This window comes from Methylomonas defluvii (assembly GCF_033949435.1).
GTDB classification, from domain to species: Bacteria; Pseudomonadota; Gammaproteobacteria; order Methylococcales; family Methylomonadaceae; genus Methylomonas; species Methylomonas defluvii.
On record NZ_JAXARY010000002.1, the window covers coordinates 57,672 to 288,357 of the forward strand.

The 230,686-nt window shown below is 50.1% G+C and carries 198 protein-coding genes, 3 tRNA genes and 1 pseudogene (2 of these 202 only partly in view); 66 read left to right on the forward strand and 136 right to left on the reverse strand.

What is annotated here, in order from left to right:
- The 5 genes in view from sdhA to QLH52_RS03350 are tightly spaced (at most 38 nt apart) and all read right to left on the reverse strand, a layout consistent with a single transcriptional unit that may run on beyond the window.
- On the reverse strand, positions 1-727 hold the 5' end (the start) of the coding sequence (sdhA, locus tag QLH52_RS03330; RefSeq protein WP_319960535.1) for a succinate dehydrogenase flavoprotein subunit. The gene continues 1,058 nt to the left of window position 1, outside the view; 727 of the gene's 1,785 nt are visible here — the first part of the coding sequence; it begins with the start codon at positions 725-727; its stop codon lies off the left edge, out of view.
- Positions 728-730: 3 nt separating this feature from the next.
- The gene (gene sdhD, locus QLH52_RS03335; protein WP_171694755.1) at positions 731-1,111 is read right to left on the reverse strand and encodes a succinate dehydrogenase, hydrophobic membrane anchor protein; all 381 of its coding nucleotides are present in this window, start codon (positions 1,109-1,111) and stop codon (positions 731-733) included.
- Between the two features lie 13 nt (positions 1,112-1,124).
- The gene (sdhC, locus tag QLH52_RS03340; protein ID WP_171694754.1) at positions 1,125-1,496 is read right to left on the reverse strand and encodes a succinate dehydrogenase, cytochrome b556 subunit; all 372 of its coding nucleotides are present in this window, start codon (positions 1,494-1,496) and stop codon (positions 1,125-1,127) included.
- A 38-nt stretch (positions 1,497-1,534) separates the two neighbouring features.
- Positions 1,535-1,711 (reverse strand): DUF1674 domain-containing protein, encoded by a 177-nt coding sequence (locus QLH52_RS03345; protein ID WP_319960536.1) that lies wholly within the window; start codon positions 1,709-1,711, stop codon positions 1,535-1,537.
- An 18-nt stretch (positions 1,712-1,729) separates the two neighbouring features.
- Positions 1,730-3,037 (reverse strand): citrate synthase, encoded by a 1,308-nt coding sequence (locus tag QLH52_RS03350; RefSeq protein WP_033157413.1) that lies wholly within the window; start codon positions 3,035-3,037, stop codon positions 1,730-1,732.
- Between the two features lie 428 nt (positions 3,038-3,465).
- Between QLH52_RS03350 and QLH52_RS03355 the strand changes: the two genes are divergently transcribed.
- Positions 3,466-4,011, forward strand: coding sequence for a flavodoxin (locus tag QLH52_RS03355; protein WP_020482376.1), 546 nt, complete (start codon positions 3,466-3,468; stop codon positions 4,009-4,011).
- A gap of 14 nt (positions 4,012-4,025) precedes the next feature.
- On the opposite strand, the gene QLH52_RS03360 is transcribed toward QLH52_RS03355, so the two are convergent.
- Positions 4,026-5,207 carry a BaiN/RdsA family NAD(P)/FAD-dependent oxidoreductase gene (locus tag QLH52_RS03360; protein WP_165786252.1) on the reverse strand — a complete coding sequence of 394 codons (1,182 nt, stop codon included), beginning with the start codon at positions 5,205-5,207 and terminating at the stop codon, positions 4,026-4,028.
- 143 nt (positions 5,208-5,350) lie between these two features.
- Here QLH52_RS03360 and ppdK point away from each other — a divergent pair, with 143 nt between their 5' ends.
- Complete coding sequence (ppdK, locus tag QLH52_RS03365) at positions 5,351-8,089, forward strand: pyruvate, phosphate dikinase (protein WP_319960537.1); 2,739 nt, start codon at positions 5,351-5,353, stop codon at positions 8,087-8,089.
- A 47-nt stretch (positions 8,090-8,136) separates the two neighbouring features.
- Here the strand turns inward: ppdK and QLH52_RS03370 are convergent, their stop codons facing one another.
- The gene (locus tag QLH52_RS03370) at positions 8,137-9,372 is read right to left on the reverse strand and encodes a diguanylate cyclase domain-containing protein (protein WP_240348261.1); all 1,236 of its coding nucleotides are present in this window, start codon (positions 9,370-9,372) and stop codon (positions 8,137-8,139) included.
- Between the two features lie 173 nt (positions 9,373-9,545).
- Here QLH52_RS03370 and QLH52_RS03375 point away from each other — a divergent pair, with 173 nt between their 5' ends.
- The 5 genes from QLH52_RS03375 to QLH52_RS03395 all read left to right on the forward strand — a co-directional run bounded on the left by QLH52_RS03375 (position 9,546) and on the right by QLH52_RS03395 (position 13,852).
- On the forward strand, positions 9,546-10,082 hold the full coding sequence (locus tag QLH52_RS03375) for a transcriptional repressor (protein WP_171694749.1): 537 nt from the start codon (positions 9,546-9,548) through the stop codon (positions 10,080-10,082).
- 194 nt (positions 10,083-10,276) lie between these two features.
- Complete coding sequence (locus QLH52_RS03380) at positions 10,277-12,232, forward strand: BRCT domain-containing protein (protein WP_319960538.1); 1,956 nt, start codon at positions 10,277-10,279, stop codon at positions 12,230-12,232.
- Complete coding sequence (gene thiD / locus QLH52_RS03385; RefSeq protein ID WP_171694747.1) at positions 12,229-13,014, forward strand: bifunctional hydroxymethylpyrimidine kinase/phosphomethylpyrimidine kinase; 786 nt, start codon at positions 12,229-12,231, stop codon at positions 13,012-13,014. Before QLH52_RS03380 ends, thiD begins: the two co-directional genes overlap by 4 nt.
- Positions 13,011-13,637, forward strand: coding sequence for a thiamine phosphate synthase (gene thiE, locus QLH52_RS03390; RefSeq protein ID WP_171694746.1), 627 nt, complete (start codon positions 13,011-13,013; stop codon positions 13,635-13,637). The genes thiD and thiE overlap by 4 nt, the downstream gene beginning before the upstream one ends.
- 5 nt (positions 13,638-13,642) lie before the next feature.
- On the forward strand, positions 13,643-13,852 hold the full coding sequence (locus QLH52_RS03395) for a dodecin (RefSeq protein ID WP_033157405.1): 210 nt from the start codon (positions 13,643-13,645) through the stop codon (positions 13,850-13,852).
- Positions 13,853-13,856: 4 nt separating this feature from the next.
- Here the strand turns inward: QLH52_RS03395 and QLH52_RS03400 are convergent, their stop codons facing one another.
- The 15 genes from QLH52_RS03400 to QLH52_RS03470 form a co-directional block, all read right to left on the reverse strand.
- The gene (locus QLH52_RS03400; RefSeq protein ID WP_171694745.1) at positions 13,857-14,906 is read right to left on the reverse strand and encodes a hypothetical protein; all 1,050 of its coding nucleotides are present in this window, start codon (positions 14,904-14,906) and stop codon (positions 13,857-13,859) included.
- Positions 14,907-15,008: 102 nt separating this feature from the next.
- The gene (locus QLH52_RS03405; protein WP_319960539.1) at positions 15,009-15,923 is read right to left on the reverse strand and encodes a 1-aminocyclopropane-1-carboxylate deaminase/D-cysteine desulfhydrase; all 915 of its coding nucleotides are present in this window, start codon (positions 15,921-15,923) and stop codon (positions 15,009-15,011) included.
- Positions 15,920-16,738 (reverse strand): dihydropteroate synthase, encoded by an 819-nt coding sequence (folP, locus tag QLH52_RS03410; RefSeq protein ID WP_171694743.1) that lies wholly within the window; start codon positions 16,736-16,738, stop codon positions 15,920-15,922. The genes QLH52_RS03405 and folP overlap by 4 nt, the downstream gene beginning before the upstream one ends.
- Positions 16,739-16,871: 133 nt before the next feature.
- Positions 16,872-17,090, reverse strand: a complete 219-nt coding sequence (locus QLH52_RS03415) for a Nif11-like leader peptide family natural product precursor (RefSeq protein ID WP_033157401.1) — start codon at positions 17,088-17,090, stop codon at positions 16,872-16,874.
- 223 nt (positions 17,091-17,313) lie between these two features.
- Positions 17,314-17,802, reverse strand: a complete 489-nt coding sequence (locus tag QLH52_RS03420; protein ID WP_205453840.1) for a flavin reductase family protein — start codon at positions 17,800-17,802, stop codon at positions 17,314-17,316.
- A gap of 54 nt (positions 17,803-17,856) precedes the next feature.
- The gene (lysS, locus tag QLH52_RS03425; RefSeq protein ID WP_319960540.1) at positions 17,857-19,353 is read right to left on the reverse strand and encodes a lysine--tRNA ligase; all 1,497 of its coding nucleotides are present in this window, start codon (positions 19,351-19,353) and stop codon (positions 17,857-17,859) included.
- 38 nt (positions 19,354-19,391) lie between these two features.
- Complete coding sequence (locus tag QLH52_RS03430) at positions 19,392-19,748, reverse strand: DUF5615 family PIN-like protein (RefSeq protein ID WP_256438970.1); 357 nt, start codon at positions 19,746-19,748, stop codon at positions 19,392-19,394.
- Positions 19,749-19,756: 8 nt separating this feature from the next.
- Positions 19,757-19,987, reverse strand: a complete 231-nt coding sequence (locus QLH52_RS03435) for a DUF433 domain-containing protein (RefSeq protein ID WP_033157397.1) — start codon at positions 19,985-19,987, stop codon at positions 19,757-19,759.
- A gap of 69 nt (positions 19,988-20,056) precedes the next feature.
- Entirely contained in the window at positions 20,057-20,290 is a 234-nt protein-coding gene (locus QLH52_RS03440) for a hypothetical protein (RefSeq protein ID WP_129871371.1), read from the reverse strand.
- A 51-nt stretch (positions 20,291-20,341) separates the two neighbouring features.
- A complete protein-coding gene (prfB, locus tag QLH52_RS03445) occupies positions 20,342-21,439 on the reverse strand; it encodes a peptide chain release factor 2 (RefSeq protein WP_171694740.1) in 1,098 nt (365 codons plus the stop codon).
- An 85-nt stretch (positions 21,440-21,524) separates the two neighbouring features.
- Complete coding sequence (lgt, locus tag QLH52_RS03450) at positions 21,525-22,313, reverse strand: prolipoprotein diacylglyceryl transferase (RefSeq protein WP_319960541.1); 789 nt, start codon at positions 22,311-22,313, stop codon at positions 21,525-21,527.
- A gap of 95 nt (positions 22,314-22,408) precedes the next feature.
- Entirely contained in the window at positions 22,409-22,723 is a 315-nt protein-coding gene (locus QLH52_RS03455) for a non-heme iron oxygenase ferredoxin subunit (protein ID WP_171694738.1), read from the reverse strand.
- 36 nt (positions 22,724-22,759) lie between these two features.
- The gene (locus QLH52_RS03460) at positions 22,760-23,530 is read right to left on the reverse strand and encodes a class I SAM-dependent methyltransferase (protein WP_425256966.1); all 771 of its coding nucleotides are present in this window, start codon (positions 23,528-23,530) and stop codon (positions 22,760-22,762) included.
- Between the two features lie 10 nt (positions 23,531-23,540).
- A complete protein-coding gene (gene sufU, locus QLH52_RS03465) occupies positions 23,541-23,993 on the reverse strand; it encodes a Fe-S cluster assembly sulfur transfer protein SufU (RefSeq protein ID WP_033157393.1) in 453 nt (150 codons plus the stop codon).
- Positions 23,993-25,216, reverse strand: a complete 1,224-nt coding sequence (locus QLH52_RS03470; protein ID WP_171694737.1) for a cysteine desulfurase — start codon at positions 25,214-25,216, stop codon at positions 23,993-23,995. The genes sufU and QLH52_RS03470 overlap by 1 nt, the downstream gene beginning before the upstream one ends.
- An 80-nt stretch (positions 25,217-25,296) precedes the next feature.
- Between QLH52_RS03470 and QLH52_RS03475 the strand changes: the two genes are divergently transcribed.
- Entirely contained in the window at positions 25,297-25,857 is a 561-nt protein-coding gene (locus QLH52_RS03475; RefSeq protein WP_171694736.1) for a Uma2 family endonuclease, read from the forward strand.
- Here QLH52_RS03475 and sufD read toward each other — a convergent pair.
- From sufD to QLH52_RS03500, 5 genes are all read right to left on the reverse strand, one after another.
- Entirely contained in the window at positions 25,852-27,141 is a 1,290-nt protein-coding gene (gene sufD / locus QLH52_RS03480) for a Fe-S cluster assembly protein SufD (protein ID WP_171694735.1), read from the reverse strand. The genes QLH52_RS03475 and sufD overlap by 6 nt on opposite strands.
- A complete protein-coding gene (gene sufC, locus QLH52_RS03485; protein ID WP_033157389.1) occupies positions 27,138-27,887 on the reverse strand; it encodes a Fe-S cluster assembly ATPase SufC in 750 nt (249 codons plus the stop codon). Before sufC ends, sufD begins: the two co-directional genes overlap by 4 nt.
- A gap of 486 nt (positions 27,888-28,373) precedes the next feature.
- Entirely contained in the window at positions 28,374-28,976 is a 603-nt protein-coding gene (locus tag QLH52_RS03490; protein ID WP_319960542.1) for a hypothetical protein, read from the reverse strand.
- A 253-nt stretch (positions 28,977-29,229) separates the two neighbouring features.
- Positions 29,230-30,678, reverse strand: coding sequence for a Fe-S cluster assembly protein SufB (gene sufB / locus QLH52_RS03495; protein ID WP_319960543.1), 1,449 nt, complete (start codon positions 30,676-30,678; stop codon positions 29,230-29,232).
- Between the two features lie 15 nt (positions 30,679-30,693).
- Positions 30,694-31,143 carry an SUF system Fe-S cluster assembly regulator gene (locus tag QLH52_RS03500; RefSeq protein ID WP_319960544.1) on the reverse strand — a complete coding sequence of 150 codons (450 nt, stop codon included), beginning with the start codon at positions 31,141-31,143 and terminating at the stop codon, positions 30,694-30,696.
- A gap of 320 nt (positions 31,144-31,463) precedes the next feature.
- Here QLH52_RS03500 and QLH52_RS03505 point away from each other — a divergent pair, with 320 nt between their 5' ends.
- From QLH52_RS03505 to QLH52_RS03520, 4 genes are all read left to right on the forward strand, one after another.
- Positions 31,464-32,144, forward strand: a complete 681-nt coding sequence (locus QLH52_RS03505; protein WP_319960545.1) for a polysaccharide deacetylase family protein — start codon at positions 31,464-31,466, stop codon at positions 32,142-32,144.
- Positions 32,145-32,316: 172 nt separating this feature from the next.
- Positions 32,317-33,276 carry a glycosyltransferase gene (locus tag QLH52_RS03510; RefSeq protein ID WP_319960546.1) on the forward strand — a complete coding sequence of 320 codons (960 nt, stop codon included), beginning with the start codon at positions 32,317-32,319 and terminating at the stop codon, positions 33,274-33,276.
- 58 nt (positions 33,277-33,334) lie between these two features.
- A complete protein-coding gene (locus tag QLH52_RS03515; protein ID WP_051670096.1) occupies positions 33,335-34,597 on the forward strand; it encodes a putative O-glycosylation ligase, exosortase A system-associated in 1,263 nt (420 codons plus the stop codon).
- 36 nt (positions 34,598-34,633) lie between these two features.
- Positions 34,634-36,709, forward strand: coding sequence for a sulfatase family protein (locus QLH52_RS03520; protein ID WP_084153330.1), 2,076 nt, complete (start codon positions 34,634-34,636; stop codon positions 36,707-36,709).
- A gap of 54 nt (positions 36,710-36,763) precedes the next feature.
- Here the strand turns inward: QLH52_RS03520 and QLH52_RS03525 are convergent, their stop codons facing one another.
- The 6 genes from QLH52_RS03525 to QLH52_RS03550 all read right to left on the reverse strand — a co-directional run bounded on the left by QLH52_RS03525 (position 36,764) and on the right by QLH52_RS03550 (position 42,784).
- A complete protein-coding gene (locus QLH52_RS03525) occupies positions 36,764-37,768 on the reverse strand; it encodes an NAD-dependent epimerase (RefSeq protein ID WP_319960547.1) in 1,005 nt (334 codons plus the stop codon).
- A 2-nt stretch (positions 37,769-37,770) separates the two neighbouring features.
- Positions 37,771-39,042: a Vi polysaccharide biosynthesis UDP-N-acetylglucosamine C-6 dehydrogenase TviB gene (gene tviB, locus QLH52_RS03530; RefSeq protein ID WP_319960548.1), complete on the reverse strand. Its 1,272-nt coding sequence runs from the start codon at positions 39,040-39,042 to the stop codon at positions 37,771-37,773.
- Between the two features lie 44 nt (positions 39,043-39,086).
- On the reverse strand, positions 39,087-39,692 hold the full coding sequence (locus tag QLH52_RS03535) for a TetR/AcrR family transcriptional regulator (protein ID WP_101051582.1): 606 nt from the start codon (positions 39,690-39,692) through the stop codon (positions 39,087-39,089).
- Positions 39,693-39,755: 63 nt separating this feature from the next.
- A complete protein-coding gene (gene pgsA, locus QLH52_RS03540; protein WP_033157381.1) occupies positions 39,756-40,316 on the reverse strand; it encodes a CDP-diacylglycerol--glycerol-3-phosphate 3-phosphatidyltransferase in 561 nt (186 codons plus the stop codon).
- Positions 40,306-42,135, reverse strand: a complete 1,830-nt coding sequence (uvrC, locus tag QLH52_RS03545) for an excinuclease ABC subunit UvrC (RefSeq protein ID WP_319960549.1) — start codon at positions 42,133-42,135, stop codon at positions 40,306-40,308. The genes pgsA and uvrC overlap by 11 nt, the downstream gene beginning before the upstream one ends.
- A gap of 1 nt (position 42,136) precedes the next feature.
- Complete coding sequence (locus tag QLH52_RS03550; RefSeq protein WP_319960550.1) at positions 42,137-42,784, reverse strand: uracil-DNA glycosylase; 648 nt, start codon at positions 42,782-42,784, stop codon at positions 42,137-42,139.
- Between the two features lie 408 nt (positions 42,785-43,192).
- Between QLH52_RS03550 and QLH52_RS03555 the strand changes: the two genes are divergently transcribed.
- The gene (locus tag QLH52_RS03555; protein ID WP_319960551.1) at positions 43,193-44,260 is read left to right on the forward strand and encodes an OmpA family protein; all 1,068 of its coding nucleotides are present in this window, start codon (positions 43,193-43,195) and stop codon (positions 44,258-44,260) included.
- A gap of 86 nt (positions 44,261-44,346) precedes the next feature.
- Here QLH52_RS03555 and QLH52_RS03560 read toward each other — a convergent pair whose 3' ends face one another.
- The 11 genes from QLH52_RS03560 to QLH52_RS03610 form a co-directional block, all read right to left on the reverse strand.
- On the reverse strand, positions 44,347-45,240 hold the full coding sequence (locus QLH52_RS03560) for a GNAT family N-acetyltransferase (RefSeq protein WP_319960552.1): 894 nt from the start codon (positions 45,238-45,240) through the stop codon (positions 44,347-44,349).
- 188 nt (positions 45,241-45,428) lie between these two features.
- Positions 45,429-47,081, reverse strand: a complete 1,653-nt coding sequence (locus QLH52_RS03565; RefSeq protein ID WP_319960553.1) for an alpha-keto acid decarboxylase family protein — start codon at positions 47,079-47,081, stop codon at positions 45,429-45,431.
- 248 nt (positions 47,082-47,329) lie between these two features.
- Entirely contained in the window at positions 47,330-49,408 is a 2,079-nt protein-coding gene (gene pnp, locus QLH52_RS03570) for a polyribonucleotide nucleotidyltransferase (RefSeq protein WP_319960554.1), read from the reverse strand.
- A gap of 83 nt (positions 49,409-49,491) precedes the next feature.
- The gene (gene rpsO / locus QLH52_RS03575; protein WP_171694720.1) at positions 49,492-49,761 is read right to left on the reverse strand and encodes a 30S ribosomal protein S15; all 270 of its coding nucleotides are present in this window, start codon (positions 49,759-49,761) and stop codon (positions 49,492-49,494) included.
- Positions 49,762-49,870: 109 nt separating this feature from the next.
- Positions 49,871-50,788, reverse strand: a complete 918-nt coding sequence (truB, locus tag QLH52_RS03580) for a tRNA pseudouridine(55) synthase TruB (RefSeq protein ID WP_319960555.1) — start codon at positions 50,786-50,788, stop codon at positions 49,871-49,873.
- Entirely contained in the window at positions 50,788-51,204 is a 417-nt protein-coding gene (rbfA, locus tag QLH52_RS03585) for a 30S ribosome-binding factor RbfA (RefSeq protein ID WP_319960556.1), read from the reverse strand. The genes truB and rbfA overlap by 1 nt, the downstream gene beginning before the upstream one ends.
- Positions 51,204-53,915 carry a translation initiation factor IF-2 gene (infB, locus tag QLH52_RS03590; RefSeq protein WP_319960557.1) on the reverse strand — a complete coding sequence of 904 codons (2,712 nt, stop codon included), beginning with the start codon at positions 53,913-53,915 and terminating at the stop codon, positions 51,204-51,206. Before infB ends, rbfA begins: the two co-directional genes overlap by 1 nt.
- 14 nt (positions 53,916-53,929) lie before the next feature.
- On the reverse strand, positions 53,930-55,441 hold the full coding sequence (gene nusA / locus QLH52_RS03595; RefSeq protein ID WP_319960558.1) for a transcription termination factor NusA: 1,512 nt from the start codon (positions 55,439-55,441) through the stop codon (positions 53,930-53,932).
- On the reverse strand, positions 55,431-55,916 hold the full coding sequence (gene rimP, locus QLH52_RS03600) for a ribosome maturation factor RimP (RefSeq protein WP_319960559.1): 486 nt from the start codon (positions 55,914-55,916) through the stop codon (positions 55,431-55,433). The genes nusA and rimP overlap by 11 nt, the downstream gene beginning before the upstream one ends.
- A gap of 542 nt (positions 55,917-56,458) precedes the next feature.
- A tRNA-Phe gene (locus QLH52_RS03605) sits at positions 56,459-56,534 on the reverse strand.
- Positions 56,535-56,557: 23 nt separating this feature from the next.
- Positions 56,558-56,633 (reverse strand) — tRNA-Phe (locus tag QLH52_RS03610).
- Positions 56,634-56,825: 192 nt separating this feature from the next.
- On the opposite strand from QLH52_RS03610, the gene QLH52_RS03615 reads away from it, so the two are divergent.
- Positions 56,826-57,647, forward strand: coding sequence for an HAD-IIA family hydrolase (locus tag QLH52_RS03615; protein ID WP_319960560.1), 822 nt, complete (start codon positions 56,826-56,828; stop codon positions 57,645-57,647).
- A gap of 33 nt (positions 57,648-57,680) precedes the next feature.
- Positions 57,681-58,667 (forward strand): dihydroxyacetone kinase subunit DhaK, encoded by a 987-nt coding sequence (gene dhaK, locus QLH52_RS03620; RefSeq protein ID WP_319960561.1) that lies wholly within the window; start codon positions 57,681-57,683, stop codon positions 58,665-58,667.
- Between the two features lie 13 nt (positions 58,668-58,680).
- On the opposite strand, the gene dhaL is transcribed toward dhaK, so the two are convergent.
- Positions 58,681-59,328, reverse strand: coding sequence for a dihydroxyacetone kinase subunit DhaL (gene dhaL / locus QLH52_RS03625; protein ID WP_319960562.1), 648 nt, complete (start codon positions 59,326-59,328; stop codon positions 58,681-58,683).
- Positions 59,329-59,492: 164 nt separating this feature from the next.
- The gene (locus QLH52_RS03630) at positions 59,493-60,005 is read right to left on the reverse strand and encodes a hypothetical protein (RefSeq protein WP_225893059.1); all 513 of its coding nucleotides are present in this window, start codon (positions 60,003-60,005) and stop codon (positions 59,493-59,495) included.
- Between the two features lie 272 nt (positions 60,006-60,277).
- Here QLH52_RS03630 and QLH52_RS03635 point away from each other — a divergent pair, with 272 nt between their 5' ends.
- From QLH52_RS03635 to cpdA, 8 genes are all read left to right on the forward strand, one after another.
- The gene (locus QLH52_RS03635) at positions 60,278-61,453 is read left to right on the forward strand and encodes an acetylornithine transaminase (RefSeq protein WP_319960563.1); all 1,176 of its coding nucleotides are present in this window, start codon (positions 60,278-60,280) and stop codon (positions 61,451-61,453) included.
- Between the two features lie 2 nt (positions 61,454-61,455).
- The gene (gene argF / locus QLH52_RS03640; RefSeq protein ID WP_319960564.1) at positions 61,456-62,355 is read left to right on the forward strand and encodes an ornithine carbamoyltransferase; all 900 of its coding nucleotides are present in this window, start codon (positions 61,456-61,458) and stop codon (positions 62,353-62,355) included.
- 47 nt (positions 62,356-62,402) lie between these two features.
- Entirely contained in the window at positions 62,403-63,041 is a 639-nt protein-coding gene (locus tag QLH52_RS03645; protein ID WP_084153328.1) for a TIGR04211 family SH3 domain-containing protein, read from the forward strand.
- Positions 63,042-63,135: 94 nt separating this feature from the next.
- On the forward strand, positions 63,136-64,986 hold the full coding sequence (gene ilvD, locus QLH52_RS03650; RefSeq protein WP_319960565.1) for a dihydroxy-acid dehydratase: 1,851 nt from the start codon (positions 63,136-63,138) through the stop codon (positions 64,984-64,986).
- A 289-nt stretch (positions 64,987-65,275) separates the two neighbouring features.
- Positions 65,276-66,103 carry an AlbA family DNA-binding domain-containing protein gene (locus tag QLH52_RS03655; protein WP_319960566.1) on the forward strand — a complete coding sequence of 276 codons (828 nt, stop codon included), beginning with the start codon at positions 65,276-65,278 and terminating at the stop codon, positions 66,101-66,103.
- A gap of 78 nt (positions 66,104-66,181) precedes the next feature.
- Positions 66,182-67,495: an amino-acid N-acetyltransferase gene (gene argA, locus QLH52_RS03660; protein ID WP_319960567.1), complete on the forward strand. Its 1,314-nt coding sequence runs from the start codon at positions 66,182-66,184 to the stop codon at positions 67,493-67,495.
- Between the two features lie 36 nt (positions 67,496-67,531).
- Positions 67,532-67,984 (forward strand): GDP-mannose mannosyl hydrolase, encoded by a 453-nt coding sequence (locus QLH52_RS03665; RefSeq protein WP_319960568.1) that lies wholly within the window; start codon positions 67,532-67,534, stop codon positions 67,982-67,984.
- Positions 67,985-67,987: 3 nt separating this feature from the next.
- Entirely contained in the window at positions 67,988-68,776 is a 789-nt protein-coding gene (gene cpdA / locus QLH52_RS03670; protein WP_319960569.1) for a 3',5'-cyclic-AMP phosphodiesterase, read from the forward strand.
- On the opposite strand, the gene QLH52_RS03675 is transcribed toward cpdA, so the two are convergent.
- Positions 68,773-69,300 carry an RNA pyrophosphohydrolase gene (locus tag QLH52_RS03675; protein WP_020482442.1) on the reverse strand — a complete coding sequence of 176 codons (528 nt, stop codon included), beginning with the start codon at positions 69,298-69,300 and terminating at the stop codon, positions 68,773-68,775. The two genes, cpdA and QLH52_RS03675, sit on opposite strands and share 4 nt — an antisense overlap.
- Before the next feature lie 153 nt (positions 69,301-69,453).
- Between QLH52_RS03675 and QLH52_RS03680 the strand changes: the two genes are divergently transcribed.
- Positions 69,454-70,110, forward strand: coding sequence for a histidinol-phosphatase (locus tag QLH52_RS03680; RefSeq protein WP_319960570.1), 657 nt, complete (start codon positions 69,454-69,456; stop codon positions 70,108-70,110).
- A 60-nt stretch (positions 70,111-70,170) separates the two neighbouring features.
- Here the strand turns inward: QLH52_RS03680 and QLH52_RS03685 are convergent, their stop codons facing one another.
- Complete coding sequence (locus QLH52_RS03685; RefSeq protein WP_020482444.1) at positions 70,171-70,401, reverse strand: sulfurtransferase TusA family protein; 231 nt, start codon at positions 70,399-70,401, stop codon at positions 70,171-70,173.
- A gap of 74 nt (positions 70,402-70,475) precedes the next feature.
- Here QLH52_RS03685 and cysG point away from each other — a divergent pair, with 74 nt between their 5' ends.
- Positions 70,476-71,867 (forward strand): siroheme synthase CysG, encoded by a 1,392-nt coding sequence (cysG, locus tag QLH52_RS03690; RefSeq protein WP_319960571.1) that lies wholly within the window; start codon positions 70,476-70,478, stop codon positions 71,865-71,867.
- 207 nt (positions 71,868-72,074) lie between these two features.
- Positions 72,075-72,410 carry a c-type cytochrome gene (locus QLH52_RS03695; protein WP_033157353.1) on the forward strand — a complete coding sequence of 112 codons (336 nt, stop codon included), beginning with the start codon at positions 72,075-72,077 and terminating at the stop codon, positions 72,408-72,410.
- A 76-nt stretch (positions 72,411-72,486) separates the two neighbouring features.
- On the opposite strand, the gene QLH52_RS03700 is transcribed toward QLH52_RS03695, so the two are convergent.
- The 25 genes and pseudogenes from QLH52_RS03700 to QLH52_RS03820 all read right to left on the reverse strand — a co-directional run bounded on the left by QLH52_RS03700 (position 72,487) and on the right by QLH52_RS03820 (position 100,663).
- Positions 72,487-73,101 (reverse strand): hypothetical protein, encoded by a 615-nt coding sequence (locus tag QLH52_RS03700; RefSeq protein ID WP_319960572.1) that lies wholly within the window; start codon positions 73,099-73,101, stop codon positions 72,487-72,489.
- Positions 73,102-73,244: 143 nt separating this feature from the next.
- Positions 73,245-74,456: an argininosuccinate synthase gene (locus tag QLH52_RS03705; protein WP_319960573.1), complete on the reverse strand. Its 1,212-nt coding sequence runs from the start codon at positions 74,454-74,456 to the stop codon at positions 73,245-73,247.
- Positions 74,457-74,552: 96 nt separating this feature from the next.
- Complete coding sequence (gene waaA / locus QLH52_RS03710) at positions 74,553-75,812, reverse strand: lipid IV(A) 3-deoxy-D-manno-octulosonic acid transferase (protein WP_319960574.1); 1,260 nt, start codon at positions 75,810-75,812, stop codon at positions 74,553-74,555.
- Between the two features lie 301 nt (positions 75,813-76,113).
- Positions 76,114-77,022 (reverse strand): hypothetical protein, encoded by a 909-nt coding sequence (locus QLH52_RS03715; RefSeq protein ID WP_319960575.1) that lies wholly within the window; start codon positions 77,020-77,022, stop codon positions 76,114-76,116.
- 342 nt (positions 77,023-77,364) lie between these two features.
- Positions 77,365-79,758 carry a phosphoenolpyruvate synthase gene (ppsA, locus tag QLH52_RS03720; RefSeq protein ID WP_319960576.1) on the reverse strand — a complete coding sequence of 798 codons (2,394 nt, stop codon included), beginning with the start codon at positions 79,756-79,758 and terminating at the stop codon, positions 77,365-77,367.
- A gap of 447 nt (positions 79,759-80,205) precedes the next feature.
- Positions 80,206-80,415, reverse strand: coding sequence for a ribbon-helix-helix domain-containing protein (locus QLH52_RS03725; protein ID WP_205453813.1), 210 nt, complete (start codon positions 80,413-80,415; stop codon positions 80,206-80,208).
- A 448-nt stretch (positions 80,416-80,863) separates the two neighbouring features.
- Positions 80,864-83,305: pseudogene (locus QLH52_RS03730) on the reverse strand (TonB-dependent siderophore receptor).
- Between the two features lie 94 nt (positions 83,306-83,399).
- Positions 83,400-84,365 (reverse strand): FecR family protein, encoded by a 966-nt coding sequence (locus QLH52_RS03735; RefSeq protein WP_319960577.1) that lies wholly within the window; start codon positions 84,363-84,365, stop codon positions 83,400-83,402.
- An 85-nt stretch (positions 84,366-84,450) separates the two neighbouring features.
- Positions 84,451-85,005 (reverse strand): RNA polymerase sigma factor, encoded by a 555-nt coding sequence (locus QLH52_RS03740; protein WP_319960578.1) that lies wholly within the window; start codon positions 85,003-85,005, stop codon positions 84,451-84,453.
- Positions 85,006-85,442: 437 nt separating this feature from the next.
- Positions 85,443-86,579 (reverse strand): GGDEF domain-containing protein, encoded by a 1,137-nt coding sequence (locus QLH52_RS03745; RefSeq protein WP_319960579.1) that lies wholly within the window; start codon positions 86,577-86,579, stop codon positions 85,443-85,445.
- Positions 86,572-87,732 (reverse strand): nitric oxide-sensing protein NosP, encoded by a 1,161-nt coding sequence (gene nosP / locus QLH52_RS03750; RefSeq protein WP_319960580.1) that lies wholly within the window; start codon positions 87,730-87,732, stop codon positions 86,572-86,574. The genes QLH52_RS03745 and nosP overlap by 8 nt, the downstream gene beginning before the upstream one ends.
- Positions 87,733-87,869: 137 nt before the next feature.
- Complete coding sequence (rfaD, locus tag QLH52_RS03755; protein WP_319960581.1) at positions 87,870-88,811, reverse strand: ADP-glyceromanno-heptose 6-epimerase; 942 nt, start codon at positions 88,809-88,811, stop codon at positions 87,870-87,872.
- Between the two features lie 4 nt (positions 88,812-88,815).
- The gene (gene rplI, locus QLH52_RS03760) at positions 88,816-89,262 is read right to left on the reverse strand and encodes a 50S ribosomal protein L9 (RefSeq protein WP_033157343.1); all 447 of its coding nucleotides are present in this window, start codon (positions 89,260-89,262) and stop codon (positions 88,816-88,818) included.
- A 46-nt stretch (positions 89,263-89,308) separates the two neighbouring features.
- Positions 89,309-90,172 (reverse strand): hypothetical protein, encoded by an 864-nt coding sequence (locus QLH52_RS03765; protein WP_225893057.1) that lies wholly within the window; start codon positions 90,170-90,172, stop codon positions 89,309-89,311.
- 67 nt (positions 90,173-90,239) lie between these two features.
- The gene (gene rpsR / locus QLH52_RS03770) at positions 90,240-90,470 is read right to left on the reverse strand and encodes a 30S ribosomal protein S18 (RefSeq protein WP_020482464.1); all 231 of its coding nucleotides are present in this window, start codon (positions 90,468-90,470) and stop codon (positions 90,240-90,242) included.
- Positions 90,471-90,495: 25 nt separating this feature from the next.
- Positions 90,496-90,921, reverse strand: a complete 426-nt coding sequence (gene rpsF, locus QLH52_RS03775) for a 30S ribosomal protein S6 (RefSeq protein WP_033157341.1) — start codon at positions 90,919-90,921, stop codon at positions 90,496-90,498.
- Between the two features lie 141 nt (positions 90,922-91,062).
- A complete protein-coding gene (locus QLH52_RS03780; RefSeq protein WP_319960582.1) occupies positions 91,063-92,433 on the reverse strand; it encodes a flagellar hook-length control protein FliK in 1,371 nt (456 codons plus the stop codon).
- A 27-nt stretch (positions 92,434-92,460) separates the two neighbouring features.
- Entirely contained in the window at positions 92,461-92,913 is a 453-nt protein-coding gene (gene fliJ / locus QLH52_RS03785) for a flagellar export protein FliJ (RefSeq protein WP_101051562.1), read from the reverse strand.
- Positions 92,913-94,262, reverse strand: a complete 1,350-nt coding sequence (gene fliI / locus QLH52_RS03790) for a flagellar protein export ATPase FliI (protein ID WP_033157338.1) — start codon at positions 94,260-94,262, stop codon at positions 92,913-92,915. The genes fliJ and fliI overlap by 1 nt, the downstream gene beginning before the upstream one ends.
- Positions 94,259-94,963 carry a flagellar assembly protein FliH gene (locus tag QLH52_RS03795; RefSeq protein WP_319960583.1) on the reverse strand — a complete coding sequence of 235 codons (705 nt, stop codon included), beginning with the start codon at positions 94,961-94,963 and terminating at the stop codon, positions 94,259-94,261. Before QLH52_RS03795 ends, fliI begins: the two co-directional genes overlap by 4 nt.
- Complete coding sequence (gene fliG, locus QLH52_RS03800) at positions 94,950-95,960, reverse strand: flagellar motor switch protein FliG (protein ID WP_033157336.1); 1,011 nt, start codon at positions 95,958-95,960, stop codon at positions 94,950-94,952. The genes QLH52_RS03795 and fliG overlap by 14 nt, the downstream gene beginning before the upstream one ends.
- Complete coding sequence (gene fliF / locus QLH52_RS03805; protein ID WP_171694692.1) at positions 95,953-97,704, reverse strand: flagellar basal-body MS-ring/collar protein FliF; 1,752 nt, start codon at positions 97,702-97,704, stop codon at positions 95,953-95,955. The genes fliG and fliF overlap by 8 nt, the downstream gene beginning before the upstream one ends.
- Before the next feature lie 17 nt (positions 97,705-97,721).
- A complete protein-coding gene (gene fliE, locus QLH52_RS03810; protein WP_033157335.1) occupies positions 97,722-98,033 on the reverse strand; it encodes a flagellar hook-basal body complex protein FliE in 312 nt (103 codons plus the stop codon).
- Between the two features lie 55 nt (positions 98,034-98,088).
- Positions 98,089-99,471, reverse strand: coding sequence for a sigma-54-dependent transcriptional regulator (locus QLH52_RS03815; protein ID WP_425257011.1), 1,383 nt, complete (start codon positions 99,469-99,471; stop codon positions 98,089-98,091).
- Entirely contained in the window at positions 99,458-100,663 is a 1,206-nt protein-coding gene (locus QLH52_RS03820; protein ID WP_319960585.1) for a sensor histidine kinase, read from the reverse strand. Before QLH52_RS03820 ends, QLH52_RS03815 begins: the two co-directional genes overlap by 14 nt.
- A gap of 207 nt (positions 100,664-100,870) precedes the next feature.
- Here QLH52_RS03820 and prsT point away from each other — a divergent pair, with 207 nt between their 5' ends.
- A complete protein-coding gene (gene prsT, locus QLH52_RS03825; RefSeq protein ID WP_319960586.1) occupies positions 100,871-103,672 on the forward strand; it encodes an XrtA/PEP-CTERM system TPR-repeat protein PrsT in 2,802 nt (933 codons plus the stop codon).
- A gap of 234 nt (positions 103,673-103,906) precedes the next feature.
- Complete coding sequence (xdp1, locus tag QLH52_RS03830) at positions 103,907-104,665, forward strand: exosortase-dependent surface protein XDP1 (protein WP_319960587.1); 759 nt, start codon at positions 103,907-103,909, stop codon at positions 104,663-104,665.
- Positions 104,666-104,748: 83 nt separating this feature from the next.
- On the opposite strand, the gene argC is transcribed toward xdp1, so the two are convergent.
- On the reverse strand, positions 104,749-105,777 hold the full coding sequence (gene argC / locus QLH52_RS03835) for an N-acetyl-gamma-glutamyl-phosphate reductase (protein ID WP_319960588.1): 1,029 nt from the start codon (positions 105,775-105,777) through the stop codon (positions 104,749-104,751).
- Positions 105,778-105,855: 78 nt separating this feature from the next.
- On the opposite strand from argC, the gene QLH52_RS03840 reads away from it, so the two are divergent.
- Positions 105,856-106,833 carry an NAD(P)H-quinone oxidoreductase gene (locus QLH52_RS03840; protein ID WP_319960589.1) on the forward strand — a complete coding sequence of 326 codons (978 nt, stop codon included), beginning with the start codon at positions 105,856-105,858 and terminating at the stop codon, positions 106,831-106,833.
- Between the two features lie 2 nt (positions 106,834-106,835).
- On the forward strand, positions 106,836-107,681 hold the full coding sequence (locus QLH52_RS03845) for a sulfurtransferase (RefSeq protein ID WP_319960590.1): 846 nt from the start codon (positions 106,836-106,838) through the stop codon (positions 107,679-107,681).
- Between the two features lie 104 nt (positions 107,682-107,785).
- Here the strand turns inward: QLH52_RS03845 and QLH52_RS03850 are convergent, their stop codons facing one another.
- From QLH52_RS03850 to ettA, 7 genes are all read right to left on the reverse strand, one after another.
- Positions 107,786-109,081, reverse strand: coding sequence for an adenylosuccinate synthase (locus QLH52_RS03850; RefSeq protein ID WP_171694686.1), 1,296 nt, complete (start codon positions 109,079-109,081; stop codon positions 107,786-107,788).
- Positions 109,082-109,123: 42 nt separating this feature from the next.
- Positions 109,124-110,320: an ATP phosphoribosyltransferase regulatory subunit gene (locus tag QLH52_RS03855; RefSeq protein ID WP_319960591.1), complete on the reverse strand. Its 1,197-nt coding sequence runs from the start codon at positions 110,318-110,320 to the stop codon at positions 109,124-109,126.
- 70 nt (positions 110,321-110,390) lie between these two features.
- Positions 110,391-111,245, reverse strand: coding sequence for a protease modulator HflC (gene hflC / locus QLH52_RS03860; RefSeq protein WP_033157325.1), 855 nt, complete (start codon positions 111,243-111,245; stop codon positions 110,391-110,393).
- 1 nt (position 111,246) lies between these two features.
- Positions 111,247-112,440: an FtsH protease activity modulator HflK gene (hflK, locus tag QLH52_RS03865; RefSeq protein ID WP_033157324.1), complete on the reverse strand. Its 1,194-nt coding sequence runs from the start codon at positions 112,438-112,440 to the stop codon at positions 111,247-111,249.
- A 165-nt stretch (positions 112,441-112,605) separates the two neighbouring features.
- The gene (gene hflX, locus QLH52_RS03870) at positions 112,606-113,871 is read right to left on the reverse strand and encodes a ribosome rescue GTPase HflX (RefSeq protein WP_319960592.1); all 1,266 of its coding nucleotides are present in this window, start codon (positions 113,869-113,871) and stop codon (positions 112,606-112,608) included.
- A gap of 11 nt (positions 113,872-113,882) precedes the next feature.
- The gene (gene hfq / locus QLH52_RS03875; protein ID WP_020482487.1) at positions 113,883-114,125 is read right to left on the reverse strand and encodes an RNA chaperone Hfq; all 243 of its coding nucleotides are present in this window, start codon (positions 114,123-114,125) and stop codon (positions 113,883-113,885) included.
- Between the two features lie 191 nt (positions 114,126-114,316).
- The gene (gene ettA / locus QLH52_RS03880) at positions 114,317-115,981 is read right to left on the reverse strand and encodes an energy-dependent translational throttle protein EttA (RefSeq protein ID WP_319960593.1); all 1,665 of its coding nucleotides are present in this window, start codon (positions 115,979-115,981) and stop codon (positions 114,317-114,319) included.
- 93 nt (positions 115,982-116,074) lie between these two features.
- On the opposite strand from ettA, the gene QLH52_RS03885 reads away from it, so the two are divergent.
- The 5 genes from QLH52_RS03885 to QLH52_RS03905 are packed head-to-tail and all read left to right on the forward strand — an operon-like array spanning position 116,075 to position 119,308.
- Positions 116,075-116,776: a TatD family hydrolase gene (locus QLH52_RS03885; protein WP_319960594.1), complete on the forward strand. Its 702-nt coding sequence runs from the start codon at positions 116,075-116,077 to the stop codon at positions 116,774-116,776.
- The gene (locus QLH52_RS03890; RefSeq protein ID WP_319960595.1) at positions 116,769-117,524 is read left to right on the forward strand and encodes a tRNA threonylcarbamoyladenosine dehydratase; all 756 of its coding nucleotides are present in this window, start codon (positions 116,769-116,771) and stop codon (positions 117,522-117,524) included. The genes QLH52_RS03885 and QLH52_RS03890 overlap by 8 nt, the downstream gene beginning before the upstream one ends.
- Positions 117,517-117,918, forward strand: coding sequence for a hypothetical protein (locus QLH52_RS03895; protein WP_319960596.1), 402 nt, complete (start codon positions 117,517-117,519; stop codon positions 117,916-117,918). Before QLH52_RS03890 ends, QLH52_RS03895 begins: the two co-directional genes overlap by 8 nt.
- 56 nt (positions 117,919-117,974) lie before the next feature.
- Positions 117,975-118,892, forward strand: a complete 918-nt coding sequence (locus QLH52_RS03900) for a class I SAM-dependent methyltransferase (protein WP_319960597.1) — start codon at positions 117,975-117,977, stop codon at positions 118,890-118,892.
- A 5-nt stretch (positions 118,893-118,897) separates the two neighbouring features.
- Positions 118,898-119,308 carry a hypothetical protein gene (locus QLH52_RS03905; RefSeq protein WP_319960598.1) on the forward strand — a complete coding sequence of 137 codons (411 nt, stop codon included), beginning with the start codon at positions 118,898-118,900 and terminating at the stop codon, positions 119,306-119,308.
- Positions 119,309-119,329: 21 nt separating this feature from the next.
- On the opposite strand, the gene QLH52_RS03910 is transcribed toward QLH52_RS03905, so the two are convergent.
- From QLH52_RS03910 to QLH52_RS03955, 10 genes are all read right to left on the reverse strand, one after another.
- On the reverse strand, positions 119,330-120,469 hold the full coding sequence (locus tag QLH52_RS03910) for a type III PLP-dependent enzyme domain-containing protein (protein ID WP_319960599.1): 1,140 nt from the start codon (positions 120,467-120,469) through the stop codon (positions 119,330-119,332).
- 2 nt (positions 120,470-120,471) lie between these two features.
- Positions 120,472-121,065: a 5-formyltetrahydrofolate cyclo-ligase gene (locus QLH52_RS03915; RefSeq protein WP_319960600.1), complete on the reverse strand. Its 594-nt coding sequence runs from the start codon at positions 121,063-121,065 to the stop codon at positions 120,472-120,474.
- Complete coding sequence (gene miaA / locus QLH52_RS03920; protein ID WP_319960601.1) at positions 121,058-121,996, reverse strand: tRNA (adenosine(37)-N6)-dimethylallyltransferase MiaA; 939 nt, start codon at positions 121,994-121,996, stop codon at positions 121,058-121,060. Before miaA ends, QLH52_RS03915 begins: the two co-directional genes overlap by 8 nt.
- The gene (mutL, locus tag QLH52_RS03925) at positions 121,997-123,877 is read right to left on the reverse strand and encodes a DNA mismatch repair endonuclease MutL (protein ID WP_319960602.1); all 1,881 of its coding nucleotides are present in this window, start codon (positions 123,875-123,877) and stop codon (positions 121,997-121,999) included. It lies immediately after the preceding gene.
- 85 nt (positions 123,878-123,962) lie between these two features.
- A complete protein-coding gene (locus tag QLH52_RS03930) occupies positions 123,963-125,513 on the reverse strand; it encodes an N-acetylmuramoyl-L-alanine amidase (RefSeq protein ID WP_319960603.1) in 1,551 nt (516 codons plus the stop codon).
- Positions 125,514-125,557: 44 nt separating this feature from the next.
- Positions 125,558-126,028, reverse strand: coding sequence for a tRNA (adenosine(37)-N6)-threonylcarbamoyltransferase complex ATPase subunit type 1 TsaE (gene tsaE, locus QLH52_RS03935; protein WP_319960604.1), 471 nt, complete (start codon positions 126,026-126,028; stop codon positions 125,558-125,560).
- A complete protein-coding gene (locus tag QLH52_RS03940) occupies positions 126,028-127,491 on the reverse strand; it encodes an NAD(P)H-hydrate dehydratase (protein ID WP_319960605.1) in 1,464 nt (487 codons plus the stop codon). The genes tsaE and QLH52_RS03940 overlap by 1 nt, the downstream gene beginning before the upstream one ends.
- A gap of 238 nt (positions 127,492-127,729) precedes the next feature.
- Positions 127,730-128,782 carry a hypothetical protein gene (locus QLH52_RS03945; RefSeq protein WP_205453783.1) on the reverse strand — a complete coding sequence of 351 codons (1,053 nt, stop codon included), beginning with the start codon at positions 128,780-128,782 and terminating at the stop codon, positions 127,730-127,732.
- Positions 128,783-128,833: 51 nt separating this feature from the next.
- Positions 128,834-130,198 carry a S8 family peptidase gene (locus QLH52_RS03950; protein WP_205453782.1) on the reverse strand — a complete coding sequence of 455 codons (1,365 nt, stop codon included), beginning with the start codon at positions 130,196-130,198 and terminating at the stop codon, positions 128,834-128,836.
- A gap of 181 nt (positions 130,199-130,379) precedes the next feature.
- Positions 130,380-131,663 carry an ankyrin repeat domain-containing protein gene (locus QLH52_RS03955; RefSeq protein ID WP_205453781.1) on the reverse strand — a complete coding sequence of 428 codons (1,284 nt, stop codon included), beginning with the start codon at positions 131,661-131,663 and terminating at the stop codon, positions 130,380-130,382.
- A 381-nt stretch (positions 131,664-132,044) separates the two neighbouring features.
- Between QLH52_RS03955 and QLH52_RS03960 the strand changes: the two genes are divergently transcribed.
- Both QLH52_RS03960 and dctA read left to right on the forward strand, forming a co-directional pair.
- A complete protein-coding gene (locus QLH52_RS03960; protein WP_319960606.1) occupies positions 132,045-132,626 on the forward strand; it encodes a hypothetical protein in 582 nt (193 codons plus the stop codon).
- Positions 132,627-132,849: 223 nt separating this feature from the next.
- Complete coding sequence (dctA, locus tag QLH52_RS03965; RefSeq protein WP_319960607.1) at positions 132,850-134,160, forward strand: C4-dicarboxylate transporter DctA; 1,311 nt, start codon at positions 132,850-132,852, stop codon at positions 134,158-134,160.
- Here dctA and QLH52_RS03970 read toward each other — a convergent pair.
- Positions 134,143-135,498: a type VI secretion system contractile sheath domain-containing protein gene (locus tag QLH52_RS03970; RefSeq protein ID WP_319960608.1), complete on the reverse strand. Its 1,356-nt coding sequence runs from the start codon at positions 135,496-135,498 to the stop codon at positions 134,143-134,145. The genes dctA and QLH52_RS03970 overlap by 18 nt on opposite strands.
- Before the next feature lie 121 nt (positions 135,499-135,619).
- On the opposite strand from QLH52_RS03970, the gene putA reads away from it, so the two are divergent.
- The 9 genes from putA (at position 135,620) to QLH52_RS04015 (ending at position 150,080) form a co-directional block, all read left to right on the forward strand.
- Positions 135,620-138,700: a bifunctional proline dehydrogenase/L-glutamate gamma-semialdehyde dehydrogenase PutA gene (gene putA, locus QLH52_RS03975; protein ID WP_319960609.1), complete on the forward strand. Its 3,081-nt coding sequence runs from the start codon at positions 135,620-135,622 to the stop codon at positions 138,698-138,700.
- 176 nt (positions 138,701-138,876) lie between these two features.
- Positions 138,877-141,942 carry a hypothetical protein gene (locus tag QLH52_RS03980; protein ID WP_319960610.1) on the forward strand — a complete coding sequence of 1,022 codons (3,066 nt, stop codon included), beginning with the start codon at positions 138,877-138,879 and terminating at the stop codon, positions 141,940-141,942.
- Between the two features lie 165 nt (positions 141,943-142,107).
- A complete protein-coding gene (locus QLH52_RS03985) occupies positions 142,108-142,902 on the forward strand; it encodes a ParB/RepB/Spo0J family partition protein (RefSeq protein ID WP_319960611.1) in 795 nt (264 codons plus the stop codon).
- 203 nt (positions 142,903-143,105) lie between these two features.
- Entirely contained in the window at positions 143,106-144,098 is a 993-nt protein-coding gene (locus QLH52_RS03990) for an alpha/beta hydrolase (RefSeq protein ID WP_425257013.1), read from the forward strand.
- Between the two features lie 122 nt (positions 144,099-144,220).
- On the forward strand, positions 144,221-144,997 hold the full coding sequence (locus QLH52_RS03995) for an exodeoxyribonuclease III (RefSeq protein ID WP_319960613.1): 777 nt from the start codon (positions 144,221-144,223) through the stop codon (positions 144,995-144,997).
- A gap of 561 nt (positions 144,998-145,558) precedes the next feature.
- Complete coding sequence (gene glnL / locus QLH52_RS04000; protein ID WP_192394133.1) at positions 145,559-146,614, forward strand: nitrogen regulation protein NR(II); 1,056 nt, start codon at positions 145,559-145,561, stop codon at positions 146,612-146,614.
- Positions 146,601-148,022: a nitrogen regulation protein NR(I) gene (gene ntrC / locus QLH52_RS04005; RefSeq protein WP_319960614.1), complete on the forward strand. Its 1,422-nt coding sequence runs from the start codon at positions 146,601-146,603 to the stop codon at positions 148,020-148,022. The genes glnL and ntrC overlap by 14 nt, the downstream gene beginning before the upstream one ends.
- 170 nt (positions 148,023-148,192) lie before the next feature.
- Positions 148,193-149,560 carry a P-loop NTPase family protein gene (locus QLH52_RS04010; RefSeq protein ID WP_033157298.1) on the forward strand — a complete coding sequence of 456 codons (1,368 nt, stop codon included), beginning with the start codon at positions 148,193-148,195 and terminating at the stop codon, positions 149,558-149,560.
- A 19-nt stretch (positions 149,561-149,579) separates the two neighbouring features.
- Positions 149,580-150,080, forward strand: a complete 501-nt coding sequence (locus QLH52_RS04015; RefSeq protein ID WP_033157297.1) for a hypothetical protein — start codon at positions 149,580-149,582, stop codon at positions 150,078-150,080.
- Here QLH52_RS04015 and QLH52_RS04020 read toward each other — a convergent pair.
- Positions 150,066-150,881, reverse strand: a complete 816-nt coding sequence (locus QLH52_RS04020) for a DUF2066 domain-containing protein (RefSeq protein WP_319960615.1) — start codon at positions 150,879-150,881, stop codon at positions 150,066-150,068. The genes QLH52_RS04015 and QLH52_RS04020 overlap by 15 nt on opposite strands.
- A 96-nt stretch (positions 150,882-150,977) precedes the next feature.
- On the opposite strand from QLH52_RS04020, the gene purM reads away from it, so the two are divergent.
- Entirely contained in the window at positions 150,978-152,021 is a 1,044-nt protein-coding gene (gene purM / locus QLH52_RS04025) for a phosphoribosylformylglycinamidine cyclo-ligase (protein ID WP_319960616.1), read from the forward strand.
- 185 nt (positions 152,022-152,206) lie between these two features.
- Here purM and QLH52_RS04030 read toward each other — a convergent pair whose 3' ends face one another.
- The 13 genes from QLH52_RS04030 to QLH52_RS04090 all read right to left on the reverse strand — a co-directional run bounded on the left by QLH52_RS04030 (position 152,207) and on the right by QLH52_RS04090 (position 186,557).
- On the reverse strand, positions 152,207-152,932 hold the full coding sequence (locus tag QLH52_RS04030) for a PEP-CTERM sorting domain-containing protein (protein ID WP_205453769.1): 726 nt from the start codon (positions 152,930-152,932) through the stop codon (positions 152,207-152,209).
- Positions 152,933-153,077: 145 nt separating this feature from the next.
- A complete protein-coding gene (locus QLH52_RS04035) occupies positions 153,078-154,520 on the reverse strand; it encodes an alkaline phosphatase PhoX (protein ID WP_205453768.1) in 1,443 nt (480 codons plus the stop codon).
- A 928-nt stretch (positions 154,521-155,448) separates the two neighbouring features.
- Positions 155,449-156,489, reverse strand: coding sequence for an IS481 family transposase (locus QLH52_RS04040; protein WP_319960617.1), 1,041 nt, complete (start codon positions 156,487-156,489; stop codon positions 155,449-155,451).
- A 324-nt stretch (positions 156,490-156,813) separates the two neighbouring features.
- On the reverse strand, positions 156,814-158,550 hold the full coding sequence (locus tag QLH52_RS04045; protein WP_319960618.1) for a hypothetical protein: 1,737 nt from the start codon (positions 158,548-158,550) through the stop codon (positions 156,814-156,816).
- 53 nt (positions 158,551-158,603) lie between these two features.
- Entirely contained in the window at positions 158,604-159,716 is a 1,113-nt protein-coding gene (locus QLH52_RS04050; protein ID WP_319960619.1) for a DUF4297 domain-containing protein, read from the reverse strand.
- Positions 159,717-160,100: 384 nt separating this feature from the next.
- Positions 160,101-166,400, reverse strand: coding sequence for a DEAD/DEAH box helicase (locus tag QLH52_RS04055; protein WP_319960620.1), 6,300 nt, complete (start codon positions 166,398-166,400; stop codon positions 160,101-160,103).
- A 14-nt stretch (positions 166,401-166,414) separates the two neighbouring features.
- Positions 166,415-169,708, reverse strand: a complete 3,294-nt coding sequence (locus QLH52_RS04060; protein WP_319960621.1) for an STY4851/ECs_5259 family protein — start codon at positions 169,706-169,708, stop codon at positions 166,415-166,417.
- 152 nt (positions 169,709-169,860) lie between these two features.
- A complete protein-coding gene (locus tag QLH52_RS04065; RefSeq protein WP_319960622.1) occupies positions 169,861-171,060 on the reverse strand; it encodes a hypothetical protein in 1,200 nt (399 codons plus the stop codon).
- 22 nt (positions 171,061-171,082) lie between these two features.
- Positions 171,083-180,334 (reverse strand): RNaseH domain-containing protein, encoded by a 9,252-nt coding sequence (locus tag QLH52_RS04070; RefSeq protein ID WP_319960623.1) that lies wholly within the window; start codon positions 180,332-180,334, stop codon positions 171,083-171,085.
- A complete protein-coding gene (locus tag QLH52_RS04075; RefSeq protein WP_319960624.1) occupies positions 180,331-183,660 on the reverse strand; it encodes a hypothetical protein in 3,330 nt (1,109 codons plus the stop codon). Before QLH52_RS04075 ends, QLH52_RS04070 begins: the two co-directional genes overlap by 4 nt.
- Positions 183,653-184,759 carry a restriction endonuclease-related protein gene (locus tag QLH52_RS04080; RefSeq protein ID WP_319960625.1) on the reverse strand — a complete coding sequence of 369 codons (1,107 nt, stop codon included), beginning with the start codon at positions 184,757-184,759 and terminating at the stop codon, positions 183,653-183,655. Before QLH52_RS04080 ends, QLH52_RS04075 begins: the two co-directional genes overlap by 8 nt.
- Before the next feature lie 81 nt (positions 184,760-184,840).
- Complete coding sequence (locus tag QLH52_RS04085; protein ID WP_319960626.1) at positions 184,841-185,011, reverse strand: hypothetical protein; 171 nt, start codon at positions 185,009-185,011, stop codon at positions 184,841-184,843.
- 28 nt (positions 185,012-185,039) lie between these two features.
- Positions 185,040-186,557 (reverse strand): sigma-54 interaction domain-containing protein, encoded by a 1,518-nt coding sequence (locus QLH52_RS04090; RefSeq protein WP_319960627.1) that lies wholly within the window; start codon positions 186,555-186,557, stop codon positions 185,040-185,042.
- 112 nt (positions 186,558-186,669) lie between these two features.
- Between QLH52_RS04090 and QLH52_RS04095 the strand changes: the two genes are divergently transcribed.
- Entirely contained in the window at positions 186,670-186,825 is a 156-nt protein-coding gene (locus tag QLH52_RS04095) for a hypothetical protein (protein ID WP_319960628.1), read from the forward strand.
- Positions 186,826-187,018: 193 nt separating this feature from the next.
- On the opposite strand, the gene QLH52_RS04100 is transcribed toward QLH52_RS04095, so the two are convergent.
- Positions 187,019-188,326, reverse strand: coding sequence for a hypothetical protein (locus tag QLH52_RS04100; RefSeq protein ID WP_319960629.1), 1,308 nt, complete (start codon positions 188,324-188,326; stop codon positions 187,019-187,021).
- 469 nt (positions 188,327-188,795) lie between these two features.
- Between QLH52_RS04100 and QLH52_RS04105 the strand changes: the two genes are divergently transcribed.
- Positions 188,796-189,254 (forward strand): YccF domain-containing protein, encoded by a 459-nt coding sequence (locus QLH52_RS04105; RefSeq protein WP_319960630.1) that lies wholly within the window; start codon positions 188,796-188,798, stop codon positions 189,252-189,254.
- A gap of 121 nt (positions 189,255-189,375) precedes the next feature.
- On the opposite strand, the gene QLH52_RS04110 is transcribed toward QLH52_RS04105, so the two are convergent.
- From QLH52_RS04110 to QLH52_RS04125, 4 genes are all read right to left on the reverse strand, one after another.
- Entirely contained in the window at positions 189,376-190,605 is a 1,230-nt protein-coding gene (locus QLH52_RS04110) for an NYN domain-containing protein (RefSeq protein ID WP_319960631.1), read from the reverse strand.
- Between the two features lie 123 nt (positions 190,606-190,728).
- Positions 190,729-191,100: an H-NS histone family protein gene (locus QLH52_RS04115; RefSeq protein ID WP_319960632.1), complete on the reverse strand. Its 372-nt coding sequence runs from the start codon at positions 191,098-191,100 to the stop codon at positions 190,729-190,731.
- 431 nt (positions 191,101-191,531) lie between these two features.
- A complete protein-coding gene (locus QLH52_RS04120; protein ID WP_319960633.1) occupies positions 191,532-192,323 on the reverse strand; it encodes a hypothetical protein in 792 nt (263 codons plus the stop codon).
- 212 nt (positions 192,324-192,535) lie between these two features.
- Positions 192,536-192,733, reverse strand: coding sequence for a hypothetical protein (locus QLH52_RS04125; RefSeq protein WP_319960634.1), 198 nt, complete (start codon positions 192,731-192,733; stop codon positions 192,536-192,538).
- Between the two features lie 318 nt (positions 192,734-193,051).
- Here QLH52_RS04125 and QLH52_RS04130 point away from each other — a divergent pair, with 318 nt between their 5' ends.
- The gene (locus QLH52_RS04130) at positions 193,052-194,827 is read left to right on the forward strand and encodes a hypothetical protein (protein WP_319960635.1); all 1,776 of its coding nucleotides are present in this window, start codon (positions 193,052-193,054) and stop codon (positions 194,825-194,827) included.
- A 429-nt stretch (positions 194,828-195,256) separates the two neighbouring features.
- Positions 195,257-196,186 (forward strand): hypothetical protein, encoded by a 930-nt coding sequence (locus QLH52_RS04135; protein ID WP_319960636.1) that lies wholly within the window; start codon positions 195,257-195,259, stop codon positions 196,184-196,186.
- 683 nt (positions 196,187-196,869) lie between these two features.
- On the opposite strand, the gene QLH52_RS04140 is transcribed toward QLH52_RS04135, so the two are convergent.
- Both QLH52_RS04140 and QLH52_RS04145 read right to left on the reverse strand, forming a co-directional pair.
- Positions 196,870-198,066 (reverse strand): RtcB family protein, encoded by a 1,197-nt coding sequence (locus tag QLH52_RS04140; protein ID WP_319960637.1) that lies wholly within the window; start codon positions 198,064-198,066, stop codon positions 196,870-196,872.
- Entirely contained in the window at positions 198,048-198,473 is a 426-nt protein-coding gene (locus tag QLH52_RS04145) for a ribosome-binding factor A (RefSeq protein ID WP_319960638.1), read from the reverse strand. The genes QLH52_RS04140 and QLH52_RS04145 overlap by 19 nt, the downstream gene beginning before the upstream one ends.
- 403 nt (positions 198,474-198,876) lie before the next feature.
- On the opposite strand from QLH52_RS04145, the gene QLH52_RS04150 reads away from it, so the two are divergent.
- Positions 198,877-199,560 (forward strand): penicillin-insensitive murein endopeptidase, encoded by a 684-nt coding sequence (locus QLH52_RS04150; RefSeq protein WP_319960639.1) that lies wholly within the window; start codon positions 198,877-198,879, stop codon positions 199,558-199,560.
- Between the two features lie 317 nt (positions 199,561-199,877).
- Here QLH52_RS04150 and QLH52_RS04155 read toward each other — a convergent pair whose 3' ends face one another.
- Positions 199,878-201,125 (reverse strand): hypothetical protein, encoded by a 1,248-nt coding sequence (locus tag QLH52_RS04155; RefSeq protein ID WP_319960640.1) that lies wholly within the window; start codon positions 201,123-201,125, stop codon positions 199,878-199,880.
- Positions 201,126-201,425: 300 nt separating this feature from the next.
- On the opposite strand from QLH52_RS04155, the gene QLH52_RS04160 reads away from it, so the two are divergent.
- From QLH52_RS04160 to QLH52_RS04200, 9 genes are all read left to right on the forward strand, one after another.
- Positions 201,426-201,695: a hypothetical protein gene (locus QLH52_RS04160; protein ID WP_319960641.1), complete on the forward strand. Its 270-nt coding sequence runs from the start codon at positions 201,426-201,428 to the stop codon at positions 201,693-201,695.
- 95 nt (positions 201,696-201,790) lie between these two features.
- Entirely contained in the window at positions 201,791-202,141 is a 351-nt protein-coding gene (locus tag QLH52_RS04165; protein WP_319960642.1) for a type I restriction endonuclease subunit M, read from the forward strand.
- A 76-nt stretch (positions 202,142-202,217) separates the two neighbouring features.
- Positions 202,218-202,847, forward strand: coding sequence for a hypothetical protein (locus tag QLH52_RS04170; protein ID WP_319960643.1), 630 nt, complete (start codon positions 202,218-202,220; stop codon positions 202,845-202,847).
- A 136-nt stretch (positions 202,848-202,983) separates the two neighbouring features.
- Positions 202,984-203,478 (forward strand): JAB domain-containing protein, encoded by a 495-nt coding sequence (locus tag QLH52_RS04175; RefSeq protein WP_319960644.1) that lies wholly within the window; start codon positions 202,984-202,986, stop codon positions 203,476-203,478.
- Positions 203,475-203,990, forward strand: coding sequence for a hypothetical protein (locus tag QLH52_RS04180; protein WP_319960645.1), 516 nt, complete (start codon positions 203,475-203,477; stop codon positions 203,988-203,990). Before QLH52_RS04175 ends, QLH52_RS04180 begins: the two co-directional genes overlap by 4 nt.
- Positions 203,987-204,973 (forward strand): tyrosine-type recombinase/integrase, encoded by a 987-nt coding sequence (locus QLH52_RS04185; RefSeq protein ID WP_319960646.1) that lies wholly within the window; start codon positions 203,987-203,989, stop codon positions 204,971-204,973. Before QLH52_RS04180 ends, QLH52_RS04185 begins: the two co-directional genes overlap by 4 nt.
- 242 nt (positions 204,974-205,215) lie before the next feature.
- Positions 205,216-205,632, forward strand: coding sequence for a hypothetical protein (locus tag QLH52_RS04190; protein WP_319960647.1), 417 nt, complete (start codon positions 205,216-205,218; stop codon positions 205,630-205,632).
- A 273-nt stretch (positions 205,633-205,905) separates the two neighbouring features.
- Positions 205,906-206,280, forward strand: coding sequence for a hypothetical protein (locus QLH52_RS04195; protein ID WP_319960648.1), 375 nt, complete (start codon positions 205,906-205,908; stop codon positions 206,278-206,280).
- Positions 206,280-207,203: a tyrosine-type recombinase/integrase gene (locus QLH52_RS04200; protein WP_319960649.1), complete on the forward strand. Its 924-nt coding sequence runs from the start codon at positions 206,280-206,282 to the stop codon at positions 207,201-207,203. The genes QLH52_RS04195 and QLH52_RS04200 overlap by 1 nt, the downstream gene beginning before the upstream one ends.
- A 57-nt stretch (positions 207,204-207,260) precedes the next feature.
- Here the strand turns inward: QLH52_RS04200 and QLH52_RS04205 are convergent.
- The 20 genes from QLH52_RS04205 to QLH52_RS04300 all read right to left on the reverse strand — a co-directional run bounded on the left by QLH52_RS04205 (position 207,261) and on the right by QLH52_RS04300 (position 223,551).
- Positions 207,261-207,336 (reverse strand) — tRNA-Thr (locus QLH52_RS04205).
- Between the two features lie 73 nt (positions 207,337-207,409).
- Positions 207,410-208,252 carry a sulfite exporter TauE/SafE family protein gene (locus tag QLH52_RS04210; RefSeq protein ID WP_319960650.1) on the reverse strand — a complete coding sequence of 281 codons (843 nt, stop codon included), beginning with the start codon at positions 208,250-208,252 and terminating at the stop codon, positions 207,410-207,412.
- The gene (locus tag QLH52_RS04215) at positions 208,253-210,703 is read right to left on the reverse strand and encodes a heavy metal translocating P-type ATPase (protein ID WP_319960651.1); all 2,451 of its coding nucleotides are present in this window, start codon (positions 210,701-210,703) and stop codon (positions 208,253-208,255) included.
- Positions 210,704-210,772: 69 nt separating this feature from the next.
- A complete protein-coding gene (locus tag QLH52_RS04220) occupies positions 210,773-211,387 on the reverse strand; it encodes a hypothetical protein (RefSeq protein ID WP_319960652.1) in 615 nt (204 codons plus the stop codon).
- Between the two features lie 90 nt (positions 211,388-211,477).
- A complete protein-coding gene (locus tag QLH52_RS04225; RefSeq protein ID WP_225587427.1) occupies positions 211,478-211,729 on the reverse strand; it encodes a hypothetical protein in 252 nt (83 codons plus the stop codon).
- Between the two features lie 63 nt (positions 211,730-211,792).
- Positions 211,793-211,978 carry a heavy metal translocating P-type ATPase metal-binding domain-containing protein gene (locus QLH52_RS04230; RefSeq protein WP_319960653.1) on the reverse strand — a complete coding sequence of 62 codons (186 nt, stop codon included), beginning with the start codon at positions 211,976-211,978 and terminating at the stop codon, positions 211,793-211,795.
- 175 nt (positions 211,979-212,153) lie between these two features.
- A complete protein-coding gene (locus QLH52_RS04235; protein ID WP_026601374.1) occupies positions 212,154-212,363 on the reverse strand; it encodes a hypothetical protein in 210 nt (69 codons plus the stop codon).
- Between the two features lie 276 nt (positions 212,364-212,639).
- On the reverse strand, positions 212,640-213,860 hold the full coding sequence (locus tag QLH52_RS04240; protein ID WP_026601375.1) for an aspartate kinase: 1,221 nt from the start codon (positions 213,858-213,860) through the stop codon (positions 212,640-212,642).
- 702 nt (positions 213,861-214,562) lie between these two features.
- Positions 214,563-215,504: a hypothetical protein gene (locus QLH52_RS04245; protein ID WP_319960654.1), complete on the reverse strand. Its 942-nt coding sequence runs from the start codon at positions 215,502-215,504 to the stop codon at positions 214,563-214,565.
- Between the two features lie 38 nt (positions 215,505-215,542).
- Positions 215,543-215,824 carry a hypothetical protein gene (locus tag QLH52_RS04250; protein WP_319960655.1) on the reverse strand — a complete coding sequence of 94 codons (282 nt, stop codon included), beginning with the start codon at positions 215,822-215,824 and terminating at the stop codon, positions 215,543-215,545.
- A gap of 58 nt (positions 215,825-215,882) precedes the next feature.
- Positions 215,883-216,125, reverse strand: coding sequence for a DUF2442 domain-containing protein (locus QLH52_RS04255; RefSeq protein ID WP_319960656.1), 243 nt, complete (start codon positions 216,123-216,125; stop codon positions 215,883-215,885).
- 2 nt (positions 216,126-216,127) lie between these two features.
- Positions 216,128-216,307, reverse strand: coding sequence for a type II toxin-antitoxin system HicA family toxin (locus QLH52_RS04260; protein ID WP_319960657.1), 180 nt, complete (start codon positions 216,305-216,307; stop codon positions 216,128-216,130).
- Positions 216,307-216,498, reverse strand: coding sequence for a type II toxin-antitoxin system HicB family antitoxin (locus tag QLH52_RS04265; protein WP_319960658.1), 192 nt, complete (start codon positions 216,496-216,498; stop codon positions 216,307-216,309). Before QLH52_RS04265 ends, QLH52_RS04260 begins: the two co-directional genes overlap by 1 nt.
- Positions 216,499-216,546: 48 nt before the next feature.
- The gene (gene alaS, locus QLH52_RS04270; protein ID WP_319960659.1) at positions 216,547-219,156 is read right to left on the reverse strand and encodes an alanine--tRNA ligase; all 2,610 of its coding nucleotides are present in this window, start codon (positions 219,154-219,156) and stop codon (positions 216,547-216,549) included.
- Between the two features lie 109 nt (positions 219,157-219,265).
- Positions 219,266-219,592 (reverse strand): type II toxin-antitoxin system RelE/ParE family toxin, encoded by a 327-nt coding sequence (locus QLH52_RS04275; protein ID WP_319960660.1) that lies wholly within the window; start codon positions 219,590-219,592, stop codon positions 219,266-219,268.
- The gene (locus tag QLH52_RS04280) at positions 219,589-219,807 is read right to left on the reverse strand and encodes an addiction module protein (protein ID WP_171694640.1); all 219 of its coding nucleotides are present in this window, start codon (positions 219,805-219,807) and stop codon (positions 219,589-219,591) included. The genes QLH52_RS04275 and QLH52_RS04280 overlap by 4 nt, the downstream gene beginning before the upstream one ends.
- A gap of 81 nt (positions 219,808-219,888) precedes the next feature.
- On the reverse strand, positions 219,889-220,404 hold the full coding sequence (locus QLH52_RS04285; RefSeq protein ID WP_319960661.1) for a regulatory protein RecX: 516 nt from the start codon (positions 220,402-220,404) through the stop codon (positions 219,889-219,891).
- Positions 220,367-221,419, reverse strand: a complete 1,053-nt coding sequence (gene recA / locus QLH52_RS04290; RefSeq protein WP_319960662.1) for a recombinase RecA — start codon at positions 221,417-221,419, stop codon at positions 220,367-220,369. Before recA ends, QLH52_RS04285 begins: the two co-directional genes overlap by 38 nt.
- An 88-nt stretch (positions 221,420-221,507) precedes the next feature.
- Entirely contained in the window at positions 221,508-222,770 is a 1,263-nt protein-coding gene (locus tag QLH52_RS04295) for a cobyrinic acid a,c-diamide synthase CobB (RefSeq protein ID WP_319960676.1), read from the reverse strand.
- Positions 222,771-222,828: 58 nt separating this feature from the next.
- The gene (locus tag QLH52_RS04300; protein WP_205453731.1) at positions 222,829-223,551 is read right to left on the reverse strand and encodes a hypothetical protein; all 723 of its coding nucleotides are present in this window, start codon (positions 223,549-223,551) and stop codon (positions 222,829-222,831) included.
- 359 nt (positions 223,552-223,910) lie between these two features.
- Here QLH52_RS04300 and QLH52_RS04305 point away from each other — a divergent pair, with 359 nt between their 5' ends.
- The 3 genes from QLH52_RS04305 to infA all read left to right on the forward strand — a co-directional run bounded on the left by QLH52_RS04305 (position 223,911) and on the right by infA (position 227,198).
- Positions 223,911-224,384 carry a hypothetical protein gene (locus tag QLH52_RS04305; RefSeq protein WP_033157264.1) on the forward strand — a complete coding sequence of 158 codons (474 nt, stop codon included), beginning with the start codon at positions 223,911-223,913 and terminating at the stop codon, positions 224,382-224,384.
- Positions 224,385-224,762: 378 nt separating this feature from the next.
- Complete coding sequence (locus tag QLH52_RS04310; RefSeq protein ID WP_319960663.1) at positions 224,763-226,877, forward strand: RelA/SpoT family protein; 2,115 nt, start codon at positions 224,763-224,765, stop codon at positions 226,875-226,877.
- Positions 226,878-226,979: 102 nt separating this feature from the next.
- Positions 226,980-227,198 (forward strand): translation initiation factor IF-1, encoded by a 219-nt coding sequence (infA, locus tag QLH52_RS04315; protein ID WP_013819653.1) that lies wholly within the window; start codon positions 226,980-226,982, stop codon positions 227,196-227,198.
- Between the two features lie 33 nt (positions 227,199-227,231).
- Here the strand turns inward: infA and clpA are convergent, their stop codons facing one another.
- Together clpA and clpS are read right to left on the reverse strand one after the other, a co-directional pair.
- On the reverse strand, positions 227,232-229,508 hold the full coding sequence (gene clpA, locus QLH52_RS04320) for an ATP-dependent Clp protease ATP-binding subunit ClpA (RefSeq protein ID WP_319960664.1): 2,277 nt from the start codon (positions 229,506-229,508) through the stop codon (positions 227,232-227,234).
- Positions 229,509-229,517: 9 nt separating this feature from the next.
- Positions 229,518-229,841, reverse strand: coding sequence for an ATP-dependent Clp protease adapter ClpS (gene clpS / locus QLH52_RS04325; protein ID WP_020482550.1), 324 nt, complete (start codon positions 229,839-229,841; stop codon positions 229,518-229,520).
- 125 nt (positions 229,842-229,966) lie between these two features.
- Between clpS and QLH52_RS04330 the strand changes: the two genes are divergently transcribed.
- Positions 229,967-230,422, forward strand: a complete 456-nt coding sequence (locus QLH52_RS04330; protein ID WP_319960665.1) for an NUDIX hydrolase — start codon at positions 229,967-229,969, stop codon at positions 230,420-230,422.
- Positions 230,419-230,686, forward strand: partial view of a tRNA 2-thiouridine(34) synthase MnmA gene (mnmA, locus tag QLH52_RS04335; protein WP_319960666.1) — the beginning only. 833 nt of this gene lie beyond the right edge of the window; only the first 268 of its 1,101 coding nucleotides appear in the window; the start codon lies at positions 230,419-230,421; the stop codon falls past the right edge of the window. Before QLH52_RS04330 ends, mnmA begins: the two co-directional genes overlap by 4 nt.

Genomic DNA, 230,686 nt, shown 5'->3' on the forward strand with positions numbered 1-230,686 from the left:
GCACAAACTCCATATCTTGTAAAGGCAAACCGGCTCTCAAGATCATGCCATTGCCGTCGCCGGTAACCGTGTGCGCCGAGGTGCACGATAGAAAGGTACGACCGTAGCCACCGGTTGCCATTACCGTTTGATGGCCGCGAAACAGGTGAATGGAACCGTCATCCAGGCACCAGGCCAGGACGCCGCGGCACTCGCCCTCTTCCATGATCAAATCCAGCGCGATGTACTCAACGAAGAATTCAGCTTTGTGTTTTAAAGCCTGTTGGTAAAGGGTATGCAAAATGGCATGACCGGTTACGTCGGCTGCTGCGCAGGTTCTTTGCGCCTGGCCTTTACCATAATGCGTAGACATACCACCAAAAGCCCGCTGGTAAATTTTACCTTCTGCGGTTCTGGAAAACGGTACGCCGTAATGTTCCAACTCGATGATGGCAGGAATCGCTTCCCGGCACATGTACTCGATCGCATCCTGATCGCCCAGCCAATCCGAACCTTTTACGGTGTCATACATGTGAAAACGCCAGTCATCCTCACCCATATTGCCGAGCGCGGCGCTGATACCACCCTGTGCAGCGACGGTGTGACTGCGGGTAGGAAACACTTTACTGATACAGGCGGTTTTCAGACCTTTTTCCACCATACCAAAAGTAGCCCGCAAACCGGCCCCGCCGGCGCCAACCACCACAACGTCATGTTGGTGTTCGATGATGTTATATGCTGAGGCCATGAGTTACCTTGCGAAAAAGATGATGATAATCGCGAGCAATGCCGCGACACCCAAAACTAAAAAAATCAGATTGGTGGCACGTATTGCCAAATTTCTTACCGGAATAGTCGACACATAATCTTCGATCACGACCTGCACACCCAACGCGGCGTGATAAACCACTGCCACGGTCCAGGCGATAATCGCCAGGGTGTTGAATGGTGAAGACAACCAATCCACGGTATCCGCATACGGTGCATTTAGAGCCTTGTTTAGTAGCACAATCAACCAAATAGACAATGGCACCAAGGCCACAGCGGTGACGCGCTGATACCAGAAATGACCCGAGCCGCTATGTACCGAGAAAAAATCGGCGGCTTTTTCCAATGTTGCTTTGTAATCCATAACCAGCCCTCCTTTAAGAAACCACAAAGGTAATCAATGTCAACGACGCCGAAGCAATCAGCTCGTAAACTGCATATTTGTCCAGTGTCATGCGTTCGAAGGTTTTGCAAAAATCCCAAATCAGATGGCGAATACCGTGCACCAAATGAAAAAATAACGCATAAATAAAGCCCCAATACACCAGTTTAAACAACCAGTAGGACATAAAGGCCTGCATGGCGCCATACGCACCTTCACCAGCTGCAATGGCGAACAGCACATAGACAAATAGCACCAGGCCCATGGAAAGGAACACCCCGGTCATGCGGTGGGTGATTGACACCAAACCGGTTAAGGGCAATCGATAAACTTGCAGATGGGGCGAAAGTGGTCTGTTTGCTGACATGATTTACCCTGTATTTAAAGTTGAAAAATAATTTTTTGTTAGAAATCGACGCAACGGCCTTTGCGTTCCCAATCGCCAAAGCGAGTAGGCTCCGGCCCTTTCGGGCCATTAATTTCTGTCGGAATGGCAGGATCTTGCTCCGCAGACGGCGTCTTCTCGGATTCTGTCTTGGCGTTCTCAGGCGGTTCTTGCGTATTGGTTTGTGCTGACTTCATGTCGATTTTCTGCATAATTTAGCGATTATTCACAGCGGTATAGTCACGGCGCGGCGGCCCGACGTATAACTGTCTCGGCCTGCTGATAGGCGTCGCCGGCTCTTCCATCATCTCCAGCCAATGTGAAATCCAGCCGGCAGTGCGGGCTATCGCAAACATCACGGTGAACATTTCGACGGGGATGTGCAGGGCTTTATAGATAATGCCGGAATAGAAATCGACATTGGGGTAGAGTTTTTTCTCGATGAAATACTCGTCTTTCAACGCATATTCTTCCAAGGCCAAGGCCAGTTCAAACAGCGGATCGTTGGTGTTGGTTCTGCTCAACACCTCGTAGCAGGTTTTGCGGATGATGGTAGCGCGCGGATCGAAGTTTTTATAAACTCGGTGCCCAAAGCCCATTAAGCGGAACGGGTCGTCGTGATCCTTGGCCTTGGCGATATATTTGGGGACGTTTTCGACACTACCGATTTGCGCCAACATATTCAAAACCGCTTCGTTGGCGCCGCCGTGAGCCGGTCCCCACAATGCCGCTATGCCCGCAGCCACGCAGGCATAAGGATTGGCACCGGTACTGCCCGCCATGCGCACCGTCGAGGTACTGGCATTTTGCTCGTGGTCGGCATGCAGAATAAACAACAGATTCAGCGCTTGGACCAGATTTGGATCGATGTAATGTTCCTGATCGATATAGTTTTGCGAGGAACGGGAGAACATCATATTCAAGAAGTTCTCGCAATAACTCAGATCCATGCGGGGGTATACGAAGGGTCGACCGATGGAATGCCGGTATGAAGCTGCGGCAATGGTGGGCATCTTGCCTATCAGCCGGGTCGCACAGATCATGCGGCTGGCAGGATCTTTAATGTTCAAATCGCTGTGATAAAACGCCGACAAGGACCCCACCACCCCCACCAACATCGCCATAGGGTGGGCATCGTAATGGAAACCATCAAAAAATTTGCGCAAAGCTTCGTGGATAATGGCCCTATCGCTGACTTCCTCATTAAAATCACGCAACTGCTCCGCATTGGGCAGTTCGCCATTCATCAGCAAATAGGCAACTTCAGTAAATTCGCAGTTTTCCGCTAATTGCTCGATGGGATAACCGCGATACAACAAAATCCCGTTATCACCATCAATGTATGTAATTTTGCTTTTGCAAGCAGCCGTGGCAATAAAGCCCGGATCGTAAGTAAAACACCCAAGATCTTTGTTTAAAGAGCGAATATCGACAGTATCTGCACCCAAAGACCCCTTCAACAACGGATATTCAACTTCTTTTCCGGTGGCGTTGTGCCTGACCAGTAAAGTATCGTTTGACATGGTTTCCTCAGTTTTCTGTTAGCAGAAGCTTAGCAGTTGAATTCGATTATCACACAGCGAATGTGATTAGGCCAACCGCTTGTGCCATGAACCATCTCAAGATTAAGCCATTAATGATTACCGCCTATGCCCAGAAAGGTTCAAGCCATTGTTCGGCTGGTTGATAAAAAACCGTCTAATTCAGAAAAAGCGTTATGCATCAGCCAAACACAGCAACATTTCTGTCAGATTTTGTAAGCAACGGACAGAGTGTCTGTTTCATTGTTACAAAGATAACCAAATACGTTAGTCACTGTTTCGCCCCTTTCCACTGGGCAGTCTACCGCAAAGCGTTGAAGTTACCGACTTAGCGAGAACTCAGAACCCAAGATTACCGATGGTTTAAATTTTGCTTTGCTGCTTGTAGACAATTCGATGGAGATTTAACAATGAACAAGATTGGAATTTTCTACGGCACCGAGAAAGGTATGACAGCGATGATGGCGCAGGTCATGTACCGAGTTTTGGGCGACGAAATTGCCAGCGAACCGGTGAATGTTAATCAAGCAACAGTAACGGAACTGCTTGGTTACAAAGCCTTGATTTTGGGAATGCCCAGTTACGGCGTCGGCGAAATACCCGGCAGAACCACCGGCAGCGAAGAAGGCAACTGGGAAGAGTTTTTATTCCGCCTGGATGAGGCGGATTTATCCGGAAAGCGGGTTGCCCTGTTTGGTTTGGGTAACCAACAAAAATACTACGCGCGCTTTGCCAGCTCATTAATTCATTTGTATCACCACGTTCGGTCTTATGGTGCCGAGGTGACCGGTGCCTGGAGCACGGATGGCTATCACTTTACCCACTCCAGTTCGGTAGTCGATGGCAAATTTGTCGGCCTGGTGCTGGATCACCACAACCAACCCGAGCTTACCAAAACCCGGATTCTGGATTGGCTTGAGCAGGTAAAACCGGCATTGTTGGAAAAGCTGAATTGATTGTACTGCTACCCTCAAACATATTGCCCGGCACACCACCCCGAAGACCAAGCCCACTGAAAGTTATACCCGCCCAGCCACCCGGTGACGTCCAACACTTCCCCAACAAAATACAACCCCGGCACTTGCAAGCTCTGCATGGTTTTCGAGGAAATCGCGTCGCAGTCTACGCCACCGACGGTTACCTCGGCGGTACGATAGCCTTCGGTAGCATTCGGCTTGATCGTCCAGTGGTGCAGATTTTCCGCGATCACGTTCAGATCTTTGTCCGCGCAATTGGCAACGGTTATATCCAACTGCCGCTCGTCCAATAGAGCTTGCAACAAACGTTTGGGTAAGTAGTCGGCCAGTAAATTTTGGATTTTTAATTTGCTGCCTTGCCGCCGCTTTTCTTTCAATGTCTCCGCCAGATCCATATCCGGCAATAAGTCTACATGCAGCGCTTCGCCGGGATGCCAATACGAGGATATTTGCAGGATGGCCGGCCCGCTTAAACCGCGATGGGTGAATAAAATATTTTCTTTAAACGACTGCTGTTGATTGCTTATCCGGCAAGGCACGGCGATACCGGTCAGCGGAGTAAAGCGCTCTGAATCGCCTGGTTGCAGCGTTAACGGCACCAAACCGGCTCGGGTCGGCCAAACTTTGATGCCGAATTGTTCCGCGACTTTATAACCAAACGGCGTGGCGCCCATTTTCGGTATCGATAAGCCGCCGCTGGCAATGACCAAGGCTGATGCAGACATCGCACCGCTACTGGTGTGCAGTAAAAAATCGCCGTCGTCGCGTTTCTCCAATCGCTCCACCCGACAATTTAACGCCAGCGTCGCGCCAGCTTGCCCGCATTCTTTTAACAGCGCATCCAGAATATCCTTGGCGCTATTGTCGCAAAACAATTGCCCATGCAATCGTTCGTGAAACGGTATTTGGTGGCGCTGTATAAAGCTCAAAAAATCCCATTGCGTGAAGCGGCTAAGCGCCGACTTGCAAAAATGCGGGTTATTGGAAATGTAATTTTCCGGGGCTATGCTGTAGTTAGTGAAATTGCAACGGCCACCACCGGACATCAGAATCTTTTTGCCCGGCTTGTTGGCATGTTCCACTACCTTCACCCGCCGGCCGCGCTTGGCGGCTTCGATAGCGCACATTAAGCCGGACGCGCCGGCTCCGACGATAATGACATCAAATTTATCCATGGCGCGTAACTTGTAATGACTCAAAAAAATAGGTAAAAAGTGGGGTATTCTAACCGCAATACCCGGCATCCCGAGACGCCAACAAGGTACGCAAGGCGTTTCCAGCAGCCATCACCCAACTTCAACACTTCGACAAGGCCATAATGACTCCAAAATACAGTTATTCATTCAACACGGGCGACGGCAAAAACAAGGCATTACTGGGCGGCAAAGGCGCAAACCTTTGCGAAATGACACAAATGGGCTTTAACGTGCCACCTGGCTTTGTCATCACCACGCAAACCTGCCTGACCTACCTGGAAAACAAGCAATTACCCAGCGATTTAATGGACGAAGTTCGTCAGCAAATCGCCGAAATCGAGCAACTGAGCGGTAAATCGTTTGGCGGCGCCAACGACCCGCTACTGGTTTCGGTACGTTCCGGCTCGGCCATCTCGATGCCGGGCATGATGGACACCATTCTGAATTTAGGTTTGAACAAGCAAACCCTGGCCGGCTTGATCGAAATGACCGACGACCCGCGCTTTGCTTACGATGCCTATCGCCGCTTCATCCAATTATTCGGCAAGGTGGCGCTGGGTATCGACGACGAAAAATTCGACGTGCATTTCAACAACGTCAAGCGTGCGGCCGGCATCAAAGCCGATGTGGCGTTGACAGCCGACCAACTCCAGGAAATCAGCGAACTATTCCTGACTGTGGTGCATGAAGAAACGGGCCGGCCGTTTCCGGAAGACGTTTACCAGCAACTGGAAATTGCCATTCGTGCGGTATTTAACTCCTGGCTGGGAAAACGTGCCGTCGATTACCGCCGCGAGTTTCACATCACACCGGACATTGCCAACGGCACCGCCGTCAATATCGTCACCATGGTATTCGGCAATATGGGCGACGACTGCGCCACCGGCGTCGGTTTCACTCGTAATCCCGGCACAGGTGTCAACGAGATGTACGGCGAATACCTGGTCAACGCCCAAGGCGAAGACGTGGTCGCCGGCATTCGTACCCCCAAACCGGTCCATGAAATGGCGAAGGAAATGCCCGAGCAATATCGGCAACTTGTGGAATTGCGCAATAAACTGGAAGCACATTATCACGAAGTGCAAGATTACGAGTACACCATAGAGCGCGGCATTCTGTATTGTTTGCAAACCCGAAACGGCAAAATGAACGCGACCGCGATGGTGAAAACCTCCATCGATATGGTGGCGGAGGGCTTGATCAGCAAAGAACAAGCGCTGCTACGGATCAATCCCGACATGCTGGAACAATTGCTGCATCCGCAATTAGCTCCCAATCACGAAGTTAAAGCCATTGCCCAAGGCCTGCCGGCTTCGCCCGGCGCCGCGTGCGGCCATTGCGTATTCGACGCGGACACCGCCGTTCGACTGGGTAAAACCGGCCAAGATTTGATTTTGCTACGCGAAGAAACCAAGCCGGAAGACATCCACGGTTTCTTCGCCGCGCAAGGCGTCTTGACCAGCCGCGGCGGCAAAACCTCGCACGCTGCGGTGGTGGCGCGCGGCATGGGTAAAGCCTGCGTGGCTGGGGCTGAAGACATCAAAGTCGATGTCCGCGCCCGCTTGGCTATCGTCGGCGACATCCATATCAAGGAAGGCGACCTGATTACCATAGACGGCAGCAACGGTAATATCTATTTGGGCCGGATCCCAACCATTCCGCCCTCATTCTCTGAGGAATTAAAAACCTTGCTGGGCTGGGCCGACAGCATAGCCCGCTTGCGTGTGCATGCCAATGTCGACACGCCGGAAACCGCGAGACTGGCGGTCAGCTACGGCGCCAAAGGTGTCGGTTTGTGCCGTACCGAACGCATGTTTAACGCCGCCGACCGTTTACCCTTAGTGGTAGATATGATTCTGGCGCACAACACCGAAGAACGCGAGGCGGCTTTAGCCAAACTGTTCCCGATTCAACGCGATGACTTCCAACAGTTGTTCGAAGCCATGTCGCCGCACCCGGTTACCGTGCGTTTGCTGGATCCACCCATGCACGAGTTTTTGCCCAATGAGCACCAATTGATTGATGAGCTGGATGCGCTGAAACACTACCTGACCATCGTCAAAGGCCAACGTGTCACGCTGGATACGCTGGCGCACCCGGCGGAAATGCCGGCACCGTTCAATATGCTGAACGAAGACGTGATTTTGGAAGCGATCAGTAAAAAACAGATGATGCTGGATAAAGTGCTGGAGCTGTACGAAGTCAACCCAATGCTGGGTCATCGCGGCGTCAGGCTGGGCATGAGCTATCCGGAAATCTACAAAATGCAGATCCGCTCAATTCTGGAAGCGGCGGCATTGTGTGTGAAACAACGGATTCCGGTCGAACCGGAAATCATGGTGCCGCAGGTGATCACCGCACAGGAATTGAAAACCGTGAAAACCTATGTCGACGAGATTCAAGCCGAAGTGGAAGCGCAATACAAGCTCAAGCTCAACTTCAAGTTCGGCACAATGATTGAAACGGTGCGGGCATGTACCCGTGCCGACCGTCTGGCCGCGACAGCTGCTTTCTTTTCATTCGGCACCAACGATTTAACCCAAGCCACTTTTTCATTCTCCCGCGAGGATGCCGAGAACAAATTCTTACCGCTGTACGAAGAATCAGGCCTGCTGGAAGACAACCCCTTCGAAACACTGGATATTGAGGGCTTGGGCAAACTGATGAAAATGGCCGTGGAACTGGGTCGTCAGCAGCGCCCGGATTTGAAAATAGGCATTTGCGGCGAACACGGCGGCCATCCGCGTTCGATTAAATTCGTTCACGACTTAGGCTTGAACTATGTATCGTGTTCCGCGCCGCGCATTCCCGTGGCTCGCTTGGCAGCGGCTCATGCCAAACTATTGGAAAAACATTCGTAACTAGACACATGGCAAGGGCCGGTCAAACACCGGCCCTTGCCATCGTTTCAAACCCGGCGTTTGCCAACCCGGTTTCTACCGGTGGCCTTGGCATCGTATAGCGCCTGATCCGCCGCGTGCAGCAGGCTTTCGAAAGATAGGTCGTCACTCGGAACGATACTGGCAACACCAAGACTGATAGTCACAAATTCGGAAATTTTGGAAGCCGGATGCGGCAGACGCATATTCTCCACGGCTTTACGCAGAATTTCGGCCAACACCATGATTTGTTCGGCATCACAAGCCGCGACCACGCAAAACTCTTCGCCACCGTAACGTGCAATCAAATCGCCCGGCCTTCTAAAGAAACGCTTCAAGGTTTTAGCCACTTGCCGCAAACAATGATCGCCCTCGATATGTCCGAGATTGTCGTTGTATAGCTTGAAGAAATCGATGTCTATCATGATCATCGAGATAGGATATTTATGCCGCAAGGCGCGCTTCCATTCCCTTTTTACAAAGGCATCGTAGTAACGGCGATTGGGTAGCAAGGTCAACGAATCCAGATACGCCAGTTGCATACGGCTTTTGGCTTTATCCAGGCGCAGGCTTAGTCTGGCTTGCGCCAAATAAGACAACAGCAATACGATCAAACCGATAACTGCCACAATTGCATGGGTGATTGTCAAATGCTCCAGACGCTCGCTCACAAAAGCATCGATACTGGCACTGGGAATACTGACACTAATACCGCCGCGAATTTCGCCCTCTTTATAGCCTTGCCGCTGATGGCAAACCAGACAACTTTGATCGACATGCAGCGGCGCCATGTAACGATAAAAAGATTGCCCGTTGATAGTGCCGATACTGCTCACACTTTTTTGACCTTGCTGGAACGCCAACAATGCCTCTGCTTCCCATTGGTCCGGCCGATTTTCCGGGCGAATCGGATTAAAACCGGTAATATGAAAGGCAATATCCGATTCGTCACCCATTTCCGAGAGCTGCCGAGTCATATAAGCTGGATTAATTAAAGTCAGGTGCTTGCCATCGGTGGTCTCTACATCGCGATGAGGAACTTCCAGGTAAGGATTGGGCTGAGTACTCTCGGTGATAGGCACGTAAACGCCGCCGTGCAACGCATTCCATTTTCTGATCAAGACGATATGATCGAAAAACATCTCGGCTTGGCGCGTGGCAATTTTTTGCGCGTACTGTTTGGTATCCGTGACTTGCTGGTAAAGGTTCAGGCTAATCAACAAAATCCATAGCACTGCATAAACCAGGAATGTAATCCTTCTCATTTATTGCCTCAAAATTACTTATAGCCGCTCGCAAAAGTCCGCCGAGAAACCGCCAAACAACCACACTATGGCGCTTAACCGCGCGCATTAAAAACACACAAAATTTATTTGGTAATTCGATTTGAAATGGGTTGTTTATGCTGGCACTATAACTTACCGCATCGACAAAATGAATGAACCCAATCACCCTTTGCAAAATGACCGACCAAGCAATTTTCCCGGCACCAGAGCATGACCATAACGTATGCATCCACAGGGCGATAAGTGTAGCCGAACAACTTTGCTTAACGCGCGGCGTACAACTGACCCCCATCCGCCACAAGATTTTGGAGCTGATCTGGAACAGTCATAAGGCCGTTAAAGCCTACGACTTGCTGGATCAAATCAGGCCGGTAAACGACGCCGCAAAACCCTCGACAGTCTACCGGGCCTTGGATTTTCTGTTGGAACAAGGCCTGATTCATCGGGTGGAGAGTTTAAATGCGTTCGTCGGCTGTCACTGCTCCGGCACCCAACACGATCAACTACTGTTAATCTGCACCGCGTGCCATACGGTTCAGGAGCGCGCCGCGCCTTCGGTACTCAGCGCATTATCCAAAGAACTTGGCGATGCCGGCTTCGTACCGCAGCGTAAAACCATTGAAATTCACGGCTTGTGTAAAACCTGCCACCCCGCCACCAACACGGCTGAAGAACAGGCTATTCAATAACCCGCCAAACATTGACCTAGATCAACGCTTGTTCCCAATAAAACTTTATATTAAGCCCATGTCACGCGATTTCCTACCGTTGACATGATCCTCTTGAAAGATAGATGCTTCGGCGGGCGAGTTCTCTCTCCCGCCTTTTTTTTGCGATATTATCCTCTATAATCGCCGCCCTACCCGACACATCTATCCCCGGCATGCTTACCGACAGTCAAAAAGCTATTCTTTTGCAGACCACGCTAAGTTCGAACGATCTTGGTGAGAATCGTTTTTGCGAATTGTGCACACACGCGGATTTGCTGCATACCGTCACGGACAGTGAATTAGTGACGTTCCTGGAGATTGCCAACGCTTTGTATCGCGGCGGCGAACCGATTATCAGCGATGCCGATTACGACTTCGTTTATCTGGCAGAACTGAAAAAACGTCAGCCCGAGCATCCGCTGCTGCACACAGTCGAGCCGGAACCCGCTTTCGCGGGTAAAACCGTCGATCTGCCAACCGTGATGCTCTCCACCGACAAAGCCTACAGCCGCGACGAGGTGGAACGCTGGGCCGGCCGCATCGAAAAAGCCGCACTTGAGCTAGATAAAAACTTTGCCGAGCTGATCTTTAAGGTTACCCCCAAGCTCGATGGTTACGCTGCCTATGACGACGGCCGGATGCTATATACCCGCGGCGACGGCCGCAAAGGTACCGACATCACCCGCGTATTCGAACGCGGCTTGCAAGTCGCCAATCAAGACCAGCGAGGCCTGGGCGCCGGCGAAATTGTGGTCAGCCGCAGTTATTTCGACGCCAATCTGGCCGAGTTTTTTGATAACGCCCGTAACTTCCAGGCCAGCGTGATCAAAGAAAAGGAACTGGACGAGCACGCCGAACGCGCCATCGCCGATCATGCGGCGGTGTTTTATCCGTTTGCTATATTGCCTTGCTGGGAGGGAGTCTGGCAGGACCTGATCGACAACTTCGAAACCATCGTCAAAGACATCTGGCATAAGTTGGATTACGACGTTGACGGCGTGATTCTGGAAATCGTCGACGAGCAACTCAAACAAGCGATGGGCGCCACCCGCCACCATCACCGCTGGCAGCTGGCTTACAAAGAAAACCTGGAAACCGCAGAAGTCACCGTCATCGGCGTCACGCCGCAAACCTCGCGCTCCGGCCGCATCACCCCGGTCGCCGAGTTGGAACCGGTGCGCCTTAGCGGCGCCCTGCTCTCCAGAGCCACCGCCCATCATTACAAAATGGTGCAGGATAAAGGCATAGGCCCAGGTGCGCTGATCCGCTTGGCTCGCTCCGGCGAAGTGATCCCCAAAATCGAGGCCGTGCTGCGTCCGGCCGAGCCGGAAGTACCTAGTGCCTGCCCCAGCTGCGGCCACGAATTGATTTGGGACAACGACTATTTAGTCTGCCCCAACAACCTGGAATGCCCGGCGCAAATCAGCAACAGCATGGAACATTTCTTCCGGGTGCTGAAAAACAACGACGGCTTCGGGGCTGCGACCATCAAGAAGCTTTACGAAAACGAAATCCGAAGCGTCGACCAGATTTACGCCTTAACCGCCGCAGAATTCGAAAACATGGGCTTCGGCCCCAAGCAATCGCAAAACCTGGTCGATCAATTGCTGCGCAGCCGCAACGAAGCCATCGAAGACTGGCGTTTTCTGTCCGCGTTTGGGGTATTTCGAATGGGTCTGGGCAACTGCGAACGGCTGCTGGCACATTATGCGTTGCCGGAGATTTTCAATCTCAGCGAAGCCGACATCGTCGCCATCGAGGGCTTTGCGGAAAAAACCGCCGCGGTAATCACCGAAGGCTTTGGCAAAATCAAACCTTTATTCGACAGCCTGATGGCGCTGGGTTTTACTCTCACCCCAACGCAAAACCAAGCCACAGACAACGCCCATCCGCTAGCCGGCAAAACCTTGGTGTTCACCGGCACCCTACACAGCGGCAGCCGCGACGACTTGAGCAAACTAGCCAAAGCAAAAGGCGCTAAAGTCGGTAGCTCGGTGTCGGCGAAAACCGACTATCTGGTAGCCGGCGACAATGTCGGCGCCAATAAAACCAACGCCGCTCGCGAGAAAGGCGTCAGCGTCATCAGCGAACAAGAGTTTCTAGCCTTGCTGAATGGAGACGGCTTATGAGCCGCAACCGCCCGGTGGTAGTCTGTTTTTCCGGTCACGATCCCAGCGGTGGCGCCGGTGTGCAAGCCGACATCGAGGCCATCATTAGCCACCAATGCCATGCGGCTAGTGTGATTACGGCGTTAACCGAACAGGACAGCCGCAACGTCAAGAAGCTGATTCCGCAACAGCCCGCAGACATTCTCAGCCAGGCACAAACTCTGTTGGCGGACTTTAAAGTCTCCGCGTTCAAAATCGGCCTGATCGGCGACGCCGGCGTTGCTGTAGCGATTGCGCAAATTTTGCGGCAACATCCGGCTATTCCGGTGGTGCTGGACCCGGTACTGGCAGCCGGCGGCGGCACTGCATTGGCCGGCCAGCGATTAATTGATGTCATCGTCGGGCAACTACTGCCGTTGACCACCTTATTGACACCCAATAGCGAGGAAGCCCGCCGCCTATCCGGGCAAAACGATTTGAGCGACTGCGGCCGTTTCTTGCAAGGCAAAGGCGCTAAATACGTGCTGATCACCGGCACCCACGAAAGCTCGGAGCTGGTGCATAACCGCTTGTACATGCCCGACGATCTCAATGAAACCTTTAACTGGGAGCGTTTGCCGCAGAGCTATCACGGCTCGGGTTGCACGCTGGCCAGCGCCAGCGCCGCGCTGCTGGCGCAACGTCTGGACGTGTTTACCGCCGTTAGCGAAGCTCAGGAATTTACCTGGCAGTCGCTGGCCGCCGCCTATCGTCCGGGACAAGGCCAATACAACCCCGACCGGCTGTTTTGGGTGGAAGCATGAAATTTCCGCACGAGGGTTTGTACGCCATCACCCAACCCGAAAACAAAACGATTGCCCAAATTGTAAAAGACGTCGAAGCGGCCTTGCGCGGCGGGGCTAGCGTGATTCAATACCGCGACAAAAATCCGCTGGATGCGCCGCAATTAGCGAGGCTTTTGTTGGAAGTTTGCCACGCTTACGATGCTCCGCTATTGATTAACGACAGCGTCGAGTTGGCGTTGGCGGTTGATGCTGACGGTGTGCATCTAGGTCGCGACGATGGCGAAATCGCCACAGCGCGGCGCCTGTTGGGCCAGGACGCCATCATCGGCGTATCGTGTTATAACGATGTGGATAAAGCACAGAACATGGCCGCTGCCGGCGCCGACTACGTCGCATTCGGCCGCTTCTTCCCGTCCGGTTCAAAACCGTTGGCCGCCCCCGCCGACATTATCAGCCTGCATCGCGCCAAACAATTGATAAATGTGCCGATAGTCGCCATCGGCGGCATTCTGCCGGAAAATGGTGGAACTTTATTGGCGGCAGGCGCAGACTTATTAGCGGTGATAGGCGGCATATTTGACCATGAACCGGAAGCGGCCGCGCGCGCCTACCAAGCCTTATTCAACCCTCAAGCGGAGTAAATAACATGCCAGAACATGTCTATCAAAAAGTCGAACTGACCGGTTCATCCAGCCTGGGCATCCAGCAAGCTATCGAAAACGCCGTCGCCAAGGCCGGCGAAACCATCCAAAACATGCGTTGGTTTGAAGTTGTGGAAACCCGCGGCCATATCGATAACGGCAAGGTCGCGCATTGGCAGGTCACCATTAAAGTGGGTTACACGCTGCCACACTAGGCGATTAGACGCCGCTAAAGCGAATATAACGCCTTAGCGGCGAGCCGGCAGCCCATACGAAGGCCTCGGTGTAATAATGCATCAGGGCCAAATATCCAAGAAAACCCAAGGTTACGGCTTTATAAATTTGCGTGGAAAACAGGGTTTGCAACAATAAATTGACCAGATCGTCGCCATAAGCCTGTAACAGGTAGGTCAACACAAACGACAGCAGCGGCAATACCAGCCAAACGGGTAATCGAATCGCCGTTGCAGCTCGGAACAAATTATTCTGCGGCTGTTCGCTGTGGCGATTCACATCGTGAGTCACGTAAAAACTATAAGCGGTGATGTCGTGCACCAAGCGCGGCATCAAGATCGCCAAGAAATAGTATTGCTGGCTGTAAACATACCAACTGCTAACGACCAGCAGTGTGTTGGCCCACAAAAAATAGATACCCAAGCGGCTGGGCACGTAACGTTGGCAAAACACCGTGCTGATAACCAAAGCCGTCGTCAGCACGCTGGCAATTTGCAACACCAACGCCGCTTGTTCAGGCTCCAGGCTATTTTTTAAAAATATCCCCATGTAGATAAAAATCCCTGCACTAACGCTGAGCCACAATTGCAGATAAAACGCCCAATTAGGCAAACGACACACTGCCTTGGCGATACCCTGCTGTTGCTTCAAAACGTGATATACCGTCCAGCAAGCGGTAATGATGTATAGCGCACGGTATGGAATAAACAGACTGCCGATACCGAAAAACACCATGATAAACAAAGTCATGGCGATTAATTTGCCTTTAAAGGCTTGCAGATAGTCCTGATGACTGACCAACAATAGGTTACTGGCGACGATATGCGGAGTACCGAACAAAATTTGAAACAACAAAAAATGGGTCGGGCTACTGGGCAGCATATCGCGTAATGCGAAATTGAAGCCGAATTCGTCTAGCCAAAGAACCAATAAACACAGCGGCACAATGGCGTACAAACTCAGTAAAAAGCGGAAAGACACCGCCAGTTTATTGCTACTTTTTTGCTCGGGGAATGAAATGATCTGCGCAACCACGGTGCCACCTTGTTATTATTTTTTAGGCAGCGGCTATTATCACCATTTTGGGTAATGACTCAATATCTATCTGATTTTTAACTGGTAACACGACAGGGAATATTACTTGCGCTTGCCTTGCAAACCGCCGGTATGGATTGCCACTATCCGCTGCCCAGCCGGGAAATACCCCTTCCGGATTAAATCGTAGAGCGCAAACAGCAATTTTCCGGTGTAGATCGGTTCCAGCTCGATACCGTGTTGCCGTTGAAAATCCTGCATAAACGCCAACAAAGCCGGCGTCGTTTTGGCGAAACCGCCGAAATGGTAATCCACCAGAATTCGCCGGTCCGCATGACTGATGATTCCCTGATTATTCAGCAATTGCTCGACATCGTCGATTAGAAAGTCGCCACCCTTCAGCGCTGCCGCACCGATAGCCTGTTGAGTTAGCGGCGAGGTAAGCAAACCTGCCAAAGTGGTGCCCGTGCCGCAGGCAACGACCAGCGTATCAAAGCCGACGTCAATTTCATCGATCAGTTCGGCAACGCCTTGCAAAGCCAAGTCGGTGGCTCCACCTTCCGGCAGCCAATATTGGCCGGCCTGCAGTTCAGGTAAGCTGTCGTGACCTTTGTAATCGCGCAATTGCCGGTAGTCGCTACGCGACACAAAACGCAGCTCCATGCCCCAATCAAGTAAATCATGCAGCGTGGCATTAAGTTGCGCGGGCCGCTCGCCGCGAATATAGCCTATGGTTTTCAGCCCCAAGGCTTTACCGGTAAAAGCCAGGGCGTGTAAATGATTGGAATAGGCGCCGCCCATGCTGACGATACTGTCGGTGCCATTGTGTAAGGCCTGATTGAGGATATATTTGAGCTTGCGCCATTTGTTGCCGGAGATAATCGGATGTAGCAAGTCATCGCGCTTGATCCACAACTCCAACTGTCGGTCCGCTAATTCCGGGTCGTTGATCTTAGTCAGCGGCGATACCGCCAATTTAGCCTGCAATTTCTGTAGCAGCGGATGGAGATCGGTCACTGTGCCTGCTTGATGGCCCACGCCACATCCGCTGCCTGCCGGTTGGCTTTGACATCATGAACCCGAAACATTTGCACTCCCGCCATCACCCCTAACGCCGTGGTCACGGCTGTCGCGGTAACCAACTCTGCGGGTTCGCTGACATTGCAGATGCTGCCCATGAAGCGCTTGCGGCTGGTACCCAGCAACACCGGGTAACCCAAACCAACAAAGCTACGCAAATGTGCTAACAAATCGATATTGTCTTGCTTGCCCTTACCGAAACCGATGCCGGGATCTATAGCAATGTTTTCCGCCAACACGCCTGCCGCTAACGCTTCGGTAATACGTTGTTGCAAAGCAGCGATCACTTCGGCCAGTACATTGCCGTAATGCGGTCGGTCTTGCATGGTTTTAGGTGTGCCCTGCATATGCATCAGGATGATCGGAACTTGCGCTGTTGCCGCAAAAGCCAACATCTTAGGGTCGCCTTGGCCGGCGGAGACATCGTTGATGATACTCGCCCCCGCCGTCACCGCCGCTGCAGCAACCTGGCTTAAGGTGGTATCTATACTGATTTGAACTTGGGGATTGTTCGCACGGATCGCGCTAATCACCGGCACCACCCGGCGAATTTGCTCATCCGCCATAACGGGATCGGAGCCAGGCCGCGTCGACTCACCGCCGACATCGATAATATCGGCGCCTTCAGCGATCATTTTTTCAGCTTGAGCTATCGCTGCCGCCACGCCGGTAAATTTGCCGCCATCGGAAAAACTATCGGGAGTGACATTGAGTATCCCCATCAGTTGGGGAGCGTGGATAGCATTGAACATGTTTGAAAACTCCTCGATAGCCGCAAACGTGTAGTTTACCGTTGTCGAGTCGTTTTTAGAATTTACGGACTGCCGTTTTACGCCTTACCGATAACGGTGCCACCCCGCCGGGAAGCAGGATGGCACTCAATCGTTAAACTCTGAGCAGAGCTTTGGCAAGTTTTTCTGAAAGCTGTTCTTCAACAAATTGCGGTTCGTTGGGTGGATACAATTCCACTTCATCGATTTCGAACCCGTATTCCTTACCCAATAACAATAGCTCCTTGATTTTGAGACAGGCTTTCAGCTTTTCTTTCAAGCCCTCATCGCTTTTGGATTTTTCAGAAAACTCTTTGATAACCTTGATTGACATTGATAACTCCGTGATAACTCTGAAAGATGGATTAAATCCAATCTCTCCTAAGCAAAAAATCGGCCATATCTATATGACCGTTATTTTTCATGCGGTTCATGGCGTTACAAATCAACAAACCCGGCAACAATCGCGTCTATTCACACACAATTCATAAGAAATTTGTCGGGTATACGACAATTGTCTGCTCTATCAAGCAACAATTCGCAACGAGGATTTTGGCTTAATCTTGAGCCGCCACCGTGCGGTAAGCAGAATGATAGTAAAGCAAAGGCTCGCCTTCCCGGCAAACCACGCTATCGACTTCACCGATAATCACCCAGTGGCTACCGGCCTGAACTTGTTGCACTACCCGACACTCCAGTGCCGCCAGAGCTTCGCTCAAAATAGGCGCGCCATTTTCACCGGCTTGCCAAGCAATGCTGGCAAAACGCTGTTCTTGGGTGGTGCTACCGGCAAATTGGTTGGAAACGTCTTCTTGTGCACTATTCAGAATATTCACGGCGAAGCGGCGGCTTTCCAACAAAGCAGCACCGGTATCGGTCGCTTGGTTAAGGCAGACCAATATCTGCGGCGGCTCCACGGACACGCTGCTAAACGCCGTGGCGGTCATCCCTCGGGGCTGATTATCTCGCCCCTGGGTTGTCACCACCGTCACACCGCTGGCCCATAATTTCAGGGCATTTTTAAATTCTTTGGCTTCAACGCTCATAATTTTCTCTTAGATCCAATAGCGATAACACGGCATAGGCGTCTGATTGTGACATCAGTTTTTGGGACGCATGTGCGGGAACAACAGCACATCGCGAATGCTCGGCGAGTTGGTAAACAGCATCACCAAACGGTCGATACCGATGCCCTCGCCCGCGGTCGGCGGCATGCCGTGCTCCAGCGCAGTAATGTAGTCGGCATCGAAATGCATGGCTTCGTTGTCGCCGGCTTCTTTTTCCTCGACCTGTTTCTGGAAACGCTCGGCTTGGTCCTCAGCATCGTTCAACTCGGTAAAGCCGTTGGCAATCTCGCGGCCGCCGACGAAAAACTCGAAGCGGTCGGTGACATGCGGATCGTTGTCGTTGCGGCGGGCCAGCGGCGACACTTCCACCGGATAAGCGGTGATGAAAGTTGGATTCATCAAGCGGTGCTCGACGGTTTTCTCGAAAATCTCGATTTGCACCTTGCCCAAGCCATAACTGTCTTTAACCGGAATCTTTAAATTCTCGGCAACTTTCACGGCCGCTTCCCGAGTCGTCAGATCAGCCAAAGTCAATTCGGGGTTGAAATGCAAAATCGACTCCAACACTGTCATCCGCGCGAACGGTTTGCCGAAATCGTATTGATCACCTTGATATTCAATAACGCTATTACCTACCACATCTTCGGCTATGCCTTTTAGCATCGCTTCGGTCAGATCCATCAAGTCGCCATACTCGGCGTAGGCTTGGTAGAACTCCATCATCGTGAATTCGGGGTTGTGGCGGGTCGACAGACCTTCGTTGCGGAAGTTACGATTGATCTCGAACACCCGCTCGAAGCCGCCGACCACCAGCCTTTTCAGGTACAGTTCCGGTGCGATACGCAGATACAGCTCCATATCCAGCGCATTATGGAAGGTAGTGAACGGTCTTGCCGTCGCGCCGCCGGGGATGACTTGCATCATCGGCGTTTCCACTTCCAGGAAGTCGCGCGCGATCAAAAATTCGCGGATGTAATTGACGATTTTCGAGCGCATCAGGAAGGTTTTGCGCGTCTCGTCGCTCATGATCAAATCCAGATAACGCTGACGGTATTTGATCTCTTGATCGGCGATACCGTGGAATTTTTCCGGCAGCGGCCGTAAGGCTTTGGTCAGCAGTCGAATGTCATCGACTTTGACGCTGAGTTCGCCGACCTTGGTTTTGAATAAGATGCCTTCTGCACCGATAATGTCGCCGATATCCCACTTCTTGAACTGGTCGTTGTAAACCCCTTCCGGCAGATTATCGCGCGCGACATAGACCTGAATCTGTCCGGACATATCCTGTAAATGGCAGAAACTGGCTTTGCCCATGATACGCCGCGTCATCATCCGCCCGGCGATCTTCACCCGAATCGGTTCGGCTAATAATTCGTCTTCAGATTTATCGCCGTATTCGGCCAACAATTCACCGGCCACCACATTACGCCGAAAATCGGTGGGAAATGCAATACCTTCTTCGCGTAGGGCGTTTAGTTTTTCGCGGCGTTGTTTGATCTGTTCTTGTTCGTCGTGTTCGAGTTCTGACATTTTCAAAAATTATTAATAGAGATAAATTAGGCTTAAACTTAGCGACTTAAGGGCAACAACCTTACTCTTTCGCGCAATTCGTCGGCAACGATCAAAGCACCATTATCAAGCTCCGTTTTGAAGCGGTGCAACAATTCAATAGCTCTCGGTCCGAGCACTTGTGGTGAAATATTTTGGGTACGAATTTGAAACACGCTCGGTGCTTCCACACCGGTCAACGCTAACAGCGCGCCAAAATCCAAATCGTGGGTAAATACCACGGCTTCATTTTCCCTGGCCCATTTAAATAACTGAACGTCTGGAGCATCCGCAGGGCCGACTGTGGACCAGTGTACGGAATCGAACCCTGCTTGGTTTAGCACACCTGTCCAAGCAGGGGATAAATTCATGTCCAATAATATTTTCACGCGGCATTCAATGGTAACTCAATCTCCTCGGCTCTCCACGCGGCGAAACGAAGGGCTTCCGTAACATCATCGGCTTCCAAATAAGGGTACAACTCCAGTATCTGTTCGGTCGAATAGCCACTGGCCACCAAACCAACAAGCATTCCCGCTGTCACCCTTAGTCCTCGCAGACAGGGTTTTCCGCCCATCACCGTAGCGTCAAACGTAATCCGTGAAAAACCTTTCATAGTCCCTCCGACAGTAAATTCAGAGCTTGAAGTAAAGCGGGAGCGTTTCCCTATGATGCCCAGTGTGCGTCAATCAGTTTTAAGTAATGCTAGAATCGCAACAATTAGGCTTGCAAATGCTATCACCAAAGAAGCGATTGCGATTTTGTTGGATATTGTCGCTTGAGCTAAAGCACGCTCGGCCATGCGCCGACGTTCTTCTGCTCTAATCATTTCATGAACCCAAGGGTCTCCAGAATGCCCATACGCATCCACGAGTTCATGATCAGATAAAGATGAAAATTCGTTGTTATTTTGTGTCATTCAAACACACCACTCATGCTTTGGCGACGACGTAATTAATGATTATCAAACTTACAACCCGCTCTTCAAACTAGCCTCAATAAACTGATCCAGCGAGCCATCCAAAACCGCCTGGGTATTGCCGGTTTCGACATTGGTACGTAGGTCCTTGATGCGGGATTGATCCAATACGTAGGAGCGAATCTGGCTGCCCCAGCCGATGTCGGACTTGGAATCTTCAATCGCCTGCAAGCCTTCGCTACGTTTCAGCATTTCCATCTCGTACAGTTTGGCTTTTAGCTGCTTCATCGCAGTGTCTTTATTTTTGTGCTGCGAGCGATCGCTTTGGCATTGGGTGACGATACCGCTGGGGCCATGGGTAATCCGCACCGCCGATTCGGTCCGGTTGACGTGCTGGCCACCGGCACCGCTGGCCCGGTACACGTCAATACGCAAATCGGCGGGATTAATATCAATTTCGACGTCATCGTCGATTTCAGGTGAGACAAATACCGAGGCAAACGACGTGTGGCGGCGGTTGCCGGAATCGAACGGCGATTTTCTCACCAAACGATGTACGCCGGTTTCGGTGCGCAGCCAGCCAAAGGCATACGGCCCTTCGAACTTGATAGTCGCGCTCTTGATGCCGGCCACGTCGCCAGGCGATTCTTCAATGAGCTCGGTTTTAAAGCCCTTGGCCTCGCCCCAGCGTAAATACATCCGTTCGATCATGGATGCCCAATCCTGGGCCTCGGTACCACCGGAACCGGCCTGAATATCCAAAAACGCATTGTTTGGGTCCATTTCCCCGGCAAACATGCGTTGAAATTCCAACGCCGCGACTTTCTTTTCGTACTCTTCGAGATCGGCGGCCACGGTATCGACGGTATCTTCGTCGTTTTCTTCCACCGCCATCAACAGCAATTCTTCAGCGTCGGACAGGCCTTGTTCCAGTTCCAGGATAGTATTGACAATGCCTTCCAACATTGCCCTCTCCTTACCCATGGCTTGCGCTTGTTCCGGCTTATTCCAGATCGCCGGATCTTCCAGCTCGCGCAGCACTTCCACCAAACGCTCACTTTTTGTATCGAAATCCAGATAGCTTTTCAGACCGGCGCTACGCTCACGCAGGTCGGCTATTTTGTATTTAATGGGATTAATTTCTTGCATGAACTCTCAAAACCGAAACAGATACCCCAACGGGGCAGCATACGCCGGGCAGCCCCGGCGATTGAAAGTCGGGGATTATAAACGATTAAGCGACAGGCTTGGGCTGATGGTTTTTCATAGACCAAACGATGCAGCCAATGCCGGCCAGCACGAACGGCATACTGAGTAGCTGGCCGGTGGTGAACATCACCCCGGTGTCGTACATGGCTTGCTCGGTTTTAAAGTATTCCAGAACAAACCGCACGCTGAACAGCATGCTGATGAAACAGCCAAACACAAAACCGGGCTTATCTGCGTGTTTTTTATAAATCGCCAACGAAATCCCATAAATCAGCAGATAACACACTGCTTCGTATAGCTGTACCGGATGACGCGGCAGCGGATCGATCCGCGCAAACACCACGGCCCAGGGTTGTTCTGACGGAATCCCTAAAATCTCGGAGTTGAAAAAATTACCGATGCGAATCAGCGCACCGGCCAACGCAGTCGGGATACTGACGCGATCCAACAACCAGAAATAACTATCACCGTATTTGCGCCGGTATAAATATAAAGCCAGAATGATACCCAGCGTCGCGCCGTGACTGGCCAACCCACCTTCCCAGACTGCCAGGATTTTCAAAGGGTGAGACAAATAATAAGCAGGATCGTAGAGCATGGTATGACCCAGGCGCGCACCGACGATGGTGGCAATCACCATGTACCAAAGCAAGGTATCCAGCTCTTCGATGTTCTTACCTTCACGCTGGTAAATCCATTGCATGGTTAAAAAACTGCCGACAAAGCCGGATGCGAACATCAAGCCGTACCAACGGATTTTCAAGAAGCCGAAGTCGACGAGAATAGGGTCTATATTCCAGATGAAGTGTTCCATGATGATGCGGGAGTTGTTACGGTTGAATCGCGAAAGATCGGGAATTCTAACGCCGACTGGCTTTTTTCGCCGTTTATCTTTTGCCTGGCGCCGGTTTAGTTAGGATTCTCGACTTGTATCCGGCCGTCAACTATCCGTACCGCAAAAGTAGCCACATCTTCGTAAGCCGGCGCACATTTTACCGCGCCGGTTTTCACGCAAAACCGGGCGCCGTGGCGCGGGCAAACAATTTCGTCGCCGTCAAGCTCGCCACTGGCGATTTCAGCGCCGTCATGGCTGCACACGTCTTCGATCGCATAACACTGTCCATCGATTTTAAAAACCGCCACATCGGTACCATCGACATCCACCAGCACATGCTCCCCGTTTGCCAGTGCCGATTCGGCCACCACATCTATCCAATCACTCATGCTTGCCTCGTTTGGGTTTAAGTTTCGTCTGCAAAGTCATTTCAGATAAACATCGTATCTAAGCAATTTACCCTGATAAGTTTCGCTAGGCTTGCCGCCCAGCGGCTCCGCATAGTCGGGGCTTTTCACTACCACCCGCTTGCCGGTAGCTTGCCAAGCCGTCGCGAACAATTCCGCCCTATCCAGGTCGTCCCCCAATATATCGCGCAGTATGGCCATCGATTTCCGGGTTGCCGCGGTTTGCTTGCGCTTGGCTGGAAACATCGGGTCCAGATAAATGCAATCCGGTGTTTCCGATAAACCCGCCAGTAATTCGATGGCATTTCCAACCATTAACTCGGGCGTTTGCAACTGCCGGTTTAGCACCCAATCCTTCCGCGCCAGACGCTGAAAACCATCGGCAATCAGCTCGGCCATCACCGGCGAGCGCTCGATGCAGGTCAGTTGATAACCCATGCGAAATAGCGCCAAGCTATCTTGGGCCCAGCCTGTGGTGCCATCGACGACGGTTTTGGTTTTCTTGCCGATGGCCTGCGCCAACAAGTCTTTTTTGGGAGCTGGGTAGGAATGCTGCTCGCCGGGACGCGGATCGACATCCACCGCCAAACCACCCTTTTTCAGGGTTTGTTTATCCAGCAACTTCAGACAAGCATCCCGATAACAAAGAAAGAACGTTTGCGGCAATTCAGCGGGTAAACTTTGCAAGGCCAGCAAAGGCCAGCCCAAGCGTTCGGCGAGAGCCTGACTGGCGGACAACACCGAGTCATCGGCATAAACCACCGCCCCCTGCTCGGACAAACTCCTCACGCGCGATAACTTATTCGGTGGAGATCGACTGCGCTTCGTTTTTCAAAGCAGCATCCAAGGTATGCCAAGCCAAAGTCGCGCATTTCACCCTGGCAGGATATTCGCGCACGCCGGCCAATACCGCCAGTTTACCGATGGCCTCCAGATTGATTTCCTCGGTTTTGCCGGTGGTCATTTCATGAAATTGTTTGAACAAGGCATCGGCCTCGGCTTCGGTTTTACCTTTGACGATTTCGGTCATCAACGATACGGACGCCGTGGAAATCGCACAACCGGAACCTTGAAAACTGGCGTCGCTAATCACGTGATCGTCGATTTTCAAAAACAGCGTCAGCCTATCGCCGCACAAGGGATTGAAACCTTCCACTTGGCGATTGGCATCAGCCATCACCCGGAAATTGCGCGGATTGCGGTTGTGGTCGAATATGACCTCTTGGTATAGATCGCGTAAATCTTCAAACATTAGCCGAACACCTCTATTAGGGATTGGATGCCTTGCATCAACACATCGATTTCTTGGCGGGTATTGTACATGGCAAACGAGGCCCGCGCCGTGGCCGGAACGCCGTAAAAATCCATCACCGGCATCGCGCAATGGTGACCGGCGCGGATGGCGATGCCCAAACTATCCAGCATGGTGCCGATGTCGTGCGGATGAATCCGATCCAGGGTAAACGACAAGATGCCACCTTTGTGCGCCGCCTGGCCGATGATGTTCAGGCCCTTGATCTGCTCGGCTTGCTGCGTGGCGTAATCCAGCAACTCGGCTTCGTAGGCGGCGATGTTGTCCATGCCAATACCGCTGACGTAATCGATTGCCGCACCCAAACCGATAATTTCGGCGATGGCCGGCGTGCCGGCTTCAAATTTATGCGGCAGACCGGCGTATTCGGTTTTTTCGAAAGTGACCTGCCGAATCATGTCACCACCGCCTTGATACGGAGGCATCGCTTCCAACAGCGCTTGCTTACCGTAAAGCACACCGGTGCCGGACGGTCCGTAAAGCTTGTGCCCGGAAAACACGTAAAAATCGCAATCCAAGGCTTGCACATCCACCGCCATATGCGGAATCGCCTGAGCACCATCCAACAATACCGGAATCTGCTTGGCATGGGCTGCGGCGATAATCTGCTCTACCGGATTGATCGTACCCAGCGCATTGGACATTTGAGTGATCGCTACCAGTTTGGTATTGGCGTTCAACAGTTTTTCGAATTCGTCGAACAGCAATTCGCCTTGTTGATTCATCGGCGCGACCTTCAGCACCGCACCGATCTGCTGGCAAAGCATTTGCCAAGGCACGATGTTGGCGTGATGTTCCATCGCGCTGATGACGATTTCATCGCCGGCTTTGAGTTGCGATTTACCGTAGCTTTGCGCGACCAGGTTAATCGCCTCGGTGGCCCCACGTACGAAGATGATTTCCTTAACGCTGGCGGCATTGATAAACGCCCTGACCTTTTCCCGAGCCCCTTCAAACTTATCCGTGGCGCGGACGCTTAAGGTGTGCACACCGCGATGGATGTTGGCGTATTCATGACTATAGGTGTGTAGGATGCTGTCGATGACCGCTTGCGGTTTATGGCAACTGGCAGCGTTATCCAGGTATACCAAGGGTTTGTTACGGATGGTTTCGCCGAGGATGGGAAAATCGGCACGGATTTGTTCAATTGGAAATATGCTCATCGCTAACTGTTTGGTTTAATTGATTTCGTCTGTACTAAACACTAGAATCGAGTAAGTCGATTCGCTAATGGGATAAAACTATGGTCGCCGTCTTTCCGCAAAAACACCTTACTGACATCGCCGAGTGGCACCGCATGGGGGAAGCCGGGATTTTCCCGCCGGAAGCTCGTATGGAACTCATCGAAGGAGAAATCTTACACATGGCGCCGATAGGATTTAATCATGCAGGACATGTTACCCGGTTAACTCGTTACTTCTTCCGTTTGTTGGATGACACCGTTTCGATTCGGTCTCAAAACCCCATCCAACTTGGCGATCTATCCGAACCCGAACCTGATTTAGTTTTGGTAAAGCCGGATACCGACGACTACACAACCCGCCACCCTAGCGCTGCCGACGTCTTGCTACTGGTTGAAGTCTCCGACAGTACCTTACGCTTCGACCGCACCCAAAAACTGCGCCTGTATGCCACCCACGGCATTACCGAATACTGGATCGTCAATCTGGTCGACGAGTGCCTGGAAGTGTATCGGCAACCGCAAGACGGTGACTATTTGGATAAATCGCTACTGACAAAAGCCGATAGTTTCAATCTCGTGGCGTTACCGGCGCTTCAGGTTTCGGTCGCGGCTATCTTATAAGCTGATCGCCGGAAACCGCACCAACAGTTGCTCCAACAGCAAGGCTTTCAACTCGGCGTTGTCGACCTTATCCACCATCTCGTTGGCAAACGCAAAGGTCAGAATGTTACGGGCCGCCTCTTCATCCAAGCCACGCGATTGCAGATAAAACACCGACTTTTCTTCCAACTGCCCTACCGTCACGCCGTGCGAACATTTCACATCGTCGGCATAAATCTCCAACTGCGGCTTGGTGTCCACTTCGGCATCCGCCGATAACAGCAGGTTGCGGTTGTTCATTTCCGAATCGGTACGCTGCGCATCTTCGGCCACGATCACCCGGCCTTGAAATACCCCCCGCGCGCGGTCATCCAACACGCCTTTATAAAACTCCCGGCTAATGCCGTGCGGTTTTAGGTGATTAATTCGAGTGTGGTTATCGATATGCTGGCGCTTGCCGGCCACAAATAGCCCGTTCAATGAACACTCCGCTGCGGTATCCAGATCACTATGAATATCGCTGCGCGCCAAAGCACTTCCCAAGGCAAAATTGTGATGATTGAAGCGACTATCCCGCGCCTGCTTCACATAGGTGCCACCAAAATGCTGAGCCTTTTCCGCTTCAAGCTGCACTTTGTACAGCACCAACCCCGCATTGCTGCCCAACAGACATTCGTTTACCGAGGCGGTGAAATAACTATCGATGCTGCCCACATAGGTTTCGATCACTTCCGCTTCGGCTTGCTCGTTGATCACCAGTAAATTACGGGTCGCCGCCAGCGCATCGGCGTGGGTCACCACGTGCAGAATCTGCAAGGGCTTGTCCAACTGCTGCTTGGCCTCCACTTCGATTACCACGCCGTCGGTAAACCAGGCATTATTGAAGGCCACCAAATTGTGTTCGGCGCTGGTCACAGCTTGACCCAATCGGCTTTCCAGCCATGCCGGGCGGTCTTGCAGGGCTTGTTTAAAACTGGAAACAGACACTTGGCCTGACAAATCTCGCAGCCGAGACAAGGACGCGGAAAATTGGCCATTAACCAACACCACACTGGCGGCATCCTCCAAACGGTATTGGTTCAACCAATCTTCATCGACCAGCTGATTGGCACTGGGTACAAACACGGTTTTATTCAGCGCCGACAGATTGGTATAACGCCACTCTTCCTCGCGATTGCCGGGAAAACCATTGACCGCGAAAGTCTGCAAGGCCTGATTTCTGAAACCTTGCAACCAAGGCAAATCCAGTCCCGGCAAACTCGCCGCCAAGCCGGAATATTCTGCTAAGTACGCCGCGCCGCTCATGCCGCTTGCCCTTCCAGCCAACTGTAACCGCGCTCTTCCAATTCCAGCGCCAGTTCTGGGCCACCGGATTTAACGATCTTACCATCTGCCAATACATGAACCACATCGGGCTTGATGTAATCCAACAAGCGTTGGTAATGGGTAATCATCAAAAACGAACGCTCGGCCGAACGTAGGGAGTTAACGCCCTCGGCGACGATACGCAGCGCGTCGATGTCCAAGCCCGAATCGGTCTCGTCGAGGATGCACAGCTTCGGTTCAAGCACTGCCGCCTGCAAAATCTCATTGCGCTTCTTCTCGCCGCCGGAAAAACCTTCGTTAACCGCGCGGTACAAGAATTTTTCGTCCATCTGCAATAGCTTGACCTTGCTTTTGACGATAGTCAGAAAATCCATTGCGTCCACTTCCGGCAGACCGTGATGCTTGCGCATCGCATTCAGCGCGGCCTTCAACAGATAAATGTTGCTGACGCCGGGGATTTCCACCGGGTATTGAAACGCTAGAAACACGCCTTCGCGGGCGCGGATTTCAGGGGCCATCTCCAGCAAATCTTTGCCGTTGTAGGTCACGCTACCTTCGGTGACTTCGTAACCGGGCTTGCCGGACAATACGTGCGACAAGGTACTTTTACCGGCACCGTTGGGGCCCATGATGGCGTGGACTTCGCCTGGGTTTATGTCCAGGGTTAGGCCTTTTAGTATGGGTTTGTCGTTGATGGTTACGTGGAGATTTTTGATGCTGAGCATACGTTTAGTCACCTAAGTTTTTTAAATATTTCCGAACCTTATCGTTCCTACGCTCCGGCGTGGGAACGCAGCCGTCGACGCTCCAGCGTCACCATTGGCTTGGCTAGGCTTTTAAACCTAGCACTTAAATCTTTGTTTATGTGTCGCTAACGCGACGGGTTGTTTAGAGGTCGGGTCTCGGCCCGACAGCCGAGTAACTTTTCTTTGTTTGGCCAAAGAAAAGTCACCAAAAGAAACGCCACCCGGATGCCGCTTATTCCCTGCGCTCCTCGCTTTTGAACGGGGTCGCCGAAAGGGGCTTCCTGCCACTTCGTCAACGTGCGGCATCCCTGCCGCACCCCTTCGGGCTGATCCGTTCAAAAGCTCCGGTGCTCGGCGCGGCATACGGGAGAAAACCATCCAGTGTAGGGTGGCAATTTTTGCCAACATTGGCTTTCATACCGCAGGCACAAAATCTTGCCCTAAATATGTAACGTTTTTATCCAGCTATTGGATCTTTTCTTTCAAGAATCTTTCTATTTGTCCTTCTAGCTCAATATTTTTATCTGTTAAACTTTTTATTTCGTTTTCAATATTCTCAAGCCTAGCTTGAGGACGGCGACTATTTTTCAATAATTCAACGCCATCCTTTCTATTATCTTCTTGGTTGCTTGACTGTTTATGATCTAACAAGGTTCTTGGTAATACAGATATCTTTCTTTCCAAAAATAAAAGCCTTTCAGACCTGAGCATATCTATTCGCATTAAGTTCGAATTTAGAAGAACCGTTAATGCGGCCAGTTTAATTTGCTGCTTTTGTGCGTCTGTTGATACCTCTAACAAGCTCCTTGTTGCCTCTAACTCCCTTTTTTGTAATTCATAAGTCTTAGATATTAAGTAAAAAGCAAATGCTGCAATTACCGGGTTAAGTATCCCTCCAACGTAATCACCAAACGTTCCCCAAACTTCGTTTCTATCGGATAGTTGATCATTAAAGTTAAAGAAATAGCCTCCAATTACAACAGAAACTATTGAGCAAATAAAAACTACAAACCATTTTGTATTAATGTTGCTTGAATCTGACTTCGTTGATTTATCCAAATTAGTCATAAATAGTTTAAAAATATGGATCCCGGTAATCATGTAAACCGAATAGTCGGTAGGCTGGGTAGAGCAACGCGAAACCCAGCATTAAATCTTTCATTTTGATTCGCTACCGCGAAGCCGATTTAATGTCGGTTGTCGGTCCGCGAACCTACATTAAAACCAGCCGTCGCGTCAGCGACACCTTAATCAGCAATGAAAGCTAGAGCTTTCAAGACCGCGTTCCCAAGCCGGAGCTTGGGAACCAGAAAAACCCTTTTTACCCAACCGCCCCTTCCAAACTAATCCCCAACAACGCCTGCGCCTCAACCGCAAACTCCATCGGCAATTCCTTAAACACTTCCTTACAAAACCCATTCACAATCATTGATACGGCATCTTCCGCAGACAAACCGCGCTGCTGGCAGAAGAACAATTGATCTTCACTGATTTTGGAAGTGGTCGCTTCATGCTCGACCTGGGCAGTCGGTTGTTTTACCTCGACATAGGGAAAGGTATGCGCGCCGCATTTATCACCCACCAATAGTGAATCGCACTGGGTGTGATTGCGAGCGTTTTCGGCGGATTTAGCGACTTTCACCAAGCCGCGATAGGTGTTTTGTGCCCGACCAGCGGAAATCCCTTTCGATACGATGGTGCTGCGGGTGTTTTTACCGATGTGAATCATCTTGGTACCGGTGTCGGCCTGTTGCAGGTTGTTGGTCAAGGCCACCGAGTAAAACTCGCCAACCGAATCGTCGCCCAGCAACACGCAGCTTGGATACTTCCAGGTAATCGCCGAGCCGGTTTCCACTTGGGTCCAGGACACTTTGGAGTTATGCCCGCGGCATTCGGCGCGCTTGGTCACGAAATTGTAGATACCGCCTTTGCCGTCCTTGTCACCCGGATACCAGTTTTGCACGGTGGAGTATTTGATTTGCGCATTGTCCAGTGCCACCAACTCAACCACTGCGGCATGCAACTGGTTTTCGTCGCGCATCGGTGCCGTGCAGCCTTCCAGATAAGAAACGTGCGAACCTTCGTCGGCGATGATCAAGGTCCGTTCGAACTGGCCGGTGTTGGCGGCGTTGATTCTGAAGTAAGTGGACAATTCCATCGGGCAACGTACGCCTTTGGGGATATAAACGAAGGAACCGTCGGTAAATACCGCTGAATTCAAGGCGGCGAAAAAATTGTCGCCGGTCGGCACTACGCTACCGAGATATTGCTTCACCAAATCCGGATGTTCGTGCAGGGCTTCGGAAATCGGGCAGAAAATCACACCGGCGTCTTTCAATTTGCCTTTGAAGGTAGTAGCTACCGACACACTGTCGAATACTGCATCCACTGCAATCCCAGCCAGTCGCTCTTGCTCGTCGAGCGGGATGCCGAGTTTTTTATAAGTATCCAGCAACTCCGGGTCGACTTCGTCTAGGCTTTTAGGACCGGCTTTTTTTGATTTGGGCGCGGAGTAATAGCTGATGGCTTGATAATCGATAGGATCGATCTTGAGTTGCGCCCAGTCTGGCGACGGCATGGTTTGCCAATGCCGAAAGGCTTTCAGGCGATATTCCAGCATGAACTCCGGCTCGTTTTTGACCTGGGACAGCCGGCGAATCACGTCTTCGTCCAAGCCGGGCGGAAAGGTATCGACTTCCAGTTCGGTCACAAAGCCTTGTTTGTATTCCTGGCTAATTAACTGTTCAATTTCTTGGGCGCTAGTAGACATAATCGTTTTCAATAATTAGCGAAACAACTGGTTGACCGGAATGGAAACTTCGTCCGGCTGTTTAAACGGCAAAATCAGATCAGCTAAAGTGACCGACTCGAGCGCGTTGGCTATTTTTTGGTTGATCAAATGCCAGTTGCCTTGTATCCGACAACCGCTGGCTTGATCGCAACCTTTGTGGGAAGCCGTGCACTCGGTCAGCGCAATCGGCCCTTCCAAAGCACTAATCACGGTTGCCACGGTAATTCGGCTCGGCTCTCTAGCCAACGCATAACCGCCCTTGGCACCCCGCATGGAACTCAACACGCCGGCCTTGAGCAATATTTTCAATATTTTGCTAACTGTAGGCTGCGCGATGCCTGTCGCTTCTGCGATCTCCAGGGCACCGTGCACGCGACTCCTGTCTCTGGCCATATAGCTCAAGATAACCGTGGCATAGTCCGTCAACTTACTCAGCCTTAACATTACACTCTCTTTTCATTTAGGACTATTTTAGTCTTATTTAAATCCTGAGTAAATAGCTTGGTTATTAAAAATCTTACTTTCGCATGGACACCGCTTTTTTGGGTTTTCGCGCACTGCGCTATCTGGCTTAGCATCCCGGAGAAACAGCCGGAGATAACTTTTCCCTGAAAATCTTGGTTTTTTGCAATACACTTATTTTTAAGGAACGAAACATAAGCCATTTGATAAAAGCCATGTCCCAAACTCGCAGCCCTATTGTTTTGATGTATCACGGTACGCCCGACGCTCAACCCGAGTCGCATTACTCGATAAGCGCAGACTTGTTTGCCAAGCATTTGCGGTATCTACAGCAAGAAGGTTGGACAACGGTTTTGTTCAGAGACTTGCAAAATGCCCAATCGCTACCTGAAAAAAGTGTGGTCATTACTTTTGATGATGGCTACGAAGACAACTATCCGGGGGCTTTTTTGCCTCTGATGGCGCTTGGGATGAAGGCCACATGGTTTATCGCTACCGATTGCATCGGCGGTCATGCCCATTGGCTAGGCAAACCATCAACTCAGACACGGATGCTAACGGCGGAACGCTTGCTTGAAATGCATGCAGCCGGAATGGAAATTGCCTCGCACACCTGCTCGCATCCAGACCTATCCTTACTCAGCTCCGACCAACAACAATTCGAACTTTCAAAAGCCAAAGCTGTCCTCGAAGATTTATTGTCAACCCAAGTCGGCAGCCTGGCCTATCCCTTTGGCAGATTCAACTCGGATTCAATCACCATAGCCGAACAGACAGGCTATAGTATGGCTTGCACCACCCGCCCCGGCTGGTTCGATAGCGAACCAAACCCTTACCTAGTTAGGCGTATTGCCATATTCTCCGGCGACAGTGCCAGTACACTAGCTCGCAAATTAAGCTTTGCGGACAACGACGTATCGTGGAAAAAAATGACTCGCTACTATGCGAACCGTGTTTGGGATAAACTGCGTCATACGAGTTGATGGCTAATACCAATGCAGCGTTTAGCGTCGCTATGAACCAACAGCGATAAACAGCGCAGAAATTCGTCCCCACCAGAATTCAATACTTTTACGCCGAGCCGAAAACCTAAAACCCTAAGAACATGACTTTGCCCGGCAACTCTTTACCACTCCCTGCATTTAGATATCGAAAATGAGCCTGGAAAAAGCCTCTAAAAAGCTCACATTCGCTTTTTGCACCTACAACCGAGCGGAAAGACTGGAGAACCTGGTCTTTGCCATGCGCGCACAATCTTGTCCGATTCCATTTGAAATTCTTGCTGTCAACAATAACAGTAGCGACGCGACAAGCGAGGTATTGAAACAACTTCAGCAACTACCCGGCCCGACGCTCCGCTGGGTGCACGAGCCCAACCAAGGCATAGTCGCAGCGCGCAACAGAGCCATACAAGAGGCAATCAATTCCGACATTCTGGTGTTTATCGACGACGATGAACTACCTTTAACCGGACTTTTAGAAACCGTTACACACGCATACTTCAGCGAAGGCGCCGAATGTGTTGGCGGACGAATCGATATAGACTTTACGCACCATAAGCGTCCGGAATGGCTTGACGACGAATTGTTGGGATTTCTAGGTGCGCTAGATCACGGCAAACAAGCTTTCTGGATAGAAGACAGCACCACACCGGTTTGGGCCGGCAACATTGCATACGACATGGCGATATTCCGAAACGATCCGGCATTGCGCTTTGATCGCAGGTATGACCGCAAAGGTAAAACCATAGGAGGAGGCGAAGATGTGATGATGTTTAATGTGCTGCTCCAGCAAAAGCGCCGAATACGTTACCGCCCGGACATGGCAATACTTCACGCCGTCGAACCTTGGCGACTCCGGCGGCGCTACTTTTTAGATGTTCATTTTCTGGCCGGCTATCGCGGAGCGATTAATGATTTTCCGGTCTACCATCGCACCTACCTGGGCATACCACCATTCTTAATCTCGCAAATTGTCCGCCAAACTTGGCAATGGCTTGCATTGGCATTTACCGCAAAACATAGCCTGCGCCAGGCAATGAATGTCAGCTACTCTCTCGGACAAATATGTGGCTGTTTTTCACGTTGGAAAAATAAATTATTAATAAATAATTAAATTAAGCTGTCCATTAAAAGCTTAGTTAAATGTATTAAAACCTACTAAATTAAACTCCGTGCGCGACATAGTTGTTCTTATTTTTCTGATATGCTGCATAGTTGCCGCATTAAAAAAACCATGGTGGGGGGTGCTATCATTAGCAATATTCAGCTACTTGAATCCGCACGCCTATGCCTGGGGAGCGGTACGTTCGCTACCGGTATACTATGTGTTATTTTTGGTAGTTGTTGTCAGCACGTTCAACACCAAAGATAAACAGCCCATCCCTAAGGACTGGCGAATTTCAGTTTTTATAACACTTTGGTTCTATTTTATATTTACCACAACCCAATCGCCTTTACAGGATATTGCCTGGGAAAAATTTTTGTTCGTCTCTAAGGTATTTGTGCCATTCTATTTCACATGGGTACTCATCAATACCAGAGAAAAACTCTATTATTTGATTTCCACCATAGGCGCCTCTATCGGCCTTGTTGCAGTTAAAGGTGGTATATTTGCCATCCTAACCGGCTTTGGTCACCGCGTATACGGCCCCCCCAATACGCAATTCGAAGACAACAATTTATTTGCCGTTGCGATGTTGATTGCAGTGCCATTGCTACTAGTATGGGAAAAAGAAGTACGGAAGAGCTGGCTTAAAAAAGGAATATTGCTATCCATTCCTATCATTTATGCCGCTTCATTATCATCATGGTCGCGAGGCGCACTACTTACCATGATCGCTCTGACGTTTACGCTGATCTCAAACAGCAAACGTAAATACTTGATGATACCCCTGGTAATCGGCGGTACATTTTTTGTAATCCCCTATTTGCCTGAAGAATGGTTCGGACGCATGCACACTCTGGAAACCTATGAGGAGGACGCATCCGCCATGTCACGTATCGAAGCATGGACAGATGGCTGGAATCATGCACTAAGCCACCCGTTTACCGGGGCAGGATTCGATGGCTGGATACATGTCACGATGCGGGATTGGCACAGTTCTTACGTAGAAATGCTTGCTGAGCATGGCTTTATTGCATTCGGATTATGGATTTCGCTGATACTGGGTAGCGTTCTTGGCTTAACCCGTTTATCGAGTCAAGCGAAACGAGTAGAAGGCATGGAATGGGTACGCCATTACAGCCTAATGGTCAGAACCTCGATCATTTGCTATATGGTTGGCACCGCTTTCCTCGGTTTATCCTACTGGGATTTGATTTATCATTTAGTATTTATATCGATGTTAATTAAAAAATTCGCATTACAAGAGTTTTCGGAAAAAGCACGCACAAATGAACAGCAGTACAAAAAAAATCGAAATATAATAATTTAGCCACCAATCATACTCATCCAATCGAATAAAATAGAGATGGAAAAAATACTGGTGTCCCTCTACTGCTCATCTGCTGCCGCACTGCTTTTTACTATTACATTAATAATACTTACCTTACACAACTATTCCCGTACCGGACCCGGCATCCAAAAAGAAATAGAAAAAAAATTTGGGTATTATGTGGTTTTCGCCTTAACCAGGTTAGCCGCTTGGTTATTTGTCATATTTTTTCTGACATCCTTACCCGGTTCTATTGCAGCTTATTCACTATCAAAGCTTACTACATTGATAGAATTTAATTTCATCACAGGCTTAAGCTGCTGCTTAATATCAACCACGCTAATTACTACCTACTTTTTTTTACACCAACTCCTGTATACACCTGGCACCATTCAATTATCTTTCCAGTATAGATTTTCCAGATTATTTGTTATATGGAAGATATTATCTCCGAAAATAATAAGTGGCATAAAGTTTTCATTAATTTCATTACTGTCTGTAACATCGGTAATCGCTCTATTTTTAGCTATCGAAGAAAATAATACGCCGCTAGTGCTCTATATAATAGCTTTGGCTGGTTTATATGCTTACATCTATTACGCAACGATAGTTAACGAACCAGCTGTCGTTAAAGCATCGTCTCAAACAAAACCCAATGTGATTATGATAGGTTCTGATACATTGCGCCATGACAGACTAGGCGGCAGCAACTATCACAGAAACCTCACCCCCAACATTGATAAATTAAGCGCGAACGGCTTACGACTCGATAAATGCATAACCCCTGTCGCCAGAACGGCACCAAGTATTGCGTCCCTATTTACCGGATTATGGCCGCATAACCATAAAATTCGCGATAATTATCCATCCTTGGCAGACTGTAAACTACCGCAACCGTCTTTGATCGACATATTAAACGAACACGGTTACTTGACTGCATGCATCTCCGATTGGTGCGGAGCCGATTTCGCAAAATTAAGTTTTAACTTCAAGGAAATCTCGGTCGCTGAAGATCAATGGAATATCAAACTACTACTAAGACAAGGGCCGTCTTTAATCCGAAACGTATTATCGCTTTTCACCAATAACGCATTAGGAAAACGCTTCTTACCCGAGTTCTATTATCTGGCCGGCGTACCCTTGATCCGAAGCTTAAGTCGCGAATGCCGCCAATTAATTGCCCATTCGGCGAAAAACTCGCAGCCTTTTTTTATTAATTTGTTCACTTCGGCCACGCACGTCCCTTTCAATTCGGAGTATCCCTATTACAACTTATTTACCCCAAAAGACTATAAAGGTGAGTCACGGTTTATTATGACCAGACTCGCCTCGGCGGAAGAAATTATCAAAAAACAGGAAAAAACCTCGGAGTTTTTCGACATCCCGCAAATTATTAATTTATATGACAGCTGCGTCAAACAATTCGACGATGAAGTGGGGAAAATAATAGACTATATTGAAAAGTCGGATTTATCCGATAATACCATCGTCATCATATATAGCGATCATGGTGCGGATTTTTTTGAAACGGGATGCTGGGGCCAGGGCAATACCTTGGTAGGAAACGACCCCAGCGGCAGAATTCCATTGGTGATGAAAGGCCCAGGAGTGCCTGGTGGCGTAAACTTTAAGCCGACCACCCGCTCCATTGACGTCATGCCAACTTTGTTAGATTTGTTGAATATACCTATTCCAACAACGCTCGACGGTGTTAATTTGATTCCTTATGTGAAAGCACAGACATCGCCGGAGCTTTTTGCTTTTCAAGAAACAGGGATTTGGCTAGGAAAGATACCTGGCTTACATCCTGAACAAATTTTATATCCCAATATTGTTGAATTACTGGATATTCCTGATAAAAAATCCGGCACACTGGTAGTCAACGAAAAACATTATCCCACGGTTATCCGCGCGAAAAGCCGTTCCGTACAGAATGAAAAGTGGAAACTAATATATATAGCGACTTATACAAAACCTGTGTATCAGCTATACGACTTAGAAAACGATCCATATCGGGATGTAATAGAGTCTCATCCCGATATATTTGCGGAGCTTAAAAAGCTATTGGATAGCCACATCGAGAGTGACCCTTTGTTTGAATCTGCTAATTAAAATACAAAGCTGTTGCACAGTTTAAAACTGCGCAATCGGGGTATCAAAAATTATTCACTGATAATACTGAAGATACCAAGCAACAAACCGTTCAATCCCCTGCTCGATAGTCGTGTTTGGTTTATAACCAACATCCGCTACCAAGGCCTCTACATCGGCGAACGTATCCGGGACATCACCAGGCTGCAACGGCAATAAATTTTTCTCGGCAGTTTTACCGAGAAAACGTTCCAAGGTTTCGATATAAGACATCAGTTCTACCGGATTCTGGTTACCAATGTTATAAACCCGCCAAGGCGCTCTACTGGTGCCTGGGTCGGGTTTTTCGCCACTCCAGCCCGGATTCGGCGAAGCGTTATGATCCATGGTCCGAATCACGCCCTCAACGATGTCGTCTATATAAGTGAAATCGCGGCGGTGCTTACCGTAGTTGAATACATTGATTTTCTCGCCATTCAAAATCGCTTTGGTAAATAAAAACAACGCCATGTCTGGGCGACCCCACGGCCCATACACAGTAAAAAAGCGCAAACCTGTGGTAGGCAATTGATACAAGTTGCTGTAGGTGTGCGCCATCAGCTCATTGGCTTTTTTTGACGCGGCGTACAAGCTCAAGGGATGATCGACATTGTCATGCACGGAGAACGGCATGGATTCGTTGGCACCGTAAACCGAACTGCTTGAGGCATATACCAAGTGCTCCACCTGATTATGCCGGCAACCCTCCAAGATATTGATGAAACCGACAATATTACTATCGATATAGGCATGCGGATTCTCGATGGAATAGCGCACACCGGCCTGAGCCGCCAGATTAACCACTTTTTGCGGCTGGTGCTTTTTGAATAGTGCATCCATACCGGCTCTATCGGCAATATCCAGCCTGACATCGGTATAGCCGGCAAAATCCTTGATCCGATCCAAGCGACTCAATTTCAGGTTAACATCGTAATAGTCGTTGAGATTATCGACACCAATAACTTCGTCACCACGCTCCAACAATCTGAGCGCCAAATGATTGCCTATAAAACCGGCCGTGCCGGTCACCATAATCTTCATTCTTAAAGCCTTGCGTCTGTTTGATCCGTAGGAAACAAGTATTTCAGGTCATACACAATGGCTTGCGGCGTACCTAAAGCTCTGACGTCTGAAATCGCCATTTTTCTGAACTCGTCATGGGCCACAGCCAGAATAATCGCGTCGTATTTTCCTGCTACCGGTTTATCGACCGGCGTTATACCGTATTCGTGTTTCGCTTCCGCTGCATTAACCCAGGGGTCGTAGACCTCGACATTGACGCCATAAGTCTTCAATTCGGCAATGATGTCTACCACCCGAGTGTTACGAATGTCCGGACAGTTTTCTTTAAAGGTCAAGCCCATGATCAACACATTAGCTTCCTGGACATGCACACGCTTCTTCAGCATCAACTTTACCAATTGCGACACAACATATACACCCATGCCATCGTTGATTCGACGGCCAGAGAGTATCACTTCCGGGTTGTAGCCTATCGCTTGAGCTTTATGGGTTAAGTAGTAGGGATCCACACCGATACAGTGTCCACCCACCAAACCTGGGCGAAACGGCAGGAAATTCCATTTAGTTCCCGCTGCCAGCAATACTTCTTCAGTATCTATTCCGAGTTTGTTAAAGATCAAAGCCAATTCGTTGATTAAAGCGATGTTGACGTCGCGCTGAGTATTTTCAATGACTTTAGCAGCCTCGGCGACTTTGATGCTGCTGGCTTTGTGCGTGCCCGCAGTAATGATGCTTTTATATAAAGCATCTACTTTTTCGGCTATTTCAGGCGTAGAGCCCGAAGTAACCTTCAGAATATTGGTGACACGGTGTTGTTTATCGCCGGGATTAATGCGCTCAGGGCTATAACCGACATAAAAATCCCGGTTAAACGTTAAACCCGACACTTTCTCCAGAATCGGTACGCACACCTCTTCGGTTGCGCCGGGGTAAACAGTGGATTCGTAAATGACGATATCGCCGGACTTTATTACCTTACCCAACAAATCGCTGGCTTTTTGCAGCGGCGTCAAATCAGGTTGTTTATGTTCGTTGATTGGCGTGGGGACTGTGACTATATAAACCGAACAATCGGCTATATCTTGTAAATCTGCGCTGTAAGTCAGTAACTTGGCGTCGGCGAGTTCTTCTTCACTAACCTCCAGAGTATGGTCGCGACCTGCGCGTAATTCCTGAATTCGATGCTGGTTAATATCGAAACCTACGGTTTGATATTTTCGTCCAAACTCGACAGCTAGCGGCAACCCCACGTAACCAAGCCCAATCATACCGATTTTAATGTTATCTAACATCTAGTAAATCCTCCTCCGCCCGCTCTGAGTTTTAATGACTTGAATTACTTTTTAACTATACAGCCCCACGCCGTCAGCCAAGCTTGTGCCTGATAGCTTTCCGCCGTTTTCGGCAAGTTGCCGCTCAACACCATCGCCAAGGTATGATTGATAATGCCGAAGAAATAAGTGTAGGCCAATAAGGGATCCAGTGCCTTCATCTCGCCGTCTTTGACGCCATTCTGAAAAATCCGTTTTATTTTAATAAACGCGGGCGTTTCCAGCAGGGGCTTAGGTTCCGCCAAAAACTCTTCGCTTTTAACAAATAACAAGAACTCAACGATTTCCGGAGCGTCATCGGTTAATTTGAAGAGTAAATCGACTATTTCCCGCAATTGTTCGGCAGCTTTGCGATTACGGCGGCGAATATCATCAATCGATATGCTCAGGCTATCCAGAATATTTTCGTACAAGGTTTGCGCGATGGCTTGCTTGGTTTTGAAATACTGACTAATGCCGGTACTGGTTGTTATACCCGCCGCATCTTTAATATCGGTTAATGAGGTATTGAAATATCCCTTCTTGGCAAACAGCTTTAAAGCAGCCTGCAACACTTCGTCCTGACTGATGGTTTTATTCGGTTTATTTTCTAATTCTAATTCTTGTTCCATGCTCTTATATACAGCTTTACCTGCTGTTTACTCTCTGTTGTGGCAGTATCGATACTGCTTTTATTATTCGTTGATGGTGGAGAACGCCGCGACAAGGTAATTAACCATAGACCATAAGGTTAAAATCGCAGACAAGTATAACAACCAGTAACCCATGGTATTGATAGGCAGGCCTAATAAATCATCCCTATAAAGCAACAAACTCACTGCCGTCATTTGCGCAGTGGTTTTCCATTTTCCCAATTGCGAAACCTTGACCTTGGCACGCTGACCAATCTCAGCCATCCATTCTCTAAGCGACGCAATCGCAATTTCCCTACCGATAATGATAGCCGCCGGCACCGCGAGATAAGGATTGCCTTGAGCCTGCACCACCAATACCAGAACAAACGCCACCATCAATTTATCGGCCACCGGATCCAGGAATGCACCAAAAGCGGTTTGCATATTCATTTTTCTGGCCAGATAACCGTCAAGCCAATCGGTGAAACCGGCAACCAGAAAAATTGCGGTACAGGCCAGATTGGAATATTGCCACGGCAAATAAAACACGATGGCCAACAAGGGAATCAGGGCGATCCGCAACAGGGTTAGGTAGGTCGGTATGGTAAATCTAATGGCCATCTTGATGGTGAAAAGTATCGTAAATTCGCTGCGCTAATTGTCGGCTAATGCCATCTATACTGGCTAAAGCATCCACACCCGCACTGGATACACCCTGTAACCCGCCAAACTGCTTCAGCAAAACCTGTCGTCTTTTCGGCCCCAGTCCGGCAATATCTTCCAGTACCGATTGTTTGTTAACCTTACCGCGTCGCTGCCTGTGCCCCGTTATCGCGAAACGATGTGCTTCATCGCGAATCTGTTGAATCAATAACAAGGCGGAAGCGCCCGGTGTCACGTCCAAAGGTTGCTTATTACCGACCAGAATGATTTTCTCCATTCCCGCTTTGCGATCAGGACCTTTAGCAACACCGACTATCATAACATCGTTTATCTCCAATTCAGCCAAAGCCTTTTCCGCCTCAGCGACTTGGCCTTTGCCGCCGTCTATTAAAAGGATGTCCGGCGCCGGATGCTCGCCATTCTTCAAGCGACTGAAGCGTCTAAAAACCGCCTGATGAATCGCCGCATAGTCATCGCCGGCATTAATTCCATCGATATTAAAACGTCGATAGTCGGATTTCACCGGCCCTTCTCTGTCAAACACCACGCAAGACGCCACGGTCTGTTCCCCTTGGGTATGACTAATATCAAAACACTCCAGACGAGTGGGGGTGATATCGCAGCCCAATTCCTGCTGCAAACTGAAAAAGCGCCCTTGCAAACCCTGTCGATCAGCCAGCCTAGCGTTAAGCGCACTGTCGGCATTGGTGATAGCCATTTGCAACCACTTCATCCGTTCGCCGCGCACATTATTGGCAATCGCTACCGCATGTTTAGCCTGTTCGGCCAATACTTCGGCCACCAAAGCCGATTCCGGCAAGGCATGACTGACGATCAATTCGTGAGGTACGGTTTTGTCCAAATAATATTGGGCGATGAAAGCCTGCAAGATTTCCTCAGGCTGATTTTCATCGCCGACTTTCGGAAAAAACTGCCGGTTGCCCAAATGCTGACCATTCCGGATAAAAAATACCTGCACACAAGCCGCGCCATTTTTAGCCGCGCAAGCCAAAATATCCACATCGCCTTTTTCCCCTTCCACACAATGTTTTTCCAATACAGCGCGCAAGCGGGCGATTTGATCACGATAGGCGGCGGCTTGCTCGAACTCCAATTGCGCGGCCGCGGCTTCCATCTTCACTACCAACCGATCAATTAGTAAGCCGCCCTGCCCCTCCAAAAACAAAATGGTATTTTCGACATCGTTGGCATATTGCTCCTTGATGACCAAGCCCACGCAAGGCGCGGTACAGCGCTCAATCTGATGCTGCAGGCAAGGTCGAGAGCGAGCACTGTAATAGGAATCTTCGCATTGCCGCACCGGGAAAATTTTTTGCAATAACTTCAAGGTTTCCTTCACCGCACTGGCGCTCGGATACGGGCCGAAATACTTGCCCCGCCGCTTCTTGGCGCCGCGATGAAAAGTTAGCTGCGGAAAATCGTGGAAACTGGAGATAAACACATAAGGGTAGGACTTATCGTCGCGCAAACTGATGTTATAGCGCGGCTTGTGGCGTTTGATCAGCTGACTTTCCAGTAGCAGGGCCTCGCCCTCCGTGTGGGTCACGGTCACTTCTATCCCGGCAACCTTGGCTACCATGGCCTGCTGTTTGGGCGAAGCATTTTGAGTTCTGAAATAGCTGGAAACCCGATTTTTCAGATTCTTGGCTTTGCCTATGTAGATGATCTCGCCCTTCTCGTCCAACATCTTGTAAATGCCGGGACGCTGAGTTAGCGTCTTCAAAAAGGCTTTGGCGTCAAATTCGCCCGGTTGCATTTCAGTCACCGGCAGATAGCAAGTTTTGAATGCTTACAAACACCGCCGCCAGCATCTCCATGCTCAGGCGCTTGGTCTGCACGTTATAGCGACTGCAATGGTAAGAACTGACCAGCGTGTTGCCGTCCGGCAATTCAAAGCTGACATGATGAGCAAACTTAGCCGCACTACTCTTCAAGCCGTATGCTCGCAATACCGCCTGATGGGCGATATTACCCAAAGCCAAAATCACCGAATGTTTCGGTAGAGTTTTAATTTCGGCCGCCAGATAAGGATTGCATTGTTTAATTTCATCGCCGGTGGGTTTGTTTTGCGGCGGCAAACATTTCACGGCGTTGGTAATCCGACAATTGCTCAGCTGCAAACCATCGGCCAAACTCGTCGATGCTAATTGATTGCTATAACCAAAATCATACAAAGCCTGATACAGCAACAGACCGGCATAGTCGCCGGTAAACGGTCTGCCGGTGGCATTCGCGCCGTGCATGCCAGGCGCCAGACCAACGACTAGCAAGTGCGCTTGCGGATCGCCGAACGGTGACACCGGCAAGGCGTGATAAGCAGGATATTTCGCCTTCACTTCACAGAGAAATTCGCTTAACCGCGGGCATGCTCGGCAGTCTTGCTTGAAATAGGATGAATAAGTCATAAAACGATAAACACTCAAATTGGCGGAATTTTACCTGAGCCCCAGATTTCTTGCGTCGCTCGCTTTGCTTATTAACTTGTGTATCTACAACATCCTTACTTCCGTCTTCGCCGGAATAACCTTATCCGGAGAGAATAAGCGACTGCTTGACCGCAAGCGGTCCTAGCCCGGACTTTCCAAATTACCATAACCCAAGCCCGGAAACAGCCGACTGGAATACCGCAAATACTGGCACCGGATAAACCTAAACGTTTGCTAATAGCCAAAATTGTGGTATTTTTACAACATGCTTAGCAGAATCTGCAATTCCCTTTGATTTTTAAAGCCTATTTTTCTAACCATGGCTTTATTACTCCCTCTCAAAAGCAACGAATTATCTATTTTTTACAAATAACAAAAGGAGTCTTTATGTTGAAGAAAAGTTTACTGGCAATCGCCATGATGGCGGCGCTCGGTTCCGTGTCGACGGCACAAGCCGACGAGTTCCTTGACGACAGATGGTACGCGGCGCCCTTCGGCACTTTCGTGCAACCGGGCGGTGATCGTAATGCGCATAGCGGTTGGGGCGGCGGTTTGGGCCTGGGTAAGATCATCAACGAACATCTGAACATTGAGATCAGAGGTTTGTACCAAAACCTGGAAGGTGCTAAAAGCAATGGCAACTGGGATTTGACCGGCGGTACTGTCGACGCGCAGTATTATTTGTTTAGAGATAAATTCTCGCCTTATGCAGTAATCGGCGTGGGTGGCATCAATAGCACCCACAATGGCGACAGCGGCGCGGGCTTCATCGGCGAAGCGGGTGCGGGTTTTACTTATGAATTGCATGACAACTTCCTGATTCGCAGCGACGTCCGTTATCGTTACAACAACAACTTCAACGCCAAATTACAACCCGGCACTGAAGAGTTTCACGACATGACGGTTAATCTGGGTTTCGTGGTCCCGTTCGGCGAAAAACCTAAAGCAGTTGTCGCAAAAGCCGAACCAACCCCGCCGCCCACTCCAGTACCGGCTCCAGCGAAACTGGATTGCTCAAAAATGGATGACGACAAAGACGGCGTAAATAACTGCGTTGATAAATGTCCGACTACATTACCGGGCGTTGAAGTCAGCATTTACGGCTGCTGGATCGTTGATGTGAAATTCGATAACGACAAAGACGTGATCAAACCGCAGTATTTCCCAAAACTGGATAAAGTCGTTGACCGCATCAAACAGTATCCTGACATGGCGTTTGAAGTTCAAGGCCATACCAGCAATACCGGTTCGTACAAACACAACCTGGACTTGTCGGAGCGCCGGGCATTGGCGGTTAAGAAATACCTGACCAAAGGCAGCCACTCTGCCAATATCACTTCACACGGTTATAGCTGGGATAGGCCTATCGATACTAACGAAACCGAAGAAGGCCGCGCCAATAACCGCCGAGTACAGTTGGAAGTGGATGGTAAAGCCCAACAGACATTGAAATAATCAGCGAACCTGGTTAAGTCAATTGATTCAGCACAAAAACCCGCCGTTAGGCGGGTTTTTTATATGCGCACGAGGAAGATCAAAAATTACAAACTCAATGCCCTAAATTCCGCACAAGCACTTGAACGCTGCCAGACCCGCTCAAACTCTTCGCGCAATGGCCGATGACGTGCCGGCAAATTAGGACTCCAATGCCCATCGTAGCGATTACCCAGCAAGCGAAATAAATAGCCGTCGCTATCGTTGATGATAAAAGCAGAAGGATATTGCAAATCTTCAGCTTCATCGGGCACACGAATCAAAAAATATGACGGTAAGCGCTGAGCTAATTCCACGATAGGATGAACCTGATGACGCAGGCTGGCTGGTTCCTGAACGATAATCTGCACACTGGCGTTACGATTGCCGAGAGTAAATTGTTTCAGAGCCTCGACAAGGTCTTTTTGTCCATATAAAACAAAGTCCAGATCCCGGCTGTAGATACAAATCTGCCGACGAGCCTCCATCACCAATTGCCGGGTAGCGGTTAAGATCGATTCAACTGTCTCCAGCCTGGCAGCTTCAACAGAAACCTCTCGAACCTGAGGTGCTGATCGCACCGTTTGCTCAAGCGGCTGCAATATAAGCCTGATAGCCTGATGCGGAATGCCGGCTTCAGCAAACCCTTCACCTTCCGCGACAAAACCGAATTTTTGGTAGAACCTCAATGCGCTAAGTTGCGCGTTGGCGGTAATAGTAGTCAGCCCCAAGTTACGCGCTTTGTCGATTGCTGCACGCAACAAAGATTCACCAACACCTTGTCCGCGCCATTCGAGTAGAACCGCCATTCGTCCAAGCTTGCCCTCCGGCGAAAGTCGACACGTAGCGATTGGCCGATAATCCGCATCCCGCACTAAAAAATGATGGCATTCCGCATCAAGTTTGTCGAACTCCACTTCTAACGGTATTTGCTGTTCGACAACGAACACCAAATTTCGCACATAACATATGTCCTCAAAATCAACGGCGTAGCTGGCTGGCTCGAGATAACAGTTGGCAATTTGCATAGCGCGACGGATGAGTAGTAAGTGAGTGAATCAGTTTAGATGCACTCTGCTGAAAATTCGACGCGGCAAGCCGATTGTATTACCTACCGGCGGATCGGATGGCAGAGAACACAAGCCTCGCTTCAAACCTCTCTTTTGATCTTCGATTGCAAATGCTCGGCAAGACGCTTCATCGCTTCCGACGAATCGTTGGCTGCCAGATGGACATTAATGATACTGGGCATGCTTTGGTTATTCAGGGCATTGAACAGAGCCTCTTCAAATTCAGCTTCCGTTCGCGCATCGTAGCCGGCTAAAGGCCCAAATAGCTCTCCCAAACGATCAAAACGCCATGGATTAATATCGTTGAATGGACCTTCAAGAATACAACGCTCCGTACTGTAACCGTCGTTGTTAAATACCACTACGATAGGATTCAATCCCAAGCGGGCATGAGTCGACAGCTCGGTGCCGGTCATTTGAAACGCCCCATCGCCGACTAAAATCAATGCCCGCCGATCTGGACGCGCGATTTGCGCCCCTAACGCAGCCGGCACAGCAAAACCCATCGTGGTGTAAAAAGCCGACGCCAAAAATTCGCTTTGCTCGTGGACGCGCAAATCAATAGCTGCGAACAGGCAATCGCCGACATCACACACCACGATCATGTCGTTACTTAACGCACTATTCAGCCGCTCGACGAGTCTGGCAGTGGTGATTGGCCGGTCCGATTCCGGAAAAGCATGGTTTTTTAACGGTTCCGGAATGGATACGCAACTGGTTCCGGAGGTATTAACCGAGCCGGCTAAAGCCCCGAGAAAGTCTTCCAAGGCAATGCCTGGATAACGATGCGCGCTGATTACCACTTCGTTCAATGCCGCGCGAATGGTTGAATGGGAATTGAGTTTTGCCGTGTAGATACCGGTATCGATCTCGTTCAAGGTTACACCCAACATCAACAGCAAATCTGACTTTTCGACTCTATCACGCACGGCCTCCGAACTCATCGCGCCTTCGTAAATCCCCAGATAAGCCGGATGCCGTTCGGACATCACCGATTTACCGGTTAGCGTGGCGACCACGGGCAAACCGGTACGCTCCACGAAATCCGCCAAAGCGCTTTGCAGCCCGCGTCGATGCAATTCAACACCCGCCACGATCATCGGCGACTTCGCTTTGGATAATAACGCCATGGTTTCGGCAAGCGCTTCGGATAGAGCAGTTTGGTCACTGGTAAACTGTTCTACTGACTCAGTCGGCATGGGATAGCCTTCCGCCATTACCAAGTCGCGGGGAAGCTCGATGTATACCGGCTTGCAAAAACGGCGCGCGGCTTCGATAGCATGGTCGATTTGCCGAAAGGCGATCACCGGGTCGTTTAGCACCACCGACGCGCAGCTAATCCGTTCGAAAATTTCCCGCTGAAAAGTAAACGGCCCAAATCGATGGTGAATCAACGGATCGTCTTTCTGCTCGCCAACGCCGGGCGCGCCACTGATCAGTACCACCGGCGAGGATTCTGCATAAGCGCCGGCAATCGCATTCACTGTGTTTAAGGCACCAACGCCGTATGTCACCGCCAACGCGCCCATGCCCGCGCAACGCGCATAACCGTCGGCCGCGAAGGCTGCGGAATCTTCTCGGGTGGTGCCGATATGCCGAACCTGACTTTTTATCATCAGATCATAAAACCCCAACACATAGTCGCCAGGCACGCCAAAGATGTCTTTTACACCGGCTTGATATAGGCGCTTGAGGAGGTATTGTCCAATCGTATCGAATTTGGCAGTGCTCATAGCGCTTTGTGACCTCCGAATAGAATTAAACTGTGAGCACTGATTCGTAAAAGACCCATATTGCTCAACCGTTTTAACAGGACGATTAAGAGTCAATACTGCTGAGCCCCGCCTAAAAAGTCAACAGACATTCGTAGTCCCCGGTAATTACGATTCAAAAGCATCACAAGCGCGGCAACATAAGATTCTGAGTTTCAGCCACAAAAAAAGGGCCTTGCGGCCCTTTTCGTTGCAGAGTCGAACCGAACTTATTCGCTATCGACTTCTTTCATGCTCAAGCGTACGCGGCCTTGACGGTCGATTTCCAGTACTTTGACTTTAACGACATCGCCTTCCGACAGTTTGTCGCTGACTTTTTCCACACGTTCGTCGGAGATTTGCGAAATATGCACCAAACCGTCCTTGCCCGGCAGAATGGTCACGAACGCACCAAAGTCCATCAAACGCACCACTTTGCCTTCGTAGGTTTTGCCCACTTCGACTTCGGCGGTGATTTCTTCGATCATGCGTCTGGCTTCTTCGCCCGCGGCTCTGTCGACAGAGGCTACGTTGACCACGCCGTCGTCGGTCAAATCGATGCTGGCGCCAGTGGCTTCGGTAATGGCGCGAATAGTCACGCCGCCTTTACCGATGACTTCGCGGATTTTAGCCGGATCGATTTTGAAGGTGATAATGCGCGGCGCAAAGTCGGACATTTCGGAACGGGTGCTGGCCAGAGCTTTGTTCATCTCACCCAAAATGTGCAGACGGCCTTGTTTGGCTTGTTCCAGCGCCACTTTCATGATTTCGGCGGTGATACCGTCGATCTTGATGTCCATTTGCAGCGCGGTGACGCCGTTTTCGGAACCGGCCACTTTAAAGTCCATATCGCCTAAGTGATCTTCGTCGCCCAGGATGTCGGACAATACTGCAAATTGATCGCCTTCCTTGATCAAACCCATCGCAATACCGGCAACGGGCGCCTTGATCGGCACGCCGGCGTCCATCAAAGCCAAGCTGCTACCGCAGACAGAGGCCATGGAACTGGAGCCGTTGGATTCGGTGATTTCCGATACGACGCGCAGGACGTAAGGGAACTCGCCCATGTTTGGCAATACCGATTGCACGCCGCGCTTGGCCAGACGACCGTGGCCGATTTCACGGCGCTTCGGCGAGCCGGTACGGCCGGTTTCGCCAACGCTGAACGGTGGGAAGTTGTAATGGAACAGGAAAGTATCTTTATATTCGCCGGCCAGCGCATCGATGATTTGCGCATCGCGCTCGGTGCCCAAAGTCGCGACGACCAAGGCTTGGGTTTCGCCGCGAGTGAACAACGCCGAACCGTGGGTTCTGGGTAGCACGCCGGTACGGATCGTGATTGGCCGAACAGTGGTCAGGTCGCGGCCGTCGATACGTTTGCGGTCGTTCAGAATCGCACCACGCACAACATTGTATTCCAAGGTTTCGATGACGTTGCGGATGTCTTTTTCGTCGTAGAGACCTTCGGCGGTGAGTTTTTCGACCACGGCACCACGGATTGCGCTTAGGGCATCCTGTCTAGCCAGTTTCTCGGGGATTTGATAGGCCGATTTGATTTGCGCTTCGGCTTCAGCGGCAACAGCGGCTTTCAATGCTTCGTTATCCGCAGGTGCTGTCCAGGTTATTGCCGGTGCAGCTGCTTCTGCAGCAAATTCATTGATCGCATTGATCGCAACCTGCATTTGCTCGTGGCCGAACAATACCGCGCCCAGCATCACGTCTTCCGGTAGCACATCCGCCTCCGACTCTACCATCAATACGGCTTTGGAGGTACCGGCAACCATCAGGCGCAAACGCGACTCCTTCAGTTGCGGCAACGTGGGGTTCAGCACATATTGGCCATCGATATAGCCGATAGTTGCGGCGCCCAGCGGGCCATTAAACGGCAAACCGGACACCGCCAGCGCAGCGGACGCACCAATGATGGCCGGCGCTTCGGTATCGATTTCCGGATTCAAGGACAGCACGGTGGCAATGATTTGGACTTCGTTGGTAAAGCCTTCGGGAAACAACGGACGGATCGGACGATCGATCAGGCGCGAGATCAGCGTTTCGTTTTCGCTTGGGCGGCCTTCGCGTTTGAAAAAGCCGCCAGGAATTTTACCCGCGGCAAAGGCTTTTTCCTGATAATCCACCGTCAGCGGGAAAAAGTCGCCACCGCTGCTTTCTTTTTTGCCGACCACGGTCACCAACAGAGTGGTACCTTCGACATCAATGATTACCGCGCCGTTGGCTTGGCGGGCAATTTCGCCGGTTTCTAAGGTGACGAGACGATCGCCGTACTGAAATTGTTTCCTGATAGGATTCACTATAAGGTTCCTTTGTTTAAAGGTTATGCTAAAAATTTGCCTTAAAGCAGAAACGGCGCCCGATGCGCCGTTTCCAGTTTGTGCTACTTACGAATGCCCAAACGTTCGATCAACGAACGATAACGAGCCACATCTGTGTCTTTCAGGTAATCCAGCAATTTACGGCGTTGGTTTACCATGCGCAGCAAGCCGCGGCGCGAGTGGTTGTCTTTTTTATGGGTCGCAAAATGCGGAGTCAGTTGGTTAATGTTGGCGGTCAACAAAGCAACTTGGACTTCGGTTGAACCTGTATCCGTATCCGACAAACGGTATTCTTCAACAATGGCTTTTTTTTGTTCTGCGGTTAATGACATTCTTAATCCCTATCGATTAATTTTGATTGAATAAAGGCCATCGTTTGATGACCGTGTAGCCGCTATCTCCACAATAGGGTGTAGAAACTTTGCGGTTTTTCCCGGAAAATCAAGTTGTTTGATCTTCCAAATGAAATAGTTTTTTCGACGCTAGTTTACCATCCAATAGAATTTCTCCCAACCCCAAAAAGGCCTGCGGCGAGTATATTCTGACCTGGCCGGCCATACCGCCGTTAAAGGCTATGCGCTGACCAAGCTTGATTTTTTCGGCCTGCTCAGTAGACAAAGATACCTCCGGGATCGCCTTCAGGGGTACATCCAGTTCGATTAAGGTATTCTGCAATTCTGCAAAGCCCATAGCCTGCAACTGCTGCAAGGTATAAGCTTGCTCCAGATCGAACATACCCGCCTTGGTTCTGCGTAACGCAGTTACCGTGCCGCAGGTCCCTAGCCTGTGACCAATATCTTCCGCCAGCGAACGAATATAAGTACCCTTAGAGCAAAATACATCCAGCGTCAATTGCCCCAATTCGGCATCGAAATTTAACAGCTGCAATTCATAAATAGTGATGACCCTGGGCTGACGGTCCACGGTTTTGCCTTCCCTAGCCAACTCGTACAACTTTTTGCCTTGATGCTTGAGCGCCGAATACATAGGCGGCACCTGCTCGATCGGCCCGGTGAAATACTGCAAACAAGCTTGCAACTGCACGCCATCCAGGGTTGGCACCGGCATTTCGGCGACGATTTTACCTTCGCTATCGCCGGTATCGGTCATCACGCCCAATTGTATCGTTACCTGATAACGCTTATCGTCATCCAGCATCAATGCCGAGACCTTGGTCGCCTCACCGAAGCACAAGGGTAACAAACCGGTAGCAAGAGGATCCAGCGCCCCGGTATGCCCGGCCTTGTTGGCATTAAATAATCGCCTGACTTCCTGCAAGGCCTGATTGGACGATGCGCCTAAACGTTTATCGAGCAGCACGATGCCATGTACATCGCGCCCGGACTTACGTTTTGCCATCAATCGTCCTGTTGCGGTTTATCGGCTCCAGCTTCCGGCGCAGCAACAGCATCCTTAATTTCGTCGTGATGCAAATCGCCCAGTAACTCGGCGACGCGCATCCCGGTGTCGAAGGAGTGGTCATAGTAAAAATGCAGTTCCGAGATATGCCGCAAACGCATGCGCCTAGCCAGCTCATGCCGAATAAACGGCGAAATTTCGTTCAACACCTTCACATTCGCGCGCTTAGCGGCATCGTCCTGGGCATCCAACACCGTCACGAATATCTTGGCGACCGCTAAATCCTTGGACAACTCAACGTCGTTAATCGTGACAAAACCCAAACGGCTGTCATCGACATCGCGCTGTAAAATCGACGCCAACTCTTTCTGCATTTCCGATGCAACCCGCTGACTGCGGCCGAACTCTCTTGCCATTAGATTTCCCGTCTGACTTCGATACGTTCAAACACTTCGATCTGGTCGCCGTTTTGCACATCGTTGTAGTTTTTCACGCCGATACCGCATTCCATGCCCATTTTCACTTCATTGACATCGTCTTTGAAGCGGCGCAGGGATTCCAGCTGGCCTTCGTAAATCACCACATTGTTGCGCAATACGCGAATCGGCAGATTGCGTTTGACGAAGCCGTCGATAACCATACAACCGGCCACCGCGCCGAATTTCGGCGAACGGAATACGTCCCGCACTTCGGCCAGACCGACGATTTTTTCCTGAATTTCCGGCGCCAACATCCCGCTGATCGCCCGTTTCACTTCATCGATCGCTTCGTAGATGATGCTGTAGTAATGCAGATCGATGTCTTTTTCTTCGATCAATTTACGAGCCACCGCATCGGCACGCACGTTGAAACCGATCAAGATCGCGCTGGAAGCCAATGCCAGGTTAGCATCGCCTTCGTTGATACCACCAACACCACCGTAGATGCATTTAACTTGCACCTCTTCGGTGGACAAGCCAACCAAAGACTCACGCAAGGCTTCCAAACTACCTTGCACGTCGGTTTTGATAACGACGTTAAGTGTGGACGTTTCGCCGGCGGACATCCGCGAGAACACGTCGTCCAATTTTGACGCATGTTGCGCAGCGTGACGGGTGGAGCGTTTGCGATCTTCCCGGTGAGCGGCAAGCTCTCTAGCAACCCGTTCATTCTGAACCACCAGGAATTCATCACCCGCATCCGGGGTACCGGACAAGCCAAGAATCTCCACAGGCATACTAGGCCCAGCCGACTTAATAGCGTGGGCGTTTTCGTCGAACATTGCCCTTATCCGGCCATATTCGTGACCGCAGAGGACGAACTCGCCTTTGCTCAACGTACCTTTTTGAATCAATATCGTCGCCACCGCGCCGCGGCCTCTATCCAGACGCGATTCGATACAAATACCGGAGGCGATGCCATCGACCGGCGCTTTCAATTCCAGCACTTCCGCCTGAACGATCAGCGCTTCGATCAATTCATCAATACCGGTACCCACTTTCGCCGATACCCTCAGGAATTGCACATCGCCGCCCCACTCTTCCGGCACCACATTCAAGTTGGCCAGTTCTTGCATGACGCGGTCCGGATTCGCTTCCGGTTTATCGATTTTGTTCAAGGCCACGATGATGGGCACATTCGCGGCGCGCGCATGATCGATGGCTTCTCTGGTTTGCGGCATCACACCGTCGTCAGCAGCCACCACTACGATCACGATGTCTGTTACTTCCGCACCACGCGCCCGCATCGCGGTAAACGCGGCATGGCCTGGCGTATCCAGAAATGTGACCGCACCGTGGTCGGTTTTAACCTGGTAAGCACCAATGTGTTGGGTAATCCCGCCCGCTTCGCCGGCAGCAACCCGGGTTTTGCGGATGTAATCCAGTAAAGAGGTTTTACCGTGGTCAACGTGACCCATGATGGTGACAATAGGCGCTCTCAGCTGAACTTTACGTTCGTCGCTATCACCTTGCACCTCGGCCAGCATTTCCTGTTCAAAGTCATCCTCGCTCTGCATGATGGCTTTGTGGCCCATTTCCTCAACCAAAATCACCGCCGTTTCTTGGTCGATGGTTTGATTGATCGTGGACATGATGCCCAGCTTCATCAAATGCTTGATAACTTCGGCAGCCTTGATGTTCATTTTTGCAGCCAAATCCGAAACCACGATGGTTTCCGGAATGGTGACGTCATACACAGTCGGCGCCACCGGCTTCTCAAACTTATGTCGAGCCTGATTGACATCGATCTCGAATTCAGGTTTTTCCCGACGCGATGGCGCCTTGCCTTTTTTACCTTTGCCCCCGCGACGCGCGGCATCACCGCCGCCGCCAATATCACCATCGGTAGATGGGCCGCGGGTGGGCTTGAATTCGGCTTTTTTCTTATGCAGCGTGGTTTGTTGCTGCTTGGCTTCGGCTTTTTGTTTGACTTTTTCCGCGGTTCTTTGCACCGCAGCTTCCAGCCTTTCTTTCTTTTCTTTTTCCAGACGCTGCTCTTCGGTCAGCTCCGGCGCCGCAATCGGCGCGGGTGCTTCAGCCTTAGCGACCCGCTCAGGCTGGGCTTCGGCAGCAACCGGCAATGCCTCGGTCACCTGCTGCTCTGCAGCAACCGGTTCCGCGCTCACCGTCACAGCGGGTGCGGCCGCATCAACCGACTGAGCAATTTCCGCGCTGACCACCACTTGCTCTTCTGCGGCAGACTGAACAGCCTTCTGTTCGTGCAATTGCTTACGCTTTTCTTCTTCGATCGCTTGTTGCCGTCTCTGTTCTTCCAAAGCTTGTTTGGCTAATTCGGCCTGTCTTATTTCGTCGTTTACAGAGGAGGCATCGCTGCGCTTGATATAAGTCTTTTGCTTGCGCACCTCGACACTGACGGTTTTCACCGCGGTACCCGGCGGTGAGGATTGCCTTAATTCGGTTTTGGTACTGCGTTTCAAAGTAATGCGTTTGGGGGCGGCGGCTTCCTGATCGGCGTCCGACTTGCCGTGGCGCTTGCGCAAATGCGCGAGTAATTTGACTTTCTCTTCGTCGTTTATCACATCATCGGGCGCGCTGGCGGTCAAGCCGGCTTCCTTCAATTGTTCTATAAAACGCTCCAAAGGGATGCCAACAACCTCTGCCAATTCCTGTACTGTTTTATCGCTCATAGTATCCTCCTGCCTCAGCCCTTATCCTCTGCGAACCAAGATTCGCGGGCTTTCATGATTAGTTTACCAGCACGCTCCTCGGTCATGCCGGTAAATTCGATAATGTCGTCTATCGCCTGCTCCGCCAAATCGTCCAAAGTCACAATGCCCTTGGCCGCCATTTGGTGCGCCAACTCTTCGTCCATCCCATCCATGCTCAACAATTCCTCGCTAGGCACGGCGGTTTCAATTTTTTCTTCGGATGCGATAGCACTGATTAACAAAGCATCCTTGGCGCGAGTGCGCAAAGCTTCCACCAACTCTTCGTCGAAGCCTTCGATTTCCAGCATTTCGTCGACGGGGATGTACGCAATTTCCTCAATGTTATTCAATCCCACATCAACCAAAATACTGGCGATTTCTTCATCGACATCCAACAACTCCATGAACTGCTGTTTGGATTTGGCGGCAGCTTCGTCGTGGTTTTTATCTACTTGCGCAGCATCTTGAATGTTTAATTCCCAACCGGTCAATTCGGTAGCCAGACGCACGTTTTGGCCGCCACGACCGATGGCTTGCGACAAACTGTCGGTAGCCACCGCCACGTCCATGCTGTGCTTATCTTCGTCGACCACAATCGATTGAATTTCGGCCGGCGACATGGCATTAATCACGAATTGCGCGTCGTTGCTGTTCCATAAAATAATATCGACCCGCTCGCCCGCCAATTCATTAGAGATGGCTTGAACCCTGGAGCCACGCATACCGACACAAGCACCAACGGGGTCCAGGCGCGGATCGTTGGCTCTGACAGCGATTTTTGCGCGGGAACCGGGATCGCGAGCCGCCGCCAAAATATCAATCAAACCTTCACCGACTTCCGGTACTTCCAAACGAAACAGCGCAATCAATAATTCCGGCGCGGTACGGCTAACAAACAGCTGCGGACCGCGTGGCTCGGAACGTACGGCTTTCAAATAGCCACGCACCCTATCACCCATTCTAACCGGCTCTTTCGGGATCATATCTTCCCGGGCAATATAGGCTTCGACATGACCACCCAAATCCAGGTAAACACTGCCTTTCTCCAAGCGTTTGACAACACCGGTGACCAACTCGCCAACCCGGTCCTGATAGGCTTCGACAATTTTCTTGCGCTCGGCTTCGCGAACTTTTTGAATAATGACTTGCTTGGCAGTCTGCGCGGCAATCCGGCAAAAATCGACCGATTCGATTTCTTCTTCTACGTAGTCGCCGACTTGAATATTAGGATTATCGAATTGCGCAACTTCCAGCAACACCTGCCAGCCAGGATGTTCGACGTCGCCGTTAATCTCGGGATTCGCATCGACGACCAACCACCGCCGATAAGTCAAGTAATCACCAGTATGCCGATCAATGGCTACTCTAGCTTTAATTGGATTTTCGTAACGCTTGACAGTCGCCGCTTCCAAAGCGGATTCAATGGCCTGAAAGATAATTTCCTTGTCTATTTCTTTTTCGTTAGCAAAAACATCTGCCACCAATAAAATTTCTTTATTTGCCACTGCGACCTCCTTTATTGATTATGTAATCCGGCACCAAGCGTGCCTTGCTCATTGCCTGAAACGGGATTTTTAACAACTGCTCACCTTCCTGTACCAGAATGGCATCGTCTTCGACCACCTTGATCTGGCCGGTAATTTTGCGGCGTTTATCGATGGGCTTGAATAAGCTCACCAGCACAGTGCTCCCCAAAAAACGTTGAAATTGGCTGAGTTTGAAAAACGGCCGATCCGCACCCGGCGAGGATACTTCCAGATGGTATTCACCTTGAATCGGATCTTCGACATCCAGCACCCCGCTAATCTGGTGGCTAACCTTGGTGCAATCGTCCAGCAATATCCCATTGTCGCTGTCGATATAAATGCGCAACATGCCGTGTGTTGGATGCGGGTTGTACTCTATCCCCACACACTCATAGCCAAGACCTTCCACAATTGGCTCGATCAATTCCACCAAATGTTCAGGAGCCTGTTTCATTAACGCCTCACCTTTTCAAACCCAAAAAAAAAGAGCCTCAGGCTCTTCCATAAACAACCAAAACCCGCGGGCTTCGCGTTTTTCGAAAGCCCACAAAAGAAAAAACCCCTGAAAGGGGCTTTCTTAGCAAAACCACGCCTGAAACAGCATTGAGGAGAACTCACTCGTTTATCGAGACAATAATCTCAAAAAACCACGCTTATCAGGAAACAATTTACCGCCTCAAAAACTGCGGCGAAAAATTAAAAACCGAATTATAACCATATCTTTCAAGGATGTAAATCGACATTCCACGCCACCCTACAAGTACTTGGCTAAATCCTGAAACCTGCACTCTCGACAGAATTGTATTCACACCGAAATTTACAAGGATGACACAGGAGACAGAGCCCGCAGACTCGCTCACCATCGAAATCGTCCAAAGGTATGGCATTGAACCGAGCCGCTATTCGTCAGCTACTTACCGACTGAAACAAAGAAAATCTTGGATTTGAGAGACTCTAGCCGATCAAACGCTATTGCGAGGGGAATATTTGTTCAGGTGGTGCCCAGGGACAGAATCGAACTGTCGACACGAGGATTTTCAGTCCTCTGCTCTACCGACTGAGCTACCTGGGCAGCGACTTAACCTAAAACCAGAATGGTGCCCAGGGACAGAATCGAACTGTCGACACGAGGATTTTCAGTCCTCTGCTCTACCGACTGAGCTACCTGGGCGTCAAGAGCCGCGCATTAAACTAGGTTACAAACAATTAGTCAAGGAAAATACCACCAATCCCGGCTAACTGGACAGCAGGCGGTGATGTATGCAATTCTTCCGCACCGCAAATTCCTGACATTTTTAGCGCCAAATATCAGACTTTGCAGACACAAACCCCATTTAAACAACCCAAACAACCGAGACCGTTTATGCAAGCTTTCACCGACATCCGCGCCCTGATCATAGACATGGATGGGGTACTTTGGCACGGCGACCGAGCTCAAGCCGGACTCGTAGATTTTTTTCAGACTCTGCGCGAACTAAAGCTACCCTTCATCCTGGCCACCAATAACGCCAGCCTGACAGCGGAACAGTATGTCGATAAGCTGGCAAAAATGGGCGTAACAATCGCACTAAACGAGATTCTGACTTCTGGCATGGCCACCGCGCTATATTTGTCCGAACGCTACGACCCACAGAATACTCGCGTATTTGTAATCGGCGGCATTGGTGCCCGCCAGCCTCTATTGGATTTGGGATTTAAACTTACCGGACTTTACGAGACCGAGCCCGAACAGCGCGCGCATCTGGTTGTTTGCGGCATGGACAGAGAATTAAGCTGGGACAAACTGGCCACCGCCACCCTGAATCTGCGAGCCGGCGCGCACTTCATCGGCACCAACGGCGACCTTTCGCTACCGACCGAACGCGGCGAAACCCACGGCAATGGCGCCATTTTGGCAGGCTTGACCGCCTCCACCGGCATTAAACCGATGATTATCGGCAAGCCGGAGCCCATCATTTACCGACAAGCATTGAACCTGCTGAATGTCGACCCCGCCTATACTGTCGCTATCGGTGATCGGCTGGATACCGACATTCTTGGCGCAGTGCGCACCGGTATCCGCAGCCTAATGGTGCTCAGCGGCGTATCCACCGAACAAGATGTCGCTGCAGCGGATTTCGGTCCAACCTGGATTATGCCGGACATACGCGACATCACCGAAAGCTTGCGCCACAGCAAACTCTAAGCTCATTCCACGCCCTAACAGCGGAGGCGAATCATGAAAAAATTTATCGACAGCCCGGACACCTTACTGCAAACCAGCCTGCAGGGCTTTGCCAAAGCCCATGCCGACATCGTGCAATTCAATCCTGAGCCGCGATTTGTATATCGCAACGTGCGTAAAACCGGCAAAGTCGCGCTGATTTCCGGCGGCGGCTCCGGTCATGAACCGCTGCACAGCGGCTTCGTCGGCGTCGGCATGCTGGATGCCGCCTGCCCCGGACAGGTATTTACTTCACCAACGCCTGATCAGATGCTGGCCGCGGCGCAAGCCATGGACGGCGGCGCTGGCGTGCTGTTTATAGTTAAAAATTATGCCGGTGATGTGATGAATTTTGAAATGGCCGCCGAGATGCTGGACCTGCCCAACGCCAGCGTTTTGATTGACGACGACATCTCCTTACCCAAAACCCACAGCATCGGCCGTAGAGGCGTGGCCGGCACCACCATCGTCGAGAAAATCGTCGGCGCCGCCGCCGAATCCGGCGCTGACTTAGCCACCTGCAAGGCACTGGGCGAACGGGTCAATCAAGCAACCGCCTCGATGGGTGTCGCCTTGACCAGTTGTACGGTGCCGGCCTTGGGCCATCCAACTTTTGCTATTGCCGACGACGAAATCGAGTTAGGTGTCGGCATCCACGGCGAACGCGGCCGCGAGACAAAGAAGCTGGTGAGCGCCAGCGAAATTGTCGACCAATTAGCCGGACATATTTGCGATGAATTGCAACCGGCCGCCGGTCAAGCCGTGTTGCTGCATGTGAACGGCTTCGGCGCCACACCATTGATAGAGCTACATTTGATTTACGAATTGGCCTGGCAATATTTCAGCGAACGCGGCGTGATCGTCCAGCGCTCTCTGGTAGGCAACTTTACTACGTCACTGGATATGGCAGGTTGTTCGCTAACGCTGACGAAGCTGGACGAAGAAATGCTGGGTTTGTGGGATGCACCGGTGAATACCGCTGCGTTGCGCTGGGGTTGTTGAAACGGTTAACGACCTAAGCGGCTTGCGCCTGGGCGTTTTTCAACACCTCGGCAATCGCCGCGATCATCAACTGCGCAGTCTTGGCACCGGCATCGATATGGCCCTTGCTGCGCTCGCCCAGAAACGAGGCGCGGCCCTTGGTGGCAAGCATGTCCCGAGTCGCTTCCACGCCTTCTGCCGCCACCAGGCTTAGGCTATCCAGAATCTCGGCCAGCGGCTTACCCGCAGCCGCAAGCTCCCGCAACGCCTTGGCGACCGGCACTAGCACATCCAGCATGGTCTTCTCACCAACATCAGACTTGCCGCGTTGCTTCACAGCCTCGACTGCCTGCAAAAATGCATCAGAAAACCCAGCAAGATCGATAAGCTTGTCCTTAGCATTCTTTGCCAACACGATGAACAAAGTCGCGTACAAAGATCCGGACGCACCACCGACAGCAGCCATCACCGTCATACCGATTTTCTGCCAAGCCGCCACCCAGTCGAGTGTCGCTATCTCACCGGCATGCTCGCGTAAGGCCTGCAAACCACGCTGTAAATTAAACACATGGTCGCCGTCGCCTATCGCTTGATCCAGTTCGGTTACTTCTTCGGCATGCGCATCAATGGTCTCAATCAACGCTTGAATCAATTCCGGAAACAAAGATGGGGTCAATGACATGCCGCCTCCGCGCAACAAAACAATTAAGTTTGCTGAGCATAGCTAAAACGCCCTATTACTGTCCAGCCATACACATTCGCAGACACACTGTGCTAGAGAACATTTGGAAAATTCTCAGCTTCCGCCGAACCGATGACGGCCGAGATAGCTGAATGACTGACGATTTATCTATTTTCCAGCGCCAGCGCATCCAGAAACGGCAACTCCGTATCCGCGTCATACACGCTGAAGTGATATTTATCCTTCAAATATTCCAAAAGCCAGGCGTTGGTGTCGGCTCTGCGCTGCCCGGCAGCCTCGTTCATTTGTTGCAAGCGCTGACGCACCGCGTGTTGCGGCAATAACAACAGCTCAATATCGGCCATTGATACGAATTTTTCCGGATCGGGGTTCTTGCCGTTAAAAATCTTGAATAGCTGATGCTTTTTTAAGCCCAAATGCGTGTTGAGCTCGTCCTTAAACTCGATGAATAACGGTAACAAATCGCTACCGACACACGAGTCTTCATGCAGCTTGTGTAACCGATTCAGCAAATGGTAGACCGCAAACCGGTACAATTCCGACTCACGCACAAACAGCCGAGCGGCCATGGCACGCACGGCAATCCGGTCGGAATTGTTCAACCGGATCGAAACGATGTGTTTTTTATCGTCTAAAAGATGTTCGTTGTCGTTCAACGCAAGTCCTTTGTGATTAATCGCCGGCAAACTCAAACCGGTCGAAACAACTTAATTTCTGAGAATTTAAAGCATCAATGTTACAGATTTATAACAAACGCCCAGACACGCGAAAATTTCCGGCAAATCGCTCGACTATTGCTGCGGACATACGGCAAAACACCGGATTTTGAGGAAAAGTATTTATTGCGTACGCGGGATGAAAAAAATATAATCGCGCGCTTTTTTCGAGCGAATAGCGTTTTTCAAAACACTTTCAGAGTCTTAGCACAATGACCAGTCACATCATGCCTACCTATGCCCGCCAGTCGGTCACTTTTACACGCGGCGAAGGCGCGTGGTTGTGGGATACCGATGGACGCCGCTATCTCGACTCGGTCGCCGGCATTGCCGTGTGCAACCTCGGCCACGCCCATCCGGCCGTGCATGAAGCGCTCTGCCGGCAAAGCAAAACCTTGCTGCATACCTCCAATCTTTACGGCGTAGAGCTGCAGTCGCAACTGGCGGATAGACTGATCGAGCTAAGCGGCATGGATAATGTGTTTTTCAGCAATTCCGGCGCCGAAGCCAACGAAGCGGCGATAAAAATCGCCCGCAAATACGGCCACCAGCAAGGCGTTGAAAACCCAGTAGTGTTGACCATGGAAAAAAGCTTCCATGGCCGGACTATGGGCACGCTGAGCGCCACCGGCAACACCAAGATCAAGCAAGGCTTCGCGCCGCTGTTGGCCGGGTTTACTCATGTGCCGTATAACGACATGTCGGCTATCGAAGCAGCTCTCGCCGCCGATAAAAACATCGTCGCGATCCTGGTTGAACCGGTGCAAGGCGAAGGCGGGGTGAATATTCCGGCGGCGGATTACTTAAACCAAATTCGCGCACTATGTGATCGGCACAATCTGCTGATGATGCTGGACGAAATTCAAACCGGCGCCGGCCGTACCGGGCGCTTTCTGGCTTATCAACATAACGGCATCCTGCCGGATGTATGTACGATGGCTAAAGCCTTGGGTAACGGCGTGCCGATTGGCGCTTGCCTGGCGCGCGGCAAAGCAGCGGACGTGTTACAAGCCGGCAATCACGGCTCGACGTTTGGCGGCAATCCACTGGCGTGCAGCGCGGCCTTAGCGGTACTGGAAACTTTATCAACCAGCACCTTGATCGCCGATGCGCAATCAAAAGGCGAACAAATTTTCCAGCGCTTCAAAAACGCACTGGCAGACACCCCGCATATCGTCGATATTCGCCATAAAGGTTTGATGATAGGCATTGAACTGGATCGGCCTTGCGGCGAATTGGTCGGAAAAGCCTTGGCGGAAGGCTTATTAATCAACGTCACTGCCGACAACACTATCCGTTTGCTGCCGCCGCTAATCATCGACGACGCGCAAATATCAACGCTGACAGACACCCTGACAGCGCTCATTCAGGCATTTTGCAGACAATAACCATGCAACCCAGACACTTCATCAGTCTGCTGGATTTGTCCAGCGCCGAACTACACAACCTGATTCAACGGGCCATTCAGCTCAAATTGCATCGCACCCCGGACTATCAGCCCTTCAAAGGTAAAGTGCTGGCGATGATTTTCGAAAAATCCTCGACCCGCACCCGTATCTCCTTCGAAGCAGGCATGGCCCAATTCGGCGGCAGCGCCCTGTTTCTATCACCCAGAGACACGCAACTCGGCCGCGGCGAACCCTTGGAAGATAGTGCCAAGGTGATCTCCAGTATGGTGGACTGTATTATGCTGCGCACCAACAATCACGAAACGGTCACCACCTTTGCCAAGCACTCGCAAGTACCCGTCATCAACGGCCTGACCGATTTGCTGCACCCGTGTCAATTGCTGGCCGATATGCAAACCTATTTCGAACTGCGCGGCGACATCGCCGGCAAAACCGTAGCCTGGATAGGCGACGGCAATAATATGTGCCATTCCTATATCAATGCGGCTCGCCAATTCGATTTTAAATTGAACATCGCCTGCCCTGTCGATTACCGTCCGCAGCAAAGTATCGTCGATGCCGCCGGACATAGAGTGGCGTTTTTCAATACGCCGGAGCAAGCGGCACAGCAAGCCGATTTAGTGGTGACGGACGTCTGGGCCAGCATGGGACAGGAAGAGGAACAAAAAAAACGCGAATTCGTATTTAAGGATTTTCAGGTCAACAGCAAAACCATGGCTGCCGCCAAAACCGATGCGCTGTTCATGCACTGCCTGCCGGCACATCGCGGCGAAGAAGTGACAGCCGAGGTGATTGATGGTCCACAAAGCGTGATATTTCCGGAAGCCGAGAATCGCCTGCACGCTCAGAAAGCGCTACTGGAATTTCTCATCTGCCGATAATTTCGCTAGAATCGCCGCTTTCTTTACGCCGAACGAAGAGTGATACTGTGAAAAAAACTTTTGCCTACCTGTTTGCCTGTCTGCTGATTAGCCCGCTTGCCATGGCAAGAACCGCCTACGTCACCGACAAAGTTGAGGTGCCGTTGCGCAGCGGCGAAAGTGAGCGCACCAAGATCGTCAAAATGTTGGAAAACGGCATCCCAGTCAGCGTATTGCAAGAAAGTACCGAAAACGGCTATACCTATATACAAACCAGCAGCGGCGCGGAGGGATTCATTCTCAGCCGCTACCTGACCGGCGAACCCAGCGCCCGCAATCAACTGGAAGCCGTCAGCAAAAAACTCGAAGCGCTCCAGGAAGAAAACAAACAACTTAAAGCCGGACAAGCCAACAGCCAGGAAATTGGCAAAGAACGCGATAAGCTCAGCGCCGACCTTAGCGAACTTCAGCAAACCGCCGCCAATGCGATACAACTCAAACAACAGCGCGACCAATTGCAGGAGCGCGTCATCTCCGTCGAGCGCGAACTACAACAATTAAAACGCGAAAATCAGGCATTGACCGACAGCAGTAACCAGGACTGGTTTTTGTACGGCGGCGGCTTGGCTTTGTTCGGCGTATTGCTGGGCTTTATTCTGCCCAAACTCAGCTGGCGCCGCCGTTCCAGCGGCTGGGATAGTTTTTAGTTTTAAACGAATTAGCCGCAGGACCGCCCTGCTTCAAATGACGCCCTTTCCCGCGGCAGTTTAAGCGCCGCTTTTGCTTTCATCTGGAATCACCATGCCTGCATACCGTTCTCATACCACCACTCAAGGCCGCAACATGGCTGGCGCGCGCGCGTTGTGGCGCGCCACCGGCATGAAAGACGGCGATTTCAATAAACCGATTATCGCAGTAGCCAATTCTTTCACTCAGTTCGTGCCGGGCCACGTACATTTAAAAGATCTTGGTCAATTGGTCGCACGCGAGATTGAACTGGCGGGCGGCGTCGCCAAAGAATTCAACACCATCGCGGTTGACGACGGCATTGCCATGGGTCACGACGGCATGTTGTATAGCCTGCCCAGCCGCGATTTGATTGCCGACAGCGTCGAGTACATGGTCAATGCGCATTGCGCCGATGCGATTGTCTGTATATCCAACTGCGACAAAATCACCCCGGGCATGTTGATGGCGGCTATGCGCATCAATATTCCGGTGATCTTTGTCTCCGGCGGCCCGATGGAAGCCGGTAAAGTAAGGTTGGCGGAAAGCGCGGACATCAAGAGGCTGGACTTGGTGGACGCCATGGTCATGGCCGCAGACAGCAAAGTATCCGACACCGACCTGGCTGCTGTCGAACGCTCGGCCTGCCCGACTTGCGGCTCCTGTTCCGGCATGTTCACCGCCAATTCGATGAACTGCCTGACCGAAGCGCTGGGCTTATCGTTGCCGGGCAACGGTACCATGTTAGCCACCCATGCCGATCGCGAACAATTGTTCAAACAAGCCGGCCGCCGTATCGTCGAACTGGCCAAACAATATTACGAGCAAAATGACGCATCGGTGCTGCCGCGCGCGGTGGGTTTTAAAGCCTTTGAAAATGCGATTGCCCTGGACATTGCCATGGGCGGCTCCACTAACACCATCTTGCATCTACTGGCTATTGCTCAAGAAGCCGGCATCGATTTCACCATGGCGGATATTGATCGCATGTCCAGAGTGGTGCCGCAATTGTGCAAGGTCGCGCCCAACACCGACAAATATCATATCGAAGACGTGCATCGCGCCGGCGGCATCATGGCGATTCTGGCCGAACTGAACCGGGCGGGCCGCTTGCACACCGATGTACCCACCGTGCACGCCAAAACTCTCGGCGATGCTCTGGCACAATGGGACATTACCGCCAACCCCGACGATGCCGTAAAAACTTTTTATATGGCTGGCCCCGCTGGTATTCCTACGCAAGTGGCGTTTAGTCAGAACACCCGCTGGCCCAGCCTGGACACTGATCGTGCCGCAGGCTGTATCCGCTCCATTGACCATGCCTTCAGCCAGGAAGGCGGGTTAGCGGTATTGCACGGCAATATCGCTCTGGATGGCTGCGTGATCAAAACCGCCGGCGTCGATGACAGTCTACTGGTATTTGAAGGCAATGCTCATGTCGTAGAATCGCAAGATGAAGCGGTAGAAAACATCCTCAATAACAAAGTCAAAGCCGGCGATGTAGTAGTGGTGCGTTACGAAGGCCCCAAAGGCGGCCCTGGCATGCAGGAAATGCTCTACCCAACCAGTTACATCAAGTCCAAAGGCTTGGGCAAGGCTTGCGCGCTATTGACCGACGGCCGTTTTTCCGGCGGCACCTCCGGTTTGTCCATCGGCCACTGCTCACCGGAAGCGGCAGCTGGTGGCGCGATTGGTTTGGTAAAAAATGGCGACCGTATCCGCATTGATATTCCCAATCGCACGATCAACGTACTGGTGAGCGACGAGGAACTGTCCCAGCGCCGGACCGAACAGGAAAAACTCGGCTGGAAACCAGCCAAGCCACGTCCACGCAAAGTGTCAGTGGCGCTGAAGGCATATGCTTTTTTTGCCACATCCGCCGACAAGGGTGCGGTGCGCGATTTGTCCAGACTCGAAGATCAGTAAGTTGACGATGCCGCGTAAAGGCTTGATGATTTTGGCCTCTAAAACACCATCAAGTCTTTAACTTTGCATATCAACGAACATGTGGTCATCTGCTGCTTCCAAAATATCTGGAAGCAGCCTCACTATTCCGGTTAACGCCTGATAACCCTCGTCAAAATTTTCAGCGCCGTACCCCCAGAAAAGGCCAGTGCATCATTTCTGGTACAGATTGCGACTGAAGCGATCAAATCGGCTCAACCGAGTAATTGATCCATCACCGCCCTAACTTGGGCCTTAATCCGAATCGCTGATGAAACGCTTCCTCCTCCAACTGCTCTATATCTGGAAACAAAAGCTGAAAATCTATTTCGTAGCCGGCTGGATAGGTGCCGGCATGGGAATATTTTTATTGGCGCCCAGTTACGATTACATCAGCTCGCGCGAGCGCAACTCTGACCCGCTGTCCTCTATCGAATTCGTATTGAGCCAGTTCAAAGAGGTAATGACCGGCCAAATTAATCAGAACAACCTGATTCTGTTCTATGCCGAAATCGGCGCGATACTGGGTCTGCTGTCGCTGGGTTTTTATCAGATACTGCACAAGCGGTTGGTCGCTTTGGATGCGTTGAAAGTCGAGCTGGAAAAAGATTTACCAACCATCATCCGCCAAGGCGAAGGACCGTTGCTGGAGTTTAAATCGTCGCTACGCTGGGATATTCAGGAGCAGCGGGTCAATAAGGCCCTGGAAGGCGTGATTATGAAAACCCTGGCCGGTTTCTTTAACAGTCCGGTTGGCGGGACCTTGCTGATCGGCGTGGCCGACAATGGCGAAGTCCTCGGCCTGGACTCGGATTTCCAAACCCTAAAAAAACCCGACCATGATGGTTTCGAGCAAACTTTGATCACAGCCGTCTCCACCCATCTGGGGGCCGATTTGTGCCCGCTGATCCACGTGCTTTTTCATAAATTGGCCGACCGTGATGTCTGCCGGGTTATTGTCTCCCCTTCACACCGGCCCGTGTTTCTGACGCAGAGCAACACCCCCAAATTCTTCGTGCGAACCGGCGGCGGCACTCGGGACCTGAACATTCAAGAAGCGCTGGATTATGTGGCCAGCCGTTGGAAAAAAACCAAATAACCAGCCCTGATTGGGTTTTAACGCCGGCAAAGTTAAACTAAGCAACCGGCAACATAGCAAACGATTCGTAAACACTCCATGGAACATCAATCAACTTTCGTTAATTGGTTCAGAAATTCATCGCCCTACATCCACGCGCACCGCAATCGCACATTTGTGATCTTTTTCGGCGGCAATGCGGTAACGGAGCCGGATTTCGACAATCTGATTCACGACTTCGCGTTGCTGAGGAGTCTGGGCGTCCGGCTGGTACTAGTGCACGGCATTCGCCCGCAAATCGACGAACAGGTATCCGTTCACGGCAACACACCGCAGTTTCACCACCATTTGCGGATTACCGATGCCACCACGCTGCAATACGTCAAACAAGCGGCAGGTTTAGTGCGGGTGGAAATCGAAGCGTTATTGTCGATGGGCGTTTCCGGCTCGCCGATGGCCGGCGCGAAGATTCGTGTCGCATCCGGCAATTTCGTCACCGCCAAACCCTTAGGCGTACTGGATGGCATCGACTATTGCCACACCGGCAAGGTGCGGCGCATAGACGCCCAAGCCATCCATCAACAATTGGATCAACAAAACGTAGTACTGATTTCGCCTATCGGTTATTCACCCAGCGGCGAAATCTTTAATCTGTCGGCCGAGGAAGTGGCAACCGAAGTCGCCATCGCCTTGCAAGCCGAAAAGTTGATTTTGTTGACCGAACAAAATTGCGTATCGCCTGGCGATAATCACCCCATCCAACAGCTCACCACGGCTCAGGTTTCAGCACTATTGCAAGAGACACCAACTGTTCCGGATGAAGTCGCCCGCTCCTTGCGCGCCGCGATGCAAAGCTGCGAAAAAGGCGTTCAGCGCGCGCACTTGATCAATCGGCATGTGGACGGCGCCCTGCTACTGGAACTGTTTACCCGCGACGGTATTGGTACGCTGATCAGCTCTAACGCCTTCGAAACTATACGGGCAGCGACATTGGACGACATCGGCGGCATCATGGAGTTGATCAAACCTTTGGAGCAGCAGGGCATCCTGGTCAAGCGTTCGCGGGAAAAGCTGGAGATGGAAATTGGCGACTATATAGTCATCGAGCGTGATGGCTTGATCATCGGCTGCACGGCGTTTCATGTAATGGCCGACGGCAACAGCGCAGAGATTGCTTGTTTGGCAGTGCATGCCGACTATCAAAAAGGCGCGCGCGGCAACAGCTTGTTGGACTATCTAAGCAACAAAGCCAAATCCGAAACTATTCGCCGCTTGTTCGTACGTTCCACGCAAACCGTACATTGGTTCGTCGAGCGCGGTTTTGCGCCGTGCGAAATCGACGATTTGCCCGAACCGATGAAAAGCGCTTACAACTATCAGCGCAATGCCAAGGTATTGTATAAAGACGTTTAACATCACCTTCCACCCACTCAGCTCACGGAATATAGGATGCTCGATAAACAGGATTTTCTGACAGTCGTAAAAAACACCCCCCTAGTTGCTATTGACTTAATTGTGCGTTCCAGCAAGGATGAAATATTGATGGGCTTGCGCATGAATGAACCGGCGGCGGGTTATTGGTTCGTGCCGGGCGGTAGAATCTATAAATCAGAAACATTGGCAGCCGCGTTTCAAAGAATTACCGAAACCGAATTAGGCACTGCCTACAACATCGAAAACGCTGATTTACTCGGCGCCTTCACTCATTTGTATGAGACTAATTTTGCCAAACAGCCGGGCGTGACTACCCATTACGTGGTTTTAGGCTATCAATTGCAGTTGGATCTGGATATTAATCAACTACCGGCACAACAACATTCTAATTACCGCTGGATTGGCAAAAACGAAGACTTGAGCGAGGTTCACCCTAACAGCCAAGCCTACTATCCCTATCTGCGCTGAACCATGTCTGCGTTAAAAGTCTTGCAGTTAACCGACCTGCATATATTGCCGCATGCCGGCGATAAAATGCTCGGCATAGACACCGAACAGTATTTCCAAGAGACCCTAGCCCACGCGCATGCCACGCACGGCCCATTCGATCTGATTTTATTAACCGGTGATTTGGGCCAAGACCCTAGCGCTGATAGCTACCGGCGAATTTGCAAGCATCAGCAAACTTATCAAACACCTTGCCTGTGTTTGCCGGGCAATCATGACGACTGGGAACTGATGGAAACCGAGCTGAACGTAGGCTTCGTCAGTTGCCGCAAACACCTGCTGCTAAAAAATTGGCAGATTATTGCTTTAAACAGCCAAAAACCGGGCAGCCCCGCTGGATTTTTATCACAGGAAGAACTGGTATTTTTACAGCAAACGCTAAGCACAAATGACATGCCTGCCCTGCTGGCGGTACACCATCATTGCGTTGCCAGCGGGAGCAGTTGGATGGATACGATGCAAATAGAGAACGGTGAGGCATTGCTGGCAATAGCGGAACGCTTTGTGCAAGTTAAAGCCATCACCTGCGGTCATTTACATCAGGAAATGCAAACTAATCATGAACAAATAGCAATATTCGCCACACCGGCCAGCTGTTTTCAGTTCAAACCGTTTGCCACCGAGTTTGAACTGGACGAGTTAGCACCCGGCTACAGGGTCTTCGAATTGGGCGATGACGGCGACTTGCGATCCCGGTGCTATCGCCTGCCCATCAGCATGAACGACTTACAAACCAACTTGCACAGTTACTAACCAAACGCCAATCTTCCGGACAAATAACTCTCGGCGTTGACGCCCACATCGTTGGCAATCAGCAAAGCTCCTAATTCGTCCATCGCTTTACGGTACACCCGGCGTTTGAAGTAAACCACGTCTTTCAGCGGATACCAGTACTCCACCCACTTCCAGTTATCGAACTCCTGCTTGTGCCCGCAATCGAACCTGACATTCGATTCATCTGTCATCAAGCGCAAAATAAACCAAATCTGTTTCTGCCCGATGCACAAGGGCGTGGAATTTTTGCGGATATACCGATCCGGCAGTTTATAACGCAACCAATAACGGGTGCGTCCCAGCAACTGCACATGCTCTGCACACAAGCCGGTTTCCTCCCACAACTCCCGATACATCGCGGTTTCCGGGTCCTCGTCGCCATCGATTCCGCCCTGCGGAAACTGCCACGAGTTAGCGCCCTTGCGCTTTGCCCAAAACACACGACCCTCGTCATTGCAAAGGATAATGCCGACATTAGGCCGGTATCCTTTCGAGTCTATCATGTAAAAACCTGTATTATTTGCCGCCCTGTTGCTAATGCCTGGATGTTAAAATTAACAACGGCACGGCCATTAAAATGAATGGCGCAATTGTTCCACAAATAACCGGCGGACGCCACAGGCCGCTACTTTTTTCTTTATGACGACGGATTTGCCGTGAGCTTAGCGATTTTTGATCTGGATAACACGCTGATCGCCGATGACAGCGATTTTTTATGGGGCCAATTTTTAGTCGACCGTGGCATTGTCGACAAAGACCAGTATGAACAGGCAAATAAAAAATTCTACGAGGATTACAAACACGGCACGCTGGATATTGTCGAGTTTTTGCATTTCTCACTAGCGCCGCTGGCGCAGCACGACGCAGAGCAACTGTATCGCTGGCGCGCTGAATTCGTCGAAACGCTGATCGAGCCGATCATGCTGGAGGCTGCCCAGGCTTTGGTGGAAAAGCATCGCGCGGCCGGCGACACCTTGCTGGTGATTACCGCCACCAATCGCTTCGTCACCGAACCGATCGTCAAGCTATACGGTATCGACAACCTGCTGGCTACCACACCGGAATTTGTCGATGGTCGCTACACCGGTAAATTCAACGGCACACCCTGCTTTCAGCAAGGAAAAGTAGTGCACCTAAACGACTGGCTGGCCAATTCCACGGAAACGCTGGCAGGCAGTTGGTTCTACAGCGATTCGCATAACGATTTGCCGCTATTGAGCTTGGTCGATCAACCGGTTGCTGTCGATCCCGACGAAATACTACGGAAAGTTGCTCGGCAAGCAAACTGGCCGATTATTAGCTTGAGGAAATAAAAGCTGAGGACAAGGGTCAAAAGAAGCGCCCTTCTGACCCTTTGTAATATTGAATCGCTGCTATTTTTTCTGTATAAAGAATACTTGTTTATCGGCTTCCTTGAATATCTTCAGCGGAATATGTCCCGCCTGATCGATATAGACGCCGAAGTCCAAATGGGCCGCCGGATCGGTAGCAATCACTTTGACTACCCTGCCGCTTTCCACTTCCATAATCGCCTTTTTCAAACGCAGCAACGGTAACGGACATTGCAATCCGCTGGCATCGACTTCCAAATCAAATTCGATCATAGTGGTGTTCACTCAACTGTTCTTTAGACAACGCTTATAATAACACCAACCCCAGACCACGAAAATCAAGCACCATGGATTACTTCCCGCTTTTCTTAAAACTAAAAGACCAGCCATGCCTGGTTGTCGGCGCCGGCGAAATCGCCTCGCGTAAAATCGAGCTCCTGGCAAAAACCGGCGCGCGTATTACCGTGGTGGCGCTCGAAATTGGCGCCAGCGTTGCGGAAATGGGGCGCAATAATCAAGTAGTAATCCAACAAAAGGCCTTTGCTGCGGACGATGTGAAAGGCATGCGCGTGGTCATATCGGCCACCAACCAGCGCACGGTCAACGAAACGGTTGCGCAAGCTGCAACAGCTCATAATATTCCGGTGAATGTGGTCGATAATCCCGATTTGTGCAGTTTTATCTTTCCAGCGATCGTTGACCGCTCGCCATTAATCGTAGCGGTGTCTTCCGGCGGCGTGTCACCGGTTCTGGCACGCTTACTGCGTTCCAAGGTGGAAAGTGCCATTCCCGGCGCGTTCGGGCTGCTGGCGCAGTTTGCCGAGGATTTTCGAGCATTGGTTAAGGAACGACTCAAAGAACCCAACCGCCGCCGGGTATTCTGGGAAGACGCCTTGCAAGGCCACATCGCCGAATTGGTGTTTTCCGGCCGCCGCGAGCAAGCTGCAATAGAATTACAAGCCAAACTTGATGCGGCTGAGCAGACACAAAATCGCGGCGAGGTGTATTTGATCGGTGCCGGCCCCGGCGATCCGGATTTATTGACTTTCCGAGCCCTGCGCTTGATGCAGCAAGCGGATGTGATTGTCTACGACAGGCTCGTCTCCCAGGAAATATTAGAAATGGCTCGCCGCGACGCGGAGAAAATCTACGTGGGCAAGCAACGCAGCAATCACAGCCTACCGCAGGAATCGATCAACGAGTTGCTGGCGAATCTGGCTTTGTCGGGCAAGCGCGTCGCACGCCTGAAAGGCGGCGATCCGTTTATTTTCGGCCGAGGTGGCGAGGAAATCGAAACCCTGATGCAGCAAGGCATTCAGTTTCAAGTCGTACCAGGCATTACCGCTGCCGCCGGCTGCGCTAGCTATGCGGGAATTCCGCTGACCCATCGCGACCATGCACAGTCGTGCACCTTCGTTACCGGGCATTTGAAGGACGGCAATATCAACCTGAACTGGAGCCAGTTAGCCTCTCCCAACCAGACCGTCGTGATTTATATGGGTCTGGTCGGTCTGGAGACTATCTGCCAATCGTTGATCGATCACGGCTGCCCGGTCGATCAACCGATTGCATTGATTCAACAAGGCACTACCCGCCATCAGCGAGTCATTACCGGCACCCTGGGCGATATGCCTAAACGTGTCGAAAACGCGGACATTAAACCACCGACCTTGATCATAGTGGGCACCGTAGTGCGCCTGCGCAAACAGTTGGAATGGTTTCAACCCGGCCAAAACTAAGCACGTGTGAATTTTTCCTTATTTCAGACGATGTTAAGTTTTACTTGGAAAAATCAGCCCGCAAACCCGGTAAAGGCGCGAACGACAGAGAAAATCGATTGAATTTTTCGCTAAAGTTCCCTATCCTTTACCCGCTTAATTTCCCAATGAACTGCCTATGCAAATAACAATATGCAGTTTTTTTTTTAAACACAACGAGAGAATCATATGAAAAAATCATTCGGTTTATTAGTAGGCGCAACTTTGATCGCTATCAGCGGACAAGTTGCAGCTAACGAAGCGGAAGAAATCGGCGCGAAAATTTATGAGCGTGCTTTCGGTCGTGGCTGCGGCGCTTGCCATGACATCGCTTCCAATCCACAATTATCGGCCTTGATCAGCGCCGGCAAACTGCCTAAAGACCAGTTCGCTAAAGTTCTGAAAGAAGGCAAAAACGGTATGCCTAAAGCTGTTGCGGCTATCATGGAAGTCGGTCCTGTGAAAAAAGCAGGTTATACCGAAGACCAAGCTATCGATGCAGTTTACGAATATCTGAAAAAATAATCGTAGCCTTACAGGCAAACAAAAAGCCGCTGCCCCTCACGGGACAGCGGCTTTTTTGTGGTCGTTATACTACAAGTTAGTCTTGACGACCGAGATACGCCTGTTGGCTGCGTTGATGGGTTAAGCGGTAGCGGTTGCGTAGCCAAACTCCGGCAACCGCCGCAATCATCAATCCGCAAGACACAAAGGTCAGATAGACCAAATCTTTAATGTCGTTCAATTCCTTGATCAGGGCCTGATTGGCAGCCGCACCTTCCACTTTTGCCGGCGAATCAACGGAATAGGTAGTGAGTATTTTGACATCGCCTTTCAGATCCTGAATGGTCTGCAGGGAATCGGCCACGCTACCCTTTTTGATATTCTCTTCCAGAGCTCTTAGCTTGCTGTCGATAGACCCGCTTAACAAGCCGAACAACTGGCCTTTCAAGGCGCTGATTTCGGCGGATAGCGCCGGATTCTGCGTGGCATACACTGCCGAGATAGCCTGATGCTTTTGTATTTCGGTCAACAGATTTTGTTTAGGCAGTAAGACAAAACCCAACAAAAAAACTGCCGCCATCAACGCCAGAACCAGCATTAACAAAAAGCGATTAGCCTTCATCAGCGCCTGATGCTGATGGGCGCGCAGATAGACTATCTCATGCTTATCGGTATTGACATCATCCAGATTAATCTCAGGCATATCGCTCATTATTCTTTTAGTGTTGCTAATCGGGAAGCTCTATTGAATCTCCTAGAGCACGCGATGCCTAAACGGCACCCCATGCCCGCCGGAAATACATCGGCGCATTATACAAGCTAAATCAAAAATGTCCTGTTTTATACAAACCGCGCTCAACGACCTTTTTTGGCGGCAATCCGCATTCTCAGGGCATTCAGTTTAATAAAGCCTTCGGCGTCTTTTTGGTTGTAAGCACCACCATCTTCTTCAAAAGTCGCGATATTTTCATCGAAAAGACTATTGGTTTCCGAGGCGCGACCAACGACGATCACATTGCCTTTGTATAGCTTGACCCGCACCTTGCCGTTGACGTTGACCTGTGAGGCATCGATCATGGTTTGTAACAGCGCCCGCTCCGGACTCCACCAGTAACCGTTGTAAATCAAGGACGCATAACGCGGCATCAACTCGTCTTTTAAGTGCGCCACTTCGCGGTCCAGGGTCAGCGATTCGATGGCTCGATGCGCTTTCAACATCACAGTGCCGGCAGGCGTTTCGTAGCAGCCTCTGGACTTCATACCGACATAGCGATTCTCGACGATGTCCAGACGACCAACGCCGTTAGCACCGGCAACTTTGTTCAATTTTTCCATCACCTGATGCGGCGTATGCGGCACATCGTCGATAGCAACGATGTCACCATTTTGATAAGTCAGCTCGACGTAGGTCGCTTGATCAGGGGCGTTCTCGGGCGATACGGTCCAGCGCCACATATCTTCTTCCGGTTCCGTCCAGGGATTTTCCAAAATCCGGCCTTCGTACGAAATATGCAACGAGTTGGCATCCATGGAATAAGGCGAGGTTTTACCCTTTTTCATTTCCACGGAAATGCCGTGCTGTTCGGCATAATCCAGCAATTTTTGCCGCGAATTCAAATCCCATTCGCGCCAAGGGGCGATGATTTTAATATCCGGACGCAAGGCGTAAGCGCCCAACTCAAAGCGCACTTGGTCGTTGCCCTTGCCGGTCGCGCCATGAGAGACCGCGTCAGCACCGGTTTCATTGGCGATTTCGATCAAGCGTTTGGCAATCAAAGGACGGGCAATCGAAGTGCCGAGCAGATACTCGCCTTCGTAAATGGTATTGGCACGGAACATCGGAAACACGAAGTCACGAGCAAATTCTTCGCGCAAATCGTCGATATAAATTTCCTTGATGCCGGCAGCAGTTGCTTTAGCACGAGCCGGTTCCAGTTCTTCACCCTGGCCGATGTCGGCGGTAAATGTCACGACTTCGCAGTCGTACACATCTTGCAGCCATTTCAAAATAACCGAGGTATCCAAACCACCGGAATAGGCCAACACCACTTTTTTAATATCCGACATAATGCGCTTCACACCTTTTACAAATTAAAAAACGGGCGAATTATAACGGAAAACCTCTACGAGTTGCCCGCTAACCGCCCTAACCCACACGTAAAACTACAGGCATTGCGCCAACAAACCCACCACCCGTTTTGTCGCGCCTTGGTTATTTTCTACAAACAACCTGCCGTTATCGATCAATCTATTTCTAAAAGCTACATCGCGATAGAGACGCAACACCGCATCGCTTAGGCTTTGGCTATCACGACACTGTATCGCTCCCTCCAAGGCTAAAATGCGCTCGGCAATTTCCTGAAAATTAAACATTTCCGGGCCAAATAACACGGGTACGCCAATGGCCGCCGGTTCCAGTACGTTGTGACCACCGACCGGCACCAGGCTACCGCCGACAAAAGCCAGATCGGCAGCGGCGTACAACATTTTTAACTCACCCATGCTGTCAGCGATATAAACATCGGTTTGCTCATGATGCTGCTTTTGCTCGCTACGCATCGCCACCGCCAAACCCTGCTGTTCGCAGAGCTTTTTAACGGTTTGAAAGCGCTCAGGATGGCGTGGCACTATCAACAACAGCAATTCGGGTATCGATGCTTTAAGGAGCGGGTAAAGCGCCAGAAATATCTCTTCTTCACCCTGATGAGTGCTGGCTATGATCCAGACCCAGCGCCGGGTAAATAATTGTTGTTTCAATAGCTGCCCAGCCGCGACCGTAGCCGCATCTACCGCCATATCAAACTTGATATTCCCCAGCACCTGTACTTGCGCCGATTCAGCGCCAATCTCGATAAACCTCGAACGATCTTCCTCAGTTTGCACTGCAATCGTCTGTACGCAAGCCAGCGCAGGTTTAACCAACCGCGGGATTTTTTGATAAGAACGCGCAGATCGCTCGGACAATCGCGCGTTAATCACAAATAGTGGAATCGCCTGCATCGCACAGGCGGCAAACAAATTCGGCCAGATCTCTTTTTCCATAATCACCGCTAGCCTTGGCCGAAAATGCTTAAGAAAGCGCTCGACTATAAAAGGTAAATCGTAAGGCAGATAGACGTGTTCGACTTGGTCAGCCAGTACAGCTTGAACACGCGCCGACCCTGTCGGCGTGGTGGTGGTGACCAACACCGGTATTTCCGGATATTCAGCCTGCAATAGCTTAAGCAATGGAAAAGCCGCTTCCGCTTCACCCACCGAAACTGCGTGCAACCAAATGACATCGCGCTTTGATGGGGTGGAATAAATGCCTAAGCGTTCGCGCCAACGCTGCCGGTAGGCCGGCGCTTTGATGCCGCGCCAGTAAAGCCGGAACAATACGGCTGGTAAAATTAAACCAAAAACCAAAGTATAGAGGCGACGCATCGGCTTTTAAAACCCGTAAGCCAGCTGCGAAACAAAGCGTTTTAAAGCTAGCGTTGCGTCATTGGACATTAGCACACCCTCAAAAATACCAGGGAGTATATCAAAGGGTAAATCTAAAATTTAACTACCAACTATGATTAGAACTCGGCACACAATAGCGACGAATCTATTGGGAGGAACGGTCGACCACATCGTTAGCAGCCCCGTAACAAAGACGCCATCCCTGGCGAATCCTCCTGATTATTCCTAAAACCACATTCCCTGCGCTACAAACCCTCAGACTTGCAGCATGCTTTCACCCTTACGCCGCGGCGGCAGCTTTACGGCGACCGCCAAAACCGATCATCCCGGCCATCGCACTGCCGAATAACCAAACGGCGCCAGGAACTGGCACAGCGGCAATGGATAACTCGTAGCCGGAGACGTTTGCATTCCATCTGCCGACGCCGTTACCACCCAGCGCAATCGTATAAACTTGGCCTGCCTCTGCGAAAAACTCAAGATAATTCACGGCATCGACGGTAGCGTCATGAGTCAGGTACTCCATACCGGAACCAACGCCCGTATTGTAGAAAGGGTTGCTGGTATTTTCCGGCTTGCCGGTGTTATTCCAACTACCGTGGTGGCTATAAGCTACCGAGTTGGTAGTATCCATACCTTTAAACACGGTAACGCCAAAATTACCGTTAATGGTGCCCAGCGAGGTCAGGTTCAGCCTTAATACAGTAGAGATGTCGGATTTAATCAAACCCATGTCAATTTGGTGTTTCCAACCGGTTGGACCTGTTGCGGTAGGTACGCCATTAGCATCCAGACCATTATCTTTCCAAGCACCGGCGCCGGTATCAATTTCCGCTGCCACGCCATAATCAGCCAGTGCGTCGGCGGCAGACACCTCCAAGGTTCCTGGTCCGTGAATCGCCGCAGCCCAGTTCAAATGCGCGCGACCGGTATATCCGAACGGCAACGCACCGCCTGCTGTACCAAGCCAAGGCACTTGGGTACCTTGATAACCGCCGCTTTCAGGGCCGGTAGCAACGGTATCGACATCAGGACCGTCATAAGTGTAATTCCAACCATCGGTTGCACTGGCCGCCGTTGTCGTGAAGGTGTTGTACATGACGTGCGCCGATGCGGTAGATGCACCCGCTGAAAGCGCAACACCCGCGACCGTCATGGAAACAGCTTTAGCCAATTTTGTTTTGATCATACGTTTTTTACCTTAAATCTTAAGTTTTGGGGAGAAAGCACCTTAAGCCCAGGACTTAACAATCTTGTAAGCCATCACTGACAGGCGCCTGTCTCCCTAACGCAATCCTTATGCCACCTATAAAACGTATTAATTACAAACAATTAGAATTTACTTATTCTCAACCCCTAATCAAATTCCGTGATTTAGCTCACAAAAAACAGGTGAAATAACATAATTTAGATTTTTCCCTTACTCGAGCAACCGTTTCCGACCAAAGTTCGAGAGCAACACAAATTTAGGTGTAACACTGTATTGAAAACATCAGCGGCAAGTCATAGAGCCATCAAACGCCCAGAGTAGCTATCGTCTCAACCTACGTTCCAAATCCAGCAGACGCTGGGTAGTCTGCAACACCGTATCCGGATTCAAGCTCATCGAATCAATGCCGATTTCGACCAAATATTCGGCCATTTCCGGGTAATCCGACGGCGCTTGACCACAAAGACCGGAATGGCGGCCGTTGCGGCGCGCACCTTCCACGGCCAGGCGAATCATGGTCTTCACGCCGGCATCTCGCTCGTCGAAGTCGTTGGCAACGATTTCGGAATCACGGTCCACACCCAGCGTTAATTGGGTTAAGTCGTTGGAACCGATCGAAAAGCCGTCGAACAACTTGGCAAATTCGTCGATCAGGATGACATTATTCGGTATCTCGCACATCACGTAAATTTCCAGGCCATCATCCCCGCGCTTTAAACCCAGCTCTGCCATGTAAGCCAATACTCTCTCGGCCTCGTCTATGCGCCGACAGAATGGGATCATCAACACCACGTTCTTCAAGCCCATCTGCTCGCGTACTCGTTTCATTGCCGCGCATTCCAGTGCAAAGCCCTCGGCATAAGCTGGGTGCACATAGCGGGAGGCGCCGCGAAACCCGATCATCGGATTCGCCTCGTCGCGCTCAAACCAACGGCCGCCCAGCAAGGTGGCGTATTCGTTGGTTTTAAAGTCCGACATCCGCACCACCACCGGCTTCGGATAAAACGCCGCCGCGATGGTGCCGACCCCTTCCGCCAAGCGTTGGATGAAAAACTCTTCCGGCTGGGCATAGCCTTCGGTCAACTGCTTAAGTTGTTCCAGCTCGCCGGCATCGGCGACTTTTTCCGGGTGAATCAACGCCATTGGATGCGCCTTGATGTATTCGGTGATGATGAACTCCATCCGCGCCAGGCCGACGCCGTCGTTGGGCAGAAAGCTGAGTTTAAACGCCAATTCAGGATTGCCCAGATTGAGCATGATCTTGGTTTTTGGCCGCTGCAGTTGCGACAAATCCGTCTGCGTCACGTCAAACTCCAGCCGGCCGGCATAGACTTTGCCGACATCGCCTTCCGCGCACGACACCGTAACCAGGCTGCCGCTCGCTATCGCGGCCGTCGCGTTCTCGCAACCGATTACGGCCGGCACACCCAGCTCGCGAGCAATGATCGCTGCGTGGCAAGTGCGCCCGCCGCGGTTGGTGACGATAGCGGCGGCAGTTTTCATCACCGGCTCCCAATCCGGCGTGGTCATATCGGCCACCAAGACTTCGCCCGGTTTGAAACTGCCGAGTTTAGCGACGTTGTCTATCACCCGCGCCTGCCCGACCGCAATCTTGCTGCCTACGGCATGGCCTTTGACGATGGCGTCGCCAGATTGTTTGAGCTGGTATTGTTCCAAGACATTGCCAACCTTTTGTGAGGCCACGGTTTCCGGGCGGGCCTGCACGATATAAAGCTTGCCGTCCAAACCGTCCTTGGCCCATTCCATGTCCATCGGCCGGCCATAATGGCGTTCGATTTTCAGTGCGTAATCCGCCAATCGCAGCACTTCCGCATCAGCTATACAAAATTGCCGGCGCTCGTGATTTGAGGTAGCTACGTTGCGAATCGGTTCGCGGGTACGGCCGTCGCTATAGATCATCTTGATTTTTTTCGCACCCAACGTGCGCCGCAAAACCGCCCGATAGCCTTGCGCAAACGTGGGTTTATGCACGTAAAATTCGTCTGGATCGACCGCGCCCTGCACCACGTTTTCACCCAAACCGTAAGCACCGGTGATAAACACCGCATCGCTGAAGCCCGACTCGGTATCCAGCGAAAACATCACACCGCTGGCCGCCAAATCGGAACGCACCATTTTCATCACCCCAATCGACAAACCGATTTTGAAATGATCGAAGCCCTGATCCAGCCGGTAATGAATCGCCCGGTCGGTAAACAGACTGGCAAAACAACGCTTGCAGGCATCCAGCAAAGCTTGGCCGCCGCGAATATTCAGATACGTATCTTGCTGGCCGGCAAAGCTGGCGGTAGGCAAATCTTCGGCTGTTGCAGAACTGCGCACCGCGACGGTTAAATCGTCTTGATATTGCTGTTGTAATTGCCCGAAAGCATCCAGAATTTGCTGCTGCAAATCGGCCGGCAACGGAGCCGCATACACCAAATCGCGCGCCTGTTGCGCACGGTGCGCCAAGTCTGCAACATCGTCGGCATCGACGTCGTCGAGTAAGGCGTGCAAATGCGGCCAAGCATCGGCCTGATCCAGCATATAACGGTAAGCTTCGGCGGTAATCGCAAAGCCATTGGGGACCATCACGCCCTCGGTGGCCAATTCGCGATACATCTCGCCGAGCGAGGCATTTTTACCGCCGACCAGCGGAATATCGTTAATGGTAAGTTCTGCAAACCAGCGGATGTATTGATTGTGCGTGGACATGTTGCGCTCCTTGGCTGTTGTTATGCTTGTCCTGATAAGCATACGCCGTTGGGAGCAATCGGCAAGGGGCTGGAGCTGTCGCCTGGGGCGGTTGTAATCACGGCACGCAAGGTTTTAGCGGAATTTTAAAGCGGGTTAATTGTTAAGGTCGGGGTTAGCTCCCCGACCCGCCAAGAAACGGTGAATTATTTACGCAACAGATAAGCGATTATCCCGCCTGTCGCCGCGGATAAGACCGACATCGCCCACTTTTTCTCTTCCGCGCTGGTGGTAATTGCCACCAAGGTGGCGTAGCACAACCAGACGATTAAAACCACAAAACCGAGCGCAACAATGAATAGCGCTAAATCCTTGAATAAGCGGACATGCCGTTCGGCGCCGGTTTCCTACCGGTCAACCGAAACGCTGAACGTATGATTGAGCAGCGGATTATTGAGATCGATAGGCTCATAAGCCGATAATTTCGGTTTCCAGCTTTTGAGTTTCAGATTCGACCAAACCGATTTTCAGCCCGCGCCGACGTCCGTCCCTGGCCGCCAGATACAGGGTAATCGCTTTGCGCAAAATTTCGCTTTTATTGGTATCGCCTTCCTCAGCGGCCTTGTCCAGTTCGCGATTCAGATCATCGGACAACACAACATTGAAACGTACAGACATGGGCAGTTCCTCTTGGTTAAATGATGTGTTTTTTGTACAGATATTTTACACATCAGGCAAGCAGAATGCTTGGGCTCCAGCCTGTCGAGTTTAATCAATTCGAAACCTGCTTGGCTGTCGCACATTTAGCCACGCCGAGCCGGTTCCGGGCAGTATGAGCCAAGCGTCAATCTCACTGACCTAAACCCCGCCCATAAGGTTTCGGACGGGGTTTGGAACGGGTTTTAAACCATCGGGCCGGAAGCCGATCCCTTGCGTTTAGGGATTAAAACTCAATCGTGCGGGTACGGTAATTTCGTGCCGCAGCGCGTGGGAACGAGAACAGCCCCCTGGTTCCCAAGCTCCCGCTTGGGAACCAAACACTTGGGAGCTCTTGCTTCCTGTAGAGTTAGAAAGCTGGAGCTTCCAAGGCCGAGGTTCCCAACCTAGAGGTTGGGAACCAGAAAGACTAATACTCCACTCTTACTGATCCCATAAATGTCCTCGGAGTGCCGACTTCGATAGCATTACGGCTGAAAGCCGCGCTGGGAAAATACTCTTTGTCGAGCAGGTTGTTGACATTCAACTGAGTAGTCAATTTGCTGCCGCCAACTTTCCAAGAATAACTGGTCAATAGATTTACCGTCGCATAGCCGGGCAGTACGACGTCAGTGTTACTTGTTTCGGTAGTTTGCGAGCCGCGAACCAGTACCCCACCACCGAACTTCAAGCCTCGCAACGTACCAGCTTGTAGCTCGTAAGTGGTAAACAAACTGCCACCATGTTTGGGAACTCCTGGCAAGCGTTGACCATTTTCACCCGGATAACCTTTAATAACTTTCGCATCGGGTGTATAAGCATAAGCACCGATTATGTTCCATCCGGGTAGGATTTCTCCTTTTACATCGAATTCCAGGCCAGCTGTTTTAGCCTCTCCTATCGCTCTTGCGTCGATAAAAGTCGGTGGCTGATAAATTGCCATATTTTGCTTGGTCAGATCGAACCAAGCCAACGTAGCCATCAATTTTTTGTCGAAGAGTTCTGTCTTGGCTCCAAACTCCCACTGCTGTGCAGTTTCAGGACTTAATAACGAACCACCAATTGATCTACCAGATTAGACACCAACAAAGTTTTCAGTGTAACTGCCGTACACACTAAATTCCGGAATAGGTTGCCAGATCAAACCGCCGCGAGGTGTCAAGCTATCCTGCATGGGATTTTCAGTAACCGTCCCACTGACAAGATCGACATATTCATTTTCCGCACCGTCATAACGAAAACCCGCCAGCATAGAAAAGTTAAATGGCAATTTGATTTGATCTTGTAGATAAAGCCCGAACCATTGCTCCAATGCTGAGCTATTAACAACGGGTGCATTAGCTATTTGATTTTGGATGGCATTAGCTCCGAGATAAGTAGGATTATAAATATCGACGGCATTGAAATAATATTGCTCAGTACCTTGCCTAAAGGTACGAAAATAGTCCCCCCCTAATAGTAACGTATGCTGTAATCCCCATGTATCGAAATGCCCCGTCAAATTGATCGCATTAAAATAGCTGGCATCATCTTCCGGCGGGCGATGTCCGACCACGCCAAATATATTTAACATTCTGTTGTCAGTATTTAACCCTGTCGGATTAGCTGCGTAAGTCTCTATACCATTGTAGACCGCGGTGAAACGATGGCTGAGCGTCCAATTGTCATTAAAGGCATGAGACCAATTCATGCCAACCAGAACCCGTTCGAAAGTACTTCGCGGGTCTGCTTCACCTAAAAATCGACTGCGTGGTACATCGGCTGGTCGATTGCCAATTGCAGGTATGCCTCGGTCAAATACCACATGACCGTAATCGTATTCCAATTCAAAATTCACCTGGGTTTTAGGGCTAATGTTCCAAGTAACCGTCGGTGCGATAAAAATACGGTCGCTGCTTACCATGCCACGAAACGAGTTGGCATCCTTATAAGCCAGATTAATACGGTACAGTAACGATTTGTCGTCGGTAATCGGCCCGGTGGCGTCCACAGTGGTGCGATAGAAGTCGTAAGAACCGAATTGTTGTTGTAAGGAATAATACGGCGTTGCCAACGGTTGTTTGGTGACGTAATTGACCACACCGCCGGGCGCAGTCAGTCCATAGAGTAGAGAAGCTGGGCCTTTCAAAGCTTCTACACGTTCAACATTCGCCAAATCCCGGCCGCCCCAAGCCCCTCCCAACGGGAATGGCGCACCATTGCGATAATCGCCTGCGGGATAATTATCAAAACCTCGTCGTCTTGACCAGTCCAGCCAATCACCCGAATTTGCAGTACCTTGATAGATACCGCTGACATAATTCAGCGCGTCGCCCGGACGGACAGCTTGCGTGTCTTCCAAAACCTGTTTTGGCACGACCTGCACCGAGAACGGCGTTTCCATGATTGGCGTGTCGGTCTTGGTTGCAGTGGAAGCATTAGGCAGGTTGTAGTCGGGGTTATAAGGATCAGTCGAGTCATAAACCGCCTTCCCCACCACCGTCACCGCCGGCATCGTCGCCGCCGTGCGCGGCTCGGCATTCACGGCTGGTTCCACCGTAAACGTATCGTCCGCCGTTTTCCGCACAGTCAAGCCCGAATTCTGCAACATCCGCTGCATGGCCTGCTCCGGGGTGTATTGGCCGGACACCGGGCTGGAGCGAAGTTTGCCGACCAGTTCCGCCGGATAGAGCAGGCGCAGGTTGGTCTGGTCGGCGAGTTCGGTCAGGGCGCTGTCCAGGGCTTGCGCCGGGATGTTGAAGGCTTGCGCAGCGTCGCCGGCCATCGCGGTCAGGTTGACCGTGCCGAGCAGTAATAATGCGGCAATAGGCTTGGGTTTAAATATACGGGCCCGGCCAGGATGGACGCTGCCGGTATCGAGTGATTTTTTCATCTGTAGTCCTTAACGTGGCGGCGGCACCATTGCCGCGTACCGGTTAAGACGGACGGCTGGAAAAATCTTGTAATGGCGGCGGGATTTTTTTGCGCTAGCCGTGCAACACGGTCAACCAAGGCGTGATTTGACTGGTTTTTACCGAGAGGATTTGTTGCAGCATCGCCAGCGTGGCGGCGCGGTCCGCCAGCGGGAAAACGCCGCTGACCCTTAGCGCCGCCAGTTTGGCGTCGCTGATGACGATCTTTCCGGGGAAATAGCGGTCCAGTTCCGCAACCACATCGGCCAGGGCTTGATTTTTAAAGACCAGTTTACCGCGCTGCCAGGCGGCATTTTGCTGCGGATCGGCCGCCACTGCGGCTTGCAGGCCGTCGGCGGCACTGTAAACCGCTTGTTGCCCTTCTTGAATGCGGGCGTCTGGCGGGTAATCCGGGGCCTGCAGACCTTTGACGCCAACCGCGTGTTCCTGCACCGTGATGCGGGCGGCGTGGTCTTGTTGCAGTACTTCAAAGACCGTGCCTAAGGCTTTGACCACTGCGGTATCGGTGGCGACCTCAAACGGCCGATTGCGGTCGGCGGCAACCTTGAACAAGGCCTGGCCGTGTTTCAATATCAGTTTGCGGCCGGTATCCGAATAGGTAACCGTCAATGCGGTATCGGTATTCAACAGCACTTGGCTACCGTCGGCCAACGTCACGGTTTTTTGTTCGCCGACAGCGGTGTAATAGTCACTGAACCAGCGGTCGCCAAGGCCGGAAAACGGCAAAACCAACGCCAAGGCAACCGCGGCCGCTGCCAAACCGCGCCAGACGGGCCGGCTAAATCGGCGGCCCATGGCTTGCGCCGGTATCGGCAGATCCGTTACCGACCAGCCCTCGCCCATGTCCAGCCACAGTTGTTCGGCCTCGGCAAAGGCGCGACGGTGCGAGGGGCTGCGATTTTGCCATTCGGCGGCGGCGCGCCGTTCCTGCTCGCTGGCGTTTCCGGCGCGCAGCCGTATCACCCAATCAATGGCCTGATCGGACAAAGTGGTGATTTCGGAAACGGGTGCGTTACTCATCGGCGTAAGGTTTGGACGATTGAAACTATTATGACGGATGACGCGGCCGTTCTTGCTGATATTTTCCGGGCGGCCGGCATGTGCCTCAATGTTGCTTGAGCCGGTCCCGGCAATGCCGCATGGCCCGCGCCAAATGCTTGGCGACCATGCTGTCCGAAATGCGCAGGCGGGCCGCGACTTCGGTATGGCTAAGACCTTCGACCCGGTTCCAGTAAAAAGCCAGACGGCAGTCTTCGGGTAATTCGGCCAAGGCCTGATGAATGGCTTGCAAACGCTGGTTCTGTTGATAACGCTGCTCGGGGCCGGGCGACTGTTCGGGAACGGCGTTGTAGGTGTCGTCGTCGACGTCCTGCTTGAGCCGATTGACGCTAAGCCGCTGGTAGTCGATCACCAGATTACCGACAACCCGAAACACGAAAGCCCGCGGATTCTCGATAGTTCCCGGCCTTTGCTGGCGGCTTAGCCGCAAATAAGCATCTTGCAGTATGTCTGCGGACAGGTCTTCCGAACCCAGTTTACGCACGATAAAGCGACTGAGTTCATCGCGATGTTTATCGATGAATGCCGCAAACTGTTCGGCGCTGAGTTCGGCTTGCTCGCCGCTGTCGGAAGGTTTTGCGGAAAAGAGTTGGTCGGACATGTGCCATCGCTGCGTTATTGTCCTGATGTTATCAGCACAATACGCGCCCAATCGTACAAGCAGTTAGAAATCAAGCTATTAAGTTTTTTCGCCGGCACATACCGGGAATGACAGACAGAGAAAATACGTGATATGCCACAGCGCTTTGCGGCGAATCCCTGATTGGCAGCGACATTCTAGGTTTGGTTACGCCCCGTGCGAAAGTATCGAGAATGTGTTTTTGTAAATCAGCGGGCAATGGTGCCGGGCGCACCAAATCGCACGCATGCTGAGCGCGTTGAGCCGAATCCGCCAGAACATCGCCATCTAACGTATCGAATAAAGCGCGGCCAGGCTGCAGCTAGAAGCGGTCAACCTCAGCAGCGGCGAGCAATTGGCAAGCACTTCGCAGCAGAAACAAACCGAATCGGGCTATCCGGAAAGTGGACTAAAAACGCCTATTGCAATGGCTGGGCAGCTGCGACGACCTGATTGCGACCAGCGTCCTTGGCTAGATAGAGCGCTTTGTCCGCCGCCCCGATCAAGGCCACCGGGGATAGGCCGTTTGCCGGGTAGGTGGCTACACCAAATGATGCGGTGACATGGATACTGATGTCGGCAACGGCAATGGGCTGCGCAATCAGGGCCAAACGTATCGATTCGGCGCGTTCATTAGCGGTTTGCAGCGAAGTATCCGGCAACACCAGAAAAAACTCTTCGCCGCCATAACGGCAATCCAAATCGCTGGCGCGGGCATGACGCTTCAGGATGTCGGCAAAAGCTTTCAGAACAGCATCACCGGCCTGGTGTCCATAACAATCATTGATCATTTTAAAATGATCCAGATCGCTCATCACCACGCTCACCTCGTAGCTTTGTCGCGCTGCCAACAACAATTCACGTTCCAAATTCTCGTTAAGGAACAGGCGGTTATACAGTCCGGTCAACGGATCATGAATCGCCTGATATTGGAGTTGCTCGTGTAGCGCTTGGACTTGCCGCTCAGAGCGCAATCGCTCGCTAATATCCGCCAAGACCGCTATCAATGCAGGCTTGCCACCAATATCTATGGCCGGACTCACCGATACCTCCACCGTGATCATTTGGCCATTCCTACGCACGGCGTTGGCGACAAAATTAATTTTGGCAAGCTCTTGGTTCAGCGCTTTCTGCATCGCTGCGCGCACGGTAGGTTCATCGGCATCGCTGACGAGTTCCATGATGTCCATCGTCATGAGTTCATCGACCGGGTAATCAAAGATTGCCGCGAACTTGGGATTCACATAATGGAAACGGTCATCGATAATCATGGTGATACCAACCAAGGATTGATCCAGCACCCGGTGAAATTTCTCCTCGGCTTCCTGCAGGGCCCGATTGATTTTCTCGTTTTCCCGCAACGCCGCATCCAGTTCCTTTGTCCGCGCCCGCACCAAATTTTCCAGCATGATGGTGGTTTGAAACTGATCAAAATCCGAGTAGTGTTGAGTGGCGCTATGCTCTACTCGATTCATTAAGGCTTCCACCACCTTATTCAGGCGAACGATTTCCGCCCTTAATTCGCTCTCTATATCGAGTGCATCTGTATCAATCATCCTCGTCACACCTATCTACTGCCCCGATGGCAACCGCGGCGAAGGTCTGATTCACATGCACGCCGCGAAACTGTTCGCCATAAGTATTGAAACCTATCACCTTGTTATCACTCAGGATTTGTTCCGCCTGCGCCGTCAACCCGCGCTGCACCAGCTCAAGCTTTCTAAGGATGCAATCGCAAGCGACAACAACCTGAGGTTGACCTATGTCGCCCCGAACTTCGGCAAAAACCTGTTGCAGACTTTCGATAGGATCGACGCCCAGCGCCACTCTCAATACCAAGCCTTCCTCAATCGCGCAGTAAAAAGTCAGGCTTTGATCTTGGTTGGCACTGCGAATCGCCCGCACATAATAGTTTCCATCGATAGATACCACGACCGGCGCCGCGGCAAAGTGCGCTGGGCTTAAAGCGTCTGTCGAAACCCCAATGAGTCTGGCGTATTCCGGCGCGGCTGGTAGGCCGTTGATTTCATATACGACGCGGCGTCTGGCATCGGCAAGAGTGACCACCAATCTTTCCGCGGTCGGTTCAAAATGTTGCGCTTTGAATATTTTGAACGGTAACGAGGTATGCACCAGCAACAACACGGCACTGTCCGTATGGAAGTCACCCTCGCAATACACGTATGTTTTATGGAACTGCAAGTCGTCGGCCGCCGAGCCGCCAATCATGGCGATATTGCCTAATGCGTCTTGTATCGCATGGGTGACCTGCTCTTCACGGACCGATAAGCCGTCGATCAACAAAAAACCGAAGCAATTTTCCGCGTTAAGATGCGTCACTCTATCTTGCAAGCCATACAAAAGCTCGTTGGCAAGCGCGTGCCCTTCGGCGATGCGAAACTGTTGCAAATTAGGGATTAGGCCACTGGTCGCCATAAAATCCGGTGCGGAAAAGCCGACACCTACCAGGCTTTGTTGACGTAATCCTGCACCGCCAATTTCGCCGGAAGTCGTACAGCCAAGCACTTGGATACCTTGAAATCGACGTCTTATTTCGGAAGCCAGCACAGTTCGGTCATAACTATTCGAACAAAAGAAAATGACCAAGGTGGTGTCGGCGTGCTGCAAACCTAAAGCAAGCTCTTCGACCGCCTGCTGGGGGTCAGCTAAACAGGAATGGGCAATACGAATTGCCGTGCGGGGACTCATCTGCGTTCTCGGCAGTTACTGTTGACGAATTAGGGAAATATTCTACAACCGGGCTCCAGACCATGCTGTAGAAAAATCGAGATTTGTCGTTATTTGCTTACAAAAATCATCTGGATCGATGATAGAAATTGACCTGACTAGCCGTTCAACCATTCCATATAAAGTTGTACGCCTTGCTCGACGGTTTGGAACGAATGTTTGCAACCAGCGGCGCGTAATTTATCCAGATTGGCTTCGGTGAAGCTTTGGTAGCAGCCTTTCAGGTGCTCGGGGAAGGGAATATATTTGATATCGCCGCGCTGGTGAAATTTGATCACCGCATTGGCTACGTCATTAAAGGTCTGGCTACGACCCGTGCCACAGTTGTAGATGCCGGACACTTGCGGGTTATCCAGAAACCAAAGGTTAATAGCCACCACATCGCCGACATAAACAAAATCGCGGCGCTGCTCGCCGTTGCCGTAACCGTCGCAACCTTCGAATAAGCGTAATTCTTCGGAATCTTTGATCTGATTATTCAAATGAAAGGCAACGCTGGCCATACTGCCTTTGTGGGCTTCGCGCGGACCGTAGACATTGAAGTAGCGTAAACCCACTACTTGCGCGGTCAATTTTTGCTGTCTGCGCAAATATTGGTCGAACTGAAACTTGGAATAACCGTAGACATTCAGCGGACCTTCATAAGCCAATTCTTCCTTGAAGGTTAAATCGGCACCATAAGTAGCGGCGCTGGAGGCGTAAATGAACGGGATTTTATGGCTTTGGCAATAATGAAACAGCGTTTTGCTGTATTCATAATTATTGTCCATCATGTAACGGCCGTCCCACTCTGTCGTGCTGGAACAGGCGCCCTGATGAAATATGGCTTCTATCGATTCTGCTTGGAAAGCACCTTGTTGCAGTCGTTCCAAAAAGGTGCTTCTGTCCAGATAATCCGCTATCTTGCACTCGACCAAATTCCGGTATTTGATACCGTTGGTCAAATGGTCGACGACCAAAATATCATCATAACCGCGGGCATTCAGGCCCAATACCAGATTGCTGCCGATGAAGCCGGCGCCACCGGTTACGATGATCACGGTTTTACTCGGCTACCACTTTTACCGGCAGCGTAATAACGACGTCGGTATGCAGATTGATAGCAATGTCGTATTCGCCGATGTTACGGATGACGCCGTTTGGCATACGGATTTCGTGCTTCTCAACTTTTACGCCGGCAGCGGTAATGGCATCAGCAACGTTTTGTGTACCAACAGAACCGAACAAACGGCCTTCGTCGCCGGTTTTGTGGGCAATGGATACGTTCAATTTGCTGATTGCTTCGCCGCGAGCAGTCGCAGCAGCCAATTTTTCAGCCGCTTGTTTTTCCAGCTCGGCGCGACGCTCTTCAAACTCTCTGATTTTCTTGGGCGTAGCAGGCACTGCTTTGCCTTGCGGGATCAAATAGTTTCTGCCGTAACCCGCTTTGATGGTTACTTTATCGCCCAGGTTACCCAGATTGGCGGTTTTTTCCAGAAGAATGACTTCCATCGTTTTCTACCTCTTAGATCGACTTGATTGTCGAAAAATCGGGAGCTTACGCTCCATTTGGTTTTAGTTTATTTCGTAAGTCCAGCCAAGTATCGGTCAGTCCGCATAACACGATCACCACCATCACATGCGGGATCAACATCAATGTGACATATAAAAAAGGCACCATGAAACGACTACCCTTCATCACCGAGAACGCCGCGTGCAACACTGCGGTGCCTATCATTGTGTAGGTCACCAACAGCACCAGTAGCACGTTCCAACAAAGTTCCGCGGTTTTGCCGGAAGTCAGCATGGCTACTCCGGCCACCAACAAGGTACCTAATGTCAGATGCACATGCCCTTTCAACGCCAAAAACTCGGCTCTGAAACCGCCCGGGTTGTATAGCGCTGCTTGCCACCATCTGGCCAAAAACAAACCGAACAGCAAGCCGTAAACGCTGCCTGCCGCGGCAACTCCGGACATGAAATGCGCCAACAATTCTGCAGACTGCCTAATTTGCTCAAGCGGCACATCGGTTTTGCCTTCAAGCATGGGCTGAAGCATAAAGCTCAACACTTCGCGCCAAAGCTGTACCGGTTGGTCCTGAATCATGTAAATACCCAGTACCACCGCCACACCCAGCAACACGGCAATTTCAATTGCCAGTGTCAGATAACGGCCTTCGCGCAGTACTATCGAAATCAGCCAAACCGGTAGCCAAAAGGCCAGACCGTAAAGCAATGCGTACTGGTAATTACCGATCAATAAGGTGCTTAATACAGCGGCAGCCAAGCATGAGCACATCAGCACATACAAGCCTTCGCTAGCCCCACGCCTCAATGTTACCAATGAGACAGCGGCTGAACTTACGATACTGACAGGAGGAAACAGCAGCGATAGCAAGGCCAGGCTGGATGCGACCGTCATGGCCTGCATCCGTCCTTTCATAATGAAAGTGGCCAGAAATTGCACGCGCTACGCCCCCCGTGCTAAATCACTTGTGTGCGTCGCAGAACGGCAACAAAGCCAGAAACCGCGCTTGTTTAATCGCAGAAGTCAACTGTCTTTGATATTTCGCACTGGTACCGGTAATGCGGCTAGGAATGATTTTGCCGGTTTCGGTAACGTACTCGCTCAATAAATCCAGATCTTTATAATCGATTTTGATCGCGTCTTCGCCGCTAAAACGGCAACCCTTTTTGCGTCTAATATTGTTACGTGCCATCACAATTCTCTTCGTTCAATGTTGATTATTCGGAATCCGCTGCGACTTCAGTCTCAACGACTTCTACTTCAGCTTCTTCGGTTTCTTCTTCGACTTCTTCCTTAACGCGGCTACCGGCTTTTTGACCGTCGTTACCGCTGACAGCAATCGCAGAAGGCTCGGTTACGGCCGCTTTTTGCGCCAGCGTTTGGCTACGCAAAATGGCGTCGTTGAAACGAAAACCGCTTTCCAGTTCTTCAAGAGTGGCTTGATCGCATTCGATGTTCATCAACACGTAGTGTGCTTTATGAATTTTTTTGATAGGGTAAGCCAAATGTCTACGGCCCCAATCTTCCAAACGGTGAATTTTGCCTGCGGCTTCTTCAACGGTGGATTTATAACGCTCTATCATAGCCGGCACCTGAGCACTTTGATCAGGGTGGACTAAGAAGACAATTTCATAATGTCGCATGATTTCTCCTTACGGGTTTAAAAGCCTCCCATCCGTTTGAACAGTGAGGCAAGGGGTGGGGATAAATTCCCCAAAAAGCTGGGCATTATAGAAATAGGCGCTGTTTTTGCAAAGCAATTTTTCAACAGCGCCTAAAGTTGACTAGGCAAACAGACTCAATAAGCCATTACTGGCGATAGCACGACCTGCTTCAATTTCTTCGAGCATAGTGTTGGAGGGCTCGGTTGCCGCACTATCGGCATGGCCTTGGCCTTGGCTTTGACTATTGCCACCGCGATTTTGCTCGCCGGCCATTTGGAAGGACTCGCGTCCAGACCGTTGTTCTGATTGTTGCTGGGAAACATTAACATCCGCCAAATTCAAGTTTTGCCCACCCAACATTTCCCGCAACTTGGGGATTGCCGCTTCGATGGCGTCCCTGACCGCCGCGTGCTGGGCGGTGAAGACCACATTGGCTTGATCTTGATTGACATCGATCTTGATGGAAATAGGGCCGAGATGCTCAGGATTCAGCCGAATTTCAGCGGAAGGCACCGCTTGTTTATGCATCCACAACAATTTTTCACCCAGCTCGGTGTTCCATTCAGGATGAGTCAAATGTTTTTCCATCGTCGGCGCTGACGTTTGCCCGACGCTATTTACCGATTTATTCAGCTGATTGATGTCGGCCGTCATTCTCGATAACCCCACATCAGCCTCGCTACCGCCAATTTGCTGCTTCGGCACATCGCGCTGCTCGGTTTGAAAAGTATCAGCCGCGCTGTCTTGCGCAAATTGCGGGGACGCGCCGTCTTCGGCGGCCAGGGTTTTGGCAAAACCGCTCTCCGCTACCATCGTCTTCCGCCCTTCATCAGCGCCACTCAATGCCGTCAACGCCTCTTTTTTGGCATCCATACCCAACAGCTCCGGATTGTTTTTGATGGCAGACATCGCCTCGCTGGTTGCTACCGCTGATTTCAGCGCGTCGTTAACAACACTCACGCTATCCGCCACCGGCAAGGGCTGAGCTTGCGTGCTTACATACATCGCAGCATTCACCGCCTGCTCATCATGTGCAGCCTCGGTATTTTCCGTCACTATATCGGCAAGATTCTCTTGATTGGCCGATGCAACCGGTAAAACCGGAGCTTGCGGCGCGGCACCGGTGGCCTCCAAGCCTTGCAAGTATTGCAAAACACCCGCCAAGGCTTGCATGGTATCGTCGAGATTAATATCCTGATCAAGTTTGGTTGCCGTCGGCAAACTCTTGCCGAATAGAGCGGTAAAATCTTGCAAGCTTTGACTGTTCAGAGCATCCGTCCCCAATCCGCCCAGCTGCTGTAAATTCGCCAAGCCGGCGTCACCGGCCGCCCCTTTACTCAATAAACTGTTTTGCAATTGTGCCAGCTGCTCAAGCAGCGTCGCCGAAAACACGCCACCACCACCACCTTCGCCCAATAGAGCTGTCGTCGCAGCACCGGCGCTATCGACGGAGGCTAATAGAGACAGCGGATTTAAACCTTGGATATTCATGGCATTTCTCCTGACATTTTTATTTAATCAAGCACTTCCCGTGCCATCCTTGCGTCCTGATCGCGCCGCCCGGTCATCTTGCTCGGCCTGCTCGCGCTTTTGTTCGACTTTCATTTCTTCAATCAAAGCCAGCTCACTGACTTTTTGCAAACTTTTGGTACGTTGATGCGCCTCTTCCCAGCGCTTACGGGCCCGCTGCACCTCGCGCTCATGGTTGCTTACCGTCTGCTGCTGGCTTTCAATAGCCTGATCGAGCTTATCGGCAAAAGCCCTGAATTCCATCAACTGACTGATGTTGATCCCCGCCTGCTGTCTGACGGCGAACTTACCTAAATAATCCAAACGGTAACTTTGTAAATTTTCCAGCTGGGCCTGCTGCTCTTGGAGTTTTTGCTGACAGATACCCAAAGCCTGCAAAGCGTCATGTTCCTGACGCGCATGTAAGTCGATAATCACTTTCAGTCGCTGCGACTTTTTCATCAGCTCGCCAGCAATTGCGCTAACTCGCTCAGACTCCGGCTCAAGTCCACCGATTCGTCCATGCTTTGTTGTAGAAAATCCATGATCGCCGGATTTTTTTCTATCGCTTTGTCGATGCGCGGATCGGCTCCCGGCCGATAAGCACCGACGCTGATCAAATCCTTATTCTGTTGATAGATGGAATACAATCGCCGCAAATCGCGCGCCATTTGCAGATGTTCCGGTTCTATGATGTCCGGCATCACCCGGCTGATCGAGGCTTCAATATCGATTGCCGGATAGTGCCCGGACTCCGCCAACGAGCGCGACAGCACCACATGGCCGTCCAGTACACCCCGCGCCGCATCGGCAATCGGATCGTTAGTATCGTCGCCTTCCGCCAATACCGTATAAAACGCAGTAATCGAACCGCCGCCTTCATCGCCGTTTCCGGCACGCTCTACCAATTGTGGCAATTTCGCAAACACCGAGGGCGGATAGCCCTTGGTCGCCGGCGGTTCATCTATCGCCAAGGCGATTTCCCGGTACGCCTGAGCATATCGAGTCAAGGAGTCCATCAACAACAACACATCCAAACCCTGGTCGCGAAAATATTCGGCAATACTGGTCGCCAGCAAGGCGCCGTGCACCCGCATCAACGGCGAGTCGTCAGCCGGCGAGGCGACTACCACGGCTCTGCGCAAACCTTCTTCGCCAAGAATTTTCAACACAAATTCGTTGACCTCCCTGCCCCGCTCGCCGACCAATCCCACCACGACCACATCGGCATTGGTAAACTTGGTCATCATCCCCAACAACACGCTTTTGCCCACGCCGGTACCGGCAAATAAGCCCATGCGCTGTCCACGGCCGACGCTGAGAATGGCGTTGATCGCCCGCACACCGACATCCAACGCCTCGCGGATCGGTTTGCGGCTGAGCGGATTGATGGTAACGCCGGATAAAGAGACCTTGGCATCGGTATCCAGCGGCCCCTTACTATCCAAGGGCTTGCCGGCACCGTCTAGCACCCGGCCCAATAAACCAAAACCGACGCTGGCCAGACTGTTCTTGCCCATGGGAATGACACGGCAGCCTGGTTCCAGGCCGTGCGTATCGCCGGTCGGCATCAAAAATAAGCGGGATCCGCCAAAACCGACGACCTCAGCCGTGATGATCTTGCCGGATTTGGTAATTACTTGACACAATGAACCGATTGCCGCCCGGCAACCTTCCGCTTCCAGGGTTAAGCCCACCATCCGCGACAATTTGCCTTCGACCACCAATTCCAGCGGGTCCGCAGCCAATCTTTCCCGATACGGCTGCAAGCGCGCCAACCACAAGTCGGAACGGTCGGCACTGGGAATCATCGCCCAAAATCCTCGCGGCGCTCCCCGCCTAATACGGTGGCGATCACGGCGGCTACCCGGCTTTCGACGCTGGCATCGATTCTGGACATTTCAGTTTCAACGGTACAACCGCCACGACTCAACAAGGGGTTTTCATGTAAGCGCCAAGGCGGCATGTTTTCATCGAGTTTTAACGCGGTGCGGACCAAGGCCGCGTCTTCGGGGTGCAAGTTGACGGTGACCTTCTGAGATGCCAGCGGCAAGGCATTGATCGCCTCCCTGACTACGCCGACGATCTCGCCGGGCTCTAACTTCAACTCCCGGCGAATCAACTGACTGGCAATCGCGATGGTTAATTTCACCAACTCCTGCTCGACCGACTCGTCGAGTTGTTTGAAGGGCTCGCTGAGCGCCTCCAGTAAATTGGCGAACTCGGCCGCCTGCTTTTGCAGCAAATGCACGCTTTCTTCATAGCCTTGTTTGCGCCCAGCTTCAAAACCTTCCTTTTGCCCGTCCGCATAACCTTGCTGCTTACCTTGTTCGAAGGCTTCTGCGTAGGCCTGCTTTTGAATTTCTTCAATCTGTTCGGCGGTCAAAACCTGGGTTACTTCCTCCAATTCGACGGCTTCGGAACGCGGGTTGCTGAAATCCTGCAGATTGGTCCAGCGATCCAGAGCCTGTAATTCAGACTCGGAAAACTTATTGCCCTTAGACGAACTCATCGCCACCGCCACCGCCACCCAAAGCTATTTCACCCGCATCGGACAAGCGTTTGGCTATCGCCAGAATATCTTTTTGCGCGGCCTCCACTTCGCTTAAACGCGCAGGCGGTGCAGCTTCCAAGTCGTCACGCAACATTTCCGCCGCGCGCCTGGACATATTGGCAAACACTTTGTCGCGTAAACCGGTTTCCACGCCGCGCAGAGCCAACAGCAGCTGATCGGTGGACACTTCGCGCAACAGGGTTTGAATACCGCGATCATCGACATTGATCAAATCGCCGAACACAAACATTTTATCCTGGATACGTTGACCCAAATCGGCGTTGGCTTCGTTGATGTCTTGCATCATCGGATCGCTGATACCGCTTTCGATAAAGTTAAGGATATTGGCCGCTGCATCGATACCGCCGATTTGCGAGGATTTGACGCCGTCGCTGCCGGTCAACTGTTTCTCCATGATGTCGTCCAACTCGCGCAAAGCGGCGGGTTGCACGCCTTCCAGCGTGGCGATGCGCATCAAAATATCCGAGCGCATGTTTTGCGGCAATAAGGTCAGCACGTCGGCGGCCTGATCGGCATCCAGCAAGGACAAAATTATGGAAATGATTTGCGGATGTTCCAGACGAATCAAGTCGGCGATGGACCGAGTATCCATCCACTTCAGTTGTTCGATACCCTTGCTGTTGGCGCCCAACAAAATCCGGTCGATGATGCTGCCGGCTTTGTCCGCGCCCAGCGCGTTGGTCAGCATGTTGCGGATGTATTCGTCGGAGTCCAGACCCAGGCCGGTTTCGTTTTTGATTTCGATGATGAATTCTTCCAATACCTCATCAACCATGCCCGAGCTAATCGGTCCAAGCTGCGCCATGTTCGAACCGATCAATTGCACTTCTTTCGGTCCCATATGCCGCAATACCGAGGCTGCTCTATCCTGCCCCACTGCCAATAACAGCAGCGAAGCCCGTTGCGCATGCGTTAATTTCTCTTGCTCAGCCATCGTCTTTCAACCAGGTTTTGATCACTTGCGCGACCAATTTAGGATCTTCGTCAATCAGTTTTTGCACATATTCCAAACGTTTTTCGTAACTTTGCGGCGCTTCGAGTAACAATAAATCCTCCACGCCAGTGGTGATGGTGCGCACCTCGCCGGTTTCTTCATCCACCGACACCGCCACAGCCACCGGCTTGCCGGTCTCGTCGAAACGCACCACACCACCCGTCGCTTCCGCGATTGCTTTGGCTTGCTCAAGGGCTTCTAACTGTTCTTCCTTCGCCACCAAGGTGCGCAGGCCGGGACGCAATACCCCCATGATCAGCAACACCACCACAGCAACGGCGGCCAATTGTTTCAGCGCGCTGGCAAACCAGGGTTGTTGCCAGATGGGTTCGGAAGGGACTTCTTCCAGAGCATCGGGCAATCTAAACGCGACATTGGTGACCGTTACCTGATCGCCGCGGCTGTTATCATAACCCACTGCCTGTTTGACCAAGTCGCGAAGTTGATTCAGATCTTCTTGCGAGTAAGCTACTAAGGTCGCTTTACCGTCGGCTTGCACCACTTTTTTGTCGTCCACCACTACCGCCACCGACAAGCGTCTTAAGGCACCTGTGGCCAGTCTAGTATGAGTAATGGTTTTATCCAGTTCGTAATTACGAGTCGCGGTTTTGTTGGACGAGCCGGAACCGGATTCTGCGGCGGCTTGTTTTTCCTGGCCGCTAGCGACTTCAGGCGCGGTACCCGTGGGTGGGGGTTGATTGGATAAGGCGCCGGGCACACCTTGCACTTTGGATAAGGAGTTATTTTCTTCCTGAGTTTGCTCGCTACGCAGAGCAGGCAAATCCGGGTTAAACATTTCCTGGGTTTTTTCGGTGACGGTGAAATCGACGTCCGCAGAAATTTGCGCCCGCATGCCGTCGCCGCCTACCAGTGGCGTCAGGATGTTTTCGATCCGGCCACGTAGATGCTCTTCTATATTTTTCTTGTATTCGAACTGCTTGCTGGACAAGGACATGTCTTCGCCGCCTTCCTTGCTGTTCAACAAGCGGCCTTTCTGATCCACAACCGTCACCTGGCTGGCTTCCATCAATGGCACGCTGGAAGCGACCAAATGCACAATGGATTCGATTTGCTCCTTTTCCAGGGTGCGGCCTTGGTAGAGCTCTACGACCACCGAGGCGCTGGGCTTTTTGCGTTCCCGGACAAATACCGATTGCACCGGAATAGCCAGCAGCACTTTTGCGGATTTGACGTTTTGAATGGTTTGAATCGTCAGGGCAATTTCGCCTTCCAATGCGCGTTGAAAACGCATTTGCTCGACATTTTTGCTGGCGCCGAAGCCGTTGTCTTTATCCAGCAGTTCGTAGCCCAGGCTGGCGCTGCGCGGCAAGCCTTGCGCGGCCAGTTTCAATTTCAGCTCCCGGACATTATCGGCCGGCACCATGATCGCGCCGGAGCCGGTTTCGACCTTGTAATCGACATTTAACTTGCTCAGCGCATCGAGAATTTCCGCAGAATCTTTTTCCGCCACGCCGGAAAACAGTAAATCGTAAGACGGGGCCTGCGACCACAACACGACCGCCACGCCTATTGCCACGCTGAGCGCCAAACCCAGCATCAGACCCAGCTGGCGCACCATCGGCATTTTGCTCAGGCTTTTCAAAGCAGGGTGCATTTTGTCGGCGTTTGCCATACTTGATTGGGTATGGGCCTCCATCGGTAGATTTCTGTCTAGTTCGCTCATGGCTTATCTTCCGCTGCCTACATTGACATGCCCATCACGTCCTTATAAGCATCCACCAGTTTATTACGCACCTGGAGCATGGCCTGAAAGGAAACGCTGGCTTTTTGCGAGGCAATCATCACTTCCGCCAAGCTGACGTCGCTCTGACCCATCTCAAAGGATTTAGCCAAACCGCTGGCGGTTTGCTGAGTGTTATTCACTGCGTCGATGGATTGTTTCAACATGGCGGCAAAATCGCCGGAGGTGTCGCTAGGCTGTGGCTTGGCACCGGCCTCTATGGACATGGCCCGCATCTGGGCGAGCACTTGGTTAACATTCATATCTGACATGATAATGACTCTTTTAGGTTGCCTTGCTTAGCATAAGCATTTTTCAAGCCAAGATTTAACCTGGTACCATCACTCCCGCTTCTTTCATCCGCGCAATTTTGTAACGCAGAGTACGCGGACTGATCCCCAGCTTGGCGGCTGTGGTTTTCCGGCTACCGCTGACGTCGCGTAACATTTGCAAAATGATTTTTTCCTCAGCCGAACGCACGCCGTCGCCCAAGCTGCCGAGTTCGAAAGGGCTATTCTCGCCGTCGGTTTGCCGCGATTCTACGGCAAGACTTTGCACAGCAGCGGGCAAACTCGGCAAAACCAACATATCTTCCTCAAAAATCAGGTCGTCGGCGCCAATTTGATGCCGGCTTTGCAGGATCAAGGCCCGCTGCACCACGTTTTCCAACTCTCTGACATTACCCGGCCAACTGTATTCAGACAACTTGATCATGGCCGCCTCGTCAAAGCCGCCAACCGCTTTCCCAGACGGACTATGTTTGTGCAACAACTCCAGCGCCAACGGCAAAATGTCGCCCGTCCGTTCCCGGAGCGGCGGAATTTTGAGTGGAAATACGCTCAAGCGGAAATAAAGATCTTCGCGAAACCGGCCATCCTGCACATACTCTTTTAATTTGCGATTGGTAGTCGCCAAAATTCTGACGTTCAGCGCAATTTTGCGATGGCTACCCAGGCGTTCAACCTCTTTTTCCTGCAACACCCGCAGCAATTTGGCTTGCAGCGAAATATCCATCTCGGAAATCTCGTCCAGTAATAAGGTGCCGCCTTGCGCCAGCTCGAACTTGCCGGGCGCCGATTGAATAGCGCCGGTAAATGCGCCTTTTTCATAACCGAACAACATCGCTTCCAGCATGTTTTCCGGAATCGCCGCGCAATTAATAGCCTCGAACGGGCCGGCATGATAATGCGAGTTGCGATGAACGTAACGGGCCAGCACTTCCTTACCGGTACCGCTCTCGCCTTCCAGCAACATGGTCACGTCGGTTTTGGCTACCTTACTGGCCAGTGCATAAAGCTTTTTCATGCTCTCGTCAGCCACCACCCGCTCGTTAACCACTGGAGCTTGCCGCGTAATCAACGACGCCACCTTATCGACCAACATCCCGGCTTCGAACGGTTTGATCAGATAGTCGGCCGCACCGGACTGCATAGCTTCCACCGCTTTGGGAATGGTGCCGTAAGCCGTCATCAGCAACACCGGTAACTGTTCGAACTTTTGCTGAATATTCTGTAAGAGCTGAAAACCGTCCATCACCGGCATTTGTACGTCGCTGACTACTAGCCGGACCGGATGCTTGGCTAATTGGCTCAAAGCCTCGATACCGTGTTTAGCTGAGATGACCCGATAGCCTTCGATTTCCAAGGTATCGCATAGGGCCTCGCATAAAGCCATGTCGTCTTCGACGATAAGTACATCATACTGTTTCATCATTTTGCTCCATTTTGGCATGACCGACGGATAAGCCGAGGGTGTATTGACTGACACAGGGCAGACTCAAACTAAAACTCGTCCCCAGCCCCGGCGTCGAACGGCATATGACACTGCCGCCATGGGCGCGTGCCACACTGTCCACCACCGCCAACCCCAAGCCGGTGCCATTGGATTTGGTGGTGTAGAACGGTTCGAATAATTTAGTTTGCTGGGCTTGGGCTATACCGGGCCCATCATCCGTCACCTTGATCTCGATGCAGCCTAAATCGCTACGCCGGACCGTTAATGCAATGTTGCGCGCACCCGCCTCGGCCGCGTTATTGATTAAATTCAGTAGCGCTCCTCGCAGCGCATCCTCATTGCCAAGTAACTGATCGGTGCTGATGCGATTTTCAATGCTAAATTCGCAGGCAAAACTATCAGCCGCTTCGGCAAGATGCGCCAGTAGCCGCCGCAATGAAAAGCTTTGCATGGCCATTCGACCCTGTTTGGCAAAAATCAGCATGTCGTTCACTTGGCGCTCCAGGTGATGCAGGCGTTCTAAAATTTTCTCGGAGAACTGTTGGCGTTTTTCGTCGCTTATCGCGGGTTTGCTCATTTGCGACGCATACAAAATCGCGGTTGCCAGCGGTGTGCGTACCTGATGCGCCAGACCGGCCACCATTTCGCCCATTGCGCTTAGCTGCTTATGTTGAGCCAGCGTGTCTTGTAAGGAACGCAATTCGCTGACATCCGATAACAAAATAATTTGCTCGTTATCGTTACCCAATGAACTATGAGTGATATTGACTTTACGTCCGTCTCGGAGCTGTCGTTCATGCGGCGATTCGAACACCGGTTGCAAACTGCGCGCCGCCACACTCGACCACAATTGGCCCAGCAAAGGTTCGCCCAAAAAGTCCACGGAATGGACATTGCAATCGATGATTAAACCGTGCGAATTAAGCACAACCACTGCCGCCGGCAAGGCTGCCAGAATTTGTTGCAAGCGGCTGGCGAGTTTTTCCTTCTCGATCAGCGTGTTTAGTCGCTCGCTACGCGCGGCCTGCAACTCGCGATTCAGCTTAGCTACTTGCTCTTCCAAACCTTGGTAAGAATGCGCCAGATTTTCTGAAAGTTCGTTAAATATCCGGAATGCATCGGTCAAACGCTCGGTTTTTTGTTGTTGATGCAACTCTAAAGTACCCATATTTAGTCGCCTAATTGATTGTCTAGACGCTAAAAGCAAAATTTAGACCATTTAAATTTACATTTAAAATCATCCTCTTAAATGCAACCAGTCAAGTTTTTGACGACAAGAAGCCGGCTGTTAGCTCCGGACTGGTGGCGAGTTGGCTTTGCGACTATGCTATGTGCACACTTGAGCAACTCCATCTTCGTTATGCGCAAAAATCCGATGAAACCCAATTTCCCGTTAAATAAACTACTGCTGATTCTGGCGCTCAACCCCATGCAGATAAGCTTTGCCGACGACATCCAGGCCGGCAAGTTTTACGAAGAGGCGTTACAGTCCTACAGAAATCAGAACAACGCCGAAGCGATCATCCAGTTAAAAAATGCGCTACAGCAAAATGAAAGATATGTTTCGGCTCACATGCTGCTTGGCGAAATTTACTTGCAACAGAAATCGTTGACGGAAGCAGAAGTCCAACTTGGCTTAGCCAAACAATTAGGCGCGGACCCATCTTTAATTGCGGAAAACCTGGCCAAGCTCTATACCTACCAAATCCGTTACAACGACCTATTGAAGGAAATCGATCCGGCGCAGTTCAATAGCGGTTTGCGTCCGGTTTTGCATGTTTACCGCGGTAACGCATACCTGCAACTCAATCTAATCAGCGAAGCCCTGAATGAATTCGACATTGCCTTGCAAATTGCTCCCAATCAGGTGAACGCCACAATCGGGCGCGCGAATGCCCTGTTAAAGCGTGGCGACATTAAAGGCGCCGATCAAGCTGCCGAGAAAGCCATACAAATCCAAGCCAGCGATGCCGGCGTTTGGTATACAAAAGGCTCGATCAAGCATGCCAACATGGAACTGGATGAAGCTTTAAAATTTTACGACAAAGCAATTGAGCTCAACCCCGATCACGTAGACACACGACTTGCCAGAGCAGGCCTGTTAATGGACTTGAAGCAAGATGATCGGGCACGGCAAGATTTGGAATATGTGCGCCGGGCTTATCCATTTGAACCGAAAGCAGCCTATCTACATGCGGTTTTACTCGAACGCAATAACCAGAAAGAAGCGGCGACCAAAGAATTGGAAGTGGCGGCCGACATCATCACCGGCATCAAACCGGAATATTTATCGGCACATGGTCCGACTTTAATGCTCTCCGGCTTGGTTAACTACAGCCTGCAACGATACGACTTGGCAGCGGAGTATTTGCGTCTGTACGTTAAGCAATACCCGGAACAATCAGGCACGTATAAATTGTTGGCCACCATACTTTTAGAAAAAAACGAACCCGAGCAAGCTATTGATCTGCTCCGCCCGGTGCAAATCCGCAATCCCCAGGATCAGCGTCTGGCATTTTTATTGGGAAGCGCTTTCATGCAGGCCGGCAAACACGATATGGCCAATAATATGTTTGGAAAAGCCGCTGCTTTAGGGAATGACAGTGGCAGCCTACAAGCCGAAATAGGCCTTAACCGATTAGCAATGGGCCAGGAGCAGGCAGCAGTTCAAGACCTTGAAGTGGCATTCAAAAAAAATCCGGATGCGGTCAAGGCCGGTATTCCTCTCGTGGCACTTTACATGAGCCGTGGCGAACCGGAAAAAGCGTTGAAAACCGCACAAGCCCTGCATGAAAAAGCGTCGAAAAACTTTACACTACTAAATTTACTGGGGACCGCTCAAGTCAATACCGGGCAATACAAGCTGGCCCGGCAAAGTTTCGAGAAGGCGATTGAACTGAACCCCAATTTTCTCGACGCGCAAATTAACCTAAGTAAACTGGACGTCGGCGAGAACAAACTTGATCAAGCCAGACAGCGCCTGCAAACCTTGCAGCAGAATCATCCGAGCGACATCGATATTCTTATTGAACTGGCCAAAGTCGAACAAAGTGCCGGACGCTATGAGCTAGCCAATGACTGGCTGGCAAAAGCGAAGATGATTGATCAAAAATCATTACCGACTCTTTTGGCTTTGGTTGAGTTGAATCTGAAGATGGGCAAAGCTGCTGAGGCTAATGCCGCCGCACAAGCAGCGGAAGTGATCGACAAGAACAACCCCCAGGTTATGGACGCCCTGGCTCGAAGTTACTTGGCTAATAACAATAAGGACAAAGCCTTAGGTGTATTTATCCGCATGGCTGACCAAGCCCGGTTTAATGTCAAACAACTTTACAAAGCTGCTCGTTATCAAATAGATGCAGGCGATTATTTTGAAGCCATAAAGACCTTGAAAAAAGCCGTTTTGGTCGACGAAAATCATATACCTTCGCAAATTGCCTTGGTGGAAATGGAACTGCTCCATGGGAAACCGGTATTTGCATTGAGCCGCGCAGAAAGCCTGTTAAAACAATATCCCAAACGCGCCTTTCCCCACCGACTATTGGGAAACATCGCCGATCATGACAAAAACCTTAGTTTGGCCAACAGCCATTACCAAACAGCTTTCGAGCTGGAGCCGGATACAGCTTCATTGATGCTGCTTTATGAAAATTTGAAAAAAATCGATCAGCCGGACAAAGCCTACAATTTACTGGATCAGTGGGTCAAAAAGCATCCTCAAGACCAGCTACCGATGGCAGCCTTTGCAAACGAATTACTGAAAAGCGGAAAGTTTAAAGAGGCGGAAAAGTACTACGTCGAGCTATTGAAACAATTCCCCAACGAACCGCAGTTCCTGAACAACCTTGCTTATGTATATCTCAATAACGGCAACAGCAAAGCCTTGTCGATTGCCGAACAGGCCCATAAATTGGCTCCTGACCAACCGGCAACGAACGACACCTTGGGCTGGATTCTGGTTAACACGGGACAAATAGAACAGGGGCTTCATTACTTACGAAATGCACACTCACTACTCTCGCAAGATTCTGAGATACGCTACCATATCGCAGTTGCCCTCAATCAGTTGCAACGCCAGGAAGAGGCTAAGCAAGAATTACAAGAAGCGCTAAAAGGCGAAGCTATTTTCAATGGCCGCGAACAAGCCAAAGCACTGCTTGAAAAGCTGAGCAGATAGTCGATTTTTCAAAACATGTCGTAATTTTTTACACCATGCGTAATCGCCGACTTATTTTATTCACAAAAAAACAATTAACGCATTGTATTAGAATAATAATTTTTACTATGGCCCAATAAGTGCTCAGATATAAACAGACCGTAAAACTTTGTTCATGACCAATAGTACAATGGTTATTTCCAGGCCGACGAAGACAATACCGGAAGGTAAAATTTCAAAAATTGCGAGGACATTATGACCCTAAAACTCTTGGCTATAGCAACTCTGCTGCTGGCCCCGTGGTCGGTTAACGCCACCATATGGACTATAAACGGTACTAGTTCAGTGACACCGACGGGCATTCAAAGTATGGCTGCATACTCAGTTGGGACTACAAGCACTTCAACTTTTTCAGCAGCCACACTAGCTTGGTACGGTAGTGCTAACGGCCTGGGTGTATTAAGCGGCTCGGAGACGACAAATAGCTACCCAGACCATGCGGTTGATAACAACGGCAGAATCGAAGCGGTACTATTTCGGTTTGATGGCAGCACGATTTTAGACAAACTAACTGTCGGTTGGCCGGATACCACGGCCTACGACTCAGATATATCGGTTCTCAGATACAAAGGCACGGTACCGGCTACCGGTGCGCTTACTGGCGCAGCAGATATTTCCGGAAAAAGTATTTCCAGTCTTCTTAGCAACAGCTGGGAATTCGTAGGTAGTTACAATACCGTTGGCGACGTGGCTGAAGACATCAACCCAAACAGCCTGTCTTCAAGTCTTTGGCTGATTAGCGCGTACAGCAGCAGATGGGGTTCCGGCTTGGGAGACTCTAACGTCGACAACAGCAACGACTACTTCAAGCTCACCAAGCTTGAAGGCACATCAGGAACGCCAGGCGGTGGCGGCGGTGCCGGCAGCGTGCCGGAGCCAACCAGCCTGTTGTTGCTGGCTGGCGGCATGCTGGGCTGGAGAATGAATCGCAAAACTCAAGCCTTGGCCGCATAAGCGCACAGAAGCTCTAAATAAGAAACCGTCTTCCGAATAAAACCGGAAGACTGTTTTTTTATGCACCACGTTTTTAATACATATTAAGGATATAAAGCAACCGTCTCTAAAGACAGATACTCGGGCAGCCCGAACATCAGATTCATATTTTGCACCGCCTGCCCCGAAGCGCCTTTCACCAAGTTATCAATCACAGACAAAATCACTACCGTATCACCGCATTGCGGTTGATGCACGGCAATTTGACAGCGATTACTACCGCGCACATTGCGAGTGTCGGCATGACTGCCGCTTGGCAACACATCGACAAATCTTTCTTCCCGATACTTCTCTTCAAACACTCTCTGCAAATCCAGCTTCCGATTTAAACGCCCATACAGCGTGGCGTGAATACCGCGTATCATCGGCGTCAGATGCGGCACGAAAGTTAAACCAACCGCCTGCCTGGCGACATTTTGCAAACCCTGCCTGATTTCCGGCAAATGTCTGTGCCCGCTGACCGCATAGGCTTTAAAACTTTCACCTGCCTCGCTCATTAAGGACGAGATTTCCGCCTTGCGCCCTGCGCCGCTGACTCCAGACTTTACATCGGCGATCAAATGCTGCTCATCAATCGCCCCGGCCTCCAATAACGGCAAAAATCCGAGCTGCACGGCAGTCGGATAGCATCCAGGACAAGCGATCAAACGGGCTTGCTTGATTTGCTCGCGATTGACTTCTGGCAAACCGTAGACCGCCTCAGCAATTAAATCCGGACTGTTGTGCTGCATGCCATACCATTTTTCCCATTCCTGTTGATCTTTAATCCGGAAATCGGCAGATAAATCGATAACCTTGACACCAAGCGCGAGCAGGGCTTCGGCCATCAGCATGGCCGTGCCGTTCGGCGTCGCAAAAAACACCACGTCGCAGTCTTTTAAATTGTCCAGTTCCGGCAGGCTAAATGTCACATCACAGCAGCCCCGTAGACTCGGATACAACTGATCCACTCGCATTCCGGCATCCGCGCGGGACGTCACGACGCTAACCTCGACCTGCGGATGCAACACTAAAATTCTTAACAATTCGACACCGGTGTAACCGGTACCGCCGACAATGCCTGCACGTATCATGAATGTTCTCGTTGAAAAAATACTGTTAGTCAAATGCGGCGCATATAATACGACACTCTCTCCGCAAAGCTTATCATCATGCGCGTCATCGAGATTTATCGCACCGCCGAGTTGACCGATTTAATCGTCACCGATCAAGCTCTACCCTCACCCGCCCCACATCAAGTATTGATCAAAGTGGCCGCAGCCGGAGTAAACCGCCCGGACCTGATGCAACGCAAAGGCCTGTACCCTCCGCCAACCGGCGCATCCCCGGTTCTAGGCCTGGAAGTAGCGGGCACTATCGCTGAACTTGGCAGCCAAGTAAAACACCTTAACATTGGCGACTCGGTTTGCGCATTGCTGACCGGCGGCGGTTATGCGGAGTATTGCCTGGCAAGCGCCTGTTGCTGCCTGCCAATACCGCAAGGTCTGAGTTTTATTCAGGCCTCCGCGTTACCGGAAACCTTTTTTACGGTGTGGAGCAACCTGTTTGATCTCGCGAAACTGCAAGCCGGCGAAACGTTACTGGTGCATGGTGGCACCAGCGGCATCGGCACCACCGCCCTTCAGCTTGGCAAAGCATTTGGCGCGCAAGTGATTGTGACGGCCGGCAGCGATGACAAATGCCAGTTTTGTCGAGAACTGAGGGCGGACCTGGCGATCAATTATCGGCAGCAGGACTTTGTCGAAGCCGTTATGCATCAGACAGATGGCAAAGGCGTTAATGTCGTTTTAGACATAATCGGCGGGGACTACTTGCCGCGTAACTTGAAATGTCTGGCTATCGATGGCCGACTCCAACAAATTGCCATCCAAAACGGCGGTAAAAGCGAAATCAATCTGGCATCCGTGCTAATGAAGCGCCTGACCATTGCCGGCACCACCTTGCGCCCCCGCAACGATGATTTCAAAGCTAAAATAGCCCAACAACTTTTTGCAAAGGTTTGGCCGCTACTGGAATCCGGCCAAATCAAACCCATCATCGATTCGGTTTTTCCACTAGCTAGGGCCGCGCAAGCCCACGAGCGTATGGAAAGCAGCCAACATATCGGTAAAATTATTTTGGAGATATAAGCATGTCCTACACCACACTGGTTTCCGCAGACATTCTAGCTGCTAACTTGGACAATCCGGATTGGCGAATATTCGACTGCCGTTTCTCGCTTGCCGATGTGACAGCCGGTCATAAATCCTATCGACAAGGCCATATTCCCGGTGCGCGCTATGCTGATTTAAATCAGGATTTGTCTTCACCGGTGCAATCGTATACTGGTCGCCATCCATTGCCTGACTTTAACGTATTAGGTAAAAAGTTGGGCAATTGGGGCGTCAACAACCGCAGCCAAATCGTGGTGTACGACGATGCCGGTGGCGCGTTTGCCGGGCGGATGTGGTGGCTGCTGCGCACCATGGGCCATACTCAAGTCGCGGTGCTGAATGGCGGATTTACACGCTGGCAAAAGCAAGATTTTCCGGTCACTACCGTGCTTCCAAACATTACCGCCAGCCAATTCCGCGTCTATCTGGACAACAAACAATGGCTGGATGCCGATCAAGTGGCAAACGGTTTGGCGACACGAAAAATCACCTTGATAGATGCCAGGGCACCTGAACGCTTCCATGGCCGACAAGAGCCTATAGACCCAGTAGCCGGCCATGTACCCAAAGCGAGAAATAGGCCCTTGCAAACCAATCTGGACAAATCGGGATTATTTTTACCCGCCGATCAGCTACGCCAGCAATTTAGCGCACTAGTAGCTCCTTATCCAGCCGAGCAAGTAGTACATATGTGCGGATCGGGTGTGACCGCCTGCCATAACCTGTTAGCGATGGAAATTGCAGGACTGACTGGTTCAAAACTTTACGCCGGCTCATGGAGCGAATGGATTACCAACCGGAACAGAGCTGTCGCTAGAGATTGACCCCAGCATAAACCGAAACAGCGGTGCTGTATTTTCTGAACGATTAAAACTGTAAAGACGCTGAATATATTCAGCGTCTTAAAGGCAGGTTTATTGCTTAAGCATTAAGCCTGGAACGGATTTTCCAAGACTATGGTTTCGTTCCGATCCGGGCCGGTAGACAAGATCGTGACTTTTACACCGACCAGTTGTTCCAGCCTAGCAATATAGGCTTTGGCATTTTCCGGCAATTGTGCAAAATCAGTAACGCCAGCAGTCGTACCTGTCCAACCCGGCATTTCCTCAATAACGGCTTCACACGCCGCATATTGATCAGCACCTAGCGGGGCGGTCTCAGTCATTTCACCGTTAATCTTGTAAGCGGTGCAGATACCAATTTTATCCAGACCATCCAGCACGTCGAGCTTAGTCAGGCAGATACCGCTCAAGCTATTTAATTGCGCCGATTTACGCATGGACACCGCGTCGAACCAGCCGCAACGGCGTTTACGGCCCGTGGTGGCGCCAAACTCGTGGCCTTTCACGCCCAGATGCTCGCCGTAATGATCCAGCAATTCGGTGGGGAACGGGCCGTTACCGACGCGAGTGGAATAGGCTTTAGTAATACCCAACACATAATCCAGCGCCAAAGGCCCTACTCCAGTACCGGTAGCCGCACCGCCCGCCGTGGTATTGGATGAAGTGACGTAGGGATAAGTACCGTGGTCTATATCAAGAAGTGCGCCTTGCGCGCCTTCGAACAGCACGTTTTCGCCTTGGTTTTGATAGCTGTAGATAGCCTCGCCAACGTCGGTCAGCATCGGCTTGATGATCTCACCCAAACGCAAGGTATTTGCCAGTACCTCGTCATAATTAACCGGCTCGACATGGTAATAATTAATCAACATGAAGTTGTGATATTCGACCAGCTCTTTTAAGCGAGCGGCGAATTCTTCGGTATTGCGCAAATCGCCGGCTCGCAAGCCGCGTCTGGCTACCTTGTCTTCATAGGCAGGCCCAATACCGCGGCCAGTCGTGCCGATGGCCTTGCTGCCTCTAGCCTTCTCACGAGCCTGATCGATAGCAACATGTATCGGTAAAATCAAGGCGCAGGCTTCGCTGATCTGCAACCTATGCCGGACCGGTACGCCGGATTTTTCCAAAATCTCGATTTCCTTCAATAATGCTTCCGGGCACAGCACGACGCCATTGCCTATCATGCATTGCACGCCTTCCCGCAATACACCGGACGGAATCAGATGCAATACGGTTTTTTCGCCGTTAATCACCAAGGTGTGACCGGCATTGTGGCCGCCTTGAAAGCGCACCACCGCAGCAGCTTGTTCGGTTAAAAGATCGACCAGCTTACCTTTACCTTCATCGCCCCATTGCGTGCCGATAACAACAACATTCTTTCCCATATTTCTAACCTTAAACTAGTGGTTTAACGACAGCTTATTGATCTAACGACAGCTTATTGATTTAACAACCCAGCGTTGATTGTGTTTTTCTAAAATAGCATTGCAGCCCTGCTGTTCAGCGCCGCCTTGTTGTTCCGGCAGATGTCGAATCACTGCCACGCCTTGCGCACGTAAATCTCTAATAGCTTCCCGCAAATCAGCATCTTCCGCAAAAGGGGCAAACACTAACTGCGCTGCTTCGTCATCGACTTTATACATGCCCGCCAATACTTTTAAATCTGCACTAAAACCGGTAGCGGCTCGCGCTCGGCCGAATACTTCGCCGATATTATCGTAGCGGCCGCCGCGGGCAATTTCCTTGCCCAAAGCAGGCACGAAAGCGGCGAATACCATGCCGGTATGATAGTGATACCCCCGCAACTCGGCCAAATCGAAACTCACCGTCAACGCCGGAAAATCTCGGCGTAATTTATCGGCTATACCCTGCAAATCCGCCAAGGCGCCGGCAATTTCATCGGCACCGGCAAAACCGGTCAATAAGGCTTTAGCTTTATCAAGTACATCCCGGCCGCCATTCAGTTTAGGCAAAGCATTGAAGACGTCTTTATAGCGCGTGTCTATATTAAACTCGGCAAGCAATTCCGCCAGTTCAGTTCTGGCCTTACGCTGCAGAACATCGAACAATTCAGCTTCCTGTTGCGGATCAAGACCGGCATGTTCAGCCAAAGCTCGGTAGATAGCGACGTGCCCTAAATCCAAGTGCACGTTTTGCAAACCGCTAATCGCCAGCATTTCCAGCATCAACTGGATGACTTCGTAATCGCTTTCCAGGCCGGCATGCCCGTAAAGTTCAGCACCAATTTGCATCGGGCTACGGCTTTTTTCCAGAGGATCGCCCAAAGTGTGCAGCACGGTGCCGGCATAGCATAAGCGAGTCGGACCGTCGTGCTGGAAGTGATGAGCGTCGATTCTCGCCACTTGCGGCGTCATATCTGCGCGTACCCCCAACATTTCGCCACTCAATTGATCGGTCAGCTTAAACGTCTGTAAATCCAGGTCATGTCCTGAACCGATCAGCAAGGAGTGGAGAAAATCCACAAACGGAGGAATGACCAACTGGTAACCCCAGCAGGCAAAAGTATCCAAAAGCTTTCTACGCAACTTCTCCAGATGCGCGGCCTGTTCCGGCAATACTTCGCTAATTCCTTCCGGCAATAGCCAGGTGTCTTTTTTTTGCATTTTGTCTGTCTCAAACACAGCAAACGCCCCGCATGGCGGGGCGTTTGACTACACGTAACTCAAATGGAGGTTATTTCTGATTCTTGAAATATTTGAAGAAGTCGGAATTCGGTTCCAGCACCATGATGTTGCCGGATTTGCCCAGGCTTTCTTTGTACGCTATCAGGCTGCGATAAAACGCAAAGAAATCGCTGTCTTCACTGTATGCTTTAGCGAAAATATCCGCAGCTTTAGCGTCACCTTCACCTCGCATTACTTCGGAATCGCGATAAGCGTTGGCCAAAATGATCTCCCGCTGCTTGTCTGCATCAGCGCGAATCCGCTCGGCGGCTTCCGAACCTTGTGAACGGAACTCCCGAGCCACCCGCGCCCGTTCGGCTTCCATTCTTTGATAAACCGAGGTACTCACTTCAGCCGGCAAATCGATACGCTTGACTTGAACGTCAACGATGGTAATGCCTAATTTTGCTGCATGCGGCGAGACATTGGTAATCAAAGCATCGCGAATGGCACTGCGATCCGTAGATACCAGTTGCTTGATCTCGCGTTTACTGAATTCGCTACGCGCGGAATCTTTGATGATTTGATCGAGACGAATATTAGCCTGGTTCACATCACCGGCAACGGTGGTGTAAAAGGTCTTGACATCACCTATCCGCCATTTGACAAACGAATCAACGATAACATTTTTCTTTTCCGCCGTTAAAAAGCGCTCCGGCGTGGAATCCATGGTCAGAATGCGCGCTTCGAACTTTTTAACATTATTGATAAACGGTAGTTTAAAGTGCATGCCCGGTTGGAAATCGGCACCGACAATCTCGCCTAATTGAAACTTAATTACCCGCTCGGTTTCTGCCACGGTAAATACCGACATCGAGAGCAAGATTACTACTGCGCCAACGGCGACTAAAATCTTATTTCCCATCTTAGCGTCCTCTCACATCGCGTTCACGGCTTGACGTGCGCACATCGGTTTTAATTTCTTTCACAGGTTGGGGGCTTAAAGAAACCGGCTCGTGGCTGACTACGGGGGCCGGGGCGGCATCTTCAGCAGCCTTATTCGCCAACTTTTCCAACGGCAGATACATAATATTGTTACCGCCTTTGACATCCACCAGCACGTTGTTGGAACGGCCCAGGACCAATTCCATCGCTTCGATATACATCCGCTGCTTGGTTACCGCCGGTGCTTTTTTGTATTCGGCCAGCAATTGCGAGAAGCGGCTGACATCACCGTTTGCGCGGGCAATCACTTTTTCTTTGTAGGCTTCAGATTCCTGCACGATACGTGAAGCGGCACCACGGGCTTTGGGCACTACATCGTTAGAATAAGCTTCAGCTTCGTTGATCAAGCGCTGCTTGTCTTCCCGCGCCTTGATGGCATCTTCAAAGGAACCTTGTACTTGTTCAGGTGGCTGCGCGTCCTGCAAGTTGACGCTGGTGATCAAAATACCGGTTTTGTAGGCATCCATGACCGCTTGAATTTCTGACTTAACCGCCAAAACAATGTCGCTACGGCCTTCGGTCAGCACAAAATCCATATCGCTACGGCCAATCACACCGCGCTGCACGCTTTCGGTGACTTGTTTCAGCGTTGAGGCAGGGTCGAGTACGTTGAACGCATAGTCCTTGGCATCTTTGACTTGGTATTGGACGGCTAAACGGACGTCGACGATATTTTCGTCTTTAGTCAGCATCATCGCTTCCTTAGGCACTGAACCCATACCCTGCCCGCCACCGGAACGGTAACCCACTTCGATAAAGCGTTGTTGCTCGACATTGATGACCGCCACTTGCTCTATAGGCGACGGGATATGCCAGTTCAGACCGGGCTGTGTGGTATTGACATAGGCACCGAAGCGAGTCACCACGCCGCGCGTACCTTCGTCGACGGTATAGAATCCGCTCAAACCCCATAGAACGATTGCACCGGCAGCCAGCAAACCGACACCTTTCATCGACGGGCCATTGCCGATACCACCTTTAGAACCGCCACCGAAAATACCGCCCAGCTTGTCCTGTAGCGAACGAATTACCTCGTCCAAATCGGGTGGATCATTCTTATCATTACGACCACTCCAGGGGTCTTTTTTACCACCGCCGGGTTCATTCCAAGACATACCAAACACTCCAAAGATTGGATTTGAAAACTCTAAAGCTATTTCGTAATGACCGCCTGTTCGATGATTCGAAGCACTGGCTGGTCTATCCGAAAAGTCGCCATTCTATCGTAACTTAACCATTTCCGAGCAAATAACTGGGGGATTCTTACGTCAATCCCCCGACTAAGCCTGCTCATGAACGTCAATACCCTTCAACAAGCCCAAATGCTTTTTGTCGATTTCTATAGTCAATTCGCAATCGCCGCTATCGTTATTGACCTCGTCGATTATTTTCACAAAAGTGAATAACTTTGCTTTTAATCCGGCTTGGCTGGCTGGCAAAAAGCACTTTCGAATCACCTTACTGCTCGCGAATAATTCGGACAGAGCCTGCTGCAACAAATCACAGCCTACCCCGTTTTGCGCGGAAATCCAGACGCTGACAGGCTTACCGTCAGCATCGTAATCAATATGCGGCGCCACATCCTCAAGCAAATCGATTTTGTTGAATACCATCAACTGGGGGATTTTAGCGGCGTCGATGTCGCTCAAGACTTGGTTAACCTGATAGATCGTATCTTCGCGATCTTCCGCCGCCGCATCAATCACGTGCAACAGCAAATCCGCCTCGCTGGCTTCTTGCAACGTAGATCTGAACGCCGCCACCAATTCATGAGGTAAATGCCGAATAAAGCCCACGGTATCGGCCAAAATAATTTCGCCGCCATTACTCAGCGACAATTGCCGCAAGGTGGGATCCAATGTGGCAAACAATTGATCGGCCGCATAAATGTCGGCACCGGTTAAGGTGTTAAACAAGGTGGACTTACCGGCGTTGGTATAGCCAACTAAAGATACGGTAGGAGTTTCGGCCTTTTTACGCTTACTTCGGCCTTGATGGCGCTGCTTTTCAACCTTACCCAGGCGCTGTTGAATCTGCTTGATACGCACCGCCAACAATCGTCTATCGGTTTCCAACTGGGTTTCGCCAGGACCACGCAAACCGATACCGCCTTTTTGCCGTTCCAAGTGAGTCCAGCCGCGAATCAATCGAGTCGACAAATGTTTAAGCTGTGCCAGTTCGACCTGTAATTTACCTTCGAAGGTTTGCGCCCGCTGCGCAAAAATATCCAAAATCAGACCATTGCGATCCACCACCCTGACTTCCAGGGCTTTCTCCAGATTGCGCTCTTGGCTGGGTGTGAGTGGATGATTGACGATAACGATATTGGCTTCGTGTTCAATGATCGCCGACCTAATTTCTTCAACCTTGCCCGTGCCGACAAAATATTTCGGGTCAGGCCGATACCGGCTACCGGTGACTACATGAGTGGGTTGGGCGCCTGCGGATTTGGTTAGTTCTTTCAGCTCGTCGAGGTCTTCTTGACCAACTTGCAAATTGAGGTGAACGAGAATGGCTCGTTCACCCGCATCGGGACGTTCAAACAAAAAATAACCTCTTAGCTTTCGTCGCTAACGTCGGGGTCACGGTGCATCGTGACATTTTTGCCGGGAACGATAGTGGATATGGCATGCTTGTAAACCATTTGATTCACAGTGTTTTTCAGCATCACCACGTATTGGTCGAAAGAATCGACGCGGCCTTGCAGTTTGATACCGTTAACCAAAAAAATCGACACGGGAGTGTGTTCTTTTCTGAGGGCATTCAAAAAGTTGTCCTGCAAGTTTTGTGCTTTCGACATCCTATTTCTCCTTATTATTGTTCGGTGCGCTATTAATACATTACCCGCTACACCCACCAATTTCAACACGCGGGCTTGCGGATCAATAAAAACTGTTAGTGACTTTGGGACTGCTAGCCGCTATTTCAAGTTCAATCGAATCTTTATTAGCAAAGCCGTTGCGAAAATAACAACGGCTGCTTAAGTTCAGCTTAGCCGATTTTTTTATATTTGATACGACGCGGATTGTCGGCATCTGTGCCCAGGCGGCGATGCCTATCGGCCTCGTAGTCGGCATAGTTACCCTCAAACCACACGACTTCGCTATCGCCTTCGAACGCCAACATATGTGTGGCGATACGATCCAGGAACCAGCGATCATGCGAGATCACCACCGCGCAACCAGGGAAAGCCAGCAGAGCCTCTTCCAGTGCCCGCAAGGTTTCCACGTCCAAATCGTTGGTCGGCTCGTCGAGCAGCAGTACGTTGCCGCCGCTTTTCAGCAACTTGGCCAAATGCACGCGATTACGCTCGCCGCCGGACAATTCGCCTATGCGTTTTTGCTGATCGCCACCCTTGAAGTTGAACCGGCCGATATACGCCCGCGACGGCGTTTCGTATTTGCCGACGGTAATCATGTCCAGACCGTCGGAAATTTCTTCCCAAACCGTCTTGTTGTTGTCCATGTCGTCGCGCAACTGATCGACGTAAGCCATCTGCACGGTTTGGCCGAATTTGATTTCGCCGGCATCCGGTTTTTCAAATCCCGCCATCATCCGGAACAGTGTAGTTTTACCAGCGCCGTTCGGACCGATGATGCCGACGATACCTCCCGGCGGCAATTTGAAACTGAGATTGTTGATCAACAATCTGTCGCCAAATCCCTTGCTGATGTTCTCGACGTCGATCACCACATCGCCCAGCCGTGGACCGGGTGGAATATAAATTTCCTGGGTCTCGTTACGTTTTTGCGTCTCGACCGATGACAACTCCTCAAAGCGCGCCAGACGCGCCTTGCTCTTCGCGTGCCGGCCTTTTTGGTTTGAGCGCACCCACTCCAGCTCTGCTTTCATGGCTTTTTGTCGAGAAGACTCTTGTTTTTCCTCCAACTCCAGACGTTTTTCCTTTTGCTCTAGCCAAGACGAGTAATTGCCTTCCCAGGGAATCCCCATCCCCCTGTCCAGCTCCAAGATCCAGCCAGCGACGTTGTCGAGGAAGTATCTATCATGGGTGACCGCGACAACGGTGCCCGGGTAGTCATGTAGGAAACGCTCCAACCAAGCTACCGACTCGGCATCCAAGTGGTTGGTAGGCTCGTCCAGCAACAGCATATCGGGTTTAGATAGCAGCAAGCGGCACAGCGCGACACGGCGCTTTTCGCCACCAGACAATTTGGTGACATCGGCATCCCAGTCCGGCAGGCGCAAGGCATCGGCCGCTACTTCCAGCGTGCGATCCAGATTATGCCCGTCACACGCATTGATAATGTCCTCCAGCTTGGCTTGTTCGGCGGCTAGCGCGTCGAAATCGGCATCCGGCTCCGCGTAAGCGGCATAGACGGCGTCCAATCGAGCAAGCACGTCTTTGATTTCCGCAACCGCTTCTTCGATATTGCCGCGCACAGTTTTATTCGGATCCAATTGCGGTTCTTGCGGCAGATAGCCGATCTTGGTGCCTTTCAGCGGAATCGCTTCGCCTTCGATTTCCTTGTCGATGCCAGCCATGATGCGCAGCAGCGTGGATTTACCGGAGCCGTTCAAACCGAGCACACCTATTTTGGCGCCTGGAAAAAACGATAAGGAAATGTCTTTAAGGATGTACTTTTTGGGCGGTACGATCTTGCCGACCCGGTTCATCGAAAAAATATATTGCGCCATTGTTTTTCTGCTGAAGAAATAAAATAGCATTATACCGTGCGATAACGGTTTTTTAAGGGTGTTAATTTTTATCGAGTAACCGATGGTAATTCAGTGAAAATTGAAACAGCTAACGAGGCGCTGAGCTTGGCCGATGCCTACATTGACATCCATTGCCACCAAACCGGCGCCCTTCAGACCATTGAAATACTCAGCATCACCACCCAGGATTTCGACGTCACGGCAACACACAACGGTTTTTACAGCTTGGGTTTACATCCCTGGCATCTCGACGAAGAAGACGCCGAAACAGCTCTACGGAAAATCAGCGCGGCAAGCCAGGATCCACACCTACTGGCAATCGGCGAATGCGGACTAGATAAAGCTATTGCCACGCCGTTGGCGATGCAAATTCCAGCATTCATTCACCAGATCACCCTCGCCAGCCAACTAGGCAAACCGTTGATCATCCATTGTGTGCGCGCCTTCAACGAGCTGATTCAGATTAAAAAATCCACACCAAACACCGAGACACCCTGGATCATCCACGGCTTTAGCGGCAAACCTGCCTTGGCTGAACAATTACTAAGACACGGGGTTTATCTTTCCTTTGGCGCGGCGTTGCTGAATCCTCGCAGCCATGCCGGCAAAGCGCTAAGCTGCACGCCAGCTGATCAATTGTTCCTGGAAACCGACGCCGCAAACGTATCCATTGACGCAATATACGCCGCTGCGGCTAAAATGCTTGGCTTAGACATCGCGACCTTGCGCCAACAAATCCTGAGCAATTTCAAACGAGTATTTCTTAATGACTGATTTAAGCTGGCTGTCCCGCACCGAACTGCTGATAGGCAAGCCCAAACTGGACAAGCTCCAGCAATCTCATGTGCTGGTAGTGGGCATGGGCGGCGTGGGGTCGTTTGCCGCCGAATTCATCTGCCGGGCCGGGGTTGGCGAGATGACTATCGTCGATGGCGACGTCGTCGATCCCAGCAATCGCAACCGGCAACTGCCGGCGCTGTCCACGACGCACGGCCAATCCAAAGCCGACATCATGGGCGAGCGTTTGCTGGCGATTAATCCGGATTTAAAACTGACCATCAAACACGAATTCATCACCCCCGATACTGCCGACGAGCTATTGAGCCAGCATTACGACTATGTGGTCGATGCCATCGACAGCTTGACGCCAAAAATCACGCTGATCCGCGCCGCCAAGGCCCGCAACATGAAAATCGTCAGTTCGATGGGCGCCGGCGGCAAAATGGACCCGACCCATCTAAAAGTGGTGGATATCTCCAAAACCTACAACTGCCCATTTGCGCAATTCATCCGCACCCGCCTGCGCAAACACGGCATCAGCCGCGGCGTGAAGGTGGTGTTTTCCCCGGAAGTGGTCAACAAGGATTCGTTGATGTTTACTGACGGCAGCAATTATAAAAAGTCGGCATACGGCACCATTTCTTATTTGCCGGCGGCTTTCGGCGGCGTCTGCGCCTCGGTGGTGATACGCAATTTGATTCACGATCCCGCGCATTCAACCCACCACAAACATCATGGCTAAATCACCCACCCGTCCAGCGGATTCGCTCTTGGTCAATCCTGGCAAAAGTTCGCGTTTACAGGAGATGCGTCAGCGCGCGGCCACGGCAAATCAGCCAATCCCCGTGCCCACCCAACCCGCTTTCCAAGCCAAGGACGAAGGTTTAAGTCCCGAACTTGCTCTAGCTCGTCAATTGATCGATCAACGTTTAAGCGAAATTCTGGCAGCGCTACCGGTCGGCAAACAGCGGCGCTTGTTCAAGATTCGCTTTGGCATGGAACCGGAGCAAATCAAAGAGTTAGCCATAAAACAGATATTCGCCGCGCTGGAAATCAATCACCCGCAACTCAACAATCTGTCGGCTAGCATGAAGCGAATCGCCGATCTGAATTATAATGGCCGGCAACCCAACTAATCCGGCCGTTTACCTTGCCTTACGCTCAGTCGTCCCGTTCCTCGATTCCCGCTACGATGTACAACCTAGAACCCAATCAAGATTACCGCGACCAAAGCCTGCGCGATAACGCCGAATTATCCAGCACCGAACTGCAAGCGGACGCCGCGAAACACTACGACGATTGCTACAACGACTATCTGGTGGCCTGGTGCAACCGCGACAATTTGGCCTTACATTACGGCTATTGGGACGAGACCAAGCCCTACGATCAGCATCAAGCCTTGCTGAACAAAAATCAGATTCTTTATGAAAAGGCCGGCATTCAAGCCGGCGATAAAGTTCTGGACGCCGGCTGCGGTATCGGCGGCAGCACGATCTGGATGGCCAAACAGCATGGCAACCGGGTAACCGGCATCACCATCAGCGCCAAGCAAGCCGATTACGCCCGCCAACATGCCAAACGCCATGGCGTTGCCGAACTGGTCGATTTCGAGGTCGCCGATTTCTGCGCCACGCCATTTCCTGACGCATCGTTTGATGTAGTCTGGGCTTTGGAAAGCTCATGTCATGCGCTGCACAAAGGCGACTTTTTGCGCGAAGCCTGGCGGGTGTTAAAGCCCGGCGGCCGGATTGTGGTTTGCGACGGCTTTGTGTCGCAGCGTCAATTCGATGAACATCAATGGCGGGCAGTGGTAACCTGCTTGAACGGTTGGGCCGTACCGAATCTTTGTGCGCGCGACGAATTTACTGACTTATTGGAACAGCAAGGTTTTCAAGCCATCGTTTGCCACGACATCACCGCGCAAACCCACGCTTCAGTCGAGCACATGTTCAAAGTCGCCAAACGCCTGAAACCGGTACAAACCATCAGCCAATGGCTGGGGCTACGTTCCAAGGCACAAACCGCCAATTATTTGGTCGGTCTGGCCCAACATCAGTTGTTTACCGAAAAACTCACCGAATATTGCATTTTTACTGCGCAAAAGGCTTAAACACGATGCCGATGGTTTTACCGCGTTTGAAGTTTCTGACTCTATTTTCATTGGTGGTATGCGGTGCAGTGGGTTGCGCCAGCGTGCCGGCCAATAGCCAGCATGACAGCTTTGCCGACTACGCCGAATCGGTATTCCGCCACCAGAGTGCGCTATTAAGCCGACTGATGATGCTCAGTGAAGCCGAGCAATTGCCGGATAATGAGGCCTTCGAAAATGCCGAACAAACTATGCACGATGCCTGTCATCTGTTGAACGAATATGCGGAACGGGAAAGTGATGGCGAACACATGGGCTTGCGCTTTAAAGCCAAGGTACAAGCCAGCATCGAAGGTTGCGATGCCAGCATTCAGAAGATGGAAGCGCTAATGAGCGGCCTGGACCAAGAGCAAGCACCGCCGCACGCCCACCCTTAAACACAAAACCAGCGCGAAACGCTAATCGCCGCTATTCGCCCATTGCCGGCAATAATCGGCATAACTATCGCGCTTTTGCAGCACCCAGCGGGCCGGATTGACGATGTAAACATCCGGCAACTGGTAACCGTTAAACCGGTTAGCCTTGATCAGCGAATACGCCCCCACGTCGGCAAACACTAAACGCTCTCCAACCTCAGGAATCCGCCTAAACCGATATTCGCCGAACACATCACCAGCCAGGCAGGTCGAGCCCGCCAAAATTGCCGATTGTTCACCGGCACCCTCTTCTTCCAGCAAGCGCGGCTTCATCTGATATTCGAACACTTCCGGATGATGATTCACCGAGGTGTCCAAAATCAACACCTGCTTGCCGTCACTGACGAAGCGATCCAGCACGGTGGTCAACAAATAACCAGCATTTCCGACCAGCCCCTTACCCGGTTCCACATATACATCAACGCCAAATTCGGCTCGCACAGCCCTAATCAACTCGGCAATATCCTGATGATCGGCGATGGTGTGATACAAATACCCGCCGCCCAAATTCAGCCATTTAAGCCGATTGCACTTTAGAATGGGCCGCAGCTTTTCCAGCGTCTGTTGCAAGGGCGTAAAATCCCGGCAGGCAAATACCGTGTGAAAATGTAGTCCTTCCACATCAGCCGGCAAACCATCCCGCAGCAGTTCGATATCGACCCCCAATTTCGAATGCGGCCGGCACGGGTCATAGCGTTGATCGTCAGCAAAAGACAGCTTGGGATTAACCCGCAAACCTGGCGAATAACCGTCAGCCAACGCCTTTAGCCGCTGATGCTGCGGCAAGGAATTAAAACTGATATGACTACAAAGCCGGCCCAACTCTGCGAACTCGTCGAGGCGTAAGCCCGGAGTGGTCAAATGGATGCCACCGCCTGCATCTGCCAACACCTCTCTCGCCAAGCGCGCTTCGAACAGCGAACTGACCGAAAAGCCGTCGATTTGATCTTTTATCAACGCCAGCAAGGCCGCCAGAGGCAACGCCTTCATCGAATACAAAATCTTGCAGCCGCTTGCCTGCTTCAGCGCTTGCAGCGGTTTTAGATTGGCAAAAATTTGCGCCTCGTCCAGCACCAAGGCGGGGCTAGTGGGAATTTGTTGCTTTAGCTCGCCCCAATTCATCGTTAAGCATGCCTGTTGCCTGAATAAATCGCGCGCTCGGTAAGCACATAGTCCATGAACACATCGTGTGTATCCATTGCCACCTCCGGCAATAGTTGGGCTTCATAACAAATCGCCGCCAACACCGCGTCGGGCCGCACTTTTTGGAGTAGCCGGTCGTAATAACCGGCACCGTTGCCCAAGCGCCCGCCTTGCTTGTCAAACGCCACGCCGGGCACGACGACGACATCCAGCTCATCAGCAACCACTTGCTTAGCCGGCTCCAGCCAACGTGCACGCGGCGGCTCAAGAATATTCCACATGCCCGCTTGCAATTCGTCGAGTGATTCCAACTGCCACAAACCCAGTTGCTTATGGCCCGCGCCATCGACCGTACAATAAGGCACGACGACCCGCTTACCCGCATTTAGTTCAGCTTCTACGCTAGACAGCGTCTGCACCTCTGAACGGCAATGCAAATACCACATCACCGTCTTAGCTGCTTGATACCAGGCTTGCTCGACAACACGCCGGCAAATGTCGGCGCTGATCGCATCTTTATCTGCCTGAGCATGACGCACTGCGTAGGCGATTTGGCGTTGTTCTGCTTTATTCATAGGCGCGGCAATAGGCTAAGGCTTGGCTGACTAGGTCTTTAGAGCCGGTGATCAAATGCTGGGCATCCTGTTCTTTACGTAGCCAGGTAAATTGCCGTTTGGCCAATTGACGAGTGGCGATAATTGCTTTGTCCCGCATGGTTGCCAGGTCGTATTCGCCGCTTAGATAGGACCAAGCCTGCCGGTACCCGACGCAGCGTATCGACGGCATGCTTTCGTCCAGATCGCCGCGTTGCCACAAAGCCTGCACTTCGTCGAGAAAACCTTGTTTCAGCATCAAATCAAAGCGCTCGGCAATCTTGTCGTGCAAAGTGCTGCGCTGCTCAGGCGCAATAATCAATTTGATAAACCGATACGGATGCTCGGCTTGCTGATCGGCGTCGAAGAAACTGGATAGCGGCCGACCGCTGATTTCAAAGACCTCTAGCGCCCGTTGAATACGTTGCGGGTCGTTGACGTGGATCCGCGCCGCGGCTTGCGGATCGACTTGCACCAGGCGGGCATGCAAGGCGTCTTTCCCCAAGGTTTGCAATTCGTCGTCCAATCGTTGGCGAATCTCTGGGTCCGCGGCCGGCAATTGCGCCAAACCTTGGGTCAAGGCGCTAAAGTACAGCATCGTCCCTCCCACTAAAACCGGCAACTTGCCACGTTCAGTCATATCCGCCATCAACGCTAAAGCACGGTCACGGAACTGGCCGGTGGAAAAACTTTCGTGGGGATCGAGAATATCGATTAAATGATGCGGCACGCCGCCGCGCTCGGCGACGGTAGGCTTGGCGGTGCCGATGTCCATGCCTCGGTAAACCAAGGCCGAATCGACGCTAATGATTTCGGTGTCCAAGGCTTGCGCCAGCGCCACGCCCAGTGCGGTTTTGCCGGATGCGGTCGGCCCCATCAACAGAATCGCCGATGGTTTATGTGTCTCTTTCATTTATTGCCCGCGCATGAAAAACCGGTCCAAGTCCTGATGGCTTAGCGCCACCCAGGTTGGACGACCGTGGTTGCATTGGCCGATACGCTCAGTTTGCTCCATATCGCGCAGCAAGGCGTTCATCTCTTCGATGCTGAGCTTGCGCTTGGCCCGCACCGAACCGTGGCAAGCCATCGTCGCCAGAACTTGATTGATGCTTTCCTGGGCTTTATGGCTGACGCCGTGAGTCGCCAAATCGGCCAGAATGTCGCGCACCAATTGGTCGACATCGGTTTTAGCCAGCAAGGCCGGCGTGGCTCTGAGTACCACGGTTTCCGGCCCGGAGCGGTTGATTTCGAAACCCAGGTTCATAAAAAATTCGTGCTCCTGCTCGGCCAGATCGGCCTCGGCGGCCGTGACTTGCAATTTGATCGGCAACAACAGCGGCTGCGAGACGATGGCACGGTTGTGGTAATGCTGTTTCAGGCGCTCGTAAGTCACCCGCTCGTGGGCGGCATGGGCATCGACCAAAATAATGCCGTTGGCCGTTTCCGCCAGAATGTAAATATTGTGGATGTGCGCCAAAGCAAAACCCAGCGGCGGTATCGGCGACTCGCCGGCTGTCTGGATTGGACTGGCGCGTTCGGTCTGAGGATACAGCTTGCCGTAAGCTTTAATTTGCTCGGCCACATCCGACATATTTGCTCGTTCGGACGGGTAGCGATAAGCGCCGAATGCTTCAGGTGTAACTCGTTGCGGCATGCTGTCCACACCCGACTCCGGCATCGTCAGCGGTAAAGAGGTTTGCTGATTCAAAGGCGTCCGCAACTGCGTCATCGGCGCTTGCGCCGCCGAAACTTCGCCTACAGTTTCAATGTGCTGCGCTACCGCGGTAGCGCCGGGCCGTTGATCCGCCAAGCTGCGGTGCAAAGCCTGAAACAGAAAATCGTGCACCATCCGTCCTTCCCGAAAACGCACCTCCAATTTGGTCGGATGCGCATTGACGTCAACCAGCGCTGGGTCGAGTTCCAGATACAATACAAACACCGGATGCCGGCCGTGATACAGTACGTCCTGATAGGCCTGCTTCACCGCATGGGCCACCAAGCGGTCTTTGATTAAGCGCCCATTCACGTAGAAAAACTGCATATCCTGCTGACTGCGGGAAAACGTCGGCAAGCCGACCCAACCATGTAAATGCAAGCCCGACGCCGCAAAATCGATCTTCACGCAATTCTCGACAAAAGCCGAGCCGCAAATTGCCGCAATGCGTTTTTCCTGGGCGGCTTGGGTGTCAGCCGGTTTGAGATTCAGCACTTCGCGCTGATTGTGATTTAACAGAAAACCGACATCAAAACGCGCCAAAGCCAATTTTTGAATCAGGCTTTCTATGTGAGAAAACTCGGTTTTCTCGGCTTTTAAAAATTTACGCCGGGCCGGGGTGTTGTAAAACAGATCCCGCACATCCACCGTGGTACCGGGCGGATGCGGATCGGGTTGCGGGTCGAAATTTTGCTCCGTGCCGTCGGCGCTGACTTGCCAAGCGCAGTCGGCATCGGCAGTACGGGAAATCAGAGTCAAACGCGCCACCGAACTGATGCTGGGCAAGGCCTCGCCGCGAAAGCCCATGCTAATCACATGTTCCAAGTCATCCAACGAGGCAATCTTACTGGTGGCATGCCGGGATAAAGCCAACGCCAAATCGTCTTTGACGATGCCGCAACCATTGTCGCGGATTCGGATTTGCCGGGTGCCGCCCTGCTCCACATCGATTTGAATCTGGGTGGCGCCAGCATCGAAACAATTTTCCACCAGCTCTTTGACCACAGACGCCGGCCGCTCGACCACCTCGCCGGCGGCGATTTGATTGACTAATTGGGTAGGTAAAGCATGAATCCGCATTGGCCGCGCTCAAACAAAAGCGCGTATTTTAGCGGATGGAAATGAAACGGGGCGAAATGATTCGCCCCGCTTTAAGATAGTTTAATCAGCTGTCATGCGGAATTTGCAACACCTGACCAACGCGCACATTGCCGTCATTCATCGCATTGGCCATCCGCAAGGCTCGCATGCTTATGCCGTATTGCTGGGCGATGCCGGACAGGGTTTCGCCGCGATTGATGACATGATGCGTGCCGGCACTGTTGCTCGCGATTGTGGCGGGAGCGGCATCCAGCTCTCTAGCCGCCAACACCGGTTTTTGTTCCGGTTTTGCTTTAGCCACCGGTTCATTGTCATCCACATCCACTGCCGCCAATTGCACGGCTTTAGATTTGCCGAAACGATTCAGCTGCGCCATCATCGTATCGGCCGGAGCATATTGTTTAAAGTGGCCGACAATGCCGCTAAATACCGCCGAGGCCATTTTGTTTTGATAAGCCTTGGTGTTTAAACGGCGTTCTTCTTCCGGATTGGAAATGAAAGCGGTTTCCACCAGAATCGACGGAATTTCCGCCGACTTCAACACGACGAATCCGGCTTTTTGCACGGTATTGCGATGCAAATGACCAACACCCTTCACACTTCTCAACACCTTATTACCGATGTTTTGGCTGGCTTCCTTCGCCGCCTTATTGGATAAATCCATCAACACCGAGGTCAAGGTGTCATCTCTGTCCTCGGCGGCACCGCCATCCACCGCGTTTTCGCTGTTAGCCAGCCACGTGGCGCCGGCACTGGACGCGCCTTTATTGGCCAACGTATATACCGAGGCACCGTGCGCCTGGCTGTCGCTAAACGCATCGGCATGTATCGACACAAACAAATCGGCCTTGGCCACGCGGGCAATACGGCGGCGTTCGTTTAATTTCACAAAATAGTCGCCATCGCGAATCATCACCGCTTTCATACCCGGCTGGCTGTTGACCATACCTTGCAGACTCTTGGCAATCGCAAACACCACGTCTTTTTCCTGCGTGCCGTTCGCGCCCTGCGCACCGACATCCTTACCGCCGTGGCCAGCGTCGATGGCCACAATGATGTGACGACCCTTGGCTTTGGCGACCGATTTAACCGCGACAGGTTTGGCAGTGGTCTCGGATTTTTTAGTGGATTTATCGGCTTTTTCGGCAGCAGCAACCTCGGGGGTAGCTGTCGGCTTTTCCGTTTTAACCGCCGCAACCGGAGTAAATGCTCTTTCCGCCGGCTTGGCTGTCAATTGCGGCTGCGCTGGCTGATCTTTTGCCGCCAAATCGATTTGTAAATTCTTACCGACCATCGCGACTTTGGCGTCCGCATCAGATTTCAATTCGACGACGATACGCAAATCCTTGTTGTTACGCATTGCGCTGCGGGCAAAACCAAACAAGGGATGATCCGCAACCGGTTGATTCAAATCCTGCGCCATTTTGGCATCGCTAAAATCCATAACCAGACGATTAGGACTTTTCAACACAAACGCATGATGCTTGACCGTGCTCGGCAAATTGACCAGCAGTTGATTGGTGGATGAATAACTGATCGGACCCAGTTCAGTCTGAGCCGCGAGCACCGAAAACGTGGGTAATAACAAACCCCATATCCAGAAAATTTTAGACATCTGCTGCATACCCCACATTTCCACTAGTGACAACTTCGTTGAAATTATAGCAGTAGGTTATTGTTTTTCCAGTTTAGTTTTATGTCGCCAAGCCGATTTTTTGCTAACACATTGATTTCAGCGGTACGTTGCCGCTGAAAATAATTCAAGCTAACCTCCACATCGGCCTTGGGCAAAAATCCCGCCCCCATTTGCGGCCATTCGATGCAGCACAACGCATCTTGATTCAGATAATCGTCCATGCCCATCCATTCCAGTTCTTCCGGATCCTTCAACCGATACAAATCAAAATGAAACAAGCGCCGGCCATCGACTTCGTATTCCTCGACCAGGGTGTAAGTAGGGCTTTTCACCGCGCCTGAGTGGCCGCCAGCGCGCAATAAGCCGCGTACCAGCGTCGTCTTGCCGGCACCCAAATCGCCGTACAAAAACAGCAGACATTTTTCCGGCAAGGCTTGCCAAAGCGCGGCGCCCAACGCTTCGGTATCTTCGGGGGTTTCCAGCGTGATGTTCATTAATTCAATAATTTCCTGATTCGTTCCGGCAAATCACCGGCCAACAAGCCGCGCTCGCCAAATTCCGCAGCCAGACTGTCAGCCGCTTCGCCATGCACATAAACACCCAGCCTAGTCGCCTGCTCCAAACTCAAGCCTTGCGCCAGCAAACCGCCGATCAAGCCGGACAACACATCGCCCATGCCGCCGCTGGCCATGCCGGGATTACCGGTGGTGCCGACATATACCGTTTCACCGTTGCTAATCAAGGTACCGGCGCCTTTTAACAAACAGATACCACCGTACTGACTCTGAATATCCGATAAGGCTGCAAAGCGGTCTGCCGAGATTTGCCGGGTATTACATGCCAACAAGCGCGCGGCTTCGCCGGGGTGCGGTGTTAAAACCCAGTTGTCGTGGCGCTGCGGTTGCTCCGCCAGCAAATTCAGCGCATCGGCATCAAGCACGCAAGGCTTATCGCGACCCATGACGGTGCCAAACATTTCCCTGGCCCAATCGTCCTGACCAAGGCCGGGCCCGATCACGATGACGCTGGCTTTATCCAGTAAGGCGTGCAGCGTTTCGCCGCATTCCACGCCGTGGCACATCAACTCCGGCCGGCCGATATTGATCAGCCCGCTATGCGCGGCGCGGGTGGCGATACTAACCAGACCGGCCCCGGAACGCAAGGCCGCCTCACCCGCCAAGCGTATGGCCCCGGTATAACCCAGGTTGCCGCCGATCAACAGTACGTGACCGAAATGGCCTTTGTGCGCCGTCCGCGGACGGCGCGGTAACGCTAACTTTTCCAGCAATTCCGCGAACGGGGGCATTGCCGCCAACACTGCCGCGTCGATATCCAAATTATTGCAAATAATCTCACCGCAATATTCCGGTGCTGCGCCGGTAAACAAGCCGCACTTCAAACCGATAAAAGTCACCGTCACATCGGCCTTAACCGCGCAGCCCAACACCGAACCGGTGTAGGCGTGTAAGCCCGACGGTACATCCACGGCAACTACCGGACAGGCTGAATCGTTAATCGCGGTGATAGCTAACGCATAACCTTGCCCGACTTCCCGACTCAAACCAATTCCGAATAAAGCATCGACGATCACGCCTTGCAGCCTGGATTGCCCGGCTTCGAAGTCGCTGACACAACCTCCAGCATTTAAAAAATCTTGATACGCAGCAAGCGCATCGCCCGGCAATCCATGCGGATCGGTCAAGGCGTAAACGGTTACCTGATAATTAGCCTGCAAGGCCAGCGTCGCCACCTCATAACCATCGCCGCCATTATTGCCGCCGCCGCAAAACACCGTGATCGCGGCGTGTTCCGGCCAACGCCGCTGTATTTGTTCGAACAGCGCGTATCCGGCCCGCCGCATCAATTCCCTACCAGGAATCCCCTGTTCGTCGATCACATAACGCTCGGCTTCGCGGATTTGGGCGGTGCAGTAGAGTTTGTTTGCGGGTGTTTGCATAGCTTATGCCTTGGGGAAATCGAAGGGGGTTTCGCTGATCTTGCCGGGACTACTGAAAAATCAGCCAAGAGTTGCCGTTTAACTCCGGTTCTTCAGCGTCTGCTTACGTGCAGATAGCGTAAGTAGACCAGCATGCAATCAGCGTTTACGAAACAAACCGAACGCAAATATCCAATGCCGAATGTTTATCTGCATTCGACGATTGTAGTCCAATAGTTTTCCGACACGCTTCCTCTATTTAATCGCCGGGCTTACTAGGACCCGAGTTAATAGTCGTCATGCGCCGCATCGCGCCTGCGCCGATTCTTCCGTTAAGGATATCTTCCCCACAAGCACTACCCGCGCTACATTCGAGCATCATGGAATTGAAATCGTAAATACTCGAATGGCCGCAATCGCCCTTCGGGTAAGGAACTCCTTTGGCGACATAGAAATTTGCAGAATGGCTACCATATAATCCGGCAGGACAGACAAATTCTTTCAAGACCATAAATGCATTATCCAGATACGGAGGAATATCAGGTGGCTTTTTATGCATTTGAGCATACTTTTGTGTAAGCAATCTGGTCCATTCCGCGACATCGTTTAATGTTGCCTTTCTTAATATGTTTTCCTTCAAGGCCTGTTCCAAGCCGGCACTCCCGGCTAGCGGTGTATTCGGCTCACGAAATGATTCGAGTGGGGTTGCGTTTGAAGTCACCAAACTCACACCATAAGCTATAGGGTCACCAATCGTCACTTTACCTCTCGCCACTCGACTAAAACTCGCTATCGGCCGATTAAAAAGTTGCTGGGCTTGTTTGTCTTCATTCGAACCCGTTTTATTGTTTGTTAGCGCCGTTAATTCGCACGGGCCACCTTCATCATGGCTACTTGCCAATACCAGCGTACCGGCCGGTAATCCTGAAACACGTTGTTTGTGATAACCAAAAACGGAAACGGCTAAAATTTTGGTGCCAGGCGTCCAGCCTATATTCCAAATCGTGGGGTTATAAGTACCCAGCATCAATACAACCGGTTTATCGATTGAGTTGACTGCAACATCTATTTTTTTAGCAGCATTACCGCTTTTTTGCTCTATGACAAAATCAAGCTCTTTACCCTCCCCACCGCCAGCCGCCAAGACAACAACATTGTCATTCAACTCCAGATTTCCGAAACTACAACTCAGTGGTTGCTCGACAGTAAATGGAATGAGGGTGTCATTGGTCGAATTAGAATTGTCTAAAGGCTTTTCTGTTGTACATGCCTGTATCAACAGTAACGCGGCAGAACTCAGTAATTTACGCATGGTGATCCCTAGTTGCCTAATAAAGCTTATCGCCCCGATATGCGGGAATTATTACTCATTGGACAAAGCCTTCAGAGCTTTGTCGGCGGCGAGCAACCCATATCCCGTTGACGAGTCATAACCGATGTCTCCCAAATCCAAACTGCTACGCCGTAACACGTCGTAAAGTTCGAGAGGCTGCAAACTCAGACCTTTTTTCGACGCAGCCTGCAGCACTAAAGCAGCCACTGCGGCGGCATGGGGAGCAGCCGCAGAAGTGCCGGTGAAGTTTGGCTTGCCGTCTTTTTCCAGGTCCGGACGGGTTTTGGAAAAGAAACTGGTATTGACGTTTGTGGGCGCCACGGCATCGACATGTTGCCGGACGACAGGCTCAGCTAAACGCTTGCCTTGATTATCGAATAAGACCGGCAAGCCGCCGGGCGAGGAATAATAGCTTGGCGCTGACGGCATTTTGCCCTGGCCGGCTTCTATGGCGCCGACGCTGAAAACGTTCGCAGCATTAGCATGACCGAACACTGAAGAGATGGTTTTCGGATTGTTGCGGTACTCGTCGATACTTGGGTGTTCGCTAGGTAGCGAGCTGCCGCTCAGGATGTATTTCAGTAAGCTAGGCGAGGGACCGGCCACTTTCAAAATGCTCAAACCGACGGTTTTTCGACGGCGGTTGCCTTTATTATCGAATCCGACCACTTCGACGGGGTCCCCACCCAAATTATCGGTTGAACCACCGATGACCCAGGCTTGACTGGCGCGCTTGCAGGCCGGATCGTCGTAAACCACAACGTCCAGATCACTAGCCGAGCCAATACCGCCGCTAATCGACTTGGCCGGTTGGTCCCACTGCAAACTCAATACAGTAAACGCATCGGCGCCAACAGTAATCGTTTGGCAGATGTCAATTTTGTTAGGATCGGGATTGAAGTCGTGGGCGACGCCATGTTTTTCGCCCAAAGGATAGCGACCGCTATCGGCAAATGCCGATTGATAGCTGTTAAGGCCGGCGTTGCCTGCCGACGAGAAAACAGCAATGCCGCGTTCGGCTACCAGCCGATCAATCGTTTGCGATGCAGACCCATCCTGAAACATCGGCTCGCTAAAATACACGGCATCATCAACGATAATTTGCGCATCGTGATCGGCCACTCGATTCAAGGCTTGCCTCAAATCGTCGGGATTGTCGCCCATCGCGTGAAACAGCAAATTGGCGCCGGGCGCCAGATCATGTATCACTTCCAGCATCGCCCGGCCTTCGTCGAGCGTCTTTTCGCCTTTACAATCGGCTTCTTTCACTACCGTCACTGTTGGTGGCAATTCGCCGCTGGCTTGCCCAATATCCGCACCGCCCAAGCAATTGAAACTGTCGCTGATAACGGCGACGGTAATACCCTCACCGCTCAAGTTGTAAATGCTTCTCACCAGATTGGTTCGTACGAGGGTGTCACCTTGAGTAACTACTTTGTTCGTTATTTCGGCCTGTACATCATTAATTGGATGGGCTAAAAACCCAATTAAAACGATCACAGAGGGCGTACAAAAAATCCTTGTTAAAACCGCGCAGGGCAAACTAAGCTCCCTAATATTTAGTCTGACACGCATACTATTTTATCAAATGATTAAATAGTTCCTTTGAACCATCAAAACAAGCAAGATTCGCATTTTGCGGGCGACCTGGGATTGACTTTTGATCTAAGTTTGATAAAAAGCCTTTTTGCAGAAAAAATCGTACTATTTTCGGCTTGCATAACCAAGCGGCATAAAGGACTAAGTTATTACCATTATTTTCGTACGTCAACGGCACACCTTTTTCATAAAAGTATTCCACCAGCTCTAACTGACTCTCTTCTAAATCAAGGTAGTTTAAGTTATAATCAATGGCTCGAGCCATTAATCCCGGATCATCTAAATTGGCTCCTCTATTTACCAATAATTTGATTATATCCATGTTTATCGGCGCATCAATACTAAACATCATCGCAGTGGTATAACGATCTGAAATTGATTCATTAACATCAACTCCCGCATTAAGAACAAGTTTCACCAATTCCGGATTTTTTTTGCGAATAGCAAGATAGAGTGCAGTGTTACCGTAAGAATCTTTGGCATGAGCATTAGCTCCATGATCTAGCAAAAATTGAGCTAACTTTACTAGATTTAAATCTATTGCTAACAGTAAAGGCGTCATCCCTTCAGATACTTCTTCAATATCAGCACCTTTTATTAATGCTTTCGCAGCCTGTTTTAAATCGTTATCGAGCACCGCCTTGTGTAAATCAGGTTGCATCAAATAACGGCGAAACGATTCATGAGTGTCTATCAAACCCTTGTCGGACGGCTTCCAAGTTTTGCCGCCATCCAGCGAACGGAAGAGTCCGCCGCCAAGCCATCCTGCGAACAATAGGTTAGGATCGCGCGGGTCAACAGCCAAAATGGTGGCAAACCAACTGCCTGGTAAACCATCACCTAGTATTTCCCATGTTTCGCCATAGTCAATGCTTTTCTTGAAGTTGCTATGGCCTCCTGAATTGGAGTCTCTATAACAAATTGCATAAATAATATTAGGCGACGAAGGCGCCTCTACTCCATCAACACAAAGTTCGCCAATATTATTCTTGCTCGTATTTCTAGTTTTTATGTCAAAAGATAGCTTAGTCCTTCGATTCTGATAAGCCCACGATAAGCCTTTATCGAAACTTATGAATTTATCTGAATTTCCGATAACCGCATAAATAACATTTTTATCTTCTAACGAAAATTTTATTTCTTTTATTACAGGGCCAACATAACCTGGCTTATTTGCTTCAGCGATGCAACTAAACAATAAAAATAGAAAACAAATATTAGATTTTATAAATTTTTTTATTTCCTTGTGTTTGCTACGCATCTTTTGCACCGCTAAATCCAAAATTCATTTAATTACGAAATATCACGAGTAGCATAACAAGCGGTTGCATGATGTCCCTATACTTTCCAGAAATTAGTCAGAGATGAGGCAGTTTCTAGAAAATATTCAACATTTCTCGCCGCATTTATAATGTCTTCGAGTTACAATAATTGGTAACGATAAATTTTAGTCAATCAACCAGATAATGCCACAGACTGTAAAGGGCAAATGTTTGTCGATCCCCAAAAGTTCGAGACATCCCATCGCAGAAAAACACTACCGAAAAACACTCTGCCAAATCTCGCCGGGCATTATTTTACGGACAATCCATCACGCCGCTTATGTCACAATTGCCCCACTAAATCGATACGGAGCAAAACCATGCACCAATTTCTGTTAATCATCATGACACTGCTTGCGCTGAGCGGCTGCGCGTCGGAATCCTGCGATAAAGATGTGGTGAGCATCCTCAACCCCAATCAAACCAGCGCGAAGTTGCTGATGGATTACGCCAAAACCGCCGTCTGTAAGACAGATTCAACGAGCACGGCAAAGCCTACAACTGTAGACGAAGAGCGCAAGCTGGTGTTGATTTACGATTTGTATGTCAAAGCCAGGAGTTATGCGATTTTAAATAAAGTGTTTTTCTGGCTGTCGCTGATTTCGGCGGTGGCGGTATTTTTGTGGCCTTCGCTGGGGGTGTTGTTGAAAGACCGGCTGGGCGAGCGCGAATGGTATAAGTCGGCGATAGTGCAAACCACGGTGACAGGCATCGCCGCGTTGATGTTCGCGTTTTACAGCCAATACAAAGACAAGCAAACCTACACGGAAAATCTAATGCGCTACGCGGTGTTTTCCGATAAGCCGGTAGATGAATTGAGTCAGAAAGTGATCGAGGAAATCGGCAAAATCGATATTGGCTTTAGCTTCAGCGGGGTGTTTGACAAGAAGGAAGACAAATAACTGGAAGGCGCTAACAGTTGCTTTGTCGAAGTCGAAAAGATCCGCTAGCCCCTTAACGCTACTTGAGCCCACCATAGCCTTGTGGTTTAAGTTGGCGACAAACGATTCGCTACCATCGTAAGACGGGCTGTTGGCCTCGTAACTTATCCTTGCCATACGCGCAGCTTTTAAACGATAGTGCGCTCAACACCCGCGCTACATTCTAAGAGCCACGCGCTAAACCATGAACTCGGAAAACCTCAGCAAACCGCCATCGTCACAAGCAGCCAGCCCCTCCGCCCGGCTTTATCTATGGGTTCTATTGGCTATCGTTGCCGGCGGCCTGTTCGGTTACCTGGACGCCGAACACGCTATCTCGCTCAAACCCATAGGAGACGGCTTTATCAGCCTGATCAAGATGCTGATAGGCCCGGTGGTGTTTTGCACTATTGTGCTGGGCATCGCCGGTGCCGACGATATGAAAAAGGCTGGCCGGGTGGGCGTCAAAGCCTTGCTGTATTTTGAGATTGTCTCGACTTTCGCGCTGGCGCTGGGCGTGCTGGTCGCCAACGTACTAAAGCCCGGCCAAGGTTTTAACGTCGATCCAGCCACGCTGGACGCTCAAGCCGTCTCCGGTTATGTGAAACAGGCCAGTCAACAAAGTACCGCCGATTTTCTGCTGCATATCGTCCCCAAAACCTTTACCGACGCCTTCACCGGCTCGGGCGATTTGCTGCAAGTGTTACTGGTGGCGGTGTTGTTTGGTTTTGCCTTGCAGCAAATGGGCAGCGCCGGCAGATCGGTGTATGTGTTTATCGAAGAATGCTCGCATATCTTTTTTGCGATGATGAACGTGATCATGAAGCTGGCGCCGTTCGGGGCCGGTGCGGCGATGGCGTTTACCATCGGCAAATACGGCGTGGCCGCATTGAAACCGCTGGCCGCGCTGATGGGTAGTTTTTATCTGACCTGCGGCTTGTTCATCGTCTTGATTCTAGGCAGCATAGCCGCACTGACCGGCTTCAATATTTTTCGGCTGTTGCGCTACATCAAGGAAGAAATGTTGCTGGTGCTCGGCACCTCGTCGTCGGAATCGGCGCTGGTGCCGTTGATGAACAAGCTGGAAAAACTGGGCTGCTCGCGGTCGGTGGTGGGTTTGGTGATACCGTCCGGCTACTCGTTCAATCTGGACGGCACCAATATTTATCTGACCATGGCCGCGCTATTCGTCGCCCAGGCCTTGAATGTCGATTTAGACCCGACGCAACAATTAACGCTGTTGTTGGTAGCAATGTTGACCAGCAAGGGCGCGTCCGGTGTCACCGGCGCCGGCTTTATCACCTTGGCGGCTACACTGGCGGTAGTGCCGGCGGTACCGGTCGCGGCACTTTCGCTGATCCTGGGCATAGACCGCTTTATGTCGGAAGCGCGGGCCTTGACCAATATTGTCGGCAATGCGGTAGCGACGATAGTGGTGTCACATTCGGAAGGCGAGCTGGATACAGAAAAAATGCGGGCTCAGCTTGGTCGAAACCGGTCAAGCCAGGGTGTCTAACCCCAGTAAGCGCAGCCCTTGCCGTTGCCGATAGCTGACTACCGGCATGATGTTTTGCGCCAATAGATTATTCGCCTGCACTTCGTTCAACACCACTTCCGTCGCCGGCTGCAATACCTGCTCGCCGTCCAGTTCGTAGCTAAACGCCGGCACATCGGCAAAAAAGAATTGCTCCGCGGTGGCGTCATCCTGGGCAGCTCTCAACAACACCCTGGCCGCTAAAAAGGCCGAATTTCCCCACAACAACTCGTCGGTCTGCGGGATATTACTGCACTCTTCAAACGCCAAGCTCTCCAGCGGATCGCGTTTGCTGCCATAAGGTAAACGCATCAGCACGCGCGGATAAGTCAGGATCACGCTGTCGGCCTGGATCTGCTGGCGATATGCCAGCCAATCCGGCGTATTCTGCAAAGCCCCAACCACCAAACCGTTCCCCGCGCCCGCCAGAAAACCCGCCCCACATTTGGCGGCTAAATCCGCACAATAACCCAGCAAAGCCTTATCGTCCGTATTATCGGCAAACAGATAATCGGCCACGATCAACACATCCTGCTCGCCGTCACCGGTTTGCATATGTTGCTGCAAACGCTGGACCACGCTCTCGCCGCCTTTTTCCAGCTCCGCCAGCAATTGGGCTTGGCTAATGTCCAGCAAATAGAGTTGTTGCGCGTCGGCGGCTTCTTCATGCACCAATTCATACGTCGCCCGCCACAAAGCTTCCAACGCTTGAAAATCCTGCCGATGCAGCAAGGCTTTCACAAACTGCGCGGTCGCGGCGTCGATCACATTGATTAAAGCCCCGTGCTGCGGATTGGCGTCTTTGGCGACATGCGGCTCCACAATCTGTTTCAACAAACTATCCAAGGAATCGGACGCCGCGACCGCGCCTTCCGGCTTTTTCCCCAACAGGCGTTCCAACATATCGTCCTGGCTTTCCGTTTCCGCCACAGGCGCTGCTGCTTCGCTGGCGACTACGCCAGGAAAAAAGGCCTGAATTTTCGCCGCCGCCTGCGCGGCGGTATTGGGGTTGCCCAGTTCCGATTTTAAAGTCCGCAAATCGGCCAGCAGCTTGACTTTTCCCAACCAGGCATCGGGATGAAAATCCTCCAGCGCCGGAAATTGCAGCGTGATGCCCAAGCTGACTTCCAGTGAGGGTGTGACTTGCGCCTGCACTTGCTCAAAGTTATCGACATCGATTTTGCGGATTTTGCTTTGCTCCCAAGGCACGGCGGCACCGGAAAAATTGCCGAAAATATAAACCCGGTAGCTACTGTCGCCGCCGGTCTTGGCCGTTTTTCCGGCATTAAAACCCATCGTAAAATCAATTCTGCCTGACATATAGTCTCCTCGCATTCAACGCTTTACCATCAACAGTAGCAGAGCAAACCCGGTCCAACAAGCCAGCCGGTTTTTCCGGATAGCGGTATGCTTATGGCTGTCAGTCCAACAGGTGATAGCCATGAGCAACGCCAACCGTTTAGCCGAACTGCGCCGGCGCATCAATCAAGCATTTACCCAAGCTGAACCGCAAGCCATCTCCAGCCTAATCGCCAGATTGGGATATTACGATAGCCAAACCATCGGCGCCTGTTCGCAGGCGATGATCGAAGCAGTACGCGCCAAGCATAAACAGCCGGGCCTTTTCGAAGCCTTCTTGCACGAATACAGCCTGAGCAGCGATGAAGGCATCGTCTTGATGAGCATCGCCGAAGCCTTGCTGCGCATACCGGACAGCGACACGCAAAACCTGTTCTTGCGCGATAAACTGGCCAATGCCGACTGGTATAGCCACTGGCTGCACAGCGATTCACTGCCGGTGAATCTGGCTAGCGGCGGTTTATGGATCAGCGGCAAAATGGAAGAACTGGTTCGGCAGCGGGTTTTCGATGGATTATTAAGCCGGCTGGGCGAGCCGCTGATCCGCGCAGCGATCAAGCAAGCCATGCAGCAAATGGCCGAACATTTCGTCATCGCCGAAAACATAAACGCGGCTATCAAACAATCCGGCCGCAATCCGGCCTATCACTATTCTTTCGATATGCTCGGCGAAGCAGCCCTGACCGAAGAGGACGCGGAACGCTATTTCGCGGCCTATCGCCGCGCCATTGAATCTCTGGCCGAATCGGCGAACGCCGAGTTATTCGCCAATCCCGGCATTTCCATCAAGCTGTCGGCGTTATATCCGCGTTACGAACCATTACAGCAGCGTTATGCGGTGCCGGTCATCAGCGACAAGCTGTTAGCTTTGGTTAAGCTGGCCCGCGCGGCGAATATTTCCGTGACTGTCGATGCGGAAGAAGCCGAACGGCTGGATATATCTTTGGATATTTTCACGGCGGTATTTGACGATCCGGCGCTGGCCGCTTGGCCGGGTTTTGGTCTGGCGGTGCAGGCTTGTCAAAAACGCGCTGTAGCGGTGATCGAATGGCTGGCGGCTCTGGCTGAATCGCAGCAACGCCTGATTCCCGTCCGTTTGGTGAAAGGCGCGTACTGGGATAGCGAGATCAAACGCGCCCAGGAAAACGGCTGGGACGACTACCCGGTATTTACTCGCAAAGCCGCCACCGACTTGTCTTATCTGGCTTGCGCCCGACTGATCCTGTCAAAGCCGCAGGCTTTTTATCCGCAATTTGCCACACACAACGCCCACAGCGTGGCGGCGATTGGCGAGTTCGGCAAAGACCATCCGGGTTTTGAATTCCAGCGCCTGCATGGCATGGGGAGTGCTTTGTATGACGAGTTGTTGAATCAAGGCTCGATCAACTGCCGCGTCTATGCGCCGGTCGGCAGTTACCGGGATTTGCTGCCTTATCTGGTTCGGCGCTTACTGGAAAACGGCGCGAATACCTCGTTTATCAATCAAATCGAAAATCCGGCGATTAGCGCTGCCATGCTGTCCGGCGATCCGTTGACCCAGTTAAACCAAGTGGAATCTAAGCCGCTAGCTGTACCCGGCGACTTATTCGGCGCGCAACGCCGGAATTCGGTGGGGCTGAATTTGAGCGATCCCGAAGTGTTACAGCAGTTGCAACAGGAATTGGCTGCCATGTGGGGCCAGACTTGGCAAGCCGCACCATTGATTGCTGGTCAACAAATTCGTGGCGAACCGCATCCGGTTTATAGCCCGCACGACCAACACAGCCTAGTTGGCGAGGTGGTGTTCAGTTCCGCAAATGATATAGAACAAGCCTTGCAACAAGCCACGCGCGCGTTCGATGACTGGCGTTTATGCCCGGTTGCAAGCCGTGCCGGGTATCTGCTAAAAGCGGCAGATTTATTGGAGCAGCAGCGCCTGGAATTGGTGGCACTGTGCATTCGCGAAGGTGGCCGAACCGTGCGCGACGCGCTGGCGGAAGTGCGGGAAGCGGTCGATCTATGCCGGTATTACGCGGCCTGCGCAGTCGAACAATTCGCGCAACCACTGCACTTACCCGGACCAACTGGCGAAGACAACCAATTGTTTCATTTTGGGCGCGGCGTGTTTGTCTGCATCAGCCCGTGGAATTTTCCGATTGCGCTTTTCATCGGCCAAATCGCCGCCGCGTTGGTGGCCGGCAATACGGCGATCGCGAAACCGGCGCTACAAACATCATTAACGGCCATGGCCTGTTTGCGCCTGTTGCATAGCGCCGGCATCCCTGAACAGGTACTGCAGTTTTTGCCGGGCGACGGCGCCGAGATTGGTCGGCACTTGTTGAGCGACGAGCGCGTCGCCGGCGTGGCGTTTACCGGTTCCAGCGCCACCGCCCACCTGATCAATCGGCAACTGGCTGAGCGTGACAGCGCCATCGCCAGCTTGATTGCCGAAACCGGTGGGCAAAACGTGATGATCGCCGATAGCTCGGCGCATCAGGAACAGCTGGTCGCAGACGCAATACAATCAGCATTTAACAGCGCGGGCCAACGCTGCTCGGCGTTGAGGGTATTGTTTCTGCCGGAGGCTATCGCCGACAGCGTCATTGCGCGCTTGATCGGCGCGATGCGTTTGCTGCGGGTCGGTTCGCCGCTGGATATTGCCACCGACGTCGGCCCTATTATCGATCAACGTGCGTTAGCCGCCCTGCATCAGCACATCGAGAAGCTTGAACACGACGCCAAGCTGTTATATCAACTGCCCTTGACCGACGATCTAACAAACGGCTGTTTTTTTCCACCGACGTTAGCGGAAATACCTGCCCTATCCTTCCTTGACCACGAAGTGTTCGGCCCCATCCTGCATATAGTCCGTTACCCAGCCAACGAGCTGGCAAAAGTGGTCGAGGCCATCAATGCCAGCGGCTACGGCTTGACACTGGGCATCCACAGCCGCATCAACGCCAATATGCGTTACATCCAAGAGCACGCGCAGGTCGGCAACATTTACATCAACCGCAACATGATAGGCGCGGTGGTGGGTGTGCAGCCGTTCGGCGGCATGGGCCTGTCCGGCACCGGCCCGAAAGCCGGCGGCCCCCATTACTTGCAACGCTTTGCCAACGAACAAACCCTGACCACCAACCTCACCGCTATCGGCGGCAATCCTTGGTTGTTGCGAAAATAAACATGGATTTTATGGTCTCGGTTCGCGAAATTTGGAATCCACGCCCTGATCGATAGTGTAATTTTACAAAAAACGTTGTTAGTTTCTGCCTTTGAAGCCGAAAACCTCTAGTGTTAGTCTAGTTGCACAACCGGGTATACCCCACTACTCTCCATCGCAATCAGAGATTGGCGCTTATGTCTAAAGAAAACAAATCCACAGCGATCTCGCCTAACTTATTAAGCGTGCTATTGATCATTTTGGGCGGCAGCCTGTTCGTAGGCCAAAGCCCTTTCAACGATTCCAGACCCAATAAAGCGTCCTTATCGCAATTGCAACAAGCCGGCTTTAAGTCCGACGTAGACGCGCGCTTGTGGCAAGATCCATTCGAAGCTATCGCCAACCAAAATCTGAATAGTCAGGGGTATCAGCAATTTAAAGACCAGAAGGAATTGATAAAAACCCTTCAGTCCCACTTGGAAGACATTCCCGACGGGCGGCAAATCGTCATCGCCACACTAATGCCCAATGGTCGTTATCAAGAAGACGTGGAAACCCGGCGCCGTATCCGTTACGCGGTATTATCAGGGTTAATCGGCAATTCCAAACAAGAGTACGGCCCAAGCGACGAGGAGCATATCGGTTACGTCAATTACCTGCTGAACAAATCGAGTACCTTGATCGCATTCGAACATTTGGTTTGGAAAGCCCAACCGATGGCCCGGAGTCCAGAAGCGGAGAAACATCCGCCTATTTTGCTGCTATACCTTGACAGCAAAGCCTTCGGCTATGAGCCGCTAAAAGATCTTTTCAAGAATTTGCGCAAACTTTACGAGAAAAACAACAAGCTAGAGCTCAACGTACTGGGACCGGCAACTTCGGACGATCTGCAAGCCATGGCGAGCGAGGCACTGAAAGTCGGCAAGCCCAAGGACGCGCCGTTGTTTCGAATGTATTCGCCCCGAGCAACGGTCGATGAAGGTAAATTAATGTACGGCAACCAAGCGGCAACGGCCCATCAACCGAGCAACTTGGCCGAGCACTTCAAAAATCACCTGTCGTTCCTCCGCACCACGGCGACCGACAGCCAGCTGGCGGGCGCGCTGAGCCAGGAACTGGAACTCCGCGGCGTACGGATCGGCGACCAAGCCGAGCTGGCTAAGCCCACTAAACACGTGGTATTGATCTCCGAAACCGAATCACTGTACGCCTACCATATTGGCACCACATTTGCCGATGCGTTAGTCGAAACCGCCATGAACGGAAAACACTCGTTTGGCGCATGCCGCGACCCCATGATTTCAACAGCGGATTGCACGAATTACTTGCAAAAATACGTACACCAATACACCTATTTCCGAGGCTTGGACGGCAAAACCCTGCGCGGCCAAAGTAGTACCAGCACCGGCAACAAATCCGGCAACAATGATACCAACAGTGCCGCCGAGGCTTCCAAAGCCATGGAGCATGCCGACGGCGACAGTCAGTTTGATTACATGCGCCGGTTAACCGACAGGGTTGAAGAACTGGAACAGGAACTGGAAGACCACGACCAAGCCATAGGTGCCATCGGCATCCTCGGCAGTGATGTCTACGACAAACTACTGGTGCTGCAAGCGCTGCATGCCAAATTTCCGGATGTTTGGTATTTCACAAACGTGATGGATGCCCGACTTCTACACCCGGAGCAAAACGAGTGGGCTCGTAACCTGATTGTTGTCTCGAGTTTCGGTTTGCAATTACCGCCGGCATTACAAACTCGTATCCCGCCGTTCCGCGACAGCTATCAAACTGCATATTTTTTAGCCGCGCAAATGGCCTTGTGGGATTCCAACCATGAGCCCTCGGAAGCGACTGGCGCAGCAACCGGGTGCGATACGACCACGCGCCAACAATTGCTGGACAGCGAGGTATTCAATCAACCCGCCTTGCATGAAATCGGCCGTAGCAAAGCTTTCCCTCTCAACACGGACACCGGCAAAACCGACCGGCAAAAATGTGATGCCTTAGGGCCTATGGAGACCCTGATACAATCCGGAGGCGATCTCAGCGACACCGCGCCGACACCGGATTCGGCAGCCGCGCAACCGTTTTCAAGATTTCCGCGCCTGACATTGAAAATTTTAATCGGCGCATTCGTATTGATCGGGCTAGGGCTGTATTTTCGGCGCAAAATCAAAATCGCGACTGCCGCCAAACTACCGGTGAAAGCCGCCGTGCTGCGCCGGCAAAGAGTCTGGTTGCTAATCGCTTTCGCCATTGGCTGCGGACTAGCGGCTTTGGTGCTCAATACCCCACAAACCGAACCATTGGCCTTAATCGAAGGCGTAAGCATGTGGTCGACGGAGGCAATCCGCTTCGCCGCACTGGTTGTCACAGTGTATTGGGTTATCGAAACCGCCAAGTTTCCGCTATTGCTTTGGGAACAGCTGAACTTCAGCGGTAAGTTCGGCGTATCCGCCGACAATCGCTGTTACGCGCATGATAGATATTTGGACAGGCGACTGAAACGAAATATGCATGTTAGGCGAATCAGCATTTTGACATTTTTAGCGTGGATCTTATCGTTTGTGGTGATTTTGTCCTTGGGCGTGCCTTTTACGCCGTATCGCGGCCCTTTCGTCTATTACCTCGATTTAATCCTGCTGAAGGCGATCTTGGTGCCGGCATTCCTGTTTTTGATGATCAGCGTCACCGAGGCAGCGCAAGCGATCATCCAGTTTATCCGCACCATTCCGCGCGCGGCGCCCTGGCCGGCGTCCATGACGAAGGAATACAGCGACACATTGAATATCGATGCAGCGTACCTTCAGGACTGGGTGACGATACGTTTGGTCGGCGATATGACGCAACAGACAAGCCGCCTGATCTCGTATCCGCTATTCGCCGCCGCTCTGATGGTTTTGGCGCGCATGAGTTATTTCGATAACTGGCATACGCCGCCCGGCCTGCTGATCGTGATCGGCGTTTGCATCGCATACTTGTTCTATTGCGACTTCCGCCTGAAAGCGTTAGCGGATGAAACCGAGCAAAACGCCATGAAAAACCTGCGCCGATTATCGATAGCCAATCATGGCAACGTGAAAGATTCATCCCTCGCCGGTAAACTGACCAGCCTCTCCGAGTTGGCGGAACGCTACGCCGAAGGTACCTATAAACCGTTTGTGCAGCGCCCGATTTTTCAGGGTATGCTGCTAATTATCGTGGCCGCCGCCATCGGTTATACAGACTACTTATCCATCATGATGAAAGTACTCGGTTAGCCTCGCAAAGCCGTCCACCGTCCGCAGGAGCCGCGTATCGCCAATGCCAAACGATTGAATTTCGTTAGAAAAAATGCGATGGTGACTGCTTATCTGCCCGGACAAGGGAATAGGCACCAGGCCGACACACCCCGAGGCGGACCCCGCTTTCTCGGAGAATCGAATATGCTAGCCACCAAACGCTATGAATATCTTCCCATCGACCAAATCGAATTTCATCACACCCTCACCAACCATAGAGAACTGGATCGGGCTAAGGTCGCGCATCTGGAAAAAGACATCGTGGTCAACGGCTTGTTCGAGCCGCTGGTGGTTTGGGAACGTAACAATCGCGAATACTATCTGGTCGGCGGCTTTCATCGCATGGAGGCCATTCAAGGCATCCGCCGCGCCAATCCCGGCTATTTCGACAGAGTGGATGTCAGGATCGTCACCGGCGATCCGGACGAAATCAAGGCACTGAATCTGAAGCTGAATTCCGACCGAGTCGATACCCGCATCACCGATTATTTTCAAACGGTGATTTACTTGAACAATGCCAACTGGTCCAGGGACCGCATCGCCGAATTCTTCGACAAAGGCGTCAGTTGGATCGACGACATCATTCGCTACGCGCCACTGACGACGGAAGCCATGCGCGAAAAACTGGCGGGTGGAGAGCTTTCCTGGGCCAGGGCACGCGACATCTTGCGCAAAGCCTTAAACGCACCGCCAGGCAACGAAAAACAGATCATCGAAAGTGAGCTATCGCGGCCCGTGCAAGCAGTCGCCAAACCCCTGCCCTTCCACACCACAATCAAGCGCTTGTCCAATTCCGTTAAAACCGACCCCAAACGCACGTTTAAGGTCAGCACCCAGGATATTTATGCCTTGGTATTGACCTTGCGCGGCAAAAACGTAGATCAGGAGGCCATCGAACGGGTGCGTAAAGCGTTTCCTGTTTTATGGGACGATGAATAGTTCGATAACAGGAAACTAGCCATTCCTGAATTGTCATAAAATTGAGCATCCGCTTCAGCTAAGATAAGTTTGACCGGAACAATGCCCCGTTTTGCGCATCACACTCGGGGATATTTTGGGAAATTCAATACTGAAATAATGTGTTAGCGATGAACAATCTTGTTTTGAAAATAGTGAACGCTCGCAAACCCTATCGACAACGCATGCAGCACGCCAGAGCCCTGGCCGGCTTGTTAGTGCTGCTCTCACTGAGCGGCTGCATGCCGATGAGCTATCCGCCCGGCGCCAAAATCAACACCGCACAGCTGGGAGAAAATACATTTCTCACGGAAGACGGTGCAAGTCTGCCGCTACGGCGGTGGCTGCCCGAGGCAGAACCCAATGCAGTGATCATCGCACTGCACGGCTTTAACGATTACAGTCACTTTTTTGATGCACCAGGCAACTATTTCAGCAAACTAGGCATCGCCTGTTTCGCTTACGACCAACGCGGTTTCGGCGCGGCACCGCAGCGCGGCTTGTGGGCCGGCAGTGACGCATACGCACAGGATTTAAAGCAATTAACCCGACTGCTGAAACAGCGCTACCCGAACAAACCGCTTTACCTGCTGGGCGAAAGCATGGGCGGCGCGATTGTGATTACCGCCATGCAACAGGAAAACATGCCGGACGTCGCCGGCATCATCCTGGCCGCGCCGGCGCTATGGGCTAGATCGACCATGCCCTGGTATCAAACCAGCTTACTATGGACACTGGCGCATAGCATGCCCTGGCTGACCTTGACCGGCAGCGGGCTGGAAATTCTACCGTCGGATAATATCGATATGTTGCGGGCGATGGGCCGCGATCCGATGGTGATCAAGGCCACCCGCGTAGAAACGGTCTACGGCTTAACTAACTTGATGGATACGGCGTTCGACAGCGCCGGCTCGTTGCGGGCGCATACGCTAATGCTGTACGGCGAGAAAGACGAAGTCATCCCCAAAGAACCGACCTACGCTTTTTTGCAACAAATGCTGACTACCGATACCGCGGAAAAAACCGTGGCCATTTACCAGAACGGTTACCACATGCTGCTCCGCGACCTACAAGCCCCCACCGCCTGGCAGGACATCGTGGCCTGGATAAAAATCGGCCCGAACCAATTGCCATCGGGCGCGGATTCTCGAGCCCGGCAATTGTTGAGTAAGGGCTAAAGCCTCATTCCCGACAGACGTGCGCGGAGTGTCGGCCAAGCGGCCGTAAGCGCTTTGGGGCGATGGCATCGAAACTGTTAAACTGCGACGCAGTTTATTAACCTATTCCCCAACCAAAATCCATGCTCCGCATCATCTCCGCCAATCTAAACGGCATTCGCTCGGCAACCAGAAAAGGTTTTTACGACTGGTTAGACACCCAAAATCCAGACTTCGTCTGCCTACAAGAACTCAAAGCCCAGGCCGGCGATATGACAGCCGAGATACTGGCACCGAACGGCCTGCACGGCTATTTTCATTATGCCGAAAAGAAAGGCTACAGCGGCGTCGGTATCTACAGCAAACAGCCGGCCGATAACGTCATTGAGGGCTTGGGCTATGCCGACATTGATAGCGAGGGCCGTTACCTGGAAGTGCAAGTCGGCAATCTATCGGTCATTTCCCTGTATCTGCCGTCCGGCTCCAGCAGCGAGGAACGACAAACTGTCAAATACAGCGTGATGGAACGCTTCTATCCGCATCTTGCCGACTTGAAAGCCAGCGGCCGGGAAGTGCTCATTTGCGGCGACTGGAATATCGCCCATAAGGAAGCCGATTTGAAAAATTGGCGTGGCAACCAGAAAAACTCCGGTTTTTTACCGGCGGAACGGTCCTGGATGACCCGAATATATGATGAGCTGGGCTGGGTAGATGTTTATCGCAGACTACATCCCGACACTACCGATGCCTGCTACACGTGGTGGAGCAATCGTGGCCAGGCTTGGGCCAAAAATGTCGGTTGGCGAATCGATTACCAAGTCGCCACGCCAGGTATCGCCAATCGTGCACAGTCAACCAGCATTTTTAAAGAGCAACGCTTCAGCGACCATGCGCCATTGATCGTTGATTACGCAGACTAGCCACCAATCGACAAACGCACCGAATTAGCGAAGCAGCTGTTCGACTGACGCACCAGCCTGGTTACCGATACCGAAAGGCGCACCAATTCAGATCAAAGTGTGCCATTGCCAGAGATCACCTACCGGTTTATTCACTAGCCTTTCAACCCATGACGCCTTCATCTCCGCGGGAACAGCGACCAGAATACACGATGCAAACGGCTTGAATGGGTCACTCTCACCCCGGGACTTCGCTTGATTCAACTCAACCCTTATCGCACCAATATTGTGCAACCATATGACACATAACCACGTATTCGAGCTGCTGATAGGGTTCCCAAACATTTTAGCCGCCTTAATCGATATTGATCGTATTCCTAAGCATAAGGCTTAAAGCCGGGATAGCGATAAAAATCTCACTCCGCATCCACCCTTGCACTAACATGAACCATCAAATTGGGCGAACGCACCAATATTGTGCATTAGAGCCGTTTTTTATCAGACAAATGAAGCAATAAGGCAACTTTACGCTTGGCGTACAAATTGCTTATTCACTACAACTCTTAACACTTAAATTAACCCGTGCACAAAAAGATACTGGATCATTTAAACGAAGCAATCCTGCTGTTCGACAAGGACTTGCGCCTGACCTATATCAATCCCGCCGGCGAAATGCTGCTTGCCGACAGCGCCAAGCATTTGCTCGGCCAAACGGCGCACAAACTGTTCAAAACCGCGCACAACACGCTATTTAACGATTTATTACCGCGCTTGTATTTGCTCGAGCCGCTGGTCGATAGAGAATTAATCCTAGAACGGCTCAGCCAATCGATTACGGTTAACCTCAGCGCCACACCCTTGCTCGAGGATGGGAAATTAAGCGAAATCCTGATCGAACTGCAACAGGTAGACCGGCATTTGCGGATCACCAAAGAAGAACAGTTGCTGGCCCAGCAAAACACCAGCCGCATGCTGGTGCGTGGCCTGGCGCATGAAATCAAGAACCCGCTAGGTGGTTTGCGCGGCGCAGCACAATTGTTGGACTTGGAATTGCAAGATCCTGAATTAAAGGAATATACGCAAATCATTATCGCCGAATCGGACCGCTTGCAGGATCTGATGGACAAAATGCTCGGCCCCAACAAACCCGCGCATAAAAGCCAGCTCAATATTCACGAGGTACTGGAACGGGTCCGGCATCTGGTTACGGTGGAGGCCGCCCACGGCATTATGCTGCATACCAATTACGATCCGAGCATCCCGGAGATTTTCGCCGACAAAAACCAGCTGATCCAGGCCATACTCAATATCGTCCGCAACGCCGTACAAGCCGTGCAAAACCATGGCGTGATTACGATAAAAACCCGGGTGCAGCGGCATATGACTATAGGCCGCAAACGCTACAAGCTGACCGTCAAAATCGACATTATCGATAACGGCCCGGGCATCAAACCCGAGCTGATGGGACAGATTTTTTATCCGATGATCACCGGCCGCGCCGAGGGTACCGGACTTGGCCTGTCGATTGCTCAATCTTTGATCAACCAGCATAACGGTTTGATTGAATGCGAGAGTGAGCCGGGCAATACCGTATTTTCCATCTACCTACCTTTGGAGACGAATCATGCAAATACCTGACAAGGTCTGGATTGTCGATGATGACAAATCCATCCGCTGGGTACTTGAAAAAGCCTTGCAAAAAGCCGGCGTGCATACCCAAAGCTTCGCCAGCGCCAACGAATTGCTAAAATCGCTCCCCGGCGGACTCCCGCAAGTGCTGATCACGGATATTCGCATGCCGGGCATGGACGGCTTCGAGTTGTTGCGGAACATTCAAAACAGTTATCCGGATTTACCGGTGATCGTCATGACTGCACATTCCGACCTGGAAAGCGCGGTGTCGGCGTTTCACGGCGGGGCGTTCGAATACCTGCCTAAACCCTTCGATGTCACCGAAGTCGTCGAAACTGTGCAACGCGCCTGCGCGCACAGCAAACAACGGCAAAGCGACATTGTGCAAGCACCACCTACCGTCGAAGAAACCCCGGAAATCATCGGCGAAGCGCCGGCCATGCAAGAAGTGTTTCGGGCGATAGGCCGTCTGGCCCGCTCGCACATCACGGTGCTGATTAACGGCGAGTCGGGTACAGGTAAGGAACTCGTCGCCAAAGCCCTGCATCGTCACAGTCCGCGCGCAGACCAGCCATTCATTGCCTTGAATATGGCCGCCATCCCCAAAGACTTGATGGAATCGGAACTGTTCGGCCACGAAAAAGGCGCATTTACCGGCGCTCAAGCCAGGCGGATCGGCCGTTTCGAGCAAGCCAACAACGGTACGCTGTTTCTGGATGAAATCGGCGACATGCCCGCCGAATTGCAAACCCGCTTGCTGCGGGTGCTGGCAGACAACGAGTTTTATCCGGTGGGCGCGCATACCTCAGTGCGAGTCAACGTGCGCATCATTGCCGCCACCCACCAGGATCTAGAAGCGTTGGTGGCGCAAGGCCGGTTTCGCGAAGATTTGTTTCACCGCCTGAACGTGATTCGAATTCATATCCCACCGTTGCGCGAACGCCGGCAGGATATAGGCTTGTTGATGCGGCATTACCTCTATCAAAGCGCGAAGGAACTGAATACCGAAATCAAACTGTTAAAACCGGAAACCGAGGCATTTTTAAGCGGCTTGAGGTGGCCAGGCAACGTGCGGCAATTGGAGAATATCTGCCGCTGGCTGACGGTGATGGCCTCGGGCCGGGAAATTCATCTGGAAGATTTACCGCCGGAACTGACGCACAATAGCGGCGATTCCGCATCCGGCGACACAACACCGGGAGATTGGGAGAGCCAGTTTAAAAATTGGGTCAAGCAGCAATTATCGACCGGTAAAGTGGACATCGCCAAACAGGCTATCCCCACCTTGGAAACCCTGTTGATCGAGGCCGCGTTGAATCATACGCATGGCCGCAAACACGAAGCAGCACTATTGTTGGGCTATGGCCGTAATACCTTGACCCGCAAAATCAAGGAGCTGGATATTAGAGAATAAGCGCGGCCGGAAAGCCGCCATTTCCGGCGCAGCTTGGTATTTGCGACAGCCGTTTGCCCGGGCATTTTGACCGGCAAAAACCGGCAGGTTTTTTATCCGTTTAAATGCCATCGGTGTATACTCCCGCCGTCTGATTAACCTCAATAACAAGCAGAGAAGGTTCATATCTAATGGCGGATAAAACGGTAAGTAAACACCTGAGCAATCTTGAACGGCAGTTCGCGGCGAACGATCCGGTTTTGCAAAAAACCGCCAAGATATTCCAGGACCTGGATGAAATCGAGTTTGAACTGGGGTTGATCGATAACGACGAGACCACCGCACGCAAAACCAGTTGGTGGCCCATCGTCAGCACGCTGGGCGGTTACTCGCCCGCCAAATCAGACTTTGTTAATCGTTACCTGGGCGTGCAACTACACACCGCCCGCCATAAATTCACCGTACTGCAATATACGCCACAAACCAATACCGCGACGCTGCCCGGCACCGCACTGGACGCCGACCACCGCTTACCTTTCTATCAAATCAGCCGTCAAATCGATTTGGTCGCCAACGGCGAAGGTAGCAAACTGAACGGCTATCTGGAACTGGTCACGGTCAATAGCAGCAAATTAAAAAACAAGCTGTTGATCGACACCCCGGTATTAAATCCGGCCGCGGAAAATCCAGTCTCCGGCCTGTTGCGAAAATACGTGATAGGCATCTCCGATTTGGTATTGGTATTTAACGACTTGTTCGAGGCCGATGCCGATTTGATCAAGGACACCCTGGCCGAGATCGTTGCCCACCAGGATGCCAATAAATTCATTTTCGTGATCGACCATTCGGAAATAACTATCGATGCGCTGAAAAGCCAGGAAATCGCCGCATCCTGGCAACGACGCCTGGCCGAACTGGGCATCCACACCGGCCAATTTATTGTGTTATCGCAATCGGGCGATACTTCGCTGTTCGACCAGCGCTTCAACAACATCAATAACGATCGCTCTTACCGCATACTCGGTACGCTGGAAAACAGCATCCGTGCCATCGACGACACCATTTTTTCGGAAGTGGAAGAAGCGTTAACCACCTGGAAGGACAGATGCAACGCCTCCACCCTCATTGTGCTGGGCTTTATCGTAATGCTGATGTTATTTGCGGAAATTGCGGTGGGGATACTCGAACTACTGATCGACCCGATTATCGGCCCGGCCATCCTCGCGACACTGATTGCCTTATTGACGCCGCTACATATAATCGTCAGCCGCGTGCATGCCAAATTCCTGATCAAGCACTTGCACAAGCGGCAGAAACAATTGAATCTCAGTGAAGACTTGGCGGGTTTGTTTGAAAAAAGCCTGAGTTTCTGGCGAATTTTAATGCCCATCACCGACCCAGTCGGTAAAAACAAGAAAAACCGCAAAAAACTGAACGGTCTCATAGAACAAACCAAAGATCTGGTACAAGCATTGAACGACCAGTTCAGCCACGGTCAGCAACCGGAATATCGCAGCCAATACGACGCATATTCTTATGCCGACTCAGAGGAAAACTGATTAAGTAGCGTGCGTCGTGATGGAAATTTTCAGACATTATTTCCCGCTGTGCTGGTTCAATGTCTCGGTATTGGATCTACCCAGATCGACGCGCTTTTTTAAAAACAATGCGATTTTTTATTTTATCGCGGTGTTTTTTATTCAATTCAACATGTCGGACGACATTGATTCGGCCTTCGAAGTGCTACTGGAGACCTTGCTAACGCTGGGCTTTATCGCGCTGGTGTTACTGCTGAATAGAACTTTTAACACCTTCATACAAGTCGCGTCGGCTATTTTGTTTTGTGAAAATGTCGTCGCTATCTTTCTGATTCCTATCGTATTTTGGGTGACCGTAGCGGAAGATACGCCCAGCTATGCAACCTTGGCGTTGTTTTTGATGTGGGACATGGCGATTATTGCGCGGATATTTAAAGACGTATTGCAGGTTAATACGCCGGCCAGTTTGGTGGTGTCTTTATTCTATTTTCTAACCACTTACGGCGGGGCCTACGGCATCTACAGCTTAGTGGGCGGCTGAGGACTCCGGTTTAACGCCGTAATAATTCGACAGCACATCATAGGCGCCTTGCACGCCCGCAACCGCTGCCGCTTTCAAAGGTAAACAAGCCCCGCTCCATTGCTTGATCTTGCCATCGAAATAAAACGCCCATTCGCCCTGCCAGCAATCGCCTTTTTTGGCGATGCGACCCGCCATCACGGAGGTCACTTCGTAGCGAGCGGATACCGCCAACAAATTGCGGGAATCAGCACCCAGCACTTCGCTCAGCGAGATTTTTTGCTGTTCTTCCAAATCCAGCATCGGAAATATCATCGGTACGCCTTTAATTTTCGACGCAAACGCCAATGCACTTTCCAACTCCGGCATGCTGTCAGCGTTGTAAAACCGCCGCCCCTCTTCGTCATCGACAACCAACCACACCAAAGTTTCGGGCCGGATTTCACTCCAGATACCCACCTGGCTTTTGCGCATGACTTCCATCAGTTGATCTTCATCAAACTGCACTCTAAGCAAGCGCGCGTCGGTATCAGGCAGTTCATCGGCGGAAATCAAGGAAAATTGCGATTGCTTGACATAGTTCTGCGCACTGGACAACGCCTGCTGCACTACCGGAATTTTGGAAATATCCTCAGACACTAAGACCCGACTCAAAACGGCATACATGGCCTGCTTGATTGCTTGCGTCCTATCCTCTGCGGATTGGCTGTTGGCGATCAGTTCAATCTCATACAAACCTTTTACTTCGACAGCCTCCGTTAACGGGCAATTGCACAACAATCCCCACATACATAGGCTGAAAAACCCCGATTTACCCTTCATAAAAACTTTGACCACAAGCCTACCCTGACAGTGCATTAATGGGAACTATAGTACAATATCGCCCGTTTCAACCTTAACTTTAACGAGAGACTGACATTGAGCGAACAACAACAAGACCGCCTGAATTATAAAAGCGCGGGCGTCGATATTGAAGCCGGCAACGCTTTGGTCGAGCGCATCAAACCCATCGCGGCCAAAACCCGTAATGCGGGCGTCATGGCCGGTTTAGGCGGCTTCGGTTCGCTGTTCGAATTACCGCTGGATCGTTATAAACAGCCGGTGTTGGTCTCCGGCACCGACGGCGTCGGCACCAAATTGAAATTGGCTTTGGATTTAAACATCCACAACAGCGTCGGCATCGATCTGGTGGCCATGTGTGTGAACGACATCATCGTCCAGGGCGCTGAACCGCTGTTTTTCCTGGATTATTTCGCCACCGGCAAACTGGAAGTCGATACCGCCGCCAACGTCATCGAAGGCATAGGCAAAGGCTGCGAGCAATCCGGCGCGGCTTTGGTTGGTGGTGAAACGGCGGAAATGCCCGGCATGTATGCCGACGGCGATTACGACTTGGCCGGCTTTTGCGTCGGCATCGTCGAAAAAGATCGCATCATCGACGGCAGCCAAGTCAAAGCCGACGACAAACTGATCGCCCTCGCCTCGTCCGGCCCGCATTCCAACGGCTATTCCTTGATCCGCAAAATCGTCGCCCGTAGTGGTCTGGGTTGGTCCGACAATGTCAACGGCAAACCACTAGGCGAAACCCTGCTGACTCCAACCCGTATTTACGTCAAGCCCCTGCTGGAACTACTGAAAACCGTATCGGTACACGCAATGGCCCATATCACCGGCGGCGGGATCACCGAAAACCTGCCGCGCGTATTGCCAAATGGTTTGAACGCCAGCGTTCAGCTTTCCGCCTGGCAATTGCCGGAGATTTTTGCCTGGCTGCAAGAACAAGGCAATGTCGAATTAGCCGACATGCTGGTCACCTTTAATTGCGGTATCGGCATGATAGTCTGCGTCGCAGCAGAAGACGAAGCCGCTACCTTGGAAATATTGGCTCAGCAAGGCGAAACCGCCTTCAGCATCGGCGAAATCGTCATCGGCGACGGCAAACCGCACGTAATCTACTCCTGACTCTGAAAATATCTCCGCCATGCCTGAAATCCACAGGCATGGCGTTAAAAGATCTTCAGTTTCATCTGCGATCAATTCAACACCAAGAAGGTCATTTCCTGATCAGTGAGTTGCCAACGGCTTTGAAGCAAGCCACCTCATGTCGCCATTCCTAAAGAAATTGCCAATATCTTGAACTACGGTGATTAAGCTTTGCGGCGAACGCCCAAAAAACCTAACAATGCGGAACCGAACAACCAAACTGCGCCAGGGACTGGTACGGCTGCTAACGCAGTGCCTGATACCGTTACCATATCAAAACGCCAGGTGCCGGTAGAACCATAAGTACCGGTTGGAGAAGATGCCGCGTATGCGCTTGTTGAAGGCGCGAATGCCGCTAAGACACGAAAGCCGAAATTAGCATTGTTGGCTACCCCGGCGATACTGCTGAAATCGACTGAACGGCCGTTGAACCAAGTATCGCCTGCTGCGCCGCTAAACAAGGCAAAATCAGTCCAGGTACTACCGTCCGTAGTGTATTGCACTTGCTCATATTTAGAAGACGTATTGCTGTGGCGTAAGTCGTAACTAACCTGAATGTTATTGAAACCCACCGTGCTAACCAGATACCGCGTACCGCGGGTTTTATTGCCGGCACCTTGAGCCGCATAACTGGTGGTATTCCAACCACTGTCATCGCCTGTCGCCGGGTCGGATGAACCGCCACTCGCATCGCCGCTAGCAAAAGTTGCTGTGGTGCCTCCTACCAGCGAAGCCGAGCCGCTACCGATGCTAGGGGCGCCTGTGCCGGTGCCGGTGGCAGAATCAGCAGGATTCGAGTTGAAATTCCATTGTGTAATTACAGCCGCTTCCGCGCCGGCGCTTACAGATAGAACCACTAGCGCGCTAGCCATCATCATTTTTTTGTTCATGTTTGGATTCTCTTAATTATTGGTGGTCAAGAAGACATTTCCGGACTGCTTATCGGGCCCGAAAGACTGCCCATCACAAAAAAGCCCGACATAAAGTCGGGCTTTCGATCAATCAATTTGGGAACATGCCCTACCCCCTAAGCAATCAGGCTTTACGGCGGCGCAGGCCGATCATGCCGGCAATTGCTGAACCGAACAACCAAACAGCACCTGGCACCGGTACTGGCGCAGCAGTCAACTCAATGGTGCGATCAATGCCATCAGCTGGATGCTGCACGTTGATATACGCTTTGTTTGGATTGAATTTGTCGAAATACAAACCGGTGCTTTCAGCACCTTGAGTAGTCAAACTGATCCATTTGGAGAGAGACTCGGCAACCCCGTCACGATCTGCATCCTTGGCAAACCATACATCTTCCACACCACCATCTTGATCTTCAACGATGTAGATATTGCCTTCGGCATCAATAGCCAAGTTATCGGCATTTTTGAATTCACCGCCTGCCGCCAAACCAGTCGCCAAATCGATGGTGTTGCTGTCGGCAAACAGTTTGACTTCGCTAGTACCAAGATCAATAGAATAAACGCGACTGCGGCCGGTACCTTGGTTGCCGTCGGTGTCTGAATCGGTAGTCGTGAAGTACAAAAACTGGTTACCGTTAGCCAAGTTTTGAATTTCCATGTCTTCAGGGCGATTAAAACCTGTGCCTTTTACAGCGGCATTATCAGCGCTGACGCGGCCGTCGATCGTGCCGTCGCTAAGCTGTGCGGAAATACCGGCTAAAACGCCACCGTTGACATCGGTAATAGCTTCCCATGTTGATGCACCGGTGATAGCAGCACCGGTAGTGCCTTCAAATTGGGCTCCTGCACCTACTTTTAAAGCAAATGTTTGCCCCGCGGCAAAAAAGCTGTCGCCGCTAGTGGCAAATGGATTGGCCGATACGTATTTGTATACAGAACCACCGTTCAATTCATCGACAAAATACAAGTTGTTGTTTTTGTCGAACGCCAAACCTTCGTGAGAAACACGCGGCAGAATGGAACGTTGGATAAATGTGCCGCCATTCGCCGCCGCAGTGGTGGCATTGGTCACTTCAAACAAACGGCCCTTACTGCTACCTGCACCCCAAGATTCTTCAGCCGTCAAATAGCCGCCCCATGGTGTCCACAAAGAAGCATCGCCGGAAACAAAACCTTGCGTACCTGGCGCAACGATAGTGGTGGTGCGCGAGTTGTAGTCGTTATTCCAAAGATCGATACGTTGCACGCCCGCGGAACCGGTTTCGAACGGCATGAACAAATAACGACCGGCGTCAGGACCGGTTTCGTTGGCGGCTATCATATCCCAGCTACCTGAATTGGAACCTGGCACCAAGGTGTTTTGGGTCTTACGGTCGGCGATGGTTTGTTGAGTAAAATTGGGCGAAGACAATTTATAAGGTGTCGCTGAACCTGGGTTAACAGGAACCGTGTTGCCTGTCATTGGCGTAAAATTGTCGAATTCGGTAGAAGCCGCTTGCGCAGTCAAAGGTGAAACGCCAGCGGTAACAGCTGCGGCAATCAGAGTTAATTTAAAAGCTTTCATAAAAAAGTCATTCCTAAAGCAAAGTCGGTTAATTGTTTTTGGTCTTCCGCAAAAATCTGCCTCACAGAATTTGCAGAAAGAATGTTAACCAGCGCTCAAGAAATTAAAGTTGCAGTTCTGTTAAGTTTTCGTGACATGTAATACGCCGCTAGTACTCATTATGTTGCGACTAAAATCACCTTATCTACTCCCACTGGCAGCCACTCCTGCCCTTCAACCCAGAAGAATTTGAATCCCCGACGATGTCTGGCGACAAACGTCGTGCCCATCAGGGACTCAGCATGGCCATTAGGCTACAAGACGCTCAAGAGCGGATATTGCACTCCTGTCCCTAAAAAAAGTTTGGCGAAATAAGTCCGAATGGACGAAAACTGCTTATTTTCTCTGTTTTGCTCAAGAAACCTCAGCGAATTGGCATGTGCAGAACGGCACATCATCAAATATTTCCAGAATACAGAATTGCTTCAGTAACACCGAAAGACACCCAACATGAGAAAAGCATCAACTGGAGAACTGCGCACAGAAAACCGCACGCACGTTTCGGAGGAAAGGGAGATTTAACGGCAGTCCCTATCGGTGACAGGGAAATTAAGAACCGGGTGAAAATTTGTCACCAGGGGTTTTACCGATTACACAAACGATTTTGGACGGTATTTTGTACAAGCAATAAAAAAGGCCTAGGTGAAAAAACCTAAGCCTTTGATATATATGGAGCTGGCGATGGGACTCGAACCCGCGACCGGCTGATTACAAATCACGTTATTCAGAATTAACTTATTGATTTAATTGTTTTTTATTCAACTATGTTTGCGTGACTTTGCACGACAGAGCATAACGAGTCACAATCGAAACACGCAAAATTCACGCATAAATTGTACTAGCTCAGACTTAATCTGACAGTTACCGTTTTTACGGGGTGTCTGTCAGATTAGATTTGGCTCAGATTTTTCTGAGTCCAAATCTGTTTTCCATCCAGCAACGTATCCATTGGCGTTCTGCCATTGCACATTTTGCCCTGATGAGTTCTGTCATTGTTGTAATAAACTAGCCATTCGTCCAGATCTTTTTGGAGTTCATCCAGGTCGCTATAGAGCTTTTTGCGGAACGTGACCTGATAGAACTCTTGCAAGATGGTCTTATGGAAGCGTTCGCAAATCCCATTGGTCTGCGGCGACATGGCCTTGGTTTTGGTATGGTCGATGTCGTTGATCGCCAGGTACAACTGATAATCATGCTGCTCGACCTTGCCACAATATTCGGTGCCGCGATCCGTCAGAATCCGTAGCACGGGTAATCCGTTGGCTTCATAGAACGGCAATACTTTGTCATTCAGGATATCCGCAGCGGTGATAGGCGTTTTGGTAGTGTACAGTTTGCAGTGCGCGACTTTGCTGTAGGTGTCCACGTAAGTCTGCTGGTAAATCCGCCCGACACCTTTGAGGTTGCCGACGTAAAACGTATCCTGCGAACCCAGGTAACCGGGATGGGCGGTTTCGATTTCGCCGCAGGCTTCGTCATCGTGTTGTTTCTTCTCCAGCGCCGCAATCTGCGCGTCGCTCAGAATTAAGCCTTCGGTGGCGACTTTGGCTTCTAGTGCCTTGAGACGCTTTTTAAAGTTCTCCAGATCGTGCCGTAACCAGATGGAGCGAACGCCGCTACCAGATACAAATACGCCTTGTTTACGCAGTTCGTTACTGGTCCGGTGCTGGCCATGCGCCGGCCACTCAACCGCATAGGCTTTAACTGCCCGTTCTATGCTTTCATCCACGCGATTCTTCAGATTCGGAGACCGGCGGTTTTTGTCTATTAAGGCATCAATCCCGCCTTCAGCCACCAGTTCTTGATAACGATAAAACGTATCGCGCGATACGCCCATCACCTTGCAGGCTCTGGAGACGTTATTCAGCTCTTGGGCTAAATTTAACAGCCCCGCTTTGTGTTTAATGATCGGATTGTTAGTATGGATCATGAGAGTTACCTCTTGTGTTTTGTGTAAGGATTCGACACCCCTATCAAAACCGGTAACTCTCATCTTTTCAAGTCGATGTGTCAGATCAAGTCGGGACTAATACACATAAATATTGCGGGTGATGTCATGCGTTAGCCTGTTTCGACACATCCGTACCCTATGCGTATTCCAATTTCAAAACACCCTGGCATTCCAATCGAAACCTGCCAGTGGTGCCGACCGGCCAATTGCTGCGGGTCGCGACTGACCGCTTTATGGCTAAGAATATAGCATAATGAAATTCAATTATCGTTGACAAAGAACTCCTTCGATTCCCCCTCAAGGTCAGATTGAGTCATCAAAATTAAGGATTGTCCTGAATTCATTGTATTTCGTTCGACTCAAAATTTTGTCGTCATCCAAAGCTATTACGTGAGCTGACTGTTTGTAAGTTTCAATTTCGTTCCGATTCATCGCGCAGAGAATAAGCTGCACGTCGGAAGGTATTGTATTCATGAGAAATTGAAGAATTTTTTCGTAGTTAAAATCTGCTTGTTCCTGCTGATTTGGTGTATCGATGATCACTGCTGAAAAAACTTTGTTCTTTGCGGCATAAATTTGGCTAAGAACCGCCATGTAATAAGCCAATATTCCTCGTGTACTTTCTGCAGCTCCACCACTTCCGTAGAGTTTTTTGTAATCCATAGGTGACTCAATAGGGGATAAATTTACCCCTTGTGCTTTCAACTCACTGACATATTTCGCAAGATTATCTTTGAAGGCAGCATCCATCTCTTCCCGCTCTTCTTTGGACAGTAACTTTTTTTGATTGTCTTTCAAGATACGATTTGTTCGGTCGATATTGCAGATAAAAGCCGTTTTCGTCTCCATTGTCTGCTTAACATGTTTTTGAACAGATCGGGATGCAAGGCTATCCAAAAATGAGGTCTTCTCACTTTTGAGCTCTGCATCTAATTCGGAGGAAAATTCATCCTGATTGTATTTGCTGTTTATGATGTCGATTTCAGAGCGTGTTTTTGTTAAGCGTTCCTGACTCTGAATATATTTCTTTTCCAGCTTGGATATCTTCGTCGTGAGCGCTTGCACTTGGTTGTCCGCCTCATCCTTATCAGCAAGAATAGACGCTCTGTTAGGCGAGGAATTGTCGTAAACCGTCCCACACAGAGGGCAAATAAGTGTTTCACCTATCACACACTCCACAGAAAATGTGTAATCCTTTTCGAGTTCGGCAGACGCTAGTTTTGCAAGATCAAGTTGTCCTTGGAGAAAAACTCGCTCAGTTTGAATTTCAGCGATCATCCTTAACAACTCTTCTTGTTTAGCTTGTAGCTTGAATATTTCAATATTAACTTCAGCAGAGAGTGCATCAAACTCGCTACTTGTTAGAGCAACAGTCTTCTCGTTCGTTGGAATATAGGCTTTAACCACCTCAATGGCAGTCTCAATCTTTCTGACATCAGATTCTGCGTTTTTTTTCTCAAGGGTACTTTGAGCAATCTTTTCCTCGATAGAAAAGAATTCGGGTAACAAATAGCCAGTGTGGTATCGAATAATGGTTTTCTGCCATCTAGCGTATTGCTCAAGATTAGGAAAACTGTTCCAAGCCTGTGACCAGCCGCGCTGCTGATCTATGTAAAAAGGAAGAAAATAGTAAGCTGGAGGCGGGGTTTCTAATTTAGTGGTTTCTTTTCGGTTTGGTAGTAGTGCACCAAATTTTGCAATCTCAGCAAAGGCCTCGGAATATTCACCAGTTATTTTTTGAAATCTCTCCCACTCACCTTGGGGGCGTCTAAGAAACATCGCGTTGCCATACCTACCAACTTGGTATTCAACATTTCCGATGGTGAAATCAACAAGGGCGCGAACATCGAAAGACTGCCAAGTAAAGTCAAGACTAGGGTCGCCGCCTAGTGTCCAGAACAATAATTTTGCGAGTGTCGACTTGCCAAGACTATTGTCATTCCCCGTTATTAGATTGAATCGTGGTTTGAAGTTGTATTGATTTGCCGACTTTAGTATATCGGACGCTATCGTTAGACGTTTGAATACTAAGTTTGGCATGCTGCTTGGTCCTTAGATTTCTTATTAGCAGTTTGAATTGATCAATAGATGATTTACTTTTCATGGCACTTGGAAATTAATTCGTAAATAATTGCGGCTTGTGCTGATTCCAAGTCAATGAGATTTTTCTTCACATTTTCAGGTAACGCTCCCAAAGCCGCCTCAACTAGTGATACAAGGCCGTGCTTTTCAAACACTGAAAACAGATTTTCAACCGCATTTTTAACCGCTTGCTGGTTGTCCATGGCGATTAGTGAGCGCTCTAGGCGAACTGCGTTGTGGTATCGTTCAAATGCTCTTCTTAGGCCAACTTTATTGTTGTATTTCAACCCCAGTTCTTCAGTAATATCGTCAAAATCCGAATTGAAGCTATCAATACCCTTGTTTTCAGTATAGGCAGCGATTACCCGTTCCACATCCCGATATGTCATTCCCTTGTTTTTCACAAGGTTGCTCCACTTGGTATAGTCAAACGTCACACTACCCTTGCGATGGAGATCATCTATTAGAACTCGATAAATGCTTTGTGCGCTGCATTTAGCTCCAGGCTCAACGTGTTCCACTAGTTTCGATATGCGTCCAATTGCGGCATCCTGAAACCCTGTGCTTGGTAAGTCCGGAGTGACGAATGTTAACGTTTTTGGCAGTGGGTATGACCCAAGCTCTTTGTTTATTGCTGCTTGAATGTCATTTATGCATTCATCGTGGATTTCGCCAATCGAAATTATCGAAAGCTTTAAACCTTCTGTTTTTGGTGGAAGGTCGAATCCACATGTAGTAATAAGATTTATTGAGTTGAGTTTATCGATAAACGGCTTGTCGCGAACACCCAACAGCATTTTTCCAAGGATCGAATTCTTTTCTTTTTTTGTACTACCCTTCGGCCTCGAAGTCAGTTTCTTCGAATTCCAAGGGGAATCATTGACATTCTTTACTTGGTTGAACTCAAACTCCGCGATACCTGCGTCAGACGAGGTTGCTAAGACGACATCTTCGTGAAGTTCAATAAACACCACGTAATCATTGGAATGTTCATGCGCCCCAAGAATCCGGCATAATGCCCAATGGTATTGGTACTCGTACTTTTCGAACGTCTTTGCACCAACGGTCTCACGTTGGGGTGAAGCTAGCGGATTGCTTTGGGGCTTGTTATGTGCTGTATCCAATACTGCTAGCCTCATAGTTAAATGTCGTTCTTACCGCCTACGGCAGTAGAGACAAACCATACTTATCATTAGTGTAGTCCGGCAAGGCTTTCATAAGGAGCTCATTTGACTCGAAGTTGCTGCTACGGCTTTGGGTCGTTTACTGATTTGTACTTCTAAATGTTTTATCGTTACCTCAAAACCATTTGGCATAACACTCGTTATTTAAGTTCTCTTGTAAACAGTTTATCCGATTGTGGTACTTATTTGCCAATGACCGGTATCCGAAAGCTTGAATCCATATCGGAATGGCGGCAGTGGGTCGATAGGACATGACCCAAGCTCGTTTTTTTGCTAGACATAAAAGTCGTATTCACAGCATAAGCGCTTGTTTTTACATATAATCTACTCAGGCAACTTTTGATCTAACACCTCTACAAGCACATCTGTTGCCCATCGTTCACTATTTATCGCCTGCGCACACTTGCATGAGTCAGACATAGAAACCAATTGATAATCTACGCTATCAGTGAAGTCAAAGTAGCTCTCGGCAGCTTTTGCAAATCTTATATTCCAGTAAGCGACACCCTGGTCGAAGCGGATTTTTATCGCCTTGCCCGAGTCGAATTTAATGATTAATTTTCTGTGGTGCGGAATGTCTTTATTACTATCGAATATATTCAGCGTCACTGCGGTATTTAGCTTCCTGCTGATCCATGTTTGCGCGAAGGCTTTAAATTCATCTCGTTTTGCCCAGTCATGATGAGCCCGGTTCCCATTTCGGTCTCGTGTTTTGAATAGCGTATTTACCGTTAAGTTATTAATATTCGATTGTTTTTCAAAAACTGGCTTAAATAAAGCCGTCAAAATCGATACGGCAGCAGGATTTTGAATATATCGGTCGGAATAAACAACCTCAGTTACCTTGTCACTTTTCCATAAGGCGCCTAACAGTTCATGTTTACCGATGATAAGCTCCCAAAATTTAGAACCGAAACTGTTTAGATCACCGTTAAGTTCCGAGCAGATTTCAATATCAAAAACCGATGACTCGGTTTTCTCAATCCAGCGAGATACATCGAGTTCTGTTACTTTGGCTGAAACATTTGCTAGTGTTTCAACCACGATTTCTCCTCGTTGATGCCATGAAGGGCCTGGAACCACCGCATTTGAAAACCTAGAAGCAATTGTGTAGACGGCTTCACCTTTTACGACTTGTGCAACGATAGGATTTTCATCTCCAACTGCACTTTTGAAAAAACGAGCTCCTATAGCGGACAGGCGATAGAGATCATGTTGCAGGTCCGGGTCTTGGGGATCGCCCCCTATAACCAAATCAACCTTCACATTGTCTTGTAAAAGATAATTGTGAATTGCTTTCCGAAACGCTGGAGCGAGCAGATCCCATTCATTTTCATTTCCCTTAAGCCAAAGTGTAAGACGTTCAGCACCTTCATTGATATGCCTACGCAACACTTCCTCAATTGAGCCTGGGCAGTATTTTGCACCCGTAATCAATTGTTCCTCTTCAGGTAACCTTACATAGTTTGTAAAGTTAGCTCCGAGCCATTCTAAAGCTAATTTACGATCAAGTGACTCATGGTCATGGCGTGTTTGGGAATCAAGTAAACATTCGCTACACGCAGTTTCGCAGTGATTACACTCCAATTGTTTAACCATTTTTACTAGCAATGTTTCGATATGAATCGGCGCACTAGAAGCGAATCCTGCACCGCCACTTATTATGTCGTACAGTTGAATCACTCGAATGGCAGCACCGTTTTCTAGCCTCGCCGGACGAGTTGCGTAACCTAGCTCGGAAGGAGAAATACCTAGAATTCCGGAAAGCGCAGCGCGTAATGCAACGGCTAAAGTTATCGCTATTGACTTGGCTTCTTCCGACCCATCGGCAAGAAACTCTCCCGACACAGGGTGACGAAGAATCAATTCAAAAACATCGGTGTAAGCATAGGCTCCCAAAACGACATTTGGAACCAGATTCGCCGATCCTGCACACAGTAAACGCCTGTTATTATTATCCTTATCGTCTTTGCTTGGCCTAGGGGGGAAATGGCTGCCTGATGGCGATAATGCGGAAGGATAATCTTTAGCTGTAACCATTGACTCTGCTCTTCCGCAGGATAAGCACAGTGCATAGCCATGACCAAACTCCCCGGAGCTATGGTGGAAGACTTTCCCATTGACGCCATAGACCATATAGCCAAGCACAGGATTTGGATGAGGTACCTTATTTGCTTCTACGAAAACCCAAGATGGTTCAACGGGAATAAATTTTTGATGCTCGATATTATTGGATACGCTTTCATACGCATCCGTCACAAAGCCTGCCGGCTGCATAACCTTTTTAATATTGTCGGTCTTTATCGGTTTCCTACAGTCACTATTCGAACAGAGCAGTTCCGAATTTCTAACAACACCTTCATCGTAGCCAAGCGCACCACAGCTGTCACATCGCCATGCAATATCAAATTTCTGAGCTTCGTTGGTATTACTATTTAAATTATGCCAATGCAACGAAACACCAGCCGAACGAAACACTCTACCATCCAAGACAACTTCAGCTCCCGGAGCATATTCACGAATGGCGATAGCAAGGTTGCGAGATGGCAATCCCTTATATCTGGAAACATTATCATCACGGTCTTTCTTAGAAGTTTTTTTATTTTCCTTCTCTCGAATGTAATCTTCAATCGTGAAATTGTCGAAATTCACAACATCGGTAGGAAAACCATAACCAGGCAAAAATGTGCGTGCTGCCAAATCCCGTAAAAGATATTCTTCTGAATGACGACGCTTTTCTATTTGAATGCGCATTAAGTAGGGACTGTCAGGTTTTGCGTTGCTTTCTTCTGCGACTAGATAACGGTAATCCTCTAACCAGCGCGATTGAAGCTGTTTGATCTTCACAATAGCCTCGCTTCGCAACTGGAATGACGAGAGACCTTGTAACGCCGTGCCTTTAGCCAAATCGTTTACAGCGGTGTCTAAATCTAATGTTGCTTTACCAAGCCAACTGATAAAACGATCGCACAGGGACTCTCCATGTTCGTCGTTAAAAAACCATTGTGTATCGAGCCGTGTCCTTTCGGTTTTTGTTATTCCCACCTCATGGCATAAAAAGTTCGCCAACATAAGCGAATTGACGTGCCTTTGAACTAATCTAGCGGAATTAAGCGCAACTGCCGGTGCAGGTATAACAGTTTCAAAAGGCCAAGATGGGTTTGCAAAAACCTGTTGATCATGCGGATTACCCTTACACAAGGTATAAGCCAGTGCCCTCGCTTCCTTACTGCGTCCAGCCCTCCCTGCACGCTGTAAATAGTTTGCAGGGTGTGGGGGCACGTTATTCATCACAACGGCAGCAATCCCACCAATATCCACCCCCATTTCCATGGTGGTGGAACAATTTAGTACGTTAATTTGACCTTTTTTGAACATTTCTTCGTAGTCTTCCAATCGTTCCGAAGACTGCTGAGCAGAGTGCTCCGCCGTGCGATAGTAAAACCCGCCTTCGACTACTCTATCGTTAAGATTCGTCCAGAGATTTTGCGACCGTAGATTTCTAATTGCCTCATTGCCGCCAACCAACTTTCTGACTTTTTCCAATCCGAGGACATAATCTTCCTGCGAATGATCAAACTCCCAAACCTCTGGCAACATGACCTCGGTAACCTTAAAGCGGTTACGTTCTTCATCAGTCAAACGATTGATCTTGATATGCGTCGGCAAGTAAGGGGTTAAACCTTTAAAAGCGGTATCCAACAATTTATTGGTGACCGGACAAACAAACGCTTTATCGATTAACGAAAAGGTCATTTGTTCTTTTGCCAGATAGAATCGATTCCCATCGGACTTCAATACCCGATTATTCTCGGTCAATTGCAACCACGCTTTCCGTAACCAAAGATTCACTCGGTCAATATCGTTCTTTTTGGCTGGATCCAGGTTGGCGGCCAATAACAGCATTTTGATCAATCTCTGGCTGTAATTTCCATTACGAATATTTGGCCATCGCTTTACATGATTATCGTCGGCTTCTTCGGAAACAGGGTTTCGCAACACCTTAGGCGAAAAGCGAGTGCCAATCCACGAGCGCCAATCTTCCTCAAGTTGGATAAAGCTACCTTCTCTGACGTAAAAATCTAGCGCAACTTTTAGGAAGTCTTTCCAATCAGTCAGAGAAAGTCCGCTCTCTTTCCAATAATCCGGCAAAGTAGTTATATCTTTTAGCCCTGCATAACCAACCTTAACCAAGCCTTGGGTTTCAAGACTGTTTTTTAATTTAGGTCTACGCCTAAACTCGCGAAACAACAGCATTTCAGCTAATTTTAATGGCCCATCACTTGGCTTAAAAATTTCAGGCTTATGGTATTGGTTATAAAGCAGCATCGAGGTTTTAATGTCATTCTTTTGCCTAAGCTCATTGGCCAGCTCACTCCATGTGAGCTCGGCCAATGTTATTGACGCACCTGATGCCATGGCTCTTGCCTTGTCTTCGAGATCATTGGCCATCGCAACCATTCCCAAAGCCCTAAGGTTATTGGCTTGATCCAACAAATCTTGTGCCGTGACCCCCTTAGCAGGCGTGGATTGATTTGATGGAGTCCTTTGGTGAGATGAAAGCACTTCTACGATAAGGCCACGAACTCGATTTCGTTCAGCCTCTTGCTGCATGCTCACGGCCATACGCGCAGTTCCTTGACGGCTGTCAGTAAACGTAATCAGTCTGCGACCACGGCCTGGCAGTGATTGTGGGCCATGCCCCTTTTGCCCATCTTCATTTTTGAAATCGGGGCAATATTCCAAGACAGTGGGGACGGCATTCGCTACATAAAACGGGGCCCCCAATAATGATCGCCGAAAAGGCAAAGCCCCCTTGCTACCCGCATATTCACAACCAACTTTACTACAAACCAACTCTCCATCATTCAGGCCAAGGCGCACAGTCTCTCCTGATTTAACGTGAAATTCAGCACTGTATCTATCCAGCTCAACGGGAATAAACCCTAGATCAGCGTTGGGAGTGGCAGATAAAATAAGCGGACTTTTCGCGGAACGCTGAGACGAATCTCCATTGGAGGGCGTTTCGTCATCGCTACTCACCTCGCTCAATAAAGAAAACTCATCTCCGCCTGATTCGTTCCACTGTATCAATTTACCGCGTTTGTCGCGTGCCAATAAATGCGGCTCGTTGCATTCATTACAGAAGCCCACTTCAAAAACAGGACCACCACAGCTACAGGTATGGCGTTGGCTTACATAGACATAGCCGAAAGGCCAGTTTTCTTGTAAAGGCGTGTTACTTTTCGCCTCACAATCTTTATTGAAACACGACCAAAGCCCTTGAATGGTACGCTGAAAAAAATGTGCTCTAAGTTTCAAGAACGCGGGTTCATCTTCGGACGGTTGGGTGCCTGTACAAATATCCAGCCAACGTAGGAGCTCGGATTGAGAAAGACTATGACCTGTTCGACGATTAAACTGATCGGCAATTTCGGTCAGCTTTAGTGGCTTAGGTGTAGTGACTAAAATATCCCTAATCAATCTCGCTTCCGGCGAGTGTGTAAGCATTTGGTAACGCTCGGAATGAATATGAGGCGCGTTGGTATTCATATGCGGTATCGCATCCAAATCATCCACTTTGGCAGGAACATTTTTGCTAATTGGCAGACTCGGAATAACCCGGTTTCCACCCAAAACATCGATTTGTTCGATTGGCACTCCGGACAAATCCGAAAGAAACTTTTTCAACTGCTGCTGAGTATCGCTACCTGCAATGGTCGCAGAAGTCGCCACAAAGCGTATCTGCTTGGGGCTCACGCCAAAGGCATGCATCACTCGACGTAATTGCAAGGCTAATTCTGCTGCCTGTGAGCCGGCATAGGTATGGGCTTCATCCAATACTATCCAACGAAGAGACTGTTCTTTCCGGGACTGTTGCAAGATCGGGGCATCGATCTGGCGCACGAGCATATATTCCAGCATCGTGCCATTAGTGACGAGGATAGGTGCCGGCTCTTCCCGCATCAGTTCACGAGATAAGATCTCATTTGGCTTTAGGGCCTGATCACTCCGGACTTTCGCGCGAAGCTCTTCGGTTTTTCCGTTGTAAAGGCAATAACGAATTCCTTTATCAAAGGACTGAGTCCAGGCATTTAAACGTTCTCTTTGCGAGTTGATCAATGCGTTGAGAGGATAGAGAAATAATGCACGAACACCAATCAATGGCTTGCTGCCGTTGTCCCTGTATTCCCGGTAAAGGTCCTCCAGCACCGGAACCATAAAACATTCGGTTTTCCCGGAGCCGGTACCGCTGGTCACAACGACGGAATGTTTATTCTCAAGCAGCGATTTCCAGCTCGCGAGCTGATGCGTAAAAGGGTGCCAGTTTGCACCGAAACGGTATCGGCCGTTTTGCTTGCCATCAAGTGACTCAACCACTTCCTGGCTTAAAAGTCCGTCTTTGAACGCTAAATCATGCATCGTAATGTCTGACTCTTGCCAGCCAAACATTTGCTCAAAGATAGGTTGAGCCAGAAAAGACCCTTCTTTTCCGCATTCAGATTTCATTAAACTGGTTAAGTGTTCGCGCAATGCAGGATTGGTGATCCCCAATACACCCAGTGTTGCTTCGGTTGAGCGCGATAAAGACTGTTCAACTAGGGAAGAAAAATATTTCGTCATGGACATCCGGTTCCTTATTGATTATTTGCGGTATAGAGAAGCAGAGAATACTGAAACACGCCATAAAACCACTGGCTATCAAAATCTCTTACTTGTCTTAAAAAAAATACTGCATCTGTTGAATTTACAAAAACATCATCAAAGTTACTTCTCCCTGTTGCTACCGCTGCGGCAAACACGGGCAGATACACAACTGCATTTCGTTCATCATCCTCAGGTTCGAATGACATTGGATTTTCTGGCTGAGATAAACACCAACGTTTCAATCGACTGCCACCAAACTTAGGCCAGCTTTCGTCGCTTCGAGTTCGGATCAGTTCCTGGTACCAAGTGGAGACGGCATGTTGCATCACGACATTCGGCATCTGCGCCCCTTGAGAAATACAACCGTCCTCTAGCCATTTTCTTATATTGCCGTTATAGGAGGGAACTGCTTCACTAAAGCGTTCGTACATTTTCTTGATAAGCTCAGGTACAAATTCCTCTCTGATACCTTTCTGCAAAAAGTAATGTTTTAATCTTTCCCCTGCATTTCTCAACTCAAAAGTTGGAAATAACTCCCATATAAAGGGGAACTCGGTCTCAATGCGGGCTATAAAGTCGACGGACATTTCAAACTTAAACATCGCCATCGCTAGAGCAGCAGGAATTCTTACCAAGGCTCGCCAAACTTCAAAAGTGGACAGTGGTAAGTAGCCGTAATTGTCGTATAAATTTCTTAAGAATTGCCAACTGCTATGCGCTGGATTCAACGCCATTGCATTCAAGACTAGCTCAAATGAATTCAAAGATGATGTCGGGTTGAATGTCAAAACCGCTCTCTGCAAATTGCGTATCTCACCAGCATGCTCAGACGGATTTGAATTTCCGGGTATGAATACTGGTCGAAATGTAACTGATGAACTTTTTACTGGAACGATCAACCAAGGACCTGCCTTATCAATAATCGCCGGCAATTCGAATTCGCCTGTAGCAACGCCTTGGCTCAGGCGAGAACGTAATTCGACAGGATGACGCTCAGGCTCACTCAAAAGCATCAACATAGGTTTAGGTACTTTGCTGATATTGGCCAATGAAATTAATTTACGACCGCTGGGGTCGAGCTGCATACCAACAGCGTACCTGCCAATTCGGCAAACGATCTTACTGTCGATCGTCAACTCAACGGCTAGGTCAATGCCAGTTTGTAAGGAAAGCAAGCCTTCTATTTGGTCTTTCAGATTAAATAGATTCACTTCAACCGGTTTATCACGAACTTGAGCCCGCCACGTATAGAAAGCATGTGCGGCTGTATTTCCTTTTAAACTTAATTCCATCCGATAGTTGGTTACCGATTGCTCGGCACGTCGGAATAAATACAGACGTGCTCCCAAAAGATCCGAAACAGGCAATGATTTCGGCAATGGTTTTTCATCTTTATCGAACGCCAGATACCCCGAACCGGGAAACGGCAGTTCTATGCAGATTGGATCACTTTCGAGATTTGGAGTGACTAGTACCTTTACATGGGCAGGCGGTATTCCTTCTACTTCGAGGGACAATTCGGTATAGTCATTATGACGCACACGTCGTGCTTTAACTTGAGGAGTTTCCAAGTTATAGAGGCAAGTAAATTTTGAATAAAAAAGAATACTTCCTTGATTGGAATGCTTGCCGCTTTTTAGCTCAATCTTAAAATCTGCCGGAAGGACGCCAATACGTTTTCGAAATAGCGTTTCGTTATCATTGTTGCGAACCGACAAATAGTGGCGTCCCAGTTGCTGTTGCAATGAGCACGTATTAACCGATCCCCCGGAAAGATAGATATGCGTCCCTTTCGTAGCGAGTCCCGGATCTGGATTCCCCCATTCCACAATAGGCACACCTAAGAATGTTAGGCTGGGCACGCAAGGCCATTTCAAAGGTTTACCTTTCAAATCTAGATCGAGATTTGCCGAAACGGAATCACCTATCCGAATTCGAAACCTTTCCTCGGCCAGAACCATGACAACACAGTTGCCTTGTACATTGACGGTATGACAACCAAGACATTGTTCGCGGTCGGTGTAAGCACCCTCATCAATGCTTAATTCCGAACCATTTGGTAGCAAAAGCAATACATCAGTACATTTGGTTTTGAAGCTAGCTTGCCCACAGAATTGCCAATGCTCGTCAACAAGCTCAAAACCGAGTGGAACTTCTCCAACTGCGACCGCTGAATTTTGAATAGGTATTTCAGTAAGTTTGGAACCCCCGTATATAGCGGCAAGAGTCAGTACATCACCCGGCGACTGCCGATTACACCTAACAAGCTTATGCTTTAGGCGAATTCTAGCTCTCTTATCATCTAATACTGCGTAACCCACCCCTAAACTGACCAACTGCTTTTCAGCTTCAAAAATTGCCAGTTCTAAACGGCATGAAGGCGGTTCGCCATCCAGATTGAAGGTTACTTCTTTTGGGAAGCTAATTTCTGATTGAAGGAGATCACTGCTTTGGTTGGTAAAGAAGTGTGTGCAATTCCACTGCCTGTCAGTACCACGACGCGGAGGCTTACCTATTGAAGCCGATTTGAGTAAACCATTAATAAAATCAGTGCCTGTTTCTTCGTCAAGAGGTATCGGAAAGCGTTCACGCCATTTTGGGCAGGCCGCATCAAGCTTATTTACTGGCTCTTCTTTTTTTGAGTCGAGATCATACAAATTAACAATAGCCACTAACTCGTCAGCCATCTGCGCAATCAGCTCCACCGAGGTATCTTCCGAAAAAACCTGTGGAAGGCCTGATTGTTCAATTTGGCTAGTCACGAGCTGTCGCGTGGTTTGTCCCAAAAGCTCGGCATTTTCGTATTGTTTTAAGATCTTTCCGAATACAGCTTGAAAGCGACTGTCGGATTGCTTAAGTAGACGAAATGGCAATCCACCTTCACTAAATAACGAACCCAGGAAATTTCGTCTTTCCGATTCGTAAAACCGGATGGGGCGTCCCCACCCACCCTCAAGGCCTTTTGGCACAACCCGACTTAACTCAATGGCAGACAATGAGAAGCCCAACGCCGCCCAAATCGGTTCCCAACTCCAACCACAATCACGCTGGTATTCACGCCGATACCATTCCGCACAAAACAACGTAAAACAAGCATTTCCACCCTTATCGTTGGTGAAGTTAGCGATATTACCAAGCTCAGATAGCAAACGCTTTAACTCACCGTACTCCTCATTACTGACCTGATATTCGTATAACGGTCGCTGATCAGGCTGCTTCAATGACCTTCGAGTTAAAAAGGTTGAGTGCCAACAAGAAAATTTAGAGCCTTTATCTATTTGCATCCTTACTTACCCAATGGGCCAAAATTCTGTAGTTGTTATCTTTTGTCAGAATAATGCTATTTTTTATAAATTTCTGGCTGTAAATTATTGGTCTCATCTACTTGCATATCAATATTTGAAACTCAACTTCATCTTTATCATGCTTTGATCACTTACCTATATGACTCAACCAACGTATCCATGTCTTGAATTAGGTTAATCAAATCCTGAATATTGGGCGCTCTCATATGAGCAATGTTGTCACGAACCGGCTTTGCCGACTGACAGATTTTCAACGCCATTTTCTCATCTATGCTTACCACTTTAATTTGTTGGGAGTAATACAAGCCAACAATGTTATTGAATTCAACATCCTCTGGCTCTATATATCGAAATTTGTCGATACCACATTTATCCTTACCAATCGGCACAGGAATTTGTCTACTGGCGTCTTTGTCAGCAATCTGGCGCAATTGAGGCAGGAAATGCCCCACCACTTCCCTGCGCCTTTCCTCAAGCCAAGGGCTAATGACCTTAAGACATGCCCGCCAGTAGCGGCGGGAAATTCTTCCCTTAGCTTCCTCTTTCTGCTGGTCCGTCCCGTATTCTGACAGATAGAAATCGTGGAGCACATGTGGCATTTGGGTCACGATTGAAGTTGTTCCTAAAAGCCAATCTAGTTTACGCCAGCGCTCCGGATCCTCGCCGAGCAGCAGGCGGAGTTGGTCGCGGATAGCTAGAATCTGCGCATCATCAAGTTGTATGAGACGTTCCGCGAATTGTGCATCAAATCCTGCAAATTCACTGATGATAGCCCTCAACAAGCGTGTACTGCCAGGACCAGATCTGTTCACCATTCTAAGAGCAACATAGGCATCCATCTCATCAGGGGTAAGCCCACCATCGAAGTTAATGAGTTGCACCTTGCCGAGTTGCGAATCCTTCTGATGTTGATTGTCGTGAATAGATGTCACCAAACAAACGTTACCGTGGTAATAGCTTGTCGCTTCCATGAAATCTAAAGTGTACTGTTCGCACTGCTGTTGTGCCTTGTCGTCTTGTGCCTGAAGGATAACGACTATTTCCGAAGAACTATGAAACTCCGCCAACTGAGGCGCTGTCATCCTTGGTATTCCGAAATGGACTCCTACATCATTAGCGATGTCGGTTCCATTTCTAATAATGAGTTGAATTGGATCTTGGATATGAGCATCACGAAGCCCCCTGATAATGCATTCTCGAGTTCCGGGCACAATCGACCTGGGTAAGTTGGCAACCAACACCCGGGAAGAGGAAATCCGTGTGGCGATTTTGTTAATGAAGTCACGCGGCCCTGGGAGGAGCCAATATAGTCCAGCATCAATGGTGCACATAACCACTTCTCCGTCCCTTAGGTTACAAATCCGCGTAAAGTTTAGGTACAGTCCAAGTATGCTCCGCCCCCTCCTGGATTAAGCCCATCCAGTACAGGAACTGAAACATATCTTCGGTGATGCTAAACTCCATCATGATCTCTTGTAATTCGGCAATGTTGCTGCGATTTACACCATTCATCAAGTCAAGGAAGTCCTTGATGGAATCACCGCGTTCCGCTATCAAAGAAGGTGGTATGCCTATATGTTGATAGAACGAATTGAGGTTAGGAGCTAGTACTTTTCGTCGATTCTCAGGCGCTTTCAATGCTTTTTCTAAGGTTAAATCGGAACACAAGTCATTTACTTCTTTCCCAAAACCACAGGTTGCCATACGAATTGCGGTGATGCCTTCCTGATTCTCAGCTACCTGAATGTTCTCATGCACACGATAGTAGATGGCATCATCAGACCACGGTGGTATAGGCACTACACGCCAAGAGCATTCAACATCGGGGCTGGGGGGGGTGAGCTTACCGGATTCAAGTGCAGCCGTGATTTCCAAAGCCCGCTCAGGATGAGCGAGCAGAATTATCCGAATCCCGTACTTGCTAGCCTTGTTAGCGATGGCTGCATATTCAGGGATTTGATCGACGCGCCAGGCGGCGTTACGCACTGACATAATTTTTTGTGATCGATTCTCCTGGGTGATTCGACGGTTCTTAGCAACCGCATCAGCAAGATTTTGAGGGCTGTTACCAGGCACTGAAACAAAAAAACCATCCTGTAGTTGCCACTCATCTCTCTCCACACGTGCCAAGTCCATGATTCCGCTCAGAGCATTACCAGTAAGGATCAGAAGTTCGCCATCTGAACCGTCCATGTGGTTACGAATCCAGCTCATTGGCATTGGAAAAATCATTTGGGAGTAGCTATTGTTCTTCGTCATCACGATACGGCGCTCGCCCTGGCTGCGGCTTATCTCAGGGGGTTCGCTCGCCAGTTCACTGATGAGTGTCGTAACTCGATCACGATCGCCAACCATCATCGCGATGTTCGGATTGCGCAGAACATAACGGGTACCGTTTTTTTCGACTACATTGAGTTTGCTCATCTCGTCCAGCAGGGCCTCGAAAACTCCCGGACCAGTGTTCTCAAAGTGCCGTCCACAGTAGACCTCACAATATTCACGGATCTCTGAAGTAGTAAGACCGTTATATTGGCCGCTCTCAATCTCCGTATAATACACGTCAGCCAAAATGAGTGCGATTGCCTTGTAGCGTTTGTCTAGATTGAGGTTAAGCTTAAATTTTTCACGGAGCTCAGATAGGAGGTTGTTATCCTTCTCAACGGCATTCAGATCTTCATCGCTAATTTCGATAGGCGGTCTTTTGTCTTGGCGATTGTTCTGTAATCGCTCAACCAACCGTTTACAGTAGAGTTGGACAAATGCAGGGTAAAAGTTGCATACCGATAGAATGCGCAAAGGTAAGTCTTCCGCTCCCTGCCCAAAAATATAACCCATTGCGGCGAGCGGTTTGGTAATCAGTCGGATACCTCGTTGAACGTCGTCCGCGCTGGAGAAAGGTTTCAGCGCAATTGGTTCGGCCTTACCGAAGACAGAGTTCTCATCGTTAGCCATACGGGTCATATTGTGCAAACCAGCAATCACCATCCTGACGTTACAGGTATCTTTAACATTGTCAGTTAACTGAATAAGGCTCCGCACGAAACTATCTTCATTGCTTTTACGGCGTAATTCACAGCCCATAAGGTTATCCGCCTCGTCGATGAGAAGAAATAGTGATTTTAGCTTCGACGATTCAATCAGCTCCTTTTCAATATGTTGTAAGATCGGCTTCCAATGTTTTGGCGTGATGCCTATCGACTGGATGAGCTTTCGATTTAGAAGTGCCCGGTAGATGAACTCCCAAGCTGACATTACGTACTCTCCAGCGGTATCAACTGTATCCATAGATACATAAACTGCTTCTTGCCCAGGTGAATTGCGCGACTCCTGTTCGATTTGGCTCAAGAGAGACGATTTGCCAAGACGTCGCCCCCCATACAGCACGGCAAGTCCTTTAACACCACGTAGACGTGTTAACTCTTCCTGGCGACCGAAGAACATTTCTGTCGGCACCGGTTTGGTGTTGTAATCATCATATGGGTTGGTTGTGAAAGTCAGTATGCCGATCTTGATTAAGATCTGAAGCCGTTCGCTAGGATGTAACGCGGCATATGCTATAAGATTGTCGTCCACTAGGACGACGGGCGAATTACCCGACACTTTCGCTCGTTTCTGCATGCTGAGGTGTGTGCGTGCTAAGACAATTGTCGGGGAACTGCCGATTTCCTGCAAGAGCTGGCGAATATCGTTTTCCTGGGTAACGCCGAAAAGGGCATAGCATTGGGTATTAGAAGACCATGACCCCAATGCAGGGGGTATGAACATAGGATCATCGGCTGTGGTTGTGAATAGAAAGGTTTTGTCGTCCAAAATGAACCGCGCACGTGTCAAACGGGCAGTTTCCGGGCATGGAGTAGGTGGAATGGTGATTCCCATAGCCCGAAACAAACGCTCGGTGAGCTCTGGTTTGGTCATGGGGTTTCGCGTAGTGAAGAACTCCAGCCACGCATTGATGAGTTCGGCGGATTCACTTCGTTGATCGAAATCTAAACTAGCCAGCCAATCCGGATCAACCTCGGGTGATGGATCAGCATTCAGTAGCCCTTTTAATGCCTCCAGAAAGTTCTTCTTGTGACCGACAGCTTTCTTGAGGCTTTCCATGAAAACGTCATATTCATCAGCGATGTTGTTGCTGCTAAGCATTCTGGCAGGCAGTTTGCCACTGTGCCTCAACATGGCTAGCGCATCATGTGCGGTACGCAGGGTAGCAGCATTGCTTGATTCGAGCATGTTTTTGATACGAACTATATCTGTAATTGGTAGCACGCCCTTACGTTCTTCCTCTTCCAACTCTATCTCTAGCCTGTTCTTGGCATCTGATAGCCTGCGTTCTAGTGGTTGTAACACATTACTGCGCAGAGCTGCGCGTGCCTGTGGAAAATCAGGATATATGGCTGATTCGACGTCCGGCATTCCGATCGATCGTTCACTGCAACACAGCATCAACAGCTCCTCAATCAACCATTGCATACGATTTGTTTCCTGCTGCGGCAGGGCGCTAAGGGTCATTGCATGAGCGACTTTTTGTCGTGCTTCCTGAAGTTCCGCAATCAACGCATGACGCTCTATAGCGTACTGCTGTAATGTTGGCACTTTGGGTAGTAAAGGCTTCGGAAGTGTTGATTCGATCAAGAATGCGGGCAGAAACCGCTTCGCGGTGATATGCCCTTGATAAGCATCCACCAGAACCTTGTCTATATCGTCGTCGGAGCTGGGATCCCCAAGGGTCAGGTTCTCTTCTGCCAGGCGTCGGGTCTGTTCGAACACGTTGTCATACGTGCACAACGGAGGGGTTACTTTATCCGGCGGACTCATGGCCGGCATCAGGTCCTTACCGATTGGAAGCTGTATAAGAAACTTCTGTTTGTTATCTGGGATATACGCTGCTGGTTCTCGGGTATCGAAGAGCAGCATGACGCATTCTAAAGCTTTGATTGCCGCGTTCTGATAGAGTGCTTCTAGGTGGGTTCGATTCTTGATCTGTCTGGTTTCCTTGACTGCAGCTATCAGTTTATTGTTCAGTCCATCTAGGAATGCCTGTACGTCGCGAGTTAATTCGGCGCTTTGAGAGTTTCGTTGCCTCACATGGTAAAGGTATGACTCCACGAATTTTTCAGTGATTTCTATGTTTTCGATGGCACGAACGCGATAAAGACCGTCGGGTTTTGACTTCTCACCGACTTTCTTGTAGAGCTCGTCCACCGTCTGGGCGGGTTTTTCGAATTTGCGCTTAGCCTCCTCATAGGCGCTGGTCACCTTCGCGACGTCCCCTTTACCGATGTATGCAAGGCACTTTCCTATAGGGTTGCTGGGGCTGAACATTTCCTCATGTAACGACATGAAGCCGCGATGGTTGAAAGTCGAATGGATTTCCGGCGCCTGTTTCCAGCTCTCTGCGCGCGTCTGGAAGCGAGCCAGTTCATGCTCGATAGCATTTTTTGCACCTATTCGTGAACGAACGAACAGATCCCGGGTAAGCACAAATCCACGTCGACGGATGAGATCAAGATGTTCCACAAGATCCGATAGTGCAGAATAGTCAACCAGTCGGGCGGAGACGGCATTGCCAATTCGCCATTGCACATCAGACGTGTCAAATAGCATGTTACCGATACTGGCGGCCAGAATGCCCAAGGCAGTGTGTGCTGGATCGGAAATATCTCCTGAAGGCAGTTTCTCCGACACAAGTAACTCATTCAACTTGCTATTTATCTTTCCATCGAAGGAGAACCGACAGTCCATGGAACTGAGTGTCTGTATCAGAGAAGTGAGGATGGCATGATGTACTTGTAATTCTTGATCATCTGTCCCCCCTATCATGTTACCAATGGTGGTCACGTGGACATCAGCCAAGCCGTACAGCCGGCGCGAAACGAGAATGTTCAGAGTATCGATCTCAGATTCCAACGCGGTGGCTCCCATGGAGGATTCTGTGACCAAGCTCTCGGTCATGTCATTGGGATCTGATGGTTCCGTGTCCGTGAAATCCGCAGCTATTGGAATCACCTTCTCGGGCTCCGGGGAAGAGTGGATTTCAAACGTTGCCGGTTCATTTGTCTTGGCCTCAGAGATAGGAAGATCCGAATCGACTGTTCCAGTGACCGAATAAGGCAAAACTTCCAATTGAGGCGATGAGAGCACATCGAGATTAATGGGCTGTAATGGGTCAGACGCAACGAGTTCCAAAATCGGATTGTCGTCGTCAGGCATCGTAGCTATTTCTGGTGTCGACTGGGCTGTGGCATCAAAAGTGGTTTTCGCGGAGGTATCACATTCTACATTCTCCTCAGTAGGGGGATTACCAAGCGCTTCAATATCGAAGCAGAGGCTATCCTGAAGAAGACTGCGAACGCTCTCTGCCCTAGAATAGGCATTTTCGGCGATTTGCTGTTCGATATCTTTCCGCTTTTTCCGCTCTTGTAGGTTAAATGGCACAGGGGAACGCTCGAGCTCGTCCAATTGAGTGAGCAGAGCTGATAAAGTGGCGATCACTTCTTCGATCTTTGATAGTTCATCAATAGCAGCGTCCAGATCTTGTGAGTGGACTTCCAGTAAACTAACTTGGCCAATTTCCAGTAATTCACGCATGCCGTTGATCCGTTCTGCCACAGCCATCTGATGCTCGATAAAACTGTTCATTTTGTCTGCCATAGCTACGGCAGTTGCATATAGCAACTTTTTCTCAGTATGGATTTCAGACAATGCGGCAATCTGTGCCTGAATTTGGGTAAGGGTCTCGTCGAAGTTATTTGAACCTGGTTCGATTTCTTCGATTAGCTGAATGAGCGTTTTTTTGGTTGTCATAGTAAGATCGAATTCCTGTTCTTGTCGGGTTGTCGCTTTTAGCTTGGCTAAAGGTATTTCCTTGACGTTCGAGGTATTTTGATGGAAGCTCTCTTTGTGATCCTGAGGGAAAGGCGTGGGCGGCTCTTCCAATTTTGGCTTGGGGAGATTAAGTCGAACGTCAATATGCCCGCGCTGGTGCTTCTGATCCAACGCTATGTTGATTGCAGAGGCAGTGGCTAAGTAATACTCAAGCGCATGTTCGGTTCTGGGGCCAGGGATCGTATTAATATTCTCAATTACCAATGACAAACGCTTCGGATTGGGCAGCTGTGACTCCATGAAAACAAGCCAGCCCATCAACTCATCATGACGATGGGAGTCTGCCCATTTGGCCATCCTCACAAGCATCTCATCTTCTATTGCGAATGGATTAACCTGTTCCTCCTTAGGATGGTCACTATTGAAGTCCCGCTCAATCAAATCGACCATCGGGGCGAAACTAATTTGCCCGATCTCGCGAGTGGCCATAATGACCGTTGCACAGACTTGGGGGATGCGTAACTTCTCTGCGAGCCAATCGATATAACAATCGACTCGAGGCATGGATACTCCACTTTTTACGTAGCCGAAATCTTTCATCCTATCCCAACTACGCTGTACACGACGTTTAGTGACCGCTCCCATGATCGTGAAAATGCCACGGAGCCTTACCCAATAGGGTAACTCCACCAAGACATCTGCATCTCCATTGAGCATACGCTGGTATAATCGTCTGCTTTGGTAATCATCTCTGTGGCTCATGATGACCGGCATGGTCGTACGCTTCACACGTCTTAGAAGATCGTCACTATCTTCTTGCAAAAGTGTATCGTTTACATCCGACGCGGTTTCGTCCTGTATGGGCATTTCTTCTAGGATGCCTTCGGCTTCCTGTACTACCAATTTCGAATAGTTTGTAGAACCGACATTCTCTTCAAGAACCTCTCCCGATGCAGTATCGCCTATCTCGCCGTCATCGATGTCCTCGGGATAGCGAATCGCGTAATCCTCGATCTTCCGGCGGAAGAAAAGGGGCATCGGTAGTGCGGTCCAGTCATTGTAATGTGCATATCCTAGACGTAATCCCATGGCTAGAATGGCGTACTGCTTCGGATTCACACCTTGAGGGGAAGACATCACTGACACGTCCATAGGAGCAGGCAACGAAGCATCCATCGAAGCGACGTCCAGAATCTTCTGCTCGAACTCGTTCAAGCCTTTTCCCATGCGGCACATCCTCGGCATGGCTCGGTAACAGGAGAAGCCCCTTTTAACCTGGACCGTTTTGGCATAGCCCATTGAAGCGATATAGTGTCCAAAACGGCGATCCTCTGACATGGACTCCTCCGCAATCTGAACAAGGCGCATGTCGGTGGTGACATAAGTGTCCAGATTGATATCACCTGTATCGACCCGCTCCCCGCTAACTTCCTTCCACCCCCTGAAAGCTGTTTTGACCATCGTACGCAAGGAAAGTGTATCGGACCCGCGGCGAAGGCGGATGAAGGTCATGTTCGTGAATTGGGCCAAGTTGGCAGAATCGAGTCGCGGCGAATTGCTGGACCCAAGATCAACGTCGCTGATGCCTCTCCAAAGACTGCGGACACTCTCCCATTCGATGAGCACAATAGCCTTAGGATCACTCTCGGCAATATTCAAGAGAGCTTGGCGGGTGAGATCCGTGAATGCAGCTTTGAGCCAATTCGAGTCACCGTCCTGTAGTCGTCGTTGGCAGCCCATCCAGGAAAGCCCTTTAGCTAGAGGCATCCAGTCTGTGATCTGGTTCCTGGGTCCATCACGGTAGCCAATTCTAACTTCGGTCGTGCCATTATCGACGATAATTCGTGAATACAGCATGAAGTTAACCCCGGTTTGTCCACTGCGTGATTGAGCCCTGGACCTTACCGCTTGTACCCCATAAATTGCATATGGAAACTGCTCGACCGGCAGTAAGCGCCCAATGAACTCCTTGACCCCGAACACCACCCCTGTATGGGCTAGTATCACATCCAGAAGGGCGCTCTGTAGCCTGTGCAGAAAACCTTGTTTGGATTTTGGGTCATCCGGATTTTCGATCGGCAATACATGGTGAACATTGGCTCCAATAGTGGACATAGCATGAATGCCGGCATAGTAATTGACAGCATCTTCAGGCTTATTGCCTACACGGTCCGAAGCACAAATCAGTACGATGATATGGCGCTCTCCACTGACCTTTTTGATCGTATCGGCGGCGGCCTGCCATCGCTTAACTCGTTCATCAAAGCGTTTTCGGGCCGTATATTTAGGTTGATCTAAATCTATACGCAGGCCGTGGGTTTTTTCTGGCAAGGGTTCAGTATTGACTATGATGGAATCGCCAAAAAGCACACCGACTGTTTTCTTAACCAATTCCAACTCGGTTTGGTAATCTGATAGCGCCCAGACAATTGGCATCGTCTCACCGTGTACGCGGTTGAGGGCCTCCATATTCTGTATCCGGTAACATTCAAGCTTTTCCTCGCGAGTGCTGTTATCCTGATCTTCCTCTTCATCTTCGTCGAAATCCTCTTCGGTATCGAAGACCGCTCCAGCTACGCCAAAATCGGATAATTTCAGCATTTCCTGTTTTGGTTTTGCCTGAAAACGGGGGAGCTTTATCTCCATAATGGGAATAGCTTTGCCGTTAACAATGGGATGCAGAAGATTGCTAATGGTATGTAGCAAGGAAATCTCGTCGCCCTCGAAAACAGTCCGAGGAGACACGGATCGATAAAGAGAGGGCAATTCAGGTAAACCTGACCACCAACCAATCTCTGAATTGAAGTCTCGCTGTGCTATAGCCTCGGAAAGAGAGCGAGGCAATTTTTCCTCAGACTCACGCCAAAGAGATGCATATTCCTCACCGAACTCCCACCCAGTCAGCGTTTTTACTACTCTGACCTTGGTAACCGGACGCCCCATAGCCATAACATAAGCTGTTGCCGAGGATACCGAATTGAACAATGCCATTGGGGGCTTCTTTGCCCATACCCGCTTCATTGCGGACACTGACAAATAGATATCCTTGCTATACGGCACGCTGACAACCGTTAGTTTGGCTACCATCGAATACACTTCGTCTCGTCCGGTTCCTTTACGCGGCAGCGTCATCAACTCGACCGCATTACTTCGGTACTCTGGTGATGCGACTAGTTCGCAATAATTATTCTGGTCTAGCTCGTCGAACAGTATTTCACCAGCTAAACGATCACCGATCGAACGCGCTATTAGAGGGTAATTTGGTTGTTGGTTATCTCCAATATAGGGGGCCTGGATAGGAATGAACTCGATTGCAGAGGGGATAACGGCTTCCGTAAGTCTATTGAGAAGGTGACCCAATTTGTTGCGCTCCGCCCAAATTTCAACGTCATCCATAATCCAGCGCTTTACAATCTGAGTTAGAGCCTCGCGTACGACGGGCATGTCCTCTTCTGCGGGCGTGTAAAGTTCGATAGCGCAAGGATATCGACCAATATTGTCAGCAACGATGCCAAGGTTTTTGTCCAAAGAGACAACATTATCCACCTGACTGATTAGCGCTGTTCGCAGGGAAACTACCGGCAAGTTGAGCTTCTTGTCTTTTGCTGCCGATATCAAGTCGCTAAAGGCCTGTTTCATTTCTCCTGCGAACCGCACCTGGGTCAGGTTGACACTACTGGATAACCAATCGGGGGAAATCCGTTGCCCAATAAGCACAGCCTCTCTCTTAGGCTTCTTACCATCAACGCGGGTCCATAACGTTTTAGTTTCTATATTCATGTTCTAGCTGTTATCAGGTTGGAAATTGCGTTCAGGGGCTCCGCAAACGATTGATAGAGGTTGCAATAGCACTCGCGTTTGGCTGGTTCTGAGTGATTGAGGCATTTTTTGAGGATGGATTGCATCATAACCAGCATTGAGGTGCGTTCAGAGTCAGCCAGCCCCCGAGCGGAATTGGGTGCCCAGGCTGCATCAACAAAATATACGAATGCTGGACAGTCACCACGCATCGCGCGACCGATAGTCTGGAGAATGATGATCATCTGATCTGCCACGAATGGCTCTGCGTACTGGCCAAGCGACTGTGCAACCAAGGGCATGCGCAGCAGATACTCAGCCATGTGAACAGCCTCCTTCCTTGCATCCCTCAACTCGATCAACGCTTCCGGGGTATTGGAATATGTCTTTTGATCGAAGATTTCCGATGCACGGCCAACCAGTCCCTGGATCAACTGCAGGCTATCACTACGGGGGTGTGGGCGGGTAAGAAAGAAAAGGGATCCGATCATTGCCTTGTTAATGCGAGGTCCATACTGGAAGACAATGTTCACGCCCCGACCAATGGCATTCATTGGGAAAATCAATAGATCCCAGCTCCGGTCTTTGCCCAGTTGCTCAACCTCTGCCGCAGTCACAGCGTGGTCATTTACAGAACTATGGATGGTTGCGCGGGTGAGATATCGCACGCGTCCCCTCCAGGATGGATGGTTTGCTTGAATATGCGAATATAGAAGCTCACACTGATCGTAGGAGTTCACAACAAATGCTGCTTTGCGGGGCGTACCGTCGACAACATTGTTCTCACTGATAGCTGTGGCCACATCACCGAGTGTTCCGCCGTGCAGTAATTGATTCACCATGGACTTAAGGATTGTCTCGCGCTGGGACATCTTTGCACCGCTGAAACGTAAAGGGACGCCTCCGTTTTGAGGATCCATTTTGGGGAAGAAGGTATAGTGGGAATCCTTCCAGCCATAACCGGCGTTAGGGCGCTGAAGTACGTAATGCGGCCCGGCCGCCACATGGAAACTTGGGCTTTGCTCCAGCATCGAAGTAGCGCTAGTTAACAGCACGGCCATACCGCCAGCGCCGTTCTCTTCACTCAGCCTGATCATACGTTCGGGCAACATCCTCGGTGTGCCAGCAAAACTGACATGTGAAACGTCCACATTGCCTTCCTCACTAATTGTGTAACGCACACCGCTCAATCTGCCGATGAGAGACTCCGGCAGAATCGCCATCTGATCCCTGGATGGTCTGGACTCGAATACGTTGTCGCTGACTAATCCCTCGGAATTCATGAGGCGTAGGTGAGGTGCCAGGCCAAAGTGCTGTAATACTACTAGGGACACTGCCACCAGAAGGCCGCTAAAATAAAAGAAGGTTTCATCGTCCAAAGGGGACGACAGGTTGGGAATTTTGCGCAACGTAGCTGCGAGCTCCTTAACGGCGGCGTCATTACCATCGCGTTCCCAACGCTCAATAGCGAGCAACAACTGCCTATGAAATTCGAGCACCTGATATTGGGGGGCATTTAGTAGCTCTGCAGTCTCCGATATCATGCGGTCAAGATCGACTTCGTCTTCGTCCTCATACATCAGGTCATGCCTGAAAGCCACTCGTTTAACCGCCGCATCCCAAATTCGCTCCAGGGCCTGCCTGGCGTCATGGCGCCGCTGAAAATTACCATCATTCTCGTCCGAGAACATATCGGCAATGATCGAGAGAGAAGTGAGCAGGACATTGGCATTTTCGGCTCGAAATTTCACCGAAAAGTGAGTGATACGCCCGACGAAACGTTCTGTTGCCCGGCCAAAACGTCCCGTCATCTCTAGCAGTGTAGGTAGGGTTTCACCTGCCACAAAAGCATTTCGCCCACCCGCCGCAGGTTGATGTATATCTCTAATTAGAGTGTTCCAGAGAGAGTCCTTATCCCCCACTAGTCTCATAATCGGCGTCCCGCGTACGTCAAGACTGTTTTGCGCGCCATCGCATTCATCTACGACCATAAGGTCGAAGGTGCGGGCAATGAACTCGAAATGCCGTAGATCTATGTCAGAAAACAGTTTCGACACATTCCGGTCTGTGGAAAGGACATGACCAGCCCAAAGCCGGGTATCTATTAACTTGCGCTCGCTGTATTGGTAACCACATACAGACGACAAGGCGCACCTATGTGGACGCGCACGCTTCTGGGGCTTTTCTCTTTGTAGCACTTTCATGCAAGGAGGATTGTTGTGGGGGAAATCGGCCTCCTCGTCGCTGGTGAATCCCGCCAAGGCACAATTCGTCGCGAAGAACTGGGCCACAGACCTTGTTGTGCCAAAGCCCCGATTTTGCCCAGCCATGGCCGTCGCGAAGTTTAGGGCGTGCCTGGTTCGGGAGCTTTCCCCCTGTCCAGACAACAATCCGACTTCGATGTCGTACCGACCTAAAGTTTCTATGAAACCGGTAGCCACCTCTATGGAGGGAAAAAGAAAACAAACCGAATAGCCGTTCCTCGCTAGATAACCTGCCAATAGGTATAGGAGGGTTGTTTTTCCAGACCCTGGAAGGCCGATCAGGTGTTTGAGCCCAGTTAGTTCGATCCCATCTGTTGTGACCAACCCAGATTCAGATGCTTTAAGTAGGATGGCCGTTGGGTTGTCATTGAGATCATGGAGTCTGCGAAACCATGCATCCTCACCAGGATTCTGGCGTCCTGCCTCCAGATCAATGTCATCGAACTGTCTTGCAATCTGGATGAGGCTTTGCCAACGCACAGTGCCGGGAGCACGTCCCAACCTACTGATGTCATATAAAGCTGGTTCAGGCGGAACGAATCCCAGTGACGTAATATAACCACTGTAACCATATTCGTCCTGGACTTCCGCAGACATTGTAGCGTCATGGGTCTTTATGAGCGTTCGTGACCGAATCGGTAGAGGGGTCATAAGCGCCTTTAAAGCCTCTTTGACGTCGTCAGGAACAACGTGTGTCCAGAGTTTCCTGATCAACAGGTTTTCGTCAATAACGAACCGTTGCGCCATTTGGATTTTCGCGTCTTCGTCCCCACGAGATTTACACTCATTTAGTCGGCGGTGGTGATTACGATATCCGTCGACCATCAAGGCCAGTTCGCGAAGCGTAACTGGGGCAAATCCAGCAATCCGGATATTCTTCAAGGCCATGGCGACATCCCCGTCAAGGGTGTGACAAATGCTCTCAAAGCCGGCAAGAAGCGCAGGCATCCTAGTCAGGTGACTCTCGCCCATCATTTCCGTGGCTATAAGACAGAGGAAGTTGATGCGGTCGTGTCCCTTGTAAGGCAATAGCGGCTCACGCATTTGCGGTCCTACTTTTGAAGTTTTTGATAGCTTGGCTGACTGTCAGGCAAATTAGATCGTCCCGGCCCATGGCCGTTCTCAGCCGGTCGAGGTAGGAAGGAGTGGCCGAGACCAACCAGTCAGGCACGACTACCCACTTTTTCCGATAATGAGATAGGCCACCGATATTCCGGTTGAACCTGCGGCCCAAAGTTTCTGGACTGGAATACGCTTTGAGATCGATACCGAGATCATCTACTGCGATATCGACCCTGTCACGGAAAGGATATAATTCGACCGGTAACCCCATCTCGATGAGGGAATCATATAACCGTATTTCATCCAGACCAGGTTCGATCCAGTATTGCCGTATTCCCCTTGTAACACGAACTAACTCGGGCGCAAGAGAGCCAGTCCTAGATTTAGCCGAATTGCTTGCGGTACATGCGATAGTTCTACATACCAGACCAGCTTTTCCTTTTTTCATGGCATTACCGCAGTGCATGCAAATCGGCACGGTGGTATCAATTTGCCAGGATTCAGGCACCGGCTCATAGAACTGCTGCAGGGCCATCCCAATTTGTGAGGGAAGATTAACATTTAGCTTGCTGAATGCTTCGCCCATAACGACAGGATGCCGAACCACAAACTCACGGACTGAGGTGTAATACTGGTCGGCCCTATGCTCGGGAAATCGCGCTAGCAATTCCATGAATTTGAGGAATAGCTGTTCCTCAAGGCCGGTGGTTAGGCCACCAAATCCAATTGCCAGTTCTTCCGCCTCGGCCGTCGGAATACCATCTTCCTCTTGGATCAAGCATGTTGTCTCCAAGCCACAGTTCGTGATCTCCGGTACGCGCAACCATTCTCCTAAAGGGCGGGAACACCACCAAAGTAGGTCGTGGATTTCCGACCCTCTATCGGGTAAACCATTTACAAGGCAAACCCTTGAGATCAATGCCATAGCTTTGCGATCTTCTGGTGACAGGCCAACCGAACAGCCATGTAACTGGGAGCTACCAGAGATCATGTGCCCCTCTATCAGAGAAACGCGTGCCTGTCGAATTACCAGAGCAGCCAGCGCAGGTACTATAAGAGAAGATATGGCTGAGATTGTCATTTCAGCTGCTCACTTGGTTGACATGCGGAAAATTACGCAAAGCCCCACCTGAATCAATATCCTGCTGAGGCATGTGATGGTTTAACAAACGACGGTCACCGAACGTTCGGCAATTTTGCGCAACTTGGTCAGGGCGCTTTGCGGGTTCAGATAGGCATAATGCTCGGCAAAACCCGCCAAGCTGGCCAACTCTGGCCAAACGCTTATTAGGAATTCGAAGTTTTGTGATTGCATGATGTCGATTCTGTCCATGTCTCTTCTGCTGCGAAGAGCGTGCCAATTATTCTTCTATACCCAGCTTGTCCATCCAATTGCTGAGCGTTTGGTAGTGCGGCAATCCTAGCAGTGCAGTGGCTTTTTTCTTATTACCGGCTACTTGCGCCAACGCTTTGGTAATGTATTGTCGCTTGATGTCATCCAGTAAGCCCTGAATATCAAGGCCTGCACCAATCTCCGGCAGTTCGCTTTTCTTGCCGTTGGCCGGTCGGCTAATCATGGCTTCCTTGATATCGAACTCGGTAATGGTATCCGACTCCGCCCAAATCGAAGCGCGCAATAACGTGCCGTGCAATTCTCGAACATTCCCCGGCCAAGCATAGCCGATGATAATGTTTTTTGCTTTTACAGAAATTTTCTTGTTTAGGTAACCCGGTTGATTGGATGCTTCACGATTGATTGATGTCATTAAATAATCCACCAACAACGCGAGATCACCACTGCGCTCTCGTAACGGGGGCAATGTCAAAACGCCAATTGCCACCCGGTAAAACAGGTCTTCGCGAAAACGTCCGTCTGCAATATCTTGGGCAAGATCGCGATTGGTGGCTGCGATCAGCCGCACATCGACTATCTGCACTTTGCTGTCGCCAACCTTGCTGATTTCACCGGATTGCAGTACACGCAGCAATCTCACCTGAGCATCTTCCGGCAGTTCACCAAATTCATCCAAAAATAAGGTGCCGCCGTTGGCTGCTTCGAAATAGCCGATTTTGTTGGTTACTGCACCGGTAAACGAGCCTTTGATATGGCCAAACAACGCTGAATCGATCAAATCTTTGGGAATTGCGCCGCAATTGACGGTGATAAACGGTTTCCCCTTGCGTTGGCTGGTGTTATGAATGGCCTTGGCAAAAAGCTCTTTTCCGGTACCGGATTCACCCATGATCAGTGCCGGAACATCGCGCAGCGCGATTTTTTCGGCTTTCCGAATGACCCGCTGAAAGTCGGGATTCTGAGTAATGATGTCTGAAAATGCTGCTGACGTCGGAGCATGATCCAGGGCAAGCTCACTGAGCTTTTGATCGGCACGCTTAACGATTCGAGGAACGAACTCGGCGGATATATCAAATGGGATGGTGACGAACTCCCCACCATTTCCCTTAGTCGATTGCACAAACCGCGTGTTGTACTTAGTTTTACCTAACAGAATAGATACTGCTGTCATCGATGGTGTTCCGGGCGAAAGATGGATGCTGATATCCAGGCGAGGATTTTCAGAGATCATTTTTTGCAGATAGCCATCTACCGCTTGGTGTATGTCGCCGAAATCGATCGGGGAACGCAGAGAGCATGGAATCGACAGGATTTTTATAGTATTGATCTGAGTTAGCCAATCAAGATAGGCAGCGACTTTTTGTGGAGCTTGATTGTGCAATAAATGCAGTTCGTCAAAGCTGAGAGTTTTTAAGGCCCCGAGTATTGGCCCATCACCAATAGGTTCTTCGGCATTGTTAGGCAACAATCCAGCAGCCTTCAAATCGGCAATTCCCAACCAAGACAACAAAATCTGCTTGCTCATTAACATCTCTCGCATCGTGCTAAGAAGAGCTATCAAAAATAGCTGATGGCCAATCCTACCACTTGGTCAGTAAATTTATTTGTTAAGCAATAATAATATTTATGTGCGCTAATTGATTCATATCTCCGCAAACGAGGGTATCATCAACCTTTACGCGCATTATTTAGGCTTATGCCAATTGGTAGATGACGGCAGCATTACCGAACAGGCGGCAAGCGTTTTATGGTTAGAACAACGTAACAGCCTGATTGAAAAGCGCAAGAAATGAGTGGTTACAATTCACAGCATCGATTAGGCGAAACCCGATAGCAGACACCTACAGGCTACATGCTTCACCTTGCCTGGCAGAGCAACTACGGCCATTTTCAGACAATCAAGATTTGAAATGTATGGCCGCTGCATGTACAAACTGATCATCCATATCGGTGGAACTGAGCGCTACCCCATCCATAGGAATGACTTTAACTATCGGGCTTTTCGCCAACAATGGCGAGACGCCATGATTCAAGATATTCCAATTTTTTTAATTTTGGCTGACCGGCAAAGTTATCGAGAACATCATTCTCTCTGATTGGTGGTAGCGACACAACAGACTGGAATTCTTCATTAGTAAGCGCCTCGAGTAGAGATTTAAAATTTCCAGCATCGAAATTAATTGCGAGACTTTCTATTAGCAGCAATGTTAGACGTTGCTTGCTAATCTCGCGAGCCTTAGTAATCAAAAGATCAATTATGAGTCTCCCTTTCTCACTCTTAGATAAGTTTGCATAGGGTAAAAATTCAGCTCTTGGTGACATCTTAAAAAGTAGCTTGTAGTAAGGACTTCCATCTTCCTTATGCTTTGGGCTAGCAATGTCATTTGTTTCATCCCATTCTTCTGCATGCTCAAATTTTATTTCCCCAGGGATGATGGTTTTTGTCCCAATACTTGCCAATGCAAAAAGAGCGCTTTTATCAACATTAAGTACTCTCATCATGAGATCGATGTCATCCTCAGATTTGAGTTTATGGCTGTCGCTCTCCGAGCAGAATACGATCTCTAAATCACCAGGTGGAAGAATATATAAAATAGAACTTTCTAGCCTTGTTAATTTTTGACCCGTGATCATCAGATTTAATTCTTTACTCAAGGTGTCAACTGTTGAATATATAATTTTTGCGCAAAAGGTTGCTGGATGATATTTTCCATCTGCACCTTTTGTTTTTGTTCCATTAAACCGATCAGAATATTTAGATTGGCTGATTGCTGCGGCTGCCTCCAAGAGTGCGGTCTTACCGCAACAACTTTTTCCCCACATTATTGTGTTGCGAGAAAGAGTTAGCTTTGGTAATGGGCTCAAACTTAGAAACGAGGTAAATTCAATGGATTCAACCCAGCCTAGTGGGGATGGGCTATCGTTCATTTGTTTTCGTGTACGTGCTTCTGCGAGGGCTTTCCACGCAAATAGGACTTCTGCAGGATAGTCAAAACCGCTGGCTTTATCGATTAGGGACGCATGATATTGACAACACCAGATCCCATTACACTCACTGCCAATAAATTCTGCATCTTTTCCGCCCCATCCCCTAGGACCATTCTTTGATGCACTATGTATGTGGCAGGCAACCCCCATATTAACAGCACCTTCACGTTCGTAAAAGGGGCCCATTGTTGGGTTTTTGCATCTAGGAACTGAACACCTTCCACCTGCTTGCTTGTAAAGTAGCTCAGGAACTCCAAACTTAAAATCTATGCGTTTATCATCGTGTTCTTGACTATTCTTGCTCATTTTTTGTAAAGAATTATTTAAAATGGAGAGGCGACTTACCGAACCACACTCGACCTAGCAATTAGTCATACATTGTGCAATTCACTACCAGCCTTAACCTTAGCGGTCAATGTTCAGATCAGTAAGTGGTCATCAAAAGCCTTTAATTTAATATCATGATGAACGTTAAGTATATTTCAGCAATCGATTCTCGTTTCTCCACCACACTCTTTGGATCAAAAGAATTATATATATTGGAATATTTATTTCGACAAATGCACCTCTATATTCTATTTCATCCGTGAATTGATTTTTTCTCTCCTTGTATAATTGACGCAAAGTAATAGTGACCGCCATCAGGCCAATTGCATCAGATTGGACGATAGTATGCAACGGGTCGCTTCCAGGCAGTAAAGGTTAATACATTCCAAGATGGCGCATTGCATTGTAAGATCAAGTCCAGGTTTTATTACATCAGTGAGCTACAGGCATGAGAACAATCGGCAACTTCTTCTGGTTCGTACTAGGCGGTGCGTTTATGGGGCTCGCTTGGTGGTTCGCTGGTATCGTAGCGTTTTTGACCATTGTTGGCATCCCTTGGGCCAAAGCGTGTTTTATCATAGGACAGTTTTCATTTTTTCCGTTTGGTCAGGAAGCAATAAGTCGTCGCGAATTGAACCAACACGATGACATTGGCACAGGCGCATTTGGATTTATCGGCAACCTGATTTGGTTTGTATTTGCTGGCTTATGGTTAGCAATTGGTCACATCATTTCCGCTGTCATCAATTTTTCTACGATCATCGGCATTCCTTTTGGTATTCAGCATCTCAAGCTCGCAGTGATTGCGCTTGCACCCATTGGGCAAACAATCGTGACGACAGAAGTTGCTGATGCTGCACGACGCGCAAATGCTGAGAGTTGGGTAGATGATAAGCGTCGTCGTTAGTTGTGCTCCCAGAGCTAGCTTGCCGACCGCTACTTTATCCCCTGAGCAATCGATGTAGAGCGGTGTGGTGCGTTTTCCGCTTGTTCCGCGCATTCCTCATCTCAAAATATGAGTCACTGGGTTATTTTTCACCTATTAGCTTCTTGATTGTGTCCTTGCTGATGGCCGAGAGAGTAATTTTCTTTATTTCCTTGGACTTCAATTCCAAGGCATTCGCCTTTTTTAGCTCTAGCAATTTTGCAATCACCAATTTATCCGACTTTAATAAAAAATCCTTGAGCGCAATCTTCCTAACCCGTACTGCATCAATACCGCCTTTAGCCTTTTCGGTATGAACCAAATCCATTCTGATAAATAATGAAAAGGCTTTATTGATTGTCGTTTTCGTGATGCTGGAATCTACTTGATGACAGATGGCAAAGATAGCCTCTCTTAGTGCAGCGGGATCAGAATGGACGTCCTTTACTGCAACGGCATGTTTATAAATTGTTTTGAGAATATCGGCTTTGTCTGGAAAAGCATTGTGCTTTTTCAGCAAGTTTTTATACGTTTCCGCCAATGACGGATTGGTAATCTTTGGCTCAGTGGTTTTCAGATTATCAGCTAACTGTGCAAAGTTAATCGTACCCTTTTTCGTCAACTGAACCCCTTCAATGGTTTTTACAAAATCGGTAAAATTTTTAAAACCGTAATGCCCTTCATCAAAGTCTCGGGCTTTCTGCTTAAGGGTATTTTTAATCTGGCAGATATTGATAGGTTCAGCCGCAGATTTTAATTGAGCAATGACCATCGATACTGCTTGGGACTGTGTTAGCGAAGGCTTGGTGGTGTCAGTCACTTTCGAGTTGACGACAACGGGTTTTACAACTGTAGCGTTAGGGACAGTTAGCGTATCTATCACTTCGTCGGTATAGATGAATCGACTGCAAGAAGTTTTAACGCATTCACTCAGGGTTGAGTGCTGCCCAACACCAATGACCTCTTTATCCATTTCCCGTAAACGCCTGAACACCGGCGTAAAATCTGAATCACCAGTGACCAGTACAAAGTAATTGATGTTGGGTAATTGCCAGGCACATTCAATCACATCAACCGTCATCTGGATGTCGGCAGTGTTCTTACCAGTAACCGGATGGTAGCAATGGATCAATTCAAACCCATGCTGATTTATTGTCGATTGGTGCATCGCTAACGCAGGACGACTCCAAACCCCATAGGCCCGGCGAATAATGATCTGTCCGATTTGTTGCAGTTCACTGATCAATAATGAAATGCCATCATGCTTGATCCAATTGGTCACATTTTCGGCGTCAACAAAAACAGCAATACGGTTAGCTTTGGTCAATGTCATTTTACGTGCGCAAGTCAATAATGACTTTCAGATGAAATGAGGGGCGCTGATTGGCCTTCAACAATCAGGCAATGCAGAAGCGTGAATATCAACCGACGATTCACGCTTCATCGAGGGGGTAGTTTAGTTGTTGATTAAGAATTCGTCTTTGCTACGTCCTTCACTTAATAAGGCTTTCATCCATTTAGGCACCAGACCGCGTCCGGTCCACGTTTCCGGACCATTGGGATTGCGGTATTTTGCCGATACGGATGAAACTGTACGCTTAGAGGCCTTTTTATCGCCTTCGAGAATTTCCACGGTCACACCAATAGAGGCAGCCAGTTCTTTTATCTGGGCGATGGTGTCTTTACGCTTGCTATTTTGTTTTGCCGATAATTGGGCTTGCGCTTGGGCAATGATGGCGGTTAGTTCTTCTGGGCTTTTGGTATCGAGATCAATCATATCTGTATGTTTGGTGATAATGGTTAATGGCACTTTTAATTTACCCTGCACTAGGCTAATCGAGATGCGAAGTGACAGGTGTTTTAAATCGTTTACAGTAATTTAAGTTCAAGTATACATCAAGTATTTTCCGGTGAATAAACGATAAGAAGTGTAATTTCTTTAGGCACACATTAGAATGCAAGCAATCTAGCATTGTTTCTGGCAGAAACAGAAATTTAATGTTTAACTTTCTATATAATTATTTTATATAGTCTTTTAAACATTTAAAATCTGGCTCCTTAGCGAGTCGAGTTATCCGGTGGATAAACATTATTGTCCGAGGACAATTCGGTGAAAAATAACATATTGTCACCATTAGCATTGTTAGCAAACGCATTTTATTATAAGAAACACACCCAAGCAGAACGCCATCATCGTGTTACACAGGAATTTATACTGGCTCGATGGGGTCAAGCCGAGCGAATAGATTGGCGGTAATTTCAAATCACTAACGATTCCAAATGCTTGAAATACCGTACTAGCAACTCCTCGACATTATCTTCCTGCCACTGGATAACGACCGGCAAATAGTCATCCAAATCTTGATGGTCTTTGATCTTAATCAGCAGATCAATCCACGCCATCGGCAAGGTGTGACGCTGATTGAGTACTTCGAGCCGGTCCAAAGCCATGAGTGCTCGTATTTGTCCAAACTCATGCTGACAAAACACCGGATTCTGAATTTTGCCTAACACGGTTAAGGCTGCTTGGGTCGCGGGTAATCCGCAAGCAGTCAGTAACACTAATGCGTATGAAGACAGATTTGCGTGATCCGATGTCGATGGCTGACAGTACGCCAATAACTGCGCCGGCGACCATCGCTGCTCTTGGGCGACGCTTAATAACAGCCAGAGCAAGGTCGGCTGTTGCTCAAACAGCTCGCATAATGCGGGATAGCGGCTAATCAATGCCAACAGCGTCAACCGCTGCCCCCGATAACGCATCAACAGCGCCATGATCGATGGCGGCAACGTGGCCACCCAAGGCTTAAGGAAAGGATGATCGAAACCGTCGCCAATCAGCCAGTCATCGGTTAACAACGGCGGCTGGAAAAGAATTTGCCCATCGCGAACAATCCACCACTCCACCCCGCGTTCCCAGCCCGTCAGAACCAACCGGTCATGACGCTGAAAAACCGGCTGCAAATCGATGTGTAACTGTTGCTGATCGCCATGCCATTGAGCGGTCGAAACCACAAATAACTGCGGTAGCTGTTGCAGATAACGGTCCATTTAGCACACTCCTTCCAAGACGTGAAAAGACTAGCACCACAAATGAGCAGCAATCCGAGCCTCCCCGTTTAAGTTCGTCACGATTTAGCATTTCAGTTCACTGAGCCACCACATGCAATTATTCGGAGGAGGCCATAAATAGCGGAAAATCCAAAAATGAAATCAAAAAGAAGGTGAATAAAACCGCACATCAAAGTGTTTTTCATACATTATCAAATGCTTGTGATGTATCCAACAGGAATCATCTCCAGAGACTGAACAAATTGACAATCGCGACGAGGCCAAAAAACTGGCATTGCATTTTCTTTGTTGTACTCAGGACTAACACTGAAAACAGCTTCACTCTCAGGTGAACAAAATAATTCTTGAACAACGCCTTGCTCAGCTTGCCATTGCTTATTGAGTTGCACGTCCAGTCGAGCTATCTCATTACCCCATCCGCTCATCACTGGTTATCAATCCACCTCGCTGCAGGTATTTAAGTTTAGTAATAGATAAAAAGTACTTTTTAAGAATGGTCTACAAACCCCGTAGACAGTTTGAAATTAACTACAAAAATCATAAAAAATACTTTTAATAATCAAAGGTTTTTAATGCCTAATAATAACCTGTTTAATCTAAAGGTCCGGCACGGTTCGTTTGCGAATCATACTGGCAAAGGCGCGTAGTTGATTGATTAAACAAGCGCGCCGTCTCATTAGAACTTAATTATGATAGAGGTAGCTCACATGTCAAAAAATAATAGTACCAGTACAAAAGAAGTTAACGAGTTTAAAATTGAAGACGGTAAGTTATGTGATAGTAATGCATCGGGTATTCAGCCACTTTGTAACTTTGTCGCCGAAATTACTCAGGACATATCAGTCATTGATATAGATGGAGTAATTACACATAGTTACAGAATAAGCGGCATTAACTGCCTAGGAGTTGTATTACCAACAGTTGAAGTCCGGGCAGTGGATTTTGAAAAAATGGATTGGCCTGAAAATTCTTGGGGGCTAGATGCCGATATTGAGAACTTGAGAGGCATTAAATCAAAGCTTGCAAAAGCCATAAAAATGAATAGTAAAAATGTACAGAAGTTCAGTGTCTATGGGTTTTCCGGATTTGTCAAAATTGAAGAAGAGTTGGGCTATGTTACGACGTCTGGCTGTATATTTGCAGATCGGTTTGATACTTCAATAAAGGCATATGTGCCAGGAGCACTCGTTCAATATTCTGTTTCCAATGATTACGGTGGGGATTTCGATCTAAAAGAAAACATATTAGAAATTTTACATAAAACAGATTGTTACAAAAATAACAAAAGTGTTTCAGTTGTAATTAAAGGATTCATTTTTAGGTCCGTATTAAGTTATCTAAATCCACTTGAACTGAGTTTGTTTATGGTTGGTGGGACGGGGGCTTATAAAACCACTGCAGCGATGAACTTTCAATCATTTTTTGGCAGAGGATTCTGTGATAGCGGAGCACCTGCGACCTTCAATGATACGGGAATGGCAATCGAGTCCAAGCGAAAATCTATCCAACACGGGATTATGGTTGCAGACGATTTCGTTACTACAGTTGAGAACAAAAAAAACGAGGATGCAGCCAAAGCCGATACATTCTTTAGAGGTGTTGCGAGCAAAACTTCACGAGATCGGTGCTCGGCAAATGGCCAGCTAATTCAAACTCAATATGGTGGGGCGTCGATATTAGCAACCGGAGAACATGTTCCAGAAGGTGTATTGCAATCACTCAACGAAAGAATTACTTTTCTTGCCATTGAACGGTCCGATGTTGACATAGAAACCCTAACTCGAATGAGCGAAAATGCAAAAGCAGGTGATTTCGAGGTGTTAATGTTTTACTTTATTCAATATATCATTAAACACGAGGATAAAATAAAAGAAGAAATAAATAAAAAATCGAATAATTTTAGAGATAGGTTAAAAAAGGATACTAACAACACATTTCATCCTCGACGATATAATAATGCGGCATCGCTGCTCGTCGGATTATATTATTTTGTTAGATTTGCTCTACATCATAAGGTCATTCATAAAAAGCAGGCCAATAAAATATTCCGGGAATATCTGGAGTTAATTGGTCAAGTAATGTTAGAACAAGAACGCATATTAAACTCAAACTCGGCTCACACACAGTTGTGCGATTTCATTTTAAAAGGCCTGAAAACAAATAAGTTTCATCTTGAGACATATCAAAAAGTCGAGAATAAATGCGAAACTGATTCATTGTGCATTGGGTGGTACGACGAGAAAAAAAGCGCAGTTTATATTAAGAGCGAAGCTGCCGTACTGAACAAGATGTGCAAGTCAGTACCCGAAAATTTAAAGAAAATTCTCCTGGTTAATAGCGCTTCGTTCTGGCGTTCCATTCTACAAGAGAACGGCCTGGTGAAAACAGACCCTAATAAGACCACAATTAGGCGAAAACCTGTATTAAACGGCGATTCTCAACGAGTGTACTACTTGGATATTGAACTAGATAGCGCGTTATAATTAGCTCGTATGCTACCCGGAATGTTCGGAATGTTCGGAATATTCCGGGTGTAGCAATTTATATAAATTTGTAACTGTTTGGGGACTAACAGCGCGTTAGGCGCACATTTAGAATTGGATATTAGAGTTCAGAATTGATGGTTAGCGTGGGATAGCGTTTAGTCCTAGTTCAACCGGTGGAGGTGGATAGGTCATCCTTCGCCTTCTCTGGATGTCCTTTTAGATGGGTCATTCAGGTCGGCGAACTATGACTGATCCAGTTCATCCTCTCTATATTGCTGGCTTAATTCAAAATACAGCCCCAATTCTGCCCAGTCGCATTCGACTATGTTGTGCGAAGCACATTCTAAGGACATGCAACTAGGCATACTTTTGGGCTATTAGTTTCAATGAAATGTTAATTTAATTTCAAATATAGGAGAGTTCTTTATGAATATTGCTATTCCTACACAACGTTTAATAATAGACAAGATAGCTTTTACAACACCTATCCCAATGGAAATTAGAACGGATGTACTTACCAATCTAGCTAATTCTGATCTTAGGATGGAATATAGCGTAAGAGTACATAGAAACAATAATGGTAGGTATGCCAATAATTACACCATCCGGGTTGATCCTGATAATACTGTTTCCATTTCAGCTTTTCCGAAGAGAAAAAGCGATAATTTTCTTCGAGTTGAATTCAATCCGGCTAAGTTAGATAAAACTGCCAAGGAAAATCTAAGAAACTATTTGAAAAGAGTGGTTGGGCTGAAGAGGTTGAAGTCAATTTACTTTGAATGCCGAGTGACTAGGTTGGATTTAACGGTTGATATTGATACAGAATATTCGGAAATCTATGCATATAAACCCGGAGCTAAATACTCTGAGATATTCAGAGACGAGGAAGAAGTAATGCTTTCTCAAGTAGTAGGAAGTGAGAAAAGTGACTACCGAGCAACCCTTTATAATAAGTGCGAGGAGCTAGGGGGTGATGACTTGGGTGATGACCTGGATGACGTCTTTGAAACCCGCTTGGAGCTCAGATTGCGTAATCTGGGTTGCTCTATGGCTGAAATAGATGAGGAGCTCATGAGTAAGCTTTATGAGCTTGAATTTTATGATTCCAAGTTGTTGGGTGATCGGCGCTTTTCTTCTATATTCACCCAGACGGTCTATGGCTCGGGCATTAATCTTGCGCTAGACAGTTGTTGCAACTCCAATCAAAGGCGTTGCTATCGACGCTATCTAGCTGATCACTCCTTTGATCTGCTAGACCCGGCGCAACTTGATTTCCAATCCGCTAAACGCCAAGCTTTAAAGTTCTTAATTTCCAAAGGATACCAGCAACGATTCTTGTCCAATAAGGCGGCGTGAGTGTACTGTTAACTATACTGATTGCAATGCCCCGAATGTTTGTTGTTACCTGCAAGATACTTGGCGTTGCGTACCAAACGAGCTACTGCCTATGTCCGCTTGTTTAACGTTACTTTAGATGATGCCGATCTACCTCGGCTTGGCCACTGCCAGTGTAGAGCCATTTGTTTGGATTGAGCCGGTTCCAACGGGGTTTTTCGCTTATACCGACCCTGGTTTCAGAACCAAAAGCTGGCAACGATGTTAGTCGGATCATCCGAACCGCTTTGGGGGTACGCTGATAATTGCATGCCGTACAATTTAGCGCTTAGCTTTACAAGGCAGTAACCCGTAACTGGCAGCGAGTTCTATGGCGCTTATGCTCCACACGGTGCTGCCATTCAAATTTTGACTACTTCGTTTAAGGCCAAAGTCGCTACCGACCCATCAGCGACATTCAAGGCTTTCCATCAAATGGCAGGAGCAAACCAGTAAGCTGCCGTTCATCGCACAGTTAACATGAGTGCGAATTCATTCACATGATGGGCCTTATCAGTCAAATAACATCGATTCTTCAGGTCAAAACCACAATGAAGTAATTTATCGGCATTGCTTGGATAGGATCTTTAATTATCGTGTTACGTAAATATGGAGGGGCAGGCGCTTACGTCAAAAATGTTCGCAATCGCCTGCGCCTGAATTGACTAGCCTTTAATGCACATCACTTGCCGCAACTGATGTACGATTTTGACTAAGTCGTGTTGCTGTGCCATAACCTGTTCAATATCTTTATATGCGGCCGGTATTTCATCGATCACGCCGTTGTCTTTACGACATTCGATGCCCTGTGTTTGATGGGCTAGATCGTCGGCATTGTAACGGCGCTTGGCTTCACTACGACTCATAAGGCGGCCCGCACCGTGCGAGCATGAACAAAACGATTGCTCGTTGCCTTTGCCGCGCACGATGTAAGAGCGTGCCCCCATGCTGCCCGGAATAATCCCTAGCTCACCCTCGCCGGCGCGAATCGCGCCTTTGCGGGTGACCAGGACTTTGGCATCGAAATGCCATTCGTGAGCGACATAGTTGTGATGGCAGTTAATGACTTCCTTGGTGAAGGTTAATTGCGGCCATTTTTTATGCAATACCTCGCCGATTAAACGCAGCATTTCGCGGCGATTGGTCATGGCATAGTCTTGCGCCCAACTCACTGCCAGCAAATAATCGTCGTAGTGTTTTGCGCCTTCGCGAAAATAGGCCAGGTCTTTATCCGGCAAATTCAGCAAATGCTGCCCCATATCTTTTTTGGCCAGATTGATGAAATACTCACCAATTACATTGCCAATACCTCGACTGCCGGAATGCAGCATGATCCATACTTGGTCGCTTTCATCCAAGCACAACTCGATGAAATGATTGCCACCGCCTAGCGTGCCTAACTGACGTATCCAAGTTTGATAGGGCTTGTTTTGCTTGGCATTAACTTTGGGGTGTTTTTCCAAAATTTGATGTAGGCCAACACCCAGCGCGTTAATGGTCGAGCGTTGCGCTTGATCGTTACGGTGCATAGCAAAACCAACCGGCACCGCCGCTTCCAGCGCTAAGCGCAATGAACGCAAGCTGTCTGGCAAATCATTAGCGTTGATCGACAAACGCACAGCGCACATGCCGCAGCCAATATCCACGCCGACTGCTGCCGGTATAATCGCTCCCAGCGTTGGAATTACCGAACCGACCGTTGCGCCTTTGCCGCAATGCACATCGGGCATCACGGCAATATGGCTGTGCACAAAAGGCATGTGCGATAAGTTTAGCAATTGTTGATAGGCTGCCGGCTCGACCTGGTCTGTGTAAATCTTGACCGGCACTTTGCCTTTGGTAATTAGGGTTTGAATAGGCATGTGTCACCTCCTGTGTTGTTGCCAACGTAATAAAAACTGAGAGCAGGGACTTTTTTACGATGCGAGCAGGCTGCTACCACGCCACGCAGTACTGCTTGACTGTGTTTTAATGCCACTAAAATGGATTCGCCATCAGCGTCATTGTTGGTGGAACCGACGCTGACACATAGGCACTGTTTAGCGGCTTCATACCGGACGGCAAGCACCTCAACCCCTAACAAATCGGGGTGCTTACATTCGCCTTCGAGAAATAAACTTAAAGCTCGATGTGCCTGTTTACTCAGTTGTTGGTCTTTACGCGCCTGTTGTTTAACTGGGCCGCGTTGTTCGAAACGAGGCGCTAGACCATCGCCTTCGCGCCATTCTGCGCACAATAATGGTGTGAGGTTGGATTGATGTGTTTTCATAAACTTCCACAAAGCCTATCCGAAGCCAGCAGCCTAACGGCAATAGCAAGCCCTGACCGGAATCGGCCAAAAATTAAAATAAGGGATTAATGCGGAAGCCCGATCCTGATGATCGGAATAATTACCGACCGGTAAAGGATGCGAGGCTCAAGCGCGTTGCAAAATCGAACATACAGCCTCCTTCGGTGGGTTGGTGGGTTAAAGAGATGCGCAGTTTAGTAACCTGGACTACGGATGTCAAAATATTGTGCTGTTTCTGATTGCAGCGATTGGGCTGATATCGCTAACGATGTCAAAATACAACAGGTCAAATTATGGAAACGAAGAAGGGGCTAATGTTTATGCTTAATCAATCCCCCAAGATATACAGGAATCAACTGCCCACGGCTCACAAATTAAAAGCATGTTTCGATCAAGTCTTCTAGCACTTTTGCTATTTTCTGTTGCGGCCAATGCTGCTGAAGAAAGTCGTTGCTTCGGAAGTCAGGACAATGGAGGCCTTGAAAATGGCTGGCAGCTTCCGACTAGTGGAAAGAATTATTCCGCATACAGCAATATTGGTGTCATGACCGGCCGAAATTATGTTCATAGCAAGGTTTACCAGGTCGTTGTTGATGCCTATGCAATGCTTGAAACACAAGCGCCATCAAAGGTTTATGTCTATGGGGAATCTGGTTATAAAGAAGGCGGCAAGTTTAGGCCACATAAAACGCACCAAAACGGTTTGTCTGTGGATTTCTTTGTCCCTGTTGTAGATAGCGAAGGCCTATCCGTGAATCTACCAACTTCTATTTTGAACAAATTAGGTTACAGCATCGAGTTTGTTGGTACAGGTGAATACAATGGCCTAACAATCGATTATGCGGCTATGGCCTTGCATCTCTGGGCTTTGAAAGCTTCCGCAGATAGGAATGGAGTTAAGATCTGGCGTGTCATCTTTGATAACGATCTACAGAAACAACTATTCAAGACTCCAGAAGCGAAAGGCTTGCGTGATGCAATGGAGTTTTCGACTAAGAAACCCTGGGTTAGGCATGATGAACATTATCACGTCGACTTCAGTGTTCCATGCCACCCTCTACGCTAACTTGTCGCTCAAATGGTAGGCTCACGCATAGCTAATCAGTCTGTTAACTATGCGTTAAATGGCTGGTCTGGAGCTTTCACCTGACATTGATTTGAAAAGAGCGACAGTCGGCAAATGGCCGCAAGCTGTCTATTTACCATCATGTTCCTAAATACCTAAAATAGCCAGCCAGTCGGTTCTGAGCAATAGGTTTATATTCCCTCGCATATTATCAACGAGACTGCGCAAACGATACACTCGTGGCTCCAGTAGCCATTCGATTCAGTCTGTGAGCGGATGCAATTTTCCAAATTGACTGATTTTCTGGATAGATAGGCCTACTTTTTAATAACTTGATTTTCATTTAAAATACAACTCCAGAATTGATCATCGCGATTAGTTTTATTAGGCTCCAAGTTATTAAGTATATCTGTTAAGTTTATTTTTTGATTTATATCGCTTTCAGCGCCTTTTATTTGTTTGTCTCGCGCAATGATGGCTTCAATTAATTTCTTTCCCAGTGACTCCCAATGATCTGTATCCGCATTGATAAAAGCCTGGTATTGTTCTTTAGATTTTTCCTTTTGCTTTTTTCCTGGCCTGCCCTTTAATTTTAAATTTGTCGGACACACTCTGTTCAACCAGTCGATTATTAACTCTATTTTACGTTCCTTGAGTTCATGCCATTCCGCTTTACGGTGTTTATAGTATTCTAATTTCTCATCATAGCCTCCCTCGTCATCTTCAAACTTGCAATCCCTAATTAAAAAAAATACTGCATACTCACACAAATCTTTTGGATATATATCTGGATAGCGTTGCCAGATCATTCTTCCTAAATATGCAGTAGCGGCCATACGATAGTTATCGATTTCATATGCTTTTTTTCTTGGTATTGACAGTTGAGAAATCTCTTCCTGTAAACAGTTTTCCTCTTCTTGTTCTTGTTCTTGTTCTTGTTCCGGTACCGGTACCAGTTCCAGTTCCAGTTCCAGTTCCGGTTCCGGTTCCGGTTCCAGGTCCTGTTCTCGATATCTGTTATACATTGAAACCTTGGGAATCGAACGAATTAATTTCGCTGCAAAATCTCGAGTCATAACAATATTTCTGATATTATCTAGCGCAATAGTAATTTCATCATCCTCGACTATTTCACAAATATCTACGTATATTGGATCATAGTCGGTTTCGCTAGAAAAAACTGGCCAAAGATTATATCTAAGAATATCTTTTTTACTTGGGTATCTAAAACTTTTTAGCAGTGAAGCCCCCCTTTTCGTCAGGTCAATTAAACATCTATTGGATACAGGTAGGTATCCGCTGACTCTGATCCAACCAATGATATTATTACCCTCTAATTCCTTATACCGTAACCTTATATTGATTGGCTTTACGTTATAGTAAAACACGTAGGACTCTAGTGATTGAGTAGGCTCATTTAAACAAACTATATTCCTTGACACTATTTCATCGATTTCTAGCAATCTTTGACTTCTTTTGTTTATCAAGTTTTGAATAGTTTCGAAACCTACCAATTCGTTATTCGTCGAGATTTTTTTTTGTTTCTTGTTTTTAATAGTCGTCATTAATCATACTCTTACTAATTGTTCAAACCTGAAAAACTACCAGCTGATTTTAGTACGATTTACGGATGCAGCCGCAGAAAGCTTAGGTTGGGATAAGTCATTGAATATGTTATACTATATCAACAGCGATCCATTTGTTTCGGTCGCTGTTCACACCCTCCGCCCCTCGACGCTTCCATAACATGACTACTATTTTTCATCGGGTTTGATCATCCGCTGCGCGTTCGTGCGCCTGTCGTTTTGTGTGGGTTAGTCTGAGGTCCGGCGGGATTTTTTTTACTTCATAACAGGAGACATCTGATGTCAATTACCACCCTTGATCATGTCAGTCCGTCGCTACAGGTGTTAGCCGACGGTTTAAAAACCGCTTGCCGGGACTACACGCAGACAGTGCAACAGCCCGCGTCTTATGCACTTACCTTGGAACTGGGCCATACCGTGCGCTATTTAGCCCGCTGTGTCACGCTGGTGTTATGTGCGGCACTGGGTGAGCACGATCCGGATTTAGACGAGTTGGACAATCTGAGTCTGACTGACCTCAGCGGTGAAGACGATGACGAACAGGAATAGGTGCAATCGCATCGGCCAAATGGCGTTCTTGGCCTTGATGCGGCTTACTTTAAGAGTTAGCCTGTTTTTTCGGTTCGCCTTCGGAGGACTCGGTCATGTCCAGTGATGCCGAGCACGAAGGCACTGTAGTCCAACCGTGTCTGCCGCAGCCGCGATTCGAGTCTGGGGAGTTAGTGGCGACGCCGGGTGCTTTGGATGTACTGGAACGCTTAGGCATAAGCCCGTTCGATTTACTGCGCCGTCATGTTCGCGGCGATTGGGGCGATGTCTGTGCCGAGGATGCCAAGGCCAATGAGGACGCCTTACGCAGCGGCTCACGACTACTGTCAGCCTATTACATTCCCACCCCAGCAGCGAATAGCCCTGCAACGGGGTCAGTCAAGCTCTGGTTGATAAGCGAGGCAGACCGTAGCGTGACCACCATTCTGTTGCCCGAGGAGTATTGAACAACATCTGGCTGTTCGTTTTCACTTCCTATTTTTAAATACTGATTGATTTCGTTAATACTTTGGAGAACTTCTCATGACGCAAAAAACTACCCAACCCGCATTAGATTCTAATACCCCCGCTAAAACCGCTGCTGAGACTGGCCCAACCGATAGTGCAAGTACAGGTACGGCGACTGCGAAAGGCGCGACGACCACTGCCGGTAAAACTGCGTCGGTCAAACCTGCGAAAAATCAACCGTTGGCAGAGCAAGTCAAGGCGTCGGCTGTGGCTGGCGATGACCTCACTAGCCAAGATAACGACGCTGGCGTTGGCGTTGGTGCTGGCACGGATGCTGATGCTAATGGTGACGGTGATACTGAGAGTGGTACCGATAATGGTGTCCTTGACGGTGATGGTGATGGTGATACTGATCAGGCTGAAGTTGACGGTGCGGGTGTTAGTGCCCATGCAACGATTGCCGCAGATGCCGATGCAGATGCCAACATTGGCCGCACACGTGCACCGGTAGGCAAAAGCACCGGCAAAACCGCTGACCTTAAGGGTGAGCTTTCGCCGGAAATCGTGGAACTGGTGACGGAGTTGCGCGATACGGTCAAGCAACTTGCCCCGAATCGGCATACGCCTAAGACCTTGAAACGGGCTTTGTCTAATGTCGCCGCGATTCTGCAGGACATCGACAGCCTCTATCAACAGGCCGAATAACCGCTATTCGCCGTGACAAGCGCTTGTCAGTTTTACTAGTTCTGAACTGACGAATTTTTTCTTACCCTCGACGTGACTTTTCCGAATGGGCTTCACCGCTCAGGCTAAGTCACGCCTGTTGATCGGAGAACACATCATGAATAACCCTTTTCAAGTACACGAACTGCCTGGCCATTTTCTGATACTACGACCCGTTACCGAAGCGGAAATAGTGGCGATGGCCAAGCATTTAATCGCGCAGCAGTTCATCCGTGGTCAGGCCTTAACCTCCCCTGACGATGCGCGCGAGTTTCTAATGCTGGAATTAGCCCACTTAGAGCATGAGGTGTTCTATTGCATTTTCCTCGATAACCAACACCGCATTATTGAGGCTGAGGCCTGTTTCCAGGGCACGATAGATTGTGCCAATGTCTACCCGCGTGAACTGGTGAAACGGACCTTGCAATTGAATGCCCGCGCGGTGATTTTGGCGCATAACCATCCCTCGGGATTAGCGGAACCCAGCGAAGCCGACCGTGCGATTACGCGTAAGTTAATCGATGCCCTCAATCTGGTCGAGGTCCGCGTGCTGGACCATTTCATTATTGCCGGCATCGAGCAATTTTCCTTTGCCGAAAGAGGCTTGTTATGAGCGGGAATGCACTATTGGCCGACAGAAAGTTTCGCAGTGTGGTGTTGACCCACTTGACCTGTATCCGCTTGCCATGGATCGGCGTGAACACCCGTGTTGGTAACAGCCGTGCCGGCAACCCTGAACCAGTCGCCAATTGGCGCCAAACCTTACCCGTAAACCCACGATGGGGCTTACGGCGTCTGTTGCCGTCATACCTTCGGAAAGCTACACATCATTTAGGCATGTTAATGTGCATTAACATGCCCATGCGGGCATTTATGATCACGGATGTAGCGATGAATGCGGACATTAGCGACGTGAGCGACATGGCTGTTGCGGACCGGATCGACTTCACTAACATCGGTGTCGTTGATGTCCTTATCAACATCTGTTGTGTCGTCGATTTTCTTGGTACCGTTGCGCCCTTTTTTGCCCCTGATGTCCTCAGTGATGTTGATGCCCTTAATGTCATCAACGACATCAATGTGATTCATCGAGGCGCGGTAGATCACGAGGAGGCTGCGGCATGACCAACGACTCGTCATTACCCCTGACACATGATCATGCAGTCTCCAGTCGTGTCGCGCTGATGGTGTATCTCGATAATCTGGCACCCAGCGGGCGACGTTCGATGCGGTCCTTGTTACAACGCGCGGGTGGATTGCTGACTTGGTCAGGGACGGTGGAGGACATGCCCTGGCTGTCGTTACGTTTTCAGCAGCTGATGCAGTTACGGTCGGCGCTACGCCAAGCAGAGTTGTCGATCAATACCGTGAATACCTGCCTGGCGGCGATACGCGGGGTGTTGAAAGCCGGCTTTCTGCTGGGCCACTATCCGGCGGAGGACTGGCAACGGATTCAGGCGCTAAACAGTGTGCGCGGTAAAGTGTTGCCAGCCGGTCGCCAGTTGGCGACACGGGAAGTCCACCGGCTATTAGCTATTTGTGAACAAGACAAAGCCGCTCTGCTCGGCCAACGCGATGCGGCGATCCTGGCCTTGTTGGTGTTTGCCGGCCTGCGGCGCAGTGAAGTCGCTAGTCTCCGTGTCAACGATTATACGCCCCGCAACGGCTTGCTGCTAATTCGTGAAGGTAAAGGTCAGAAGCCGCGTGAATTGCAGTTGCCTGCCCAGGCCAGGCAGGCTTTAAAGCGCTGGTTGCATCAACGCGGCTGTGTGCCGGGGCCGTTGTTTTGCCAATTGGCGAAAACCCAGCGCAGTTCTGATCAAGATCCTATCCAGCGAAACCGAAGCCGTCAGGGTTGTTTACCGACCGAGCCGATCAACGCCCACCAAGTGTATGCGCTGCTCAGGCGGCGTTGTCGGCAGGCGAAGCTGAAGCCTTGCACACCACACGATTTACGTCGCACGTTTATCAGCAAGCTGTTGGAACAAGGCGTGGACTTTAACACCACCCGGCAATTGGCCGGCCATGAGCACATGCAAACCACGGCCTTGTATGATCGCCGCACAGTGAAAACGCAACGACAAGCCATGGCGAATTTTCGGTTGTGACCCAGCTGGGCGATGGCGGCGTTTCAGTTGTAACAAGCGACCAGCACGAAAACTAATAGCACGTTTCAACACGCTAGCAGCAAATTGCTAACAGCACACTGCTGATGTGCACGCTGTCAATCAACGTCATTCAGAAACTGTAAATCAATCAACGACACCGGCAGCCGCGCCCAATTTGGGCGGGATGCTGTGCACGTTTAATTCACACCACCAAGTTATCCACTTTATCCGGAGGATTATTTATGCCTGTACAAATTGAACACATCGATGCCATTGCCCGCCAAAAACAACGGGCGGTGTTGTATCTGGAATTTCATCCGCAATCGGCCTTCGCAGACTCGTCTGTTTACGATTATGAAGCCGATAACAAACGCCAAGCATTTTTAGGCTGGCTGCAACAACACGGCATCGCCTGGCAGCCTAGCGCGCCGATAGCCTCAGGTTGTGGTTTCGGCGCCTATCTCGGCCAGATCTATATCGATTTGCCGATGGACGATGACGATCCACTGTATTGCCGTTTACGTGATCACTTGGAATATCCCGATGGTTCGATGCGCGATCCTAACCAACGTTTTTTCTATCTGCCGTTGGACATCGCTATGCGGAATGCTCATCACGACGAGCCGGGATTTTGGGACACATGGGCCAAGGATTTTTAGTCACGTTGCAGGTCATGCCGTCGCGATTTTTCCGACAAAGTTCATGCAGAAAACCATTTTGCAAAGATAACAAAGTGAGCAATACCGATGCCGTTTTTTCAAATTATTTTTTAACCAAAAAGGACACCCAAAAATAACGATTACTACGCAGTGAAAAATGCGCGAATTTTTTTGCAAAAAAACACACTGCAAAAAACACCGCAAAAACGCGGGAAAAACCGCGATTTTCAAAACTGTAAATGAGTTGCACCTCAACAAACCGTGGTGCCAATCATGTCCGAACAAACCCATTCACAACTGCCATTTGTACCGAGATTTATCCGCATTCGCGATGCGCCGTTTTATCTCGGCATGGACAAAAACCGCTTTAACGCAGAGGTCAGACCGGCGCTCACCGAAATCAAAATCGGTACGCAAGGTATTGCCTTTGATCGCAACGAACTTGATGCCTGGGCCGACGATTACGTGCGTCGTGTCGGTACGCCGGGTAACCAAAAACTGGAGAAAGAAACATGGCAAAGAAAATCCCTGGCCTCGTCAAACGGGGCGACTGCTGGCACATCGACAAAGTCATCAAAGGCAAACGCATTTGCGAAAGCACTGGCACAGGCGACCTCGAAGAAGCCCAAAGGTATCTCGCCCGCATAATGGAAAGGCATCGTCAAGCCACTGTGTATGGTGTGCGGCCTAAACGCATTTTTCAGGAAGCCGCGACAAAATATCTAATGGAGTCGCAGAAGGCGAGTCTTAAGGATGCTGCCTTGCATCTCAAATTGTTGGATGACTATATTGGCGAATTGGCCTTGGAATCGATCCACATGGGCACCTTGCAAGCCTACATTCAAGATCGCAAAGCACAGGGCGTTAAAAACCGCACCATCAACTATGCCTTGCAATCGGTTCGGCACATCCTGAATCTGGCGGCTATGGAATGGATAGACGAATTTGGGCTGACCTGGTTAGCGACCGCGCCTAAAATAAAGTTGTTGCCGCAACTGGATGCGCGTAAGCCAAGTCCATTAAGTTGGGAGCAACAGGAAAGGTTGTTTGGCGAATTACCCGAGCACTTGGCTAAGATGGCTTTGTTCAAGGTCAACACCGGCTGCCGGGAACAGGAAGTGTGCTCCTTGCGCTGGGAATGGGAGGAGTTTATCCCCCAGTTGAACGCCAGTGTGTTTACCATTCCAGCGCATGCTGTCAAAAACCGCATGCCGCGGGTAGTCGTCTTAAATAGCGTGGCAAGAAGTGTTATCGAACAAGTGCGCGGACAGCACCCTGAATATGTGTTTACTTACAAAGGTCATCGCGTCGGGACGATGAATAACTCGGGCTGGCAAAAGGCACGGAAACGCGTGGGTTTGCAACAGGTCAGAATTCACGACCTAAAGCACACCTTCGGGCGACGTTTAAGGGCGGCGAATGTATCGTTTGAAGACCGGCAGGATTTGTTGGGTCATAAATCCAGCCGTATCACCGATCACTATTCGTCGGCAGAACTAGCCAACTTGATCGCGGCGGCGGAAAAAGTCTGCATAACCAAGTCACGCAAAATTCACGCAACGGAAAATTAAAGGCAATAAAAAAGGGAATCAATGATGTTGTATGTCATTGATTCCCTTAATTAAATATGGAGCTGGCGATGGGACTCGAACCCGCGACCGGCTGATTACAAATCAGCTGCTCTACCAACTGAGCTACACCAGCAATTCATTCGCACATTATACCTGTAATTTCGAACTTTTCCAGCACTAAGTTCGGTCAACTCGCCGAATTGCAATCACACACCTTGAATACTGCTCAGCATGCTGCCGATGTAATTGAGGGTTTCGTGCAGAAAAACAATTAATTCATCGAGTTTATCCTGCACAAACATCAGAAAATGACTGTGGTTGAAGTTTTGATCTTTGTAAAAACTCAAACCGTTGTTAATGGTATTGGCCCCCATCAACAACATGATGAACGCCGCCGCCTTCAGCATTAAACCGCGTAATTTCACACTCATTTTGCCGAAGGCGACGCTGATAAACAGCATCATCGGTAAAGTCCCTGCACCAAATGCCAACATCAACGCGCCCCCCTCAAGCAAGGTAGCAGCCGTGGTGGCTTTCACAGCCATCGCAAACGTCAACATACAGGGCATCAAACCATTCAAGAGACCCGCGATAACCGAACCTAGCAGCGGCCCTTTTTGATTCGCCGCAGCATAGCCTTTGCGTAACACTTGCATGGGAATCAAGCGTATCGAGCCTTGCCAAGGTATCCAGCCCAATACGCCCAGCGCCAGCACAATGACGACCGCGCCCATCAACATTTGTAAGATACTTTGGATTTTGCCGAACAAGCCGCTGGATACCAGCACTACGCCCAAAGAAGCAGCCAATACGCCGATCAGGGTATACACGGAAATGCGAGCGGCTTGATAGGCAATATAAGGTAGATAGCTGCGGGTTTTCCCAGCCCGCATGAAGTAACCGGATACTAGCGCCCCGCACATCCCCAGGCAGTGCCCACTACCCAAGAATCCGGCAACGAACGCCAGGGAGTAATCGAATCCCGTGGCCGCAGCCATTTCGGTCATGCCGTGCATGGCATGATCCATACCTTCCATATTGTGTTCCATTTATTTGTTCAATCGAAGTGAATTGACGATGACAGACACCGAGCTCAAGGCCATCGCCGCTGACGCGATCATCGGATTGAGCTTGCCCAACGCCGCCACCGGAATCGCTATGGTGTTGTAACCGAACGCCCAGAATAGATTTTGTTTGATAACGCGGATGGTAAATGCGCTAAGTTCGATAGTGGCGGTGACCTTGCCTATATCACCTTGCACCAGCGTCAGATCCGCTGATTCGATGGCAATGTCCGTACCGCTGCCAACTGCAAAGCCAACATTGGCCGCCGCCAGCGCCGGCGCATCATTGATGCCATCGCCTATCATGCCGACGTTGTGCCCTTCATCCTGCAACTGGCGAATGATTTGCAGCTTTTGCTCGGGCTTGGCATTAGCGACCACATCAACTATGCCGACCGTATCCGCGATGCAATAAGCGGTTCTTTCAGTGTCACCAGTGACCATCATGGTTTTAATACCCAAGTCGTGCAGCCGCGCAATTGCGGCTGCGGCTTCCGGGCGCGGATTGTCGGCAATCGCAAATATGGCCGCTTCCTTGCCGTTGATCGCCATATAAACTGGAGTTTGCCCTTGATCAGCAAAATTATCGGCCTGCTCCACTAATCGACTCACGTCAACTTGCTGATTCTCCAGCCAAGCCCGGTTACCCAGCAATAATTTATAACCGTCCACCTCGGCGCGAATACCGTGACCGGTTTCGCTATAAAAATAGGCGCAATCCTGTAACTCGACACCCGCGTCGCGGGCATAGGCCACCACGGCTTTGCCGAGAAAATGCTCGGAGTTGTTTTCGGCGGATGCCGCCAACATGATTACCTTGTTTTCAGCCAGACGAGATAATTTATAGACCTTGCTTACCCGGGGTTTGCCCTCGGTGATGGTGCCGGTCTTATCGAAAACAATGGCGTTCAGTTTACTGGCAATTTCCAGACTTTCGCCGTTGCGGATATACACGCCCTGCTTGGCTGCTTGGCCGGTACCGACCATGATTGCCGCCGGCGTCGCCAAGCCCAACGCGCAAGGACAAGCGATCAACAAAACAGTGATGGCATTGCCGAAAGCAAACGCGAACGGCGCGCCGGCCAGCAGCCAACCCACCAACGTCGCACCGGAAATAGCCATCACTGCCGGGACGAATACCGCGGAAATTTTATCGACCTGTTTCTGAATCGGCAGCTTCGCGGCCTGGGCTTGATCGACCATATGCACGATGCCCGCCAGCACCGTATCCATGCCTATCGCCGTGGCCTTGATATGCAACACGCCGTTGCCGTTGACACAACCGCCAATTACCGCATGACCGACGCTCTTCACCACCGGCATACTTTCGCCGGTGATCATTGCCTCATCAACCGTAGAAAGACCGGATACCACCACGCCGTCGGTGGGAATTTTTTCACCCGGCCTGACCAGCATCACATCGTCGATCTTAATTTCGTCTACATCGATGCTGCGCTCGCTGCCGTCATCTGCCAGTAAAGTCGCGGTTTGCGGTTGCAAATCCACCAATTTCCGGATCGCTTCCCCGGCTTTGCCTCTGGCCCGCTCCTCCAGATAACGCCCCAGCAGCACAAAAGTGATGATGGCTGCGGCTGCTTCGAAATACACATGCCCGCGCCGCCTGAACAGGGACGGAATACTGTAGCCGTAAGCGGAACCCACGCCCAGCGCGATCAAGCTATCCATGTTGGCCGCGCGTTGTTTGGCCAGCCGATACGCCTTGCTGAAAAACTGGCTACCGGTGCCGAATACGACTTGCGTGGTCAGCGCAAACTGCAACCAATGCATCCAGGTTCGGCCGCCCATCATCATGGCTATCGTCACCACGGGTGTGGTTAACAGCCCTGCCCATACAAATCGACGCCGGGCCACGTCAATTCGTTGCAACTCCTTTTCGATAAGCTTCTTCCGCTGCGACAGCGTATCGATGGGCATGGCGCTATATCCCAGTTTTTCGATTTTATCGATCACCTCGGCTTTGCTAATCTGGCCCTGCACCGTCACGGTTTCGGTGGCAAAATTGACGCCGGCTTTTTTAACCCGTTCGTCGCGGTTCAAGACCATTTCGATCAACAGCGCGCAGGATGCGCAACTCATGCCTTGCACGGCCAAATCAACTTCTTGCAACGGCCCGTCGAATGCTTTTTTCTTGTCTTTTTTTAACTCAGTCTGCTTTAACGCGATATTGCCCAACACCGCGTCCAACATGATCAGCAAGTTTTTTGCCGGCAAACGGCTGGAATCGAATTCGATAACTACCGAACCAATTTCAAACACCGAGCGCACACTTTTAATTTCCGGGCGCTTTTTCAGCAGGATTTCCAGGATATAGCCACGCTCCGGGTCGTTAAGCAACACCGGCGTAATGATCCGAAGCCGATTTTTTAGCTGATGTCGAACGGAAAAATGCACGTAATTTAGAGTATCGGTTTCCATGGGCGACTGAGGATTTGATGGGCTAGCGAGCCAACCCTATGGAAATCATAGGATTGGCGTTGACAATCTCTACTTGGGCCGGCGCGAACGCACTAATAAGAAAAACATATAAAACACAGCCATCCACTCGTAACGATGCACGATGGGTTTGACCAACCACTCCTGCGTGATGCGGGTCCAGTGAGTTTTTATCAAATACAAGACCAGCACATCGTTCAAAAAATCTATCGTGGCTTTTTCGGGATCTTTAAACAGAGCTTTCGGGCCTTTGGTACTGACCTTACCGATAATTTTGGCCGCCTGTACCGTTTCCTTGCCGGCTTGATATTTATCATTGAACCACCCGCCAATCCGGGTACCTTTCAATCGCTTTTTGATGCCGAGAACAGACTTTTTAGCCTTCTCCGCTAACGGTTTACTGTCGAAATAACCTTGCTGCTCCAATTCGGCAAGGATTTGAAACAACTGTGCCGCCAAACTGGTAAAGCCACAGATAGCCTCATCGTATCTGATTGATAATTTGCCCTGCCCGCGATACAGGCTGACGGATTGGACGCCGCTTATCGCACCAAGTCTGGTACTTATCAATGTTGCCACCGTCGGTTGACAAGCTTGCGCGGGCACCTGAAAACGCACATGACCGTCATGGCGGTAACGTAGTACAAATTCTTTTTGGATAGCCATAGTCAACAGGGGAAAGTAAAACGGGCGGCCCTGCTTTAGCAGCGACCACCCGTTTCAAGTTACAGCCAAATGTCCAAGAATCGAACGGGGTTAATTGCCTTCTTTCGCTTCGGCAACAATGTCTTCGAGATTTTCTTTTTGATGCAACACAAAATCCTTGCCGGCATCGATAGTTTTTGTGGCGCTGGAAATAATTTCCTTTCTGTATTTGTAAACAAAATAGCCCGCCACCATGCCTGCACCGAACACCAATAGAGGGTGCTTCGCTAATTTAGTCATCAATTTTCCTCCAGTGTTTACAGTTGCAGTGGCTAGTGTACCAGCCACCACCTGCTTAGTCATGGATGAATCGTTCGAGCTCTTCTTTGAATTGTGAACATGGGCCATATGCGTCCTCGTTGCTGGTTAAGACCGGGTCTGGTTTGAATCGTCGGCGTCTTCAGGTAAAACCTGTGCTTCATGCAACATTTGATAGATCCCCTTGCAGCCCTCGCAGCAAAAGCGCTTGTCGCCTTGCAGGGTTTTTAATCTAAACCCTTCCACTTCAACGGCTAACCCGCAAAGATCGCAGCTTTTCTTATTATCATCCATTGTCACACGAACTCACTTATTACCTGTGCACATTGCAGAATTATAGCGCCTAAATAAACCTAGTACACACGAGGCGAAAAAACTAAAGCAAGCACCGCCAAGGCCAATACACGTAGGGGATTATCTTTAGTCCTAACGCTTACCAAGCCAGCAACAGGTAGATTTATCTGTCTGGTCATCGTTTGCCGTGTGCGGCTCGGCTAGATGCCTTCATCAACGCAATTCTCAGGGCACCAGTCAAACTCGCGCTCAAACCAAGACGCATCGCCAAGGCAGGTACCAATATCATTGACGCCACCGCCAAACCTGCCCCCAGCACCAAGCCGGCGGTGTTGATTTGCTGTGCCACGACTTCTTGATTTACAACAATTAATTCTTGAGCCATTAACATACCTCACGCAGAAAAAATTAAAAATCCACCGGAGGTAAACAGCATAAAAGATGCCAAAATATAATCATTTGATTATATTGACTAAAAGCAAAAATGTTTTAAAAAACCAGCAAAAACAAGGGAAATGCCTCGTTATTTTTAAGTTATTTAACATAGTTTTTGTAAAGAGCATTCAAAAAAAATCCCCAGCCTTGTATCTGAATGCGATACAAAAACCGGGGACTATTGATTGTCTAGCGCTCGCAACGAGCAAAAATCAGCGTGTCAAAACTACTCCTGATCAAGGCCAAACGCTTTGTGCAATGCGCGCACTGCCAGCTCCAGGTACTTCTCGTCAACCACCACGGAAATCTTGATTTCGGATGTCGAGATCATCTGGATATTGATACCTTCGTCGGCCAATACTTTGAACATGGTGCTCGCGATGCCCGCGTGCGAACGCATACCGACGCCGACAATCGACACTTTGACGATACTGTTATCGCCAATGATGGTCGTGTTACCGCCCAAGTCGGCGCGCAAACCTTCCAACACTTTCTGCGCGCGGGCAAAGTCGTTGCGATTCACCGTAAAGGTGAAATCGGTCGTGCCATGTGCGGAAATGTTCTGCACGATCATGTCCACCTCGATATTCTCGGCGGCGATCGGTCCCAGGATTTTCGACGCCACGCCCGGCAGATCAGGCACGCCGGTCAAGGTCAGCTTGGCCTCGTCCCGGTTAAACGCGATGCCTGAAATTAACGCTCTTTCCATTTCTGATTCCTCGTAGGTAATAAGGGTGCCGTTGCCTTCCATAAACGAAGACAACACGCGCAATTTGACATTGTATTTGCCGGCGAACTCGACCGAACGGATTTGTAAGACTTTCGAGCCCAAGCTGGCCATTTCCAGCATTTCCTCAAAAGTGATGTGATCCAGGCGGCGGGCTTTCGGCACCACGCGCGGATCGGTGGTATACACGCCGTCCACGTCGGTGTAGATATGACATTCGTCGGCTTTCAAAGCCGCCGCCAAAGCCACGCCGGTAGTATCCGAACCACCACGGCCCAGGGTAGTGATATTGCCATGCTCGTCCACGCCCTGAAAACCGGCCACCACGACAACCCTTCCGGCATCCAGATCAGCGCGCATATTCGCTTCATCTATCTCCCGAATCCGCGCTTTGGTGTGCGCGCTATCGGTCAGAATACGCACTTGAGCGCCGGTATAGGATCGCGCTTCGCAACCCAACTGATGCAAAGCCATCGACAGCAAGGCGATGGTGACTTGCTCGCCAGTGGACAGCAACACATCCAGCTCACGGTCGGTCGGCTGTGGCTGCAACTCTTTTGCCAAAGCCACGAGGCGATTGGTTTCGCCGCTCATCGCGGACACCACCACCACAATCTGATCGCCCGCATCGCGGGCTTTTTTCACTTTCTCGGCGACCGCCTTGATACGTTCCACCGTACCAACGGAAGTGCCGCCAAATTTATAGACGTACAATGCCATGCTTTTTTTGACCTTTCTCGGCTATTAGGGCTTTATTGTTGTGTCGCTGTCGCGACTGATTAATTTAACGTCGGTTCTCGCACCGACAGGCGAGATACTTTCTTTTGCATCGCCAAAAGAAAGTATCCAAAGAAAAGGCGACCCGGACGCCGCTTTAACCCTGCGCGCCTCGCTTTTAGCGGGGGTTGCCGAAAGGGGCTCCTGCCCCTTCGTCAACGCGATGCATCCCTGCATCGCCCCTTCGGGCTGATCCCGCCAAAAGCTCCGGTGCTCGGCGCGGCATACGGGACAAAAACCATCCAGGCATTTATTGAAAAACCTATAATATTTCTTTCGCGTTAATCAGCCGATTTCCTAGCGATGTTACATATGACAAATGTAACAAGAAAAATTTGCACCAAGTTATTTATAAAAGACATAAGTAACAAATAGAACGGCAAAGAATTGCTATTTGGAGAAAATCCGTAAACCGATAACGAAGCAGTGATTAATAAACAAATTATCGAAAAATAATAGGTAAAGAAAAACGTATCGAGGTATCCATTTCTTTTATAAGCCTCAAAATTAGGCGATTTCGTGAAAACAAATAAAATAGTAATTACAGTCACTAGAAAACCAAGCATTGTGTAAGAAAAACCAGCAATCATATTAGCCAGATCTTTCTTGTTTTCGGATAACAACCAAGGAGAAATCCAGTGAAGCTCAGTCGTTTTCTTGTAGATCAGATAAAGCACTGGACCAGGAACCAGCATCGCAAAACTTAGAAATAGATTCAACATTACCTTGCTTGATCGCTTCATCCTGCTCATGTTCGATCACCTTCTTTTTGAGAACTGAATTGTTGGTAATTTTCTCCCTAATCTTTGTAGCAATTTCTCTCTCATCCCGCGTGTTGATATTGTCTGCTACTATCCCATTGCCAGCCAGATATAAATCAATCAAGGATGGGTGAAGATCATCTTTTGCGCGAACAACAAGCTTCTCAAGACCTTCATCAGGAATTCTTGCCATCATTTTTTTGACAGCTTTTCCGATATCCTTTCTAGCTTTAGGTTCGATCACAATTTCTAAACTATCAACATCTTCAAACTCATCAGCGCTACCTCCAAGGTAATTGGCGATATCATCAAAAAAATCATTCGATTTATTTATCTGAATCGTCGATTTCCCAATAAAAGGCATAGACATAGCTTCTGCTTTCGTGGCTTGGTGAAGAAATGGTATTAAGTTAAATTGATATTCCGTAATTCCTATCGACGACAAAACGTCATTTATGAAATTACCAAACGATGCAAGACGTGGCGCCATCGTTGTAGAAGCAAATCCAAGGTAGCTATCCATGACAAAAACGTAAGATGCAAAACCGAGCATCTCATCCTTATCAAGTACATCATAAATTTCACCCACACTAGTATCTTGCGAATTTATCTTTTTGATAACTTCTTTGCTTCGAGTCTGGATAAACAAATACAAGTCACCAGGCCCATGCAACAAAAAGATATGTTCTCCATTATGTGTAAATTTGTTTTTATAATTTGGATCTTTAAACTGACAAAAGGCTTGAATGAAGTTCTTAATAGGCATTCTGTATTTAACGCCAGTTTTTACCTCAGTAAAAACATATCCATAATAGCTCAGTTTCATGTCTGCTTTTTTATCCTAAAAGTTAAATAACCGCTTATCTATGACAGTTTTTGTTTACCCGTGCTGAATGCCGCTTCATAGGCTGGGGCGGGCTTTATCCCGTATGCCGCGCCGAGCACCGGAGCTTTTGACGGGAACAGCCCGCAGGGGCGATGCAGGGATGCATCGCGTTGACGAAGGGGCAGGAAGCCCCTTTCGGCAACCCCCGCCAAAAGCGAGGAGCGCAGGGAATAAGCGGCATCCGGGTCGCCTTTTCTTTGGATACTTTCTTTTGGCGACGCAAAAGAAAGTATCTCGGTCGTCGGTCCGAGAACCGACATTCAAATACCCGTCGCGATAGCGACACATTTAACCCAAATAGCTTTTAATAAATAAAAACTAAACAACCTCACCCTCTTCATACAAAGTCTCCGGCGCAATATCCGCCCCATTCGGCCAAGAAATACTCCAGCCGTCGACAAAAAACTTCTGAAAATATTGCTGATCTTTCAATGGCTCAAAAACCTCGCCATTCAGCCATTTCCAACAATCGGCAATTCGCTTTTCGCCATTGTCGAAAGTCAGCTTGATTTTATAACCGCTCAAATATTCGGCATCGACGACAACTGGCATGTATTGCATAGCTATTTACCACTCAATTTCTTGATAATAGTTTTCGCCAGATAATCATTAATTTCACTATGCCTTGGCACAGCTTGAGATTGCCGAGTTTCATCGTTGGTATACCAGTCATGATTACCACCATGTCTAGAAAGACGACACCCCATTTCTTCCAAGATTTTCAGCAAATCCCTTCTTTTCATCAAGCGACCTGCAAGGTCTCCACTTTGCGAATGAAAGGAATTTCTTGAGTTTCAAGATCCTTATACAAATCCAGCAAGTTTCCCTGTAATTCTTGTTTGGTTTCACCTTGTGTCAAATAATCAGGATATTCATTCAAAAAACCCAAATAAAAATCGCCGTCTTTCCAGCAAGTATATTCAATCGTTTTCATGGCCATCTCCCAACAAAAAGCTCAAACCACCCGCCGTAATAATTAATCCTAACCCAACCGCTCCCTCACCCACTCCGGCACCGCCGCCAACGCCGCCGGCAATCCGGCAGGATCATTACCGCCGGCCTGCGCCATGTCCGGCCGGCCACCGCCTTTACCACCGACTTGAGTAGCGACAAAATTCACCAACTCGCCGGCTTTGACTTTATCCATCGCATCCTTGGACACGCTGGCGATCAGACTGACTTTATCGCCGCTAACAGCCGCCAGAACCAAAGCCGAGCTGCCCAATTTGTTCTTCAACTGATCGGCCAGATCGCGCAAGGCTTTGGGATCGACGTCGTCCAGTTTCACGGCCAGCACTTTCACGCCGTTGACATCGACGGCTTGGCTGGTCATTTCGTCACCGGCCGAGCTGGCGAATTTGGCTTTGAGTTTTTCCAGTTCTTTTTCAAGGCCACGAGTTTTTTCCATCAGTTGATGGACTTTGTCGGCGGCTTTGTCCGGTGCTGCTTTCAATAACCCGGCGATGCTGAGCAAGGCTTTTTCGCGCTGGTCGATCCAATCCAACGCACCTTGACCGGTCACTGCTTCCAGACGTCTGACGCCGGCCGCGACGCCGGTTTCGCCGATGATTTTGAACAAGCCGATGTCGCCGGTACGTTGCACGTGGGTGCCACCGCACAATTCGGTGGAAAAATCACCCATCGTCAGTACGCGCACTTCATCGCCGTATTTCTCGCCGAACAGGGCCATCGCGCCGGCTTTCACCGCATCGTCCTTGGCCATGATTTCGGCAGCAACCGGGTTGTTCAAACGAATCTGTTCGTTGACCAAGCGTTCGACGGCGGCAATTTCTGCCGGCGTCATCGGTTCGAAATGCGAAAAGTCGAAACGCAAGCGTTCGGAATTAACCTGCGAGCCTTTTTGCTGAACATGCTCGCCCAAGGTCGCCCGCAGCGCGGCGTGCAGTAAGTGCGTCGCCGAGTGATTGCGTTCGGTCGCTTTGCGGATTTCGGCATCGACGCTGACTTCGCAGGCTTGACCTTCGCTGAGCGTGCCGCGCAACACTTTACCTTTGTGCAGGAACAAATTACCGCCCTGCTTTTGGGTATCGTGAACCTCGAACACCGCATCGCCGCATTCGATTCGGCCGGTATCGCCGACTTGGCCGCCGGACTCGGCATAGAATGGGGTTTGATCCAGAATCACCACGCCGTCGTCGCCGGCTTCCAACGCTTCGACCGGCTGGCCTTGCTTGAACAAGCCCAGGATTTGCACCGAGCCGTCCAAATGAAAATAACCGGTAAATTCGGTACTGCTGTCGTGTTTGATGTCTTGATCGTAATCAGCGGCAAACGTACCGCCGGCCCGCGCCCGATCACGCTGCGCAGCCATTTCCACTTCGAAACCGGCGTGATCGACGCTGAGTTGGTGTTCGCGGGCGAAGTCGGCGGTCAAATCGACCGGGAAGCCGTAAGTGTCGTACAGCAAGAACACTACATCGCCGGGGATGACATGGCCGTCCATTTTGGCGACGCAGGCTTCCAGAATTTTCATACCCTGTTCGAGGGTTTCCGCGAAGCGCTCTTCTTCTTTTTTCAGTATCCGCTCGACTTGTTCCTGGGCATTCGCCAGTTCTGGATAAGCCTCCCCCATTTCCACCACTAGCGGCGCAACCAGTTTGTAGAAGAAGGTATCCTGAATACCCAAGCGGTAACCGTGACGAATCGCCCGGCGGATAATTCGGCGCAACACGTACCCGCGACCTTCGTTGGACGGCAACACGCCGTCAGCGACCATGAAAGCGCAGGAGCGGATGTGATCGGCGATTACCCGTAACGAGCTATTCGCTAAATCGTCGGTGCCGGCTAGTTGCGCGGCGACTTTTAACAGGTTTTGGAACAGGTCGATTTCGTAGTTGCTGTGCACGCCTTGCATCACCGCCGAAATCCGCTCCAGGCCCATGCCGGTATCGACCGATGGCGCCGGTAGCGGCGTCAAATTACCGTCCTTGTCGCGGTCGTATTGCATGAACACCAAATTCCAGATTTCGATGTAACGGTCGCCGTCTTCGTCCGGGCTGCCGGGAGGGCCGCCGGCCACGTGTTCGCCGTGGTCGTAGAAAATCTCGGTGCAGGGACCGCAGGGGCCAACATCGCCCATCGACCAGAAATTGTCCTTGGCGCCGATGCGTGAGAAGCGCTTGGGATCGTGTTTGACGTCTTCCAACCAGATCGCTTCGGCTTCGGAATCTTCATCAAATACCGTCACCCACAGCCTTTCTTTGGGAATGCCCAGCTCCTTGGTCAGGAAGTCCCAGGCAAAATGAATCGCATCGCGCTTGAAATAATCGCCGAAACTGAAATTACCCAGCATCTCGAAGAAGGTGTGATGGCGCGCCGTATAACCGACGTTTTCCAAATCGTTATGCTTGCCGCCGGCCCGCACGCAGCGTTGGCTGGTGGCGGCACGGGTGAAATCGAGCTTTTCCCGCCCCAGGAATACGTCTTTGAATTGCACCATCCCGGCGTTGGTAAACAACAAGGTCGGATCATTACCCGGCACCAGCGAACTGGAGGGACGCACGGCGTGGCCGTGTTGGCGAAAGAATTCCAAAAAGGCGGCCCGCAATTCGGCGCTGGTCATTTTTTTCATGGTGGTTAATCAATGTTTTGTGTTAACAAATATTTGTGACACACCATCACGGCAATGGCGCACCGGTCGAAATTGCTGAGATCAATATACTCCGTGAATCCCAAGGTTATTAGAGCCAGTCACTCCATCGCCTAATTCGCTCATTTTCCAAACGAGCTTTAATATTTATAGGGTCTTGCCGACAATCCATCACGGCATAAACAGAAACAAATTCATCATCGACAGTGTAATAAATCGCATACGGAAAGCTTCTTGCTAACAGCCGATGAAAGTCAGCAAACTTTTGGGGATGAATGCCGGCATAAAGAGCCAGCGAATCAATATCCGCATAAAGAGAGTCCAAAAAATAACGGCCGACGCCCTCTTGTTGCCGCTCGTAAAACTCAAAGCCATCCAGCAAATCAAATTTCGCGCTGTCAAAAATTCGAATTTTCATCGAATCCTATCTTGAATTTCCCGCTTTGCTGCTTCCCAATCCGTAAAACCAATCTCACCCGACTCCGCCAGGCGCTTTCTTTCCGCCAACAAATGACCATGCCAATCAGGTGATGAATAGTCAGCTGCTCGAGTGGATAAATCGTTCCATAGCTCTTCCATCATGCCAATTTTCTCGGCAACCGACATTTCTTTTAGCGGCAGTGTAACTTTCATAAATTCGCTCCCGAAAGGCCTAGCAGGAAACCGAGGCGGATCGCGGAATGCACGATTGGGTCCGCCAAATGCCAACTTAGTTTACTTTGCATGCGTATTGGCATCCGCTCTAGCCAATTTTATTTTCAATTCCGCAAACAAGCGCTTGATCATCTCGCCGCTGAAGCCGCGTTGCTGTAAAAAGCGACTGCGCTTCAACCATTCGTTTTGGGTCAGCGATTTTTCGTCGTCGTATTTACGCGAATACACATCCAGCAGCACATTTTGCCAGCCGCCTTGCTCCTCGGCCTGTGCATCCAGATCGGCGTCGTTGATACCGCGCTGTTGCAGTTCGTAGCGAATTCGCATCGGGCCATAGCCATTCTGGATACGTTGTCGGACATAGCACTCGGCATAACGTGCATCGTTTTGCCAGTTCTGCTCGGCTATCTGATCGATAACCGGTTCAACGTCTTCGCGGTCAAAACCGCGCAAGGCCAGTTTATCCAGCAGTTCCCGGCGGCTATGTTCGCGCCGGGCCAACAACCTCAGGCAAATGGCTTCGATCTGTTGCCGGCGCTCAATCGCCGTCGACAAACTCGGCGTCGTCGTCTTCACTGACTGCTGCCGGCGCGTTCGCTAGTTTGGCAAAGGCTTTCTCGCGGATGGCCTTTTCCAATTCGGCGGCCTTATCCGGGTTATCGCGTAAAAACTGCTTGGCGTTATCCTTGCCCTGGCCGATTTTCTCGTTGTTGTAGGCATACCAGGAACCGGATTTTTGCACGAAGCCGAATTCCACACCCAAGTCGACCAACTCGCCGAAGAACGATACGCCTTCACCGTAGAGGATTTCGAAATCGGCTTGCTTGAACGGCGGAGCCACTTTGTTTTTGACCACTTTGACGCGGGTTTCGTTACCGATCACCTCGTCGCCTTTCTTGATTGCGCCGATGCGGCGAATATCCAGACGCACCGAGGCATAAAACTTCAGCGCATTACCGCCGGTAGTGGTTTCCGGGTTGCCGAACATCACCCCAATTTTCATCCGCAACTGGTTGATGAAAATCACCAAAGTGTTGGAACGTTTGATATTGGCGGTCAGTTTGCGCAAGGCTTGCGACATCAAGCGCGCTTGCAAACCCATGTGCGAGTCGCCCATATCGCCTTCGATTTCGGCCTTGGGTGTTAAAGCGGCCACCGAGTCGACCACCACGATGTCGACCGCGCCTGAGCGCACCAGCATATCGGTGATCTCCAGGGCTTGCTCGCCGGTATCCGGCTGCGAAACCAACAAATCGTCGATATTGACGCCGATTTTTTGCGCATAGATCGGATCCAGCGCGTGTTCGGCATCGACGAATGCCGCCGTGCCGCCCAACTTTTGCATCTGGGCGATGGTTTGCAGCGTCAAGGTGGTTTTACCCGACGACTCCGGCCCGTAAATTTCGATGATCCGGCCGCGCGGCAAACCGCCGACACCCAGCGCAATATCCAAGGACAGCGAGCCGGTTGATACGACTTCGATGTCGCGGCTGGCGGCGACATCGCCCATCCGCATCACGGAGCCCTTGCCGAATTGCTTTTCGATCTGCATCAACGCGGCGCCCAGCGCCTTTTTTTTGTTTTCGTCCATTTGAGTACCTGCTGTTGTCTGGCCGGTGAAAGCCGCGCATTATCCCATAGACCCTGGCTGTGAAACAGTTTTAATCGTTCTGCAAAGCCTAGAAAAAACCGGCAGCAAGTTGCGGGTTGAAAGGAAAATACAGGTGCAGGTAAGAGGCTTGCAGCGAGCCACTACGAAAAAATCCTTCGCCATGACCAAAGCTGCGTTGCGGCGAGGAAACCGCAATCGGCTCCAGCGTGGTTTCCAGCTTGGAAAAATGAAAACTGTGACCGCGAATCTCGCCCTGCGCCAATTGCAGACTGTGCATACCCAAATTGGCCAAGCGGGTTTGCATGACTGCGCTGCCGGGTAACAAGCCTACCATCGCCGCTCGCTGGCCTTCTTTATCAGCCAGACTATCCAGCAAATACAAAAAGCCGCCGCATTCGGCATAGATGGCTTTGCCGACCTGATGATGCTCGGTTAAAGCCTGCTTCATCGCCAAGTTGTCGGCTAAAGCTTGCAGATGCAGTTCCGGGTAGCCGCCCGGCAAGTAAACGCTATCGGCCTCCGGCAAAGCACTATCAGCCAACGGCGAGAAGAACAACAGCTCCGCCCCCATCGCTCGCAAACAATCCAAATTGGCTTGATAAATAAACGAAAATGCCGCGTCGCGCGCCACCGCGATGCGTTTACCCTGCAACAACCGTGGCGGCAGATTGGTAGAAACGTCCGCAAAGGTAACTGGCTCGGGCAAAACACAGGGCGTAAAGCTGTTCAATAATTCCGCAGCCCGCGCCAGCCGAGCATCCAGATCGCCGATTTCATCCGCCTGCAGCAAGCCCAAATGCCGGGAAGGCAAGCCGACTGCCTCGTCTCGACTCATCGCCGCCAACAAAGGCATGCCGACCGGCAAGGCTTCTTGCAACATCCTGGCGTGACCCGCGCTACCGACCTTGTTGGCTATCGCGCCCGCGAACGCCAAACCCGGCCGATAGTTTGCCAAACCGAATGCGACTGCGGCAAAGGTTTGCGCCATCCCTTGCGCATCAATCACCGCCGCCACCGGCACCGCCAAGGCTTGGGCCAAATCGGCGCTGCTACTGTCGCCATCGAACAAGCCCATCACGCCTTCGATCAAGATCAGATCTGCTTCGCCGGCGGCGCGATACAGCAATTCCCGGCAATGCACCTCGCCCATCATCCATAAATCCAGTTGATAAACCGGCTGCCCGCTGGCGTAAGCCAAAATCTGCGGATCGATGAAATCCGGGCCGGTCTTGAATACCCGAACCCGACGGCCTTGCTGTCTATGATAGTAAGCCAGCGCGGCGGTGACGGTGGTTTTGCCTTGCCCGGAAGCCGGGGCGCTGATTAACATGGCCGGACAACAGCGCGGGTTGGTCGTCATGGATGAAACGGGAGAAACAGTCAAAACATCAGTCCTTTCGGTAAAACCACATTTGATAAACACTCATTAATATTTGGACGCCCATCGATAAGCCCATCAACGCACCGCTAAGCACTACCACATAGGCAAATTCGGAAATATGCTTGGTGACAAACCAGGACACCACGTCCAATAGCATTGCAAAAAACGGAATCACCAGCGCCACCCGCTTGACGTAGATATTCATATCGCAGAGCAGAAAAATTTTGCCAATGAAAAACAGGATGAAGGCAATGCCGAATAAATGAATATGCGACACCCTGACCAGCGCCGGCGTCGACGCCCCGCCTTTATGCGCCACTTCCGCGACACCTTCGTAATGCGTCAGATTGGGCAGGCTCGGGTTGGCGGCCGGGTTATGACAGTGGATGCAATCGCGGTTCAAAATCGGCGCGATCTGTTGCTCGTAAGCCGGTTGCTCCGCGCCATCCTGAATCCATTTCAAGATCACTTCCTTATCGCTTTTGTATTTCAGATTCGGCTCCATGATGCCGTTGACTGCCGCGCCAAGCCTAGATTGAGTGGTCGAACCGTGGTACATGATGACAATGTCGTCTATCGACAGACCGCGCTTACCATCGCGGCCCTGATGGGTGTAATACAAATTCACCAGGGCCATCAGATAGCCCAGCCCGATGGTCAACAGGAAGACAGTATTTAATATTTTCTCGCTGGTGGATATATCTCGAAAACGGCGATATTGCTTCGGCATAGGCAATTTAGAAAAAGGCAAAGTGGGCACGATCCATGGCGCTAGACTGGTGCTGCGGAAGCTTCTGACAAGCCAAATCGGCTCCCCAGCGGCTCAATGGCATCAAACTGCTTTTAGAATAATCGATATGTAAATATTGATCTATGCCAAGTTCGCGGAAAAATCCTACCGGCGATTTTTATTTTTATCGCATAATCGACCATAGTTAAGCGCCAAGAGTGCTTCAAGCTCTCAGAACAGCACGTTCTGGTTTTGAATGAATTTTTCCAACGTCCACGTTTGCTAATACCGCAAAAACAACGATGAAACCATCCCCAGCGCTTTAAGTCATTGGGGGATCCAACACAGCAGGAGAACATATGCGTACTTTATTACTTTCCTTACTTGCCGCTACCACCTTTTACAGCAGCTTATCAACCGCTCAAGCCCAAGATTCCGCTAGCGTGGCAATTCCGGATAAAGTCAGGGCGAATATTTTGAAACGACACCCGCAAGCGCAGGACCTGAAAGCGACTCAGGAAACCCACTTTGGTCAACAGCTACTGGAAGTCAGCTTTAAGGATACGGAAGACGAATTGAAGCATGAGTTATTTAGAACCGACGGCGCGTTGTTTGCGAACGAAATCCTGCTGGACAACGGTCTAGAAATATCACCTGACGTGACCAAAGTGCTGGCCGATAACTTCCCCGGCTATAAGCTGCATAAGGCGGAATTGGTGATTAATCCGAACGGCGTGGGCGAAGAATACGAATTGTTTATTGAGGTGGGTGGCAGCAAATGGAAGGTGGCGGTCAACGACAAGGGCAAAATCACGGATAAAGATGCTTATTAATGGCTGTCTCCCCAGGCACTTAATGCTAAGAATCTTAGAATTTCCTGCCTGTTAATCGGACACTTAAATTTCCCTGCTCCGTCATTCCCGCGTAAGCGGGAATCCATCTTGAAAACTCGGCCTTAGCATAAGCGTGAGCGACTTTATTGAGGGCCGGTTTAATAAATCCGGCCATACTTGAGTGGTTTTCTTACTGCCTGAGTAGGCTGCTTGAGAGTGTCCTGAATTTTGCCCAATAGCTTTGCCCGTATAGACACTCGGGGAACGCGGACAGGTAAAGCGCGCCGCTAGCCGTTTAATCTGACGCCTGGATTCGAACCCCAAGTTTCAGGAAATTCCCTATTTTCCGCCCCACCTCGCTAGTCTTACAATATTGGTATGACTCAAAATAATTCTTCCGTCACCGAACTGTTTCCCGGGTTTTCAGACGCCGATAGCTTACAGATAAGCCACGCGCTGAAGCTGGTCGAGCAACTTTCGGCAAACTGCAAGGACACTCTCCGCCCCAAAGGCGTCGATGTCGCCTCGATTTTAATGAGTGTGCATATCGATCTGGAAACTATTCTGGCGGCGCTGCTCAGTGATTCACGTGTTGCCGGGAAACTCAGCGACTCGACAATACGCGAGCAATTCGGACCGGTAGTCGCCGACTTAGTTAAAGACGTGAGCTGGTTGAATAATGTCAGCATTTACAGTACCGACATGGCAAACCAGCCCAATCAAGCTGAGATATTGCGACGCATGCTGCTGGCAATGACCCATGACGTGCGGGCGGTGCTGATTAAATTGGCTTTTCGCATTCAGCGGCTGCGCGGACTCCAACACGAGCAAGAAAATATCCGCCGCTTCATTGCCAGGGAAACCCTGGATATTTATGCGCCGCTCGCCAATCGCCTGGGTATTAATCAATTCAAATGGGAATTGGAAGACCTGGCGTTTCGTTATGCCGATCCTGAGCATTACCGCTTTGTCACCGACTCATTGGCTGTCAATCGGGAACAACGCCAAGCCTTTATTGAGCGGTTTTTAGCGGCACTTCAAGACCGTTTAAACCAGGAAGGCATACAGGCCAAGGTCTACGGTAGGCCCAAGCATATCTATAGCATCTGGAACAAGATGCGCCGCAAGCAACTGGCGATAAACGAACTGTACGACTTATTGGCAGTGCGCGTGGTGGTGGACAGTTTGTCGGCCTGCTACATGGTGCTAGGCTTGGCGCACAGCCATTGGCAGCATATTCCGCGGGAATTCGACGATTACATCGCCAACCCTAAGGAAAACGGCTATCAGTCCCTGCATACCGTAGTTTTGGATGAAGACGGCAACCGTATCGAAATTCAAATCCGTACCAAAGCCATGCACGACTTTGCAGAGCTGGGTGTGGCGGCGCACTGGCGTTATAAAGAGGGCAGCAAGTTCAACGCCGCCACCGAGAAGAACATCGCCTCGCTCCGACAACTGCTGGAAGACAAAGATAACACTGACGGCTTGCTGGAAAACTTTCATACCGAGCTGTTCTCCGACCGGGTATTCGTGCTGACGCCTGCCGGCAAATTGATCGACCTGGTCAAGGGCGCTACGCCACTGGATTTTGCTTATGCGATCCATACCGAGGTGGGTCACAGTTGCCGCGGCGCAAAAGTTAACGGCCAGATCAAGCCCTTGACTTACAAGCTGTGCTCTGGGGAGCAGGTGGAAATCATCACCGTTAAAAACGGTCAACCCAATCACAACTGGCTGAATCCCAATCTCGGTTACCTAAAAACCCCGCGAGCCATCAGCAAGGTAAAAAGCTGGTTCAAACAACAGCAGCAGGCCGAAAATATTGCGGCCGGCAAATTGCTGCTGGATAAGGAAAGCAAGCGGCTAGGCTTGAAAACCGTCGATATCAACGAATTGTTAAGGCATTTTAAATTCGCGGATACAGAACATTTTTATGAAGCGCTAGGCCACGGCGACATCAACAACCGGCAATTGGCCGGCGCGTTGAAAATTCCGGAATTGGAACCAACACCGATCAAATTGGTGCCTAGCAAATCCTCTACGCAATCAGCGATTACTATCGATGACATTGATAATGTAGTGACCACGCTGGCCCATTGCTGCTCGCCGGTAAAGGGTGACGAGATTATCGGCTTTATCTCGCATAAACGCGGTATCACTATTCATCGCCGCGACTGCGAGAATATTCGGCATCTATCGCCCGAGCAGCAATTGCAATTGTTGAAAGCCGATTGGAGTGGTCAACAAACTGTACATCACAGCGTACCGATTTTGATTCATGCCTTTAACGCGCAAAATTTGCTGAACGACGTTTCTCAGGTATTAGCCGCCGGGAAAGTACATATCAGCAACGCCTCGTTGAAGACCCACGACGATTTGTCCGCGATTCTGAATATGACAATTCAAATCGAAAATACCGAGCAACTTAGTTTGGTGCTGGCACGTATCAGCCATTTGCCAAATATTATTGAAGTGAGAAGGAAAGTCTGACGCGCCCTGTATCAGCACTAATTCAACTATCCGGGAGACTTTTTTAGCGGCTCGGCAGAGGATTCATGCTAACATAGGCGTTTTAAATTTAGAGCTTTGACTATGGCAAAAGAAGATCAGATTGAAATGGATGGCAAGGTTATCGATACCCTGCCCAACACTATGTTTCGCGTCGAATTGGAAAATGGTCACATCGTTACCGCCCACATCTCCGGCAAAATGCGCAAACACTACATCCGCATCCTGACTGGCGATAAAGTCCGCGTAGAAATGACACCTTACGACTTGACCAAAGGCCGGATTACTTTCCGCAATCGCTAACCCTCCCCCGGGAAAGCGATTGCTTCCCTCGCTTTATACGACTTGATTCAATTCCGAAACGATTAGTTGTTTGCTCTCGATGGCAAAAGCCAACGCATCGTTCTCGACATGCACTCGCACGTGACCGCCATTCGCTAAACGACCGAACAATAAATCTTCTGCCAGCGGTTTTTTGATCTTTTCCTGAATCAATCGCGCCATCGGCCGCGCACCCATTTTTGGATCGCAACCATGTTCGGCCAGCCACGCTCTCGCCGCAGGCTCTAAAGTCAATGTGACATTTTTGTCCGCCAATATGGCTTCCAGCTCGAAAATAAACTTATCGACAACACTACCCACCACCGCCAAATCCAGCGGTTTGAATTGCACAATCGCGTCCAGACGATTCCGGAATTCCGGCGAAAACCCTCGCTCGATCACTTTCATACTATCGGAAGCATGATTTTGCTGGGTAAAGCCGATAGATGCCCGGCTGCTTTCTTCCGCGCCGGCATTGGTCGTCATGATCAAAATGATATTTCTAAAATCCGCTTTGCGACCGTTGTTGTCGGTCAATGTGCCGTGATCCATAACCTGTAGTAACAGGTTGAACACATCCGGGTGCGCTTTTTCCAACTCGTCCAGCAACAACACGGCATGGGGATGTTTGGTCACCGCTTCGGTCAGCAATCCGCCCTGATCGAACCCGACATACCCCGGAGGCGCGCCGATCAAGCGTGATACAGTATGCCGCTCCATGTACTCAGACATATCGAAGCGAATCAACTCTATGCCCAATACTTTGGCTAGCTGCCGAGTCACTTCGGTTTTACCGACACCGGTAGGACCGGCAAACAGGAACGAACCGATCGTTTTAGTGGTATCGCGCAAACCCGCTCGCGATAGCTTAATTGCCGACGCCAGCTCTGAAATGGCTTCGTCTTGGCCAAACACCAGCATCTTCAGGTTTTTTTCCAAGCTCGACAATTTATCAATGTCGTTTGACGATACCGATTGTGCCGGAACCCTGGCAATTTTGGCGACGATTTCTTCTATCTCGGCAGTATCGATCAGATCCTTGCGATCAATACCGGCAAACAACCGCTGCCTGGCCCCGGCTTCGTCGATCACATCAATGGCTTTGTCAGGCAAATGCCTGTCTGTGATATAGCGCGCTGATAATTCCACCGCCAGTCGCAATGCTTCTTGGGTGTATTTCAGGCCATGATGCTCTTCAAAGCGCGACTTCAAGCCCTTCAAGATTAATACAGTATCTTCTATCGATGGCTCTATCACATCGATTTTCTGGAAGCGCCGAGCCAGAGCGTGGTCTTTTTCGAAAATACCCCGATATTCTTGATACGTAGTGGACCCAATACAACGCAATTGTCCGGATGCCAACACCGGTTTGATCAAGTTAGAGGCATCCATCACCCCACCGGAAGCGGAACCCGCACCAATAATGGTATGAATTTCGTCAATAAATAAAATCGAGTCCGGTTCTTTTTTTAGTTGGCTAATTAAAGCCTTGAGTCGTTTTTCAAAGTCACCGCGATACTTGGTACCGGCCACCAGTGCGCCCATATCTAGTGAATAAATCACACTATTCAACAAAATATCCGGCACTTGTTCTTCAACAATTCGTTTCGCCAAACCTTCGGCTATAGCGGTTTTACCGACACCAGCCTCCCCTACCAATAGCGGATTATTTTTGCGGCGGCGGCAAAGCACCTGAATGGTTCTTTCCACTTCCAGCTCGCGGCCGATTAAAGGATCGATGTTGCCTTTCAGGGCTTCTTCGTTCAAGTTGGTTGCGTATTTTTCCAATGGGCTGGACAAAGCTTCATTGCTGCCGCGCTCGGATTCTGATTCTTCGTTATTTTCTTTTCTGAACTGCTCGATTTTGGAAACCCCGTGCGCCAAATAATTCACCACATCCAGACGGGTGATGTCTTGCTTGTTCAACAGATAAACAGCGTGCGAATCCTGCTCACTAAACAAGGCTACAAATAAATTAGCGCCGGTGACTTCTTTTTTGTCGGAAGCCTGGACATGAAATACGGCGCGCTGTAAAACACGCTGAAAACCCAAAGTGGGTTGCGTTTCGCGCTGTATGCCTTCCGGAATCAAGGAAATGGTTTCATCTATAAATCGGGTTAGTTCGGCCCGCAGTGCATTAACATTGCAGCCGCAAGCGATCAAAATCGGTATCGTCGTGACATTGTCCAACAAGGCCAGCAACAAATGCTCGACCGTGATGAATTCGTGTCTTTTGGCATGAGCTCCGGTAAAAGCAGCATTCAATGTCACTTCAAGTTCTTTACTTAGCATGGTTACCCCTCACGCCTCTTCCATCGTGCACATCAGCGGGTGATGGTGCTCACGGGAATATTCATTAACAATATGTACTTTGGTTTCAGCCACGTCTTTGGTGTAGGTACCACAAACGCCGACACCCTGCGTATGCACTTGCAACATCACCTGCGTTGCTTTCTCTTGGCTCATGTTAAAAAAATCAGTCAATATCTCGACGACAAAATCCATCGGCGTAAAGTCGTCATTAAGCAACATAACCTTATATAGTGGCGGTCTTTTCAGCTGCGGCTTGGCTTCTTGCAGCGCGGTGTTACCGTCACCATCTTTCAAGGGTTCAAAATCTGACATAATCTTTGGTGCTGTGAATCATTGTGGTCTTAAAAATAGCGTCTTAAACATTAAATTTCAATCTTTAGGCACATAAAAAACATTTCTAGTAAAATGCGCGCCTTTTACCGTTTTCTATCAATATCATGGTTTGGAAACCTCACGTCACCGTCGCCGCCGTGATCGAAAAAGACGGTCGCTTTCTGCTGGTTGAGGAGACAACGGCACGAGGCCTTGCGTTCAATCAGCCCGCTGGTCATTTGGAAGAAGGTGAAGATTTAATCAGTGCCGTCAAACGCGAAGTTTGCGAGGAAACAGCTTGGCAATTTGAACCGGAGGCATTAATCGCCACACAGTTATGGCGCAGAAATCCGCATATGCCCAGCTTTGTTCGCTTCTGTTTTTCCGGCACAGTCAACAACCACAATCCAGAACAAGCTCTCGACGACGGCATTATCGACACTCACTGGTTAAGCCGCAATGAAATTTACGCAAAACGCCAGCAATTGCGCAGCCCTTTGGTATTGACCACTGTGGACGAATACCTGAAAGGTCACCGCTACCCGCTTAGCATCTTACAGTCTTTTATCGATTTAGAATGAGCAAACACATCATCGTCGGCATGTCCGGCGGCGTCGATTCTTCCGTTACCGCTCTAGCCCTGCAAGAACAAGGCCATAAGGTCACCGGCTTGTTCATGAAAAATTGGGAGGAAGACGACGGCACCGAATATTGCACCGCGATGCAAGACTTGGCCGACGCACAGCAGGTTTGCGACAAACTCGGCATAGAGCTTAAGACCGTCAACTTCGCCTCTGAATATTGGGACGAGGTATTTGAAGTGTTTTTGTCGGAGTTTAAGGCCG

What these genes read in the sequence shown, in the direction of transcription:
- QLH52_RS04175 (WP_319960644.1), top strand. Translation starts at nt 202,984, where the DNA reads ATGAATAACCCTTTTCAAGTACACGAACTGCCTGGCCATTTTCTGATA.
- QLH52_RS03910 (WP_319960599.1), bottom strand. Translation starts at nt 120,469, where the DNA reads ATGAATTGGGGCGAGCTAAAGCAACAAATTCCCACTAGCCCCGCCTTG.
- QLH52_RS04145 (WP_319960638.1), bottom strand. Translation starts at nt 198,473, where the DNA reads ATGAAAACACATCAATCCAACCTCACACCATTATTGTGCGCAGAATGG.
- QLH52_RS03855 (WP_319960591.1), bottom strand. Translation starts at nt 110,320, where the DNA reads ATGCAAAAAAAAGACACCTGGCTATTGCCGGAAGGAATTAGCGAAGTA.
- QLH52_RS03470 (WP_171694737.1), bottom strand. Translation starts at nt 25,216, where the DNA reads ATGAGCATATTTCCAATTGAACAAATCCGTGCCGATTTTCCCATCCTC.
- QLH52_RS03350 (WP_033157413.1), bottom strand. Translation starts at nt 3,037, where the DNA reads ATGTCAAACGATACTTTACTGGTCAGGCACAACGCCACCGGAAAAGAA.
- QLH52_RS03795 (WP_319960583.1), bottom strand. Translation starts at nt 94,963, where the DNA reads ATGAGTTCGTCTAAGGGCAATAAGTTTTCCGAGTCTGAATTACAGGCT.
- QLH52_RS03765 (WP_225893057.1), bottom strand. Translation starts at nt 90,172, where the DNA reads ATGACGGTCGCATCCAGCCTGGCCTTGCTATCGCTGCTGTTTCCTCCT.
- QLH52_RS03355 (WP_020482376.1), top strand. Translation starts at nt 3,466, where the DNA reads ATGAACAAGATTGGAATTTTCTACGGCACCGAGAAAGGTATGACAGCG.
- ppsA (WP_319960576.1), bottom strand. Translation starts at nt 79,758, where the DNA reads ATGTCCACGCACAATCAATACATCCGCTGGTTTGCAGAACTTACCATT.
- dctA (WP_319960607.1), top strand. Translation starts at nt 132,850, where the DNA reads ATGAACTCGGAAAACCTCAGCAAACCGCCATCGTCACAAGCAGCCAGC.
- mutL (WP_319960602.1), bottom strand. Translation starts at nt 123,877, where the DNA reads ATGCGGATTCATGCTTTACCTACCCAATTAGTCAATCAAATCGCCGCC.
- waaA (WP_319960574.1), bottom strand. Translation starts at nt 75,812, where the DNA reads ATGCGTCGCCTCTATACTTTGGTTTTTGGTTTAATTTTACCAGCCGTA.
- QLH52_RS03700 (WP_319960572.1), bottom strand. Translation starts at nt 73,101, where the DNA reads ATGAGCGATATGCCTGAGATTAATCTGGATGATGTCAATACCGATAAG.
- QLH52_RS03990 (WP_425257013.1), top strand. Translation starts at nt 143,106, where the DNA reads ATGCAGCACGCCAGAGCCCTGGCCGGCTTGTTAGTGCTGCTCTCACTG.
- QLH52_RS04200 (WP_319960649.1), top strand. Translation starts at nt 206,280, where the DNA reads ATGGAAAGGCATCGTCAAGCCACTGTGTATGGTGTGCGGCCTAAACGC.
- lgt (WP_319960541.1), bottom strand. Translation starts at nt 22,313, where the DNA reads ATGGAACACTTCATCTGGAATATAGACCCTATTCTCGTCGACTTCGGC.
- QLH52_RS04260 (WP_319960657.1), bottom strand. Translation starts at nt 216,307, where the DNA reads ATGAAAAGAAGGGATTTGCTGAAAATCTTGGAAGAAATGGGGTGTCGT.
- QLH52_RS04060 (WP_319960621.1), bottom strand. Translation starts at nt 169,708, where the DNA reads ATGCAAATAGATAAAGGCTCTAAATTTTCTTGTTGGCACTCAACCTTT.
- QLH52_RS04105 (WP_319960630.1), top strand. Translation starts at nt 188,796, where the DNA reads ATGAGAACAATCGGCAACTTCTTCTGGTTCGTACTAGGCGGTGCGTTT.
- QLH52_RS03555 (WP_319960551.1), top strand. Translation starts at nt 43,193, where the DNA reads ATGTTGAAGAAAAGTTTACTGGCAATCGCCATGATGGCGGCGCTCGGT.
- QLH52_RS03930 (WP_319960603.1), bottom strand. Translation starts at nt 125,513, where the DNA reads ATGTCTAAAATTTTCTGGATATGGGGTTTGTTATTACCCACGTTTTCG.
- nosP (WP_319960580.1), bottom strand. Translation starts at nt 87,732, where the DNA reads ATGAGTCCCCGCACGGCAATTCGTATTGCCCATTCCTGTTTAGCTGAC.
- sufU (WP_033157393.1), bottom strand. Translation starts at nt 23,993, where the DNA reads ATGTTTGAAGATTTACGCGATCTATACCAAGAGGTCATATTCGACCAC.
- fliJ (WP_101051562.1), bottom strand. Translation starts at nt 92,913, where the DNA reads ATGAAAAAGTCGCAGCGACTGAAAGTGATTATCGACTTACATGCGCGT.
- QLH52_RS03565 (WP_319960553.1), bottom strand. Translation starts at nt 47,081, where the DNA reads ATGAGCACTGCCAAATTCGATACGATTGGACAATACCTCCTCAAGCGC.
- QLH52_RS04135 (WP_319960636.1), top strand. Translation starts at nt 195,257, where the DNA reads ATGAATATTGCTATTCCTACACAACGTTTAATAATAGACAAGATAGCT.
- QLH52_RS03490 (WP_319960542.1), bottom strand. Translation starts at nt 28,976, where the DNA reads ATGACTAATTTGGATAAATCAACGAAGTCAGATTCAAGCAACATTAAT.
- QLH52_RS03960 (WP_319960606.1), top strand. Translation starts at nt 132,045, where the DNA reads ATGCACCAATTTCTGTTAATCATCATGACACTGCTTGCGCTGAGCGGC.
- QLH52_RS03345 (WP_319960536.1), bottom strand. Translation starts at nt 1,711, where the DNA reads ATGAAGTCAGCACAAACCAATACGCAAGAACCGCCTGAGAACGCCAAG.
- QLH52_RS04015 (WP_033157297.1), top strand. Translation starts at nt 149,580, where the DNA reads ATGGAAATTTTCAGACATTATTTCCCGCTGTGCTGGTTCAATGTCTCG.
- tviB (WP_319960548.1), bottom strand. Translation starts at nt 39,042, where the DNA reads ATGTTAGATAACATTAAAATCGGTATGATTGGGCTTGGTTACGTGGGG.
- QLH52_RS03850 (WP_171694686.1), bottom strand. Translation starts at nt 109,081, where the DNA reads ATGGGAAAGAATGTTGTTGTTATCGGCACGCAATGGGGCGATGAAGGT.
- QLH52_RS04045 (WP_319960618.1), bottom strand. Translation starts at nt 158,550, where the DNA reads ATGCCAAACTTAGTATTCAAACGTCTAACGATAGCGTCCGATATACTA.
- QLH52_RS03615 (WP_319960560.1), top strand. Translation starts at nt 56,826, where the DNA reads ATGCAAGCTTTCACCGACATCCGCGCCCTGATCATAGACATGGATGGG.
- QLH52_RS03820 (WP_319960585.1), bottom strand. Translation starts at nt 100,663, where the DNA reads ATGGGTACTTTAGAGTTGCATCAACAACAAAAAACCGAGCGTTTGACC.
- QLH52_RS03440 (WP_129871371.1), bottom strand. Translation starts at nt 20,290, where the DNA reads ATGACACAAAATAACAACGAATTTTCATCTTTATCTGATCATGAACTC.
- clpA (WP_319960664.1), bottom strand. Translation starts at nt 229,508, where the DNA reads ATGCTAAGTAAAGAACTTGAAGTGACATTGAATGCTGCTTTTACCGGA.
- QLH52_RS03455 (WP_171694738.1), bottom strand. Translation starts at nt 22,723, where the DNA reads ATGAGTGATTGGATAGATGTGGTGGCCGAATCGGCACTGGCAAACGGG.
- QLH52_RS04235 (WP_026601374.1), bottom strand. Translation starts at nt 212,363, where the DNA reads ATGGCTCAAGAATTAATTGTTGTAAATCAAGAAGTCGTGGCACAGCAA.
- fliG (WP_033157336.1), bottom strand. Translation starts at nt 95,960, where the DNA reads ATGGCTGAGCAAGAGAAATTAACGCATGCGCAACGGGCTTCGCTGCTG.
- QLH52_RS03370 (WP_240348261.1), bottom strand. Translation starts at nt 9,372, where the DNA reads ATGAGAAGGATTACATTCCTGGTTTATGCAGTGCTATGGATTTTGTTG.
- QLH52_RS04030 (WP_205453769.1), bottom strand. Translation starts at nt 152,932, where the DNA reads ATGAACAAAAAAATGATGATGGCTAGCGCGCTAGTGGTTCTATCTGTA.
- argA (WP_319960567.1), top strand. Translation starts at nt 66,182, where the DNA reads ATGGAACATCAATCAACTTTCGTTAATTGGTTCAGAAATTCATCGCCC.
- QLH52_RS04240 (WP_026601375.1), bottom strand. Translation starts at nt 213,860, where the DNA reads ATGGCATTGTACGTCTATAAATTTGGCGGCACTTCCGTTGGTACGGTG.
- sufB (WP_319960543.1), bottom strand. Translation starts at nt 30,678, where the DNA reads ATGTCTACTAGCGCCCAAGAAATTGAACAGTTAATTAGCCAGGAATAC.
- putA (WP_319960609.1), top strand. Translation starts at nt 135,620, where the DNA reads ATGAGCAACGCCAACCGTTTAGCCGAACTGCGCCGGCGCATCAATCAA.
- rpsR (WP_020482464.1), bottom strand. Translation starts at nt 90,470, where the DNA reads ATGGCACGTAACAATATTAGACGCAAAAAGGGTTGCCGTTTTAGCGGC.
- tsaE (WP_319960604.1), bottom strand. Translation starts at nt 126,028, where the DNA reads ATGAACATCACGCTGGAAACCCCCGAAGATACCGAAGCGTTGGGCGCC.
- prfB (WP_171694740.1), bottom strand. Translation starts at nt 21,439, where the DNA reads ATGCAAGAAATTAATCCCATTAAATACAAAATAGCCGACCTGCGTGAG.
- QLH52_RS04275 (WP_319960660.1), bottom strand. Translation starts at nt 219,592, where the DNA reads ATGAAAATTCGAATTTTTGACAGCGCGAAATTTGATTTGCTGGATGGC.
- folP (WP_171694743.1), bottom strand. Translation starts at nt 16,738, where the DNA reads ATGTTCAATGCTATCCACGCTCCCCAACTGATGGGGATACTCAATGTC.
- QLH52_RS04090 (WP_319960627.1), bottom strand. Translation starts at nt 186,557, where the DNA reads ATGAGCAAGCAGATTTTGTTGTCTTGGTTGGGAATTGCCGATTTGAAG.
- QLH52_RS04120 (WP_319960633.1), bottom strand. Translation starts at nt 192,323, where the DNA reads ATGGACCGTTATCTGCAACAGCTACCGCAGTTATTTGTGGTTTCGACC.
- QLH52_RS04295 (WP_319960676.1), bottom strand. Translation starts at nt 222,770, where the DNA reads ATGTTAATCAGCGCCCCGGCTTCCGGGCAAGGCAAAACCACCGTCACC.
- rpsF (WP_033157341.1), bottom strand. Translation starts at nt 90,921, where the DNA reads ATGCGACATTATGAAATTGTCTTCTTAGTCCACCCTGATCAAAGTGCT.
- QLH52_RS04180 (WP_319960645.1), top strand. Translation starts at nt 203,475, where the DNA reads ATGAGCGGGAATGCACTATTGGCCGACAGAAAGTTTCGCAGTGTGGTG.
- QLH52_RS04055 (WP_319960620.1), bottom strand. Translation starts at nt 166,400, where the DNA reads ATGACGAAATATTTTTCTTCCCTAGTTGAACAGTCTTTATCGCGCTCA.
- uvrC (WP_319960549.1), bottom strand. Translation starts at nt 42,135, where the DNA reads ATGCAACCGGGCGAATTTGACGCCAAAGCCTTTTTGAAGACGCTAACT.
- rpsO (WP_171694720.1), bottom strand. Translation starts at nt 49,761, where the DNA reads ATGTCATTAACCGCAGAACAAAAAAAAGCCATTGTTGAAGAATACCGT.
- QLH52_RS03715 (WP_319960575.1), bottom strand. Translation starts at nt 77,022, where the DNA reads ATGATCAAAACAAAATTGGCTAAAGCTGTTTCCATGACGGTCGCGGGT.
- QLH52_RS03635 (WP_319960563.1), top strand. Translation starts at nt 60,278, where the DNA reads ATGACCAGTCACATCATGCCTACCTATGCCCGCCAGTCGGTCACTTTT.
- QLH52_RS03510 (WP_319960546.1), top strand. Translation starts at nt 32,317, where the DNA reads ATGAGCCTGGAAAAAGCCTCTAAAAAGCTCACATTCGCTTTTTGCACC.
- QLH52_RS04170 (WP_319960643.1), top strand. Translation starts at nt 202,218, where the DNA reads ATGACGCAAAAAACTACCCAACCCGCATTAGATTCTAATACCCCCGCT.
- lysS (WP_319960540.1), bottom strand. Translation starts at nt 19,353, where the DNA reads ATGTCAGAACTCGAACACGACGAACAAGAACAGATCAAACAACGCCGC.
- QLH52_RS03415 (WP_033157401.1), bottom strand. Translation starts at nt 17,090, where the DNA reads ATGTCAATCAAGGTTATCAAAGAGTTTTCTGAAAAATCCAAAAGCGAT.
- xdp1 (WP_319960587.1), top strand. Translation starts at nt 103,907, where the DNA reads ATGACCCTAAAACTCTTGGCTATAGCAACTCTGCTGCTGGCCCCGTGG.
- QLH52_RS03675 (WP_020482442.1), bottom strand. Translation starts at nt 69,300, where the DNA reads ATGATAGACTCGAAAGGATACCGGCCTAATGTCGGCATTATCCTTTGC.
- clpS (WP_020482550.1), bottom strand. Translation starts at nt 229,841, where the DNA reads ATGTCAGATTTTGAACCCTTGAAAGATGGTGACGGTAACACCGCGCTG.
- QLH52_RS03745 (WP_319960579.1), bottom strand. Translation starts at nt 86,579, where the DNA reads ATGATTGATACAGATGCACTCGATATAGAGAGCGAATTAAGGGCGGAA.
- thiD (WP_171694747.1), top strand. Translation starts at nt 12,229, where the DNA reads ATGAGCCGCAACCGCCCGGTGGTAGTCTGTTTTTCCGGTCACGATCCC.
- QLH52_RS04195 (WP_319960648.1), top strand. Translation starts at nt 205,906, where the DNA reads ATGTCCGAACAAACCCATTCACAACTGCCATTTGTACCGAGATTTATC.
- QLH52_RS03695 (WP_033157353.1), top strand. Translation starts at nt 72,075, where the DNA reads ATGAAAAAATCATTCGGTTTATTAGTAGGCGCAACTTTGATCGCTATC.
- truB (WP_319960555.1), bottom strand. Translation starts at nt 50,788, where the DNA reads ATGGCAAAACGTAAGTCCGGGCGCGATGTACATGGCATCGTGCTGCTC.
- QLH52_RS03995 (WP_319960613.1), top strand. Translation starts at nt 144,221, where the DNA reads ATGCTCCGCATCATCTCCGCCAATCTAAACGGCATTCGCTCGGCAACC.
- QLH52_RS04310 (WP_319960663.1), top strand. Translation starts at nt 224,763, where the DNA reads ATGACTCAAAATAATTCTTCCGTCACCGAACTGTTTCCCGGGTTTTCA.
- cpdA (WP_319960569.1), top strand. Translation starts at nt 67,988, where the DNA reads ATGTCTGCGTTAAAAGTCTTGCAGTTAACCGACCTGCATATATTGCCG.
- cysG (WP_319960571.1), top strand. Translation starts at nt 70,476, where the DNA reads ATGGATTACTTCCCGCTTTTCTTAAAACTAAAAGACCAGCCATGCCTG.
- QLH52_RS03395 (WP_033157405.1), top strand. Translation starts at nt 13,643, where the DNA reads ATGCCAGAACATGTCTATCAAAAAGTCGAACTGACCGGTTCATCCAGC.
- QLH52_RS04265 (WP_319960658.1), bottom strand. Translation starts at nt 216,498, where the DNA reads ATGAAAACGATTGAATATACTTGCTGGAAAGACGGCGATTTTTATTTG.
- argF (WP_319960564.1), top strand. Translation starts at nt 61,456, where the DNA reads ATGCAACCCAGACACTTCATCAGTCTGCTGGATTTGTCCAGCGCCGAA.
- fliF (WP_171694692.1), bottom strand. Translation starts at nt 97,704, where the DNA reads ATGAGCGAACTAGACAGAAATCTACCGATGGAGGCCCATACCCAATCA.
- fliE (WP_033157335.1), bottom strand. Translation starts at nt 98,033, where the DNA reads ATGTCAGATATGAATGTTAACCAAGTGCTCGCCCAGATGCGGGCCATG.
- QLH52_RS04110 (WP_319960631.1), bottom strand. Translation starts at nt 190,605, where the DNA reads ATGACATTGACCAAAGCTAACCGTATTGCTGTTTTTGTTGACGCCGAA.
- QLH52_RS04255 (WP_319960656.1), bottom strand. Translation starts at nt 216,125, where the DNA reads ATGCAATACATGCCAGTTGTCGTCGATGCCGAATATTTGAGCGGTTAT.
- QLH52_RS03705 (WP_319960573.1), bottom strand. Translation starts at nt 74,456, where the DNA reads ATGTCGGATATTAAAAAAGTGGTGTTGGCCTATTCCGGTGGTTTGGAT.
- hflK (WP_033157324.1), bottom strand. Translation starts at nt 112,440, where the DNA reads ATGTCTTGGAATGAACCCGGCGGTGGTAAAAAAGACCCCTGGAGTGGT.
- thiE (WP_171694746.1), top strand. Translation starts at nt 13,011, where the DNA reads ATGAAATTTCCGCACGAGGGTTTGTACGCCATCACCCAACCCGAAAAC.
- QLH52_RS03940 (WP_319960605.1), bottom strand. Translation starts at nt 127,491, where the DNA reads ATGCAAACACCCGCAAACAAACTCTACTGCACCGCCCAAATCCGCGAA.
- sdhC (WP_171694754.1), bottom strand. Translation starts at nt 1,496, where the DNA reads ATGTCAGCAAACAGACCACTTTCGCCCCATCTGCAAGTTTATCGATTG.
- dhaL (WP_319960562.1), bottom strand. Translation starts at nt 59,328, where the DNA reads ATGTCATTGACCCCATCTTTGTTTCCGGAATTGATTCAAGCGTTGATT.
- QLH52_RS04085 (WP_319960626.1), bottom strand. Translation starts at nt 185,011, where the DNA reads ATGGACAGAATCGACATCATGCAATCACAAAACTTCGAATTCCTAATA.
- QLH52_RS03525 (WP_319960547.1), bottom strand. Translation starts at nt 37,768, where the DNA reads ATGAAGATTATGGTGACCGGCACGGCCGGTTTTATAGGCAATCATTTG.
- QLH52_RS04215 (WP_319960651.1), bottom strand. Translation starts at nt 210,703, where the DNA reads ATGGAAACCGATACTCTAAATTACGTGCATTTTTCCGTTCGACATCAG.
- sdhD (WP_171694755.1), bottom strand. Translation starts at nt 1,111, where the DNA reads ATGGATTACAAAGCAACATTGGAAAAAGCCGCCGATTTTTTCTCGGTA.
- prsT (WP_319960586.1), top strand. Translation starts at nt 100,871, where the DNA reads ATGAAACCCAATTTCCCGTTAAATAAACTACTGCTGATTCTGGCGCTC.
- QLH52_RS03840 (WP_319960589.1), top strand. Translation starts at nt 105,856, where the DNA reads ATGCGCGTCATCGAGATTTATCGCACCGCCGAGTTGACCGATTTAATC.
- hflC (WP_033157325.1), bottom strand. Translation starts at nt 111,245, where the DNA reads ATGGGAAATAAGATTTTAGTCGCCGTTGGCGCAGTAGTAATCTTGCTC.
- ppdK (WP_319960537.1), top strand. Translation starts at nt 5,351, where the DNA reads ATGACTCCAAAATACAGTTATTCATTCAACACGGGCGACGGCAAAAAC.
- QLH52_RS04305 (WP_033157264.1), top strand. Translation starts at nt 223,911, where the DNA reads ATGCGTACTTTATTACTTTCCTTACTTGCCGCTACCACCTTTTACAGC.
- QLH52_RS03900 (WP_319960597.1), top strand. Translation starts at nt 117,975, where the DNA reads ATGTACAACCTAGAACCCAATCAAGATTACCGCGACCAAAGCCTGCGC.
- rplI (WP_033157343.1), bottom strand. Translation starts at nt 89,262, where the DNA reads ATGGAAGTCATTCTTCTGGAAAAAACCGCCAATCTGGGTAACCTGGGC.
- QLH52_RS04100 (WP_319960629.1), bottom strand. Translation starts at nt 188,326, where the DNA reads ATGAGCAAGAATAGTCAAGAACACGATGATAAACGCATAGATTTTAAG.
- QLH52_RS03945 (WP_205453783.1), bottom strand. Translation starts at nt 128,782, where the DNA reads ATGCGTAAATTACTGAGTTCTGCCGCGTTACTGTTGATACAGGCATGT.
- QLH52_RS03970 (WP_319960608.1), bottom strand. Translation starts at nt 135,498, where the DNA reads ATGTCAGGCAGAATTGATTTTACGATGGGTTTTAATGCCGGAAAAACG.
- sufD (WP_171694735.1), bottom strand. Translation starts at nt 27,141, where the DNA reads ATGAGCGGCGCGGCGTACTTAGCAGAATATTCCGGCTTGGCGGCGAGT.
- QLH52_RS04130 (WP_319960635.1), top strand. Translation starts at nt 193,052, where the DNA reads ATGTCAAAAAATAATAGTACCAGTACAAAAGAAGTTAACGAGTTTAAA.
- alaS (WP_319960659.1), bottom strand. Translation starts at nt 219,156, where the DNA reads ATGAAAAAAATGACCAGCGCCGAATTGCGGGCCGCCTTTTTGGAATTC.
- QLH52_RS04230 (WP_319960653.1), bottom strand. Translation starts at nt 211,978, where the DNA reads ATGGATGATAATAAGAAAAGCTGCGATCTTTGCGGGTTAGCCGTTGAA.
- QLH52_RS04080 (WP_319960625.1), bottom strand. Translation starts at nt 184,759, where the DNA reads ATGACAATCTCAGCCATATCTTCTCTTATAGTACCTGCGCTGGCTGCT.
- QLH52_RS03360 (WP_165786252.1), bottom strand. Translation starts at nt 5,207, where the DNA reads ATGGATAAATTTGATGTCATTATCGTCGGAGCCGGCGCGTCCGGCTTA.
- QLH52_RS04020 (WP_319960615.1), bottom strand. Translation starts at nt 150,881, where the DNA reads ATGAAGGGTAAATCGGGGTTTTTCAGCCTATGTATGTGGGGATTGTTG.
- QLH52_RS04280 (WP_171694640.1), bottom strand. Translation starts at nt 219,807, where the DNA reads ATGAAAGTTACACTGCCGCTAAAAGAAATGTCGGTTGCCGAGAAAATT.
- QLH52_RS03815 (WP_425257011.1), bottom strand. Translation starts at nt 99,471, where the DNA reads ATGAAACAGTATGATGTACTTATCGTCGAAGACGACATGGCTTTATGC.
- dhaK (WP_319960561.1), top strand. Translation starts at nt 57,681, where the DNA reads ATGAAAAAATTTATCGACAGCCCGGACACCTTACTGCAAACCAGCCTG.
- QLH52_RS04225 (WP_225587427.1), bottom strand. Translation starts at nt 211,729, where the DNA reads ATGACTAAGCAGGTGGTGGCTGGTACACTAGCCACTGCAACTGTAAAC.
- sufC (WP_033157389.1), bottom strand. Translation starts at nt 27,887, where the DNA reads ATGCTCAGCATCAAAAATCTCCACGTAACCATCAACGACAAACCCATA.
- QLH52_RS04245 (WP_319960654.1), bottom strand. Translation starts at nt 215,504, where the DNA reads ATGAAACTGAGCTATTATGGATATGTTTTTACTGAGGTAAAAACTGGC.
- QLH52_RS03890 (WP_319960595.1), top strand. Translation starts at nt 116,769, where the DNA reads ATGACTGATTTAAGCTGGCTGTCCCGCACCGAACTGCTGATAGGCAAG.
- QLH52_RS03740 (WP_319960578.1), bottom strand. Translation starts at nt 85,005, where the DNA reads ATGTCCGACCAACTCTTTTCCGCAAAACCTTCCGACAGCGGCGAGCAA.
- QLH52_RS04010 (WP_033157298.1), top strand. Translation starts at nt 148,193, where the DNA reads ATGGCGGATAAAACGGTAAGTAAACACCTGAGCAATCTTGAACGGCAG.
- QLH52_RS04330 (WP_319960665.1), top strand. Translation starts at nt 229,967, where the DNA reads ATGGTTTGGAAACCTCACGTCACCGTCGCCGCCGTGATCGAAAAAGAC.
- recA (WP_319960662.1), bottom strand. Translation starts at nt 221,419, where the DNA reads ATGGACGAAAACAAAAAAAAGGCGCTGGGCGCCGCGTTGATGCAGATC.
- QLH52_RS04140 (WP_319960637.1), bottom strand. Translation starts at nt 198,066, where the DNA reads ATGCCTATTCAAACCCTAATTACCAAAGGCAAAGTGCCGGTCAAGATT.
- QLH52_RS03380 (WP_319960538.1), top strand. Translation starts at nt 10,277, where the DNA reads ATGCTTACCGACAGTCAAAAAGCTATTCTTTTGCAGACCACGCTAAGT.
- rbfA (WP_319960556.1), bottom strand. Translation starts at nt 51,204, where the DNA reads ATGGCAAGAGAGTTCGGCCGCAGTCAGCGGGTTGCATCGGAAATGCAG.
- QLH52_RS04185 (WP_319960646.1), top strand. Translation starts at nt 203,987, where the DNA reads ATGACCAACGACTCGTCATTACCCCTGACACATGATCATGCAGTCTCC.
- miaA (WP_319960601.1), bottom strand. Translation starts at nt 121,996, where the DNA reads ATGAAAGAGACACATAAACCATCGGCGATTCTGTTGATGGGGCCGACC.
- QLH52_RS03725 (WP_205453813.1), bottom strand. Translation starts at nt 80,415, where the DNA reads ATGTCTGTACGTTTCAATGTTGTGTTGTCCGATGATCTGAATCGCGAA.
- fliI (WP_033157338.1), bottom strand. Translation starts at nt 94,262, where the DNA reads ATGATTCCCAGTGCCGACCGTTCCGACTTGTGGTTGGCGCGCTTGCAG.
- QLH52_RS03980 (WP_319960610.1), top strand. Translation starts at nt 138,877, where the DNA reads ATGTCTAAAGAAAACAAATCCACAGCGATCTCGCCTAACTTATTAAGC.
- argC (WP_319960588.1), bottom strand. Translation starts at nt 105,777, where the DNA reads ATGATACGTGCAGGCATTGTCGGCGGTACCGGTTACACCGGTGTCGAA.
- QLH52_RS03535 (WP_101051582.1), bottom strand. Translation starts at nt 39,692, where the DNA reads ATGGAACAAGAATTAGAATTAGAAAATAAACCGAATAAAACCATCAGT.
- QLH52_RS04155 (WP_319960640.1), bottom strand. Translation starts at nt 201,125, where the DNA reads ATGACGACTATTAAAAACAAGAAACAAAAAAAAATCTCGACGAATAAC.
- QLH52_RS04075 (WP_319960624.1), bottom strand. Translation starts at nt 183,660, where the DNA reads ATGCGTGAGCCGCTATTGCCTTACAAGGGACACGACCGCATCAACTTC.
- QLH52_RS04065 (WP_319960622.1), bottom strand. Translation starts at nt 171,060, where the DNA reads ATGTGCACCATTGATGCTGGACTATATTGGCTCCTCCCAGGGCCGCGT.
- QLH52_RS03780 (WP_319960582.1), bottom strand. Translation starts at nt 92,433, where the DNA reads ATGAATATCCAAGGTTTAAATCCGCTGTCTCTATTAGCCTCCGTCGAT.
- QLH52_RS03905 (WP_319960598.1), top strand. Translation starts at nt 118,898, where the DNA reads ATGCCGATGGTTTTACCGCGTTTGAAGTTTCTGACTCTATTTTCATTG.
- QLH52_RS03845 (WP_319960590.1), top strand. Translation starts at nt 106,836, where the DNA reads ATGTCCTACACCACACTGGTTTCCGCAGACATTCTAGCTGCTAACTTG.
- QLH52_RS03500 (WP_319960544.1), bottom strand. Translation starts at nt 31,143, where the DNA reads ATGTTAAGGCTGAGTAAGTTGACGGACTATGCCACGGTTATCTTGAGC.
- QLH52_RS04190 (WP_319960647.1), top strand. Translation starts at nt 205,216, where the DNA reads ATGCCTGTACAAATTGAACACATCGATGCCATTGCCCGCCAAAAACAA.
- infB (WP_319960557.1), bottom strand. Translation starts at nt 53,915, where the DNA reads ATGAGCGATAAAACAGTACAGGAATTGGCAGAGGTTGTTGGCATCCCT.
- QLH52_RS04160 (WP_319960641.1), top strand. Translation starts at nt 201,426, where the DNA reads ATGTCAATTACCACCCTTGATCATGTCAGTCCGTCGCTACAGGTGTTA.
- QLH52_RS03895 (WP_319960596.1), top strand. Translation starts at nt 117,517, where the DNA reads ATGGCTAAATCACCCACCCGTCCAGCGGATTCGCTCTTGGTCAATCCT.
- hfq (WP_020482487.1), bottom strand. Translation starts at nt 114,125, where the DNA reads ATGTCGAAAGCACAAAACTTGCAGGACAACTTTTTGAATGCCCTCAGA.
- QLH52_RS03955 (WP_205453781.1), bottom strand. Translation starts at nt 131,663, where the DNA reads ATGCGTAGCAAACACAAGGAAATAAAAAAATTTATAAAATCTAATATT.
- infA (WP_013819653.1), top strand. Translation starts at nt 226,980, where the DNA reads ATGGCAAAAGAAGATCAGATTGAAATGGATGGCAAGGTTATCGATACC.
- QLH52_RS04035 (WP_205453768.1), bottom strand. Translation starts at nt 154,520, where the DNA reads ATGAAAGCTTTTAAATTAACTCTGATTGCCGCAGCTGTTACCGCTGGC.
- ettA (WP_319960593.1), bottom strand. Translation starts at nt 115,981, where the DNA reads ATGGCGCAATATATTTTTTCGATGAACCGGGTCGGCAAGATCGTACCG.
- QLH52_RS04210 (WP_319960650.1), bottom strand. Translation starts at nt 208,252, where the DNA reads ATGGAACACAATATGGAAGGTATGGATCATGCCATGCACGGCATGACC.
- QLH52_RS04040 (WP_319960617.1), bottom strand. Translation starts at nt 156,489, where the DNA reads ATGATCCATACTAACAATCCGATCATTAAACACAAAGCGGGGCTGTTA.
- QLH52_RS03915 (WP_319960600.1), bottom strand. Translation starts at nt 121,065, where the DNA reads ATGAATAAAGCAGAACAACGCCAAATCGCCTACGCAGTGCGTCATGCT.
- QLH52_RS03550 (WP_319960550.1), bottom strand. Translation starts at nt 42,784, where the DNA reads ATGACTTATTCATCCTATTTCAAGCAAGACTGCCGAGCATGCCCGCGG.
- QLH52_RS04250 (WP_319960655.1), bottom strand. Translation starts at nt 215,824, where the DNA reads ATGTCGGTTCTCGGACCGACGACCGAGATACTTTCTTTTGCGTCGCCA.
- QLH52_RS03475 (WP_171694736.1), top strand. Translation starts at nt 25,297, where the DNA reads ATGGTCGCCGTCTTTCCGCAAAAACACCTTACTGACATCGCCGAGTGG.
- QLH52_RS03985 (WP_319960611.1), top strand. Translation starts at nt 142,108, where the DNA reads ATGCTAGCCACCAAACGCTATGAATATCTTCCCATCGACCAAATCGAA.
- QLH52_RS03420 (WP_205453840.1), bottom strand. Translation starts at nt 17,802, where the DNA reads ATGAGCGTTGAAGCCAAAGAATTTAAAAATGCCCTGAAATTATGGGCC.
- rimP (WP_319960559.1), bottom strand. Translation starts at nt 55,916, where the DNA reads ATGAAACAGGCTCCTGAACATTTGGTGGAATTGATCGAGCCAATTGTG.
- QLH52_RS03520 (WP_084153330.1), top strand. Translation starts at nt 34,634, where the DNA reads ATGGAAAAAATACTGGTGTCCCTCTACTGCTCATCTGCTGCCGCACTG.
- QLH52_RS03435 (WP_033157397.1), bottom strand. Translation starts at nt 19,987, where the DNA reads ATGAAAGGTTTTTCACGGATTACGTTTGACGCTACGGTGATGGGCGGA.
- QLH52_RS04150 (WP_319960639.1), top strand. Translation starts at nt 198,877, where the DNA reads ATGTTTCGATCAAGTCTTCTAGCACTTTTGCTATTTTCTGTTGCGGCC.
- QLH52_RS04070 (WP_319960623.1), bottom strand. Translation starts at nt 180,334, where the DNA reads ATGAATATAGAAACTAAAACGTTATGGACCCGCGTTGATGGTAAGAAG.
- QLH52_RS04165 (WP_319960642.1), top strand. Translation starts at nt 201,791, where the DNA reads ATGTCCAGTGATGCCGAGCACGAAGGCACTGTAGTCCAACCGTGTCTG.
- QLH52_RS03375 (WP_171694749.1), top strand. Translation starts at nt 9,546, where the DNA reads ATGAACCCAATCACCCTTTGCAAAATGACCGACCAAGCAATTTTCCCG.
- QLH52_RS03655 (WP_319960566.1), top strand. Translation starts at nt 65,276, where the DNA reads ATGAAACGCTTCCTCCTCCAACTGCTCTATATCTGGAAACAAAAGCTG.
- QLH52_RS03665 (WP_319960568.1), top strand. Translation starts at nt 67,532, where the DNA reads ATGCTCGATAAACAGGATTTTCTGACAGTCGTAAAAAACACCCCCCTA.
- QLH52_RS03735 (WP_319960577.1), bottom strand. Translation starts at nt 84,365, where the DNA reads ATGAGTAACGCACCCGTTTCCGAAATCACCACTTTGTCCGATCAGGCC.
- ntrC (WP_319960614.1), top strand. Translation starts at nt 146,601, where the DNA reads ATGCAAATACCTGACAAGGTCTGGATTGTCGATGATGACAAATCCATC.
- pgsA (WP_033157381.1), bottom strand. Translation starts at nt 40,316, where the DNA reads ATGGCCATTAGATTTACCATACCGACCTACCTAACCCTGTTGCGGATC.
- QLH52_RS03685 (WP_020482444.1), bottom strand. Translation starts at nt 70,401, where the DNA reads ATGATCGAATTTGATTTGGAAGTCGATGCCAGCGGATTGCAATGTCCG.
- ilvD (WP_319960565.1), top strand. Translation starts at nt 63,136, where the DNA reads ATGCCTGCATACCGTTCTCATACCACCACTCAAGGCCGCAACATGGCT.
- QLH52_RS04220 (WP_319960652.1), bottom strand. Translation starts at nt 211,387, where the DNA reads ATGGCTATCCAAAAAGAATTTGTACTACGTTACCGCCATGACGGTCAT.
- QLH52_RS04300 (WP_205453731.1), bottom strand. Translation starts at nt 223,551, where the DNA reads ATGCCGAAGCAATATCGCCGTTTTCGAGATATATCCACCAGCGAGAAA.